Raw genomic sequence first — 230686 nt, 5'->3', positions numbered from 1 at the left:
GTGGCGTAACAGCAGCGCGCGTTGGCCCGGTTGCAACTCGTGCAACGGTAGGCCGTGGCGGCTGCTGGCTTCGTCGGCGAAGTGCTGGAACAGCATCAGCGCGTCTTCACCGCGCTCGCGCAGTGGCGGAATGCGCAATGGCGCGACGTTGAGGCGGTAATACAAGTCGGCACGGAAGCGGCCCTGGTCGGCGGCCTGGCGCAGGTCTTCCTTGGTGGCGGCGATGATGCGGATATCCAGCGGGATCAGCTGATTGCCGCCGAGGCGCTCCACCACACGCTCCTGTAACAGGCGCAGCAGCTTGACCTGTACGTCCAGGCTCATGCTTTCGATTTCATCGAGGAACAACGTGCCGCCATTGGCGAATTCGAACTTGCCGATGCGGCGTTTTTGCGCGCCGGTAAAGGCGCCGGGCTCATGGCCGAACAGTTCACTTTCCACCACCGATTCGGCCAACGCCCCGGCATTGATCGCCACAAACGGCCCGGTGCGCCGGCTCGACAGGTCGTGCAGCGCGCGGGCCACCACTTCCTTGCCAGCGCCGGTTTCACCGAGGATCAGCACATCGGCACGGGTCGCGGCCAGGGCGCCGATCTGCTCGCGCAGGCGCAGCATTTGCGGGGAGTGCCCAACAAGGCGCGTGCTCAACTGCTGGCGGTCACTGAGGGCCAGGCGCAGGCTGCGGTTGTCGAGTACCAATCGGCGCAGGGCCAGGGCGCGGCGCACGCTGTCGAGCAGGGCGTCGCTGGAGAAGGGTTTCTCGAGGAAGTCATAGGCCCCCGCGCGCATGGCCTGCACCGCCAACGGCACGTCGCCGTGGCCGGTGATCAGCAGCACCGGCAGGTCCGGATCCTGGGCGTGCAGATCGGCCAGCAGCTCCAGGCCGTCCATGCCGGGCATGCGGATATCGCTGACCACCACGCCCGGCCAATCCCGCGACAGGCGCGCGGTGAGGCCGGTGGCTTCGCCCAGGGTCAGGACTTTCAGCCCGGCCAGGTCCAGGGTCTGGCACAGGGCCTGACGCAAGTGTGGATCGTCGTCGATCAACACCACCTGAATCTGGTTATCGATACTCATACACTGCGGTCCTCGGACGGTTGCAGACTGACGCCCGGCGAGCCGGCGCGCAATTTCAAGGTTAACAGCGCGCCGCCTTCCTTGTGGTTGGCAAACAGCAGTTCGCCACCAAAGGCACGCATCAGGGTTTCACAGATCGCCAGGCCCAGGCCCAAGCCTTGGGTGCGCGTCTTGGTGGTGTAGAACGGTTCACTGGCACGGCCCAACGCTTCCATGCAAAAGCCTGGGCCATTGTCGCGAATGTACAGGTTGACGCCCTGGGCGGTGGTTTCGGCACTCAGCCACAGTTTGCGCGGCGGGCCTTTTTCGGTGAGGGCGTCGAGGGCGTTGGCCAGCAGGTTGCCCAGCACCTGGCGCAAGCGGGTTTCGCCGGCCTGCACCCACAGGGTCGCTTCCGGTAAATCGCGGATCAACTCGACTTCCATCGACCGCCGCCGCTTGGCCAGCAGCGCCAGCGCATCGTCCAGCGCCGGTTGCAGGGCCACGCTTTCCGGGGCATGGCGGTCGCGCCGGGCGAAGGCGCGCAGGTGCGCGATGATCGAGGCCATGCGCCCGGTCAGTTCGCTGATCAGCTTGAGATTGCCCCGGGCATCGCTGGTGCGCTCATGGTCGAGCAGGATCTCGGCGTTTTCCGCATAGCTGCGGATCGCCGCCAGGGGTTGATTGAGTTCGTGGCTGATACTCGCCGACATGGTGCCCAGCGCCGACAGCTTGCCGGCCTGCACCAGGTCATCCTGGGCGCGCACCAGTTCCTGCTGGGCGTGTTCGCGCTCCAGCACTTCCTGTTTGAGGCGTCGGTTCAGGCCTTCCAGGTCGCTGGTACGTTCGACCACACGCATTTCCAGCTCGCGGCGGGCCTTGGCTTCGAAGGCGATACGCTCCAGGTAGTGGCGACGGCGTTGCATCAACAGGCCCAGCAGCAGCATCAACACCAGCAATGTGGCGCCGCCCACGGCGACCACCGTGCGCACCGGGCGGCTGATCAAGGATTGTGGTGCAAGGATCTCCACATTCCAGCCGGTCTCGGCAATGGCGGTGGATTGGCGCAGCCATGCGCTGTTGCTCAGGGTCAGCGGCTGCGGGTCACGTGTGGGGTAGGGCTGGATGGCAATGATGGCCTGGCGCTCTTCGGCGGTCAGCGGCCGCGTGGCACGGAAGCGCCATTGTGGACGCGACGTGAGGATCACCACGCCGTTATGGTCGGTAACCAGCAGTTGCTCGGGCGTGTTGCCCCACAGGCTTTCGGTGTGGTCCAGGTCGACCTTGACCACCAGGACGCCGATTATTTTGTCGCCATCGCGCACGGCGGCGGCGAAGAAATAGCCGCGCTTGGCCGAAGTGGTGCCCAGACCGAAAAACCGCCCCAGGCGCCCGGCCATGGCTTCGCTGAAATAGGGCCGGAACGAGAAGTTGCGCCCGACGAAACTGTCCTGCTTGTCCCAATTGGACGCGGCGAGGGTCTTGCCGGTGGTGTCCATCAAATACATCACTTCCACCCCGGCCTGGGCGGCGACGTCCTTGAGCAGCAGGTTGGCGTTGACCAGATTGGTGCTTACCTGTGGTGCATCCAGCGCCGTGCGCAAGGCCGGCAAGTCGCCTAGAATCTGCGGCAGCACTTCATAGCGATGCAGGGTGCCCAGCAGGTTGGCGACGTACAGGTCGAGGGTCTGGCGGTTTTGCCCGGCCAGTTCGCTGCGATAGTAGCGCTCGGCCAAATGCTCCAGCGGCCACAGCAGCGGTGCCAGGCACAGGGCCAACAGGGCGAGGCTGCGCCAGCGGGGTCTTCGCGGAAGGGGTGGGGTCATGGGAGTCGTGCGCCTGTGGGTACAGGCGCATTATGCCTAGTGCTGCCCGGCAAGACACTCGCGCAGTGCGTCTTGCCACAGCGGCTGAGTGACGTGCCATTGCTGGCGCAGGTGGCTGCAATCGAGGCGTGAGTTCAGCGGGCGCCGGGCGGGCGTCGGGTAGGCGCTGGACGGGATCGCCTCCAGTTCGGCACAGGCACGGCCGCTGGCGCGCAGGTGCTCGCCGATCGCCTGGGCAAAGCCGAACCACGAGGTTTCACCCTCGGCAGTCAGGTGGTAGATGCCCCATTCCCCGGCCTTGCCCGCTTGCCAGCGTTCGATCAGGACCCGCGTACTGGCGGCAAGGGTCCCGGCCCACGTCGGCGCGCCGATCTGGTCGGCGACGATGCGCAGGTGGGGTTTCTCCTGCAGCAGGCGCTGCATGGTCAGCAGGAAGTTCTTGCCGTGGTTGGAGTAGACCCAGCTGGTGCGCAGGATCAGGTGTGCGCCGCCCACTGCGGCAATCGCCCGCTCACCGGCCAGTTTGCTCTGGCCGTAGACGCCCAAGGGGCTGGGCGTGTCAGCTTCGGTGTAGGGCGCCGGCTTGCTGCCGTCGAACACGTAGTCGGTGGAGTAGTGGATCAACGGGCTTTCCAGGGCCTTGGCTTCCTCGGCGAGAACACCGGGGGCGATGGCGTTGAGGGCGAAGGCGAGGTCCGCTTCGCTTTCAGCTTGATCCACAGCCGTGTGGGCGGCGGCGTTGATGATCAGGTCGGGGCGGTGGGCGCGCACCTGCTGGCGGATGCGCTCGGCGTCGGCCAGATCGAGTTGTTCGCGGCCAAGCACAATCAGTTTGCCCAGGCCCTGAAGCTGCGTTTGCAGCGCCTGGGAGACTTGGCCGTGTTGGCCGGTGATCAGGATTTTCATGGGAACAGGTCGGCGTCTTTCAGGCTTTTGCCGCTCTGATCCTTGGAAGACAAGGTTGGAGGCCCCGTCAATTGCCAATCGATATTGAGATCCGGATCGTCCCAGCGGATGCAGCGCTCTGCAGAGGGTGTGTAGTAATCAGTCGTCTTGTAGAGGAATTCGGCGTAGTCGCTGAGTACCACAAAACCATGGGCGAACCCCGGAGGAATCCACAGTTGGCGACTGTTGTCGGTCGATAGCCGAACGCTGGCCCATTTGCCAAATGCAGGTGAACTCTGACGTATATCCACTGCGACGTCTAACACCTCACCGGCGGTCACTCGCACCAATTTGCCCTGAGCGTGTTCCACTTGGTAATGCAGGCCGCGCAATACGCCTTTTTGTGAGCGCGAGTGGTTGTCCTGAACAAACTCTTGCTGCAGCCCGGTTGCTTGCGCAAAGTCCCGGGCATTGAAACTCTCATAGAAAAAACCGCGTTCATCGTCAAAAACCTTTGGCTCGATGATCAATACCCCGGGCAACTCAGTGGCGGATACATTCATATGGATTATCCCCTGCGAGGGTGAACAAGTATTGACCGTAGCCGGTCTTGCCAAAATATCTGGCCCGCTCCAGCAAGTATTCACGGTCAATCCAGCGGTTCTGGTAAGCAATTTCTTCCAGGCAGGCTACTTTCAGGCCCTGGCGGTGCTCGATGGTCTGCACGTAGAGCGAAGCTTCCAACAGGCTGTCGTGGGTGCCTGTATCGAGCCAAGCGAAGCCGCGCCCGAAACGTTCCACATGCAGGTCGCCGCGCTTGAGATAGGCGTTGTTGACGTCGGTAATCTCAAGCTCGCCACGATGTGAAGGTTTCACGGCTTTGGCGATCTCGATCACGTCGTTGTCGTAGAAATAAAGGCCGGTTACGGCATAGGGGGACTTTGGCTTGAGTGGTTTCTCTTCAATCGACAGGGCGCGACCATCCTTGTCGAAGTCGATCACGCCAAATCGTTCTGGGTCTTTCACCCAATAACCAAATACCGTCGCGCCGGAAGGACGCCTGGCTGCAGTCCGCAACTGTTCGCCGAAATATTGGCCGTGGAAAATGTTGTCACCCAGGATCAGGCATACCGGGTCATTACCGATAAATTCTTCGCCAATGATAAATGCCTGGGCCAAGCCATCCGGCGACGGCTGCTCGGCATAGGTGAAGCGCACGCCGAACTGGCTGCCATCGCCCAGCAAGTTACGATACTGCGGCAAGTCCACTGGCGTGGAAATCACGAGGATGTCTTTGATTCCCGCCAGCATCAGCACCGAGATCGGGTAATAGATCATCGGCTTGTCATACACTGGCAGCAGCTGCTTGGACACGCCCAGGGTAATGGGGTGCAAGCGAGTGCCTGAGCCGCCTGCCAATACGATTCCCTTCATCATGCAATCAGATCCTTCATGTCGGTGTTGCCCAATCGTTCGCCCTGATAACTGCCGTCCTGTACCCTGCGGCACCATTCCAGGTTGTCGAGGTACCACTGTACGGTCTTGCGCAGGCCGGTCTCGAACGTTTCTTCCGGGACCCAGCCCAGTTCGCGTTCGATCTTGCTGGCGTCGATTGCATAGCGCTGATCGTGGCCTGGTCGATCTTTGACGAACGTGATCAGGTCGGCAAATTTTTCCACACCGGCCGGACGTTGCGGTGCCAATTCTTCCAGCAGGCCGCAGACGCCTCGTACCACGTCGATGTTTTTTTGCTCATTGTGGCCGCCGATATTGTAGGTCTCGCCGACCACACCTTCTGTTACCACTTTCAGAAGTGCGCGGGCATGGTCCTCGACGAACAGCCAGTCGCGCACCTGCAAACCATTACCATAGACCGGTAATGGCTTGCCCGCGAGCGCGTTGAGGATGACCAGCGGGATCAACTTCTCGGGGAAGTGGAAAGGGCCGTAGTTGTTTGAACAATTGGTCAGCAATACCGGCAGGCCGTAGGTGCGCTGCCAGGCACGCACCAGGTGGTCGGACGCCGCCTTGCTCGCGGAGTAAGGTGAGCTGGGCGCGTAAGGCGTGGTTTCGGTGAAAAGATCGTCAACGCCGTGCAGGTCGCCGTACACCTCATCGGTGGAGATGTGATGGAAACGGAAAGCGCTCTTGGAGGGCTCCGCCAGCGTGTGCCAGTACGCGCGAGTGGCCTCCAGCAGGCTGTAGGTGCCCACGATATTGGTCTGGATAAAATCCGACGGCCCGTCAATCGAACGATCGACATGGGATTCTGCAGCCAAGTGCATGATTGCCTGTGGCTCGAAGCGCTTCAGCACGGCGCTGACGCTCGCCTGGTCAATGATATCGGCCTGTACGAACTCATAGCGGCTGTTGGACGCAATGCTGGTCAGTGATTCCAGATTGCCTGCATACGTAAGTTTGTCCAGATTAAGCACTTCGTGTTCGGTGTTTTGGATCAGATGGCGGATCAGGGCGGAGCCGATAAATCCAGCACCGCCGGTGATGAGAATGCGCATGTCGGAGGGCCTTTTCCTTAGACGGACATTAAGCGAATGAAGCATAGCTTGAGTTGTGCGGAAGATAGGCGCAAGCGCGGTATGCGTAGGGGGGTTGCCTAACTCACCTGAACAATGGCGATATACACCCCTGAAAAAAACGAGGCCACGCCCATGCTGCTTGCTACGTTGATCCATCGCGCCAATCTACCCTGCCCGCAAGTAGGCACCGACCAGGCAGCGCAATTGCTCGAGCAGCACTACGGCCTCACGGGCACCCTGCAGTCACTGGGCAGCCAGCAAGACCTCAATTACAAAGTCGACAGCACCCGCGGCCGGTTTGTTCTGAAAATCTGCCGGGGCGACTACGCCGCGATTGAGCTGCAAGCCCAGCACGCGGCCCTCAACACCCTGCAGGCTGTGCGGGTGCCCAAGGTCATCAAGGCCCTGAGCGGTGAAGAGCTGTTGAGCGTGACGGTCGATGGCCAGCCCCTGCACCTGCGGCTGCTGGATTATATCGACGGCCAGCCGTTGACCCATCTGCCGCATTTGGGGCGCGATGTGATCGCAGGTTTCGGCGACCTGTGCGGGCGCATGAGCCTCGCGCTGGCTGATTTCTCGCACCCTGGACTGGACCGTACCCTGCAATGGGACCCGCGCCATGCTCGGGGACTGATCACCCATCTGTTGGCCACCCTGGAAAACCTGCCCCACCGCGCCGTACTGGAACAGGTGGCCGAGCAGGTTGAACAGCGCATTCGCCCCCTGGCCGACCGCCTGCCCAGGCAAGCGGTGCACATGGACATCACCGATGACAACGTGGTCTGGCAGCGCGATGCGCAACGGCACTGGCAACTGCAAGGCGTCATCGATTTCGGCGACCTGGTGAACACCTGGCGGGTTGCCGACTTGTCGGTGACCTGCGCGGCCCTGTTGCACCATGCCGAGGGCGACCCTTTTGCCATCCTGCCGGCGGTCCAGGCCTGCCACGCCGTGACCCCGCTGCAGCGCGAGGAATTGCAGGCATTGTGGCCGCTGATCGTCGCCCGTGCGGCAGTGTTGGTATTAAGCAGCGAACAGCAGCAACGCCTGGATCCGGACAACACTTATCTATTGAAAAACGCCGAGCACGAGTGGGAAATTTTCCATGTGGCGACGTCGGTGCCGTTTGAACTGATGGAGGCTGCGATTCTCAGCAGTGTCGGTGAGACGCTGCCGTCGATTGCCAGCCAGGACTTCGCACCGTTGCTGCCGGGCCTGGTGGGGCGTGAGTTCGCGCTGATCGACCTGGGCGTGCTCAGCCCGCATTTCGAAGCCGGCAACTGGGAACTGCCCGGCATTGATCGGCATCTGCTGGATCAGGCGGCAACCGTGCATGGGCTGGCGGCAAGTCGTTATGGCCAATATCGGCTGTCGCGTACCTGCCCGGACAGTGCCGCCGAACCGCACACTTTTCCCCTCCACGTAGAGCTGCATTTGCCCCATGGCACGGTGTTGGAGGCGCCTTTCGCCGGAACGCTGCATCAGGACGCCGATGGCCTTGTGAGCGTGCAAGGGGTCGAGCTGAGCGTGCGGCTGTGGGGCGTGAACACCCGGTTGAAGCACGGTTCATTGCTGGTGAAGGGGCAGGTTCTCGGTGAGGTCCATGGGCCGCTGACCGTGCAACTGTGCCGTGCCGACCTCAAACCGCCGCTGTTTTGTACACCGTCCCGTGCCTTGGCCTGGCAAGCCTTGTGTCCATCGCCTGCGGCATTACTGGGACTGGCCTGCGATGCCGAACCGGAGCTAGACCCCCACGCTCTGCTGGCCCGGCGTGACGCCAGTTTCGCGCGGTCGCAGAAGCACTATTACGTCGACCCGCCACGCATCGAGCGCGGCTGGCGCAACCACCTGATCGATATGCAGGGCCGTTCCTACCTGGACATGCTCAATAATGTCGCCGTGCTGGGTCACGGCCACCCGCGCATGGCGGCGGTGGCGGCGCGGCAATGGTCGCTGCTCAATACCAACTCGCGGTTTCACTATGCGGCCATTGCCGAGTTTTCCGAGCGCTTGCTGGCGCTGGCGCCGGAGGGTATGGATCGGGTGTTCCTGGTCAACAGCGGCACCGAGGCCAACGACCTGGCCATCCGCCTGGCCTGGGCCTACAGCGGTGGGCGCGACATGCTCAGTGTGCTGGAGGCCTATCACGGCTGGTCGGTGGCGGCGGATGCGGTGTCCACTTCGATTGCCGACAACCCCCAGGCCCTGAGCAGCCGCCCGGAGTGGGTCCACCCGGTCACCGCGCCGAACACCTATCGCGGTGAATTCCGCGGGCAGGACAGTGCCCCGGACTACGTACGAAGCGTGGAACATAACCTGGCGAAAATCGCTGCGAGCAAGCGCCAATTGGCCGGGTTTATCTGTGAGCCGGTGTATGGCAACGCCGGCGGCATCTCCCTGCCGCCGGGTTACTTGCAGCAGGTGTACGGGTTGGTCCGTGCCCAGGGCGGCGTGTGCATCGCCGATGAAGTGCAGGTCGGCTACGGCCGCATGGGGCATTTCTTCTGGGGCTTCGAAGAGCAGGGCGTGGTGCCCGACATCATCACCATGGCCAAAGGCATGGGCAACGGCCAGCCACTCGGCGCGGTGATCACCCGTCGCGAGATCGCCGAGGCATTGGAGGCCGAGGGGTATTTCTTCTCATCGTCGGGGGGCAGCCCGGTGAGTTGCCGGATCGGCATGGCGGTGCTGGATGTGATGGAAGAAGAAAAATTGTGGGAAAACGCCCAAGTGGTTGGCGGGCATTTCAAGGCGCGGTTGGAAGCACTGATCGACCGTCATCCTCTGGTGGGCGCGGTTCACGGTTCCGGTTTCTATCTGGGCCTGGAGTTGGTGCGTGACCGGCAAACCCTGGAGCCCGCCACCGAAGAGACCACCCTGTTGTGTGATCGATTGCGGGAATTGGGGATTTTCATGCAGCCGACTGGCGATTATTTGAACATCCTCAAGATCAAGCCGCCGATGGTGACGTCCAGGCGCAGCGTGGACTTCTTTGTCGACATGCTGTCGAAGGTGCTGGATGAGCAATTGTAAATAATCGATTGTTATCGGCAATTGACTGTCACATTTATCAGTTAGCCTGTTTGTTCGCTTTTAAAGCCGATTTTTATCCGTTATAAAGTCGGCCTTTACCCCATTCGGAGTCCTGATCGCCATGACCACCCTGCACAGCACCCCCCGCGCCGATGGCTTCCACATGCCCGCCGAATGGGCGCCACAGACCCAAACCTGGATGGTGTGGCCCGAGCGCCCGGACAACTGGCGCCTGGGCGGCAAGCCTGCGCAGGCCGCTCACGTGGCCGTGGCCAAGGCCATCGCACGTTTTGAGCCGGTGACCGTGGCGGTTTCTGCCGGCCAGTACGAAAACGCCCGCGCCCGTCTGGACGTGCCGAATATTCGGGTGGTGGAAATGTCCAGCGATGACGCCTGGGTGCGTGATACCGGGCCGACGTTCGTGATCAACGACCGTGGCGAAGTGCGCGGCGTGAACTGGGATTTCAACGCGTGGGGCGGTTTTGACGGTGGCCTGTACTCGCCGTGGAACCGCGACTCGCAGGTGGGCGGCAAGATCCTCGAAATCGAGCGCGCGCCGCGTTACCGCACAGAGGGCTTCGTGCTGGAAGGCGGCTCGATCCACGTCGACGGCGAAGGCACCCTGATCACCACCGAGGAATGCCTGCTCAACCGCAACCGTAATCCGCACCTCGACCGTGCCGAGATCGAAGCGGTACTCAGCGCCAACCTGGCTGTGGATAAGATCATCTGGCTGCCAGACGGCCTGTTCAACGACGAAACCGACGGCCATGTGGATAACTTCTGCTGCTACGTGCGCCCGGGCGAAGTGTTACTGGCCTGGACCGACGACCCGCAAGACCCGAACTACGCGCGTTGCCACGCCGCCATGGCCGTCCTGCAAAGCAGCACCGACGCCCAGGGGCGCTCATTCACAGTGCATAAAATGCCGATCCCGGGGCCGTTGTATGCCACTGAGGAAGAGTGCGCCGGGGTCGACCCGGTGGACGGCACACAGGAACGTAATCCGACCGTGCGGTTGGCGGGTTCCTACGTCAACTTCCTGATCGTCAACGGCGGCATCATCGCGCCAAGTTTCGACGACCCGCTGGACATTGAAGCCAAGGCCATCTTGCAGAACCTGTTCCCGCAGCACGAAGTGGTGATGGTGCCGGGCCGTGAACTGTTACTGGGTGGCGGGAATATCCACTGCCTGACCCAACAACAGCCGGCTCCGCATAAAAACTGAGTGCAGTTGTAACAACGCCTTTTCTGCGAACGGGCGCTACTCAGTCTGAGCATTTACAGCGAGCCCACGGCCCAACACGGTCGTGGGCTTTTTTGTGTCCGACCACCTATAAATACGCGACATTGGCATAGCTCTTGTATCGGTGTTGCCCCAGTGGCCCAGGGTGATGACCGCATAGTTCTGTCATAAACCTTGAGTAAGTTAGCCGCTCACGCAGTAGGAGAGAGCGCTGAAATGAATGCCAATATCAACCCGATGTACACGCGCACCTTCCACCCTTCGCGGGTCGACAGTGACGCGATCCATTCGCTGGGGCTCTGGTTGAAGGAAAACGGCTCGCGACAGGTCAGGCAGCAGCCGGATTTGCGCAGTGTGATGAATGAGCGCTACCCGGTGGGGTTGTTCAGCGAGGATGAAATGCACGCGTTGTGCGAGTTGATGAGTAACTGAAAAAATATCGTTGACCCCGTAGCAGTTGCCTCGCTTGCGCTCGACAGCTGTTACGGGATTGGTGTTTTTGTATCGGGTTAGAAACTGTAGGTCCCCGTCACCACCAGATTACGCGGCTCGCCCGGCTGAATTTGCGCCACGCTGGTCGCCGATTCGTAGTAGTTCTTGTCGGCAATGTTGTTCAGCGCCGCGCGTACGTCCCATTCTTTCTGCCGGAACCCGACCAACGCGTCCCAACGGCCATAACCCGGCAGCACCACGGTGTTGAGGCTGTCGGCGTAACGGTCGCCGACCAACGTCAAACCGGTCTCCGCGTACCAGCCCATCTCCGGTTTCCAGGTGAGGAACAGGCTGCCGTTGCGCTTGGCCACGTCGCTGACGCGCTTGCCTTCAAAGCCATTGTTGTCCTTCTCGACCTTGGCATCCTGCAGGCCGATGCCGCCGCGTACATACCAGTTGCCGACGATCTTACCGGTGGCCGTCAGCTCCACGCCGCGTGAACGCTGCAGGCCGCTGAGCAGGGTGATGGTGCGGTCCAGCGGGTCGCTTGTGCGGCGGTTGTAGAGTTCCAGTTCGTACACCGCCAGGGTGGTGCTCAGGCGGTCGTCGAGCCAGTCGCTTTTCACGCCGATTTCTTTTTGCTTGGTCAGTTCGGGGCTTAGGTCGTTGACGCTGCCGGCGGCGTTCGGGGTAATACCGATCAGGCCGCCACCGGCCGGGGAGAAGGTCTTGCTCCACGAGGCATAGAACGAGTGGTGTTCCAGGGGCGTCCACACCAGGCCAAAGCGCGGGCTGGTGCTGTGGCTTTTGACGTCTTGCCGGGTATTGAGCAGTTTGTTTTTGGTGTCCACTTCGAAACGGTCGTAACGCAAGCCGGCCAGCACTTGCCACTGATCGTTCAGGCGCAGTTGGTCTTGCACATACAGGGCGCGGCTTTCGACTTCGGTGTGGTTGTTACTCGATACGCTCATGCGCCCGGTGTGGCTCAGATTACGGTTGGGCTGGTTGAGGTCCAGGGTTGGCACGGCCGAGACGGGGGCGGTGTACAGCTTTGGATCGCGGCGCTGGCTGCCCAGCTCAAGGCCGGTGAGCAGGCGGTGTTCGAGGCCGAAGGTGCTGAAACCTCCCTCCAACTCGACGTTGTTGAAGACGTTGAGGGTAGTCAGGTCTTGCTGCCAGCGTTGGCGCGTCACCCGATTGGTCGAGGCAACGTAGGCGGTCTGGTAGGTGTTGTCGAAATCGCTGTCGAGCTTGAACACGCCCAAGGTCTGGCGCAGTTGCCAGTTGTCGTTGAGTTCGTAGGCCAGCTTGGAGCGCAGGGACTGGGACTTGTCGTCGATGTAATCGCGGTTGTCGCCGTAGGTGGTGCTGCGACTGACGTCGGCGGGGCGACCGTTGACGCCGGGGATGCCGCGATCCGGCGTGCGGTTGTAGCGGCTGTATTCGTATTGCACCAGCCAGTTCAGATCCGGTGTGAGCTGCCAGCTCATGGACGGCGCGAACAGTTGGCGGTTGCCACTGACGCCGTCGCGGAAGCTGTTGTTGTCCTGGTTGCCCATGTTCAGGCGCAGGCTGATGTTATCGCTGGGGTCGGTGCTCAGGTCGGCATACACACTGCGCAAATCATTGCTGCCGCCCTGGGCTTCGATGCTCGACTTATGCCCGGCCGTTGGCAGTTTGCTCACGCGATTGACGATCCCTCCCTGGCCGCCTCGCCCGTAAAGCACCGCTGCCGGGCCTTTGAGCACTTCGATACGCTCGATGTTGTGCAGGTCGCGTACGTACTGGCTGTCGTCGCGAATGCCATCCAGGTAGAAGTCGTTGCTCGCGTCGAAGCCACGGATGCGCAAACTGTCGAAGCGCGTATCGGCACCGCTGCTCACATTGGGGATGCCGCTCAAGGCCTGGCCCAGGTCGTTGGTGCCGTAGGAGCGCAGGCTTTCGGTCTTCACCGAGTCGATGGCCTGGGGCACATAACGCACGGGGGTAGCGGTGCGAGTAGCGGTGCTGGTTTCCTTGACGCGCGGGTCGTCTTCGTCAGCTTCGGCGCTGATCGAGGTTTCGGGCAAGGTGGTGGCCGCACAGGCAAAACCGGCAGACAGCAGAACAGAAAGCCCAAGGGTCATGGGCGTCAGGCGAAGGGCAGGCATGGTGAAATGCATCCAAAGTGTTTGGCAGGAAAAGCGCGCTAATGGTAATGCTTTGCATTTGCGCGCGTTATCTATTACCAAACGTATCGACTTTGAAATGTGTTACTAGATGTGTTTTCGGGGTCGCTGAAGACAGAATTTGGTCGTTTTCAGAAAGGCCGTAGGCCGTTGCTTAGAATTATTTCGCCTAAATACAGACGATTCACGAAATTGACACATAGTTCAACGCGCGACTAGGATTGCGCCCAACGCCTGTGGCTAACCGCCATGACTCATCCAATAAGAAAAGGCCCGCGGCATGTTCACTCGTCCGCGGGCCTTCTTTTTTCGGAAAAAGTCGATGCCAGAAAAGCGACATGGAGCCTGGTGTCATAGCGCGTACTCAACCCGTAATAAGGAATACAAAAAAATGTTGAAGCAACGGATGAGTCTGATCGCTCTGGGGATTTTGAGCGCATCGACCGCAATGGCAAACGACCAGGAGCAATCCAAGGGTTTCGTTGAAGACAGCCACCTGAACATCGCAGCCCGTAACGCCTATATCAGCCGTGACTATAAGAACGGCAAGCAAGACAAAGCCGAGTGGGGCCAAGGCTTCATCGGCAAGTTCGAGTCCGGCTTCACCCAAGGCACCGTCGGTGTGGGTGTGGACGTGATCGGCCAATATGCTATCCGTCTGGACGGTGGTAAAGGTCGCAGCGGTGCTGGCGGCATTAACTTCTTCAAGCAAGGTGACAGCGGCGCAGCAGCTGACGACTTGGCCAAAGGCGGCGCGGCGGTGAAGTTCCGCGTATCGAACACCGTGCTCAAGTACGGCGAGCAAATGCCTGCCGTTCCTGTACTGCAGTACGACAACTCTCGTCTGTTGTCGGAAACCTACACCGGTACCTCGATCGTTTCCAAAGAGATCGAAGGTCTGCAACTGGATGCAGGTCGCTTCACCAAGGAAGCCCAAAAAGGTGCTGAAGGCACCGACAGCGGTAACCTGAAGAACATCAGCTACCTGGGCGGCAGCTACAAGTTCACCGAAAATCTGTCGGCTGCGCTGTACGCTTCCGACATGGAAGACGTGCTGAAGAAGCAATACGTCAACGTCAACTACGTACTGGCCCTGCCAGAGAAACAGTCGCTGACCTTTGACTTCAACGGCTACAAAACCAAGCTGGACAGGAGCTTCGCCGAGCAACGCGGTAATGGCGACGCGCGCGACAACAAAATCTGGAGCCTGGGCGCTACATGGGCTGTTGGCGCGCACAGCTTCACCTTGGCCCATCAGCGCAGTACCGGCGATACCGGTTACCTGTATGGCGGCTACCGTGACAATACCGCGGACACCGGCATCGGCGACGGCGGCAACACCATCCTGCTGGCCAACTCCTACTGGTCCGACTTCAACGGCAAGGACGAGCGCTCCTGGCAGGCCGGCTACGGCCTGGACTTCAGCACCTTCGGTGTACCTGGCCTGACCTACAACGTGGCCTACGTGCGCGGTACCAACATTGACGACGGTTCCAACCGTGGCAATGGCACCGAGCGTGAAATCTTCAACCAGTTCAAATACGTCGTTCAGAGCGGCCCGGCCAAAGACCTGAGCCTGCGTGCGCGTGCGTCCTGGTTGCGCGTTTCCAGCAATGCCGACAAGTACAACGTAGGCGGTAACGAAATCCGTCTGTTCGCCGACTACCCGATCAACGTTTTCTAACTGATCGCACGTCGCGCCTGATTCCAGGCGATAAAAAACCCCGACTGGTTCGGGGTTTTTTTATGGGTGTGCATCAGTCCTCGCGGCTCTGCAAAATCTTGCGCGCCAACGCTGCATTCTTGTAGTCGAGCATCAAGGACAACCCCTCATAGGGTTCGATCTTTTTATTGTCGATACACAGCTGTGCCATCAGCAGCAGCACCTGGCGTTTCTTCTTGTTGATCCGCACGCAGGGTACGCCGAACGCCGTCTTGCGCGTTGCGGGTAATGGCGCCTCGGGCGTCAGTTGGACGGTTACCCAGATGCCCTGGACAAACTGCAACGTGATCTCCTCGATATGTTCGATGGGCAGCGGTTGCGCCAGGTTATTGAACACAAAATGCTCCGGCGTCAGGCGCAACGCGGTCTGCGGCGCACGCTTGAATCGACGGATGCCCAGCCATAGCAGGCCCAGCCCAATAATGCCGAGACACGCGCCTGCACTGACTGCCGACAGCGGTGTACCTTTCAAACGCTCCGGGGCGAGCCAGACTCGACTCAGGATAAACAGCGCAGCCAGCACAAAGGGCAGGCTCGACACGGCCATCAGTACCCCGCGCCACTGGCCGCCTTCATGCAAGCTACGCTCACCCTCGGCCGAAGCGGCCAAGGTTTCCAGCAGATGGGTGTGTGCGGTGTTCTCCGACACGGCCACGTCCATCACGTCGCGAGACAGCTGCTCGCGCAGTGCCTGGGGTGCGCTGAAATAGGCGTCCATCTGCGCATTCGCTACGTCGCGATCCACCGCGCGGGTGGCACCGCGCAGGGTATCGTCCAGTGGCACGTCGAGCGCCTGCAGACGTTCGCCATTGGAGGGGTGGGAGTCGGTGGGATGCGGTTGATGAATCTCCAGGGCTTCGGGTGATGGTTGCAATTCACACTCACGCAAGCGCGCGAACACGGCGTCGGGCAGGTCTGTAGCCGAGCCTGCTTCACACACTGCTAACAAGGCATCCTCAACGTGCGTCTGCAACACCGACACCCGCAACAACGCTGACGCCGCCGCAGCAGGGCACGCCAACTGCGCGCCGGCAGCGTCCGCCAGCAATTCGCGCTCACGGCTCCAGTGGTTCACCGCGTCATCAAAGCGCTGCATGAAAAACACACCGAACATGAACGACGGCCGCATCAGCCGTCCCTGGATAAAATCGCTGGCCAGCATCGTATTCAACAGCGCTTCCAGGCTGCGATTAACCCCATCGTAGATTGGCAAAAAGCGCAGGCTGTATTCCGTGTCCTGCCCCACAAAGTGCGCCAGCTCATGGCCGATCACCGCGCTGATTTCTTCACGGCTCAGCAGGCCCAGATACAGCAGCGGCACATGCAAGGTGCGCCCCTGCAGCGAAGTATTCGCCGGTTGCACAGTGGCCGCGCTGGACGTCACGTAAAAGCCCTGGGCCAGGCTCACCACGATGTGGTCCGGTGGCAGCGCGCCGAGCCTACCCGCCAACTCGTCCACATGGCGCCACAACCCTGGAGCCTGCGCGGGCGTCACCAGCTGGCCGAACATCTCCAGCGGCTCAGGCTTGAACATCCCCAGCATAGGGCGTAGCTGTCTAAGCAACGACCAGATCGAATACAGACAAAACGCCGCGACCACCCCCAGCACCGCCATCAGCTTGACTTCGCCACTGCCCAGCCGGCCGATATGCCACATCGCCAAGCCTTCGAAACTTAACGCCAACGCGACGGCCGCCGCCACCGCCACCACATGGCCCACCAGCACGTAGGGCAACAGGCGGCTGCCCAGGGAGAACACCTGCAATAACCTCTCCCGTGACTGCCGTGCCCGCCGCCCCGCCCAGTACGTACCCGCCAACGCAGCCACACCAATCAACGCCGCCAACAGACCCAAACCCATCACCCACGGCGCGATGGCGCGCATCGCACGGTTCACGCGGTGGGCGATGGGCAGTTCGGTTTCGATTTTTTCCAGACGCGAGAGGGCCTCCGCAACGCTGATGACGCCATCAGGCAGGTCGACACTACTCGCGGGCTGTCTGGCTGCCAGCGCTTGCAACGGGGGCTTGGCTTTATCAAGGTTGAGGTGGTAATCGACCAACGCTGTGGTTGCGTCCTCACCACGCTGACGCTCCCAGCCGCCGAGGGTGGCCAGCAGCAGCGGGAAAATCACCAGCAGACAGATCAGTTTCAGAGCGTTCATGGGAGTCCGTTCACAACGCGGGGGTGTGCAGGTTTATACCGAAAAAAACGCCCCAGGCCGAGGCGCGCTTCTGTGGGAGCTGGAGCGGCCCAGGGTATCTACACCACTCTTAAATGCGAGCACACAACTCTGTGGTAAGCGGGCTTGCCCCGCGCCGGGCTGCGCAGCAGCCCCAATAAAGACACTGAGATTTTGCTGTTAAAACTAAGCGCCTGGTTTTGGGGCCGCTTCACAGCCCTACTTACAGCCCGGTATTCCCAGGCGACTCCAACACCTTCACCACATCATCAATCACCGCCTTGCTCATCTCCTGCAAATAATGCGACGCCCAGGCATGACGGTCCGTCTCCTTGGTCATCGCTGCATCTTCGGCGAGCAGCTTGGCAACGTGGAGCAAGTCGGAAACGTGAGCGGACCTACAAAGTCCAAGCATGTGACTAACGTGGAAAATTTATTTCTTGTCCCTACCGCCCCTCAATCAACGCCCGCTCCTCCAACCAAATCTCCTGAACAAACTGATCCGTAATCGCATAAATCCCATGCCCGCGCCGCATGATGATGTTCTCCGCCATCAGCGCAATCACTACGGGTTGAATCTCTTCAACCCGTACTTCGCGACCTACCGTCTTTGAATATTCCGCTGCTGCATCGGTAGAGAAAATCCCCCGAGCATCGCCTTCCGTAGCCGCGATCTTGTTGAAAATCGCCTGAGCCAGGCCGCCCAGCTGTTCGACTTTTTCAAGCTCAATACTTGCCGCCGCTGAGCGTAAGGTGCTGGCAATCACGGGGAGGAAAAGATCAGGGTCACCGTCCTGCTGCAGTAGCTGACGCAATGCCTTGAGCATTTCCTCAGGTCGATTGCCCAGGGTATTGAAGGCTTCGACGGCGGCTTCAAGTGAGGGGAGCTTTTCCTTCTTCACCGTCATTGCCAGTCGGTTGAGCAGGAATTCAACGTAATCCCCCTTTAGCAGCGGATACGCGGCCGATGTCGCGCCGGAAAACGCTTGGTTGCGTTTGGCGGTCATCTCGCTTACCTGGGCCCTGTGGGATCCCGTGCCGATAAAGAGGAAGTAGCCCGGCGTATTCGGGCGCGGGTTGATTGCATCACGAGCAGCTTTGAGTGCCAGGAGCAGTTGGTTTCCATCGTCGGAGGAAATGGCATGTTGCACCTCGTCGATGATCAGCACGAGATCGGTCTTCGCTTGGTCGACGACCTCTGCGAGTGCTTGCGCCAAGGTGGGGCCGTCGGCGTTGCCAATGCTGTCGAGTTTGAAACCGAACTTGAATCCTGCTGCGCCTAGATCGACATTGCTGACGCGCTTGAGCGTTTCCAGGATGGATGAGCCCGGCGTTTGCAGTTCTTTCAGGGTCTTGTGGATGGCGTTGTGCACGAGCGTTGCCGGGTTGGCCAGCGTGTCGCTCCAGAGGTCGACGTAAATCACCAGGGCGCCTGCTGCTTCCAGGGCGGGGATAAGGTCGTTGCGCAGGAAGGTCGTTTTACCTGTACGGCGCAGGCCAGACAGAAAAAGACCCGAGCGTAGACCTTCATCTAATACGCCTGGATTGAGAAGCTGGTTTGCCATCGATTCAGCCAGTTCAGGGCGCTGAAATATGCTGCTCATGCAATTATCCCTTTTTATGGATACGCCATAATTATTGCCAATACATAATTTAGCATAAAGGATGAAATCTGGAGTTTTGGTGCGAAAAGAGGTGATTCAACAGGAGGGGAGGTGAGGCGTGGAGGGGATGATCGAGGATGAATATATGGTAAACCTCCTGAATTCGAACGTTGTCGATCATCCCCTCCGTAGAGAATAGGCAGGAATCCGCCAAAAGCTGCCGTGGCAGCAGGCAGCAGGCAGCAGGCAGCAGGCAGCAGGCTGCCGAAAGCAGTCCGCTGTCAACGCCCTCTATCGGCCGACGCTGTTGAAATATCGAGTACGAAAGCGGTTTCGTCTGGCATTTGCGCTACGTGCCGATCCGGTCGCCAAGGTGGTGCTTACCAGTTGTAACTCACCGACCCGGTCACATTTCGGCGATACCCGTATTTGCAGCTGTCGCCGGTGTAACCACACTGAGAGACATACGTTTCGTCGGTCAGGTTGGACGCATTGAGCGCCAGCTTCGCCCCTGCATAGGATGAAGACAGCTTGCCCAGGTCGTAGCTCAGGCTGGCGTCAAACAGCGTGTAGTGGGGAATGCCTTCGCTATTTTGCGAATCGATATAGCTCTTGCCGACATAGCGTACTCCTCCCCCTATCGCCAAGCCCGATAGCGCACCGCCCTGAAGGGTGTATTGCGACCACAGCGAGGCCAGTTGTTCAGGGGTATTGCCAGGTTGATTGCCTTTCTCATCGGCCGTATTGCTGCGGGTAATTTCAAGGTGTGAATAGCTGTAGTTGGCCATCAACTCCAGAGCGTCGGACAACTGCGCCTTGCTTTCCAGTTCGATACCGCGCGACTGGATTTCTCCGGTCGCCACCGAGAAACGATTGTTGGCAGGATCGGCAGTCAATACGTTTTGCCGTGTCAGGTCGAACAGCGAGACGGTCACGTAGCTGTCACTCCCCTTGGGCTGGAGTTTGATCCCGACTTCGTACTGGCGACCGGTTTCGGGTTCGAACGCACTGCCGTCACGCGCTACCGCCGTGATGTTAGGAAAAAACGACTCGGAATAGCTCGCGTAGGGCGCCAAGCCGTTGTCTGCCAGGTACATCACCCCGGTCCGCCACGTGAAGGCGTGATCGCGCTGCTTGAGGTCTGCCGCCGTATCGGTGGCGTAATGGACCGTTTTCGAGCGTGCCCAGTCTTGGCGACCGCCCAGGTTGAAGACCCAGTGCTCGTCAAATTTGAGCTGTTCCGAGAGATACACACCCGCCTGGTCAAGCTGACGACGCTGGTTGATGTCGTAAAAGGCGTCCAGGTCGCTGTAATCCTGGTGATAGACCGGCGCATAGATATCCAGGGGATCGACCACGTTGCCACCCCCCAACTGGTTGGTACTGGCGTGTTGCAAATCGATACCGACCAACGTTGTATGTTCGGAACGGCCGGCGTTCCACTGGGCCTGGAAGTGGTTATCGAGCAGCGCATTCTTCACCTTTTCGTGGCCCAGATAACCGAAGCGGCCCACTGTGCGCTGGTCGTCACCCAGGCCGTATTGGTAAATCGTGCGCTGTTCCTGGTAGGAACCGCTGTAACGGGCGTTTTGGCGGAATGTCCAGATATCATTGAGGTGATGTTCAAACTGATACCCCAGTGACCACTGTTCTACATCGTACTTGTCGAAGTCAGGGTCGCCGACAAAACGATCCGTGGCGATCCGTCCGTAACGCGAGCTGTCAAGGGTGCCGACCCGTGGCAAGGCGTAGTAGCCCAGCACATTGCGGTCTTTTTGAAATGACGCCAGAACCGTCAGCGAGGTGTCGTCCGAGGGGCGCCAACTGATTGCCGGGGCGATGAATTGACGGTCATCACGGGCGTAGTCGATTTGCGTACCGCTCTCTCGCCACAGCCCGGTGAGGCGATAGGTCAAGACGCCATCATCCGTAAGCGGCCCGCCGAAGTCCGCAGCCAACTGCTTGCGATCAAAGCTGCCTGCCTGCATCACCAGCTCATGCAGCGGCTCATCGGTGGGACGCTTGCTGATCACGTTGACCATGCCGCCCGGTGAGCTTTGACCATAGAGCACCGACGATGGCCCGCGCAGCACTTCCACTCGCTCCAGTCCATAGACTTCACCCACGGCACGGCTCTGGTTGGCAAAGCTGTACTGGCGCAGGCCGTCGCGATAGATGCCACCGCCAGTCGTCGCGTCAAAGCCACGAATACTAATAGTGTCGCGCCGGGTATCGACGCCGTTGGCTTCACCATTGACCCCCGCCGTGTAGCGCAGCACCTGCCCGATGCTTTGTGGCTGCTGAGCATCGATCTGCTTACGGGTGACCACGCTGATCGATTGAGGCGTTTCCATGATCGACGTATCAGTCTTGTTGGCACTCATGGTTCGGCTGGCGACCAGGCCATCGTTGCGGCCCAACGAGGTGTCGTACGCGGTGCCACTGATGGCGGTCGGCGCCAACTCCAGCACGTCGCTGTTGCTCGGTACCAGCAGCAGGCTACCGTCGTCCTGGCGCTCATAGGTCAGCCCCGAGCCGAGCAACAGCTGCGTCAGGCCGGCCTCAGTACTGAAATCGCCTTGCAGCCCCTGGGTTTTCTTGCCAGCCGTCAGTGTTGAGCTGCCCGCCATGGTAATTCCCGCCTGTGCGCCGAAACGTGACAGCGCAGAATCCAGAGGGCCTGCGTCGATGCTGTAATGCTGCGAACTACCCGCGGCAAAGACTGGAAGGCCGCAAAGCGGTTGCACGCTGAGCAACAACAGCCCAAGCGTACGGGCACGCAGGACGCGGGAAGGTGAAGTCATACGGGGCTCCTAAGGGGTCAAGACCCACCTCTGGCGGGTGGGTGATCCCTATAGGCCAAGCGAGTTTGAAAAAACTATCGCACAGCGAAAAAAATAATTTCAGACGGGTACGATCGAGACCCAATAGCGGGTCATGCGCTCGATACGCACCGGCAGCGTGCGCGCTACCAGCGTCAATGCTGCATCGGTGTCATCCAGCGAAAAACTGCCTGTGAGGCGTAACCCTGACACCTGCTCATGACAACGTAAAACACCGGGACGGTAACGCGAGAGTTCCGCCACCAAGGCATCCAGGCGCAGGCGATCCGCTGGCAGAATCCCGCGCAGCCAGGCCTGGGCGACCAGCAGATCGGGGCGGCTCGGTACGCCGATACCCAGGCGATCCACGCGTGCCTGCCATCCGGCCTCAAGTGAAGAGGACGTGGGTTGGCCGCGGGAGTGCACCTGCACCTGGCCGCCTATTACGGTGACCTGCGTGCCCTGCCGGTCATGGCGCACTTGCAACTGCGCTTCGCGGCTCTGCAGTATCGCGTCCGGCGTGATCAACTGCAGCGGGCGCGATTCTGCTCGCACATTCAAGGCCAGCTCGCCCTCTATCATCTGAATGCGACGCACCTGGTCATTAAAATCCAGGTTCACCGCACTGGCCGTGTTCAGCCATAGCGAGGTGCCGTCAGCCAGCGTCCACTGGCGGCGCTCGCCCGTTCCTGTGCGGTGGTTCGCCAGTGCGGCGCGCACTGGCGTGGACCCCGCGCCTTGCCAGGCAACTGCGCCAACCGCACCAAGGACCAACAGGCGCTTGAGTACCTGCCGACGTTTCTGCATGTCCGGCCCAGCCGACGCCAGTGCCCTGCGCGCGGTGGCATCGCGCAAAAGATTCGCGCCGGGCTGCTGCAACAGCGGCAAGCTGGCGACACGTTGCCAGGCCTGCTCATGCTCATCGCTCGCCTCGCGCCAACACTGCAGCGCCTCCAGATCAGGCGCACTCATAAGCCCGGACTGCATCCTGACAAGCCAATCAATGGCGATATCGCGCACCTGCGGATTAATCTCGGCCCTCATTCGAAACGGCTCGCATAGCAAACACTGAATGCCTTGCCCATGGCCCGTTGCACCTGAGCCACAGTCAGCCCCAACTGCGCAGCGATCTGCGGATACGTCAGGCCGTCGAGCTGAGACATGAAGAAAATCTGCCGTATGCGCTCAGAGAGGCCAATCAGCAGGGAGTCGAGTTGCAACAAGGTTTCGATCACCAGATACCGGTCCTCGGGTGACGACTCCACGCCTTCGGGCCGAGCAGCCAACGCATCAAGATATGCCCGCTCAATCTCCTGGCGGCGCCAGCGATTGACCAGCAGTCCATTGGCAATCGCCGCGAGAAACGCCATGGGCTGGCGCAACTCGCGCACCTGCTGAGGGGCGCGCAGCACGCGGATGAACGTGTCGTGGGCCAGATCCTCGGCGTCGGCACTGTGCCCCAATCGCCGGTTCAGCCAGCCCTGTAGCCAGCCGTGATGATTCTCGTACAACTGTTCGACAGACGATGTTGGGCTGGCATCCTGCATGTGAGGCTCGCACTGCGTGAATGATAATGCTTCTCATCGTATTGATCGGGCGAATGGTTGTACAGTGTTTACACCTGTTTGATGGGGTGGAATTCTCCGCCACTATTCCTGAAGGCCTTTGAATTACCCTGACCGGGTTATTCGGACCCGAGAATGTTAGCGCTCCAGCGCTATCGACCGCTGCACAGAAAAAGGGACGGATTTATTTTCTAATGGATCTACACCACGAGTTCGAGAACAGTAAATTCTTCAACCGCGCCCGAATCGATCGACGCGCCGCCGATGCCTTGGTCGGGTTGGCCGCTGGGATTACGGCCGACGGTGTTGTGAACATCACAGAAGCGGTTTTTCTAAAGCAATGGTTGGAAAACAATCTCGCGCACCTGAATGATCCGGTGATCAATCTGCTGTATTCGCGTTTGGCGTGCATGCTTCAGGACGATGCTCTAGACAAGGATGAGTCTCTGGAGCTGCTTAACATCCTGCGTGGTTTTTCTGGTGTGGGCATTGAGGGAGCGAAGGTCGGCGGTGCTGTTGCGGTTGCTCCTACGGACCTTCCCTTCAATTTACCGGCCCCTGATTTGGTGTGGGATGGCCGGATGTTCGTATTTACGGGTGTCATGGCCTTTGTGCCGCGTAAGGATTGTCAGGCGCTGGTCGAAGAACGAGGTGGTTTGATTGGGGGCGGTGTGAGTAAGAAGGTGCATTACCTGGTGGTCGGTAGTGTAGGTAATGAGCAGTGGCGCCACAGTACTTATGGAACGAAGATCATGAAGGCAGTGGAGTTGCGGGAGGCGGGAGCTTCGATTGCCATTGTGGGTGAGGATCATTGGCAAAGGGTGCTGTTTGGTTGAGGTTGCTTCTTTTTTGCTGCCTTAGAAAGGCAGCCCTTTGTCTTGGTCAGTAGATCGTCGTTGGTTTTGACGGCCTCATCGCGAGCAGGCTCGCTCCCACGGGTTTCAGTGTGTGTGGACAAAAAGTGGAAGTACCAGAAACAACAAGGCCCCGCATCGCTGCGAGGCCTTGTTTTGTATGGTGCGGCACCAGACGAACGGTATGTTTCGGCGAGAGTAGGTTTTTCGGGCACCTGGAGTTCGCTGGAAAATTCGGCGTACCCCAACTAGTAACTATAAACAAATCAGCTAGTTATGGCGTTCGGTGGAATCGAACTCGGATTTTTTAGATGTCAGCACGTTGTCGGTCTGCAAGTAATTCAGAGCCGCATACGGAATGGTAAACCTCCTGAATTCGAACGTTGTTGATCATCCCCTCCGTTGAGAATAGGTAGGAATCCGCCAAAAGCTGCCGTGGTGACAGGCAGCAGACGACCGATTCTGTTGAAAAAGTCGGTTTTCTCGAATTGCCAGGAACCTGATCAATGCCGCAGCCCGTTTTGCGCGCTGCTACGTGAAATCTTTGTCCGAGTACCTGTGCGGTCATTCAAGATTTCAATCTCATGCGCATATTTTTCTGTCGTGAAAACCGCGTCAGACTTTTTCAACAGAATCGACCATAAGCAGCCATTCGTGAGTGGCGGTTTTCGACCCAAGGCAGCCGCCATTCGCGAGTACTCGTTTTTGCCGGGGACGGATGACCAAGCCATAAGGGACATCAATCTGACCGGCCAAAGACGCCTCGATCCACCGTGGGGGGCGGCGTCCCTGTTAATCGCTGCCAACTGATGGATTGCGTGCCATGACGATCCACGCCGCGCCGCTCATCATCACCGACCGCTCGCCAGCGAGGCCCGCGAAGGCGGCACGAACCGCGCCCCAGGCGCGGGCGCGGATGTCGTCGGGCTGATTAGCGAGCACCAGCGACAATGGGCCGCCCTCGAACGCGATCTTCACCGCGTCGTCGATCGCCGCGTCCCGCGTCCCGCCCTCGCCGAACGGGATGGAAGCGTCGAAGGGCGTGATAGCGATATCGGTGAATCCGGCCGCCGTCAGGATGCGTGTCACCCGCCCCCGGTCGCCGAACGAGAATGGACCGGGCGCTTCGGGATCGGGCGATGCAGTCGGCGGGACGATGCCCTTGATCGCGCCCATCGGCAGGCGTACCCAATCGTTCTCGGCCACGCCGCGCCAGCAGACGAAAGCGACCCGCCCGCCCGGCCGGAGCGCGCGTCGCATATGGGCGAACGCTCCTGTCGGATCATCGAAGAACATCACTCCGAAACGCGAGAACAGGATATCGAACGCGCCCTCGGGCAGCTCGGCGCTGCTGGCGTCGGCCACCCGGAACTGGGCCGGCGTATCCTGTGGCGCAAGCGCACGCGCTCGGCCGATCAGCGGTTCGGATATGTCCACGCCCAGCACATGACCGCCCGCGCCGACGCGGGAGGCCAGAGCCCGACTCGACGCGCCCGCACCGCAACCGACGTCCAGCACGCGTTCGCCCGTGGCGGGCGCGGCGGCTTCGATCGCGGCCTGGCCGAACACCGCAAACATGGCGTCGAGCCGGGCCTGGTTGGCGGCCCAGTACTCTCCGCTTTGGCCATTCCAGTCGGCGACTTGATAGGCATTTTGTTCTGTCATGACATCTCCTCGTTTTGATTCGTTCTTCAGGCCGTGCAAAAGCCGGAGACGGCGACCTTCTGAAACAGGTGGGGTCTGGCTACGACCGATGACGGATAGGCTGGAAGTTTCGCGAGGAACTCGGGATCAGCGAAGGCGGCGCGGACCGCCTCGGAGGATTCCCACACCACATAGTTCAGGTAAGTCGGGCTATCGCCGATCGCTCGATGCAGTTGCAGGGAAATGAAGCCCGGTTTCTTCGTTATGATCTCGCCAGCCGCCTTGAAAACCTCCAGGAAGCCCGCTTCGTCGGCGGGATCGACCATGAAGAGGTTGATGAGCACGACAGGCGCGGCCGCGATATCGAGTTGGCGCTCAAACGGAAAATTCTCGTCTAGGGGTTTGAATGGTTTTATGGCGGTCATGGTGGCGCTCCTGTCTATTGTGAAATTGAAACTGGCGTGATCGATGTTGCTTCGAAGCAACATTCAGAAACCAGCAACAACCGGATAAGGGAATCTGTGCTCTCAAACCAACATCGACTGCTGGGCGGAGATACCCGCCGTCGCGCCTTGCCACGATGCCGTGGTGACCGAGGGCATGAGGGGATTGGCCAGATCGCCGGCGGCGTAGATGCCGGGCATGCTGGTTTCGCGGCGCTCGTCGACCTTTAGGGCGATGCCCTGGGGCGTATCGACCGTGGCGAGGCCCAGCGATTCATGCAGGCGTGCGGACGGCTTGTTACGCGGATGCGCGAACAGGATGTCGACCGCGACAGAGGAGCCGGCGTCGAGCCTGACGGTGGCGTTATGGCTCTCGTCATGGTCGATTTCGGTGATCCGGCCATCGACGACAGCGATGCCGCGGCGCGCCAGATCGGCCCGGATGTCGGATGGAATGTCGTGACCATTGGCGAAGACCGTCAATGTGTCGGTCCAGTCGTGGTACAGCCTGACATAGTTGTGCGACGGTGAGCCGGACCAGACGAGGCCCCAATGCCGGCCGGCAACTTCAAAGCCGTCGCAATAGGGACAAGGCACGATGGAGGTGCCCCAGCCTTCGGCAAAGCCGGGAATTTCAGGCATCTGGTCGGCGACGCCATAGCTCAGGATCAGGCGGCGCGCCCTGAGGCTTTCGCCATCGCCAGTGAGGACAGAGAAATCGTCGATGGTGCCGGAGATGCTCTCGGCCCGGGCAGTGACCAGCCTGACCGTGGGATAGCGCGCCAACTGCTGCCGCGCCTCGGCCAGGATCTCCAGCGGTGGCTTGTGGTCGTGACCGAGCAGGCCATGCGAGTGATCCGCGAAACGATTGCGCGGCAGGCCGGTATCGAGAACGGTGACCTTACGGCGGGCACGGCCGAGCTGCAGGGCGGCGGCAAGCCCGGCAAAGCTGCCGCCGATGATAATAACGTCATTCATGGTGATAGGCTCCGCGTATGGATGAAGGAAGATTGGCTTGCATCTTTAAGATACTTTGAAGTACCGTAATTCAAGAATTAGAATACTGTCAAGTACTGGAATTTTTTTATGACCGAAAACAACCAGACCCGGCGCGGCCGTCCCGCCAACGAGGCGCTTGGCCAAACGATAGTCGACGCCGCGGGCGAACTTTTTGCGGAACTGGGTTTTCAAGCGACGACAATGGACAAGGTCGCCCAGCGGGCGAAGATCTCCAAGCTCAGCATCTATCGGCACTTCGAGAACAAGGAGGCGCTGTTCAGCGCGGCCATCGCAGCCCACTGCCATCAGTTTGCGCCACAGGCCCTTATTGAAGGTGTCGGCGGTTCGGCGGCAGATCAGCTCATGGCGGTGGGAACATCCCTGCTTCACACGTTGTTGAGCCCGGATGTGCGCAGTGTCGAAGCCATGATCGTGGCCGCCAATACCAATCAAAAGTCGCTAAGCAAGCTCCATTACGAAGCCGGCCCCGCCTATGTCATCGCCCAGATCGAGGCCCTGTTGCGTCAGTTGCACGCGAAGGCGGTTCTGAACGTGCCCGATCCCCTGGGGTCCGCCCGCTTGTTTGCCGCGCTTTTCAAAGGATCCGATCTCCTGATGATCGCGCGCTTCGATGAGGCGAGAGCAGAGGACGACAACGAAATCGAATCCTATTGCCGGTCGGCCGTCGCCATGTTCATCGCCGCGCACGGCGGCGACGAACACGCGGGCGGATAGGCATTTGATTGCTCCGGGCTGCTTGGCCGGACGCCTCGTCATATTGGACTGGCGCGCGCCAATATGGCGACATCTCCGCGGGGGGGGGGGGCAGCTCAGGGTCGTTTACCGCCTTTCGTGACAGGCAGTAATCGGCCAAGAGCGGACGTTTTTGGGCTACCCCTCGCTCCGGTAGACACCTGCATGAGACGCTATTCCTGCCGTGCGGCGTAACCCACTTGCAATAGACACGCTCAGTGCGAATCGAGTAGTGTCTCAGACGAATTAACTTAATCGTTATGCACAATTTGATTCCGGAAAATGAGTGAAGAAATTAGAAATTGGTATATCTATATTTTGAAGCTTGAACTGAACTCATGGTACGTAGGCACAGCTAAGGGGTTGAGATCAAGGCTGCGAAGCCATGGTAAGAAAAGCCCTTACTCTACATTAAAGAAAAAGGGCGCTGTCGAATATATGGAGAGCGGCCTCACGGGAAAGAGAAAAGCAACTCATTTACATGCGGCTTTTAGATCAATTGGCGATTGTTTCTGGGTTACAGATATTGAAAATACTATCACCGTAGCCTTGGGGCAAAAGTATGGTTTCGATAAAGTTAGGGGTGGCTCTATAATTCAGCCTTGGAATTACGAGCTAAGTGATATTGAAGTAAAAAATCTAATTCGACAATTTAGTTGTAGTGATATTAGGTTTAAATACAAACTAAACGAAATAAATTTAACTCAAGAAAAGCCATTTGTCTTCCCGGTTACTCGGCGAAGGAATGCATAGCAAGGCATTCAAGCACGCTCGCCGGGACGCGCTTTCAGCGCGCCCCTTAATTCCGCGTCATGCATTACAGGGGACTTTCAATGTCTGAGCGACGTATCGAATTAAAGTGTGAGTTTTGCACGTCTTCAAATATAAGGGCATTCGTTCAGCATGGCAGTTATTTTTTGCGCTGCATCTCTTGCAGCCAATCGCATGTCGCTACAAGCTGGCTTGCGCTCTCTTCAGAAATCACAGAATCATTGCGAGCCACCGTCGTAAGCAAAGAATTTCAAGAAATAGAATTTCTTGCTGAGGGCGTTGGCCCTAACTTCATTTCAAAGGTTTCAAAAGCAGCATATGCAGGCCAGCTTGTAATGCTTACGTCGAGCAGCAAAAATGCATAACATGCCAATCAAGTTCGCGCCTTCGGCGCCGGACGTTGCTACGCAACGCCGTTTATTTCAACGTTAGAGCTTTTATCATGCCAATCTCGGCAGAGGTATTTCGCCACTCAATGGCGTCTACTGCGGCAATAGCCCGCTCATGGTTCGAAGATCGATCAGAGATTAAGACACGCGAGCAATTTGAGTATCGAGGCCAACTGTAGTGGTCAACAATTCCCGGACACTGAATCGCCCCGAGTTTCATAGATGCTTTCGAGCCTCAGGGATACCAGCCCAGTCCCAGTGAGACTGTCCGCTTTTGGCCGATTCTGTTGAAAAAGTCGGTTTTCTCGAATTGCCAGGAACCTGATCAATGCCGCAGCCCGTTTTGCGCGCTGCTACGTGAAATCTTTGTCCGAGTACCTGTGCGGTCATTCAAGATTTCAATCTCATGCGCATATTTTTCTGTCGTGAAAACCGCGTCAGACTTTTTCAACAGAATCGGCCGTTTTCTGACCTTCGTTTAGCGGTTGAACTGCCAGGGTTTTCCTAGGCGATGAGTGAGTAATTGCATGGTTAGCAAATAGTAATAGCGCGTCGATTCAGTGTGCTGGTTTAGGCGCCGACTCAAAAACCACGCAAGGTGTTTTCTCTGCCAAGTCCATGGATTGTCCCGTTGCCAGCGATCAGTGATTGCTGCTTGGATGGCCTTCGCCTGACGCAGGTGGCGTTGGCGCGTGGTGTGCGATCCGGTCAGGACGCCTGACAGGAATAGTTCCATATCGAATACCTTGCTCATACTCGACCACCAATGTAAGCGGCCACCACGACGATACGGTTGTGCCCCAGCTCATAGCTGATTTTTGCTCGGGCGTCCTGATCTAGGCATCGGTCGAATTGATAGCAATGGCCACCGTTGATGGGGGCGGGATGGTGGATGATTTGCTCATAGCGTTCGCACGCATAGGCTGCCCGCAGTTCGTGGAAGCCTTTGAGGTCGTGCTTATGGAGGATGTCCCGTGCGGGGCGGACGATTCCCTGCAAGAAATCAAGGTAGCGTTCGTTCGGTGCAAGTAGGTTGGGGCTACGGTCGGGCGAGACCTGTTCGGCAAACCTTAGTGCGTCACGAATATGATCATTTACCGTAATCCAACGAGGTGCTGATGCGCCTGAACGGCCACCTTTGGTGCCGTCCTGGATGTTGATCCTCCCGAGCTGCTCGGCTTCCCGTTGCAGTCGAGGAAGGTCGGCCAAAATCGCCTCACGCAAACGCATACCGGTGGCTCGCGCTAACTGAGCGATGGCCGCGACGCGCGTCTGCTGGTTTTCGCAAAGTACCTCTACGATCCGCTTCACCTGTTCGCGGTCTTGGCCTTGCGGCACTGAACGACGAACAGTGGTGCGCCGCATTCCCAGCGCCTTACTCGGGCTCGGCACTTTCACATACTGATCACCGCGAAGCGCGGCCATGGTTCGATTCACACTGGACAACCGGTTTTGCGCAGTGGCGATAGCCAGCTCACCTTGTTCAACTTGTTGGCGCAGATGTCCGGTGTAGTCCAGCAAGGTCTGCTGATCAATCTGTCGCGCATCGTTGAAGCCTGGCCCATGCTCCGACCGACACCAGCGTACAAACGCCAGCCACCGATCACTGTGCGCTTTGACCGTCCCGTAATGCCCACCGCCAAACAGATCTTTTAGCGCTTGCGGCCCGGCGTAGCTCAGTTGCCGGCCATAGCCAAAATTGCGCCCATCTCGTCTACCGACCAATGCCATGATCAAACGCCTCTCGAAGCCAAAACTTTTAAAACTTTCCCCACGTCATCCCGCCACGAATGCTGAGTGTTATCAGGGATCAAGGCCCCTGCGACCTGTGAGGGTTGTCCACTAACGCGGGACTGACGGCTCTTTACGACCGGGAGCTCGGGCATCTCATGATCTGGCCTCCTGAACACCGATACAGGTGGGCGGGTGGAGGCTGCATTGGCTGACGAAACCAGTGCCGCGAGATCCTGAGTCGGGTGAAGGCAGCTATGCGATGACCGGGGCCTGACTGTCAGTCAGGTGCAGTCCATTCCGTGGGCTGCGGCACCATCATCTGCATCGCTGTTGCTGGTGACTTCGGTGTTTGTCACGCCGATTGTCACGAGGGGGAATGCCGAAAAGCCTTGTACGAGTTGGGCTGCAGCAACGGTAGGAGCGCCCGTCTCTTTCCGGGAGAAAGAGACGGGCGCAGGTTGGCGCAGTGAAATGGCCAAGCGGAAAGGTTGCTGCAGGGCAGCTGGATAGGGGGATGTATTTGCCGCAATGGCAACGATCTGAAGTAGGCATCCATCACTCGGTGAGTGACCGTGCGAGCCGCCGGACGCTAATCGCACTTTGGGAGAACCACCACGGTGTGGCGTAGCCTTAAAGGTTCTGGCTACCTGGGTTGCTGTCAAAGACAGCGCTTTGCCCGATCTTTTCTACGCCTGTGGATAATTTGGGTCAAGGCTCGAATTATCGGGAATTCTGCGGCTGTGGATGAAATTATCCACCGGTGGAAATCTATGGTTTTCCACAGACAATTGCGTGGGCTTTAGATTTTTTAAATGAGGTCCATCCAAGCAGGGCGGCTTTGCAGCCCCGCTTGGATGGACCCGCGTGGAAGGGCGGATAACGGTGATCTCACAGGCTTACCCACGTTTGGATGCGCCACGGCTATTTTGTAGGGCGGTGATGTTGTCGCCGACTGGGTGAGCGAACTCGTGAGGCGTTACATGCCCGCTGCGGTTGGCGTCGATGTAGTTGCTCCACCACGCCATGATCAGCCGACGCTGCTCCAGAAATTCAGCTTTGTGGATATACGCGGCGCGCACGCGGTTGCGTTCCTTGTGGCTCATTTGCCGTTCAATGGCTGCGTCGGTCCATAACCCGGACTCCAGCAGGGCGCTACAGGCCATGGTCCTGAAGCCGTGGCCGCACACGTCCTTGCTGGTGTCATAGCCGACGTTGCGGAGCATGGTGTTCACCGTGTTCTCGGACATGGGCTTCCAGTACTTGTGGTCGCCCGGTAACACTAACTCTGAAAAGCGACTGAGGCTGCGCAGGCGCTCCAGTATCTCGATGACCTGCGGCGATAGCGGAACCATTTGAATATCGCCGTTCATCTTGGTCCCTCGTGTGGAGTTGCGTACCCCTTCAATCGGTGCGCGTGTATCGGGGATTTCCCACATGGCGCGTTGGAGGTCGAACTCACTCCATCGCGCGAAGCGCAGTTCGCTGGAGCGGACGAATACATGCAACGTCAGCAGGACGGCGAGGCGCGTCAGTTCGCGGCCGTTGTAGTTGTCGATACGGTGTAGCAGTTCGGGTAGGCGGTTGAGGGAGAGGGCCGGGCGATGGATTGTGCGCGGCGCGTGAATCGAGCCTGCCAGATCTAGTGCAGGATTCATGGTGATCTGCCGGGCTCTTTTGGCCCCGCGCATGATGGTGGATAAGTAGTTCTGTACCCTTAACGCCACATCCATGGTGCCGCGTTCCTTGATGCGCTGGGTGATCTCTAGCAGGTCGTGGGTATCGAGTTCAGCGATGGGGCGTTGGCCGATCAGTGGGAAGACGTGGGTACGCAGTCGGCTCATCACGGTTTTTGCGTGTCCTTCGGTCCAGCGACGGGACATGTCGGCGTGCCACTGCAGAGCAACGGTTTCGAAAAGCAGTGCCGCCCGTTGGGCTACGATCTTGGCCTTCTTCTTTTCTTCCATTGGGTCGAGGTTGTCGAGCAGCAACGCCTTGGCTTCGTCTCGCTTACGCCGTGCGACTGAAAGGGTAACTATGGGGTAATTGCCGATGATGAGCGTACCTTCCTTGCCGCTGGGCTTGGTGTACTTCAAGCGCCAGGTCTTCACGCCATTGGGTTTGACGAAAAGGTACATGCCGCCGCCGTCGAACAGTTTGTAGGCGCGTTCGCGGGTTTTGGCCGTGCGGCATTGCAGGTCGCTGAGGGGGATCGCTAGACGTGGCATAGGGGTACGCGTTCCTGACCGGGAAATCGCAGTACCCCTAACATACCCTCGGGGAAGGGGGATTTTGTTGGATCCCGACAGAGGGTCCTGGAACGAAAAAACCCGCCAAAGGGCGGGTTTTCGGGGCTTCCAGAGCATTCTGTGGAATGCAATGGAGCCTAATGTGGTGCCGGCACCAGGAGTCGAACCCGGGACCTACTGATTACAAGTCAGTTGCTCTACCAACTGAGCTATACCGGCGTGTTAGGGCGACGATTATAGCGATTGGCAACGTTCTGTAAACCCCTGAATTCTGACTATTTTTGCAGAGACCGAGCTTTTTCCACCAACGCCCCTTTTTCCGGCAAGCGCGGGTAGGATTCTTCCCTCGTCGCCGAGCGGTCTGGCCGGCGCGATCTTGAATTCATCTCTATCTAAGGAAGCCCCACGTGAAACGGACTCTCTCCCTGTGCTTCATCCTCCTCACCGCTGCTCTCAGCGCGTGCTCCACTACCAAGCCCGGCAACGACTCCGCGCTGGTCGGCACTTGGAAAGGCCTGCGTACGGAAACCGGCAAATGTCAGTTTCTGTCGTGGACCAACAACCTCAAGCCCGATGGCCGTTTCACCATTACCTTTTTCCGCGATGCGCAGCAGACGCAGGTGATTCAGACCGAGCAGGGTTCGTGGTCGGCGGCCAACGGTAAGAACGAGTTGCGCACCGATGGGGTGCGTTCGCCGGATGTGTACACCTATCAGCTGGTGGATCCGGACACGGTGCATTACGTGAGTGTAGCGGCGGACCCTACCAGCGATTGCCAGGATGGCTACGAATTCACCGAGCGGCGGGTTCGTTAACAAGCCTGGCGGTGATCAGGAAGTCCCGTTCAGGGGGCGACCCCCGAGGAGCTACCGGGTGGTGTGGGCTCTCTCCTCTATCTATAGAAGCTGCATCCATAGGAGCTGCGCAGACATACACCGGCCGTGCCTTTACGGGCGACCGCCGGGCGGGTTTTGCCTTGAATCCCGCCGCGGTTTGCGTATTCTGTCGCGCGATATGAATAGTAGGTTTAATCGCAAAATCGTGTAGGCAAATTTTCGAGACAGGTTTGAGCCAATCGATTATCTGTTTATGGGCATGTCAGATTTGTGCCGTTTCTGACCACTAGGCCAACAAAAATCACGATAAATCAGTGCAAGTCCATGTTCTTACGAGGGATGCATTTTTCTCGGCGAAATAGTCATAAAAATGGCGCCATGCCGTTCGTCGGATAATACCCGGGTAAAATCATCAAAATACTGACACTATCATTGTGATATCACAGAATACCTCGGCCAACACATAACTATAAAAATACACGGTCAGCCCATTGCTGACCTTTTTATCGCCTTTAAAGGGCAAACCAGGTGGGGAGGGGCAGTGAGTGAGTCGAGCAGATGACATTTCAAAACTATTCAACAAGCTGGGTGCCAACCCGAATGGCTACCGCGAAATCGACTTTATCCATGAGTTCATCGAGGACGAAGTAGAGGTCCTGGAAAGCCCGGAGGTTGTTGCTCCCCTGCCTGCATTGGCAGCTCTTTTAGATGAAGCCCCATCGGCTCCGTTGTTGCGTTTGCTCGAAGAGCTGAACCATGGCGACGCCGACCACCTGCCGCTGCCCGAAGTGGTACAGGGGCCGCAAGGCGAGGTGTATTCGGAGCCGTCCACGCCGAAAGTGGTGGTGGTGGTTTCGGTCAAAGGCGGCGTCGGCCGTAGCACCTTGGCTGCTGCGGTTGCCAGTGGCTTGCAGCGCCAGGGTCACCCGGCGCTTGCCCTCGACCTGGACCCGCAAAACGCCCTGCGTCACCACCTGTGCCTGGGCCTCGACATCCCTGGCGTCGGCGCCACCAGCTTGCTTAACGAAGGCTGGGAAGCCCTGCCCGAGCGCGGCTTTGCCGGTTGCCGCCTGGTGGCCTTCGGTGGCACTGACCACGAGCAGCAGCAGAGCTTGAATCGCTGGTTGGGCCAGGATTCCGAGTGGCTTGGTAAGCGTTTGGCCAGCCTTAAACTGAACGGCCAGGACACGGTCATCATCGACGTACCGGCCGGTAACACCGTGTACCTCCGCCAAGCCATGTCGGTCGCCGACGCGGTGCTGGTGGTGGTGCAGTCGGATGTGGCGTCGTTCAGCACCCTGGACCAGATGGACAGCGTGCTGGCGCCATACCTGCAACGCGCAAAACCACCACGACGCTTTTATGTGATCAATCAGTTGGACGCCGCCCACCGGTTCAGCCTGGACATGGCCGAGGTGTTCAAGACGCGCCTCGGTACTGCCCTGCTGGGCATCGTCCACCGCGACCTGGCGTTCAGCGAAGCCCAGGCCTGCGGGCGTGACCCCCTCGACCCTACCGTCAACAGTATCGGCTGCCAGGACGTCCACGCCCTGTGCCGTACCTTGCTCGAACGCATCGACTCGGACCTCCCATGACCGACAATACGTCTTCCACGCCCTTCGTCGAAGGGCGCGCTGAACAGCGCCTGAATGGCGCCATCGCGCGCTTCAATCGCTGGCCTGCGGCGCTGCGTACGGTGCTGGTATTTGCCAGTTGCGTGCTCGGTGCCCTGCTGCTTATGGGCGTTATCAGCGCGCCGCTGGACCTCTACAGCCAATGCCTGTTTGCCGCCGTGTGCTTCATGGCGGTGCTGGTGCTGCGCAAGGTCCCGGGGCGCCTGGCAATCCTCGCGCTGGTGGTGTTGTCGCTGGTGGCCTCGTTGCGCTACATGTTTTGGCGACTCACCTCCACCCTGGGTTTTGAAACCTGGCTCGACATGTTCTTCGGCTACGGCCTGGTCGCCGCCGAGTTCTACGCCCTGATCGTGCTGATCTTCGGCTACGTGCAAACCGCCTGGCCGCTGCGCCGCACGCCCGTATGGCTCAAGGCCGAGCCGGAAGAATGGCCGACGGTGGACGTGTTCATCCCCACCTATAACGAAGCGCTGAGTATCGTAAAACTGACCATCTTCGCCGCCCAGGCGATGGACTGGCCCAAGGACAAGCTGCGCGTCCACGTGCTCGATGACGGTCGCCGTGACGAGTTCCGCGACTTTTGCCGCAAGATCGGCGTGAACTACATCCGCCGCGACAATAACTTCCACGCCAAGGCCGGTAACCTCAACGAAGCATTGAAGGTCACCGACGGCGAATACATCGCGCTGTTCGACGCCGACCACGTGCCGACGCGCTCCTTCCTGCAAGTCAGCCTGGGCTGGTTCCTCAAGGATCCGAAGCTGGCGATGCTGCAAACGCCGCACTTCTTCTTCTCGCCGGACCCGTTCGAAAAGAACCTCGATACCTTCCGCGCCGTGCCCAACGAGGGCGAGCTGTTCTACGGCCTGGTGCAGGACGGCAACGACCTGTGGAACGCCACCTTCTTCTGCGGCTCGTGTGCGGTGATTCGCCGTGATCCGCTGCTGGCAATCGGCGGGGTGGCCGTCGAGACCGTGACCGAAGACGCCCACACCGCGCTCAAGCTCAACCGCCTGGGCTACAACACGGCGTACCTGGCTATCCCGCAAGCCGCGGGTCTGGCCACGGAAAGCCTGTCGCGCCACATCAACCAGCGGATTCGCTGGGCGCGGGGCATGGCGCAGATCTTCCGCACCGACAACCCGCTGCTGGGCAAGGGCCTCAAGTGGGGCCAGCGCATCTGCTACGCCAACGCTATGTTGCACTTCTTTTATGGTTTGCCGCGTTTGGTGTTCCTCACCGCGCCGCTGGCCTATTTGGTCTTTGGCGCGGAGATTTTCCATGCCTCGGCGCTGATGATCGTCGCTTATGTACTGCCGCACCTGGTGCATTCAAGCCTGACCAACTCACGCATCCAGGGCCGCTTCCGGCACTCGTTCTGGAACGAGGTATACGAGACCGTACTGGCCTGGTACATCCTGCCGCCGGTGCTGGTGGCGCTGGTCAACCCCAAGGCCGGTGGCTTCAACGTCACCGACAAGGGCGGCATCATCGATAAGCAGTTCTTCGACTGGAAGCTGGCGCGCCCTTACCTGGTGCTGTTAGCCGTGAACCTGGTCGGCCTGGGTTTTGGTATCCATCAGTTGATCTGGGGCGATGCGTCCACGGCCGTGACGGTGGCGATCAACCTGACCTGGACCCTCTACAACCTGATCATCACCAGCGCCGCCGTAGCCGTGGCCTCGGAGGCGCGCCAGGTGCGTTCCGAGCCGCGCGTCAGCGCCAAGCTACCGGTGAGCATTATCTGTGCCGACGGCCGTGTGCTGGATGGCACTACCCAGGATTTCTCGCAGAACGGCTTCGGCCTGATGCTCACCGATGGTCACTCGATCACCCAGGGCGAGCGCGTGCAACTGGTGCTCTCGCGCAACGGCCAGGACAGCCTGTTCGATGCGCGCGTGGTGTTCAGCAAAGGGGCGCAGATCGGCGCCCAGTTCGAACCCCTCAGCCTGCGCCAGCAAAGCGAATTGGTACGCCTGACCTTCTCCCGCGCCGACACCTGGGCCGCAAGCTGGGGCGCCGGCCAACCGGATACGCCGCTGGCGGCCCTGCGCGAAGTCAGCTCCATCGGCATTGGCGGCCTGTTCACCCTCGGCCACGCCACCCTACACGAACTGCGTCTGGCCTTGAGCCGCACCCCCAAAAAACCGCTTGATACGCTGATGGACAAGCCATGACCTCGAAGATTTTCGCTCGCCCTCATCCGCGCCGTGCACTCGCGCTGATGATAGCCTCGCTGATGGGTTTCAACACCCTGGCGCAAGCTGCCGAGCAGGCGGTGACCACCGTGCCCGTGCAAAGCACCGACAACGGCTACAGCCTGACCCTCAAGCAATTGGGGCGTCGCGACACCATGAACCTGCAAGGGGTGGAGTCTTCCGACAGCGTCAACTTCGACATTCGTGCCGACGAAGTGGTCAAGGGCGCGCAACTGTTGCTCAAGTACAGCTACTCGCCGGCGTTGCTGGCGGACCTGTCGCAGATCAACGTGCTGGTCAACGGCGAAGTAGCCGCCAGCCTGGCGTTGCCCAAAGAGGGTGCCGGCACCCAGCAAGAACAACTGGTGCAGATCCCGCCGAAGTTGATCACCGAATTCAACCGCTTGAGTCTGCAGTTCATCGGTCACTACACCATGTCCTGCGAAGACCCGTTGCACAGCAGCCTGTGGGCCAAGATCAGCAACAGCAGTGAGCTGAAAGTGCAGGTCGAGCCGATCGTCCTCAAGGACGACCTGGCCGTGCTGCCGCTGCCATTCTTCGATAAGCGTGACGCGCGCCGGGTGAGCCTGCCGTTCGTGTTCGCCACCGCGCCGGACAGTGCCGCCCTGGAAGCGGCCGGTGCGTTGTCGTCTTGGATCGGCGGCCTCGCCAGCTACCGTGGCGCGACCTTCCCGACCACCCTCGGCGAGCTGCCGGCCAAGGGCAATGCCATCGTGCTGGTGCAAACCGCCGAAGCCATGGATGTGCACGGTGTCGCCATCGCCAAGCCGACAGGCCCGACGTTGACCCTGATCGCCAACCCCACCGATGCCAATGGCAAGCTGCTGATCGTCACCGGCCGTGACGCGCAAGAGCTCAAGCGCGCCGCCACCGCCGTGGTGCTGGGTAGCCCGGTATTGGCCGGCAACAGCGTGGTCATCACCAAGCTCGAAGCCCTCGCGCCGCGCCGTCCCTATGACGCCCCGAACTGGCTGCCGAGCAACCGCCCGGTGCGCCTCGGTGAGTTGGTCGAGCAGCAGAAGCTTAGTGTGTCGGGCTACAATCCCGGCGCCATCAGCGTCGACATGCGCCTGCCGCCTGACCTGTTCAACTGGCGTGAAGAAGGTGTGCCGCTGCACCTCAAATACCGTTACACCCCACAGCAGGTGTCGACCAATTCCGCGCTGCTGATCGGTCTGAATGACCAGTTCATGAAGTCCGTGGCGCTGCCGTCGGTGACCAACCTGGGCGGCGGTCAAACCCTGCTCGACCAGTTGAAGAAAGACGAAAGCCTGCCCCGTGAAGTGACGACCCTGTTGCCGATCAGCTCGGCATCGCCCAAGTCCAAGCTGCAGCTGCGCTTTATGTACGACTACATCAAAGAAGGCGAATGCCGCGACATTATCGTCGACAACATGCGCGGTTCCGTCGACCCAGACTCTACCCTCGATGTCACCGGTTACCAGCACTACATCGCCATGCCTAACCTGGGTGTGTTCAACGACTCCGGTTTCCCGTTCACGCGCCTGGCCGACCTGTCGGAATCCGCCGTGGTCATGCCAGACAACTTCGGCACCGATGAAATCACCGCTTACCTGACCGTGCTCGGCCGCTTCGGCGAAGCCACCGGTTACCCGGCGACTGCCGTGAAAGTGGTACAGGCCAAAGATGTGCAAAGCGTCGCCGACAAGGACCTGCTGGTGCTCGCCACCGCCGCCAACCAACCGCTGCTCAAGCAGTGGCAGCAGTACCTGCCGGCGACCAGCGATGGCGCGCAGCATCAGTTCCTGTTGTCGGACCTGCCGCGTTATGTACGCAGCTGGGTCAGCCCCGATCCGGCGGCCAATATCCACAAGGCCAATACCGGGATTACCTTCAACAGCTTGAGCAGCAGCACCTGGCTGGCCGGTTTCCAATCGCCGCTCAAGTCCGGGCGCAGCGTGGTACTGATCGCCAGCAACCAGCCGCAAGGCCTGCTGGAAGCTACCTCCGCCCTGATCGGCGGTGACGACTACAAAGATTCGATCCAGGGCAGCCTGGCGGTGGTGCAAGGCACGCAAATCAGCTCGCTGGTGGCGGACGAGCAGTACTACGTCGGCAAGCTCAACTACTTCAAGTTCATGCAGTGGCAACTGTCCCAGAACCTGGGGTGGATGCTGTTGATCACCTTCCTCAGTCTGGCGGTGGTCACGTCGCTGATCTACCTGTCGCTGCGTGCCCGTGCAAAACGGCGGTTGGCATGAGCCTGCTGCGTAGCATGGCCCTGATAGCGCTGGGCTCGCTGATGTGTGCAGGTGTGGCGCAGGCGCAGAGCTGTGACTGGCCGTTGTGGCAGAACTATGCCAAGCGCTTCGTGCAGGACGACGGCCGTGTGCTCAACTCCTCCATGAAACCTACCGAGAGCAGCTCGGAAGGGCAGTCCTATGCGATGTTCTTCGCCCTGGTCGGCAACGACCGTGGCAGCTTCGACAAGCTGTGGACCTGGACCAAGGCCAACATGTCGGGGGCCGATATCGGCCAGAACCTGCCAGGTTGGTTGTGGGGCAAAAAGCCTGACGACACCTGGGGCGTGATCGATCCCAACTCCGCCAGCGACGCGGATTTGTGGATGGCCTACGCCCTGCTCGAAGCGGCCCGCGTGTGGAATGCGCCGCAATACCGCGCCGATGCGCAATTGGTGCTGGCTAATGTGGAACGCAACCTGATCGTGCGTGTGCCGGGCCTGGGCAAGATGCTGTTGCCCGGGCCGGTGGGTTACGCCCATGCCGGTGGTCTGTGGCGATTCAACCCGAGCTACCAGGTGCTGGCGCAGCTACGTCGCTTCCATAAAGAGCGGCCCAATGCAGGCTGGAACGAAGTGGCCGAAAGTAACGCGCGGATGCTCGCCGACACCGCCAGCAACCCCCATGGTCTGGCGGCCAACTGGGTCGGTTACCGCGCGACCAGTACCAACACTGGGCTGTTTGTGGTCGACCCGTTCTCCGATGACCTGGGCAGCTACGACGCGATCCGCACCTACATGTGGGCCGGCATGACCGCCAAGACCGATCCACTGGCGGCGGGCATGCTCAAGTCCCTGGGGGGCATGTCACGGGCGACGGCTGCGGCGGCCACCGGCTTCCCGCCGGAGAAAATCCACGTCACCACCGGCGAAGTCGAGAAGAACAATGGCTATTCGCCGATCGGCTTCTCGGCGTCGACCATTGCCTTCTTCCAGGCCCGAGGCGAAACCGCCCTGGCACAACTGCAAAAGGCCAAGGTCGACGACGCGCTCAACAAAGCCCTGGCGCCCTCGGCGCCGGACAGCACGCAGCCGATCTACTACGACTACATGCTCAGCCTGTTCAGCCAAGGCTTTTCCGATCAGAAGTACCGTTTTGAACAAGACGGTACGGTCAAACTTTCCTGGGAGGCAGCATGCGCCGTCACACGCTAGCCATTGCGATTCTCGCCGCCCTGGCCTCGACCGCCGGCTTCGCTGAAACCAGCGACCCGCAGTCCCTGCTGATCGAGCAGGGCTACTACTGGCAGGCGAAGAAAAACCCCGAGCGGGCGCTGGAGACCTGGCAGAAACTGCTTAACCTGAGCCCCGAGCAGCCGGACGCGCTTTATGGCGTCGGCTTGATCCAGATGCAGCAGAACCACCCGGCCGAGGCGCAAAAGTATCTGGCCCGACTGCAAGCGCTGAGCCCGGTGCCGCGCCAGGCGTTGCAGTTGGAGCAAGATATCACCGTCAACATGCCGGAAAATGCCAAGCTGTTGGAGCAGGCGCGTGAATTGGGTGAGCCCGAAGACGAGCGCGAAAAGGCCGTGGCCTTGTACCGTCAGATTTTCCAGGGCCGCCAGCCCCAGGGCCTGATCGCCCGTGAGTACTACAACACCCTGGGTTTTACCGCCAAGGGCACCAATGAGGCCATTGCCGGCCTGCAGCGCCTGACCCGTGAGCGGCCCAACGATCCGATCGTTGCGCTGTTCCTGGCCAAGCACCTGGCGCGCAACCCGGCTACCCGGCCGGACGGTATCCGTGCGTTGGCCAAGCTGGCCTCGAACAACGACGTGGGCGGCAACGCCGATGAAACCTGGCGCTTTGCGCTGGTCTGGCTCGGCCCACCGAAGCCGGACCAGGTGTCGCTGTTCCAGCAATTTCTCACCGTGCACCCGGATGACACCGAGATCCGCGCGCTCATGGACAAGGGCATCGCCCAAGGCAAGGGCGGCGGTGCCTGGCAGCGTGATCCGCAGATGACCAAGGCGTTCAAGGCCTTGGACGACGGCGACTTGAAAACCGCCGAGCCACTGCTCACGGCGCGTCTTGCGCAAAAATCCAATGACGTCGATGCGCTTGGTGGCATGGGCGTGTTGCGTCAACAGCAAGAGCGTTTCAGCGATGCGGAAAACTACCTGGTGCAGGCCACGCGCTTGCCCGGTGGCGCCGCGTGGCAGTCGGCCCTGAACGACGTGCGTTACTGGAACCTGATCAGCCAGAGCCGTGACGCCCAGCGCGCCGGCCGCGGTGCCCAGGCCCGTGACCTGGTGGCCCAGGCCGAGCGCCTGAGCCCGGGCCAACCGGGTGCGGCAATCGCCTTGGCCGGTTTCCAGGCCCAGGACAACCAGTTCGACGTTGCCGAAGCCGGCTACCGCAAGGTGTTGGCCCGTCACCCTGGCGACCCGGATGCGCTCAGCGGTTTGATCAACGTGCTGTCCCAATCCGGCCAGCCGGATGAAGCCCTGAAGCTGATCGACTCGGTGTCGCCGGCCCAGCGCGCCAAGTTTGCGCCGAGCGTGAAAATCAACGCACTGCGCGCTACCCAGGTCGGCAAACTGGCCGAGCAGCGCGGTGACCTGAAGGCCGCGCAAGCCGCCTACCGCCAGGCCCTCGACGCCGACCCGGAAAACCCCTGGACCCGCTTTGCCTTGGCGCGCATGTACCTGCGCGACGGTCAGATCCGCAATGCGCGTGCCCTGATCGACGGCCTGCTCAAGACCCAGCCCAACCAACCAGATGCGCTGTACACGAGCACCCTGATGTCGGCTGAACTGAGCGAGTGGAAACAAGCCGAGGCCACCCTCGGGCGTATCCCCACCGCCCAGCGCACGGCGGACATGAACGAGCTGGCGATCGATATCGCCCTGCATCAGCAGACGGACATCGCCATCGAAACAGCGCGCCGTGGCCAGCGTCCGGAAGCCCTGGCGCTGCTTGGTCGTTCCGAGTCGCTGGCCCGGCAAAAACCTGAGCGTGTGGCTGTGCTGGCTGCTGCTTATGTTGAAGTGGGCGCCCCGCAGTTCGGCCTGGACATGATGCAGAGGGTGGTGGAGAACAACCCCAACCCGACTGTCGACCAGAAACTGCTGTACGCCAACGTGCTGCTCAAGGCCAACAAGTACAGCGAGGCGGGCGAGATCCTGCGCGAAGTGCAAGGCCAGCCGTTGACAGAGATCGGTCGCCAGCGCTATGACGATTTGATCTACCTGTACCGGGTCAAGCAGGCCGACGCCCTGCGCGAGAAGAACGACCTGGTGGCGGCCTACGACATGCTTTCCCCGGCCCTGGCCCAGCGCCCGAACGACGCATTGGGTGTCGGTGCCCTGGCGCGCATGTACGCGGCCAGCGGCAACGGCAAGAAGGCCATGGAGCTGTACACGCCGTTGATCCAGCAGAACCCGAATAATGCGCGCCTGCAATTGGGTCTGGCGGACATCGCCCTGAAAGGCAACGACCGCAGCCTGGCACAATCGGCCAGCGACAAGGCCCTGGCGCTCGAACCGGGCAACCCGGAGATCCTTACTTCGGCGGCACGCATCTATCAGGGCCTGGGCAAGAACAGCGAAGCCGCTGAACTGCTGCGCAAGGCCCTGGCGATTGAAACCGCGATGAAGGCCAGGACCCAGGTGGCCCAGGCCGAACCTCAGGGCAAATCGTATAACCCCTTCGTGGGCTTGCCGGGCCAGCGCCGCCAGGTCACCGACCTGACTGTCGCCGGCGCCGTGCCGCCGCCGATCGATGCACCGACCAAGACCGTTACGTCCAGCGCGTTTGCCAGCGCGACGTCCAACGACCTGAGCGACCCGTTTGTGCCGCCGTCGACCATCGCCTCCATCGACAGCCCCGAGCTGAGCCCGGCACGGCGTGCGCTGGATACCATCCTGCGTGACCGTACCGGGTATGTGGTGCAGGGCTTGAGCGTACGCAGCAATAACGGCGAGAAAGGCTTGAGCAAGATCACCGATGTGGAAGCGCCGTTCGAGGCGCGCATGCCGGTTGGCGATAACACCATAGCGTTGCGCGTCACGCCGGTGCACTTGAGCGCGGGCAGCGTGGGCAGCGATGCGTTGTCGCGTTTTGGCAAAGGCACCACCACCCCGGCGGGCTCCCAGAGCGACACCGGTGTTGGCTTGGCCGTCGCGTTCGAGAATCCGGATGAAGGCTTCAAGGCCGACGTCGGGGTCAGCCCGTTGGGCTTCCTCTACAACACCCTGGTGGGTGGCGTGAGTGTGTCGCGTCCGTTCGAGGCCAATTCGAACTTCCGATATGGCGCCAATATTTCCCGGCGTCCGGTCACCGACAGTGTCACTTCCTTCGCAGGTTCCGAAGACGGCGATGGCAACAAATGGGGCGGCGTCACCGCCAACGGCGGCCGTGGTGAGCTGAGCTATGACAACCAGAAACTGGGCGTCTACGGCTACGCGTCGCTGCATGAATTGCTGGGCAATAACGTCGAAGACAACACCCGTCTGGAACTGGGCAGCGGCATCTACTGGTACCTGCGCAACAACCAGCGGGACACGTTGACCCTGGGTATCAGCGGCTCGGCGATGACCTTCAAGGAAAACCAGGACTTCTACACCTACGGCAACGGCGGTTACTTCAGCCCGCAGCGCTTCTTCTCCCTGGGCGTGCCGATTCGTTGGGCGCAAAGCTTTGATCGCTTCAGTTACCAGGTAAAAAGTTCGGTAGGCCTGCAGCATATCGCGCAAGATGGGGCGGATTTTTTCCCTGGCGAAAGTAGGCTGCAAGCGTCCAGGAATAATCCCAAGTACGAGAGCACCAGCAAAACCGGCGTCGGCTACAGCTTCAACGCGGCTGCCGAATACCGTCTCAGCTCGCGGTTCTACCTGGGGGGTGAAATCGGACTCGATAACGCCCAGGATTACCGCCAGTACGCGGGTAATGCTTATCTGCGCTACTTGTTCGAAGACCTGAGCGGACCTATGCCTTTGCCGGTCAGCCCGTACCGTTCTCCTTATTCCAACTGATTAAATCGGAGTTATTCATGCCTGTTTCTGCGATTGCCGGCCTAACCATGCTGGTACTGGGCGAAAGTCATATGAGCTTTCCCGATTCGTTGCTCAACCCGCTGCAAGACAACCTGACCAAGCAAGGCGCGGTGGTTCACTCCATCGGTGCCTGTGGTGCTGGTGCGGCGGATTGGGTCGTACCGAAAAAAGTCGAGTGTGGCGGCGAGCGCCTGCCCACCGGCAAAGCCGTGATCTACGGCAAGAACGCCATGAGCACCACGCCGATCCAGGAACTGATCGCCAAGGACAAACCCGACGTTGTCGTGCTGATCATCGGTGACACCATGGGCTCGTACACCAATCCGGTATTCCCCAAGGCCTGGGCCTGGAAAAGCGTGACCTCGCTGACCAAGGCGATCACCGACACCGGCACCAAGTGCGTGTGGGTCGGTCCGCCGTGGGGCAAGGTCGGTTCCCAGTACAAGAAGGACGACACCCGCACCAAGCTGATGTCGGCTTTCCTGGCCAGTAACGTGGCGCCGTGCACCTACATCGATTCGCTGACCTTCTCCAAGCCGGGCGAGTGGATCACCACTGACGGCCAGCACTTCACCATCGACGGCTACCAGAAATGGGCCAAGGCCATTGGTACAGCCCTGGGCGACCTGCCGCCATCGGCCTACGGTAAAGGAAGCAAATAATGAAACGAATGACCCTGGGCCTGGCTACTTTGCTCGCCAGTGTCAGCGCCTACAGCGCCGACATCCCGTTGTACCCCACCGGCCCGGAGCAAGACGCAGCGTTCCTGCGTTTTGCCAATGGCGCTCCCGGCGAGTTGAAGCTGGTGGCGGACGGTTCCAAGGCCAGCCTGGTGTTGAGCGGGGATAAAGCCGTGTCGGACTTCCTGCCGGTGGTGGGGGGTGACAAGCCGATCAAGGGCGTGTTGAGCCGCGACGGTAAAAACGCCGACCTGTCGGTGACCGTGGCCCCCGGCGAATTCGCCACCGTGGTCGCGTTGGTCGACGCCCAGGGCGCCACGCGCCAGTTGGTGGTGCGTGAGCAACCGGACGACTTCAACGCGCTCAAAGCTTCCCTGGCCTTTATCAACGCCGACGCCGCGTGCGCCGACGCCAGCCTGGAAGCCGTGGCGCAAAAAGCCGAGCTGTTCAAGAAGGTGGCTGAAGGTGCGGTGCAGCGCCGCATGATCAACCCGGTGGAGCTGTCGGTGCAGCTCAAGTGCGCCGGTGCTCCGGTGGGCCAGCCGCTGACGTTCACCCTCAAGGCGGGTGAGCGCTATAGCGTGCTGGCCGTCCCTTCGGCTGTAGGTTCGAAGTTGCTGTTCGCCTCCGACGCACTCGCTAACTGATCGGGCCCGACACCACCATGGTCTTTGCCTCACTCGAATTTCTCACGCTGTTCCTGCCGGCCTTCCTGTTGATTTATGCCCTGGCTCGTCCGAGCTGGCGCAATGTCATCCTGTTGATCGGCAGCTGGTTGTTCTATGGCTGGCTGAGCCCGCTGTTCCTGTTCCTGCACATGGTGTTGACCGTGGTGGCATGGGTCGGCGGCCTGCTGGTGGACCGCTCCCGTGAGGACGGCAAAGGCCGGGTGCGCCTGTTGATTGCGTTGATCGTGTTCAACACGGCGGTGCTGTGTTGGTACAAGTACGCCAACATCGTCGCCGGCACCGTGAGCGAGGTGATCACCTGGTACGGCGCCATGCCGCTGGATTGGCAGCGCGTGGCCTTGCCGGCCGGTCTGTCGTTCATCGTGTTGCAGGCGATTTCCTACCTGGTGGACGTGCACCGTCATACGGTGCCGGTGGAGCGCAGCTTCATCAATTACGCCACGTACATTTCGATGTTCGGTCACTCGATTGCAGGCCCGATCATTCGTTACGACTGGGTCCGTCGCGAGCTGAACCAGCGTTATTTCAACTGGCCGAACTTCTCTCTGGGCGCGCGTCGTTTCATGATCGGCATGGGCATGAAAGTGCTGGTGGCTGACACCTTGTCGCCGTTGGTGGACATTGCCTTCCACCTCGAAAACCCGAGTCTGGTGGATGCATGGGTCGGTTGCCTGGCCTATTCGCTGCAACTGTTCTTCGACTTCGCCGGCTACAGCGCCATGGCTATCGGCCTGGGCCTGATGCTGGGCTTTCACTTCCCGGAAAACTTCAACCGGCCGTACCTGGCCAGCAGCATCCAGGACTTCTGGCGTCGTTGGCACTTGTCGTTGTCCAGTTGGTTGCGCGACTACCTGTATATCGCCCTGGGCGGTAACCGCGACGGCGTGTGGCGCACCTATCGCAACCTGTTCCTGACCATGGCGATCGCCGGGTTGTGGCACGGCGGCGACAGCTGGAACTACCTGTTGTGGGGGGCGGCACATGGTATCGCGCTGTGTGTGGATCGCGCCTGGTCGCGGTCGAGCCTGCCGCGCATTCCGCCGGTGCTGTCGCACATCCTGACGCTGCTGTTTGTGTGCCTGGCCTGGACCTTGTTCCGCGCGCCGGACTTCCATTCGGCACTGACCATGTACGCCGGCCAGTTCGGTATGCATGGCGTGGCCCTGGGTGACGCAATGGCCGTGGCCATGCGCCCGGCCCACGGCATGGCGGCGTTGCTGGGCCTGGTGTGCATCATTGCGCCGATCTGGCAGGTGCGTTGCGAGCAGCGTTTCGGTACCCAACCCTGGTTTGTGGTGGCTGCTTCGTTGTGGCCGGTGGCCGGGTTTTTGTTGTCGTTCGCGCTGATCGCCAGCCGCGACGCTGTACCGTTTCTGTACTTTCAGTTCTAAGGACGCCCGACCATGCCCGCTCCTACCGCGCCGACTCCTCCGAGCGATTTGGCCGTTCGCACCAGCCCCCTGGCGGCCTGGGTGCTGGTGCCCTTCCTGGCGGCGGGGCTGCTGTCCTGTGCCTGGCTGATGGTGAAGGGGCCGATCAGCTTCTTGCCCGCCAAGATCGACAGCGACATGCTGCTGCACGGTGAGTTGACCCACCGTTTCGCCAAGGAACTGGCCAAGGCGCCGATGGCGATCCAGGCTGCCAACCTGGAGCGTGGGACCAGTTGGCTGGCGTTCGGCGACACCGGGCCGCGTGTGCGCCAGGGTTGCCCAGGCTGGCTGTTTATCAGCGATGAACTGCGCATCAACCGCCATGCCGAGGCCAATGCACAGACCAAGGCCCAGGCGGTGATCGCCTTGCAGCAGCAACTGGGCAAAAAGGGCATCGACCTGCAAGTGGTGGTGGTGCCGGACAAGAGCCGTATCGCCGCCGCCCAACGTTGCGGTCTGTACCGTCCTGCGGCGCTTGATGGCCGCATCCAGGCTTGGACCGCCACGTTGCAGGCGGCTGGCGTATCAGCACTCGACCTGACCGACACCCTTAAGCCGCTGGGCCCGGAAGCGTACCTGCGTACCGACACCCACTGGAGCGAAATCGGCTCAAACGCGGGGGCCAAGGCCCTGGTACAACGCATCCGGCAACGTGGCATCCAGGCCACGCCCGAGCAAGCCTTCGAGATTACCCAGGCGCCGCTCGCCGTGCGCCCGGGAGACCTGGTGCGCCTGGCCGGTCTCGACTGGTTGCCACCCAAGTTGCAGCCGCCAGGGGAATCGGTCGCGGCCAGTTCCGCTCACGAAAGCGGCGGTGCCACCAGCAGTGCCGATGACCTGTTCGGCGACGCCGGCCTGCCCAATGTGGCGCTGATCGGTACCTCGTTCTCGCGCAATTCGAACTTTGTGGGCTTCCTGCAAAAAGCTCTGAATGCGCCGGTAGGCAATTTCAGCAAGGATGGCGGCGAATTTTCCGGCGCGGCCAAGGCGTACTTCGACAGCCCAGCGTTCCGGCAAACCCCGCCTAAGTTGTTGATCTGGGAGATTCCAGAGCGCGACCTGCAAACGCCGTATGACATCATCACGCTTGGTCAGTAATTTGACGGCTTGCCGTCTGTCTAAAAAATAAACAGCGAAAGGATCAAAATAATGACACCTTGGCGAGCTTGAAGCAGACTGCTCGCACAAGGGCGACCACAAAAAGACCTGCGGTAAGCAGTCGTATCAGCTGACCTTTTCACGTCTTTAAGCTTCGCCGTGATGAGGATTGCGCTATGAGCTTCACCGACGGTCTTCTGGTTCTGCTGGGCAAAGACGTCAGCCTCGATCCCCAAGGGCTGAATGCGCGAATGCACTTTTTCGGCAGCGTCCCCGTGGATGACGGCACCCCGTTTCCTCCACCAACTTCCGGTGTCAATGAGCAGTCCCATCCGTTGAATAAGGCTGCGCGGCATCCGTGTGTGGTTGCGTTGGTGTCGGTCAATGGTGGGGTCGGACGAAGCACCTTGGCGGCGGCCTTGAGCAGTGGCTTACAGCGCCATGGCGAGTCGGTGGTAGCGGTGGACCTGGACCCTCAGAACGCCTTGCGTTTGCACTTCGGGGTCAGCCCTTGCGTGCCGGGTATCGGCCTGACCAGTCTGCGACATGGGCAGTGGGAGAACATCCAGCAGCCCGGTTTTTTCGGCAGTCGCGTGCTCCCCTTTGGTGAAACCGACATGCAGCAACAGGAAGACCTGCAGCGCTGGCTCAAAAACGAGCCGGACTGGCTGGCCCAGCACCTCTCGACCATGGGCTTGAGTGCCCGGCATACGGTGATCATCGATACCCCCGCCGGTCATAACGTTTACTTTCATCAAGCCCTCAGCGTGGCCGATGTGGTGTTGGTGGTTGCGCAGCCTGACGCCGCTTCCCTGGGCACTCTGGACCAACTTAATGGGCTGCTGGCGCCCCACCTTGAGCGTGAGCGCCCGCCGCACGTTCACTTCTTGATCAACCAACTGGACGAGGGCAATGCCTTCAGCCTGGATATGGTCGAGGCGTTCAAGCAGCGTCTGGGCGCGAAAGAGCCGCTGGAGGTGCACCGCGACACATCGATCAGTGAAGCGCTGGCATTCGGAACCGACCCATTGGACAGCCAGGCATTGGGCTTGGCTGCGGACGATATCAACGACCTTTGCCGACTACTGATTGCTCGCAAAAAATGTCTGTAAATGGCGGTTTAAAGGCTTAGCGCCACATGCTTATGCACAATCGGTTGAATGCCTGGGTCATGAAACAACTTTTTTGTGGAGCCGTTCTCAACTCGCCGCAACTGCCTGTTTTACGTGCACTTTATTTTGTGAGTAAAAAATGAACAGCATGGCATTTGGGCTGTAGCGTAGGTGGATACAGGCTCCGTACAAAATTCATCAACAGAGTTATCCACAGGTTGGGGTGCGACAATTTTGCCCCCTAATCGCGCTCGGCGAGCACCAACAAGTTGCGCGGTGTCAGTGTCGTTTCGCAGAAGATCCCAACTTCTACCCTGTAGCCGTGCTCGGCCAAAAACAGTGCCCGATCCAGCACCAGCCATAACTCCAGCGGGCGCCGAAACAGACCACGCACCAGTTCCAGGTTTCTGACTTCGGCCAAGCGCTGCCAGCCATAGGCTTCCAACACCGGCCAATCCTGCTCATCTGTGGATAACCCTTTAACACCCGCCAGCTCCCGGCAGTAATCAGCAAAGGGTTTGTCCAGCCAGCTGGCGGGCAGGGACGGTGTGGGCAGGTAGTCGTCGCAGCCGCGTAACTGGCGTTGCAACTGATCGAAACCCAGGCGGCGGGCCATCGACATGTCCCGTTGCCGGCGCACGCGTTTACCCGCGGTGACGGTTTCGCTCAGCGGCAGGCCAAGGTCATCAACCGATAGTTGCAAACGTGAAGCACGGCCCGCATTGGAAAGCGGCTGGTAAGTCGACGCGTTGATGCGGTTATAGCAGCAGGGCGCCAGCGCCAGCTGTTTGCAGCCGACGGCACTGGCTACTTGCAGCAGACGCACGTGCAGGTCACCGCAGGCGTGCAGAGCGACAGGCGTGTGTTCGGGGCCGAGCGCCACATCGGCCATCACGTCTTGCAGGCGATGGGTGACGGGCAATCCATGCTGGTCGCTCAAGGCCTGGCCTGCCGCGATCAGCGCCGGGTCGTATTCCAGGCAGGTCAGCTGTTGGCCTGTGTGCAACAGGCGGCGGCCGAGGTGGCCCTTGCCGGCGCACCAATCCAGCCAATGCCGGGGTGTTTGCGCAAACTGCAGCGCGGCGCCGAAGGCTTCGATTTGCTGCCATTTGCGCCCCGGTACGTCGACATTCAGGCGGTGCGCAGCGGGTTGCAGGGGCTGCGTCGGTAACTTATCCACAGCACTGAGACGCAAGGCTTCGCGGGCCAGTGTGGGAAACGGTGCGGGCGCCGGCAGTGTGTGGGGGTGGTTATGGCTGGTTTCTGCGTCGGACAACGAGCGTTGACGCAGCCACCGGGCCAGTTCCGGATGCTCGGTTTCCCAAGGCAATTGCCGATGAATAAAGGGCCGTGGTCGCCACAGCCCCTGGTGCTCGATCAGAAACGCATCCAGCGCCTTGAAGCGGGCTTCAACGTCCCTGGCAGGCATCGACGCGCAGCCAGCGTTCCAGCAGTTTGAAGCCGCGCACCAGCAGGAAGGAGATCAGCAGGTAGAACACGCCGGCGGTGAAGAACATCTCCACGGTGAGGTAGTTGCGCGCGATGATCGTCCTGGCCATGCCGGTCAGCTCCAGCAGGGTCACGGTGCTCGCCAGCGAGCTGGCCTTGAGCATCAGGATGACTTCGTTGCTGTAGGCCGGCAGCCCGATGCGCGCGGCCCGGGGCAGGATGATGTAGAACAACGTCTTGGGCCTGGACATGCCCAACGCACGGGCTGCTTCGATTTCCCCCGGCGGAATGGCCTGGATGGCGCCCCGCAGGATCTCGGCGATATAGGCCGCCGTATGCAGCGTCATGGTGGCGGTGGCACACCAGAACGGGTCGCGCAGGTACGTCCACATGAAGCTTGAGCGGATGCTTTCGAATTGAGCCAGGCCGTAATAGACCAGGAACAATTGCACCAGCAGCGGCGTACCGCGAAAGAAAAAGATGTAGGCGTAGGGCAGGGCGCGCACAGACAGGTGCCTGGACGAGCGCGCGATACCCAGCGGGATGGCCAGGATCAGGCCGAGGATCACAGCGATGCTCACCAGTTCCAGGGTCAGGATGGCGCCCTGGATAAACTTCGGCAGCCACTTGATGATGACTTCCCATTCCATTACGTCGTCCTCACGAAGCCGCGGGCGGCGCGTTGTTCCAGGAAGTGCATAGCCACCATCGACAGCGACGTCAGGGCCAGGTAGATGAACGCGGCGACCATATAGAAGGTGAAAGGCTGTTTAGTGACGGTTACGGCGATCTGCGCATGGCGCATGATTTCTTCGAGGCCGATGACCGTGACCAGCGCGGTATCTTTCATCAGGATCAGGAACAGATTGCCCAGCCCCGGCAGGGCGATGCGCCACATCTGCGGCATGATCAATCGGGTAAAGATACGAAACTTCGACAGGCCCAGCGCCACACCCGCTTCGCGGTGGCCTTTGGGAATGGAGATGATCGCGCCACGCAGCACTTCCGTGGCGTAGGCGCCGAAACACAGGCCCAGCGCGATGACGCCAGCGGCAAAGGCGCTGAGGGACAGGTCGGGAATGTCGAGCAACTCACCCAGTGATCGCATGGCGTTGATCGTGCCGAAGTAAATCAGCAGCACCCACAGCAGTTCCGGCACACCGCGAACGATTGTCGAGTAAGTACCGCCCAGCCATTGCAACGGCTTGTACGGGGAAGTCTTGGCCAGGGCACCGGCGAGGCCGAGTACCAGCCCCAGGCATAATGCCGTGAGCGCCAGTTTGACGGTCATCAGCGCGCCGGCAGCGAGCGCCGGGCCGAATCCGTAGAGATCGAAATTCATGGTGTTTTCATATCGCGGCAGGCATTGCTGAAAGCCGGCGCGCTCAAAGGCGCGCGCCGGGCAGGCCGTTCAGATCATTCGATGCTGAACGGGAAGTACTTGTCGTTGATCTTCTTGTAGGTGCCGTCTGCCTTGATCTCTGCCAGGGCTTTGTTCAGGCGCTCGCGCAGGGGGTCGCCCTTGCGTACGGCGATCCCGATCTTGTCGCTCTCTACAACCGGGTCGCCCTTGAACTCGTAGGCCTGCCCGTCTTTGCTCTTGAGCCATTCGTACTGCACGTACTTGTCGGCGAGGATGCCGTCGAGGCGGCCGGACGTCAGGTCGAGGTAGGCGTTTTCCTGGGTGTCGTAGAGCTTGGCTTCGGTGTCAGGCAGCTTGTCTTCCAGGTACGTGCCGGCCAGCGTTGCGCGCTGTGCGCCGATGACCTTGCCCTTCAGGTAGCCGGCGTCAGTCTTGAAGTCTGCGGTGGCTTTAGGTGCGATGAACTGCAGCTTGTTGGAGTAGTACGGGTCGGTGAAGTCGACGGCTTGCTTGCGCTCGTCGGTGATCGACAGCGAGGACACCAGGAAGTCGAACTTCTTGGCATTCAGGGCCGGGATGATGCCGTCCCAGTCGGACACATACACGTCGCACTTCTCGACTTTCATCTTCGCGCACAGGGCGTCGCCGATGTCTTTGTCGAAGCCGACCACGTTGCCGCTGGCGTCTTTATTGTTGAACGGCGGGTAGGCCGCTTCGATCCCCATGGTCAAGGTTTCTGCCATGGCCGTGGCGCTGAACGCCATCGAGACGGCCGCGGCCAGAAGGAATTTTTTATAGTTCTGCATGCATGTTGCTCCGTTAGCGGTTGCTGGACATGAATTGTTTGCAGCGCGCCGAAAGCGGGTTTTCAAACACCTGCTGTGGCGATCCTTGCTCTTCGATCAGGCCCTGGTGGAGGAACACCACTTCACTGGAGACCTGACGGGCGAAGCCCATTTCGTGGGTGACCAGCAGCATGGTGCGGCCTTCTTCGGCCAGCGCGCGGATCACATTAAGTACTTCCTGGACCATTTCCGGGTCAAGGGCTGAAGTGGGCTCGTCGAACAGGATGACCTTGGGCTGCATCGCCAGGGTGCGCGCGATGGCGGCCCGTTGTTGCTGGCCGCCGGACAATTGCGCGGGGTAGGCGTGGCGCTTGTCGGCGATGCCGACCTTGTCCAGCAGGGCTTCGGCCACTTCTATTGCCTCGGCCTTGCTTTGGCCGAGCACGCGACGAGGGGCCTCGATGATGTTGTCGAGGATGCTCATGTGTGGCCACAGGTTAAAGTTTTGAAACACAAAACCGATTTCGCTGCGCAGGCGGTTGATCTGCTTGCCGTCGGCGGCCATCAGCTCGCCGTTTTTCGCGGCCTTGAGCTTGAGTTCTTCGCCGGCCACGAGGATCTGGCCCTGGTGCGGGTTTTCCAGCAGGTTGATGCAGCGCAGGAACGTGGACTTGCCGGAACCGGAGGAACCCAGGATCGAGATCACATCGCCGTCGCGAGCGGTCAGCGAGATACCTTTGAGTACCTCCAGCTCACCATAGCGTTTATGCAAGTTGCGGATTTCAAGCGCGGGCGTGGCCTCGGCCATGTGGGGTCCTCATTGTGTTCATTGCGATCTTCGCTGTTGGGCCGCCTTCCTGGCGAGGCGCCAAGCTAGCATAGCGTCTTGATGGCGGCCAACAGCGCGGCGGGCGGTAAACGGGCGGTGTGCGGCAGGGTGTCGCATCGGTACAGCAGGGTGTCGCGCCATCAACAACCGAACAACCGTTTGAACCCGTGAATCCCGCAGGCTTCGCGTAAAAAAGGGCGCGATGGTGCCAGCTTTGGCCGGGTGTTGGAAGGGTTAAACTGGCAAACGGTACCTATCGGCCCTTTTATGGCGCGCGGTGTACTTTTTGTGTGTGCTTTTGGTGCGTTTGTTCGTGTTGAAAGTGAGTCGCACGGTAACGCTATAGCGAAATGCCATTGTTCTCAATGACTTGCGATGACTGTTGAATCGTCCTACAGGCCGCGTCAATCGCGGTCTTGTAACATTTTGGCGCAAATCTTGCGTAAAAAATAAAGAACGCCCTGTTGGTTTCTTTTCACGAGGAAGAGCCCAGGCCGGGCGGACCGTTTTCGCAATTCCTCGCAAAGGTGTGTCAATGAGTAGTACGCAAAGCTCCAATGACCTCGAACAGGGGCTCAAACCGCGTCACGTCACCATGCTGTCGATTGCCGGCGTCATTGGTGCCGGTTTGTTTGTCGGCTCCGGCCACGCGATTGCTGCCGCCGGCCCTGCGGTCCTGCTGGCGTATGCCGCAGCGGGTACGCTGGTGGTATTGGTGATGCGCATGCTGGCCGAAATGGCCGTGGCGTCGCCGGACACCGGTTCGTTCTCCACCTATGCCGACCGTGCGATCGGTCACTGGGCCGGTTTTACTATCGGCTGGCTGTACTGGTGGTTCTGGGTGCTGGTGATTCCGTTGGAAGCCAACGCCGCCGCGACCATTCTCCACGCCTGGTTCCCGGATGTGGCCATCTGGGCCTTCACACTGATCATCACCCTGCTGCTGACGGCCACCAATCTGTTCAGCGTGAAGAACTACGGTGAGTTCGAGTTCTGGTTTGCGTTGATCAAGGTCGTGGCGATCGTGGGCTTTGTGATCCTCGGCCTGGCGGCGATTTTCGGCTTCCTGCCGACCAGCCAGGTCAGCGGCGTTTCGCACCTTTTCGACACCCAAGGCTTTATGCCCAACGGCATGGGCGCGGTATTAGCGGCGATCCTGACCACCATGTTCTCCTTTATGGGCACCGAGATCGTCACCATCGCTGCAGCCGAATCGAAGAACCCGGGCCAGCAAATCACCAAGGCCACCAACTCGGTGATCTGGCGGATTGGCTTGTTCTACCTGTTGTCGATCTTCATCGTCGTGTCCCTGGTGCCTTGGAATGATCCGACCCTCGCGGCCGTAGGTTCCTACCAGACCGTGCTGGAACGCATGGGTATTCCGAACGCCAAGCTGATCGTCGACCTGGTGGTCTTGGTTGCCGTGACCAGCTGCCTGAACTCGGCGCTGTATACCGCTTCGCGCATGCTGTTCTCCCTGGGCCGTCGCGGCGATGCACCGGCCGTGGCCAAGCGCACCAACAAGAGCGGCACGCCTTACTGGGCGGTGTTGCTGTCCACTGGCGCGGCGTTCCTGGCGGTATTTGCCAACTACGTGGCACCGGCTGCGGTGTTCGAATTTTTGCTGGCCAGCTCCGGTGCCATCGCGCTGCTGGTGTACCTGGTGATTGCAGTGTCGCAACTGCGCATGCGTCAGAAACGCATGGCTGCGGGCGAGAAAATTGTCTTCAAGATGTGGCTGTTCCCAGGCCTGACCTACGCGGTGATGGTGTTCATCGTGGGCACGTTGACCATCATGCTGTTCCAGGAAGCGCACCGGGTCGAGATCATCGCGACTGGGGTCTTGAGCTTGCTGGTGGTGGCGGCGGGGTTGTTTGTGTCGAGCCGTCGCAAGGCGCAGAGAGTGGGCGCTGCGGTGCTGAATTGATGTGATGGAATGCGGTGCTTGATTGCGCCGCAGTTCAAATGTGGGAGGGGGCTTGCCCCCGATAGCGGTGCGTCAGTCGACATCTAATTGACTGATACCACGCTATCGCGGGCAAGCCCCCTCCCACATTTTGTTTTGCGTCAGTCTTGGGAGTTGGTGAGCGCCTGGGATGCGGCGACGTAATCGGCCTGGAACTGCGGCGATTCAATCCACGCCAGTGCGGCGGTTTCATCGTCGCTGTCCGTGGCCCACTGCCGATACTCGATCAGTGCCGCCAGGATAAAGTCGGTGGCTTCTTCTTCGCCTTCCTGCTCCAGCACCAGCGCGAGCAGGGGGTGGGCCAGGAATACCGCGCAGAGGGCCTGCTGGCTGGTCTCGCCGGCGGTGCGCATCTCGACGAACAGCTCGGTCAAATCCACCGACTCAAGGTCAATCCGGTCGTCATCGCCGGCAAACGCATCCGACTTGCTCGCGACGGCGCGTTGGGTGCGGTTCTGCTTGGCCTTGGCCTTGGCCCGGTGGGCACGTTTTTGCTGTTTGTTCGGCGAGGCCATGGGCTCACGTCCTTGGGTCAGGATCTGGGTGGGGTATTGAAGCGCAGGTTGAGGGAAATCCCAAGGGTATCCGCCGTTAATTGGCCGTGTTGAAGCCATGTCAATGCAATCGGCCACAACCGATCCTGATACTCGCTGCGAAAGAACGCGAAATGTCCGATCTGTTTTTCGCCGATATCTTCCGGGGCGATGCGCAGATGGGTGCGCTCGCTGTTTGCGAAATAGCCCAGCAATCGCTCAATCGCCGCCACGGTGCCGAACGGGTCGTCGGTGATGCTGATCGCCAGCACCTGCGCCTTCACACGACTGAATGGCACGTCGGCCAGGGCACGCCCGCTGGGTCGCGTCTCATACCTGGGCGTTGGCGTGCTCCAGTCACGCACCACGCCTGCCGGCGTATCCTCCAACCAACCCAGGCGCTTGCCGGGGAAATACCCGCAGAGTGCCGTGACCAACGGCATTACCACATGCCATTTGGCAAACATCTGCCAGCGCCCGGCGGCTGCGTAATCGCGCCAGTAGGCGAACTGCGCGCCCACGGTCACGATTCGCCGGATCACCGCGCCGGATGCACCCAGCCCCGCCGCACAGCCGCCAAAACTGTGGCCGACCACATCAATCGGTTGGCCTGGAAACTCCCGCTGTGCCCGCAGCAGGATCGCTTCGAAATCCAGCGTGCCCCAATCCGACCACGACGCCTTGAAACCGCGCAACGAACCGCTGCGCGACTCGCCGATGCCGCGATAGTCGTAGGTGATCACGTCGAAGCCGTTGGCGAACAGGTAATCGGCGAACCGTGAGTAGTGGCGGCAGCGCACGGAGGTGGCGGCATTGATGATGACGACCGGGCGTCCAAGGTCGGTGCGCGGGTGGCGCCAGGTGAAGCCGCCGAGGGGGTGGCCGTCTGCGGCGGATTCTTTGAAGGATTCGCTTTGGCTATTTCTGGGTGTAGTTGCAAGTTCTACTGAAGAGGCGTCATTCAAATTCATCGTTTCGAAGCCCCTGCCTGGATTATTATTTTTTAGTAACAGTTAGCCAGTTTGCCAGCACTTGTCTGCCCTTTGATTGGCTCATTAAGCTTCGGCGCTCGCAAAGCGTGCAGAGCCTCGGCGAAAGCCATACATCCGAGAGAAACGACAGCAAACCATGGACAGATTAGACTGGCAGGCACCCATTCCGGAGGTCTCCATGAGCATCCCACGTTCTCCCATCGTTTCAGAGTTTGAAACTGAAGAGCAGGCTGCCAGCTACGACCGTTGGTTTCGTGCCAAGGTACAAGCTTCAATTGATGATCCTCGCCCAAGTATTCCACATGATGAGGCAATGGCCGAAGTCGAGAGGATGCTGGAAGAGAGGCGCAAGGCTCGCCGTGCTGCTCGTTAAATGGCGACCTGAGGCTATCGTCGCCTTGACCGAAATTATTGATTACATCGAGCAGTACAACGCCGCTTCCGCCGCTTCGTTGCACCATACGATTGTGGCGGCCACTGAGGGTTTGTCGTCAATGCCATACGGATTCAGGCAAGGGCGCTTGTCCGGCACTCGTGAAATGGTCGTTCATCCAAACTATCTGGTCGTCTATCGCGTTATGGAACAGGCCGAGATCCTGACCGTATTGCATACGCGCCAAGAATATCCTTCAGAGGCGACCGGTCCGCTTCACTCGACCTCGTGCCAGTAGACGCATAGGCTTGCACCTCTGCGATCCACCAGAGCGTTTTCATGACCCGCGACACCCTCGAACACAACCAGATCCCCCTCTACTTCGCCGCTGTCCTCCTGGCTGCCGCTTTCGGCCTGCTCGCGCCTTCGTTGGCCCATGGCCTCGGCGTGCTGGTCACGCCCGCCATTGCGGTGTTGATGTATGCGATGTTCCTGCAAATCCCCTTTCTGGATCTGCGCCAGAGCTTGAGTCACAAGCGCTTTCTGTCGGCGTTGCTGTTGGCCAATTTCATCCTCGTGCCGTTGCTGGTGTGGGTGTTGACCCGTGGCCTGGTGGAGCGCCCGGCGTTGCTGGTGGGCGCATTGCTGGTGTTGCTGACGCCGTGTATCGACTACGTGGTGGTGTTTACCCATATCGGTAAAGGCGATTCACGCTTGATGCTGGCGGCGACGCCGGTGCTGTTGTTGCTGCAGTTGCTGCTGTTGCCGGTGTACCTGGGGTTGATGCTGGGGGCGCAGTCCGGGGTGGTGGTAGCGGTGGGGCCGTTTATAGAGGCGTTTGTATTGTTGATTGTGGTGCCGATGGTGCTGGCGGTGATCACGGCATCCCTGGCGCGCAGATCGGCGCTTATCAATGCCTGGAACAATGCCTGGGCATGGTTGCCGGTGCCGGCGATGGCGGGGGTGTTGTTCGTGGTGATCGGTTCGCAGATCACTTCGGTGGTACGTGACATCAGCCTGCTGCTGCCGGTGATCCCGGTGTATATCGGCTTTCTGGTGCTGGCGCCATTAATGGGGGCGCTGGCGTCGCGGCTGTTCGCGCTGCCGGCGGTGACGGCCCGGGCAGTGACGTTCAGCGCGTCGACACGGAATTCGCTGGTGGTGCTGCCCTTGGCGCTGGCCTTGCCCGACGATGTGCGTGGGCTGGCGGCGACGGCGGTGATCCTGCAAACCCTGGTCGAATTGGTGGGCGAGTTGATCTACGTGCGCCTGATCCCGAGGCTGGTGTGGCCTGCAGGTCGTTGAAATGTGAATGTTCAGGTTTGTTCAGGCGCTATTAGGGATACGTTCGGCACCCTAGGTCGGCGCTCCCTACCTGACAGGCCAACCCATGGATCACAGCAACCGCTTCCGCCTGGAGTCTCTGGGCATTTTCCTGTTTGCGCTGTTGCTGTTCACGCTGGGTATCTGGGACCAGCAACCTCAGGGGTTTGACGGGCGCTGGGCGCTGTTCCTGCAGGAAATGTTTCGTCATGGTGCGAGTCTTTTCCCCACCACCTATGGGCAGCCTTACGCGGACTACCCCGGTACCGCGACCTTCTTCAGTTACGTATTTGCCCGGCTGTTCGGTGCGCCCAACCACTTGGCCAATGTGCTGCCCACTGCCCTTGCATCCGCCGGGGTCGTGGCCTTGATCTATCGCTTGCTGGTCCCGGCGAGTCGCCCATGGGCGCTGCTCACGGTGCTGCTGACGTTGCTCACCACCCAACTGCTGGAAAAGTCGCGCTCGGTCTGTCTGGACCAGATGGTGGCTTTGCTTTGTGTGGGCAGTTTCTACCTGCTGCACAGCGGTGAGCGCCTCGGCTCGCGATGGCGCCAGCTCGCGGTGTTCCCGCTGTTCATCCTGGGGTTTGCGATACGCGGGCCATTGGGCTTGATCGAGGTCTGTGGCGTGGTGTGCGTGTATTGGGTGCTGGGTCGTCCCGGCGAGCGGGTCAAGCAGGTTTTAGCTCACGGAATCGTGGGCCTGGTGTTGCTGGCGGCATGTTGGTGGCTGCTGGTGAAGCTGGCGCGTATCAGCGGTGGCGATGCGTTTGCAGATGAGGTGTTCAAGATGCAAGTGGGCGGGCGCCTCGATGAAGCCGGCGAGCCGTTATATTTCTATTTCCAGCTGAGTTTGTACCGCTATTTCCCTGTGGTCCCGTTGGCGTTGGCCACATTGGTTGCGCTTCGTCATCGCTGGAGTGAACGGTTCGATGACCCTGTGCAACTGGTGATGCGGCTCGGTGCCTGCGGCTTGATGATCTTGATCGGGTTGTCGGTGCCGCACTTCAAACGCGCCTATTACATTCTGCCCATGGTGCCGATGTTTGCCGCTGTCGCTGCCTATGGGCTGCTCCAGGCGCAAGGCTGGCTCGCCGGGGTGCGTCGATGCTACGAGGGGCTTGTCGCGGCGCTGCCGGCGTTGTGCGTGGTTGCGGTGTTTGTCTGTCGACATGGGTGGCAGAAGCATGGTTACTGGCCTGACGTCTCGTTGCCGTTGTTGATTAGCGCGCTGGTGGTGCTGCAAGTGGCGGCGCTGATTGCCTGGCGACGCATTGAGCGGCTGGTGTGGCTCAGCGTATTCGCGCTGGCTGCACAGTGGCTGGTGCTGGTGACGGTGGTGGAGCCCGCCAAGGATTTGCAGTTCGACACTCGGCAATTCGTCCGTCAGGTGGAAGCACTTCGCGTATCGCAGCCTGGGCCACTGGTGTTCCTGAATCTCGGCAGGGACACCTGGGCGGTGCGCTACATGATGAATCTGGATCATGACGAGCAGCCGTCGTTTATCAGCGCTGCAGACATCGAACGATTGAGCGCGTTACCGCGACCTTCGTGGGTCATTGTGGCGCGCAAGGAAACCGCGTTGCTCAAAGGCACGCCTCTGGAGCATCAGGCGCCAAGTTTTGAAGGGCGTTTGAATGACAACCCACTGATGGTGTTTCGGCTGGAATGAATCAGCCGCCTCATCTCAAAATTGCGACTTGGATAGCTCAAATTGCAGGCAACAAAAAACCCGCACTAGGCGGGTTTTTTGTGTGTTTCAGATGACATTTGCACCACCTGAAACTAATGAGTGGTGCCCAGAGACGGAATCGAACCGCCGACACTGAGCTTAAAACCGTAACCCCTTGAATTGCGGGGCTTGGAGGCCATCCGCACAAACGAAGTGTACTACCCCTGTGTACCACTGGCTAGGCTGGTGGGCAGTGTGCTATTACTCGATCGGACTTGGTTTAGTGCGAAGGGAGGATGGGTATGAGCAGGGTGTTCTTCAACTTAAAGGTATGTGGAAAGGAATCCCATCGTGAAGCTTTTCTAGACGGCTTCCTGCACATGAATCCGTTGGGGTTTTTCCGAAAGTATGAGGAAGGAGCGGTAGCCAACATCGCTGACCGGCACGAGGCAACTGTTTCGTTGTTGCAGCCGGGACAGTTCACTATGAAGATCACAAGTGAGCTCCTGCCAGGCGGCGAATATACAATCCCAGCAGAGGACTTGGCGGGGCCGTCGGTTATCCAATACGACGCGCACAACACTATGAACGTGCTCTGCCTCTATGCGGTGCATGAAAGGGGCTGCACCTTTGAGTCTGAGGACGACTTCGAGCGGTTCGTTGAGGCGCAGATGTTAAAGCCCGAGGTGGATGGCTTGGGCGACTATGCCGCTGTGGTGCTCGACACCGCCGCCTTCCAGCAAAGAGTGCTTCAAGTTATTCGAACCAATGGCTTCCGTGCCGTGGCAGGCCTGGTGGACTACTACGACCCTTCGACCTTCCACGGTTCATTTGACAATACCCAAGCTTTACTGAAAAAGCGGAGTGAGTTTTCCCATCAGCGGGAGTATAGGTTTGCTGTAGATCGGGACGTTCATGAGGAAGCGCCCTATACCCTTTCGGTGGGGTCGCTGCGTGACATTGCCATAGGGTGCCGGACATCTGAGGTCAACGAACTGATACGAAATTATCTTCATCAGATGAAGGCCCAAGGCGTTTTCGGATAGGCCTTAAAACGGGGCAAAAATCTGCGGAGCGTTAGTAAGTACTGAGATGGGATCGTTTCCCCCCTTACCAGGCTCCGCCCCTTTGATTCGTTGAGCGTCATACCGTTGCAGGGCTTTTTCGACAGCGAGTTGGTCACATCACATCGGGCAGCCGTCCCCGTTCTTCAAGCAATACGTTTATGTGGTCGTATGGGTATGCTTCAGCGGCAACGGCTGGAGGCCTGTCAAGTCGTTTTCGTTTAGATCGTGTTGACCATGTATACGGCAACAGGCATAGTGATACCACTTCAACGACAACAAGGGCTGCCCGCCATGCTTATCCACGCCTACCTCCGCGCCAGCACAGCAGACCAGGACGCCAACCGCGCCAAGCAGCAACTGAAGGACTTCGCCGCCCAACACGGCCACTCCCGCGTCCTGTACTACATGGAAAACGTCAGTGGTGCATCGCTACAGCGCCCGGAGCTGTTCCGTCTCCTGGAGGTAGCCGAGCCCGGGGACGTACTGTTAGTCGAGCAGGTTGACCGGCTTTCACGCCTGACGGAAGGGGACTGGCAGCAGCTCCGGACCATCATCAAGGCCAAGGGCGTCAAGGTCGTGTCTCTGGACCTGCCGACGTCACACATGGCCATGGCCCCAGCTAACACGAACAACGCCGCAGACGCCTTTACAGGGCGTGTTATAGAGGCCGTGAACGCCATGTTGCTGGACATGCTTGCCGCTGTAGCACGGAAGGACTACGAAGACCGCATCAGGCGTCAGCGGCAGGGCATCGAGAAGGCCAAGGAGGAGAAGCGCTATCAGGGTAAGTCCATTGACCAGGACAAGCACAGGCGCATCCTAGCGTGTCTAGGCAAGGGCATGAGCATCAGGGAAACAGCCGAGACAACCGGGACCAGCACGTCCACCGTCATCCGGGCAAAGAAGTTGGATAAGGAGTCGGTAGCGGGTTAGAGCGGGAGTGAAGCCTTGAATAGGGGGCACTGATGTTGTAGACGACAGGCTTTGCTGAATGTGACGCATACGACTGTAGAGCCTGCGTTCACGAAGGAGTTTAGGCAGCAACCAGCTACCACTTTCAATTGGCCTGGAACCACCGGCCCTGCTGGGTTTTAGCCATTAAAGCGGCAATTAGTGCCAGTCCTTGTAGAAAGCACCCGTCGCCCCCTTTAAGCGACCTCGGTGGAATTAGGGCCCTTCCTTGTCTAACCACACCGACATTCAGTCCGGCTGCACCTCAAACCCCACTCCTGCAAACCATTAACCCTGTCTGGAAAACCATGGCGGGGCGTTTGTGTTTGCTATCACGCTCCCCAAGGAACACTTATCCATGCACCACAACATTCCCTCCACCCTTGTACGCTTCAATCTGCATATACGCCGTGACCACGTCCAACGCCTGGCGCAACTTGCCCAGCTCCTGGTGAAGAAGAAGGGCCGCGACGTCCGCTTAGCCGAAGCCATCGAGCTTGCCCTGGTAGCGGGTCTTCACTGGAAGGACGCTGACCTCCTGGACTTGGCCATCCCCGACAACGCCGCCCCGTACTGGCTTCAGGTAGGCCCCGTAAGGCGTCCGGGCAGCGTCATCGTCCCCCGCGTTATCAAGCTGTAAGGGGGGGGCACATGGGAAACTTATCCACGACGACAGCCACCACCCCCACCACAGCAAAAGTCATCATTGCCCAGCTCTGCCGCTCCAAGGACTTCCAGGTACGGGCGAAGCTCTGCTCCCACACGGTTCAACGATACGCAACAGCTATCAAGGCGGGGCAGGAACTACCACCGCTCCAAGTTGCTTTGGTTGACGGCGTCCCGTGTCTTGTTGACGGCTATCACCGAGCTGAAGCCCTGGAATACCTGGGCTACGTGGAAGCGGAGGCAGTCATAACCGACACCACCAGGCACGAAGCTCAATGGATGGCAGCCACTGCCAACCTAACCCACGGACTCCCCCTCAAGACGCGTGAGCTGCGGCAGGTCTTCAGGGTCTACATTCGCACGGGCCGTCACAAGAAGGGCCGAGGGCGGTTGAAGTCCTACCGGGAAATTGCCCAGGATTTAGGGCGACCACACACCACCATCCGGCTCTGGATGGAGAAGGATTTCAAGAAGCTGTTCAACGAATACGGTGATGCAAATCGAAGGGCCAAGGGCGACGACGGCGTCCGCCCACCACCACCTCCAGGAGACGCAAGGGCCGCTATCGACCATCTTCACGCTGTCCGCGAAGCCTTCCAGGAAACAGTCTGCGCCGAGGCACGCGAGACCATACGGGTCTACCTCAAAGCCCTCAGTGATGACCTACTGGCTGACTGGAAAAACAGGATGGCCGACTTCTAACGCGGTCCCCTCCAGCCCATGCCAAACGGGCTTCTCAGCCTCAACTGTTCAACTTGAACACCTCCTATCGACAGAAAAGGGACGTAGCCCAGTAGCGGCGCGACCTCCAACGAATCAACCTCGAATACAAAAGGACATCAATCCATGACCACGTACATTGCTTACGTCGACGGCGCCTGCCCGAACAACGGTAAACCCAACGCCAAAGCTGGCTGGGGGGCCTACCTTACCAACCCACAGGGCGATACGCTGGAGTTATCCGGGCCGGTACCTGCTAACCAACCTCAGACCAACGGCCGAGCCGAACTGCTGGCACCACTGATGGCCCTCAGCCGATGCAAGCCGGGGATGGCTATCACGATCATTTCGGACAGCGAATACGTCGTTAAGGGGGCGATGGAGTGGCTCCCTGGATGGAAGGCTAGAGGCTGGCGAAAAGCCAACAAGAAGCCTCTTGAGCACCCCGACTTATGGAATCTTATTGACCAAGAAATGCAGAAGCGTGACATTCGCTTCCATTGGGTCAAAGGTCACAACGGCGATCCAGGTAACGAACGTGCCGACGTTCTGGCCTGCCGGGGAGCTAGCGGTGAGTGCGTTTCGGAACTGACGAGGGCTAACGCAACAGTGTAATCACCGGCGGGGGGAGTGGGCTTGCGGGCCCGCCCCCCTGTCGTTTTAGCTGGAGCTTCAGTGCAGAGCGGCGCCGGTGCCCTTTAAGTGGCGCTCCATGTAGGCCTGCATAACGTTGGACTTTTCAACCACGACCAGCTCTAACTGGACGGCTAATGCAAAATCCCCCGCCGCCTTCGCCATGTCATGGGTCTTCAGGGCTTCGCCGTATTCACGGCACAGCCGCTCCATTGCTTCACGGTGAGCGTCGGCCTGTTTCTCATGTTCGGTTGTGTCCATGGCAACCTCCATTGCGCTTGCGTGCGGCCCGACTCACAGAAGAAAGAGGGCCATACAGCTAAAGCTTAGCCGCTGATAACGACTCAAGAAACTGAGCAATGTTTGCCTGCACCGAACGATTGAGCGACTCCTTGAGACGTACCAGGCCGGAGAAGGCGTAACCCGGTGGGACAGTGCCTTCGGTGTAGACCTCCTTTTCAAACAGGGTCTTCCCTGTGCGGCGGCTTACAACGCTGTAACGCGCCCGTGACGGTGTGACCATCGTAATGCCGCCCGCAGGAGGATCTAGCTCCAGCACCTTGACGAAGATATTGACCTTTTCCGGGGCGTCATCGTTGAAGATACCGGCCTTGTCTATTGCCTCTACCAACGACTTTTCCCACAAGATTGGAAACCCTTCACCGTAGGTTGGTATGTCCCCTTTGATTTCACTCGGAAGGCCATAAGAGACCGATACGGCCTTGAGCTCCACTGGTTGCTGAGTCGTAGACCGCTGGACACCCGGCACCGAAAAGTTAGTGGGGGGCGCGGACACGCAGCCGGTCAGTACGGAGCCCAACAGAGCAAGCAGTGCAATGTGTTTAATCATGGTGAAGTCCTTTTCATAAGTGGCGGATAGTAGCGCCCCTTTCAGTCCTGTACTACCTGGCGGCTTCGTATATGCCCCTATCAAGAAGGGGGTTAATCAAGCTTGGGCGTTCCAGTGGGCAGGAGTCCGACTTCGCGTGCAATGCTTGGCAGGCGCAATAGCTGGTCTTGAAGTTGCGGGAGTAGTGCCCTTTCCCCGTATTTGCGGCTGACGCTGCCGTTGTCGTGGCCGGTCAATGCGTCACGTAGCTCCTCTGGGACGCTGACCTCTCGACACATGGTAATGAAGGTGTGGCGGAAGCCGTGGAGGGGGCTGACGCCCTTGGCCTCAACCATGGCGACATTCTTCAAGTACACGCCCCAGCGCTTGCCGAAGTTGTGCCCGTAGTAGCCACTCGCATTGGCCTCCAGCGATGGGAACAGAGGGCCGTTTTGTGGGAGGTCTGCGGCGTACTGCGCTAGGCCTAGTTCTATCAGGTCGGGATGTAGCGGCACCTTGCGGTGGCTCCCTGCTGTCTTGACCGTCCTGGTGTCCTTAGCGTCGTCTTCGTCGGGCGTAGTGAGGATGTCCACGAACCAGACCCCATCGTCGCTGCGGCGTATTTCGTTGGCCTTGAGCTGAGCAATTTCTTCCCGGCGGGCACCTGTGTAGCACAGTATCAAAGGCAACCAGAACCACGCCTCTCCGAACTTCGCGCGGGGTGGGTTGTAAGTGCGTTTGAAGACTTCGCTACTAAATATTTTTTTCAGCTCGGCGTTGGTGTAGTGGCGGCGGCGGGGGGTTCGATTTTCCTTGGCTGCTGCTCTTGTCAGGTCTCCAGTGACACCTGACGCCGTGACTGGGTTCTCGGCCAATAGACCCGCCTGGACAGCGTAAGAAAGAATCGACGACAAAGCCATCAAGCGGTTTTTTGCGGTCAGCTTACTCAGCGTCGGCAGTTGCTCCGCTTCGGCTTTTGCTATCAGTTGTGGCGCGGTCATGCCCCTACGGCCTTTGCCACCAGTGGGCATTCGTAGGAGGTCGTCGCTGAAGTTATGAACGGTTGCCTTGCTGATGGCGTGGACGGTAACGTCCCCGTAGAGCTCAATGAAGACTTTTACGGTGCCCGCGTACTCGTCTGTACGCTTGACGATGTCGCGGCTGTTGCTGCCCAGCTTCAACTCACGCTTCATCCACTCTTGCGTCAGGGCTGATAGGGGCTTGGAGGCTGGCTCAGGCGCTTTCTCAAAGCTCAGCGGCGCTGCCCTGGGTGTTGCCATTGGCGTGACGTGGTCGTGGTTGTAGCGGCTTAGGGCAGCGTCTGATAGGTGGAGCAATTGGGCCGCGAAGGCTATTTCAAGATTTCGGTAAGCGTCGGAGTCGTGAGGCACAGGCGTAAGCCCCTGGCGGGCGATTTCGTAATCCACGTGAACGGCTATCGCGGCAGCACAGCCGATATCCGGCCCAAGCAGATAAGTCGGGGCGCCTTTGGCATCGTAGAAAGCGCCAATGGTCTCAACGTCGCCGTCGACTTGGACTAGCCACGTCTTGAAGTTACCTGTCCGTGCCATCTCGGCCAGCTCATGTTCCGCCCAGCGCGTGGCAATTTGGACTGTGTCAGCTGCGGTGAAGTTGACCCCTTCCTTGAGCTGAAGTTTGGCTTGTTTGAAGAGGTCCATAGCCTTCACGTACTCGGCCGCGAAGAGGGGCTTGGCTTCGGCCAGGTTTTTTGTCTTCAGGCTGCTCTTCAGGTGCGTGCCTTTGCGGAGCAAGGGCTGAAGTTCCTGAGGGATACGAACCCGAAGGTAGTACGTCCCGTTGGTGTGCTTCCAGGGTTGAGCCATGATTGCCACGTGTGTACCCGCCATGTGTACCAGTATCGAGGCGGGTTACAGTTCTCCAGACGTGAAAAACCCCTGAGACCTTACGGAATCAGGGGTTTCGGTATTTGGTGCCCAGAGACGGAATCGAACCGCCGACACGGGGATTTTCAATCCCCTGCTCTACCGACTGAGCTATCTGGGCAACGGGGCGCATTAAACGGGTTTTTCAGGGGGTCGTCAAGCAAGTTTTCAAAAAATATTTAATTATTACCGTCGCTTACGTGCCGACCCCGGTTTTTGATCAATTATTGAGCAGGTGGCACGTAGCCGTCGGCCTTGGCGTAATCCTCGCCGGAAAAGAACTTGTCCATTTCGCCTGACAGGTATTTACGGTCTTCGGCGTTCATCATGTTCAGGCGTTTTTCATTGATCAGCAGCGTCTGGTGTTTCAGCCAGTCGCCCCATGCCTGAGCGGAGATATGATCGAAAATGTCCTGGCCCTTCGCACCTGGGTACGGAGGGCGTTCCAGGCCTGGCAATTCTTCGTTGTACTTGCGGCACATTACGGTGCGGGTCATGACGACTCTCCTGCGTTCAATACATCGGACGCGCGCTTCAGCAGTTTCTTTACCGGGGCGGCAAGGCCCAGGCGCGGCGGGGTGGCGAGGTTATACCAGAGCCAGTCGGCCTCGGCCACGTGATGGGCAGTTTCCTCGACCTGGACCAGCCAGGGTTCGATGGCCAGTTGGAAATGACTGAAAGTGTGGATCAGCCCTGGCAGTGCCTGGTGCTTGCCCAGTTCGAGCGCGTGCTGGTTGGCCAGGTGTTCGAGGTCTTGCAGGTCGTCCAGCTCGGGCAGGCTCCACAAACCGCCCCACAGGCCCGTGGAAGGGCGACGGTAAAGCAGAATCGCCCCTTCGGCATTGGCCAGCAGCGGCATCAGCGTGCGCTTCTGCGGGATGGTCTTGCGCGGCTTGGGGATCGGGTAGCGGGTCTCCAGGCCGAGCATATGGGCTTCGCAGTTTTTTTCCAGCGGGCACAGCAGGCAGCTGGGCTTGCTGCGCGTGCAGAGGGTGGCGCCCATATCCATCATCGCCTGGGTATAGGCATTGACGCGATCATGGGGCGTGAAGCGTTCTGCGGTGGCCCACAGTTGCTTGGCCACCTTCGGTTCGCCTGGGTAGCCTTCTTGCGCGGTAAAGCGTGCCAGCACGCGCTTGACGTTGCCGTCGAGGATCGGCGCGCGCAGGCCCATGCTCAGGCTGGCAATCGCGCCGGCGGTAGACAGGCCAATGCCGGGCAACTCAGTGAGCTTTTCGACATCCCTGGGAAACTCGCCGCCGTACTCGGCCACGATGATCTTCGCGGTCTTTTGCAGGTTGCGTGCTCGAGTGTAATAACCCAGGCCGGTCCACAGGTGCAGCACCTCGTCTTCCGGCGCGGCGGCGAGGGCTTCGACCGTTGGCAGCGAGGCCATGAAGCGGTCGAAGTAATTGAGTACGGTGCTGACCTGGGTCTGTTGCAGCATGATCTCCGAGACCCACACCCGGTAGGGCGTGATGCCCTGTTGCCAGGGCAGGTCATGGCGGCCGTGGCGGTCGTACCAGTCCAGCACCGCCGTTGAAAACTGCTCGTTTCTCATCGTTTGAACAGGCCTTTCAAAGCATCTTTGAGCTGCGGGTTGACCTTGTCGAGCTTCTCTTCCAGCTTCTCGCTGAGCTTGTTGCCGGCCGCCTTGATCGCGACCTGGCTCAGGCCGTCCTTGTCCAGGCGGCAAGCTTTGGCGCCCAGTTCCAGCGGGCCACGGCAGCGCAGTGGCACTTCGATGCCCTGGAAGTTGGCGCCGACTTCGCAGGCCGGGTCCGGTACTTCGCGCTGGTCGCCTTCGACGATGATGCCGACGCGGTAATCCATACCCAGTACGCGCAGGTCGACGTCACCGTTGCCGTTGACCGCCAGCCCTGGGATGCGCACTTTCAGGTCGGGGTTGTTGGCGACGCCATTACGGAAGGTCAGGTTGCCCTTCAACTCCTGGAACGGTGTGTCCTTGCCGCGTTGTTCGCCGCTCAAGGTCTTGCGGTTGAGCAGGGCGATACCGGTGCACAGTTGCTGCTCGAGGTTGGCATTGAGCAGCACGCCGTTGTTGATCACAAAGCTGGCGGTACCGTTGAGGCTGTCGATCAGGGCTTTCTGGCTGTTGCCGCGGCCGCTGAGGTTGCTGTCGAGGGTGACCTGGCCTTTCACCGGTGGCGTTTGTCCCTGGGCCTGCAGGATGCGTTCGACCGGTACCTGCTTGATCCGGCTTTGCAGGGCCAGCAGCGGAATGTCCTGGCGTACGTCCAGGCTGCCGTTGGCCTGGAAGGTGCCGTTGTAGAGCCCGCCGCTCAGGGTGTCGAGCTTGAGTTGGCCGTCGACGCCGGACGCCTTCAGCACGGCATTCTGGATCGGCAATTTACTCAGGGTCAGTTGGCCGAAGGCAAGGTCGGCATTGACATCCAGCTTGCGCAGGTGGGCCAGTGGCAGCAGTTTGTCCGTGCTCCAGGCGCCTTTGGTCGGTGCTTCCGGCAGTGGAGTGGTGCCCCCGGCCGCCATGGCGCCGGCTTCGCTGTTCTGCACTTCGGCCTGGCGGGCGGCGGTTGCGCCCTTGGCGGATTCGGACTTGGCCGGCAGGTAGTTGTCGGCGTTGAAGGTATCGCCCTTGAGCTGCACGCGTAGCGCTTGCTTGGCAAAGTCGTCCACGGCGACGCGGCCGGTGAAGGTGCTGCCATCGAGTTTCAGGTTCAGGTCTTCCAGCGCCAGGCTGGTCGGAGTGCCCTTGAGGCGGCTGACCAACTCGACCTTGCTCAGGCTGCCCTCGGCCATGGGCGGCAGCGGGTTGCCGACGCTGTCGAGGAACTTGGCCAGGTCAAACTGGGCGATGGACAGCGCGCCGCTGAGCTGCGGGGTCTTGTCCAGGTCGTTGACCTTCAGCTCGCCCAGGGCGCGCAGTTGGTTGGCCGAGAGTTTCAGGTTGGTCCATTCGGCGATATTGGCCGCCTGGTCCACCAGCAATTGGCCCTGGGTGGAGAAGGTCACGGTCTTGCCTTGCAGCGGCTCGCCCGTGGCTTCGCCGGTAACTTTCATGTCTTCGAACTGGTAGCGCTTGAGCGCGCGCTCGATACGCAGGTTGCCGTTGAGTTCGGTCTTGACGCGCATCACCGGCTGGTTGCTGCCGAAGAAGGCGGTGAGTTTCACCGGGATGCTCGCACCTTCGTGCACGGCGCCGGTGCTCAGCTGGATACTTTCGGCGCTGAATTGCTTGCCGGTCTGTTCATCGTTGTATTCGATGCGGGCGTTGTTGATCGTCAGGCTGTCGATATCCAGGCGGATCGGCTTTGACGGTTTTTCCGCTTCGGGCTCAGCAGGCGCTTGCGCTGGCGCGGGGGTTCCGGCAGTTGCCACCGGCGCGTTCTTGCCGATGTCTTCCCAGTTGCCATGGCCCTGCTTGTCGCGGTTCAGGCGCAGGTTCAGGCCTTCTACACGCACATCGCTCATCTGTACTTCGCGACGCAGCAGCGGCAGCACGCGCACCGACAGGCCGAGCATTTGCAGGTCGGCAAAGGGTTGGGTCGGCGTGGTCAGGGTCGCCACGCTGGCCTCGTGCAGTTCCAGGCCGAGCCAGGGGAACAGGCTCCAACCGATATCGCCATTGAGCGTCAGCTCGATGTGGGCCTTGTCGCGGGCAATCTGGCGAATCTCGTCTTTATAGTCGTTGGGATCGAAGAGGTGGGTCAGGGCAAAGCCCAGAGCCACAATGATCAGCAACAGCCCGAGAAGTACCAGACCCAGGATTTTGCCGAACGCTTTCATGGGCGAGTCCTTGTATGTCGATTTCAAAATTTAGCCGCAGAGTATAACGCCCGACGGCCTGCGTCAGGTCACCGATCGTTACATTGTATCCATGGCGGCGAAAGCGGGTTTTTGACGTCAATAAAACCGAAAAATCGCAAAAAGATGATGTCATTTTGGTTTTTCTGTCATCCGCTAATGCTAATCTTCGGCCGTTCGTTCGCCTTCTGCGACTTATCGTCGCGCCAAATGGAGCTTCACTCTACAAAAACGGCCACGCTTTGCGTGCAAGGCCGAGGGAGAGAGCGCCTGACGAACGCATACTAATAACTGGGGGATTCATCAATGAGCACTAGCACTGTGGCCGGCACTACCGCCGCACAGCCTGCGTTCCTGTCCAAGGAGCGCATTATCGCCAAGCCCGGGTTCAACCGCTGGCTGGTTCCACCGGCCGCCCTGGCCATCCACCTGTGCATCGGCATGGCCTACGGCTTCTCGGTGTTCTGGTTGCCGCTGTCCAAGGCGCTGGGTATCACCAAGCCGGTTGCCTGTGCGCCGGACATGAGCTTCATCGCCCAAGTCTTCTCGTCCCAATGCGACTGGCCCATCTCCATGCTGGGCTGGATCTACACCCTGTTCTTCATCTTCCTGGGCTGCTCGGCAGCGATCTGGGGTGGCTGGCTGGAACATGCCGGGCCACGCAAGGCCGGTGTTGTGTCGGCGCTGTGCTGGTGTGGCGGCCTGCTGATCTCGGCATTGGGTATCTATACCCACCAGATCTGGCTGATGTGGATCGGCTCCGGGGTCATTGGCGGTATCGGCCTGGGCCTGGGGTATATCTCGCCCGTATCGACCCTGATCAAGTGGTTCCCGGACAAGCGCGGCATGGCCACCGGCATGGCGATCATGGGCTTCGGCGGTGGCGCAATGGTGGGCGCCCCGCTGGCTGCTGCGTTGATGGGTCACTTCGCTTCGCCGACCAGCGTGGGCGTATGGCAGAGTTTCCTGGTGATGGCCGCGATCTACTTCGTGTTCATGATCGGCGGCGCGCTGTCCTACCGCGTCCCACCGACCGGCTGGAAGCCTGAGGGCTGGACCGCGCCGGCGAAAAAAGCCAGTAACGCGATGATCACTCACCGTCACGTGCACGTGAATGTGGCGTGGAAAACCCCGCAATTCCGCCTCGTATGGCTGGTGCTGTGCCTGAACGTATCGGCCGGTATCGGCATCCTCGGCATGGCTTCGCCGCTGCTGCAGGAAGTGTTCGGTGGCAAGCTGCTGGGTGTTGATGTGCCGTTTGGCCAGTTGGACGCCGGGCAATTGGCGTCGATTGCTGCCATCGCTGCGGGCTTTACCGGTTTGTTGAGCCTGTTCAACATCGGTGGCCGGTTCTTCTGGGCGTCGTTCTCCGACTACCTGGGGCGTAAAAACACCTACTTCGTGTTCTTCGCCCTGGGCTTTGCCCTGTATGCGCTGATCCCGAACCTGGGGCACCTGGGCAACGTGGCGCTGTTCGTCGCGGCGTTCTGCATCATCCTGTCGATGTACGGCGGTGGTTTTGCGACCGTCCCGGCCTACCTGGCCGACCTGTTCGGTACCCAGATGGTCGGCGCGATCCACGGTCGCCTGCTGACCGCATGGGCAGCCGCGGGCGTATTGGGCCCGGTGCTGGTGAACTACCTGCGTGAATATCAACTGAGCATCGGCGTCGAACGCGCTGCGGCCTATGACATCACCTTGTATATCCTCGCGGGTCTGCTGGTGCTGGGCTTTATCTGCAACATGCTGGTCCGCCCGGTGGCCGACAAGTACTTCATGACCGATGCAGAACTTGCCGCAGAGCAAGCGCTGGGCCATGACAAGGGGGCTGATGCCACCACTTCCCTGGAGTGGAAAGCCGCGTCCGGCACCGTGCCATTGGCGATCGCCGCCTGGTTGGTGGTGGGTATTCCGTTGGCGTGGGGTGTGTGGGTGACCCTGCAGAAGACGGCAGTACTGTTCCACTAAGTTGACTGCAAGCGGGCGCACCATCCTGGAGCGCCCGCTTGTATGCACATGTCTATCCCCGACACTCCCCGCTTCAACTCGTCAGTCTTATCCCCTTCGATGTTTCTGTTTAGCGCCCGCGCCCCTATAATGGCTGCCTTTTTCGCCCAATGATTTTGCGGAGCTGGTGATGGCCGAACGTAAGGCGTCCGTCGAGCGCGACACTCTGGAAACCCAGATCAAAGCCTCGATCAACCTGGATGGCACCGGAAAGGCCCGATTTGATATCGGTGTACCTTTTCTTGAGCACATGCTGGACCAGATCGCCCGTCACGGGCTGATCGACCTGGATATCGTCAGCAAGGGCGACCTGCATATCGACGACCACCACACGGTGGAAGACGTAGGCATCACCCTCGGCCAGGCGTTTGCCAAGGCCATCGGCGACAAAAAAGGCATCCGTCGCTACGGCCACGCCTATGTCCCGCTGGACGAAGCGCTGTCGCGTGTGGTCATCGACTTCTCCGGCCGCCCAGGCCTGCAGATGCACGTGCCGTACACCCGCGCCACCGTGGGCGGCTTCGATGTCGACCTGTTCCAGGAGTTCTTCCAGGGCTTCGTCAACCACGCACTCGTCAGCCTGCACATCGACAACCTGCGCGGCACCAACACCCACCACCAGATCGAAACCGTGTTCAAGGCTTTCGGCCGCGCGCTGCGCATGGCCGTGGAGCTGGATGACCGCATGGCCGGGCAAATGCCCTCGACCAAGGGCGTCCTGTAATGCAGACGGTCGCGGTTATCGATTACGGCATGGGTAACCTGCACTCGGTGGCCAAGGCCCTCGAGCACGTAGGGGCCGGCAAGGTGCTGATCACCAGCGATGCCAATGTGATTCGCGAAGCCGACCGCGTGGTGTTCCCCGGTGTAGGTGCAATTCGCGATTGCATGGCCGAAATTCGCCGCCTGGGCTTTGACAGCCTGGTGCGCGAAGTCAGCCAGGATCGCCCGTTCCTCGGCATCTGCGTGGGCATGCAAGCCTTGCTCGACAGCAGTGAAGAGAACGACGGCGTTGACTGCATCGGCCTGTTCCCGGGCAAAGTGAAATTCTTCGGCAAAGACCTGCATGAAGACGGCGAACACCTGAAAGTCCCGCACATGGGCTGGAACGAAGTCCGCCAGACCGTGGATCACCCGCTGTGGCACGAAGTGCCGGACATGGCGCGTTTCTACTTCGTGCACAGCTACTACATCGCCGCCGGTAAACCGGGCCAGGTGGTGGGGGGCGGGCACTACGGCGTCGACTTCGCCGCAGCGTTGGCCGAAGGTTCGCGGTTTGCCGTGCAGTTCCACCCGGAGAAGAGCCATACCCATGGCCTGCAATTGCTGCAGAACTTCGCCGCCTGGGATGGACGCTGGTAAATGGCCAGGAAGCCGAAGCTGCCAATCTTGAACCTCACGCCCGAACAGGAGAGTGAGGCTACCCTCAAGATCAAGCGCTTCATGGAAGACCGCTTCGAGCTCAAGCTGGGCTCGTTCGAGGTCGCCGAGATTCTTGAGCTGTTCACCACCGAAGTGGCTCCGCATTATTACAACAGGGCGATTTTCGATACGCAGACGCTCCTTAAAGAAAGGTTCGAAAGCATCGAAAGCGACCTGTGGTCGCTTGAGAAACCCTGATTTCCAAGCATTGCTGAATATCGAATAAGGTTTGCCAGATGCTGATTATCCCCGCTATCGATCTCAAGGACGGCGCCTGCGTACGTCTGCGCCAAGGCCGTATGGAAGATTCCACCGTGTTCTCCGATGACCCGGTGAGCATGGCTGCCAAATGGGTGGAAGGGGGCTGCCGTCGTCTGCATCTGGTGGACTTGAACGGCGCCTTCGAAGGCCAGCCGGTCAACGGCGAGGTGGTCACCGCGATCGCCAGGCGCTACCCGAACCTGCCGATCCAGATCGGCGGCGGTATCCGCTCCCTGGAAACCATCGAGCATTACGTCAAGGCCGGCGTGAGCTACGTGATCATCGGCACCAAGGCCGTGAAAGACCCGGCCTTCGTCGCCGAAGCCTGCCGCGCGTTCCCGGGCAAAGTGATCGTGGGCCTGGACGCTAAAGACGGTTTCGTCGCCACCGACGGCTGGGCTGAAATCAGCACCGTGCAAGTCATCGACCTGGCCAAGCAGTTCGAAGCCGACGGCGTGTCCGCCATCGTTTATACCGACATCGCCAAAGACGGCATGATGCAGGGCTGCAACGTGCCGTTCACCGCTGCGCTGGCCGCTGCGACCAGGATCCCGGTGATCGCTTCCGGCGGTATTCACAACCTGGGCGACATCAAGTCGCTGCTGGACGCCAAGGCGCCAGGGATCATCGGCGCCATCACCGGCCGTGCGATCTACGAAGGCACCCTGGACGTCGCCGAAGCCCAGGCTTACTGCGATGCCTACAACGGCTGAGGACTGACCATGGCGCTGGCCAAACGCATCATCCCTTGCCTGGACGTCGACAACGGTCGCGTGGTCAAGGGCGTCAAGTTCGAGAACATCCGTGACGCCGGCGACCCGGTGGAAATCGCCCGTCGCTACGATGAGCAAGGTGCCGACGAGATTACCTTTCTCGACATCACCGCCAGCGTCGACGGCCGCGACACCACGCTGCATACCGTCGAGCGCATGGCCAGCCAGGTGTTTATCCCGCTGACCGTGGGCGGTGGCGTGCGCACCGTGCAAGACATTCGCAACCTGCTCAATGCCGGTGCGGACAAGGTCTCGATCAATACCGCTGCGGTGTTCAACCCGGAGTTCGTCGGCGAAGCCGCGCAGCACTTCGGCTCGCAATGCATCGTGGTAGCCATCGACGCCAAGAAAGTCTCCGGCCCGGGCGAAACCCCGCGCTGGGAGATCTTCACCCACGGCGGTCGCAAGCCGACCGGCCTGGACGCGGTGGAGTGGGCGATGAAGATGGAAGGCCTGGGCGCCGGGGAAATCCTGCTGACCAGCATGGACCAGGACGGCATGAAGAACGGCTTCGACCTGGGGGTGACCCGCGCCATCAGCGATGCGCTGGGTATTCCGGTGATCGCCTCAGGCGGTGTCGGTAACCTGCAACACCTGGCCGACGGCGTGATCGAAGGCCATGCCAGCGCGGTGCTGGCGGCGAGTATTTTTCACTTTGGCGAATACACCGTTCCTGAGGCCAAGGCCTACATGGCGGCGCGCGGTATCGTCGTTCGCTAAACGTTGCTGGACACCATGGCAGGCGCGCGGCACTCTCTGCGCTTGCCATGGATTCCGGTAGCCTTCATGTTCAAACAACTGCTTCTTGCTGTCGCCAGCACGTCCATTCTCTTGGCCGGCTCGGCCCATTGCACAGAGGAACCGTCTGACGCCTCCCTGGTGTTGCTGACGGAAAATTTCCCGCCCTACAACATGGCCAGGAACGGTAAGAACTTCGCCAAGGACGAGAACATCGAAGGCATCGCCGTGGACATCGTGCGCGAGACCTTCAAGCGTGCCGGCATTTCCTACAATCTCACCCTGCGTTTTCCCTGGGAGCGAATCTACAAACTCGCCCTGGAGAAGCCCGGCTATGGCGTGTTCGTGATGGCGCGTCTGCCGGATCGTGAAGCGCTGTTCAAGTGGGTCGGCCCCATCGGCCCGGATGATTGGGTGCTGCTGGCCAAAGCCGACAGCAAGATCCAGCTCGATGACCTGGAGCACGCGCGGCGCTACAGGATCGGCGCCTATAAAGGCGACGCCATCGCCGAGACCCTGGAGAAGCAGGGCCTTAACCCGGTGGTGGTGTTGCGCGACCAGGACAACGCGCAAAAGCTTATGGATGGCCAGATCGACCTGTGGGCCACCGGCGACCCGGCCGGGCGTTATCTTGCGCGCCAGGTCGGTGTGACGGGGCTCAAGACCGTGCTGCGGTTCAACAGTGCTCAGTTGTACCTGGCGCTGAACAGGGATGTGCCGGATGAGACGGTAGCCAAGCTGCAGGCGGCGTTGGATCAGTTGCGCTCTGAAGGGCGGGTGGAACAGATCATGGCTAACTATTTGTAGCGGTAGGTGCCGTTCTTGCCGTGCCCAGCCATGGCTTGATTGCTGCGCACACTGATCATCAACTTGATATCTATCCAGTCGATGCCCTGGGCCTTGAGCTTGGGTAACTCGCGCTCCAGCACTGCCAGGGTTTGTGGGTAAGGGTGGCCGATCATCACCACCGAACCCTGTTTGTGCGCCAGTTTGATCGCGGTTTGCAGTTGCGTGGTGATCGCCGCTTCGGTGCGTTCGTCATCGAGAAACACATCCCGCGAAACATGCGCCAGGCCAATCTTCTGCGCTTCGGCAGCGGCTACGGTCTGCGCGCTGGTGCGGCTGTCGACGAAGAACTTGTTGCGCCGTTGCAGCTCGGCCATCAGCCAGGCCATGGCGGCCGGTTGCGCGGTCATGCGGCTGCCCATGTGGTTGTTGATACCGGCGGTATAGGGCACGGCGTTGAAGGCCGCGTCCAGGCGTTTGCCCAACTCTTCGATAGACAGCTCGGGGTGCCAGGCGAACGGGCCGGTGGCGGGGTCCATGGGCATGTGCAGGATCACGATCTTGCCGGCCTTGTGCGCTTCGCGGGCGAATTCGGCGGCGTGGGGCGTGTCGGGCATGATCGCCGTGGTCACCGGCCCAGGCAGGGCAAGCACGCGACGATCCCGGGTCAGGTTTTGCCCCAGGTCGTCGATGATGAGGGTCAGGTAGGCTTTGTGGGATTCGCTGGCAGGGGCCGCGTAGGCGACCCCTGCCAGGCTGCATAGCACAGCGATGATCAGGGCAACACGCATATCAACGACTGCGTGTAATGCTCAAGCCCTTGAGCAGGCTCAGCGCCTGGGCCAGCTGGTAATCATCGTCCTGCGGCATCGGCTTGGCTTTCTTGCTGCTGCCGGTTGGCTGGTCGGCACCGCCGTTGCCATTGCCCAGGTGACCTTGCAGGTCCGCTTCCTTGTAGTACTCGCTGTCGATTTCGTTGGTGATCTTGGCCTTGCGCACTTCGATGTCCGGCACGATGCCCTGGGCCTGGATCGAGCGGCCGTTCGGCGTGTAGTACAGCGCGGTGGTGATCTTCAGCGCACGCTCGTTGTTCAGCGGCAACACGGTCTGCACCGAGCCTTTGCCGAAGCTGGTGGTGCCCATCAGCACGCCGCGTTTCTGGTCTTGCAGGGCGCCGGCGACGATTTCCGACGCCGAGGCGCTGCCGCCGTTGATCAGCACAGCCAAGGGTACGTTTTCGCTGAGGTCGTTGCCGGTGGCCGAGAAGCGCAGCTCGGAGTTGGCGATACGACCCTTGGTGTAGACGATCAGGCCCTTGGTGATGAAGTGGTCGACCACTTCCACCGCCGACTGCAGCACGCCGCCTGGGTTGTTGCGCAGGTCGAGCACGATGCCGCTGAGTTTCTTGCCGTTGTCCTTGCGCAGCTTGGCCAGGGCCTTGGCCACTTCGTCGCCGGTCTTGACCTGGAATTGGGTGATGCGGATGTAACCGTAGCCCGATTCCAGCAGCTGGCTCTTCACGCTCTTGACCACGATGGTTGCGCGGGTGAGCGTCACGTCAAACGGGTTGCCGCCGTCGCGCACCAGGGTCAGGGTGATTTTCTGGCCGATCTTGCCGCGCATCTTGTCGACGGCTTCGGTCATGGTCTGGCCACGGGTCGGCTGGCCGTTGATCTTGACGATAAAGTCACCGGCCTGGATGCCGGCCTTGGACGCCGGGGTGTCATCGATTGGCGAGACCACCTTGATATTGCCGTCTTCGGCGCCGACTTCAATGCCCAGGCCCCCGAATTCGCCGCTGGTGCTTTCCTGCAGCTCGGCGAAATCTTCCGGACCGAGGTAGGCGGAGTGCGGATCGAGGTTGCTGAGCATGCCCTTGATGGCATTTTCCAGCAGGGTCTTGTCGTCTACAGGTTCGACATAGGCTGCCTTGATCCGGTCCATGACCTCGGCAAAGGTGCGCAGCTCGTCCAGCGGCAACGGCGCCTTGGTGGTCGCGGCCGTGGCGGCGGGTGCAGCCGGGGCGGCCTGGTCGGCAAAAGCCAGAGGCGCGCCGATCACCAGGGCGATCGTCAGGGCCAGCGAAGTGAGGCGGGACAAATGCAGCATGTCGAACGAACTCCTAATGTAGATGCGACCCTATCCTTGGGACCGGCACCATTGTGCGGGATCGCTCGGGCGACCCTGCTGACGAATAGCGAAGTACAGCGCTGGGGTGTCCTGGCCGCCACTGTTACCGACAGTGGAGATGGATTCACCGGCTTTTACAACATCACCTGCCGACTTGAGTAACGTCTGATTGTGGCCATAAAGGCTTAAATAGCCATTACCGTGGTCGAGAATCACCAACAAACCGGCGCCCCTCAGCCAATCGGCAAACACCACGCGCCCACCGTGTACGGCATGGACCTGGCTGCCGGCAGAGGCGCTGATCATCACCCCGTCCCACTTGGCGCGGGTGTCATCGCCACGGGTTTCCCCAAAGCGTGCCAGTAGTCGACCATCAACTGGCCATGGAAGTTTGCCGCGCGCTGAAGCAAAAGGCCCGCCGAAGGACTCGCCAGCACTGGAAACCAGCGGGCCAGGAGCGGCATGCGCCGGTTTGCGGGGCGCCGGGGCATCGGTGGTGGCTGCCAGTTCGGCCTCACGCTGGCGCTTTTTTTCGGCTTCCTGCTGGGCTATCAGCGCTTTCTGTCGCGCTTCTTCGGCCTCACGTGCCTGGCGTGCCAGGGTTTCTTCAATGGTCTTGAGCACTTTGGCCAGGTCGGCCTGGTCTTGCTCGCGGGCCTGGAGCTTGGCGTCGCGGGCCTTCACGTCGTCATTGAGCTTGGCCAGGGCCAGCTGGCGCTCCTTGCGGACCTTGTCCAGCTCGTCGCGCTGGGCGTTGAGGCTGGCTTTCTGGTCCTCCAACTGCGACTGCTGGTTGGCGATTTCCTGTTCGACGTTGACCAACTGGCGCAGGGTCTCGTTGAAGCTTTTCAACTGCTCCAGTCGGGCCTTGCTCAGGTAGTCGTAGTAGGTCAGGGTGCGCGCGAATTTTTCCGGGTTCTGCTGGTTGAGCAACAGTTTGAGGTATTCCTGGCGGCCGCTCTGGTAGGCGGCGCGGGCCTGGATTGCGATCAAACGCTGCTGTTCAACGCGTGCGCTCTGGAGTTTTTTTTTCTCAGCGTCGAGTCGCTCCAGTTCCGACTCGCTCTTCTTTAGTTCTTTTTGCAGCTCCTGGACCTGCTTCTCCAGCTTGCCCATTTCGGTTTCCGTGCCGCGCAGGTCTTTCTGCACCCCGGATTTTTCTTCCTGGAGCTTGCCGAGCAGTTTTTTCAGCTCGGTAATGTCCTGACGCGTAGCGTCCAACTGTTGTTGAGTTTGTGCACGCTCGTCGGCAAACGCCGGTTGGAGCAGGCAGACAAGAGCAAGGGTAATCAAGGCGCGAAGCATAGAGGCGGGCGACACCAGGGAAAGGGACGGCCTAGTATGCCCGCCAAGCGCCGCAAAAAAAACGCCCAATTCGGACTGGAAGGCAAGATAGGTGCCGAGTGGTGGCGGTATGGCAAAAAGACATCTACCAAACACCGCGAAGCTAATGTGGGAGGGGGCTTGCCCCGATTGCGGTGTGTCAGCTGAATAGGTGTTGGCTGACCCACTGCTATCGGGGGCAAGCCCCCTCCCACACTGTTGTTTGGATCAGACCAGGATCGAGGTCCCGGTCATCTCTTTCGGCTTCTCCAACCCCATCAGCATCAACATGGTCGGCGCCACATCCGCCAGCACGCCGCCATCACGGACTTTGAAGTCGCGCTTGCCGACGTAGATGAACGGCACCGGCTCGGTCGTGTGGGCGGTGTGGGCCTGGCCTGTGGATTCGTCGGACATCTGCTCGCAGTTGCCGTGGTCGGCGGTGATCAGCGCCTCGCCGCCGACTTTTTCCAGGGCGTCGACGATGCGGCCGACGCACAGGTCCAGGCATTCCACGGCCTTGGTCGCAGCTTCCAGGTTGCCGCTGTGGCCCACCATGTCACCGTTGGCGTAGTTGACCACGATCACGTCGTAGCGCTGGTGGTCGATGGCGTCGACGATCTTGTCGGTGACTTCCGGCGCGCTCATTTCCGGCTGCAGGTCGTAGGTGGCGACTTTTGGCGACGGGATCAGGATGCGCTCTTCGCCAGGGAACGGTTCTTCACGCCCGCCGGAGAAGAAGAAGGTCACGTGGGCGTATTTCTCGGTTTCGGCAATACGCAGCTGGGTCTTGCCGTTCTTCGCCAGGTAGTCGCCCAGCACGTTGTCCAGGCTGCCGGCAGCAAAGGCAGCGGGGGCCGGGATGCTGGCGGCGTATTGGGTCAGGCCGACGTATTGGACTTTTGGCTGGCGCGCACGCTCGAATTCCTTGAAACCGTCTTCGACAAACACACGGCTCAGCTCGCGGGCACGGTCGGCGCGGAAGTTCATGAACACCACGGCGTCTCCGTCTTCGACCTTTACCGGCTCGCCGATGGTGGTGGCCTTGACGAATTCATCGCTCTCGCCACGGGCGTAGGCAGCTTCCAGGCCTTCCTGGGCGGTGGCGGCGTGGAATTCGGCCTGGCCGTCGACGATCAGGTTGTAGGCCTGGGATACGCGGTCCCAACGGTTGTCGCGGTCCATGGCGAAGTAGCGGCCCACCAGGCTGGCGATGCGGCCCTTGCCCAGGGCGGCGAAAGTGGCGTCCAGCAGCTCGATGGAGGATTGCGCGCTTTTTGGCGGGGTGTCGCGACCATCGAGGAAGGCGTGCAGGTAGATCTTGTCGGCGCCGCGCTTGAAGGCCAGCTCGGCCATCGCCACCAGATGGTCCTGGTGACTGTGAACGCCGCCGTCGGACAGCAGGCCCATGAAGTGCACGGCCTTGCCGGCGGCCACTGCTTTATCTACCGCTGCGCAGATAGTCGGGTTCTCGAAGAACTCGCCATCGCGGATCGATTTGGTCACGCGAGTGAAGTCTTGATATACCACTCGTCCGGCGCCGAGGTTCATGTGGCCGACTTCCGAGTTGCCCATTTGGCCGTCCGGCAGGCCCACGTCCATGCCCGAGCCGGAGATCAGGCCGTTGGGCACCGTCGCGGTCAGACGGTCGAGTACCGGCTTCTTGGCCGCGTACACCGCGTTGTCGTGGTGGCTTTCACTGTGTCCGAAGCCATCGAGAATTATCAGGACCAAAGGTTTAGGCGTGGTAGTCATAGATCCTCTCGCGGCGGTAATAAAGGAAGGCAATTGAAAAGGGAGTGGCAGTTTAAAGCGAAGTTCCGACCACGTCACCGCTTTACGGGGGTTGGCCCCCCCTGACGGCTGTGTATACTTACCGCCATTTTAACGCCCTGGAACCTCCTTGATGGTTGATCACCTGATTGCATTTGCCACTGCCCACTATCTGCTCGTGGGTGCCTTCGTCATCCTGCTGGCGCTGCTGATCGCTCACGAATTGAGCCGTGGTGGCCGCAGCCTGAGCACGTCGGAGCTGACCGCGCTGGTTAACAAGGACGAGGCCATTGTGGTGGATATTCGCCCGGCCAAGGATTTTGCCACGGGCCATATCGTCGGTGCCCTGAACATCCCTCAGGACAAGCTGATCGCGCGCCTGCCCGAGCTGGAAAAGCACAAGGCCAAGACCATCATCCTGGTCGACGCTCAGGGCCAGCACGCCGGCACCCACGCCCGCGAAATGCTCAAGACCGGTTTCATCGCCGCCAAGCTGTCCGGTGGCATCAGCAGCTGGCGCGCCGACAACCTGCCGCTGGTGAAGTGATATGAGCCAGGTCGTCGTATATTCCAGCGATTGGTGCCCTTACTGCATGCGGGCCAAGGCCCTGCTGGAGAAGAAGGGCGTTGCCTTCGAAGAAATCAAGGTCGATGGCAAGCCCCAGGTGCGTGCCGAAATGGCCCAGAAGGCGGGGCGCACGTCCGTGCCGCAGATCTGGATCGGCGCCAGGCACATCGGTGGGTGCGACGACCTGTTTGCCCTGGAGCGCGCCGGTAAACTCGATGCGCTGCTGCTCGTCTGACTCCTAACCCCTAAAAGACCCCAAGATCAAGAAGGATCTGCGATGACTGACCAACAGAACACCGAAGCAGCAGAAGCCCAAGGCCCACAATTTTCGCTGCAGCGTATCTATGTGCGTGACCTGTCGTTCGAAGCGCCGAAAAGCCCGGCGATCTTCCGCCAGGAATGGACTCCAAGCGTTGCCCTGGACCTGAACACCCGTCAAAAGGCACTGGAAGGCGACTTCCACGAAGTCGTTCTGACCTTGTCGGTCACCGTCAAGAATGGCGAAGAAGTGGCCTTCATCGCTGAAGTGCAACAGGCCGGTATCTTCCTGATCCAGGGCCTGGACGAAGCGTCCATGAGCCACACCCTGGGTGCGTTCTGCCCGAACATCCTGTTCCCGTATGCCCGCGAGACCCTGGACAGCCTGGTCACCCGTGGTTCGTTCCCTGCGCTGATGCTGGCTCCGGTGAACTTCGATGCCCTGTACGCTCAAGAGCTGCAGCGCATGCAACAGGAAGGCGCGCCGACGGTTCAGTAATCTCGAACCCGACGCAGAACCCAATGTGGGAGGGGGCTTGCTCCCGATAGCGGTGGATCAGTCACCTAGATGTCGACTGACACTCTGCCATCGGGAGCAAGCCCCCTCCCACATTTGTTATGTGTGCTATTTGAAGCCGAGTTGGCGCCAGCCTTCGTAGACGGCAACGGCGACGGTGTTCGACAGGTTCAAGCTGCGGCAGCCTTCGCGCATCGGCAGGCGCAGGCGATGGCCGTCGGGCAGGGCGTCGAGTACCTCGGCTGGCAGGCCACGGCTTTCCGGGCCGAACAGGAAGGCGTCGCCCTCGGCAAAGCTGGCATCATGAAACGGCCGCGAGCCTTTGGTGGTGAACGCGAACAAGCGCGGGTGTCCGAGGCTTTCCAGGCAGCTGACCAGGTCGGCATGGCGCTGGAGGGTGGCGTACTCGTGGTAGTCCAGCCCGGCACGACGAAGACGCTTGTCGTCCATGTCGAAGCCCAGGGGCTCGATCAAATGCAGGTGGCAGCCACTGTTGGCGCATAGCCTGATAACGTTGCCGGTATTCGGCGGAATTTCTGGTTGAAAAAGGATGACGTGAAACATGCACGGCTCCGAAGGCAAAGATGCGCTGCATTCTACCCCTGAAGAAGACCCAAGGCCGAAGCTAATGCCGAGGGTCATGGGCTCATTGGCGATTGTCGGCCTGATGGTGGGCCTGATGATCGGCCGCCTGACCACTCCTGACCCGGTCGAGTTGCAGCAGGTAGAGACGGCTGCGGACGGTGTGGTGGTGTGGTTCAACAGCGAACCCAAGCTGCACGGCGAGCACATCGACGGCACCGTGGCGCTGTTGTTCGACGCGCAAGGCAAGGCCGCCAGTGGGCAGCTCAAGGTCAACGACAAGGATGTGAACTGGCGCGTGCGCAAGACCGATGCGGGCTTGCTGCTGAACCTGGTGGCGGCTCGGCCGTTGCGCGGGGAGTGGAAAGGGGAGAAGGCCGATGGCCGCTGGCGGCTGGAGATCCATCTCCAAGAGCAATAAAAGAGGGAATCCCCGGCCTGCCTGTACCAAGGTTCCCAAAACGGGCTGGAGCTATGGGCGCTGAGCCACATAAGCCCCGGGTGTAAAGAAGGGAGTTCCCGGCCTGCCTGTACCAGGGCTCCCAAAACGGGGTGAAGCCAGAGGCTTCGGTGTTAAAGAGGGAGTCCTCGGCCTGCCTGTACCGAGGTTCCCGAAAGCGGTGTAGAGCGCGACGCGGTTCGCATCAAGCACCCCGGGTGTAAAGAGGGGATTCTCGGCCTGCCTGTACCAAGGTCCCCGAAACTGGGTTGTACTGGGGTTATTGCAGGGCGCGTGCCAGAGTGGCTAAGTTGTGGCAAAAAATTTCTCCAGAAAGCGCAAAGCCCCGGAATACGGGGCTTTGGTGTTTTCGAGGTTCAGCATTTTCTTAACAAAACGTTAGTTTCGGGCGTGGAACGTGTGCGCGATGCTAGAACAGGGTGCATTGAAGCGGTGCACGATTCTGAGTCCGTGTGGAGGTCCAAATGTGGGAGGGGGCTTGCTCCCTCCCACATTAGACCTCGGTAGATTAGAGATCAGGCGTCGTCGCCCTCATCGTCATCACCACCATCGACCTTCATGCCCAACTCCTTGATCTTGCGCGTCAGGGTGTTGCGACCCCAACCCAGCAACACGGCGGCATCGCGACGGCGGCCGGCGGTGTGCTTCAGGGCCGTTTCGATCATGATCCGCTCGAACGCCGGCACGGCGCTGTCCAGCAAGTTCGACTGGCCGCGTGCCAGGGCCTGGTCGGCCCATTGGCGCAGTGCCTGCTCCCAGTTGGTCACAGGGGCCGAATCCTGCGGCAGGCTCAGCAGCTCCGGCGGCAGGTCGCCGATGTGCACTTCGCGGCCGGACGCCATCACGGTGATCCAGCGGCAGGTGTTCTCCAGCTGGCGCACGTTGCCGGGCCACGGCAGGTTTTTCAGGTATTCCTCGGTCTCGCTTTTCAGCAACTTCGGCTCGACGGCCAGCTCCTGGGCGGCGCGGCTGAGGAAGTGGCGGGCGAGGGTCGGAATATCTTCGCGGCGGTCCGACATCCGTGGGATATGGATGCGGATCACGTTGAGACGGTGGAACAAGTCCTCACGGAACTTGCCTGCGTGCACCAGGGTTTCCAGGTTCTGGTGAGTCGCGGCGATGATGCGCACATCGACCTTGACCGGTGTGTGCCCGCCCACGCGATAAAACTCGCCGTCCGCCAGTACGCGCAGCAAGCGGGTCTGGGTGTCGGCCGGCATGTCGCCGATTTCATCGAGGAACAGCGTGCCGCCGTCCGCCTGTTCGAAACGCCCGCGACGCAGGTTGGCTGCGCCGGTGAACGCGCCTTTCTCATGGCCGAACAGCTCGGACTCCATCAGATCCTTGGGAATCGCCGCCATGTTCAGCGCGATAAACGGCGAGGCCGCGCGCGGGCTGTGACGGTGCAGGGCGTGGGCCACCAACTCTTTACCGGTACCCGACTCGCCGTTGATCAGCACGGTAATGTTGGAGTGGCTCAAGCGACCGATGGCGCGAAACACTTCCTGCATCGCCGGCGCTTCACCGATGATTTCCGGGGTGCGGGTCAGGGTCGGTGGGGCTTCCTGGTTCTGTTGTTCCTGGGCGTGCTGGTTGGCGCGCTTGACCAGCGCCACGGCCTCGTCCACGTCAAACGGCTTGGGCAGGTACTCGAAGGCACCGCCCTGATAGGACGCGACAGCGCTGTCCAGATCCGAGTGCGCAGTCATGATGATCACCGGCAGGCGCGGGTGCTGCTCGCGAATCCGCGCCAGCAGGTCCAGGCCACTGGCGCCGGGCATGCGGATGTCGGAGATGATCACGTCGGGCTGCTGACGCGCCAGGCGGCTCATCACCCCGTCGGCGCTGTCGAAGCTCTGGGTGGTCATGCCTTCCTGTTGCAAGGCTTTCTCGAGGACCCAGCGGATAGAACGGTCGTCATCGACGATCCACACAGTTTCACTACGGCTCATGTCGATGAGGCTCCTTGTTCCAGAGGCAGAAAGATCGAGAATGTGGTGTGGCCGGGATGGCTCTCACATTCGATCAGACCCTGGTGCTGGCTGATGATGTTCTGGGTAATGGCCAGGCCCAGCCCGGTACCGTCCGGGCGGCCGCTGACCATGGGAAAGAAGATGGTTTCCTGAAGTTCCGCAGGGATGCCTGGGCCGTTGTCGATGATCTCAACCTTGGTCACCAGGCGATGGCGCACGTGGCCGATGGTGAACTGGCGCAGGGCGCGGGTGCGCAGGCTGATGCGGCCCAGGCGCAACTCGTTCTGGCTGCTGATGGCCTGCATGGCATTGCGTACGATATTGAGCACCGCCTGGATCATCTGCTCGCGGTCGATCAATACGTCGGGAATGCTCGGGTCGTAGTCGCGCACCAAGGTGATGCAGCCCTGGCTTTCGGCCTCGACCAACTGACAGACGCGCTCCAGTACTTCGTGCACGTTGGTCATCGCCAGCGACGGCAGCTTGTTGGAGCCGAGCATGCGGTCCACCAGGTTACGCAGGCGGTCAGCCTCTTCGATGATGACGTTGGTGTAGTCCTTGAGGTGCTCGTCCGGCAGCTCGCGGGCCAGCAACTGCGCCGCGCCGCGAATGCCACCCAGCGGGTTTTTGATCTCATGGGCCAGGCCGCGTACCAGCATCTTGCTGGTTTCCTGCTTGGACAGCTGGGCTTCTTCCTTGGTGATTCGCAGCAGGCGGTCGCGGGGGTGCACTTCAAGCAGCAGCAGGGTGGCGCCGTTGCTCAGGATCGGGGTCACGGCGTAGTCGACGGTCAGCGTCTGGCCGGTCAGTGCCGTGAGCATCGCTTCACGCTTGGTGAACGGATGTGCCTGCTCCACGGCTTGGCGCAACGAACTCAAGGCTTCGGCCGACTCGGTGAACAATTCGCTGATGAACTGCCCATGGCTGCGCTGGCCACTGATGGCCAGGAGCATTTCCGCCGCCGGGTTCATGTACTCAAGGCGCAGGTCGTCATTGAGCAGGATGGTCGCGGTGGTCAGGTTGTCGAGTAGCAAACGGTGCAGTGCATCGCTGATGGTCATCGGGACCTCTTTTGGAGCAAGGCGCGGGCTTGAGGCACACGCTGATACAAGGAAAATGCAAAAACCAAACCAAGGCTCCGAAAAGAAGCGTTAAACCCCTGAAATAGGGGTTTAAGGCGCGAAACTGTGGCGTTCTGCCAGCTTGATCGGGAAGTTTCGAACCAAAATGGTGTGTGTCGTTGGGAAGGGTGCAGGATGTCGCACCAATATAGTGCGGTTTTGTGAAGGTTGTTCAGGAAGTGCCGAAATCACACAAATCAAATCTGGGAGGGGTTGCCCCTCCCACATTTTTGGATCGGGTTTACAGTTTTAGTCTTTGTAGGTACACAGCTCGGCCGTAGCGCGGATCATCGCCAGTTGCCGCAGTGGGTCGTTCGGCGGCTCATGCACTGCTTCGGCCAGCCATTGAGGGCACTGCGGGTCGGTACGTTGTGGGGTGAAGTCCGCCAGTTGTTGCAGCAGGCGTTTTTGCAATTGATCCAGTTGCGGGCGAATCTGCTTCACCAGGTCCGGGCGCGGGTCGTCGGGTGCCTTGCCCTGGAACTGCCAATCGGACAAGTGGGTGTACTGCACCAGCTTGTTTGCCTCGATCTGTGCCGAGAAAAATTGCTCGGCGGCGGCGGGGGCCAGTTTGTAGCTCGGCGCCTGGGCGACGACACTGGCGATCACCTCTTGTTCGCGCTTCTTATCCTCTACAGGTTTTTTGCTGTCCCATTTGCTCAGGGCCACCTGGTCGGCGATCTCCAGGCGTTCGGCGATGCTGTTGAGCAGCGGCTCAAGAGTGGGTGGCGCAGCCAATGCGCTGGCGCTGAAAAACACTAAAGCGAACGCAAGTCGACGTTTCAATGCTGATCTCCTTGTGGGAGGGAGTGGGGGGATTCGGGTTAATTCCCGGGCAAAAAAAGACCTCCCGAAGGAGGCCTTTTTCTTCACGCTGCGTCAAGCAGCGCTACCGGATCAGCAGCTGTAGTACAGCTCGTATTCCAGTGGGTGTACGAAGGTGCGTACTTTGATTTCTTCTTCGCTTTTCAGCTCGATGTAGGCATCGATGAAGTCGTCGCTGAATACGCCGCCTTTGGTCAGGAACGCACGGCCCTTGTCCAGCTCTTCCAGGGCTTCTTTCAGGCTGCCGCACACTTGTGGGATCTCTTTGGCCTCTTCAGGCGGCAGGTCGTACAAGTTTTTGTCGGCTGCGTCGCCAGGGTGGATCTTGTTCTGGATACCGTCCAGGCCGGCCATGACCAGGGCAGCGAAGGCCAGGTATGGGTTGGCTGCCGGATCCGGGAAGCGGGCTTCGATACGGCGAGCGCGCGGGCTGGACACGTAAGGAATACGGATCGAGGCGGAACGGTTGCGAGCCGAGTAGGCCAGCATTACCGGTGCTTCGAAACCTGGGACCAGACGCTTGTAGGAGTTGGTCGACGGGTTGGTGAAGCCGTTCAGGGCCTTACCGTGCTTGATGATGCCGCCGATGAAGTACAGGGCGGTGTCGGACAGGCCGGCATAACCTTCGCCAGCGAAGGTGTTCTTGCCTTCTTTGGCGATGGACAGGTGAACGTGCATACCCGAACCGTTATCGCCGTACAGCGGCTTAGGCATGAAGGTAGCGGTACGGCCGTAGGCATCAGCCACGTTGTGTACGCAGTACTTCAGGGTCTGGACTTCGTCAGCCTTGGCAACCAGGGTGTTGAATTTCACACCGATTTCGTTCTGGCCGGCAGTCGCCACTTCGTGGTGGTGAACTTCGATGACCAGGCCCATTTCTTCCATGGCGTTGCACATGGAGGTACGGATTTCGTGGTCGTGGTCGAACGGCGGAACTGGGAAGTAGCCACCTTTGATGCCTGGACGGTGGCCTTTGTTGCCGCCTTCCACGTCCTGGTCGGACATCCACGAACCTTGTTCGGAGAAAATCTTGAACATGGAACCGGAGATGTCGGACTTGAACTTGACCGAATCAAAGATGAAGAATTCTGGTTCCGGGCCTACGAATACGGTGTCGCCGATACCGGTCGACTTCAGGTATTCCTCGGCACGCTTGGCGATCGCACGTGGGTCACGGTCGTAGCCTTGCATGGTCGAAGGCTCGATCACGTCGCAGACGATGATCAGGGTTGGGTCTTCGGTGAACGGGTCGAGGACGGCAGTGCTGTCGTCCGGCATCAGGATCATGTCGGAGGCTTCGATGCCTTTCCAGCCAGCGATGGAGGAACCGTCGAACATTTTGCCTTCTTCGAAGAAAGCATCATCCAGCGCGTCGCGAGCCGGCATGGTCACGTGGTGCTGAGTGCCTTTGGTGTCCGTGAAGCGCAGATCAATCCATTTAACGTCATGATCTTTGATGAGTTGAACCGACTTCGACATAGTGTCCTCCGGGTGGCTTCGGGCTGGGGTAGTGGAGTTAGCCCTTAGAATGTGGGTGATGCCGGCGCGGATAGTCCGCCATGGCAACCTGCCTCACAAGAGAGCAAATTGCATGCCAGTGCGCCAACATGGGTTTTTTGCTCCAAAAACGCCCTATAAAAGGTACATAGCGACAAAAGCCCGAAATTCGAGCACTGAAATGTGGCGTCTGGCGATGCAAATGCACCTCTTTAGTGCGTGGTGAGTGTTGTGCATATTAACTGGTTAAACCTTGAGCGATTTCCGCTATAATCCGCGCCCCCCTTTTTCGGCAGGCCCTGCGCGCGCTGTTTCCATGAAATTAATCGTTAAAGTCTTCCCCGAGATCACCATCAAGAGCCGACCGGTACGGATGCGTTTCATCCGTCAGTTGGCCAAGAACATCCGTGCCGTGCTCCGCGATCTGGACCCGGCTGTGGTGGTGAACGGTGTGTGGGACAACCTCGAGCTGGAAACCCGCCTGACCGACGCCAAAGCCTTGAAGGACATGACCGAGCGCCTGAGCTGCATGCCGGGTATCGCGCATTTCCTGCAGGTGGATGAGTACCCGCTGGGCGACTTCGACGACATCACCGAAAAATGCAAACGGCACTTCGGCGACAGCCTTGAAGGCAAGATTTTTTCGGTGCGCTGCAAGCGTGCCGGCAAGCACCCATTCAGCTCCATGGACGTCGAGAAATACGTCGGCAGCAAGCTGCGTCGCGAGTGCGGCGCCGCCGGAATTTCCCTCAAGGCGCCGCAAATTGAAGTGCGCATGGAAATTCGCGACCAACGGTTGTTTGTGATTCACAGCCAGCACGACAGCATCGGCGGCTATCCGCTGGGCGCCCTGGAACAGACCCTGGTCCTCATGTCCGGCGGTTTCGATTCCACGGTGGCGGCCTACCAGATCATGCGCCGCGGCCTGATGAGCCACTTCTGCTTCTTTAACCTGGGCGGACGTGCACACGAATTGGGCGTGATGGAAGTTGCGCACTTTATCTGGAAGAAGTACGGCAGCTCCCAACGCGTGCTATTTGTGAGCGTACCGTTCGAGGAAGTGCTGGGCGAAATTCTCGGTAAAGTCGATAACAGTCATATGGGCGTAGTTTTGAAGCGTATGATGTTGCGCGCCGCGTCCCGAATCGCCGATCAGTTGCAGATCGACGCGCTGGTGACCGGTGAAGCGATTTCCCAGGTTTCCAGCCAGACGCTGCCGAACCTGTCGCTGATCGACTGCGTGACTGAAAAGCTGGTGCTGCGCCCGCTGATCGCCAGCCACAAGCAGGACATTATCGACTTGGCAGAAGCAATCGGCACCGCCGACTTTGCCAAGCACATGCCTGAATACTGCGGGGTCATTTCGGTGAACCCCAAGACCCACGCCAAGCGCAACCGCGTGGAGTACGAAGAACAACAGTTTGATATGGCGGTTCTGGAGCGTGCGATCCAGAACGCCAAGCTGGTCCCGATCGATCGTGTTATCGACGAGCTGGGCCAGGATGTGCAGATCGAAGAAGTTGGCGAAGCCCTGGCCGGTCAGATCGTCATCGACATCCGTCACCCGGATGCCGCTGAAGATGAGCCGCTGGAAGTCGCCGGCATCGACGTACAAACGCTGCCGTTCTATGCATTGAACGCGCGTTTCAAGGAACTGGATAACAGCCGTCAGTACCTGCTGTATTGCGACAAAGGCGTGATGAGTCGCCTGCATGCCCACCATTTGCTCAGTGAGGGGCATGCCAATGTGCGCGTTTATCGACCGAGCTAAGAGCCCGGGGCTGTTTGCCTGTGGCCTGCGTCACCGGCCCCCCGACTCTGCCGTCAAGCTGTAACGGCAAGGCCTGACTCTACTGTTAATCGCTGCCACGACCTGTCAGCACACCGAATCCTCTGATCGAGATACACAAGTGATCGAAAATCTACGTAACATCGCCATCATTGCCCACGTTGACCATGGTAAAACCACCCTGGTAGACAAACTCCTGCGTCAATCCGGCACCCTGGAGCGCAACGAGCTCAACGACGAGCGCGTGATGGACTCCAACGACCAGGAAAAAGAGCGCGGTATTACCATCCTGGCTAAAAACACCGCTATCAACTGGAACGGCTACCACATCAACATCGTGGACACCCCGGGCCACGCCGACTTCGGCGGCGAAGTAGAACGCGTAATGTCGATGGTTGACTCCGTTCTGCTGCTGGTTGACGCTCAAGACGGCCCTATGCCGCAAACCCGTTTCGTGACCAAGAAGGCTTTCGAAGCCGGCCTGCGTCCGATCGTGTGCATCAACAAGGTTGACCGTCCAGGCGCGCGTCCGGACTGGGTTCTGGACCAGATCTTCGACCTGTTCGACAACCTGGGCGCCACCGAAGAGCAACTTGATTTCCAAGTGATCTACGCATCGGCCCTGAACGGTATTGCCGGTCTGGAACACACCGCCATGGCGGAAGACATGACCCCGCTGTACCAGGCGATCGTTGACCACGTTCCACCACCGAAGGTTGACCGTGACGGTCCGTTCCAGATGCAAATCTCGGCACTGGACTACAACAGCTTCCTGGGTGTTATCGGCGTTGGCCGTATCGCCCGTGGTAGCGTCAAGCCGAACACCCCGGTTGTCGCTATCGGCGCCGACGGCAAGAAGCGTAACGGTCGTATCCTGAAGCTGATGGGTCACCACGGCCTGCACCGTATCGACGTTGAAGAAGCCTTCGCCGGCGACATCGTGTGCGTCAGCGGTATGGACTCGCTGTTCATCTCCGACACCCTGTGCCAGCCGGACACTGTCGAGGCGATGAAGCCTCTGACCGTTGACGAGCCAACCGTTTCCATGACCTTCCAGGTAAACGACTCGCCTTTCTGCGGTAAAGAAGGCAAGTTCGTGACTTCCCGTAACATTAAGGAACGTCTGGACAAAGAGCTGCTGTACAACGTTGCACTGCGCGTTGAAGAAGGCGACTCGGCTGACAAGTTCAAGGTTTCCGGCCGTGGTGAGCTGCACCTCTCGGTACTGATCGAAACCATGCGTCGCGAAGGCTTCGAAATGGGCGTTGGTCGTCCAGAAGTGATCATCCGTCAGGTTGACGGCGTGAAGCAGGAACCGTTCGAAAACGTCACCATCGACACCCCTGAAGAATCCCAGGGCAAGGTCATGGAAGAGATGGGCCTGCGTAAGGGCGACCTGACCAACATGGTGCCGGATGGCAAAGGCCGTGTGCGTCTGGAATACAACATCCCTGCTCGTGGTCTGATCGGTTTCCGTAACCAGTTCCTGACCCTGACCAACGGTGCTGGCATCCTGACCTCGATCTTCGATCGCTACGACACCATGAAGTCCGGCGACATGTCCGGCCGTCAGAACGGTGTTCTGGTCTCGGTAGAAACCGGCAAGGCACTGACCTACTCCCTGGAAACCCTCCAGGCGCGTGGCAAGCTGTTCGTTGAACACGGTCAAGAGATCTACAACGGTCAGATCGTTGGTCTGAACAGCCGTGACAACGACATGGGCGTCAACCCAACCAAAGGCAAGAAGCTCGACAACATGCGTGCTTCGGGTAAAGACGAAACCATCGCCCTGGTTCCACCTGTTCGCTTCACCCTGGAACAGGCCCTGGAATTCATCCAGGACGACGAGCTGTGCGAAGTGACGCCGAAGTCGATCCGCCTGCGTAAGAAGATCCTGGACGAAGGCGAGCGTACCCGCGCTGCCAAGAAATCCAAGAACTGAGTTAACTCAGGCTGAATGAAAAACGCCCCCGGTCGAAAGGCCGGGGGCGTTTTTTTATGCCTGCAGTTTTGGTGGTGGCTTTACCGGCCTCATCGGGGGCAAGCCCCCTCCCACATTTGAAATGCATTCCAATGTGGGAGGGGGCTTGCCCCCGATGGGGCCCTTGAGAGCCCCGCAAAACCCGAATCAGAACTTATCGAGGGTCTTGAATTTGGTCTCGCGCACCACTTCCTTCGGCTTGTACGCGCAATACCCCGGCCGCGGCCCGATTTTCGGGTGGTTGCGGCAGGTATCCGGGCGCTTGTCATAAATAGTGCAGAAGCGCGTCTTACGATCCAGGTACAGGCAGTCGTTGTTGCTCATGCGCTGCAGGGTAAAAATCTCGGATTTGTTGTTGTAGCGCTCGACGATGCCTTCCTTCTGCAACCGCTTGGCGATGTTCTTCGGCGGGTCGCCGCGCTCGAACTCATCGACGATGCCAATGCGGATCAGGTCCTTGATCTTCACCTCAACCGGCAGTGTGCAGCAGCTGGACACGCAGCCGCCGCACATGTGGGCGGAATATTTCTGCCAAGTCTCGAGACGGTCGAGTTCCGCGGCGGCGATCAGTTGAGGCTTCATCGGGGTTCCAAAAGGTGGGGCTGTATCTGGGCGCGCGATAATACCGGGATTGGTGTTTTTTTGAACAATATTTTGCGTATTTCAGCTCAAAGGCTTGGACATGGGCAGATCGGGCACGACCCCTGCATCAAATGCCTGTAAAGGTGAATGAGTTAAAAAACTGCCGAACCAGAGCGTCTACCGTCTGTCAGACCGACTAGGCTCTAGCAACTCCTTCAATCTCGCCCGAGGTCGCACCGATGTCTCAGGAACCGCTTGCACGAGAAGCAGAGGTAGCCGCATTCCGCGATGCTGTCTTGACCAAACTCACCTACGCGGTGGGCAAAGACCCGGACCATGCCTTCGACCACGACTGGTTCGAAGCCATTGCCCTGGCCGCCCGCGACCAGATGGTCGACCACTGGATGGACCACACGCGGCGTATCTACCGCAAAGGCCAGAAGCGGGTTTATTACCTCTCCCTGGAATTTCTTATCGGCCGCCTGCTCTACGACAGCCTGAGCAACCTTGGCGTGCTGGAGATCGCTCGCGAAGCGCTGTCTGAACTCGGTGTGGACCTCGAGCGCATCCGCCTGCTGGAGCCCGACGCGGCGCTCGGCAACGGCGGCCTGGGCCGTCTGGCGGCGTGCTTTATGGAAAGCATGTCGACCTTGGGCATCGCCGGCCACGGCTATGGCATTCGTTATGAGCACGGTTTGTTCCGTCAGGCGATTGTCGATGGCTGGCAGCAGGAGCAGACCGAGCGCTGGCTGGATTTCGGCAACCCGTGGGAATTCGAACGGGCCGAGGTGATTTACCCGATTGGCTTTGGCGGCAGCGTCGAGACCCTGCCGGATGCCTCCGGCAAGCAGATCCAGGTGTGGACGCCCAACGAAACCGTGCGCGCCGTTGCCTACGACACCCCGGTGGTCGGCTGGCGCGGCGCCAGCGTCAATACTTTGCGCCTGTGGCGTGCCCGTGCGGTGGAAGACCTGCACCTGGAGCGCTTCAACGCCGGTGACCATTTGGGCGCCGTCGCCGAAGTGGCCCGCGCCGAGAGCATCTCCCGAGTGCTTTACCCGGCGGACAGCACCGAAGCGGGGCAGGAACTGCGCCTGCGCCAGGAATACTTTTTCGTCGCCGCCTCCTTGCAGGACCTGTTGCGTCGCCACAAGAACATGCACGGCTCGGTCCTGAGCCTGGGTGAACACGCGGCGATCCAGCTCAACGACACCCACCCCTCGATCGCCGTGGCCGAGTTGATGCGCCAGTTGGTCGACCTGCACGACATTCCGTGGGAAGCCGCGTGGGATGTCACCGTCGAAACCCTGTCGTACACCAACCACACCCTGTTGCCCGAAGCCCTGGAAACCTGGCCGGTCGGTCTGATGGAACGCATGCTGCCCCGGCACATGCAGATCATCTACCTGATCAACGCGCAGCACATCGATGCGCTGCGCGCCAAGGGTATTCATGACTTCGACGTACTGCGCGCCGTCTCCCTGATCGAAGAAGACAACGGCCGCCGTGTGCGCATGGGTAACCTGGCGTTCCTCGGCTCCCACAGCGTCAACGGCGTGTCCGGCCTGCACACCCAACTGATGCGCAGCACAGTGTTCTCCGAACTGCACAAGCTCTACCCGGAGCGCATCAATAACAAAACCAACGGCATTACCTTCCGCCGCTGGCTGTACCAGGCGAACCCCAAGCTCACCGATATGCTGGTGGACGCCTTGGGCCCGGACATTCTCGACAACATGGAAATCCGCCTGGGCGAGTTGGAAACCTTCGCCGAGAAACAGGCCTTCCGCAAAGCCTTCGCCGACCAGCGCCTGCACAGTAAGCGTGCACTGGCCGAGATCATCCATGAGCGCCTGGGCATTTCGGTGAACCCGGCGGCGATGTTCGACGTGCAGGTCAAGCGTATCCACGAATACAAGCGCCAACTCCTGAACCTGCTGCACACCGTGGCGCTGTACCAGGCGATCCGTGCCGAGCCGGGCACCGACTGGGTGCCACGGGTGAAGATCTTCGCGGGCAAGGCGGCGGCCAGTTATCACCAGGCCAAGTTGATCATCAAGCTGACCAACGACATCGCGCGCACCGTCAACAACGACCCGACCGTGCGCGGCTTGCTCAAGGTGGTGTTCCTGCCCAACTACAACGTCAGCCTGGCAGAAAGCATCATCCCGGCGGCGGACTTGTCGGAGCAGATATCCACCGCCGGCTTTGAAGCATCGGGCACCAGTAACATGAAGTTCGGCCTCAACGGCGCGCTGACCATCGGCACCATGGACGGCGCCAACGTGGAAATGCACGAGCGCGTAGGGGCCGATCACATGTTTATCTTCGGCCTCAGCGCGCAGCAGGTCGAGGCGCGTAAACATGCCGGTGAATTCAACGCCGGGCCCGACATTGCTGCGTCCCATCGTCTGAACGACGTGCTGCAAGCGATTCGGGGCGGGGTGTTTTCGCCGGATGATCCGGGCCGCTATGTGGGCTTGATCGACGGGTTGATCGACTACGACCGTTTCCTGGTCTGTGCCGATTTCGATTCCTACTGGGATGCCCAGGCGCGGGTCGAAGCGCATTGGCATGATTCCAAGGCGTGGTGGCGTTCGGCGGTGCTCAATACCGCACGGATGGGCTGGTTCTCGTCGGACCGGACGATCCGCGAGTACGCAACCGAGATCTGGAAAGCCTTGGACTAAACACTGCGATAGCAAATGTGGGAGGGGGCTTGCTCCCGATAGCAGAGTGTCAGTTTGCAGATATGTCGACTGGTACACCGCTATCGGGAGCAAGCCCCCTCCCACATTGATTGCGCGTCGATATACTGAGCGCCGGTTTGCTTAGGGAATATCGACCATGCAATGGATTTTCATGCTGATTGGCCTGGTGCTCGGCTGGACGCTCGATGAGTCGTTCTACGATGCGGGTATCGGTGCGCTGTTGGGGTTGGGCATTGGCCAGGCGATTCGCCTGTCCAAGCTGGCGACCCAGGCGCAGCAGCAGGCTGCTCAGTTGGAAACCACGCAGAAGGCGCTGATCGCCCTGGGTGAGCGCCTGCGGCAACTGGAAGTACCCACGTCGACGAGCCCTGTCATTGTCGAAACACCTGTCTCTGAGCCGGCACCTGTCGCCAAGGTGCCCGAACTGGTGTGGGAGTTGCCGGCTGAATTGGCGCCTGTCGCGATGGTCGCCGAACCGAGCCAACCACTGCCGGATGACGTCTGGGCGCCTGCCCCGACGCCACGCCCGCCTCAAGAACCTGTCGCTCCCCGTGGCCCCAACCTGATCGAACGTGCCATCAGCGGCGCACGCAATTGGCTGTTTGGTGGCAACACCGTGCTGCGTGTCGGCGTGGTGCTGCTGTTCCTCGGCCTGGCCTTCCTGCTGCGCTACGCCACCGAAGGCATGGTGGTGCCGATCGAGCTGCGTTACGCCGGGGTTGCTGCAGCGGCCCTTGGCCTGCTGGGCCTTGGCTGGTGGCTGCGGCTGCGCAACAGCAACTACGGCTTGATGCTGCAAGGCACCGGGATCGCGGTGCTGTACCTGACGGTGTTTGCCGCGATGCGCCTGCACCCGTTGATCGACCCGAGTGCGGCCCTGGGCCTGCTGGTGGCGGTCACGGTCTTCTCAGCGATCCTGGCGATTACCCAGGATGCGTTGGGACTGGCCTGTGCGGCAGCGCTCGGCGGTTTCGCGGCGCCGATCCTGACGTCGACCGGCGCCGGCAACCACGTCGCGCTGTTCAGTTATTTTGCCCTGCTCAACGCCGGTATCCTTGCCATCGCGTGGTTCAAGGCCTGGCGCTTGCTCAACCTGATCGGCTTTGTCGGCACCTTCGGTATCGTCTTTGCCTGGGGCATGCGTTCCTATACGCCGGAACTGCTGTGGAGTACCGAGCCGTTCCTGATCCTGTTTTTCCTGATGTACCTGGCTATCGGCCTGTTGTTCGCCCGGCGCAAGTTGCGGGAGATGGGCGATGCACCCGAAGGCCGTGATGCGTTGTTGCGCTGGTCGGCATCCAAAGGCGATTACGTCGACGGCAGCATGCTGTTCGGCCCGCCGCTGGTGGGTTTTGGCCTGCAGTTCGCGCTGGTGCAGCACCTTGAGTTCGCCGCTGCGTTCAGCGCACTGGGCCTGGGCATCCTCTACATGGGCCTGGCCCGCGTGCTCAGTGGCGGGCGCGCTTTGCTGCTGGCGGAAACCTGTCTGGCCCTGGGGGTGATCTTTGTCAGCCTGGCGATTCCCCTGGGCCTCGATGCACGCTGGACCGCAGCCGCCTGGGCGGTGGAGGGCGCCGGGATCTTCTGGCTCGGCTTGCGTCAGCAGCGGCCGTTGGCGCGGGCATTTGGCCTGTTGCTGCAATTGGGCTCGGCGCTGGCGTTTCTCAGTGAACTACGCATCGGCGAACACACGCTGCTGGATGGGGCGCCCTTGGGGGCGCTGTTGCTGGGCGCGGCATTGCTGTTCAGCTTTGACCAACTGCGCAAGGCCGCGATGGAACAAGCGGCAGACTGGGAGCGCAAGGGCCTGCCGGTTCTGGCCAGCCTCGGCCTGACCTGTGTGTACTTGCTCGCGCCGCTGCTGTTGCTGACTCAAGGCGTTGCCATCAGTTGGGCGCTCGCGGGTCTGGCGACACTGTTTATCGGCTTGCGGATTGGCTCGCGCACCTTCCTGTTCACGGCGTTTGCCGTACAACTGCTGGGCGGGGCGTTGTTCCTGCTGCGCCTGCAAGGCGGCGACTCGGCAGCGGTATTCAACGCCGGCTGGAACGGCCTGCTCACCGCGTCGTTGGTCGGCCTGGCGTTGATCGGCGGCATGCTGCTGGCGGCGCGTGACGACATGGTACGCAGCGATGTGCGCCTGTTGCGCGGGCTGTCCGTGGTGCTGTTGGCCGGGTTGGTGCTGATCAATCTCGCCGTGTTGTTTGTACTGCCATGGGAAAGCGCCAGTGGTGTGTGGGCGGCCAGTGGGTTGTTGATCATCTGGTTGAGCCTGTACCTGCAACAGCGCGTCAGTTTCGTGTTCGGGTTACTGCTGCAAGTGATCGGCGGCGCGTCGTTCCTGCTGGCGGTGCCGGAGCTGCTCGGGCCTCTGACCAGCGAGGGTTTGCGTCCGCTGGGGCATAGTGGTTTCTGGACGCCGATGGTGTTGGGCCTGGCCGCCTTGATCGGTGCTTGGCGCTTGCAACGTGAGCCCCATGCGCCGGTGTTTGCCGTACTCAAGCTGCAACGCCTGTCTGACCTGCTGCTGGTGTGGGGCGCGGCGTGGTGGGCGTTGGCGCTGATCGCTGAAGTGCTGCGGTTTATTCCCGACGAGCTCCAAGGCTCGTTTCTGCTGGGCATCGCGGCGGTCAGCGTGGCGCTCTGGGCGCTGTTCGCTACGCGGCTGCGCTGGGCATCGCTGGGCGTGTTGTGCATCTTGTTGATGCCGGCGGCGGGCCTGGTGCTGCTGGTGTCCGCGCATCACTATTACCACCCGGCGGCGCAGTACGGCTGGCTGGCCTGGTTGGCGGTATTTGGCGTGCATTTCATCGCGCTGCGGCGTTTGGCGACGGTGGTGCCGGCCAACGTCCTGAGCGTTGCTCACGTGTTGGGTTGCTGGATGTTGATCGGCGTATTGGCGCTGGAACTGCGCTACGGCCTGTTGTTGCTGTCGAGCGAATACAACGCCTGGCGCTGGTTGGGCTGGGCGATCCTGCCAAGTCTGTATCTGGTGCTGGCTGCTGCACCGCGCAACTGGCCGTGGCCGGTGTCGGCGTATCCACGGGAATATCGAGTGTTGGCGGCACTCCCATTGGCGGTACTGATGCTGGGCTGGTTCTGGCTGGCGAATACCTTCAGCGACGGCACGGCAAAGCCGTTGCCCTATGTGCCGTTGCTCAACCCGCTGGATCTGGGCTTGCTGTTTGCGCTGCTGGGCGTGTACCTGTGGTCGCGCAGCGTGGCGCCGCAGCGAGGGCCACGCGCTGAATTGATCGCCCAAGGCATTGCGGGTATCTCGTTGTTCGCGTTCTTTACGGCCCTGGTGATGCGCACCGCACACCACTGGGGCGGCGTGCCGTTCCATCTGGATGCGTTGCTGGAGTCGATGTTGGTGCAAGCCGGTCTGTCGATTGTCTGGACGCTGATCGCCCTCGGCCTGATGATCGGCGGCCACCTGCGCCATCGCCGCGAAGTGTGGCTGATCGGTGCGGCGTTGATCGCGGTAGTGGTGGCCAAGCTGTTCTTTGTCGAGTTGAGCAACCGTGGCGGCCTGGCGCGGATCGTGTCGTTTATCGGCGTGGGTGGGTTGTTGCTGGTGGTGGGCTACTTTGCGCCGCTGCCGCCCAAGCGTGCCGAACCTGTGTTGGAAACTGAAGGAGCATCCTCTTGATCGGTAAGTTGAGCGTGGTCGTGCTGGGCATGTGTACGACGTTGTCGGTGTGGGCGCAGGAAACGCCGGCCGACTTCAGCAGCCAGGTGCCGCTGAGCGTCAGCGGCAACGGCCCCTGGTATCGCCTTGAGTTGCCGTTGGCCGTGCAACTGAACGCGCGCCAGGCTGACCTCAGCGATGTGCGCGTGTTTAACGCTGCCGGTGAACCCCAGGCCTACGCGCTGTCGCGTCAAGCGTCGCAACGCACCGAGCATCGTGAAGTCACCGACGTGAAGTGGTTCCCGCTGTACGCCGCCGACACCCAGGCAACCTTGCCCGGTGTCGTGATGAAAACCACGGCCGAAGGCACCCTGGTGGAAATCAAGCCGTCCACCGCACCGAAGCCGGGCAAGCAGGTGCTGCGCGGCTGGGTGCTCGACGCCAGTAGGATCAAGGCGCCGTTGCAGCAGTTGAGCCTGGACTGGAGTCGCGAGCAAGAGGGCTTCCAGCGCTTCAGCATTGAAGCCAGTGATGACTTGCAGCACTGGGAATCCTGGGGGGATGGGCAAGTCGCGCGTTTGTCGTTTGCCGACGAGCGGGTCGAGCAGCATGACGTCAGCTTGCCGGGGCAATCCGCGCGTTACCTGCGCCTGGTATGGAAGGGGCAAGCGGCGCCGTTGCTGACCTCGGCCAAGTTGGCCAGTGCAACCAGCAGCAGCCTGCCGATGCCGCTGGTATGGTCGCAGCCGCTCTCGGGCACGCGGCTCAAGGCGGGCGAGTACAGCTGGAAGTTACCCGCAGGACTGAGCGTCGAGCGCTTGCGTATCGAGTTGAAGCAGCCGAATACGCTGGCGCCGGTGACCTTGGCGGGGCGACGCGATGGCAATCAGGCCTGGCAGCCGTTGAGCAATGGTTTGCTGTATCGCCTGACCCAGAATGGCCAGGACGTGGTGCAGGACGAATTGCAGCTGCCCGGCCAGACGGTCACCGAACTCAAGTTGCAGGTCGACGAGCGCGGCGGCGGCCTGGGCGTCGAAGCGCCGGCCCTGCACTTCGCGGTGCGCGCCACGCAGTTGGTGTTCCTGGCGCGGGGCGAGCCACCGTTCACGCTGGCGCTGGGGAATGCCTCGGTGAAGGCGGCGAACCTGCCTTTGCCGACGCTGATCCCTGACTACAACGCCGCACGTCTGAATACGTTGGGGCAGGCCAAGGTGGCCGGGGCCGTCGCGGTCACTTCGCCGGTGGTCACTGCGGCTGTCGACAGCGGGCCGAACTGGAAAACATTCGGACTCTGGGCCGTGTTACTGCTCGGCGTGGCTGCACTGGGAGCCATGGCCTACAGTTTGCTGCGCAAGCCGCCGGTGGCACGTTAAATAAAGTCCATGAACTCTATTGGGTTTTAATCCTCTGATAGGAGGAAATACGCCCCGACTCGCGTTAAACTGCGCGGGTTTTTAGCCCCCCCCATTCATCGGAGCCTTCCATGTCCCGCGTTACCTTGAGTCGCTATTTGATTGAGCAGACCCGCAGCAACAACACGCCTGCCGATCTGCGCTTCCTTATCGAAGTGGTGGCGCGTGCTTGCAAGGAAATCAGCCACGCCGTATCCAAAGGCGCATTGGGTGGTGTCCTGGGCAGCATGGGCACTGAAAACGTGCAGGGCGAAGTCCAGAAGAAGCTCGACGTGATCTCCAACGAGATCCTGCTCGAAGCCAACGAATGGGGCGGTCACCTGGCCGGCATGGCGTCCGAAGAAATGGACAATGCCTACCAGATCCCGGGCAAATACCCGAAGGGCGCCTACCTGCTGGTGTTCGACCCACTGGACGGTTCGTCCAACATCGACATCAACGCGCCGGTTGGCACCATCTTCTCGGTACTGCGTTGCCCGAGCGAATACCTGAGCCAGAACGAAGCCCTGAACGAAAAGGCCTTCCTGCAGCCAGGCACCGAGCAGGTCGCTGCCGGCTACGCGATCTACGGCCCACAGACCATGCTGGTGCTGACCTTGGGCGATGGCGTCAAAGGCTTCACCCTGGACCGTGAAATGGGCAGCTTCGTCCTCACCCACGAAGACATCACCATCCCGGCTTCCACCCAGGAATTCGCAATCAACATGTCCAACCAGCGTCACTGGGAAGAACCGGTCAAGCGCTACGTGAACGAGTTGATGGAAGGCGAAGAAGGCCCGTTGAAGAAGAACTTCAACATGCGTTGGGTCGCCGCGATGGTGGCCGACGTGCACCGTATCCTGACCCGTGGCGGCCTGTTCATGTACCCACGCGACAGCCGCGAGCCGTCCAAGCCGGGCAAACTGCGCCTGATGTACGAAGCCAACCCGATGTCCTTCCTGGTAGAACAGGCGGGCGGTGCGTCCACCGACGGTCACCAGCGCATTCTCGATATCCAGCCCGACGGCTTGCACCAGCGTGTGGCGGTGTTCCTGGGATCCAAGGAAGAAGTTGAGCGTGTGACCGCTTACCACAAGAAGTAACCTGCTGCGATAAGTGAACGGCATTGTTGTGAGCCGGTTCACCCTTAAAGAAGCCCCGAAACGTTTCAGCGTTTTCGGGGCTTTTTTGTTTTCGTTCGTCGGGAACCAGACACCTCTTTTCCCTTCTAAGCTTCTGGCAGATACCCAGGCTGCTTCGTCCCTCCAGGAGTTATTCCATGTCGTTACGCCGTCTCGCTTTGCTGGCTTTTTGCGTGCTGTTGGCCGCTTGCAGCAAGGTCAATCAAGAAAACTACGAAAAATTGTCGGCTGGCATGGCCAAGACAGAAGTCGAGTCGTTGTTGGGTAAGCCGACCGATTGCTCAGGCGCACTGGGCATGTCCAGCTGCACGTGGGGCGATAAAAACAGCTTTATCAGCGTTCAATATGCCGGTGACAAAGTTCTGATGTTTTCCGGGCAAGGCCTGAAGTAAACCGGGGCGAGAGCCTGCGGGAGAAGAAGAATGATGCGTTTTGTTTTGTTCCTTTGCGCCAGCCTGTTTTTGGCGGGCTGCGCCAGCCATTCTGGCGATGATCTGCAACCCAAGACAGCGAGCAACGTCAACCTCAAGCGTTACCAGGGTACCTGGTATGAGTTGGCTCGATTGCCGATGTACTTCCAGCGCAACTGCGCGCAGTCCGAAGCCCGCTACACATTGCTGCCTGATGGCGATATGTCGGTATTCAACCGCTGCCTCACCACCGAGTGGAAGTGGGAAGAAGCCAAGGGTACGGCCACGCCGCAAGTACCCGGCAAGACCGACAAGCTCTGGGTGGAATTCAATAACTGGTTTACGTCACTGCTGCCTGGCGTCGCCAAGGGCGACTACTGGGTGCTGTATGTCAGCGACGACTACAAGACCGCCATCGTCGGCAGCCCGAGCCGGCGCTATATGTGGATCCTGTCACGCACGCCGACGGTCAGTGCGGACACCCGTGAAGACCTGTTGAGCAGGGCGCGGCAGCAAGGGTATGACACCACGCGTTTGATCTGGCGTACGTCGGATAAGCAGATGGCGAAGACCTCGCAATAATTCTGGATCGCCATAAATCCAATTGTGGGAGGGGCAAGCCCCCTCCCACATTTTTTAACCGAGTAACTCTCTTAAGACCTGCGTAAACGCCCGGCTGCTTTCTTCTTCGCCGGCGTGCCGCCCATCGCGCACTACCCATTTGCCGTTGACCAGCACATCGCGCACTTGCCGGTCACCGCCGGCAAACAGCCAGCGATTGAGAATGCCGTCTTCTGTCGCTGTCGCCAGGTAAGGGTCGTTACCGTCCAGCACGATCCAATCCGCACGCTTGCCCACTTCCAGTCGACCTATCGGCTGTCCCAGCGCCTGTGCGCCACCGTCCAGCGCCGCATCGAACAACGTACGGCCGACCATCGGCTGGTCGCTGCGATACAAGCGGTTGCGCCGTTGATCGCGCAGGCGTTGGCCGTATTCCAGCCAGCGCAGTTCTTCCACCACGCTCAGTGACACATGGCTGTCGGAACCGATGCCCAGGCGTCCGCCCTGGGCGAGGAAATCCACGGCCGGGAAAATCCCGTCGCCCAGGTTCGCCTCGGTGGTCAGGCACAAGCCGGCAATCGCGCGGCTCTTGGCCATGCGCGTCACTTCTTCAGAATCCGCATGGGTGGCGTGCACCAGGCACCAGCGCTCATCGACCTCGACATTGTCATACAGCCATTGCAATGGGCGTTTTCCGCTCCAGGCCAGGCAGTCGTCGACTTCCTTTTGCTGTTCGGCAATGTGGATATGCATCGGGCAAGTCTTGTCACTGGCAGCCAGTACTTCATTGATTTGTTGTGGCGTGACAGCGCGCAGGGAGTGGAAGCACAAACCCAGTTGCTGCGCCGGTTGTGCCGCAAGGATCGGTTGCAGGCGCGACTGCAGGTCCAGGTAGTTTTCGGTGCTGTTGATAAACCGTCGCTGGCCTTCGTTCGGCGCCTGCCCACCAAAACCAGAGTGGGTGTAGAGCACGGGCACCAAGGTCAGGCCAATCCCGCTGCTGGCGGCCGCCTGGCTGATCTGCCGGGACAGTTCCGTACGGTCGGCGTAGGGCTGGCCGCTGACGTCATGATGCACATAGTGAAATTCGGCCACCGAGGTGTAGCCGGCCTTGAGCATCTCGATGTACAGCTGGTGGGCGATCACCTGCAGTTGCTCCGGGCTGATCTTGCCGACCATGCGGTACATCAGGTCGCGCCAGGTCCAGAAACTGTCATTCGGGTTGCCGGCCACTTCGGCCAACCCTGCCATCGCGCGCTGGAAAGCGTGGGAGTGCAGGTTCGGCATGCCCGCCAGCACCGGGCCCCTGAGCCGTTCGGCACCGTCTGCGCTGGCGTTGGCCTCAACCTGTGTCAGCAGGCCATCGGCGCTGACTTCAAGACGTACATCGTTGGCCCATCCATTAGGCAGCAGCGCGCGTTCGGCAAAGAAAGCGGACATGATTAGAGCACCCCGGTCGTGTGTTTATTTGTATATACATATACAGACGTTTGCCTGCTCGGTAAACTCCGGCAATCTATGCATCTTTTCCCCCTGCAAGGATTCCCTGTGCCGACTCCGCCCGCCAAGTCTTCACTGGCTGCCCACATGGACGAAAGTCCGGCGCCCTTGTACGCCCGTGTCAAACAGATGATCAGCCAGCAGATCCTCAACGGCAACTGGCCACCCCATTACCGCGTACCGTCGGAAAGCGAACTGGTCAGCCAGTTGGGCTTCAGCCGCATGACCATCAATCGCGCCCTGCGTGAGCTCACCGCCGAAGGTTTGCTGGTGCGCATGCAAGGCGTCGGCACGTTCGTCGCCGAGCCCAAGAGCCAGTCAGCGCTGTTTGAAGTGCACAACATTGCCGATGAGATCGCCTCCCGCGGTCATCGGCATACGTGCCGCGTCATCCACCTGGGCGAAGAGGCCGCCGGTTCCGAACGCGCCGTCGCCCTGGAAATGCGCGAAGGCGGGCGGGTGTTCCACTCGTTGATCGTGCATTACGAAAACGATATTCCCGTGCAAATTGAGGACCGTTTCGTCAACGCCCTGGTCGCGCCGGAATACCTGCAACAGGACTTCACCCTGCAAACCCCCTATGCCTATCTCAACCAAGTGGCGCCGTTGACCGAAGGCGAGCACGTGGTCGAAGCGATTCTCGCCGACGCTGCCGAGTGCGAGTTGCTGCAGATCGAGCCGAGCGAGCCGTGCCTGTTGATTCGTCGGCGCACCTGGTCCGGCCGTCAGCCGGTGACTGCCGCGCGTTTGATCCACCCCGGTTCACGCCACAGCCTGGAAGGACGGTTCAGTAAATGAGTGCAGTGAAAGTCTGGCGCTCCGCCGATTACGTGCGCATGCCGTGGAAAAACGGCGGCGGCAGCACCGAAGAAATCTCCCGCGATGCGGGCGAGGGCCTGGAAGGTTTCGGCTGGCGCCTGTCGATTGCCGATATCGGTGAGTCTGGCGGGTTTTCCACCTTCGCCGGCTACCAGCGCGTGATCACCGTGATCAAAGGCGCAGGCATGGTGCTGACCGTGGATGGCGAGGAACAGCGCGGACTGTTACCTCTGCAACCGTTCGCCTTCAAGGGCGACAGCCAGGTGTCATGCCGCCTGATTACCGGGCCGATCCGCGACTTCAACCTGATCTACTCGCCTCAGCGTTACCATGCGCGGTTGCAGTGGGTGGATGGTGTGCAGCGGTTTTTCAGCACGGCGCAGACGGTGCTGGTGTTCAGCGTGGCGGATGAAGTGAAGGTGCTGGACGAGGTACTGGGCCATCACGATTGCCTGCAAGTGGACGGTAACAGCGGTCTGCTGGATATTTCCGTCACGGGTCGCTGCTGCATCATCGAACTGACCCCGCAGGGTTAAAAAATGTGGGAGGGGGCTTGCTCCCGATAGCGGTGGATCAGTGGGTATATCCTGGGCTGACACACCGCAATCGGGAGCAAGCCCCCTCCCACATTTGTTTCTCACTGTTCTTGCGATCTGTTTCCAGCTCTCGCACCAATTTGTTACCGAACGCCCCAGCGTGGCGCAAAACCGCGCTGTCGTGACAAACCTCCCTCGCTATAAAACGCCTTCGTAAGAAATTTCATCATGCCTCGAAGCCTTAATTTCCGAGGCTCGCACACGCTTTCCAAAAAAATCCAATCACCTAGCCCAGAAAGTTGGCCGCTTGATTGCATATGCTTGTATGTACAAGTAAAGATGTGTGCGTAAGACTCTCCTTCGCACCATCAATGTTCGCGCATCGATCGCCGAGGAGTTCTTGTTGTGACCAAGCCTACAAAATACCGTGACGTCGAAATCCGCGCCGCCCGCGGTAACAAGCTCACCGCCAAAAGCTGGCTGACTGAAGCGCCGCTGCGCATGCTGATGAACAACCTCGACCCCCAAGTGGCCGAGAACCCCAAAGAACTGGTGGTGTACGGCGGTATCGGCCGTGCAGCGCGCAATTGGGAGTGCTACGACCAGATCGTCGAGAGCCTCACCAACCTGAATGACGATGAAACCCTGCTGGTGCAATCCGGCAAGCCGGTCGGCGTGTTCAAGACCCACAGCAATGCCCCGCGCGTGCTGATCGCCAACTCCAACCTGGTGCCGCACTGGGCCAGCTGGGAGCACTTCAATGAACTGGATGCCAAGGGCCTGGCCATGTACGGCCAGATGACCGCCGGCAGCTGGATCTACATCGGCAGCCAAGGCATCGTCCAGGGCACCTACGAAACCTTCGTTGAAGCCGGTCGCCAGCACTACGATTCAAACCTTAAGGGCCGTTGGGTCCTCACCGCCGGCCTCGGCGGCATGGGCGGTGCCCAGCCTCTGGCGGCAACCCTCGCCGGCGCATGCTCGCTGAACATTGAATGCCAGCAGGTCAGCATCGATTTCCGCCTCAACAGCCGCTACGTCGATGAGCAAGCCACCGACCTCGACGACGCCCTGGCCCGCATCGCCAAGTACACAAAGGAAGGCAAGGCCATCTCCATCGCGCTGCTGGGTAACGCCGCTGAAATCCTGCCGGAACTGGTCAAGCGTGGCGTGCGCCCGGACATGGTCACCGACCAGACCAGCGCCCACGACCCGCTCAACGGTTACCTGCCGGCCGGCTGGACCTGGGACGAATACCGCGCCCGCGCCAAGACCGAACCGGCTGCCGTGATCAAGGCCGCCAAGCAGTCCATGGCCGTGCACGTCAAAGCCATGCTGGAATTCCAGAAACAAGGCATCCCGACCTTCGACTACGGCAACAACATCCGCCAGATGGCCCAGGAAGAGGGCGTGGAAAACGCGTTCGACTTCCCAGGCTTTGTACCGGCGTACATCCGCCCGCTGTTCTGCCGTGGCATCGGCCCGTTCCGTTGGGCTGCGCTGTCGGGTGACCCGCAGGACATCTACAAGACCGACGCCAAAGTCAAAGAACTGATCCCCGACGACGCGCACCTGCACAACTGGCTGGACATGGCGCGCGAGCGCATCAGCTTCCAGGGCCTGCCGGCGCGTATCTGCTGGGTTGGCCTGGGCCAACGCGCCAAGCTCGGCCTGGCGTTCAACGAGATGGTGCGCAGCGGCGAGTTGTCGGCCCCGGTAGTGATCGGCCGCGACCACCTGGACTCCGGCTCGGTCGCCAGCCCCAACCGCGAAACCGAATCCATGCAGGACGGCTCCGACGCCGTGTCCGACTGGCCACTGCTCAACGCCTTGCTCAACACCGCCAGCGGCGCGACCTGGGTTTCGCTGCACCACGGCGGCGGCGTGGGCATGGGCTTCTCCCAGCACTCCGGCATGGTCATCGTCTGTGACGGTACCGACGAAGCGGCCGAGCGCATTGCCCGCGTGCTGCATAACGACCCGGCCACCGGTGTGATGCGCCACGCAGACGCCGGTTATCAGATCGCCATCGACTGCGCCAAAGAGCAGGGCCTCAACCTTCCAATGATCAAGTAACCCATGTGGGAGGGGGCTTGCTCCCGATGGCGGTGTATCAGCCAATAGGTCTGGTGACTGACCCACTGCTATCGGGAGCAAGCCCCCTTCCACAGTTGAGCGGCGGCGACCCCCAAAACAATCCATCAGAGGTTGAACACCCATGGCTGCAAGTGACGCGCGTGCAAGCACCACCCCGTTGATCGAGAAACGTTCGATCGACTACATCCCGGAAGCGGAAAGACACGGTCGTCTATTGAGCCAGTTCACCCTGTGGCTGGGTGCCAACCTGCAGATCACCGCGATCGTCACCGGGGCCCTGGCCGTGGTGCTGGGCGGTGATGTGTTCTGGTCGTTGATCGGTCTGTTGATCGGTCAACTGCTGGGCGGCGGCGTGATGGCGTTGCATGCGGCGCAGGGGCCCAAGCTGGGCCTGCCGCAGATGATCTCCAGCCGGGTGCAGTTCGGTGTGTACGGCGCGGCGATCCCGATCGTACTGGTCTGCTTGATGTACCTCGGTTTCACCGCAACGGGCACCGTGCTTTCCGGTCAGGCCCTGGGCCAGTTGTTTGGCGTCAGCGACAGCGTCGGGATCCTGATCTTCGCCAGTGTCATCGTGCTGGTCACGGTGCTCGGTTACCGGGTGATCCACTTCATCGGCCGTGTTGCCAGCGTCATTGGCGTGATTGCCTTTGTCTACCTGTTCAGCCGTCTGATGAGCCAGGCCGACGTGGGCGCACTCCTGCAAATCCGTCACTTCAGTTGGAGCAGCTTCCTGCTGGCGGTGTCGCTCGCGGCCTCCTGGCAAATCGCCTTCGGCCCATACGTGGCGGACTATTCACGCTATCTGCCGAGCACGACGTCCTCGGTCAAAACCTTTCTTGCCGCAGGTGCAGGTTCGGTGGTGGGTGCACAGGTGGCGATGATCCTCGGCGTGTTTGCCGCGGCCATGTCCAACGGGCAATTTGCCGGCCACGAAGTGGCCTACATCGTGGGCCTGGGTGGTACGGGGGCCACTGCGGCGCTGCTGTATTTCAGCATCGCGTTCGGCAAAGTCACTATCTCCACGCTGAACTCCTACGGCAGCTTCATGTGCATTGCCACCATCATCAGCGGCTTTCGCGGTCGCCTGGAGGTCACGCGCTTGCAGCGGCTGTTTTTCGTGCTGGTCATCGTCGGTACGGCGACTCTGATCGCCTTGCTCGGGCAGCACTCGTTCCTGGGGGCGTTCAAGTCCTTCATCCTGTTCCTGCTGGCGTTTTTTACGCCATGGAGCGCGATCAACCTGGTTGACTACTACTGCATCACCCGTGATCGCTACGACGTACCGGCGCTGGCCGATCCAAACGGGCGCTATGGCCGTTGGAACCTGCTCGGTATCAGCGTGTATGTCTTCGGTGTGCTGGTGCAATTGCCGTTCATCTCCACCAAGTTCTACACCGGTCCCCTGGTGGCGGCCCTGGGTGATGTGGATATTTCCTGGATCATCGGCCTGGTACTCCCCGCCGCGCTTTACTACTGGGCTGCGAAAAAGTGGCCCGCCGCACACCCTGAACACCTGATCCTGCCGAAAGAGCAGGGCGCTGTACCAACGACGACAAACGGGCTGGTTGCACAGGCCTGAGGGGACGTGGACAGGGCAGGATGCCTACTGACTGCCGTAATCCATTTCATGATTGGGAGCGTCACAACAATGAAAATGCATAAGACCCTGTTGGCCACCGTATTCTCTGCGGGCTTGCTGGCCACTGCTGGCGCCCAGGCGGCCGGTTGGTGTGAATCCGGCAAACCGGTGAAATTCGCCGGCCTGAACTGGGAAAGCGGCATGTTGCTCACCGACATCCTGCAAACCGTGCTGGAAAAAGGCTACGACTGCAAAACCGACAGCCTGCCAGGCAACTCCATCACCATGGAAAACGCCCTGAGCAGCAACGACATCCAAGTGTTTGCCGAAGAATGGGTCGGCCGCAGCGAAGTCTGGAACAAGGCCGAGAAGGCCGGCAAAGTCGTCGGTGTCGGTGCCCCTGTGGTGGGCGCTATCGAAGGCTGGTACGTACCGCGCTACGTGATCGAAGGCGACGCCAAGCGCAAGCTTGAACCCAAGGCGCCGGGCCTGAAAAACATCGCCGACCTGGCCAAGTACGCCTCGGTGTTCAAGGACCAGGAAGAACCGTCCAAGGGCCGTTTCTACAACTGCCCGGCCGGCTGGACCTGCGAGCTGGACAACAGCGAAATGCTCAAGAGCTATGGCCTGGAAAGCACCTACACCAACTTCCGCCCAGGCACCGGCCCGGCGCTGGATGCGGCAGTGCTGTCGAGCTACAAGCGCGGCGAGCCGATCCTGTTCTACTACTGGTCGCCAACCCCGTTGATGGGCCAGGTCGACCTGGTCAAGCTGGAAGAAAAACCCGGTGTGGATAAGACCGTGAGCATCAAGGTCGGCCTGTCCAAGACCTTCCACGAACAAGCCCCGGAACTGGTGGCCGTGCTGGAAAAGGTCAACCTGCCCATCGACCTGCTGAACCAGAACCTGGGGCGCATGGCCAAGGAACGCATTGAGTCGCCGAAACTGGCGAAAATTTTCCTCAAGGAACATCCTGAAGTCTGGCACGCCTGGGTCAGTGAAGACGCAGCCAAGAAAATCGACGCGGCCTTGTAGGTCAAGTGTGCACGGCTACCCTGAGGGGTGGCCGGGTGCCTGGCTACAACCCATTGGATCGAGAGCACGCTATGTTTCCTGAGAGTTTTACGTTTTCCATCGCCGACTGGGTCAACGGTTGGGTGGATTCACTGGTCACCAACTACGGCGATGTGTTCCGGCAAATCTCCGACACCCTGCTGTGGGCCATCGTCAACCTGGAAGGGTTGCTGCGTGCAGCCCCCTGGTGGCTGATGCTGGCCATCGTCGGCGGTGTTGCCTGGCATGCCACTCGCAAGGTGGTGACCACGGCGGTGATCGTCGGTCTGCTGTTCCTGGTGGGCGCGGTTGGCCTGTGGGACAAGCTGATGCAGACCCTGGCGCTGATGATGGTCGCCACGGTGATCTCGGTGTTGATCGGCATCCCGCTGGGCATCCTGTCGGCGCGCAGTAATCGCCTGCGCTCGGTGCTGATGCCGTTGCTCGACATCATGCAAACCATGCCCAGCTTCGTGTACCTGATCCCGGTGCTGATGCTGTTTGGCCTGGGCAAGGTGCCGGCGATCTTCGCCACGGTGATCTACGCCGCGCCGCCGCTGATTCGCCTCACCGACCTGGGGATTCGCCAGGTCGACGGCGAAGTCATGGAGGCTATCAACGCCTTCGGTGCCAACCGCTGGCAACAGCTGTTCGGCGTGCAATTGCCGCTGGCGCTGCCGAGCATCATGGCCGGTATCAACCAGACCACCATGATGGCGTTGTCGATGGTGGTGATCGCCTCGATGATCGGCGCCCGTGGCTTGGGTGAAGACGTGCTTGTCGGCATCCAGACCCTCAACGTCGGCCGTGGCCTCGAAGCCGGGCTGGCGATCGTGATTCTCGCAGTGGTCATCGACCGCATTACCCAGGCCTATGGTCGTCCACGGCATGAGGCGAGCAAATGACTACTGTCAGCAAAATCGAAGTTAAAAACGTCTTCAAGATATTTGGCGCCCGCTCCAAGGAGGCGCTGGCGATGGTTGGCCAGGGCAAGACCAAGGACCAGGTGCTAGCCGAGACCGGTTGCGTGGTCGGCGTGAACGATTTGTCCCTGAGCATCGGCACCGGTGAGATCTTCGTGATCATGGGCCTGTCAGGCTCGGGTAAATCCACGCTGGTGCGCCACTTCAACCGCCTGATCGACCCCACCAGCGGCGCGATCCTGGTGGACGGCGAAGACATCCTGCAACTGGACATGGACGCCCTGCGCCAATTCCGTCGACACAAGATCAGCATGGTGTTCCAGAGCTTCGGTCTGCTGCCCCACAAGAGCGTGCTCGACAACGTCGCCTACGGCCTCAAGGTGCGTGGCGAAACCAAGCAGGTCTGCGCTGAACGCGCGCTGCACTGGATCGAAACCGTGGGCCTCAAGGGCTACGAAAACAAGTACCCGCACCAGCTCTCCGGCGGCATGCGCCAGCGTGTAGGCCTGGCCCGCGCCCTGGCCGCTGACACCGACATCATCCTGATGGACGAAGCGTTCAGCGCCCTCGACCCGCTGATCCGCGCCGAAATGCAAGACCAGTTGCTTGAGCTGCAAAAGACCCTGCACAAGACCATCGTGTTCATCACCCACGACCTCGACGAGGCCGTGCGCATCGGCAACCGCATCGCGATCCTCAAGGACGGCAGGCTGATCCAGGTCGGCACGCCGCGGGAGATCCTGCATTCGCCGGCGGATGAGTATGTGGATCGGTTTGTTCAGCGGCGCGCGGCGGTGGTCTGACCCAGGTTCTGTGGTGAGGCTCAAGCTCCCTCCCACATTTTGAATGCATTCCCCAGTGGGAGGGAGCTTGCCCCCGATGAGGCCGGCGAAGCTGTAGAGAATATGAAGAGGTCAACAATGTCCCAGGCAGCAAAAATCATCATCGCCGACACCCCCCTGCGCTGGCAGGACGTGGTCGCCGTGGCCCGTCACGGCGCGGTGCTTGAACTCTCGGGCCAGGCCTGGGCGCGTATCGACAATGCCCAGGCCATCGTGCAGCGCATCGTCACCAGCGGCGAACGTGCCTACGGCGTGAACACCGGCCTGGGCGCCTTGTGCAACGTGTCGCTTAAAGGCGAGCAACTGAGCCAGCTGTCGCGCAATACCCTGTTGAGCCACGCCTGCGGCGTCGGCCCGGTCCTCAGCGACGAGCAGACCCGCGCGATTATCTGCGCGGCGGTCATCAACTACAGCCACGGCAAATCCGGCCTGCATCCGCAGGTGGTGCATTCGCTGCTGGCACTGCTCAACCACGGCATCACGCCGCAAGTACCGTCCCAGGGCTCGGTGGGTTACCTGACCCATATGGCCCATGTCGGCGTGGCGCTGCTGGGTGTCGGTGATGTGAGCTATCGCGGCCAGATCGTCCAGGCGCAACAGGCCCTGGACGAAGAAGGTTTGCAGCCGGTGGTGCTCGGCGCCAAGGACGGCCTGTGCCTGGTCAACGGCACGCCGTGCATGACCGGCCTGAGCTGCCTGGCCCTGGCCGACGCCCATCATTTGCTGCAATGGGCCGACGTGATCGGCGCCATGAGCTTTGAGGCCCAGCGCGGCCAGATCGACGCCTTCGACGAAGAAATCATCGCCCTCAAGCCGCACCCGGGCATGCAGCATGTCGGCAGCAACCTGCGTGCGTTGCTCGATGGCAGTGAAGTGATCGCCAGCAGCAAAGGTATCCGCACCCAGGACGCCCTGAGCCTGCGCTCGATCCCGCAGATCCACGGCGCGGTGCGCGACCAGGTGGAGCACGCGACTCGCCAGATCGAGACCGAACTCAACAGCGTCACCGACAACCCGCTGGTGCTCGGCACACCGGACCACTACCGCGTGGTGTCCCAGGCCAACCCCCACGGCCAGTCCGTCGCCCTGGCCGCCGACATGCTGGCGATTGCCATGGCCGAAATCGGGTCGGTCGCCGAACGCCGCCTCGACCGCCTGATCAACCCGCACGTCAGCGGCCTGCCGGCGTTCCTGGTGAGCAACCCTGGGGTCAATTCCGGGATGATGATCGTGCAGTACGTCGCCGCCTCACTGTGCGGACAGAACCGCCAGTTGGCGCAACCGGCGGTGCTCGACAACTTCGTCACCTCGGGGCTGCAGGAAGACCACCTGAGCATGGGCACCAACGCCGCGCTCAAGCTGCACCAGGTATTGGCCAACGTCACCCAGATCCTCGCCATCGAGTACCTGCTGGCGGCCCAGGCCTTCGAATTCCTGAAAGACCAACGCTTCGGGGCGGGCACCGACAGGGCCTGGCGCCTGCTGCGTGAAGTGGTACCCGCCTATGAGCAGGACCGTTGGCTGGCGCCGGATATTGCGGCTGCCGCCAAGGTGCTCAAGGACACCGCATTACCGAATCTGCACTGAACACGTATTTCAAAAGAATAATTCACAAGGAGTATGAATGTGACTGCGCTAAACCTGATTCCAGGCCAACTGAGCCTCGCCCAACTGCGGGCCATCTACCAGCAGCCGGTAACCCTCAGCCTGGATGACAGTGCCTCGGCCCAGATCGAAGCCAGTGTCGCCTGCGTGGAGCAGATTCTCGCCGAGAACCGCACCGCCTATGGCATCAACACCGGTTTCGGCCTGCTGGCCTCGACCCGCATCGCCAGCGAAGACCTGGAAAACCTCCAGCGTTCCCTGGTGTTGTCCCACGCCGCCGGCGTCGGTGAGCCGATCAGCGATGCGCTGGTACGGCTGGTCATGGTGCTCAAAGTCAACAGCCTCAGCCGTGGGTTCTCCGGGATTCGCCGGCAGGTGATCGACGCGCTGATCGCGCTGATCAACGCCGAGGTGTACCCGCATATTCCGTTGAAAGGCTCGGTGGGCGCTTCCGGTGACTTGGCGCCGTTGGCCCACATGTCCCTGGTGCTGCTGGGCGAAGGCAAGGCGCGCTACAAGGGCGAATGGCTGGAGGCCACCGACGCGCTGAAAGTCGCCGGCCTGACGCCGCTGACACTCGCCGCCAAGGAAGGCCTGGCGCTGCTCAACGGCACCCAGGTGTCCACCGCCTATGCCTTGCGTGGCCTGTTCGAAGGCGAAGACCTGTTCGCCGGTGCCCTGGCCTGCGGCGGCCTTACCGTGGAAGCGGTGCTGGGCTCGCGCTCGCCGTTCGACGCACGTATTCATGCGGCTCGCGGTCAACGTGGGCAAATCGATTCGGCTGCGGCCTACCGTGACCTGCTGGGTGAGAGCAGCCAGGTGTCGCAGTCGCACCAGAACTGCGACAAGGTGCAGGATCCGTACTCCCTGCGCTGCCAGCCACAAGTCATGGGCGCCTGCCTGACTCAGTTGCGCCAGGCGGCCGAGGTGCTGGTGGTCGAAGCCAACGCCGTGTCCGACAACCCGTTGGTATTTGCCGCTGAGGGGGACGTGATCTCCGGTGGCAACTTCCACGCCGAACCGGTGGCCATGGCCGCTGACAACATGGCCCTCGCCATCGCTGAAATCGGTTCCCTGAGCGAGCGTCGTATCTCGCTGATGATGGACAAGCACATGTCGCAACTGCCGCCGTTCCTGGTGGGCAATGGTGGGGTGAACTCCGGCTTCATGATCGCCCAGGTGACCGCTGCAGCACTCGCCAGCGAGAACAAGGCACTGTCCCATCCCCATAGCGTCGACAGCATCCCGACGTCCGCCAACCAGGAAGACCACGTGTCGATGGCCCCGGCAGCCGGCAAGCGCCTGTGGGAAATGGCCGAGAACACGCGCGGCATCCTTGCGGTGGAATGGCTGGCTGCGTGCCAGGGCCTGGACCTGCGTGAAGGCCTGAAAACCTCGCCGAAACTGGAAAAAGCCCGTGGCATCCTGCGCGCCAAAGTGGCGTTCTATGACAAGGACCGCTTCTTCGCCCCGGACATCATCGCCGCCAGCGAGCTGCTCGCCAGCCGCTGCTTGAATGAGCTGGTGCCGGCCAAGTTGCTGCCGAGCCTGTAACCCTAGGAGTGTCGGATGAAAACCCTTTGGCAGCACTGCCACGTCGCAACCATGGCCCAGGGCAAATACTCGATCATCGAGGATGCGGCCATGGTCACCGTAGGTTCGCTCATCGAGTGGATCGGCCCGCGCAGCGAAGTACCGACGGCGGATTACGCCCAGGTGCATGACCTGCAAGGCGCGTGGGTCACTCCCGGGCTGATCGACTGCCACACCCACACGGTGTTTGGTGGCAATCGCAGCGGCGAATTCGAGCAGCGCCTCGAAGGCGTGAGCTATGCCGACATTGCGGCCAAGGGCGGCGGTATTGCCAGCACCGTGCGCGCCACCCGTGCCGCGACGGAGGATGAACTCTTCGCCAGCGCCCACAAGCGCTTGCGCAGCCTGCTGCGCGACGGCGTGACCACGGTGGAGATCAAGTCCGGTTACGGCCTGGACCTGGCCAACGAGCGCAAGATGTTGCGGGTGGCTCGGCGCCTTGGCGACGCGCTGCCGGTCAGCGTGCGCGCCACGTGCCTGGCGGCCCATGCATTGCCGCCGGAGTACAAGGATCGCGCCGACGATTACATCGAGCACATCTGCGCCGAGATGCTGCCGGCCTTGGCGGCGGAAGGGCTGGTGGACGCGGTGGATGCGTTCTGCGAATACCTGGCGTTTTCCACCGAGCAGGTCGAGCGCGTGTTCAAGGTCGCCCAGCAACTCGGCCTGCCGGTGAAGCTGCATGCCGAGCAGTTGTCGTCGCTGCACGGCTCCAGCCTGGCGGCGCGTTACCACGCGCTGTCGGCGGACCACCTGGAATTCATGACCGAAGAAGACGCCATCGCCATGGCCGCTGCCGGCACCGTCGCCGTTTTGCTGCCGGGCGCGTTCTACTTCCTGCGCGAAACCCAGCTGCCGCCGATGGATGCCCTGCGCAAGCACGGCGTGAAGATCGCCATCGCCAGCGACCTCAACCCAGGCACCTCGCCAGCGTTGTCGGTGCGCCTGATGCTGAACATGGCCTGCACCCTGTTCCGCATGACCCCGGAAGAAGCCCTGGCCGGTGCCACGCAACATGCGGCCACCGCCCTTGGCATGGGCGACACCCATGGGTCCCTGGAAGTGGGCAAGGTCGCCGATTTTGTCGCCTGGCAGATTGATCGCCCCGCCGACCTGGCCTACTGGCTGGGTGGCGAGCTGGATAAACGCGTCGTGCGCCACGGCGTCGACGTCACTGTGTAAGGAGCATTGCTGTGGATAAGGTTCTGAACTTCAAACAAGGCCGTGTGCCGCTGCTGATCAGCATGCCCCACGCCGGGCTGCGCCTGACGCCTGCGGTGGAAGCCGGGTTGATCCCCGAAGCGCAAAGCCTGCCGGACACCGATTGGCACATCCCCACGCTGTATGACTTCGCCGATGAACTGGGCGCCAGCACCTTGTCGGCCGAGTATTCGCGGTTCGTCATCGACTTGAATCGTCCGTCCGACGACAAGCCATTGTATGCAGGCGCCACCACCGGTCTGTACCCGGCCACGTTGTTCGACGGCGTGCCGTTGTTCCGCGAGGGGCTGGAGCCGAGCGAGACCGAACGCGCCAGCTACCTGCAAAAAATATGGGGCCCTTACCACCGCACGTTGCAAGAAGAACTGGCACGGCTCAAGGCCGAGTTCGGTTATGCGCTGCTGTTCGATGCGCACTCGATCCGCTCGGTGATCCCGCACCTGTTCGACGGCAAACTGCCGGACTTCAACCTGGGCACCTTCAACGGCGCCGCCTGTGATCCGGAACTGGCCAGCCAGCTCGAGGCCATCTGCGCCACCCATCCTCAGTACACCCACGTCTTGAACGGGCGCTTCAAGGGCGGCCATATCACCCGCCATTACGGCAACCCGGCGCAGGATATCCATGCCGTGCAGTTGGAGTTATGCCAGAGCACGTATATGGAGGAGTTCGAGCCGTTCCGCTATCGCCCGGATCTGGCCGAGCCGACGCAAGTGGTGTTGAAGCAGTTGCTGGAAGGCTTGCTGGCGTGGGGGCGCAAGCGCTACGGGTGACGAACGGTCGCCTCTGTGCAACTCACAGTCGCCACAGGTCGTGTTGAGAGAGGTCTCGCTCGGTAAGGTTGTGGGTACGGCGCACCAGACGCCACTTCCCACAATAAAAGCTGCCGAGTGAGACCTCTTTCATGAAAAGACTGTTCAACCGTTACCTGTTGACCCTCACCGGCGCGGCACTGCTCAGTGCCCAAGCCCTGGCCGCCGAGCCGGCCTCCTGCAAATCCATCCGCATGGGCGTGGTCAGCTGGACCGATGTGGTCGCCACCTCGGGCATGGCCGACGTGCTGCTCAACGGCCTGGGCTATGACAGCAAACAGACCAGTGCTGTGCAGCAGATCATCTTCGCCGGCATTCGCGACAAACGCCTGGACGTGTTCCTCGGCTATTGGAAACCGGCGATGGACAACAACATCGCGCCGTTCCTGGCCGCCAGGCAGGTCAAGGTCTTTGATAGGCCCAGCCTGGCCGACGCCCAGGCCACCCTGGCCGTGCCGCAATACGTGGCCGACGCCGGGCTGAAGACCTTTGCCGATATTGCCCGCTTCAAGGACAAGCTCGGCGGCAAGATCTACGGCATCGAGCCCGGCAGCGGCGCCAATACCGATATTCAGAAAATGATCGACACCAACCACTTCGGCCTGGGCGGCTTCAAGCTGGTGGCCTCCGGTGAAGCGGGCATGCTGGCCGCCGTGCAACGCGCGGTGAACCGCAAGGAGTTCGTGGTGTTTGTCGGCTGGACCCCGCACCCGATGAACATCAACATGAAAATGGCCTATCTCACGGGCAGCGAAGATGTGTTCGGTCCTGACGAAGGGCGCGCCACGGTCTCCACCGTCACTGCACCGGATTTTGCCGAGCGTTGTCCGAATGCGAACCGGCTTCTGGAAAACCTGACCTTCACCGCCGCCCAGGAAAGCCAGCTCATGGTGCCGATCATGGAGCGCCAGTCACCACAGGACGTGGCCAGGCAATGGCTGCGCGACCACCCCGAGGATTTGCAGCGCTGGTTGGCCGGGGTTACAGCATTTGATGGCAGCGATGGCTTGGCGTCGCTCCAGGCCTACCTCAAACCCTAAGCCAAATGCAGCCCCAACGGTGGGAGGGGGCTTGCCCCCGATAGCGCCATGCCTCACACCCTATCCGGTGACTGATCCACCACAATCGCAAGCAAGCCCCCGCAGGCCTTGAACCTGCTGTGCCAGAGATCATTGCGTATGTACCCACTATCCCCGCAACTCGCCGCCTTCGTCGAAAAAACCGCGTCCTTCACCAGCGACGACTCTTCCCTGGTGGGCCTGCGCCAAAGCTACGACCGCATGTGCCAGGCATTCACCCCGCCGAAACCGCAAGGCTTGCAGCTTGCGAACTTCACCCTGGCCGGCGTGGGCGCACGCAGCTATCTGCCCTCAACACCGCCACCCGCCGATGGCTGGCCATGCCTCCTCTATATACATGGCGGTGGTTGGGTGGTCGGCGGCCTGGATTCCCACGACTTCATCTGTTTCGAGCTGGCCAATGCCCTTCAGGTGCTGGTAATCGCCATCGACTACCGCCTGGCGCCCGAGCACCCGTTCCCGGCTGCCTACGACGATTGCCGCGCGGTGTGGCAGGCGATCCAGGCAGGGGAGTGCCCGCACGCCATCAACCGGCAACGCCTGGCGGTGGTGGGTGACAGTGCGGGCGGTAACCTGGCGGCGGCGTTGTGCCTGGGCTTGCGCGATGATGGCCAGCCTATGCCGCGCGTACAGGTCCTGATTTACCCCGGACTGGGCGGCCCGGCCGATTTGCCATCGCGCTGTGACTGCAGGGACGCGCCGTTGCTCAGCAGTGCCGACACCGATGGCTACCTCGCGCTTTACCTGCGTGGTTCGGGCACGGCGTCAGCCTATGCCATGCCGCTGCTGGCCGAGGATTTCAGTGGTTTGCCCAAGGCCTTGATCGCCGTGGCCCAATTCGACCCGCTGCGCGACGACGGCGTGCTGTATGCCGAGCGCCTGCAACAGGCTGGCGTGCCTGCGCTGTTGTATCCGGGCAAAGGCCTGGTCCACGGCTGTTTACGCGCGCGCGGCCAGGCCCCGGAGGTGGATCGGCTGTACGGTTATCTGCTGAATTACCTGAGGAGTGAAGGGCTGACACAGGTCTAAGCGCTCAAGGACATGCTCATTGCACAATTCGGGTTTATAGTGCCAGACGGCAAAATAAAAGACGTCCCCCCAGGGATGAACCCGACCCCCTACGGAGCGCGCAATGCAGACTTGGTACCCGCAGATCAAACCCTACGCCCGGCACGATCTGGCCGTCGATGACACCCACACGCTCTACGTCGATGAAAGTGGCTCCCCCGAAGGCTTGCCTGTCGTATTCATCCACGGTGGCCCTGGCGCCGGTTGCGATGCCCAGAGCCGCTGCTATTTCGATCCCAACCTGTACCGCATCGTTACCTTCGACCAGCGTGGCTGCGGCCGTTCCACCCCGCGCGCCAGCCTGGAAAACAACACCACCTGGGACCTCGTCGCCGACCTTGAGCGCATCCGCGAACATCTTGGCATCGACAAATGGGTGCTGTTCGGCGGCTCCTGGGGCTCGACCCTGGCCCTGGCCTACGCGCAAACCCACCCTGAACGTGTGCATGGCCTGATCGTGCGCGGTATTTTCCTCGCCCGCCCGCAGGACATCGAATGGTTCTACCAGGCTGGTGCCAGCCGCCTGTTCCCGGATTACTGGCAGGACTACATCGCGCCGATTCCTGCCGATGAGCGTCACGACATGATCGCGGCCTACCACAAACGCCTGACCGGCAACGACCAGATCGCCCAGATGCACGCCGCCAAGGCCTGGTCCGGCTGGGAAGGGCGCATGCTGGGCCTGTGCCCGAGCCCGCAGCACGTGGAGCGTTTTTCCGAGCCTCAGCGTGCGCTGTCCATTGCGCGTATCGAGTGCCACTACTTCACCAACAACTCCTTCCTGGAGCCCAACCAGCTGATTCGCGATATGCACAAGATCGCCCATCTGCCTGGCGTAATCATCCATGGCCGCTACGATATGATCTGCCCGCTGGATAACGCCTGGGAGCTGCATCAGGCATGGCCGAACAGCGAGCTGCAGGTCATCCGTGAAGCGGGCCATGCGGCGTCCGAGCCTGGTATTACCGATGCACTGGTACGCGCGACCGGCGAAATGGCACGGCGCCTGCTTGATCTACCGCCAGAAGAAGCATGAAGGGCCTGCTGCAACGGGTGCGCGGCGCCCGGGTCGAAGTGGCGGGCGAAATTGTCGGGGCGATCGAACAGGGTTTGCTGGTGCTGGTGGCCGTCGAACCTTCAGATACGCCCGAGAGCGCCGACAAACTGCTGCACAAGCTGCTTAACTACCGGGTGTTCAGCGACGACGAGGGCAAGATGAACCTGTCGTTGAAGGATATCGATGGGGGATTGCTGCTGGTGTCGCAGTTCACCCTGGCAGCGGATACCAAGAGCGGCCTGCGGCCAAGCTTCTCCACCGCCGCGCCGCCGGCCCTGGGAGCGGCGCTTTTTGATCACTTGCTGTTACAAGCGCAACAATTGCATGGCAAGGTGGCCTCGGGGCGTTTTGGCGCAGATATGCAGGTGCATTTGGTCAATGATGGCCCTGTGACCTTTCTCTTACAGACATGAATGTATTAAAAACGACTTTAATGCCTAAAAACGTAGGGTTTCGCTACAAATACTTCGTTGTCCCTGATGCGTTGTTTCGCGGGCTACTAGATAATCGCGCGCTACGGGGATCAGCGTTGTTTGGTCCATTTTTGACTTAGGTAGAGACTTGTCCGACGGCCTCAGGGGAATCATTTTGCCCCAGGGGAGTCGGAACAATGCTCGCCAACCTGGCATATAGATAGCTGGCCGTTGGTTTTTTGATCTGTTTTCGGCGAGGGTTGCTCGTGATTGTTAGTCCCTGTAATGCACCAAAATTGTCTGCCAAACGGTTACGAAACGCACTGGTGACGGGCTCTGCCCTGTTTTGCCTGTTCGGCGCGGGTCAACTGTGGGCATTCAGTCTGGACGATGTGTCGGCCAAGGCAAAAGAGCTGGCCGGGCAGAAATACGAAGCTCCGCGCAGCAATCTGCCGAACGAATTCCGCGAAATGAAGTTCGCGGACTACCAAAAGATTCGTTTCCGCAACGAAAAAGCCGAATGGGCCGATCAAAACACCCCGTTCAAGTTGTCCTTCTATCACCAGGGTATGCATTTCGATACACCGGTGAAAATCAACGAAGTGACCGCCGACAGCGTCCAGGAAATCAAATACGACCCGGCTCGCTTCGATTTCGGCGGCGTGAAGTTTGATCCTAAAGCCACCGAACAGCTGGGTTATGCCGGTTTCCGTGTGCTGTACCCGATCAACAAGGGCGACAAGCAAGACGAAATCATGACCATGCTCGGCGCCAGCTATTTCCGCGTCGTCGGTAAGGATCAGGTCTATGGCCTGTCCGCCCGTGGCATGGCGATCGATACCGCGCTGCCGTCGGGTGAAGAATTCCCGCGCTTCACCGAGTTCTGGATCGAGCGTCCAAAACCGGGTGACAAGCACTTGGTGATCTTCGCCTTGCTGGATTCGCCACGCGCCACCGGTGCCTATCGCCTGATCCTGCGTCCGGGCACCGACACGGTTGTCGATGTGAAATCCCAGATGTTCCTGCGTGACAAGGTCAGCAAGCTGGGCGTTGCCCCGTTGACCAGCATGTTCCTGTTTGGTGCCAACCAGCCGTCCAAGGTGCTCAATTACCGTCGCGAGCTGCATGACTCCAGCGGCCTGTCGATCCATGCCGGCAATGGCGAGTGGATCTGGCGCCCTCTGAACAACCCTAAACACCTGTCGGTCAGCAACTTCACCGTGGAAAACCCGCGTGGGTTCGGTCTGCTGCAACGCGGTCGCAACTTCAGCCACTACGAAGACCTCGACGACAACTACGACAAGCGCCCAAGCGCGTGGATCGAGCCTGAAGGCGACTGGGGCAAGGGTTCCATCGACCTGGTCGAGATTCCGACTGCCGACGAAACCAACGACAACATCGTTGCATTCTGGAGCCCGGCCGAATTGCCGGAAGTCGGCAAGCCCCTCGACGTAGCCTATCGCCTGCACTGGACCCTCGACGACGCCGCGTTCCACTCGCCGGACAGCGCCTGGGTCAAGCAGACCCTGCGCTCCACCGGTGACGTGAAGCAATCCAACCTGATCCGTCAGCCGGATGGCAGCGTCGCGTACCTGGTGGACTTCGAAGGCCCGGCCCTGAAAAAACTGCTGCCGGACGCCCCGGTACGCAGCCAGGTGAGCGTGGGTGACAACGCTGAACTGGTAGAAAACAGCGTGCGTTACAACGAGCACACCAAAGGCTGGCGCCTGACCCTGCGCCTGAAGATCAAGGACGCAAGCAAGCCTACCGAGATGCGTGCGTCGCTGGTGCAGGACATCGTGCAGCCCGAGCCCGAGAAGGTTTCGACTCAAGTGCTCAAGGCCGACAAGGTCCTGGCCAAGCAACACGAGAAACAGGCCAAGAAAGACGCGAAAGACAAGGAAGCCAAGCAGCCAGAAGCTGCCCCAGCCACACCGGAGCCGATCAAGACCGAGCAAGTCCTGACCGAAACCTGGAGCTATCAGTTGCCTGCCGATGAGTAATTCTCAAATCCAGCCAGAGACTCTGTCCGAGTACCTGGCGCATCTTCCGATGACCGCTGAGCAGCGCGCCGAGTTGGCGGGCTGCACATCCTTCACCGAGTTGCATGAGCGCTTGTCGTCCAAAGTGTTTGATGCGCCTGTCGACGCCGCCCAGGCGTCGGTGGGTCGCCGGTTGACCCTCAGTACGGCTGAAGAGCTGCAAGACGCTGAAATGCTGGGGCTCGACGCCAGTGGCCGCGTGTGCCTCAAAGCCACGCCGCCGATTCGGCGTACCCGCGTGGTGCCTGAACCCTGGCGCACCAATATCCTGGTGCGCGGCTGGCGTCGGATCACCGGCCGCAGCAATCCGCCGGCGCCGCCGAAGGATGAGCGCGTATTGCCGGCAGCCCGCTGGCGTACCGTGGGTTCGATTCGGCGTTACATTCTGCTGGTGCTGATGCTCGGCCAGACCATCGTGGCCGGCTGGTACATGAAAGGCATCATGCCGTACCAAGGCTGGTCGCTGGTCGACTTCGACGAAATCCGCAGCCAGACCCTGCTGCAAACCGCCACTCAGGTGCTGCCTTACGCCCTGCAAACCAGCATCCTGATCATGTTCGGGATCTTGTTCTGCTGGGTCTCGGCCGGTTTCTGGACCGCATTGATGGGCTTCCTCGAACTGCTCACCGGCCACGATAAATACCGGATTTCCGGTAAAAGTGCCGGCGATGAGCCGATCCCGAAAGACGCGCGCACCGCGCTGGTCATGCCGATCTGCAACGAAGACGTGCCGCGCGTATTCGCCGGTTTGCGCGCGACGTTCGAATCGGTGGCCGCTACCGGTGATCTCGATCGTTTCGACTTCTTTGTGCTCAGCGACAGTAACGAAGCCGACATCTGCATCGCCGAGCAGCAAGCCTGGCTCGACGTCTGCCGTGAGGCGGGTGGCTTCGGCAAGATCTTCTATCGCCGCCGTCGCCGTCGCGTGAAGCGTAAAAGCGGCAACCTCGACGACTTCTGCCGTCGTTGGGGCGGTGACTACAAGTACATGGTCGTTCTCGACGCCGATTCCGTGATGAGCGGCGAATGCCTGACCAGCCTGGTGCGCCTGATGGAAGCCACGCCGGATGCCGGGATTATCCAGACCGCGCCACGTGCGTCGGGCATGGACACCCTGTATGCGCGCATGCAGCAGTTTGCCACCCGCGTGTACGGCCCACTGTTCACCGCCGGCCTGCACTTCTGGCAGCTGGGTGAATCCCACTACTGGGGTCACAACGCGATCATCCGCATGAAACCGTTTATCGAGCACTGCGCCTTGGCGCCATTGCCGGGTAAAGGTGCATTCGCAGGTTCCATCCTGTCCCACGACTTCGTTGAGGCGGCGCTGATGCGCCGTGCCGGCTGGGGCGTGTGGATTGCCTACGACCTGCCGGGCAGCTACGAAGAACTGCCGCCGAACCTTCTGGATGAACTCAAGCGTGACCGTCGCTGGTGCCACGGCAACCTGATGAACTTCCGCCTGTTCCTGGTCAAGGGCATGCACCCGGTGCACCGCGCGGTGTTCCTGACCGGCGTGATGTCCTACCTGTCGGCACCGTTGTGGTTCCTGTTCCTGGTGCTGTCGACGGCCTTGCTGGCGGTCAACACCCTGATGGAGCCGCAGTACTTCATGGCGCCACGCCAGTTGTACCCGCTGTGGCCGCAATGGCATCCGGACAAGGCGGTGGCGCTGTTCTCCACCACCATCGTGCTGCTGTTCCTGCCGAAATTGCTGAGCATCATCCTGATCTGGGCCAAGGGCGCTAAAGAGTTCGGCGGCAAGTTCAAGGTGACCATGTCGATGCTGCTGGAGATGCTGTTCTCCATGCTACTGGCGCCGGTGCGGATGATTTTCCACACCCGTTTCGTGCTCGCCGCGTTCCTCGGCTGGGCCGCGACCTGGAACTCGCCGCAGCGGGACGACGACTCCACGCCGTGGGGCGAAGCGATCAAGCGTCACGGCACGCAGACCTTGCTGGGCTTCTTCTGGGCGCTGCTGGTGGTGTGGCTGAACCCGAGCTTCCTGTGGTGGCTGGTACCGATCGTGGGTTCGTTGATGCTGTCGATCCCGGTGTCGGTGATTTCCAGCCGGGTCAACCTCGGCTTGAAGTCCCGCGACGAGAGCCTGTTCCTGATCCCTGAGGAGTACAATCCGCCGCAGGCGTTGCTGTCCACCGACAAGTACACCCACGAAAACCGTTGGCACGCGCTGAAAGATGGCTTTGTGCGCTCGGTGGTCGACCCGCAGCAGAACGCCCTGGCCTGTGCCCTGGCAACCTCGCGTCACGGTCAGGCCGAGCCGATCGAGTACCTGCGTGCCGAACGTGTGCGCCACGCGTTGAAAGTCGGCCCTGCCGGCCTCAACAACGGCGAACGCCTGGCGTTGCTCAGCGACCCGGTAGCCCTGGCCCGCTTGCACGAGCAGATCTGGAGCGAAGGGCATGCCGAGTGGCTCGCTGCCTGGCGTGATTCGATCAAGGCCGACCCGCACGCGCCTTTGCTGCCGCTGCAACCGCTGTCATCCCAGGCCCAACCGGCCTGATTCAGGCGCCCCCGAGGGTTCACTTCGGGGGCGTTCGAAGCGCTGGTCCTACAGCGTTTCCATCTTCTTCTTTATCGCCCTAACTCCTTGTTATTTCGAAACAAAAGACCCTTGTTCGAGGCGTATTTACGTGCCCGTGAGTGGGGTAGGATCGCCCCCCAAATTTGACTCGGTCACAGGGGGATTCATGATCAAAAGGTATTGTTCGGCATTGCTGATCGGCGTTATTGCATTGATTCACGGAGGTCTGGTGCAGGCCGGTGCCATCGACGACGCGGTTCGGCGTGGTGTGCTGAAAGTTGGCACCACGCCCACCTACATCCCCTTTGAAATGACCGATAGACAGGGGCGTATCGTTGGCTTTGAAATCGACCTGCTCAAGGTGATGAGCCAGGCCCTGGGCGTCGAGCTTGAATTGGTCAGCGTGCCCTACACCGAGCTGCTGCCTGGGCTGCAGGCGAAAAAGTTCGACCTGATCGGCAGCGGCATGACCGTCACCCAGGAGCGCAACCTGAAGCTCAATTTCAGCGACTCCTTTATCGTGGTGGGGCAAACCGTGTTGCTGCACCCCAGCCTGAGGGGCAAGGTCACCAGTGTTGAAGACCTGGACGACGCCACTTACCGGGTCACCACCGTCCAAGGCACCACTGGCGAGGCAGCGGCGCAACGATTCCTGGGGGCGGCGCGGTTGAGCGCTTTTGCAACGCCACAGGAAGCCGTGCGCCAAGTGGTGAACGGCGCCGCCGATGCCTTTATTTATGATGCGCCGTATAACCTGATTGCCCTGAGCTTGCCGGAAAACCGCGAGCTGCTGGCGCTTGAACAGCCGTTCACCTTTGAACCCTTGGCGTTTGGCGTGAAGAAAGGCGATTTTGACAGCCTTAATTGGATCAACCATTTCCTCAATCAGATCGCCCAGGACGGGACCTACGATCGCTTGCACGACAAGTGGTTCAAGGACATGGACTGGATGGTTGAGGTTGACTGGAAGTCATAACTTCTTACACATCAATCCGTTGCCGATGTGGCCGACGCAAGTGTCTATCCCTGCATTTGGCCGCACCGTTGTGGGGCTTTTCCGACATACGCAGATAACAATTACCCGTGAAACCTTTGTGACGGGCAATGAGTGGGTTAGGATCGCACCCCGAATTGGTGCAGCCCTTTTGCGCGCCGACCTTATAAGAATCGTTCAGGGGACTTGATGATGAAAAAGTATCTTTCGATGCTGCTGCTCGGCGTCACCGCGCTGGTCGCGGCCAATGCCGCCCAGGCCGGTGCCATCGACGATGCAGTCAAGCGCGGCACGCTGAAAGTCGGCATGGACCCGACCTACATGCCGTTTGAAATGACCGACAAGCGCGGGGAAATCATCGGCTTCGAAGTCGACATCCTCAAGGCCATGGCCAAGTCCATGGGCGTCAAGCTGGAGTTGGTGTCCACCGGCTATGACGGCATCATCCCGGCGTTCCTGACCGGCAAGTTCGACATGATCGGCAGCGGCATGACCCTGACCCAGGAACGCAACCTGCGCCTGAACTTCAGCGAACCCTTCATCGTAGTCGGCCAGACCCTGCTGATCCGCAAGGAGCTGGAAGGCACCATCAAGTCCTACAAAGACCTGAACGACGAGAAATACCGCCTGACCTCCAAGCTCGGCACCACCGGTGAGATGGTCGCCAAGAAGCTGATCTCCAAGGCCAAGTACCACGGCTATGACAACGAGCAGGAAGGTGTGCTGGACGTGGTCAACGGCAAGGCCGATGCCTTTGTGTATGACGCGCCGTACAACGTGGTCGCCGAGAAAAAAGTCGGTAACGGCAAGCTGGTGTTCCTCGAAGAACCCTTCACCTTTGAACCGCTGGCGTTCGGCTTGAAGAAGGGTGACTACGACAGCATCAACTTCATCAATAACTTCCTGCACCAGATCAAGAACGACGGCACCTACGATCGCATCCATGACAAGTGGTTCAAGAGCTCCGAGTGGCTCAAGGACATGGAATAAAGCGGGACTGTTTTCTGTTGTGAGGGGGCTTGATGTGGCAAGCCCGCTCGCCACCTCAGGTGTGCGTGCCACGATTCTTTTGGATGCTGAGTAAATGAAACAGAAAAAAGCCCAATGGCCCTGGCACCTGCTGACCGTGGTTGTGCTGGTTGGCCTGGCCGGCGCGTTGTATTACGCCACCTCGCTGATGTCCTACGAATGGCGCTGGAACCGTGTGCCGCAATACTTCGCCTACCAGGCCGAAGAGGCCCAGCGTGCCGCAGACATCTCGACTGTCGTCGAGCTGGTCCGCAAAGGCGATGTGGCCGAAGTCACCCTGCGCAACGATGCCGGCGTCGAACAACGCGTGAGTGTGGCCGACAACAGCCTGCAAGTGGCGCGCGGCGATGATGTGTCCGAAGGCGATGTCATCGGTGTTAACCGCCATTGGGCGTTGGGCCCGTTGATGTGGGGTTTGTGGACCACGTTGTGGCTGTCGGTGGTGTCCGGGATCCTCGGCCTGGCGATTGGGCTTGCCACCGGGTTATGCCGACTGTCCACTAACCCGACCCTGCGCGATCTGTCGACGATCTACGTCGAGCTGGTGCGTGGTACGCCGCTATTGGTGCAGATCTTCATTTTCTATTTCTTTATCGGCACGGTGCTCAACTTGTCCCGGGAGTTTGCCGGGATCGCCGCGCTGTCGCTGTTCACCGGCGCCTATGTGGCGGAAATCGTCCGCGCGGGTGTCCAGTCCATCACCCGTGGCCAGAACGAGGCGGCTCGCTCCCTGGGCCTGAGCGCCAGCCAGTCGATGCGCCATGTGGTGCTGCCGCAGGCCTTCAAGCGCGTGCTGCCGCCCCTGGCCGGGCAATTTATCAGTCTGGTGAAAGACACCTCGCTGGTCTCGGTGATCGCCATTACCGAGCTGCTCAAAAGCGGTCGCGAAGTGATCACCACCTCGTTCTCGCCGTTTGAAATCCTGTTCTGCGTTGCAGGGTTGTACCTGCTGATCAACCTGCCGCTGTCGAAAATGGCCAGCCGGCTTGAGCGGAGGCTCGCGCAAAGTGATTGAAGTCCGCGATCTGGTAAAAGTCTTCGATACCCGCGGGCACGTGGTGCGCGCGGTGGACCATGTGACCACTCAGGTGGCCAAGGGGGAGGTGCTGGTGGTGATCGGCCCGTCCGGCTCCGGCAAGTCCACGTTCCTGCGTTGCCTCAATGGCCTGGAAGAGTTCGATTCGGGTTCGGTGAGCATCGATGGCTTGCAACTGGCCGACCCGAAAACCGATGTGAACGCCTATCGGCGTGAAGTCGGCATGGTGTTCCAGCACTTCAACCTGTTCCCCCACATGACGGTGCTGGAGAACCTGTGCCTGGCGCAAAAAGTCGTGCGCAAGCGCGGCAAGAAAGAGCGCGAAGCCAAGGCCCTGGCACTCCTGGAAAAGGTCGGCATTGCGCAGAAAGCCAACGAGTTTCCATCACGGCTTTCCGGCGGACAGCAACAGCGCGTGGCGATTGCCCGGGCGTTGGCGATGGAACCCAAGGTGATGCTGTTCGACGAGCCCACCTCGGCCCTGGACCCGGAAATGGTTGGTGAAGTGCTGGATGTCATGAAGACCCTGGCCCTGGAAGGCATGACCATGGTCTGCGTCACCCACGAAATGGGCTTTGCCCGTGAAGTGGCGGACCGGGTGCTGTTCTTCGATCATGGCAAGTTGCTCGAAGATGCGGCCCCGGCCGAGTTCTTCGCGGCGCCTAAAGACCCGCGCGCCCAGGCGTTCCTGCGTCAAGTGCTATAGGGCGCGGGGCGTTCATACCTTGAACCGCCCCACGCACTGCTGCAAATCCGTTCCCAGCCGCGCCAGCTCGATACTGGCCGCTGCCGTCTGTTCACTGGCGGCGGCGGCTTGCTCCGAGGCGTCGCGCACTTTCAATACGCTGCGATTGATCTCTTCGGCCACCGCACTTTGCTCCTCGGCGGCGGCGGCGATCTGCGGGTTCATTTCCTGGATGACCGACACCGTGCGGGCGATCTCCGTGAGGGAGTCCCCGGCGTTGCGGGCCAGGCCGACGCTGTTGTCGGTCAGGGTGCGGCTGTAGTCCATGATGTCGGCCACCTGTTGTGTACCGCTGTGCAGGCCTCCAATCAGCTCTTCGATTTCCTCGGCGGACTGCTGGGTCCGTTGGGCGAGACCGCGCACCTCGTCGGCGACCACCGCGAACCCTTGACCGGCCTCGCCGGCGCGAGCGGCTTCTATCGCGGCGTTGAGCGCCAGCAGGTTGGTCTGCTGTGACACAGACTTGATCACATCCAGCACGCTGCTGATTTTCTGGCTTTCCCGTTGCAGTCCTATCATGGCCTGGCCTGCGCGCGCCATTTCATGGGCAAGGTGCTCGATTTGCGCCACGGCATCCGTCACCACCTGATCGCCCAGTTCAGTCTGTTGATTGGCCTGGCCGGCAGCGATCGACGCCTGCTCGGCGTGGCGCGCAACCTCCTGGGCGGTGGCGAGCATCTGATTCATCGCGGTTGCGACCTGCTCGGTTTCATCGCGCTGATTGTTCACCCCGGCACGCGTTTGTTCGGTCACGGTGGAAAGCTCTTCGGCAGCGCTGGCGATTTGCCTCGCGTTGTCGCTGATGTTGCCAATCAGCCCCCGCAGGCTAAGCGTCATTTGGGTCATGCTGCTTTGCAACTGGCCCAGCTCATCCCGGCGTCGGGTCTGCACATCTTGGCTCAGGTCGCCCTCGGCAATGCGATTGGCGACTGTCAGCGCCCTACGCAGCGGCTTGACGATTTGCCCGGCAATCACCCAGGCAGCCAGGGCGCCGAAGAGCAACGCAGCAGCAGTAATGCCCAGGGTTTGGGTGCGGGCCTGCTCGGCTTCACTGTCGCGTCGTTGGGTCTGGTCCTGGCTCAAGAGATCACTCTGCCCGAGCAACTGATCCAACTGCTGCTCCAACTGGTTTTGCGTGTTTTCGGTGGCGAGTTGGGTGTCCTTGAGGCGTGTCAGGTGGGTGCGAATGCTGAGCACGGCGTTTTTCAGCACGCCGCTATCGACCGGCAGTTTTGCCACGGCTGCCTGGGCGAGTTCGAGGTTGCGCTCGGCGTCGCTGACGGCCTGGGCGTAGGCATCCAGCGAACTGGCGGCCCAGGCAGGGCTCTGGGCACGATCTTCGGCCTGTTCGATGGCTTGGCGCAGGTCTTCGATGGCATCCAGGGCCTTTGTATCGTCCTGGTCCGGGAGATCGCTTGCGAGTTGGGCCAGGACATCACCGGTCCGCGTGGTGGTCTGCTTCAGTTGCTCTCGGGCGTTTTCGCGTTTCTCAACCAGTGAGGGTACGTCTTTGAGGGTGGTTTTGAACGTTGCATTGATGCGGGCCATTTCCTGCAGATACCCAATGGATTTTGGCACTTTGAGCCGGCTGGAAAGCTCCACCAGAAGCCCGTCGATCTTTACCGTGCTCACACTCAATCGATTGAAGCTGGTGGGGTCGTCCAGGGTGCGGTAAATGATTCTGTCGGCCCGCAGTTCTTCGCCAGCCACCGCCAGTTGCGCGAGTACGGTCAGCGTTTGCGAGCGGTAAAGGGACGCAGCCAGGGCTTGCCAGCCGGTCACGGCAATCACGAAGCTCAGGGCCAGTACCAAGGAGAAACCCAGGGCGAGTTTGAGGGTGACACTGGCGTCACCCAACAGATGAGTCATTCGACGAAGCATGATTAACCTCCGACAAGTGAACAATGGGCGTTCTCGACATGCGCAAGCACATTGAGCTGAATTGAACGCTAGTTCTCTTGGCGCAGAGGTGGGGCTGATAAACGCGTAGGAAATTTCAGAGGTCGCAGGCGGCGACCCAGGACAGGTCGCCGCGCGGGGAGGGGGTCAGACCCGGAAGCGGCCGACCAGTGTTTGCAGATGGGTGCCCAGGCGTGCCAGTTCGGTGCTAGACGTGGCGGTCTCTTCGCTGGCGGCAGCCGTTTGTTCCGACACATCGCGCACGTTCAGCACGCTGCGGTTGATCTCTTCCGCTACGGCGCTCTGCTGTTCGGCAGCGGTGGCGATTTGGGAGTTCATCGCCTGGATGGTCGATACCGTTCGTGTGATGTTTTCCAAGGCGCTGCCGGCGCGGCGCGTCAGCTCGACACTGCTATCGGTGAGGCCACGGCTATTGTCCATGATGTTCGCCACCTGCTGGGTGCCGCTTTGCAGGCCGGCAATCAGTTCCTCGATCTCTTCGGTGGACTTCTGGGTGCGCTGGGCCAGGCTGCGCACTTCATCGGCCACCACTGCGAAGCCACGTCCGGCTTCACCGGCCCGCGCTGCTTCAATCGCGGCGTTGAGAGCCAGCAGGTTGGTTTGCTGTGCCACCGACTTGATCACGTCGAGCACACTGCCGATCTTGTCGCTTTCGCGTTTCAGATCGGCCATGGCGACGGTGGAATTGCCGACTTCAGTGGCCAGGCGTTCGATCTGGGCGATGGCTTCACCGACCACCTTGTCGCCTTCGCGGGCCTGCTGGTCAGCCGCTGCGGCGGCTTCGGACGCTTCTTCGGCATTGCGCGCCACTTCCTGCACGGTCGCGGCCATTTCGTTCATGGCGGTGGCCACTTGGTCGGTCTCGACTTTCTGGCTGTTGACCCCGGCGCTGGTCTGCTCGGTCACGGCCGACAGTTGCTCGGCGGCGCTGGCGATCTGGGTGACACCTTCGCTGATGCCGCCGATCAACTCGCGCAGGCCCACAGTCATGCTTTGCATGGCGCGTTGCAGTTGGCCCAATTCATCCTGGCGCAGTGAAATGAGGTTGTGACTCAGGTCACCCGAGGCAACGCGCTCGGCAACTTCGAGGGTCTGGCTCAGCGGGATAATGATCTGACGGGTGATCGCCCAGGCCGCGACCAGGCCGAAGATCAGCGCCAGCCCGGCAGCCAGTAGCAGGAAGTATTTGGCTTGCGCGGCATCCGTATCGCGTACCGCCGTCTGGGATACCGTCAGTTTGTCACTGTGGCCCAGCAGGATATCGCCCTGCGCAGACATGGTCTTGAGCGCCGCTGCGCTGGCCACCTGAGAGTCGCGGTATTGGCTGACAGCGGCGCGGTAGGCTTGCAGCGAGACGCTGGCCTGTTGCAGGTTGGCCGAATATTGATCAGGCACCTGGCTGGTGAGGTTGGTAATTTTTTTCAGGGCGTTATCGATGGCATCCAGCGCCGGCTGCTCGGCTTCGACCTTGCCGCTGTAGGTGTAGCCGCGCACTTGAAAGCGTGCTTGCTGGATCAGCTTGCTCAGGTCCACCACACTGTTGAACAACGTGACGCTGTCGCCTTGCAGCAGGGATTTCTCCACTTCGCCGACCTTTAGTACTGCATTGTCGGCCGTGTCGCCGAGCTTGCTGCGGGCATTTTCGCGGCTGGCGCCGGCCTGCACCATCTCGTTGAACGCGCGTTTGTATTGGTCCACGGCGGCCAATTGTTCATCGACCAGGGCCGTGTCCGCGGGTTGTTCGATCAGGGTGCGTGCGGTCTTCAAGCCACTGTCCAGCTGGTTCAGCAATTCGTTGACCGCGGTCGGGCCTTGTTCGCCACGGCGCATCTCATAGTCCAGGCGTGCCAGGCGCAGGTCTTTGGTCAGGCCGTTGAGGCTGGAGATGTAACCCAGCTTGTCACCGCGGTTGATCACGTCACCCAGGCCGGTCCAGCCAGTGAAGGTGATCATCAGGGTCAACAGCAATACCAGGCCAAAGCCTACGGCCAGCTTGGTTTTGACGCTGACATTCCCCAGTTTTTCGGCTAACCAACGATACATGCTGCAAACTCCCTTGGAACAAGGCTTGGACTTATTCAGGAGTTATCGGCCTGCCCACGGGATTCTGTAGCGACGCGGTACCAATGTGGGAGCAAGCCCCGACCGCGGTCTTGTCAGAACAGGCGGGCGAGCAGGGCGGTGACGGCCGTTTCGACGCGCAGGATGCGGGCGCCCAATTGCACCGGCTGCAAGCCGGCCTTGGCCAGCAGGTCTACCTCGTAGGGGATCCAGCCGCCTTCCGGGCCTATGGCCAGGGTGACCGGCTCATCCAGCCCACGGGGGCAGGGTGGGTAGTCGCCGGGGTGGCCGATCAGGCCAAGGGTGCCTTCGGTCATGGTTGGCAGGCGGTCTTCGACGAAAGGTTTGAAGCGCTTTTCGATAACGATTTCCGGCAGCACCGTGTCCCGTGCCTGTTCCAGGCCGAGGATCAGTTGCTCGCGAACGGCGTCGGTTTCCAGGAAGGGGGTTTGCCAGAAGCTTTTTTCCACCCGGTAGCTGTTGACCAGCACTACTTTCGGCACGCCCATGGCTGCCACGGTTTGCAGCACCCGGCGCAGCATTTTCGGGCGTGGCAAGGCCAGCAGCAGGGTCAGGGGCAGTTTGGCCGGTGGCGGTTGGTCGAAGCTTACTTGCAGTTCGGCTTCGCGGGCTTCCAGGCGCAGCAGTTGCGCGTTGCCCATCAACCCGCCAAGGCGCCCGACCCGCAGGCTTTCGCCCACGGCGGCGCGGTGGACTTCCTGCATATGCACCAGGCGCCGATCACGCAGGATCACTCGGTCGGCCGCGATAAAGTCGGCATCGAACAGCAACAGCAGGTTCACGGTTGGGTCGCTGGCGGCTGGTCGTCGTCGGCGGGTTGGTCATCCGGGTGATCGCCACGCTTGCTGATCAAGCCGCTGAACAGGATGCCGATCTCGAACAGCATCCACATCGGCACGGCCAGCAGTGTCTGGGAGAAGATGTCCGGCGGCGTGAGGATCATGCCGACCACGAAGCAACCGATGATCACATACGGGCGGATCTTCTTCAGGTACTGCACGTTGACCACGCCGATCCACACCAGCAGCACCACGGCCACCGGGATTTCGAACGCGACGCCAAAGGCGAAGAACAGCGTCATCACGAAATCGAGGTAGCTGGTGATGTCGGTCATCATCTCCACGCCGGCCGGAGTGGCGGCCGCGAAGAACTTGAAGATCAACGGGAATACCAGGAAGTAGGCGAAGGCCATGCCGGTGTAGAACAGCAGGATGCTCGACACCAGCAACGGCACCGCGATGCGCTTCTCATGCTTGTACAGGCCTGGCGCGATAAAGCCCCAGATCTGGTGCAGGATCACCGGGATCGCCAGGAACAGCGAAACCATCATGGTCAGCTTCAACGGCGTGAGGAACGGCGATGACACATCGGTGGCAATCATCGTCGCACCGGCCGGCAGGTACTGGCGCAGTGGCGTGGAGACGAAGGTGTAGATCTGCTGGGTGAAGGCGAACAGCCCGGCAAAGATCACGAAGATCGCCGCCACGCAACGCAGCAGGCGGGTCCGCAGCTCGGTCAAGTGCGAGACCAGCGGCATATGCTGGTCGTTTTCCGGTTTATCAGCGCTCATGGGGCTCGCGGCGGCAATGTAGGATCATGGGGCGCGGGCGACGCAACAGGCGTCGGCGCAGGCTCGGTTGGAGCGGTCGGGGTCGGGGCGGCGGGCGTAGTTTCAACCGCGGGCGCGATGCTGTGCTCGGCCACAGGCTCCACCGGTTTGGTGGGTTCCTGTACCGGGGACAGAATCTTCCGGGCTTCCTGCTCCAACGACAGAATATGTTCGTTGTGCAGTTGGCGGCGAATCTCGTCGGCGCCGATTTCCCGTTCAACTTCCTGTTTGATGGCGTTGAAACTGCGTTTCAGGCGCCCGATCCACAGGCCGGCTGTGCGCGCGGCGCCGGGCAGGCGTTCCGGCCCCAGTACCAGCAAGGCAACAAGGCCGACGAGCAGCAGTTCAGAGAAGCTGATACCAAACATTAGTCAGTGCTCACGAGTCTTTGCGGGTCGGCTCTTCGACTTTTTCAGCCTGCACGTCGAAGGTACGACGCTCGGTGATCGGCTGGGTGGCCTGCGGGTGTACAGGCTGGGCCGGTGGCACCGGATTGGCGGCCGGGTCGGCAGGCTTCTCATCGTCGTTCATGGCTTTACGGAAGCCCTTGATCGACTCGCCCACATCGGTGCCGAGGTTTTTGAGTTTCTTGGTGCCGAATACCAGTACCACCACCACCAGAATGACGATCCAGTGTTTCCAGTCAAAAATGCCCATGCTGCAAATCCTCTAGTAAAAGTTATTCAAGCGGACGGGCGCGAGGCCTTTTCGGCATGCCCGGACAAGCCGAAGCGACGGTCCAGTTCATCCAGCACGGCCTGTGGATGCTGCCCCAGTTGGGCGAGCATGACCAGGCTATGGAACCACAAGTCAGCGGTTTCATAGATTACATCGCTGCAATCGCCGCTGATTTGTGCGTCCTTGGCAGCGATGATGGTCTCGATGGACTCTTCGCCGAGTTTTTCCAGAATCTTGTTCAGGCCCTTGTGGTACAGGCTGGCGACGTAGGAGCTGTCGGCGTCCGCACCTTTGCGGTCCTCCAGCACCTGGGCCACACGGTTCAGGGTATCGCTCATGGTCAGTGTCCTGCGGAGTAGATGGCGTGCGGGTCTTTGAGCACCGGCTCTACAACCTTCCATTCGCCGTTCTCGAACACGCGATAGAAGCAGCTGTGGCGGCCGGTGTGGCAGGCGATGTCGCCGATCTGCTCGACCTTGAGGATCACCACGTCGGCGTCGCAGTCGATACGCATCTCGTGCAGGGTTTGCACGTGCCCGGACTCTTCGCCCTTGCGCCACAGTTTGCCACGCGAACGTGACCAGTAAATGGCGCGCTGCTCAGTGGCAGTGAGGCTCAGGGCCTCGCGGTTCATCCAGGCCATCATCAGCACGCGCCCGGTCTTGTAGTCCTGGGCAATGGCCGGCACCAGGCCGTCACTGTCCCACTTGATCTCGTCCAGCCAGTCTTTCATCTTCGGCTCCGGCAATTTGCGACAGTGTATAACCGGATGGGCTATCGACGCACGATCAGATAAACACCCACGGCGACCATGATGCCGGCCGGCCAGTGGCCCAGTTGGTTCAGCGGCCCACCAATGGCCAGCATCACGCCACCGACCAGGTGCGCGGCACCCAGCAGGCGCAGGAACCAATCGTCCTTGCGCTTGCGCCATGGCGGTTCCGGGTCTTTGGCGTGGGGCTGGGACATGCGCTCCAGCAGGTCGCGGGTCATGTTGGCCAGGTGGGGCAGTTGTTCCATCTGGCTATGCAAGTTGCCCAGCATGGTCTTGGGGCTCATGCGCTCGCGCATCCAACGCTCCAGGAAAGGCTGCGCGGTGTTCCACAGGTCAAGATCCGGGTACAGCTGACGACCCAGGCCTTCGATGTTCAGCAAGGTCTTTTGCAGCAAGACCAACTGCGGCTGCACTTCCATATTGAAGCGCCGCGCGGTCTGGAACAGACGCATCAGCACCTGGCCGAAGGAGATATCCTTCAGTGGTTTTTCAAAGATCGGCTCGCACACCGTGCGGATCGCCGCTTCGAATTCGTTGAGCTTGGTTTCCGCCGGCACCCAGCCCGAATCGATGTGCAACTGCGCCACGCGGCGGTAGTCGCGCTTGAAGAAGGCGAACAGGTTGCGCGCGAGGTAATCCTGGTCTTCCGGGGTCAGGCTGCCGACGATGCCGCAGTCGATCGCAATGTACTGCGGGCTCCACGGGTTGACGGTGCTGACGAAGATATTGCCGGGGTGCATGTCGGCGTGGAAGAAACTGTCGCGGAACACCTGGGTGAAGAAGATCTCCACGCCGCGCTCGGCGAGCATCTTCATGTCGGTGCGCTGGTCGGCCAGGGTCGCGAGGTCGGTGACCTGCACGCCGTAGATGCGCTCCATCACCAACACTTTCGGGCGGCACCAGTCCCAATACACCTGCGGCACGTACAGCAGCGGCGAGCCTTCGAAATTGCGCTTGAGCTGGCTGGCGTTGGCCGCCTCGCGCAGCAGGTCGAGTTCGTCGTAGATGGTTTTTTCGTAGTCGGCAACCACATCCACCGGGTGCAGCAGGCGCGCATCCGCGGAGAAACGTTCAGCGGCGCGGGCGAGGATAAACAGCCACGCCAGGTCCTGGCCGATGATCGGCTTGAGGCCCGGGCGGATCACTTTCACCACCACTTCTTCGCCGGTCTTCAACTGCGCGGCGTGCACTTGCGCCACCGAGGCCGAGGCCAGCGGTTCAACGTCGAAGCGGCTGAACACCTCGCTGATCTTCTTGCCCAGTTGCTCTTCGATCAGCTTCATCGACTGCTGCGAATCGAACGGCGGCACGCGATCCTGCAGCAGCATCAGTTCGTCGGCGATGTCTTCGGGCAGCAGGTCGCGGCGCGTGGAGAGGATCTGCCCGAACTTGATAAAGATCGGCCCCAGGTCCTGCAGCGCCAGGCGCAGGCGCGCGCCCCGGCTCAGCTCCAGTTGCTTGCGCGGGAACCAGCGCCACGGCAGCACATAGCGCACGGCCAGCAGGAACCATGGCAAAGGCAGGGCGAACAGCAGGTCATCGAGGCGGTAGCGGATTACGACGTGCTGGATACGGAACAAACGGCGGACGGCGAGCAGCTTCATGCGTTATCGCTTGGATCAAGGGAACGGCTCAGGCGCTCGAAGCGGGCCTCGAGACGTTCCAGGTCGATTTTGGCCTTGTCGAGTTCACGAAAGCGCGCTTGCGCTTCGCGTTCTCCGACCAGGGTGCGCGATTCTTCGCTCAGGTATTCGGCGAGGTTCTGGTTGAGGCTGGCGAACCCCTGCTGGTACCAGCGCGTGCGGCTGCGCAGGTGCCCGCTGATCAGCTGGGTGGCGACGGGGCCGATCCAGCGTGACAGCTCGTATTCCCAGTCCAGTTCCAGGTCTTGGAGCACGGCAGCCAAGTCCATCAGTACCGCACTGTCGCCTTCCAGGTGCACTTCGGGGCCGTGGAGGATGGCGGTCTTGTTGCGGCTCAGCGCCAGGTGCAACAGGCTGGTGGCCGGTGCACGCAGGGTGCAGTCGGCTTCAGCGGCCCATTGAGTGGCAAGCAACAGGCCTTCATCGCTGGGCAGGATAAACAGCTGCAGGGCGGGGCTGGTGCAGTCCACGGCGATGACCTTGCCGTTCAAGTGCGTGAGCCGCGCCAGGGCGGTGCTGTCCAGGCGCAGTACACGGTTGAGGCCGTGTTCGACGCTGGCGAGAAGGCCTTTGAGCAGCATCAGGGCTTGATGCCACGGTGCAGGGCGACAATGCCCGAGGTCATGTTGTGGTAGGTCACACGGTCGAAACCGGCCTCTACCATCATCGACTTCAGGGTTTCCTGGTCGGGGTGCATGCGGATCGATTCGGCCAGGTAGCGGTAGCTCTCGGCATCATTGGTGATCAGCTTGCCCATCAACGGCATGAAGGCAAAGGAGTAGGTGTCGTAGACCTTGGACATCAGCGCGTTGGTCGGCTTGGAGAACTCCAGTACCAACAGGCGGCCACCCGGCTTGAGTACGCGCAGCATCGAGCGGATCGCGTCTTCCTTGTGGGTCACGTTGCGCAGGCCGAAGGCGATGGTCACGCAGTCGAAATGGTTGTCGGGGAACGGCAGCTTTTCAGCGTCGGCCTGGACGAATTCGATATTGCCGGCCACGCCCTTGTCGAGCAGGCGATCGCGGCCGACCTTGAGCATCGAGCCATTGATGTCCGCCAGCACCACCTGGCCGGTAGGGCCGACGAGCTTGGAGAACTTGGCCGCCAGGTCACCCGTACCGCCGGCGATGTCCAGCACGCGGTTGCCGGTGCGTACACCCGACAGCTCGATGGTGAAGCGCTTCCACAGGCGGTGCATGCCGCCGGAGAGCACGTCGTTCATCAGGTCGTACTTGGCCGCCACGGAGTGGAACACCTCAGCGACTTTTTCCGCTTTCTGGCTTTCCGGGACGTTCTTGAAACCGAAGTGAGTGGTGGGTTCGGCATCGCTGCCTTTGCGCTGATCAGTCATATCGCTGTCACCAAAAGAGAATGCGGGACATGATAATCCCCAAGGCCTGCTTTGTCTTGGCAAGGCTGCAGGTAAGATAGGCGGGCACCGAGACCTTTTGCCGCATTCAAGGTATTCAAATCCCTATTAAAGAGGAGTCATTGCAATGGCCCGTATAACCGTTGAGCGTGCGCATTCCCTGGGTAAAGAAGCGGCACGCGCAAAGGCCGAAAAGTTGGCGCACAAACTCCAGGAGCAATATGGCCTGGAGCCTTCGTGGTCTGGCGATACCTTGAACCTCAAGCGGTCAGGGGTTAAAGGCACGGTATTAGTGGCGGAGGATTCGCTGCGCATTGATGTGGAACTGGGCCTGTTGATGTCGGCCATGAGTGGCACCATCAAGTCCGAAATCGAGAAAGCCCTGGATAAAGCCTTGGCCTGATCCGCGAGTACTTAGGGTGCCGATTCTAATTTTCCAGCCTACTTTGTGCCCAAGCCCTCAACTCCTGCGGGCCGTTCCTCCCCCCTATTCTGCGTGAGGTGCACCATGGCCAAAGTTATCCTGAAGAAAAAAATCGATGCTCAGACCGGCGCTTTGAGTGACGTTAAAACCTACGCCCGCAAGATCTGGTTAGCGGGTCTTGGTGCCTACGCGAAGGTCGGCAGCGAGGGCGGCGACTACTTCAAAGAGCTGGTTAAAGCGGGTCAACATATTGAAAGTAAAGGCAAAAAAGTTGCAGTGGAACAACTTGATGCGGCCAACAGTCAGATTGATCAAGTAAAGAGTAATGTCTCCGCGGTCAAAGGTCTGGTAGAAGTTCAGCTGGATAAAGTTGAAAAAGCTTTTGATACTCGCGTTGCCAGTGCCTTGAATCGAATTGGCATTGCGTCTAAACATGACGTTGAGACACTCTCTGCTAAGCTCGAAGAGCTGACGGCATTGCTCGAACGTGTCGCGCGTAAACACTAAGGAGACATCGGGATGGCTGTTAAAAAGACTACTCAGAAAGAAGGCAGCTCGTGGGTCGGGAAAGTTGAAGAATATTCCCGCAAGATCTGGCTGGCTGGTTTAGGCGTTTACTCGAAGATCGACAGTGACGGCAGCAAACTCTTCGAGACCTTGGTTAAAGACGGCGAGAAGGCCGAGAAGTTGACCAAGAGCGCAGTGGGTAAACAAGTAGGCGCTGCTAAAGCGACTGCCGGTTCGCGCATCAGTGATGCGAAGAAGCAGGTATTGGGTACTTGGGGCGAACTCGAAGGGGCTCTGGACAAGCGCCTCAACAGTGCTATTTCGCGCCTGGGCGTGCCAAGTAAAGCTGAGCTGAAGACCCTGCACAGCAAGGTCGATACCCTGACCAAGCAAATCGAAAAACTCACCGGTGCCAAAGTGGCTCCAGTGAAAGCGGCTGCCGCTAAACCAGCTGCCAAGCCTGCCGCTAAAACCGCCGCTGCCAAACCTGCGGCCAAAACGGCCGCCAAACCGTTGGTGAAAGCTGCCAGCAAGCCAGCTGCAAAACCAGCGGCCAAGGCCCCGGCAAAAGCGGCTGCTAAACCCGCCGCCAAAACTGCAGCGGCCAAACCGGCTGCCAAGCCTGCCGCTAAACCCGTGGCTGCGAAAGCGGCTGCCAAACCTGCGGCTAAGCCAGCAGCCAAGGCCGCCGCAAAACCGGCCGCTAAGCCCGCGGCCAAAACCGCAGCCGCCAAGCCAGCCGCTGTTAAATCTGCAGCCAAGCCTGCTGCCGCGAAGCCGGTGGCCAAGCCGGCAACAAAACCTGCTGCTGCGAAGAAGCCAGCTGTAGCGAAAAAACCAGCAGCGCCTAAGCCAGCTGTTGCCGCCAAGCCCGCAACCACGGCGCCTTCTGCTTCGACAGCCAACTCGGTGTCGGCACCGACGCCTGCTGCTGCCCCGACTGCAACGCCGGTAACCCCGACGCCAACCAGTCAGTCCTGACTTTTCCGGGACACGTAAAAATGCCCGGCCTGCAAAGGCTGGGCATTTTTTTGCGCGCTTACCGTGTGATCGTGGGCCCAAGCTCGGTCAGTTGTAGGTGATCGAAACGGTAACTGCGCTGGCCAGGGTGCCTTGGGTGATCGCTGCGCCGGTTTTGTGATACGCCGCTGTCAGGGGGATCACGGCCTTGTTGCTGCTCGTTGCAATGGTCCGGCTGCGCTGGGCGGGGGTACCGTTGGCAGGAATGGCATAAGCGGGAGAGGCGCGGTGCAGTAGTTGAAGGGCAGTACCCTTTGACGTCCCCGTATTGGAAAACAGCGCGGCGTTCCCCGTTGAGGCGGTGCCTGCGAACAGGAAAATCACGTTGCGTAAATCCGATTCGCAATCGGCAGAGATCTCGAAATCGAACGCGCCCGCGCTGGAAGTCGCGCCAAAGTCGGAAATCTTGATAGTCGGCAGTGTGATGGTACGGTTTTCGTCGCCGGCAGCCAGGTTGCACGTACCGGCATTGACTTGGCCGGTAAAGCGCAAGGTGCCCGTAGTCGCGGCATGGACCACAGTGGTGGCCAGGCTCGCGGTGATTACCAGCAGCAGGGGCAGGACTCGAATCCTCATTCCATAATCCTCAGGTTTTTAGTTGTAGGTGATGCTGACGGTGGTGGTGGCGATGAGCGTGCCTTGTCTGACCGTGCCGTTCTGGTGATAGGCCGCGCCGAGCGGCAACACGGCGCGGCCGCCCGAGACCGGCACCGTGCGCGTGTTTTCGGTGCCGTCGGCGAGAATGTTCTGGATACCCCCGCCAATTCGCGAGTACAGCCACAGGGCAACGCCACCGGCACTGCCCGTATTGGCGAAGAGCCGGTCATTGCCCGGTGCGGGGGTTCCGGAAAAACGAAAAGTGACGTTGGATGCGTGTGCGCAGTTTGCAGTAAGTTCGAAGTTACGTTGGTTTGCGTAAGTGGCGTCTTGAAGCGTGCTGACTTTAACGGGGTCGAGGGTGATCGTGCGGTTGACGTCGCCAGTCGCCAGGTCGCAGGTGGCGGCGGGGCTGACAAAGCGCACGGGGTTGCCGAGTCTCAGGGTGAAACTCTCTGGGTGGTTATCCCATCGCCTCACCCAAATGTTTCCGGCGGGCACTGTCTGGCCTGTTACCGGCCCGACTTTATGGAACCTCAGCTCCGCGGCCGTGAAGCTGGTGTAGGGGCCGCTGTATGGGACTTGTTGGTTAATCATGGCAAAGAAAGGATAGAGTCCGCTTGCATCTCGGATGCGCAAGCGTACGCCCACACCTGAAGCCTCGGTCTGATAGATGTTTGGGTAACCTGCAACCCTTGCTTGGTATCGCCCGATGATCGTCAGTAAAGTGGAGCTGCAATACGCGGTAAAAGCGGGCGCCGTACCACTGAATTCCCGAATGATAATTTCAGCGCCCACCGGGAGACTGTCCGGCACGGTGATTGTGGAAGGAAGGGTGAGGGTGAGTGTGGCGTTCTGATACCTGTCACACGCCGCTTGAGCAGCGATGGGCAGGTTGAACACCAGTAGGGTCGAAATGAATTGAATAGAGTGCTTCATTTTTCAGTTCCACGATGAGCGCAAGTTGGCCAGATCATTGGCAAATGGCTGCACGATGAGATCGCCAACGACCTCGCAAGCGCCCCCGTCCAGTTGCAATAATCGAGCTGAGTCCTTGGCTGGCGTCTTTGCTTCCACTTCGTAGCGCATCCGGCACATCGCCGAATTACTGCTCCCCCACTTGACCGTCAACTTCCCCCGCGGGCGAGACACCCGGACGAAGGCCTTGGCGCCCTGCCCGACAACCCCGACGCTGGCGCCGTCCTCATCGAACACATCCGCACCAAACGGCAGCGGGCTGCCATCCTCGCGCCGTGCCGTGATCAACAAGGCCTGGCCGCTGAGCGTCTCGAACTGCAGTTGCACCACTGCACCGGCGCGCGGGGCGACATTCCGGGCGGCGGTCTTGAGTTCCACGTCGGTGGACAATTCCTTGGGGTCCAGTTCCACGATGTTCTGGCGGTAGGGTGTGAGGTGGGGCACCACCGCGAAGCCGCTTTTCCCGATTTTCGCGCTGTGGTTGCCATTGATTTGTGCGCCTTGGGCGTCAGGCGCCTGGACGATGCCGAGGGTATCGCCGAGTTCTGGGGCGAAGGTCACACCGCCTGCGTGGGCGACAATACCGCCGGTCATGCCAAGCGATGTGGAGCGGTACGCGCTGCTCTGACCATGACTGGCGGACAGTACGCCCTGACTGGTCTGGTATTTCATGTCGGCATTGGTAGCGTTGTTGCTGTCCTGGGTCCGGTTGGCACTGACGCTATAGCTGAACTCACCGCGCTCGCCCACGCTCCCACCCAGGCTGGCGCGCTCACCGCTGCCTTGACCGCCTCGATAGGCCGTGGTGGTCAAGGTCGGCGAGTGGGCGTGGCTGCCCAATGGCAGGCTCAAGGTGAGTTCCAGTTGCTTGTCCACGCGTTCACTGCGCAGATCACGGCTGCGCTGTGCACTCAGCAGATAGTGAAGGCCCCGCCACGTGCCGCTGTACCCGGTGGTGAAGGTCAGGTTGCCATGGTCGCGATTCCAATAGTGTTGCGAAGAACCGGTCAGGTACACGGAGCCGTTGCTCAGGTTCTGGTTGAGGCTGATGTCCATCCTGTTGCGTAGCCGCGACAGGTTATCCGGGGTCAGCCCGTCGATGGCCAAGTCACGAACGTGTGCCGCATCGCCCACATTCAGGAACCCCTCAGTGGAGTAGCGGTAAGCCCCGAGGGCGAAATGGGTGCCGGTGTCCGTGAAATTCTTGCTGTAGCGCAGTTGTACGCTTCGCCCCTGGCGTGACCCGTGACCTGGTACATGGGCGTTCGAATGGGTCAGGTCGCACGACAGCGCACCCATTGAGGTATTGAACGCGGTACCCAGCAACTGCGATTGGTAGTCCTCGCCAATCGTCGCGCCGGTGTACCCGGTCAGCAGGTTGCTCAGGCCCTGCTGATAAGTGGCCTGCATCAACGTGGGGGGGTGATGCAGACCTATTTCATCCAGTTGGCCAACGCTCAATGCGTAGCGGCTGTGGTCGGGGCGCAGCAGGTTGGCGTTGGCGGCGAACGGCACGATGAACTCGCGCTGGCGGCCATCGGCCTCGGTAATGGTGACGCTCAGGTCGCCTCCATACCCGGTGGGGAACAGATCGTTGAGGACAAACGGGCCGGGCGCTACAGATACTTCGTCCAATAGCACGCCGCGTTGGCGCACGCTGACCCGCGCGTTGGTCTCGGCAACGCCACGTACCACCGGCGCAAACCCGGTCAGGGAGTCGGGCAGCATCCGATCATCGCTGAACAGGCTGGCACCGCGCAGACGTACGCTATCGAACAGTTCCCCCGGTGTGTAGATCTCACCCGCCATCAGCTGTGACTGCAACCGGCTCACTTCGTGTTGCACGTAGGTGGCGCTGCTTTGATAACCCGAGGCGACCTCTGAATGGCTGTAGCTGCCAGTATGGCGCCAGTGCCAATCGCCAAGGTTGAGTCCGGTGTTCAGGCCCAGGTAGCTGGAGCCGAGTGTGCGCGTACCGGCCTGGGTGGCGAACGTATTGGCGTTGTAACGTACAAAGGCGGCGTCGATCCCGCTGTCCCAGTGCCGCGGGTCGACATAGCCCCGCGCCTTGCGCGCCAGGTAAACCTGCGGCACTTGCAGGTCGAGGCGGTTTTCGCCTGAATCGAATTGGCTGCTGGCACCCGGCAGATAGGTCCCGATCTGCGCACAGCGCGCAAACGGCATGTGGGAGGCCTGCTTGAGCTCATTGGAATCCAGGTCAATGCCAAACCTGAGCAGCGCATCGCGCTCCAGGCACAGCTGCGCCGTTTGCTGTCCTTCGACCGCGCTGAAGGTTAGGTTTTCACGCCCGATCCACTGGCCGTTGAGATAAATGTCGGTGCGATAGTTGCCAGGTAGCACGACGTTACCTTGGCCGAACTTTGCAATATCGATCTGCAGGCTGGCCCGGCCACCCGCGAAGAAAGCCGGGTTGAACTCGACCTGTTCTGCGCTATTGGCGGCCACGGCATGGGCGCCGCTCACCAGCAGCAAGCTACGCATCGTCTGCTTTAAACGGGGCCGGCTTGCGAGCCTGGCGGGCGTGTACAAACTCATTTTTCACGTTTCCATAAACCGGGCTCCCCGAATCTCGGCACAGGGCGTCCCTGCCCACTGAATGGGCATCAACCTAAGGTGTGTTCGATAAGGCGCAGTGGGATTGCTACATAAGAACGGTTGTCATGGAGAGACCTCTGCGCTGTGGCGGGTCTTGACCCCAAAGTCGTCGAGCGTCTGGAACTCCACGCTTGCAGCGCTGCCCATCGGGGGAGGCAGGCGAGGCAACTCAAAGCGGGCGCGCCCACCTGGCGTCACCATGTTCTCGGCACTCGACGCTGCGGGTTCTCGGACATGACGCCGCCCTGCCACCCGCACTTCGATGCGTTCGAATGTCACGTGGTAAGGCGTGGGATTAAGCACTTCCAGCGCCAGGCCCTGCTCGGTCGAGACAGACCGCCACAGCAGCTTTCCAGGCGCTGCCTCGACCCCGTAAGGCAAGTTCGACGGGCGCCAAAACAACTTGATTCGTGAGTGGAAGGCGAATTGCAACTGATCGCCCGGTTGGCCGCCATGCGATCGTGAGGGCACTTCCAGCACGTTGAACCAGAACAGGCTTTCCTGTGCCGACGGCAAGGCCTCGCCGGTGTAGGCCAGGCGTACAACCTGTTGCTTGCCTGGCTCCATGCGAAAGATCGGCGGTGTGAGAATGAAGGGCGCTGTCGCCAGATCCGGCGTTGAATACTCATCGCCGTTGTCCAGCCAGGCCTGGATCAGCACCGGTGCCTGGTTCTTGCTGTGCAGCCTGATGCTCACCTCGTTGTCGTCCTGCGGGTAAACAATTCGGGTGCTGTTGATGATCACGCTCGCCTGCGCGGTGAGCGTGGTCAACAGCGCAAGCATCAACGCCATGCACTGCAGCGGTAAGTGTGAGCGGGTGGTGGCCGGCATGTTATCGATCATCCTGCGGATGAAGGGTAAGGCGGGCCGAGTGAGGTACTCGGGCGCCAAAATCGCTGACGGTGCTGAACTCGACCGTAGGCGTATCGACCGGCTGATGGCGTAGCAGGGGCAGCGCAAACAGTTTCACGTCGCCGGCAGGCATCAGCAGGCTGTCATCGACGGCTTTGTTTGCAGCTTTACTGAACCGCTTGCCGCCGCTCAGCAACTCAATCGAGGCGAGGGAAATATGGTACGGCGTAGGATTGGTGGCTTGCAGGGCGAACCCCTGTTCATGGGCTACCAGCTTCCATTGCAGCTTTTCGGCGGCGCTGTCGACTGGGTAGGGCAATGCCTGCGGACGCACAAACACACGCAGACGGGTGCGGAACGACAATTCAATCTGGTTTTTCTGTGCGGCGTCGGCGGCGAGCGGAGGTACTTCCAGCACGTTCAGCCAGAACAGGCTTTCGCGGTCGGTCGGCAAGGCGCCTCTAACATAGCGGAGGCGCAAGGCTTGTTGCTGGCGCGGTTCAATGCGGAAGATCGGTGGCGAAAGAATGAAGGGTGTGTGTGCTGTTGCCGGTGTCGAATGCCGGTCGCCCGTGTCCAGCCAGGTTTGCACCAGCGCCGGAAGTGGCCCCTTGTTCTCCAGGCGCACCACGACTTCCTGCTGCTGCATGGGGTAGATCACGCGTGTGCCATGGATGATCACTCCTGCCCGAGCAGGAAGCGGCAGCAGCGAGAGCCACGCGCAAGCAGCGGTAGCAGCCAGCATCAGGCAGGCGATTCTTTTCATCGTTTCAGGCCTCTGGAATGCTTTACTCGGCGTACTCGATCAAAAAGCCCACACGGGTGTTGACCTTACCTTCGGTTGCGGGGCCGCTTGCGTACATCTGCGCAGCCAGTGGGATGACTGCCTGGTTGTCGACGATCACCGCGCCTGCCGATTTCTCGGTGTAGACGTTGATCGGCGTGCCATCGCGCTGAGTCACTTCCACCTGTACGTTCTTGGCGCTGCTGGTGTCGGTCGGGTCGTCGTAGCCGTCGATGTTCAAGCGCCCGGTCGCCACATCAATGGCCGGGCTGGTCGGATCGAAGGCAACCATGGCGGTGCGCCCGTTGGTGCAACTGCCTTCGCCTGGCGCTCCGATACGGATGGTGAAGCCTGTCGGGTTGGCGCGACTGCCAGCGCTTGCCAGGCGTGCCGCCGAGACGCCGCCCAGGTTGACGTCCTTGACGATTGCGCCAGAGCCGGGTGCCGCACCTTCTACCGTGCAAGTCAGGTCGGTCACAAGACCACTGAACTTGATAATGCCATCTGCTGCGTATGCCGATTGTGAGGCGACGGCGGACAAGACCAGGATGGCCGCAACCGTGGAGAGGAGGTTAACTTTCATGTTGTTCCCAGTCGTGATTCATAGGTATGGCCCATCGCAGTTGAAAGCACTGATCTCTCGACTGGCGGGGTGCCCTAATTTGTCGCGTTTGCCGAGCGGTATCTATAGAGAACTAACGAGACTCATCTAGTGATCGTTCGATAAGTTGCTTTCAACTTATGTAGGTGTTTTCTGTAGTACTGGGAATTGTCTGTAAGTTATGACTGAAGGACGTTAACTTACTGAGTTGTCGTATTGATCCTGGGCTGTAACTGGGTATACCGTGTATTTAACCAGAGCGATTATGGGGGCGGTGCTGTATTCACTTATATGGGTGTAATTATGGCTACTTCAATATCCACTGCGCATACCGTCATGCTGTTGGATGACCACGAGATGGTTCGGCAGGGCATCGAGTTGGGGTTGAGCAAAGAAGCCGACCTCGCTGTGATCGGTTCCTTCGGAACAGGCAGGGAACTGCTGGAAGCCCTTAAGCAGCGGCCAGCCGATGTCGTGGTGATGGACTTTATCCTCGCACCATCGGACAGCGATGGCCTCAGCCTGATCCAGGTACTGCACCGGCGCTTCAGCACCTGCAGGCTCTTGATTGTGTGTTCGTACTACACGCCGGCCATTGTTTCTTTGTCGTTGAAGGCGGGATGCAGGGGGATTATGGGGAAAAGCCAGAACCTGACGGAGTTGATCACGGCTATCCGAACGGTCGCCCAGGGACGGATCTACCTGCAGCTTTGTATGGTGCCCGCGTTGCAGGGTGTACAGTCCGTGTTGGAGGGGGGAAAGATTAAATCGGAAACAGATTTTTCAATACCACTGCGGGTCAACGAGTGTCTGACGCCTAAAGAGCAGGAAGTATTGCGTTGTTTTCTGGACGGTATGTCCGTGAATTCAATTGCGCAAAAGTTTTCGCGTAGTGCAAGTACGATCAGTACGCAAAAACAATCAGCCTATCGAAAACTGGGGATCAGGACCGACAGTGAACTGTTCAAGTTTACTCACCAGTTCGGGCAGCTTGGGTAGTTAATCCTGATCCTCCAGATAACGCAGCGCCAACCGTTCAGTCGCCAGCCGTGCCGATGTCAGCAGGTGCGGTGCTACCAGCATCATGATCTGGTACACCACCACCCGAACCTCGCCCTCACGGTCAAGAATGCGTTGGTAATCCAGGGAAAACAGCAGGGTCATAGTGATCTGTTCCACCAGTTGCCCCAGCGCTTGAGTATCGCTGACCACTTGCCCGGCCGCCTGCAACCTCGCCAGCAAGGATGCCAGGGTGCGTTTGAGCGCCGTGAGCAGGTTGCGAATGCCTTTGGCCAGCTTTGGCAGACGTCCCGCCAGGTTCGACAGGTCCTGGAACAAAAACCGGTACTGGGCCATGCGCTCGACGATCAGGTGCAGGAACAGCCAGTAATCCTGGGCCTGCAGTTGCGCGTCCGCCGGTGGGTCGAGCAGCGGCGCCAACTCAGATTGGAAACGCTCGAACAGGCCAATGACCAGCGGTTCCTTGCCATGGAAATGGTAGTAGAGGTTGCCGGGGCTGATCCCCATTTCATTGGCCACCTCCATGGTCGACACGTTCGGTTCGCCCTTCTGGTTGAACAACTGCAGAGCACATTCAAGGATACGGTCGCGGGTCTTCATCCAGTCTTCTTAATCTGATCGTTGAGCTCAGCGCACGCGCACGTAGGTGCCCGGCGCCGCTTCCATCGGTGGGTAATTCTGGTTGCCCAGGGCAGTGAGGGTCTCGCGCTGTACGCCCGAGCGCTGCTGGATCCACGCCAGCCACTGTGGCCACCAGCTGCCTTCGACGTGGCTGGCGTCGTAGTACCAGGCGCGTGGGTCGCTGCTCATCTTGGGGTTTTCGACGTAGTTGGCCTTGGGGTTGCCCGGGGGGTTGAGGATGCTCTGGATATGCCCGCTGTTGGACAGCACAAAGCGCCGTTCACCACCCAGCAATTGCGTGGAGCGATACACCGCGTCCCACGGCGTGATGTGGTCGTTGATCCCGGCCACGCTGAAGCTGTCCACCGTGACCTTCTGCAAGTCGATGGGCGTGCCACACACCTCCAGGCCACCGGGATGGCTCAGGGGGTTGTGCTTGAAGAAATCGAGCAGGTCGCCATGCAGCGCAGCGGGCAGGCGCGTGTTGTCGTTGTTCCAGTACAGGATGTCGAACGCGGGCGGCTCCTTGCCCAGCAGGTAGTTGTTGATCCAATAGTTCCAGATCAGGTCATTGGGGCGCATCCACGCGAACACCCTGGCCATGTCGCGGCCGTCGAGCACGCCTTGCTGGTAGGAACGGCGCTTGGCTGCTTCCAGGGTTTGCTCGTCGACGAACAACGTGGCAGGGCTGTCGATCTGGCTGTCCAGCAGGCTCACCAGGTAGCTGGCGCTGGAGATGCGGCGCAGCTGGCGCTTGGCTTGCAAGTGGCCTTGCAGGGCGGCGATGGTCAGGCCCCCGGCGCAGGCACCCATCAGGTTGACCTCGCGGGCGCCGGTGATGGCCCGGCAGACGTTGAGCGCTTCTTCCAGCGCCGCCACATAGGTGGACAAACCCCACTCGCGATGGCGCACGTCTGGGTTGCGCCAACTCACCATGAAGGTTTGCATGCCGTTCTTGAGGGCGTACTGCACGAAGCTGTTGGCCGGGCTCAGGTCGAATATGTAGTACTTGTTGATTTGCGGCGGCACGATCAGCAGTGGCCTGGCGTACTGTTTTTCGCTCATGGGCTTGTATTGGATCAACTCCAGCAGCTCATTGCGAAACACCACCGAGCCTGGGGTGGTGGCCACGGTCTTGCCGACTTCGAAGGCCTGTTTGCTCACCTGGCGCGGCAGGCCGTGGTTGTGCAGCAGGTCATCGAACAGGTTGCTCACGCCGCGCACCACACTGTTGCCGCCGGAGTTGAGCAGCTCCTTGACGGCCAGGGGGTTGAGCAGGGTGTTGGAGGGCGACACGGCGTCGTTGATCAAGGCGAAGGCAAAGTGCGCGCGCGCGCGGTCGTCGTCACTCAGTGAACTGTCATCGATCCACTGGCGGGTCTGCTTCTGCCAGCTCAAATAGGCTTGCAGGCTACGTCGGTAGAACGGGTTGAGCGCCCAGGTCGGGTCGCTGAAGCGGCTGTCGCGTGGGTTGGGCTCGTGCACGGTTTCACCCAGCAGCACGCGCCCCAGCTGACCGCCCAGGGCCAGGGCGTGACGGGCGGTATGCACCGGGTTGCGCCAGCCGTGGGCGGCAACGCTGCGCAGGGTCGACAGCAAATCCCGACCGCGCAGGCCGGTGATCGCGCTTTGTGCGTTGATGAACGCGGCAGGGGTGGGCGCCGGGTTCGTCACGGGTCTTTCTCGCATGAGCCAACACTCCTTCGTCAAGCCATCAACAGGCACGCCAATTCAGAACCATAGTCGGTTCTGGGCAAGTTGCGCGGCGGTGTGGTCCTTACACCGCTGGTCGCGGGTGAATCACGGCCCGCATGCGCTCCTCCTCGAGAAACTTCATGATGATCGGTGCCACGGCTTCAGCCCGGGTGATCAGGAACAGGTGGCCGTCATCGATGATGTGCAACTGTGCGTTGGGAATGCGCCAGGCCAGCATGCGCATGTTGACCAGCGGGATCAGCGGGTCGTCGTCCCCGGCCAGCACCAGGGTGGGCTGGCGGATCTTGTGCAGCCAATGGATGCTGGTCCAGCCCAGCCCAGCGAACAGCTGCCAGTAATAGCCCAGCTTGCCGGCCGAGCGCACTTTGCTCGCGTGCTCGGCCGCCAGTTTCGAATCGCGGCGGAACGAACCGCCATAAATCATCGGTGCGATGCGCACCACATGGGACGGTTGGATATAACGCCGGGGGCTGGCCATCAGCCACAACACCTTCGGCTTGCCCGGCACCATAAAGGCACCGGCCGCGGTCGCCGCCAGGATCAGCTTCTTGCAGCGCTCCGGGTAGTCGTAGGCAAACTGCTGTGCCAAGGCGCCACCCCAGGACACGCCCACCGCATTTACCTGGCCGTAATCCAGGTAATCGAGCATGCGTGCAGTGAGCTTGGCCAGGCCGGGAAAACGATAAGGCCGGTTGGGCGTCGAGGAACCGCCCACGCCCGGCACATCGAAGGCGATCACTTCCAGGTCCGGGTCCAGGGCCTGGACAAACGGAAACACCAGCTCAAGGTTGGCGCCGATGCCATTGAAGATAAGCAACGGCGTCAAGTGGGGCTTGCCTGGGCGTACCGCCGTGCGGATGGTCTGGCCATCCAGGTCGATGGTACGGAAGATGAACGGTTGCGGCATGCTCAGACCCTGTGAAGTGTTACAGCTGGAATGCAGTCAGTGTGGGAAGGGGCTTGCTCCCGATAGCCGTGTGCCAGTTTCAGATGTTGTGCCTGACACGCCACAATCGGGAGCAAGCCCCTCCCACATTTGAACGCATTTCAATTTAGCGTTCGTGTACGTAAGTCCCTGGGGCGGCTTCCGCTGCGGCATAGGTCTTGTTACCCAAAGTCGTCGGCGCCTTCTTCAGCTTGCCCGCTCGCTCCGCCTGCCATGCCTGCCAGTGCAGCCACCAGGAATCGGTGTGCTTGGTCGCATTCTCCTGCCACTCCAACGGCTTGCCTGCCAAGCCATCGCTGGTCTGGTAGCGCGCCTTGGGGTTGCCCGGCGGGTTGAGGATGCTCTGGATATGCCCGCTGCTGGACAGTACGAATTCCACCTTGCCACCAAACAGCTGAGCCGACTTGTAGCACGACTGCCATGGCGTGATGTGGTCGTTGGTGCCGGCCAGTGAGTAAATATCGGCCGTGACCTGCTTGAGGTCGATCGGCGTGCCGCACACTTCCAGGGCATTGGCGCGCACGAGTGGGTTGTTTTTGAACAGCTCGATCAGGTCGCCGTGGAACGCCGCCGGCAAGCGCGTGGTGTCGTTGTTCCAGAACAGGATGTCGAACACCGGCGGCTCATTGCCCAGCAGGTAGTTGTTGACCCAGTAGTTCCAGATCAGGTCGTTGGGGCGCATCCAGGCGAACACTTTGGCCATGTCGCGGCCCTCCAGCACGCCGGCCTGGTAGGAGTGGCGCTTGGCTGCTTCCAGGGTCTGTTCATCCACAAACAGCGCCACCTGGGTGTCCAGGGTGGTGTCCAGCACGCTCACCAGCAGGGTCAGGGCGTTGACTTTCTTCTCACCCAGCGCCGCGTAGTGGCCGAGCAGGGCGGTGCAGGTGATGCCGCCGGAGCAGGCGCCGAGCATGTTGATGTCCTTGCTTCCGGTGATTGCCGTGACTACATCGACCGCTTCCTTGAGCGCCTCGATATAGGTCGACAGGCCCCACTCGCGCTGGGCCTTGGTCGGGTTGCGCCAACTGACGATAAAGGTCTGCTGCCCATTGCGCAGGCAGAAGCGCGCCAGGCTCTTCTCCGGGCTCAGGTCGAATACGTAGAATTTGTTGATCTGCGGCGGTACCACCAGCAACGGGCGTTCGTGCACCTGTTCGGTGATCGGCTTGTACTGGATCAGCTCCAGCACGTCGTTGCGAAATACCACCGCCCCCTCGGTGATGCCCAGGGTCTTGCCAACTTCGAACGCGCCCATGTTGACCTGGCTCGGCATGCCGCCGTTGTGCACCATGTCCTTGGCCAGGTGCGACAGGCCGTCGAGCAGGCTCTTGCCGCCAGTTTCAAAGAAGCGTTTGACCGCCGCCGGGTTGGCCGCGCTGTTGGTGGGCGCCATGGCTTCGGTCATCAGGTTGATCACGAAGTGGCCGCGGCTGATGTCCTGTTCCGACAGGTTACTGTCGCCGATCCAGTCATGCAGTTCCTTGCGCCACGCCAGGTAGGTTTGCAGGTAGCGTTTGTAGAGCGGGTTCTGGCTCCAGGCGGGGTCGTGAAAGCGACGGTCATCGCTTTCGGGCTGCAGCTGCGATTTGCCGAACATCACGTTCTTCAATTCAACGCCAAAGTGGGCGACGTGCTTGACGCTGTGCAACGGCTGCTTGATGGCTTGGGTCAGCACCATCTTGGCCGAGGTCAGTAAATCCTTTTTACGTAACGCGATGATCGGGTTGAGCCCCAGGGTGTTTTCCGAGGCCTGGCGTTTCAAGTCATCGTTGTTCTTGTTACTCATCTACGACGCTCCATTGTCCGAAAGACGAGTACCGGGTACCGCTGCGCACCAGGTTTCGATACACAACACAAGCCAGGTACTGCGACTCGGGTGACCGTTGATACCGCATCGTCAAATGCAGGGAACTTGCCAGTTCCATTGGTTACCCGAGTTTAATTTTTTTCGCAAGCGGGCCAATCGTTGGCCACGCGACAGGGCATTCAAGCAGATGAAATTAGAAAATGCCCTCTAAAGAGCAAGAGGCTTGAACTAGAGCATTAGCCGCACGACCGATTCACTCGGGTCGCGGGTTTTTCCGGCCGCCTTGAGCTCGGCAAGATAATCGGCCCACAACGCATCCTGACGCACGGCCAATTGGTAGAGGTAGTCCCAGGTGAACAGTCCGCTGTCATGCCCGTCGTCGAAGATCAATTTCAGGGCGTACTGGCCGGCCGGTTCGATCTTGGTCAGGCGCACGTTGAGCTTGCCGAACTGCAGGATAGGTTTGCCGTGGCCCTGGACCTCGGCGGAAGGCGAGTGCACCCGCAGCAGTTCGGCGGGCAACCGGTAAACCTCGTCGGGGCCGTAGGTGAGGCCTAGGGTGTTGGAGGTTTTGTGCAGGTTTACAGCGGTAGGAAACTTGGCCATATGAGGTGCTCTTGAATAAACCGGCTTAAAAACGTGGGAGGGGGCTTGCCCCCGATGGCAGTGGGTCAGCTATAGATAAGCTGACTGATCCACCGCTATCGGGGGCAAGCCCCCTCCCACATTTGAAGCAAAGCAGTTCTGTGTGAGGCTTACAGAATATACCGCGACAAGTCCTCGTTCTGCGCCAATTCGCCCAAGTGGCTGTTGACGTAGTCGGCATCGATCTTGATCGCTACGCCATTCTGCAAGCCTGCCATGTCGCCGGCGCTGAAGGACACTTCCTCGAGCAGGCGCTCAAGCAGCGTGTGCAGGCGACGCGCACCGATGTTCTCGGTCTTCTCGTTGACCTGCCAGGCAATCTCCGCCAGGCGCTTGATACCGTCCGGCAGGAACTCGATGCCCAGCCCTTCGGTTTTCAGCAGCTCGCGGTATTGCTCGGTGAGCGACGCATGCGGTTCGCTGAGGATGCGCTCGAAGTCGCCCGGGGTCAGCGCCTTGAGCTCTACGCGAATCGGCAGGCGGCCTTGCAGCTCGGGCACCAGGTCGCTTGGCTTGCTCAGGTGGAACGCACCCGACGCGATAAACAGGATGTGGTCGGTCTTGACCATGCCCAGCTTGGTATTGACGGTGCAGCCTTCGATCAGCGGCAGCAGGTCGCGCTGCACACCTTCGCGGGATACATCGACGCCGCCGGAGTTGCCGCGCTTGGCCACTTTGTCGATCTCGTCGATAAACACGATGCCGTGCTGTTCAACCGCTTCCAGGGCCTTGGCCTTGAGTTCTTCCTCATTCACCAGGCGCCCGGCTTCTTCGTCGCGCACCAGCTTCAGCGCTTCCTTCACCTTGAGCTTGCGGCTTTTCTTCTTGCCCTTGCCCATGTTGGCGAACAGGTTCTGCAGCTGGCTGGTCATCTCTTCCATGCCAGGCGGTGCGGAGATGTCGACGCCCGAGACTTCAGCGACTTCGATCTCGATTTCCTTGTCGTCCAACTGGCCTTCACGCAGGCGCTTGCGGAACAGCTGGCGGGTGTTGGAATCCGAGGCCGGTGCTGCGTCTTCGTTGAAGCCCATGCGCGCCGGTGGCAGCAGGGCGTCGAGGATGCGTTCTTCGGCGGCGTCTTCGGCGCGGTGGCTGACTTTGGTCATTTCCTGTTCGCGCAGCAGCTTGAGGGCAGCGTCGGCCAGGTCACGAATGATCGACTCGACATCGCGGCCCACATAGCCGACTTCGGTGAACTTGGTGGCTTCGACCTTGATGAACGGCGCGTTGGCCAGCTTGGCCAGGCGTCGCGCGATCTCGGTTTTACCGACGCCGGTCGGGCCGATCATCAGGATGTTCTTCGGCGTTACTTCAACGCGCAATTCTTCGGGCAGTTGCATCCGGCGCCAGCGGTTACGCAGCGCGATGGCAACGGCGCGCTTGGCATCGTCCTGGCCGATGATATGGCGATTGAGTTCATGGACGATTTCGCGGGGAGTCATGGACATAGTGTTTGGCGGCCTCAAGCGGGAATAAGCCTACGGCTTACTCGGCGAGGTCCTGCTCCTCAATGGTGAAGTTGTGGTTGGTGAACACGCAGATGTCGCCGGCGATGCCCAGGGCAGTCTCGACGATTTCGCGGGCCGACAGGTCGGTCTTCTTCAACAGTGCGCTGGCTGCGGCTTGTGCATAACCACCGCCGGAGCCCATGGCGATCAGGCCATGTTCAGGCTCAACCACATCGCCGTTACCGGTGATGATCAGGGACGCATCTTTGTTGGCGACGGCCAGCATGGCTTCCAGGCGGCTGAGGGAGCGGTCGGTGCGCCATTCTTTGGCGAGTTCGACAGCGGCGCGTACGAGGTGGCCCTGGTGTTTTTCCAGCTGGCCTTCGAAACGCTCGAAGAGGGTGAATGCGTCGGCGGTGGCACCGGCAAACCCGGCGAGGACCTGGCCGTGGTACAGGCGACGCACTTTTTTCGCGTTGCCTTTCATCACGGTATTGCCCAGGGAAACCTGGCCGTCGCCGCCCATGACGACTTTGCCGTGGCGACGTACTGAAACGATGGTGGTCAAGGGGAGAGTCTCCACGCAGCGGGGCGAAAATGCCCTGATGGAAACTCATATGGGGGTGGCGGGGGGGATTTCAACCATAGGGGTTTATGGCGGACGAGTGGTGTTTATCGGTCTGACGCACATTTCAGAGCGCTGCAGAACCAAATGTGGGAGGGGCTTGCCCCCGATAGCGGAGTGGCAGTCAATGAACCTGGTGACTGATACACCGCCATCGGGGGCAAGCCCCCTCCCGCATTTTGATCGAAGTTGAGCCCGAATCAGCGGCTCTGGCGCTGTTGTAACAACAGGTTGCTAAACCCGGCCCCGGCCAATTGTTTCTGCGCCACGGTCAGCTGTTCGCGGTTGCTGAACGGCCCCACCAGTACGCGATACCAGGTCGCGTCCTTCACCGTGCCGGACTCCACCGTCACCGTCTGGCCCAGCAGAATGATTTGCGCACGCACGCGATCCGCGTCCGCCTGTTTCGGGAAGGAGCCCGCTTGCAGGAAGAACTTGGTCACAGGGGCGGCTTTGGTCTCCGCAACCGGTGGTGCTGGCGGCGGAGTAATCCCGGCCAGTGCTGCCTGGGCCCGCGCGGTGTCGATTTTCGCTGCTTCTGCCGGGGTTACCGGGGTGGTCGGCACTTGCGGCGTCGGCAGGGTTTTCTCCGGCACGGCGTCAGGTGGCACGATCACTTCCGATTCCGGCAGCAGCGTATAGAAGTCGTACTTCGGCTTTACGGGTGCCGTTGGGCTCGGCGCAGTCTTGTTGGCTTCAGCCATTTTCGTGGCCTTCTGCTGTTCCTGCTTGACGCGTTTGACGTCATCGCCCTGGCCTGGGTCCAGCTTCATCAGGAACACGATAAACGCGCCAACCGTGAGGCCGATGGCCATCCACAACCAGCCTGGAATAGGTTTCTTCGCCGGGGCCTGGTAGCGGCTGGCGCCGCGCTTGGGTGCAGGTTTTTTCTTGGCAGCCAACTTACATACGCTCCAGAGTTTCCAGGCCCAACAGTTCCAGGCCTTGCTTGAGGGTCCGTCCAGCCAGTGCGGCGAGGCGCAGGCGACTTTGCTTCTGGGCTTCGTCGTCGGCGGTGAGGATTGGGCAGTTCTCGTAGAAGCTGGAGAACAACCCGGCGACTTCGTACAGGTAGGTGCAGAGGATATGCGGCGTGCCTTTTTCGCCGACGCTGTTCAGCACTTCGCCGAATTGCGCCAGCTTGGCGGCCAGTTCCTGTTCATGGGGCGCGTCCAGCACGATCCGGCCTTCGACTTCGCTGAAGTCCTTGCCCAGCTTGCGGAACACACCGGCCACGCGGGTGTAGGCGTACAGCAGGTACGGCGCGGTGTTGCCCTCGAAGTTGAGCATCAGTTCGAAGTTGAAGCTGTAGTCGCTGGTGCGGTGCTTGGACAGGTCGGCGTATTTCACCGCGCCAATCCCCACCACGCGGGCGATATTGCGCAAGTCGGCCTCGGCCAGCTCCGGGTTCTTTTCCTTCACCAGGTTGTAGGCACGGTCCTGGGCTTCGTTGAGCAGGTCGATCAGCTTCACGGTGCCGCCGTCGCGGGTCTTGAACGGGCGGCCGTCGGCGCCGTTCATGGTGCCGAAGCCCATGTGCTCCATGTGCATCGGGTGCGTGACGAAACCGGCGCGACGTGCCACTTCGAACACCTGCTGGAAGTGCAGGGCCTGGCGTTGGTCGACGAAATACAGCGCGCGGTCGGCCTTGAGCACGCCGCTGCGGTAGCGCACGGCCGCCAGGTCGGTGGTGGCATAGAGGTAGCCGCCATCGGCCTTGACGATGATCACCGGCAGCGGCTCGCCGTCGGCGGTCTTGAATTCTTCGAGGAACACGCACTGCGCGCCGTTGCTCTCGACCAGCAGGCCCTTGGCCTTGAGGTCGTTGACCACGTTGATCAGGTCGTCGTTGTAGGCGCTTTCGCCCATTACGTCGGCCATGGTCAGCTTGACGTTGAGCAACTCGTAGATTTCCTGGCAGTGGGACAGCGAGATCTCGCGGAAGCGGCCCCACAGTTCCAGGCATTCCTTGTCGCCGGCCTGCAGCTTGACCACCAGGCCGCGCGCGCGATCGGCGAACTCTTCGGATTCGTCGAAACGCTTCTTGGCGGCGCGGTAGAAGTTCTCCAGGTCCGACAGCTCGTTGCTGGTGATCGGGTTTTCCTGCAGATAGGCCATCAGCATGCCGAACTGGGTGCCCCAGTCGCCCACATGGTTCTGGCGGATCACGGTGTCGCCGAGGAATTCCAGCACCCGTGCCACACCGTCGCCGATGATGGTCGAGCGCAGGTGGCCGACGTGCATCTCTTTGGCCAGGTTGGGCGCCGACAGGTCAATGGCCACGCGCTGAGCCGGGCCGGCCTTGCGCACGCCGATCCTGGCGTCGGCCAGGGCTGCATCCAGGCGTGACGCCAGGGCCTGGGTGTTCTGGAAGAAGTTGATAAAGCCAGGGCCGGCGATTTCGGCCTTGGTAACACTCTCGTCGGCGGGCAGCGCGGCGATGATTTTCTCCGCCAGGTCGCGCGGCTTCATGCCGGCCGGCTTGGACAGCATCATCGCAATGTTGCTGGCGAAGTCGCCGTGGGTCTTGTCGCGGGTGTTTTCCACCTGGATCGCCGGCGTCAGGCCTTCAGGCAACACACCTTCGTTGACGAGTTGGGTGAGGGCTTGTTGGATCAGCTGGCGAATGGTGTCTTTCATGGTGTTCTCTTTCGACCGCAAGCGGCGGCGCGCGATGCGCAGGTGGAAAAGCTGGGCATTATCCGTGGCGAGGGCGGGCTTGCCAACCTTCGCAGGACCTGTGGCCAGGCTTAATACAAATCTACCGGGTCTACATCCAACGACCATCGCACCTGGCGGCCACTCGGCATTTGCTCCAGCGCAAGCAACCAGCTACTTAATAGCCGATGCAGCGGTGCACGGGATGTCGCTTGCAACAGTAGCTGAGCACGATAACGCCCGGCGCGACGTTCCATGGGCGCTGGCACCGGGCCAAGCAGCTCGATGCCGCTCAGCCCCAGCTCGCCGAGCAAGCGTTCGGCGGCGCTGCAGGCTTCATCCAGAAAGCCCTCGGCCTGCCCCGGTTTATGGGCTTCGGCGCGCAGCAGCGCCAAGTGTGCAAAGGGCGGCAGGCCGGCGGAGCGGCGCTCGCTCAGCGCCTGTTCGGCGAAGGCAAAGTAGCCTTGTTCTGTCAGTTGAATCAGCAGCGGATGGTCGGCCAGGTGGGTCTGGATAATCACCTTGCCCGGCTCTTCGGCACGCCCGGCGCGGCCTGCGACCTGCACGATCAACTGCGCCATGCGTTCGCTTGCGCGGAAGTCGCCGGAGAACAAGCCGCCGTCGGCATCCAGGATCGACACCAGGGTCACCCGTGGGAAGTGGTGCCCTTTGGCGAGCATCTGCGTACCCACCAGGATGCACGGCTGGCCCTTCTGGATGGTGGCAAACAGCTGGTTCATCGCGTCCTTGCGCGACGTGCTGTCGCGGTCGACCCGCAGCACCGGGTAGTCCGGGAACAGAATGCCCAGGCGCTCCTCGGCGCGCTCGGTGCCTGCGCCCACCGGGCGCAGGTCGACCTTGCCGCACTGCGGGCAGTGGCGCGGTACACGCTCCACATGGCCGCAATGGTGGCAACGCAGCTCGCCATGGCGCTGGTGCACGGTCATGCGCGCATCGCAGCGTTCGCACTCGGACATCCAGCCGCAGTCATGGCACAGCAGCGTCGGTGCAAAGCCTCGGCGGTTGAGAAATACCAAGACCTGCTGGCCGGCCGCCAGGGTCTGGCCGATAGCTTGTTGCATCGGCCCGGAAATGCCGCTGTCCAGAGGCCGGCTTTTTACGTCCAGGCGCAGGAAGCGGGGTTGCTTGGCGCCGCCTGCCCGCTCGTTCAAGCGTAGGAGCCCGTAACGACCGGTGTAGGCGTTGTGCAGGCTTTCCAGGGAGGGTGTGGCCGAGCCCAGCACAATCGGGATGTCTTCCTGACGCGCGCGCACCAGTGCCAGGTCGCGGGCGTGGTAGCGCAGGCCTTCCTGTTGTTTATAGGAGCCGTCGTGCTCCTCGTCGATGATGATCAGCCCGGGATTTTTCATCGGCGTGAACAACGCCGAGCGGGTGCCGATAATAATGTCGGCTTCGCCATCCCGCGCCGCCAGCCACGACTCCAGGCGCTCACGGTCATTGATCGCCGAGTGCACCAGGGCGATGCGCGCATTGAAACGCTGTTCGAAGCGCGCCAGGGTCTGCGGGCCCAGGTTGATCTCGGGGATCAGCACCAGTGCCTGTTTGCCGGCCTGCAGGGTTTCGCGGATCAGCTGCAAATAGACTTCGGTCTTGCCGCTGCCGGTGACGCCGGCCAGCAGGAACGCATGGAAGCTGCCTGCACCTGCGTGAATCGCTTCATAGGCGGCGCGTTGTTCAGGGTTCAGCGGCAGTTCGGGCTGGGCCAGCCAGTGTTCGTGACGCGGGTCGGGGGCGTGCTTGCGGATTTCCACCTGCACCAAACCCTTGGCCAGCAACAGGTCGAGGCTGTCCTTGCTCAGCATCAGCTTGCTCAATAGCTGATGGGCGACGCCATGGGGATGCTGGGCCAGGGTCGCCAGGGCTTCCCGCTGGCGCGGGGCGCGGGCGATGCGCGGGTCGTCAAGGCGTGCGCCGGGCACCGTCGACCAGAAGCGTTCCTGACGCGCTTCGGCCAGTTCGCCCTGGCGCAACAGCACCGGCAATGCCCAGCTCAACGTGTCACCGAGGCTGTGCTGGTAATACTGGGCGGTCCACAGGCACAGCTTGAACAGTGCGGACGGCAGCGGTGGCGTGGCGTCGAGCATGGCGATGGCCGGCTTGAGCTTCTCGGCCGGCACTTCGCTGTGGTCGGCGACTTCCACCAGAATGCCGATCATCTCCCGGCGGCCAAACGGCACGCGCACGCGCATGCCTGGCTGCAACTGCGCCCGCAGCACACCGGCCGGAGCCCGGTAGTCGAACAGGCGGCGCAGGGGCGAGGGGAGGGCTAGGCGCAAAATGGCGTCGGGCACGCGGGGAGTCTCATATAAAGGCAGGCGGTGGCGCAGGGGCGGGAGCCTAGCAGACAGCGGGAGGCTTGGGGTAGCCGCCAGTTTTCTGATGAAAGGTGCTTTTATGTTGACACGCGACGGGTGTCGCCGCTTGCGCGTTTAAAAAGGTCTGGTAGAATCCGCGGCCTAATTACGTGCGGTATTCGACAATAGTGTCGAGTGGCGGCACGCTAGCCCGAGGAAGTCACCATGAAAGCCGATATCCATCCAGCGTACGAAACCATCGAAGTGACCTGCAGCTGCGGCAACAAGTTCGAAACTCGCTCGAACCTGTGCAAGCCACTGGGTACTGACGTATGCAACGAGTGCCACCCGTTCTACACCGGTAAGCAGAAAACTCTGGACACCGGCGGCCGTGTACAGCGCTTCGCAGATCGCTTTGGTGCTTTCGGCAAGAAGCCTGCTGCTACTCCAGCAGAGTAAGGCTCAAAAGCCTTATGGGCTTTTGCCAGCTGTTGAAAAAGGCGTCCCTTGTGGGCGCCTTTTTTGTGCCTGCGATTTGGTTGTCGGCGGCCCAGGCTCAGGTGTTTTGCCCGGCGCCAGCGGCCCTGGCCCGCGTGGAAGTGCAGCGGGTGGTGGATGGCGACACGGTGCGCCTCAAGGATGGCCGCAGTGTGCGGATGATCGGTATCAATGCCCCGGAAACCGGCAGGAAGGGGCGCGCCGACGAGCCTTTTGCGGTCGCGGCTCGTCAGCGTCTGCAGGCGTTGGTGCAGGCCAGCGGTGGTCGTGTCGGCGTGGTGCTGGGGCGTGAGGGCAAGGATCATTACGGCCGCACCCTGGCCCATCTCTATGGTGCCGACGGCAAGAACCTGGAGGCGCAACTGTTGGCCGAGGGCCTGGGATTCCAGGTGGGCGTGGCCCCCAATGTCGATCTCGTCGCCTGTCAGCAGGCGGCTGAGAACAGCGCCCGCAACGCGCGGCTGGGGCTGTGGCGCCAATCGCCGGTGCAATCCGCGGCGCACCTCAAGCGCTCCGGGTTTGCCGTGGTCAGCGGCCGGGTCAGTCAGGTAAAGCGCAATCGTGGTGGTATCTGGATTGAATTGCAGGGCTCACTGGTATTACGCATCGCCCCTGCTCTGGTCAGCCAATTCGATGCTGCCACGCTCAATGGTCTGCAAGGGCGCACTATCGAGGCGCGTGGGTGGGTGCAGGATCGCTCGCGACGTGGGGGCCTCAAAAATGGCCAGGCCCGCTGGCTCCTGCCGTTGACCGATCCGGGCATGTTCAAAACCTCGCCTTGAGAAAAATTGTAGACATTTTTTAATGCGATTGTGAACAGTTAAGCCCTTGTATACCGTGGCTCTTGGCCGAAAGTCTTACTGCAGGGCCCTTGACACCTGTGACTGCCCAGTCTTGTAGGGGCTTTACGACACGAGTATCCTCGGCGGTCCGTCGACCAACAGTAAAAGCGGAATGCCGATATGTCTGATTTGAAAACTGCCGCTCTCGAATATCATGCCCATCCTCGTCCAGGAAAGCTGAGTGTAGAGCTCACCAAAGCCACTGCCACCGCCCGCGACCTGTCGCTGGCCTACAGCCCTGGCGTGGCCGAGCCCGTACGTGAAATCGCCCGCGACCCTGAACTGGCGTACAAGTACACCGGCAAGGGCAACCTGGTTGCAGTGATTTCCGATGGCACCGCGATTCTGGGCCTGGGTAACCTCGGCCCACTGGCCTCCAAGCCAGTCATGGAAGGTAAAGGCGTGCTGTTCAAGCGCTTCGCCGGCATCGACGTTTTCGACATCGAAGTCGATTCCGAGAGCCCGCAGGCTTTCATCGACACCGTCAAGCGCATCTCCATCACCTTCGGTGGCATCAACCTGGAAGACATCAAGGCACCTGAGTGCTTCGAGATCGAAAAGGCCTTGATCGAGCAGTGCGACATTCCGGTATTCCACGATGACCAGCACGGCACCGCGATCGTCACCGCTGCCGGCATGATCAACGCCCTGGAAATCGCTGGCAAAACCCTGGCTGACGCCAAGATCGTCTGCCTGGGCGCCGGCGCTGCAGCCATCTCCTGCATGAAGCTGATCGTCAGCATGGGCGCCAAGCTGGAAAACATCTACATGGTCGACAGCAAGGGCGTGATCCAGTCCGAGCGTACCGACCTGAACCAATACAAGGCGATGTTTGCCCACCCGTCCTCCAAGCGTACCCTGGCTGACGCCCTGAACGGTGCCGACGTGTTCGTTGGCCTGTCCGGCCCGAACCTGCTGAGCGCTGAAGGCCTGAAGTCCATGGCGGCCAACCCGATCGTGTTCGCCTGCTCCAACCCTGATCCGGAAATCGCCCCGGAACTGGCCCACGCCACCCGTGACGACGTGATCATGGCCACCGGTCGTTCGGACTACCCGAACCAGGTCAACAACGTACTGGGCTTCCCGTTCATCTTCCGTGGCGCCCTGGACGTTCGCGCCAAGCGCATCAACGAAGAGATGAAAGTGGCTGCCGCCAACGCCCTGCGTGAACTGGCCAAGCTGCCGGTGCCTCAGGACGTGTGCGACGCCTACGGTGGCGCCAAGCTGGAATTCGGTCGTGAGTACATCATTCCGAAACCAATGGATAAGCGCCTGATCACCTTGATCTCCGATGCCGTGGCCAAAGCCGCGATCGAGACCGGTGTGGCCACACTGCCGTATCCGAAAAACTACCCGCTGCAAAGCGTGGATGATGTGTTCAACGGCTAAGCCGTTGTAGCGCACCAACAAAAAGCCCCGGCTCTCGCGAGTCGGGGCTTTTTGTTGGGGGGCGATTAACTTGTGTCTTGTGGAGATCAAATGTGGGAGGGGGCTTGCCCCCGATGGCGGTGTGTCAGTCACTCGATGAGTTGGCTGGTCCAGTGCTATCGGGGCAAGCGCCCTCCCATATTGGGTTCTGCGTAGGCTTAAGGTCCAGGTTAGAACAGATCGATCGGCGCCGCCTCATCCGCCGGCAACGGGCTACCCGGTACGACGCCGTTGCCCAGTTCATTGACCGAGGGCGGCGTGTCTTCGCTCTTGAACAGTTCAAAGTACGCATTCGGCGTGCTCGGCGAAGCCGCACGGCCACTGACCGGGTCGATCCGCAGGCTGAGGATGCCTTCCGGCTCCGGTTGGGTGTGCAGCGGCTTGTCCTTCAGGGCGGCGCCCATGTAGCTCATCCAGATCGGCAGCGCGACGGTGCCACCGAACTCGCGGCGGCCAAGGCTTTCCGGCTGGTCGTAGCCGGTCCACACGGTGGTCACGTAGTCGGCGTTATAGCCGGAGAACCAGGCGTCCTTGGATTCGTTGGTGGTACCGGTCTTGCCCGCGATGTCCGCGCGGCCCAAGGCCAGGGCACGCCGGCCGGTCCCCTTCTTGATGACGTCTTCGAGGATGCTGTTGAGGATATAGGTGGTACGCCCATCCACAATGCGCTCGGCCACGGCAGGTGCTTGCGGTTCAGGTGCAGCAGCATTGGCGGCTGGCGCGGTACCTGGGGTCGGCTCGATGGTGATACCGCCATTGCTTGGCGCGGCCAGGCCGTCCGTTGCGGCTACGCCGTTGACCACGTCACCCGGCACTCGCGGTGGGTTGGCGGTGAACAGGGTGTCGCCGTTGCGGCTTTCAATCTTGTCGATCAGGTACGGTGCGATCTTGTAGCCGCCGTTGGCGAAAGTACTCCAGCCGGTGGCGATTTCCATCGGTGTGAGGGTCGCGGTGCCCAGGGCCAGGGACAGGTTCGGCGGCAGGTCCGACTTGTTGAAGCCAAAGCGCGTGATGTAGTCGATGGTCTTGCCTACACCCATCGCCTGAAGCAAGCGGATCGACACGAGGTTACGCGACTTGTACAGCGCCTCACGGATACGGATAGGGCCGAGGAAGGTGTTGGTGTCGTTCTTCGGACGCCATACTTTGTCCAGGTACTCGTCGACAAACACGATGGGCGCATCGTTGACCAGGCTGGCGGCGGTGTAGCCGTTATCCAGGGCGGCGCTGTAGATGAACGGCTTGAAGCTCGAGCCCGGCTGGCGCTTGGCCTGGGTGGCCCGGTTGTAGTTGCTCTGTTCGAAGGCGAAGCCACCCACCAGAGCGCGGATTGCACCGTTCTGCGGGTCCAGCGATACCAGTGCGCCCTGGGCCAGCGGCACCTGGCTGAACTTAAGGCTGTCGTCCTTCTGGCGTTGCACGCGGATCAGGTCACCCACTTGCGCGACATCCGACGGCTGCTTGGGCATCGGGCCCATGCTGTTGGTGTTCAGGAACGGGCGCGCCCATTTCATGCTGTCCCAGGCCACATGGGCTTCGCCGGTGCGAGTCAGCACCTGCACGCCATCTTTCGTCACCTGAGTGACGATGGCCGGTTCCAGGCCGCTGATCGCACGTTGTTTGCCCAGCTCGGCCGTCCAGGCGCTCAGGGTCTTGCCCGGCAGGCGCGACTCAGGGCCTCGGTAGCCGTGGCGTTGGTCGTAGGTGATCAGGCCGGAATGCACTGAGTCATTGGCGATGTCCTGCAAATCGCTCGGAACCGTCGTGGTCACGCGGAAGCCTTCGGTGTAGGCCTCGCTGCCATAACGGCCGACCATCTCGGCACGCGCCATTTCAGCGATATACGGGGCATTCACTTCCGGTGTCTGCACGTGGTAGCTGGCGTTCAACGGCTCGGCCACCGCACTTTCATAGGCGGCCTGGTCGATCTTGCCCAGCTTGTACATGCGCCCCAGGATCCAGTCGCGGCGTTCTTTGCTGCGCGCCGGGTTGGCCAGGGGGTTGAAACGCGAAGGGGCCTTGGGCAGGCCGGCAATCATGGCCATCTGCGCCAGGCTGGCGTCACGAATCGACTTGCCGTAGTACACCTGGGAAGCGGCTTCGATGCCGTAGGCGCGGTTGCCCAGGTAGATCTTGTTGACGTACAGCTCAAGGATCTCGTCCTTGGTCAACTGACGCTCGATCTGCAATGCCAGCAGGATCTCAGTGGCCTTGCGCGAAAAACTGCGTTCGCTGGTAAGGAAGAAATTCTTCGCCACCTGCATGGTGATGGTGCTGCCACCGGATTGAATGTGGCCGCTTTTTACCAATTGCGTGGCGGCGCGCACCAGGCTGCTGGGGTCGACGCCATAGTGGTTGGCAAAATTATCGTCTTCGGCCGACAGCAACGCGCTGATGAAATTAGGTGGAATGTCGGCAAAACGGATCGGTGTGCGGCGCATTTCGCCGAACTCCGCGATCAGTTTTTCATCGCTGCTGTAGACCCGCAAAGGAATCTGCAACTGGATACTTCTGAGAGCCTCTACGGACGGTAAACCCGGACTAAGGTAGAGGTAGGCCCCGCTGAGTACGAGCAGCAGCCCGCAGACGATCGCGACAATGGAGTACCCGAAAAACTTCAGCAGACGGATCAAGGCTTTTGGATTTCCAGAGAAAAGAATGGGTTACGCGTCGGGGCATGCATGGCAAACGATGGATCGACCCGAGCTGCAGATAAAAAGCGGGGAAAAACGCTGGGCATTAAAGCATTTTTCGCCTTGGGGCGTCATTCGCGCCGACTCAACAAGTCGACCGAATGCAGGGCGTTCAGCTGCAATCAGGCGTTAAGACAGGGAAAGCTTTGGGGAGTTTTATGGGAAAGGGATTTTTCAGGCGAAAAGTCGACACCGTCCTTGGCGTCGACATCAATGAGGCAGGGATCAGGCTGGTAGAGCTGAGCTGTTCAGCCAACCGTTACACCGTGCAGGGCTACGCCACACAGGCGCTGCCGGCCCAGGCGGTAGCCGACGGCGTCTGGCTGGACCTGGAAGGCATAGGCCATGCGCTGTACATGGCACTGTCCCGGCTGCGGACGTCAACCAGGCAGGCGGCAGTCGCCGTTTCCGGTCCATCGGTCATTACACAGGTAATTGAAATGCAGGCGGGGCTTGGCGACGACGAAATGGCCTGGAGGGTGCAGATGGAGGCAGATCAATATATTCCCTACCCGCTGGACGAGGTGGCGCTGGACTTTCAGGTTCAGGGGCCGTCGACACAGGATCCCGCGCGGGTCGAGGTGTTGCTGGCGGCGTGTCCCAAGGAACACGTCGAGGTCCGTGAAGCCGTTTTGGCCTTGGCGGGGCTGGTGCCCAGGGTGGTGGATGTCGAAGGGTTTGCATTGGCGCGCGCTTGCCGTCAGGATTTCTCCAGCTTTACGCCGGGCCATCGAGTCGATGGTGCACAGTGGATCGTGGACGCCCCTGGGATGGGAGTCGCTTGCGGGTTGGCCCTGAGGAGTTTCGCTGGATGACACGAATCAATCTTTTGCCTTGGCGCCAGGCGCTGGCTGAACGGCGGCGTAAATATTTCCTGATGCTGCTGGTGGCGTTTGCCTGCGTGGCGCTCGGGACGGTGTGGCTGGCAGATCAGGTGATCGACCAGGCGATCGACCGGCAGGTGACGCGAAACGATCATGTGCGTAAGGACGTCGGCGTCCTGGACTCGCGTATCAAGACCATTGACGACCTCCAGGTGCAAAGCCAGCAATTGGAGGAGCGTATGAAAGTCGTGCAAGACCTGCACGATAATCGCTCGGCCGGTGCACAACTGCTGGATCAGTTGGCCCGTGCGGTGCCTGACGGTGTGCATTTGCATGAGGTCGTGGCGAAAGGCGATACGGTGAGTATCAGCGGCAGTGCTGAATCCAGCCAGGATATTGCCCAGTTGATGCGTCGCCTGGAGGCATCCGAGGGTGCCCACGCCACTCGCCTGCAACACGTACGAACCGACGGCACTCGCGGCAATAATGAATTCCAGTTGATGGTGCGCCAGGGCGAATCGTCCGAGGCCCAGCCATGAGCCGGCCCTGGCTCGAATTTTCCGCGCTGACTCACACTGCTGCCAAATGGCCCTTACCCGGCAAGATCTTACTGGGCTGCGCGTTGGCCGGCGTGGTGCTGCTGGTGGGCGACCTCGTGTACCTCAGCCCGTCGCGGGAGCGCTTGCGTGAGGTCCAGGTGCAGGAAGTGAGCTTGCAGCAGCAACTCGCGGAAAAAGCCGTCTTGGCTGTCAATCTTGAAGGGCGGGCTCGCCAGGTCCAGCTTATGCAGGAGAAGGTCAGCGGGCTTTTGCAGCAAATGCCGGAAGAGTCCGAAATGCCCGGCTTTCTTGAAGACATCGCCAGGATGGCGCTGGCCAACGGTTTGTTGATTGAGAGCGTCACTCCGTTGGATAAGCTGTCTCGGCCGTTCTATCACGAACAGCCCGTTCGCATCGGCGCCACCGGTACCTATCACGACCTGGCGACGTTTGTGAGTGCCCTGGGTAGCCTTTCGCGAATCGCCACGGCGCACGATATTGCCATGCGACGTGACGGCAAACTGCTGCACCTTGATCTGCTGGCCAAGACTTATTGGCATGAGCGACAAGGCATCAAGCGGGACACGGCTGTCATGCAAGGGCAATCCTTTGTATACGGCGCCTCCGGTATTCGTGATCCGTTCCAACCCATTGCCCTGCAAGTCGACCGCGCGCCAGGGCGGACGGCCGCTGCGCCGGACCTCGCTCGACCGCGCGAAGCCTTGGAAGGCCTCCCAGTGGATCAGTTCGAGATGGTCGGCACGTTGTCCCGTGGGGCGCAGACCTTCGCCTTGCTGCGCCAAGCCTCAACCGTGCATCGCCTGGCAGTCGGCGACTATGTGGGGCCGGATCATGGTCGAGTCACAGCGATTCATGAGGGCCATATCGAACTGGTCGAGTTATTTCCCGATGAACAGGGCGCATGGCTGGAGCGCCCTCGAACCCTCGTGCTAAACGTCAACTCATAACGGAACCAAACAATGAAAAGGACTTTCTCGTCCTTCGGTGTGGCGCTATGGATAGCGTTCACGGCACCGATGGCTGCAGCTGTGCCCAACCGCGTGGACCTGATCCAGTTACCGCCTCCCGGCAGCGCGGTGTCCGGTGCCTATAGCGGTGACAAATTGAACCTCAACTTCCAGGACATCGGGCTGCGCGCTGCCTTGCAGCAAATCGCCGACGTGGCAGGCCTCAATCTGGTGGTCGGCGATGACGTGCAGGGCTCTATCACCCTACGGCTCAAAGGCGTGCCCTGGGATCAGGCGCTGGACCTGGTGCTGCAAACCAAGGGCTTGGATAAGCGGATAAAGGCCGGCGTCCTGCTGGTGGCGCCTGCCGAGGAGCTGGCCGCTCGCGAGCTGCTGACGCTGGAATCGCGCAAGCAGATGGCCGACCTGGCGCCGCTGCGCCGTGAGCTACTGCAAGTCAACTACGCCAAGGCGGCAGACCTGGCCAAGCTGTTTCAGTCGGTGAGCGGCTTTGAAGGCACGACCGATGAGCGTGGTTCAGTGGCAGTGGATGACCGCACCAATAACATCATTGCCTACCAGACCGGCGAGCGCCTGGAAGAGTTGCGGCGGATCGTGGCGCAACTGGATGTGCCGGTGCGCCAGGTGATGATCGAAGCACGGATTGTCGAGGCCAACGTCGACTACGACAAAAACCTGGGCGCGCGTTGGGGTGGGCGGCTCAATCGAGGGGATTGGGCGGCTGGAGGTATCCAGAAACCTTTGCCGGACGGCGCCCAGGCGCCGGAAAACGTGCCCAGCTCGCCATTTGTCGACCTGGGTTCGCTCACGGGAACGTCGGGCCTGGGCATCGCCTTCATCACCGATAACCTCCTGCTGGACCTGGAACTGACCGCCATGGAGAAAACCGGCAATGGCGAAATCGTTTCGCAGCCCAAGGTGGTCACTTCCGACAAGGAAACCGCGCGCATTCTAAAGGGCACCGAAATTCCCTATCAGGAATCCACCTCCCAAGGGGCTACGTCGGTGTCGTTCAAGGAGGCTTCCCTGTCATTGGAGGTCACGCCGCAAATCACCCCCGATGACCATGTGATCATGGTGGTCAAGGTCACCAAGGATGAGCCCGACTATCTCAATAAACTCAACGACGTACCGCCGATCAAGAAAAACGAGGTGAATGCCAAGGTGCTGGTCAAGGATGGCGAGACCATCGTCATCGGCGGGGTTTTCTCCAATACTCAAAGCAAAGTGGTAGATAAAGTGCCATTTTTGGGCGATGTACCGTATCTTGGCCGCCTTTTCCGGCGCGATGTGCTGGCGGAGAAAAAATCCGAGCTGCTGGTATTCCTGACTCCGCGTATTATGAATAACCAGGCGATTGCTGTGAGTCGTTGATTCTGTGCGAAATTTGATTCTTGTAGGACCGATGGGGGCTGGAAAAAGCACCATCGGCCGATTGCTGGCCAAAGAGCTGCGCCTGCCATTCAAAGATTCCGACAAGGAAATTGAATTGCGCACGGGTGCCAATATCCCATGGATCTTCGATAAGGAAGGCGAGCTGGGCTTTCGCGACCGCGAGCAGGCGATGATTGCCGAGCTGTGTGGCTGTGACGGCGTGGTATTGGCCACCGGCGGCGGTGCGGTAATGCGCGATGAAAATCGGCGGGCGCTGCATGCCGGTGGTCGGGTGGTCTATCTGCATGCGTCGGTCGAGCAGCAGGTGGGTCGTACCGCCCGCGATCGCAATCGTCCTTTGCTGCGCACGGCGAACCCGGAAAAAACCTTGCGGGACCTGCTCGCGCTGCGCGATCCCCTGTATCGGGAAATCGCCGATCTGGTGGTGGAAACCGATGAACGGCCGCCTCGGATGGTGGTTCTCGACATTCTTGAGCGCCTGCAACGGCTGCCACCCCGTTAAAGCCAGGCCCGAAATGCGCTATTCTCGGCGGCGCGCTATCACCCTGCGGGGTGTGGCGTAGAGCCATCAGGCGGCGTCAGATATCGACGTTACCGGTCGTCAATACATCTTCAACGCGGGGACACATGCAGACACTTAAGGTCGATCTAGGCGAGCGCAGCTACCCGATCCATATTGGCGAAGGTCTGCTGGACCAGCCTGAATTGCTGGCACCGCATATTGCCGGGCGGCAAGTGGCAATCATCTCCAATGAAACGGTCGCGCCACTGTATCTTGAGCGTCTGAGCCGCAGCCTGGCGGCGTACTCAGTGATCTCCGTGATATTGCCCGATGGCGAAGCCCACAAGAACTGGGAAACCCTGCAACTGATCTTTGATGGCCTGCTGACCGCGCGCCATGACCGCCGAACCACCGTGATTGCTCTGGGCGGCGGTGTGATCGGCGACATGGCCGGCTTTGCAGCGGCCTGTTACCAGCGCGGCGTGGACTTTATCCAGGTGCCGACCACCCTGTTGTCCCAGGTCGATTCGTCGGTGGGCGGCAAGACCGGCATCAACCACCCGCTGGGCAAGAACATGGTCGGCGCGTTCTACCAGCCTCAGGCCGTGCTGATCGACACCGCAACCCTCAACACCTTGCCACCGCGCGAACTCTCGGCGGGGCTGGCGGAAGTCATCAAGTACGGGTTGATCTGCGACGAACCCTTCCTGACCTGGCTGGAAGAGCATGTGGACGCCCTGCGCGCACTCGACCAGGTGGCGCTCACCGAGGCGATTTCCCGCTCCTGCGCCGCCAAGGCGTTGGTGGTGAATGCCGACGAACGAGAGTCCGGTGTACGGGCCACCTTGAACCTGGGCCACACCTTCGGCCATGCGATCGAAACGCACATGGGCTATGGTGTGTGGTTGCATGGGGAGGCCGTAGCGGCTGGCACAGTGATGGCATTGGAAATGTCGCAACGTCTGGGTTGGATCAGCGCCCAGGAGCGGGATCGCGGTATCCGCCTGTTCCAGCGTGCCGGTTTGCCGGTTATCCCGCCGGAAGAGATGACCGAGGCGGACTTCCTCGAACATATGGCAATAGACAAGAAAGTGATCGACGGTCGACTGCGACTGGTGCTGTTGCGCCATATGGGCGAAGCGGTAGTGACCGACGATTATCCGAAAGAGATTTTACAGGCCACGCTGGGAGCGGATTACCGCGCCCTGGCTCAGCTGAAAGGTTAATAAGATCCCGATGACTAGTTTGCATGCCGACGAGGCGTTCCTCGGCCATTACCAGTTAAGCCACGACCCTTTTGCTCCACGGGTGCCTGGTTTCAAATTTTTCCCGGCCCAGCGCAAGCCGGTGCTGGGGCAACTGCACCATCTCGCGCGCTACAGCCAACTGCTGCTGGTCGTCACGGGCCCGCTGGGCAGCGGCAAGACCTTGCTGCGCCAGGCCCTGGTGGCCAGCACCAACAAACAGTCCGTACAGAGCGTGGTGGTGTCTGCCCGTGGTGCCGGTGATGCGGCGGGCGTGCTGCGCCAGGTAGCCCAGGCGCTGGATGTCGCCACTGCCGAGCCGAATGCGATCCTCAAGCAGGTGGTGCAACTGGGTCTGACCGGCCAGGAAGTCTACCTGCTGGTGGATGACGCCGAGCAGCTCGACGAATCCGCCCTGGAAGCGCTGCTGGCGCTGGCGGCGGGCACGCCGGAAGGTCGCCCCCATGTGTTCCTGTTCGGTGAATCGTCGTTGATCGCCGATCTGGAGCAGATCAGCGGTGATCAGGAGCTGTTCCACGTCATCGAACTGCAGCCGTACGAAGAGGAAGAAACTCGCGAATACCTGGCCCAGCGCCTGGAAGGCGCAGGGCAGGGCATCGAACTTTTCTCCGCTGCGCAGATCTCTGATATTCACGAAAGCTCCGACGGCTGGCCTGGCACCATCAACCAGGTCGCCCGCGATGCCATGATCGAAGCCATGATTGCCAGCCGCTCTGCGGTCAAGCGTCCAAAGATGGGGTTCACTATGCCTAAGAAGCACGTATTGGCAATTTCCGCCGTTGTCGTGGTCGCTGTAGCCGCTGCCTGGTTGATTCCGGGTCGCAGCAAGGCACCGACCACTGCGGGCGCGCCAACCGAACAGGCGCAGTTGCCACTGGGCAAGCCCACGCCAAACGTTGAATTCGCGAACTCCGGTCAACCGACCAATCTGCCGATGGTCGGCCAGCCAGTGATGCGCGGCCCGCTCGCCGAAGAAGCCGGTGGTATCTCCGAAGGCGACGACGGCGTGCCGGTGGAAGGCTCCAGTGCCACACCGCCGACCGTGACGACTACTGCGCCACCTGCCGGCGTCCCCGCAGGTACGCCAGCAACTCCTGTTGCGCCAGCCGCCAAGCCGACCCCGGCACCGACCGTTGCCACCGCCAAGCCTGCGGCGCCAGTGGCCAAGCCCGCTCCAGCGCCAGCCGCCAAGCCGGCTGAAAAACCAGTCGCCACCGTTGCCAAGGCTGGCGCTGCCGGCAGCAGCTGGTACAGCAGCCAGCCCACCGGCAACTTCGTCGTGCAGATCCTCGGCACCAGCTCCGAAGCCAACGCTCAGGCGTTCGTGAAAGAGCAGGGCGGCGAATACCGTTATTTCAAGAAAGTGCTCAACGGCAAGCCTCTCTACGTGATCACCTACGGCAGCTTCCCAAGCCGTGCCGCAGCTGATTCCGCCATCAAAGCCTTGCCAGCGAAGGTTCAGGCTGGTAAACCTTGGCCTCGCACTGTCGCCAGCGTTCAACAAGAACTGGCAGCAACTCGCTGAAGATCCGGCGGCCTTACCCAGGTCGCCCTCCCGGCACCTCAAAAAAGATCGCAAGGCGTGCAGCCCCTCCAGGCCGCGCGCTTTGTGGTGTCTGCGTTACAGTAGCTTTTGAGTCGTAGCGGTCAGAATTAAAAAAGTTTTGACTAGCACAGCATATCGCTTTAAACCTTTCATAAATGCGACATAGATTTGCGACATTTCGTCGCTAAATTTGTGAGCGTCTGTGTCGGTGTGTACAATGACCTCCCTTTTGCCCCCGCTAAGTCGGCGTACGTTCGGCGTGGAAGGTAACCGGTTGAATTGAAAAGAAATTTGCCTCGATATAAGAGGCAGCCTGGTGAGAAAGTGTCTATGAAAGCAGGTCTGTACCAACCCGATGAATTCAAGGATAACTGCGGTTTCGGCCTGATAGCCCATATGCAGGGCGAGCCCAGTCATACCCTTTTGCAAACGGCCATCGAGGCCCTGACCTGCATGACCCACCGCGGTGGGATCAACGCCGACGGCAAGACCGGTGACGGTTGCGGCTTGCTGATTCAAAAGCCCGACCAGTTCCTGCGCGCAGTCGCCAAAGAGCATTTCGCTGTCGACCTGCCCAAGCAGTACGCCGTGGGCATGGTGTTTTTCAACCAGGACCCGGTCAAAGCCGAAGCCGCTCGCGAGAACATGAACCGCGAGATCGTCGCTGCCGGCCTGCAACTGGTCGGCTGGCGCAAAGTGCCGATCGACACCAGCGTGCTCGGCCGCCTGGCCCTGGAGCGCCTGCCGCAGATCGAACAAGTGTTCATCGCAGGCGACGGCCTGAGCGACCAGGACATGGCGATCAAGCTGTTCACGTCCCGTCGTCGCTCGTCCGTGTCCAACGCGGCGGATGCAGACCACTACATCTGCAGCTTTTCCCACAAGACCATCATTTATAAAGGCCTGATGATGCCGGCGGACTTGACCGCCTTCTATCCAGACCTGAGCGATGAGCGCCTGCAAACCGCCATTTGCGTGTTCCACCAGCGCTTCTCCACCAACACCTTGCCGAAATGGCCGCTGGCCCAGCCATTCCGCTTCCTCGCCCACAACGGCGAGATCAACACCATCACCGGCAACCGCAACTGGGCCGTGGCCCGTCGCACCAAGTTCGCCAACGATTTGATGGACCTGGAAGAGCTCGGCCCGTTGGTCAACCGCGTGGGTTCCGACTCCTCCAGCATGGACAACATGCTCGAACTGATGGTCACCGGCGGCATCGACCTGTTCCGTGGCGTGCGCATGATCATTCCGCCTGCGTGGCAGAACGTCGAGACCATGGACCCCGATCTGCGGGCGTTCTATGAGTACAACTCGATGCATATGGAACCGTGGGACGGCCCGGCCGGCGTGGTCATGACCGACGGTCGCTACGCGGTGTGCCTGCTCGACCGTAACGGTCTGCGCCCGGCACGTTGGGTCACCACCACCAACGGTTTCATCACCCTGGCGTCGGAAATCGGCGTGTGGGACTACAAGCCTGAAGACGTGATCGCCAAGGGCCGCGTAGGCCCTGGCCAGATCCTCGCCGTCGACACCGAAACCGGGCAGATCCTCGACACCGATGCGATCGACAACCGCTTGAAGTCCCGTCACCCGTACAAGCAATGGCTGCGCAAGAACGCCCTGCGCATCCAGGCGACCATGGAAGACAACGACCACGGTTCGGCTTTCTACGACATCGACCAACTCAAGCAGTACATGAAGATGTACCAGGTCACGTTCGAAGAGCGCGACCAGGTGCTGCGTCCACTCGGCGAGCAAGGCTACGAGGCCGTCGGTTCCATGGGCGACGACACGCCGATGGCCGTGCTGTCCCAGCGCGTGCGTACGCCGTACGACTATTTCCGCCAGCAGTTCGCCCAGGTGACCAACCCACCGATCGACCCGCTGCGCGAAGCCATCGTGATGTCCCTGGAAGTCTGCCTCGGTGCCGAGCGCAACATCTTCCAGGAGTCGCCTGAGCATGCCTCCCGCGTGATCCTCAGCTCGCCGGTCGTGTCTCCGGCCAAGTGGCGTTCGCTGATGACCCTGGAGCGCCCGGGTTTCGACCGCCAGATCATCGACCTGAACTACGACGAGAGCCTCGGCCTTGAAGCCGCTGTGCGCAACGTCGCCGACCAGGCCGAAGAAGCCGTGCGCGCCGGTCGTACCCAGATCGTGCTGACCGACCGTCATATCGCTCCAGGCAAGTTGCCGATCCACGCTTCGCTGGCCACCGGCGCGGTGCATCACCGCCTGACCGAAAAAGGCCTGCGCTGCGATTCCAACATCCTCGTGGAAACGGCCACCGCCCGCGACCCGCACCACTTTGCGGTGTTGATCGGCTTCGGCGCCTCGGCGGTGTACCCGTTCCTCGCCTATGAAGTGCTGGGTGACCTGATCCGTACCGGTGAAGTACTGGGCGACCTCTACGAGGTGTTCAAGAACTACCGCAAGGGCATCACCAAAGGCCTGCTGAAGATCCTGTCGAAGATGGGCATCTCCACCGTCACCTCGTACCGTGGCGCGCAGCTGTTCGAAGCCATCGGCCTGTCGGAAGAAGTTTGCGAGCTGAGCTTCCGTGGCGTGCCGAGCCGCATCAAGGGTGCGCGTTTCGTCGACATCGAAGCCGAACAGAAAGCCCTGGCCGCCGAAGCCTGGAGCGCGCGCAAGCCGATCCAGCAAGGTGGCCTGCTCAAGTTCGTGCACGGTGGCGAATATCACGCCTACAACCCGGACGTGGTGAGCACCCTGCAAGCCGCCGTGCAGCAGGGCGACTACGCCAAGTTCAAGGAATACACCGCGCTGGTGGATAACCGCCCGGTGTCGATGATCCGTGACCTGCTCAAGGTGAAGACCCTGGACACGCCGTTGGCCATCAGCGAAATCGAACCGCTGGAATCGATCCTCAAGCGCTTCGACTCTGCCGGTATTTCCCTGGGCGCCTTGTCGCCTGAGGCCCACGAAGCCCTGGCCGAAGCCATGAACCGCCTGGGTGCGCGTTCCAACTCCGGCGAAGGCGGTGAAGACCCGGCGCGCTACGGCACCATCAAGAGCTCGAAAATCAAGCAGGTTGCCACTGGCCGTTTCGGCGTGACCCCGGAATACCTGGTCAACGCCGAAGTGCTGCAGATCAAGGTTGCCCAGGGCGCCAAGCCCGGTGAGGGCGGCCAGCTGCCGGGCGGCAAGGTCAACGGTCTGATCGCCAAGCTGCGTTATGCGGTACCCGGCGTGACCCTGATTTCGCCACCGCCGCACCACGACATCTACTCGATTGAAGATTTGTCGCAGCTGATTTTCGACCTGAAACAAGTCAACCCGCAGGCCCTGGTCTCGGTGAAACTGGTAGCAGAAGCGGGCGTGGGCACCATCGCCGCCGGCGTGGCCAAGGCCTATGCCGACCTGATCACCATCTCCGGCTACGACGGCGGCACTGGCGCATCGCCGCTGACCTCGATCAAGTACGCCGGCGCGCCGTGGGAACTGGGCCTGGCGGAAACCCACCAGACTTTGCGCGGCAACGACCTGCGCGGCAAAGTGCGGGTGCAGACCGACGGCGGCCTGAAGACCGGCCTCGACGTGATCAAGGCCGCCATCCTCGGCGCCGAGAGCTTCGGTTTCGGCACCGCGCCGATGATCGCCCTGGGCTGCAAATACCTGCGCATCTGCCACCTGAACAACTGCGCTACCGGCGTCGCGACTCAGAACGAGAAGCTGCGCAAGGATCACTACATCGGCACCGTCGACATGGTGGTGAATTTCTTCACCTACGTCGCCGAAGAAACCCGTGAGTGGCTGGCCAAGCTGGGCGTGCGTTCGTTGGAGGAGCTGATCGGTCGCACCGATCTGCTGGACATCCTCGAAGGCCAGACCGCCAAGCAACAGCACCTGGACCTGACGCCATTGTTGGGCAGCGATCACATCCCGGCAGACAAGCCACAATTCTGCCAGGTGGATCGCAACCCGCCGTTCGACAAAGGCCTGCTGGCCGAGAGAATGGTCGAAATGGCCGGTTCCTCGATCAACGACGCCAGCGGTGGCGAATTCGCCCTGGATATCTGCAACTGCGACCGTTCCATCGGCGCACGCATCTCCGGCGAAATCGCACGCAAGCACGGCAACCAGGGCATGGCGAAGGCGCCAATCACCTTCCGCTTCAAAGGCACTGCGGGCCAGAGCTTCGGCGTCTGGAACGCCGGCGGCCTGCACATGTACCTGGAAGGCGACGCCAACGACTACGTAGGCAAGGGCATGACCGGCGGCAAGCTGGTCATCGTTCCGCCCAAGGGCAGCGTCTACAAGACCCAGGACAGTGCCATCATCGGCAACACCTGCTTGTACGGCGCCACCGGTGGCAAGCTGTTCGCCGCGGGTACGGCCGGTGAGCGTTTCGCCGTGCGTAACTCCGGTGCCCACACCGTGGTGGAAGGCACTGGCGATCACTGCTGCGAGTACATGACCGGGGGCTTTGTCGCGGTATTGGGCAAGACCGGTTACAACTTCGGTTCGGGCATGACCGGCGGTTTCGCCTACGTGCTCGACCAGGACAACACCTTCGTCGACCGGGTCAACCACGAGTTGGTCGAGATCCAGCGGATCAGCGGCGAAGCCATGGAGTCCTACCGGAACCACTTGCAGCACGTGCTGGACGAGTACGTCGAGGAGACCGGCAGCGAATGGGGTCGTAACCTCGCCGAAAACCTCGATGATTACCTGCGTCGTTTCTGGCTGGTCAAGCCCAAGGCTGCCAACCTGAAATCGTTGCTTTCCAGCATCCGTGCCAACCCGCAGTGATATGCGCCTGAAGAGTTTGATGAGGTTTTAACATGGCTGAACGTCTGAATAACGACTTCCAGTTCATCGATGTCGGGCGCAAAGATCCGAAGAAGAAACTGTTGCGTCAACGCAAGAAAGAGTTCGTGGAAATCTACGAGCCCTTCAAACCCCAGCATTCGGCCGATCAGGCCCACCGCTGCCTGGGTTGCGGTAACCCGTATTGCGAATGGAAGTGCCCGGTGCACAACTTCATTCCCAACTGGCTCAAGCTGGTGGCCGAGGGCAACATCCTCGCCGCCGCTGAGCTGTCGCACCAGACCAACACCCTGCCGGAAGTCTGCGGCCGGGTGTGCCCGCAGGACCGTCTGTGCGAGGGCGCGTGCACCCTTAACGACGGCTTCGGCGCGGTGACCATCGGTTCGGTGGAGAAGTACATCACCGACACCGCGTTCGCCATGGGCTGGCGTCCGGACATGTCCAAGGTCAAGCCGACCGGCAAGCGTGTGGCGATCATCGGTGCGGGCCCGGCGGGCCTGGGCTGTGCCGACGTGCTGGTGCGTGGTGGCGTGACCCCGGTGGTGTTCGACAAGAACCCGGAAATCGGCGGCCTGCTGACCTTCGGCATCCCCGAGTTCAAGCTGGAAAAAACCGTACTGAGCAACCGTCGTGAAGTGTTCACCGGCATGGGCATCGAGTTCCGCCTGAACACCGAAATCGGCAAAGACGTGACCATGGAGCAACTGCTCGCCGAATACGATGCCGTGTTCATGGGCATGGGCACCTACACCTACATGAAGGGTGGCTTTGCCGGTGAAGACCTGCCGGGCGTATATGACGCGCTGGATTTCCTGATTGCCAACGTCAACCGCAACCTGGGCTTTGAAAAGTCGCCGGAAGACTTCGTCGACATGAAAGGCAAGAAGGTCGTGGTACTCGGCGGTGGCGACACCGCGATGGACTGCAACCGTACCTCGATCCGCCAGGGCGCCAAGTCGGTGACCTGTGCGTATCGTCGTGACGAAGCCAACATGCCCGGTTCGCGCAAAGAGGTGAAGAACGCCAAGGAAGAAGGCGTGAAGTTCCTCTACAACCGCCAGCCGATCGCCATCGTTGGCGAAGACCGCGTCGAAGGCGTGAAGGTGGTCGAGACCCGTCTCGGCGAACCGGACGCCCGTGGCCGTCGCAGCCCCGAGCCGATCCCGGGCTCCGAAGAGATCATCCCGGCCGACGCCGTGGTCATCGCCTTCGGTTTCCGTCCAAGCCCGGCGCCGTGGTTCGAGCAGTTCGAGATCCAGACCGACAGCCAGGGCCGTGTCGTGGCCCCGGAACAAGGCCAGTACAAGCACCAGACCAGCAACCCGAAAATCTTCGCCGGTGGCGACATGGTGCGCGGGTCTGACCTGGTGGTGACGGCGATCTTCGAAGGCCGCAATGCCGCCGAAGGGATCCTGGACTACCTGAACGTCTAACCCTGATCCCAGGTTGAAATGGGCTCAAAATGTGGGAGGGGGCTTGCCCCCGATAGCGGTGGTTCAGTGACAGATTCTGAGACTGACACACTGCAATCGGGGGCAAGCCCCCTCCCACATTTGATTTGCGCAGGTTCAAGATATTGTCGTAAATCAACCCGATAGACAAAAGGCACCGCTCTTGCCGTGCCTTTTGCGTCGCGCTCTGAGAAAATGCCCGCACTTTTTTTGCGGATGCCGACATGACTGCCCTCAAGAACGACCGTTTCCTTCGTGCCCTGCTCAAGCAACCCGTGGACGTCACCCCCGTGTGGATGATGCGTCAAGCCGGTCGCTACCTGCCGGAATACCGCGCCAGTCGCGCCCACGCCGGTGACTTCATGAGCCTGTGCATGAACCCGGAGTTCGCCTGCGAAGTCACGATGCAGCCACTGGACCGCTACCCTCAACTGGACGCGGCCATCCTCTTCTCCGACATCCTCACCATCCCTGACGCCATGGGCCAAGGCCTGTACTTCGAGACCGGCGAAGGCCCGCGTTTCAAGAAAGTCGTCAGCACCCTGGCCGATATCGAAGCCCTGCCGATCCCCGATCCACACAAAGACCTCGGCTACGTGATGGACGCCGTGAGCACCATCCGCCGCGAGCTGAACGGCCGCGTGCCGCTGATCGGCTTCTCCGGCAGCCCATGGACCCTGGCCACCTACATGGTCGAAGGCGGCTCGTCGAAAGACTTCCGCAAGACCAAGGCCATGCTCTACGACAACCCGCAGGCCATGCACCTGTTGCTGGACAAGCTGGCCCAGTCGGTCACGTCCTACCTCAACGGGCAGATCATGGCCGGTGCGCAAGCCGTACAGATCTTCGATACCTGGGGCGGCAACCTGTCGGCGGCGGCGTACCAGGAGTTCTCCCTGGCCTACATGCGCAAGATCGTCAGCGGCCTGATCCGTGAACACGAAGGCCGTAAAGTGCCGGTCATCATGTTCACCAAGGGCGGTGGCCTGTGGCTGGAAAGCATCGCCGATGCTGGCGCAGATGCATTGGGCCTGGACTGGACCTGTGACATTGGCGACGCCCGTCGTCGTGTCGGTGACAAGGTCGCGCTGCAAGGCAACATGGACCCGACCGTGCTGTACGCAAAGCCGGAAGCGATCCGCACCGAAGTCGGTCGCATCCTGGCCAGCTACGGCAAAGGCAGCGGCCACGTGTTCAACCTCGGCCATGGCATCACTCCGGAAGTGAACCCGGAGCATGCCGGCGCGTTCCTGCGTGCGGTGCATGAGTTGTCGGCGCAGTATCACGAGTAATTGCAGCCCAATAAAAAACGCCCGGCTTATGCCGGGCGTTTTTGTTTGAGGTCAACGGATGAAGCGCAAGCCTGTTGCGAAAAAAACGCTGTGAAGCGGTTTTTTCAGCAGTACTTCAAGCTGCTGTTCGCCCCAACGGTGGCAACTTCGCCAGCTTCAACGCCACCAGCAACGCACCTATCAACAGCGCCACGATAAAAGCGCCGATGCCGTTCCATCCACCGAAGTGCCAGAAGAACCCGCCCGCGGTGCCGGCGATGCTCGATCCCACATAATAGCAAAACAGATACAGCGACGACGCCTGCCCCTTGGCTTTCACTGCGCGGCGCCCGATCCAGCTGCTGGCCACCGAGTGGGCGCCAAAGAAGCCGAAGGTGAAGATCAGCATGCCCGGCACCACCAGCCACAGCGGGGTGAACAGAGTCAGGGCCATGCCGGCGAGCATCAGCACAATGGTGGCCCACAGCACGCGGCGGCGGCCGAGGCGGTCGGCCAGGGAGCCGACTTTCGCCGAGCTGTAGATGCCCGAGAGGTACACCAGTGACAGCAGGCCCACCACGGCCTGGCTCAGATCGTACGGGTCCGCCAGCAGGCGATAGCCGATGTAGTTGAACATCGTCACGAACGCGCCCATCAGCAGGAAGGCTTCAAGGAACAGCCACGGCAGGCCGGCGTCCTTGAAGTGCATGACGAAGCCATCTACCAGGCTGCGCGGCTTGAGGCTGCTGGCGCGGAAGTTGCGCGATTCGGGAAGGATCTTCCAGAACACCGTGGCGGCAATCAGCGCCAGGGCGCCGATGATCAGCATTGCGGTGTGCCAGCTGACGAAGTCGATCAGTACGCCGATGATCAGGCGCCCGCTCATGCCCCCGATGGCGTTGCCGCCGATGTACAGGCCCATGGCCAGGCCGATGTGCTGGGGGTGGATCTCTTCGCTCAGGTAAGTCATCGCCACGGCAGCCAGGCCGCTTAAGGACAGGCCCACCAGCGCACGCATCAGCAGGATCCCTTCCCAGGACGGCATCAAGCCACTGGCAATGGTCGCCAGCGCGGCGCAGAACAACGCGGCGACCATCACCGGCTTGCGCCCCAGGGTGTCGGAAATCGGCCCGGTAATCAGTAGACCCAGCGCCAGCATCGCCGTGGACACCGACAGGATCAGACTGCTCTGCGCCGCATTGATCGAGAACTCGTGGGACAGTGCCGGCATCATCGGTTGCACGCAATACAGCAGGGCGAACGTGGCGAAACCGCCGGAGAACAATGCCAGCACCGTGCGCATGAACATCGGCGTGCCTTTTTCGATATACGCGTCGTTAAGCTGGGCCACTACCTCATCCAGTGCGGTGGGTGGGACTTCTTGAGCGTATGGAGCGACAGCAGATTTCACGGGGACCTCGGGGAGGAAGGGCGTGCCAGGACCGGCAATGTGAAAAAGAATATAGCTGGCTAATGATTCTTTCCAATATATTGTTCGACCTGTTTGATAGCTTTTACGACCTAATGAGGCTGGTATGGAATTACGTCACCTGCGGTACTTCATCGCCGTTGCCGAAGAGCTGCACTTCGGCCGCGCCGCGCAGGTGCTGGGCATCTCGCAACCGCCGCTGAGCCAGCAGATCCAGGCGCTGGAGCAGGAGGTGGGCGCTCGGTTATTCGAGCGTACCAATCGTCGGGTCGAGCTGAGCGAGGCCGGGCGCCTGTTCCTGCACGAGGCGCGGCTGGTACTGGCCCAGGTCGACAAGGCGGCGGATGTGGCCCGCCGTGCACAGTTGGGTGAACTGGGCGAGTTGAAGATCGGCTTCACCTCGTCGGCGCCGTTCAACTCCAGCATCCCGCAGGCGATCTTTGCGTTTCGCCAGGCCTTCCCGGCCGTGCACCTGAACCTGCAGGAAATGAGCAGCACCGAAGTGGCCGAATCGCTGGTGGATGAGTCGATTCAGGTTGGGCTGATGCGCCCGTTGCCGTTGCCGGATTCATTGACCGTCATCGAGCTGATGCGTGAACCGCTGGTCGCTGTGTTGAATGCCGGTCATCCGTTGGTGGAGGGCAGCGAGAGCGGCCTGCACTTGGCGCAACTGGCGCAGGAGCCGTTTGTGTTTTTCCCGCGCACTTACGGCAGTGGCCTGTATGCCCAACTGCTGAACCTGGCCCGCGATGCCGGCTTCAGCCCGCACTTCGCCCAGGAAGCGGGGGAGGCGATGACCATTATCGGTTTGGTGGCGGCGGGCTTGGGCGTGTCGGTGTTGCCGGCGTCCTATCAACGGATACGGATCGATGGTGTGGTCTATCGCACCTTGCTGGATCAGGAGGCGGTGACGGCGGTATGGCTGGTGCAGCGCAAAGGCGCACAAACGCCGATGGCGAAGGCGTTTGTGGAGTTATTGGTGGCGAGCGGGCTTGCCCCGCGTTGGGCTGCGCAGCAGCCCCAAATCTGACGCTGTGATCTGCCTGAAAAACGCGGTGATCTTAATGGGGCTGCTACGCAGCCCAACGCGGGCGGTGCGACGATTCGACAAGCCCGCTCGCCACAGAGGTTATGCCTGGCTTTGGTTTTACTTTGAGGTGCCCGTCTGCTCGAACAACTGCGCCGCCGACCCTGCCTCACCACTCACGCCATTGCTGCGCAATCCCGCCATGATGTCGCTGTCCAGATTGTTCACCCAACGGTTGTAGTTGCGATGGATCTTGCCGTCCTTGTAGCCCAGCTGGCGGCTGTCGCGGTAGGTGATGGCGTAGCTGTTGCGGGTGTAGCGGATGTCGATGGCCGCGTAGTACTGGTTGCGCACGGTGATCTCGGCCTGCACCAGCTGCGGGCTCAGGCGTTGCACCGTCCACTCGCGTTTTTGCAGGGCGTTGACGATCACCGTTTTCATTTTCTCTTCACTGACCTGGGCATCGGCCGGCAGGTCGTGCTGGGTGTTGAGGACCGGTTTGCTGGTACAGCCGGCGGTGGTCAGCAGGGCCAGGGTGATCAGCGTAGCGCGTAGCAAGGAAGACATTCCGTATTCTCCAATCGATTAAAAAGTCAGGACCAGCGGCGGAAAATCAGCGACGTATTGACGCCGCCAAAGGCAAAGTTGTTGTTCATCACGTAGTCGTGGTGCATCTCGCGAAATTCACCCTGCAGGTAATCCAGCGCGCCGCATTGCGGGTCGACGGAATCCAGGTTGAAGGTGTGCACGTACTGGTCGCGGTTCATCATCTCGATGCTGAACCATGACTCCAGCGCCCCGCAGGCGCCCAAGGTGTGACCGAGGAAGCTTTTCTGCGAGCTGATGGGCATGCGGCTGCCGAACAGGCTGCTGGTGGCCTGGGTTTCGGCGATGTCGCCCTGGTCGGTGGCGGTGCCGTGGCCGTTGACGTAGCCGATGGCGACAGGCTCCAGGCCCGCATCTTCCAGGGCCAGTTCCATGGCGCGGCGCATGGTTTTCTGTTCCGGGCGGGTGGTGTGCTGGCCGTCGGCATTGCTGCCAAAGCCGACGATCTCGGCATGGATATGCGCACCCCGCGCCAGTGCGTGGTCCAGCTCTTCGAGCACCAGCATGCCGCCGCCTTCGCCGATCACCAGGCCATCGCGGCCGCTGTCGTAGGGGCGCGGGCTGGTCTGCGGCGCATCGTTCTTCAGGCTGGTGGCGTAGAGCGCATCAAACACCATGGCTTCGGTGGGGCACAGCTCCTCGGCGCCGCCGGCGAGCATCAACGGCAGGCGACCGAACTTGATCGCCTCATAGGCGTAGCCGATGCCCTGGCTGCCACTGGTGCACGCGCTGGACGTGGGGATCAGCCGCCCGGTGAGGCCAAAGAAAATGCTGATATTCGCCGCCGTGGTGTGCGGCATCATGCGCACGTAGGAATTGGCATTGAGCCCCTCGGCCACCGAGTTCAGCAGCATATTGCCGAACGCCTTGATCTCGTCGGTGCTGCCGGTGGATGAACCGCAAGCGACGCCCATGCGCCCGTCCTTGATCGACTCGTCACCGAGTAAACCTGCGTCCTGCAACGCCTGCTCCGCGGCCCATACCGCCAGGCGCGAGACGCGGCCCATGCTGCGCAGCTGCTTGCGCGTCCAGTGGGCGGGCACGACGAAATCATCGATCGGCCCGGCCAGGCGCGTGTTCAATTCGGTAAAGCGATCCCACTCGTCCATGCGCCGGATGCCGCTGCGGTTGGCGCGAAAGTTGGCGGCGATGGTGTCCCAGTCGCTGCCCAGGGAGGTCACGCCGGCCATGCCGGTGACGACGACGCGCTTCATCAGCACAGGCCTCCATTCACGGCCAGGACCTGGCGCGTGATATAGCCGGCTTCGGCCGACATCAGGAAATTCACCGCACTGGCGACTTCTTCCGGGGTGCCCATGCGTTGCGCCGGGATCATCTTCATCAGTTCTTCCACTGGTACGTTTTCATCCAGCATGGCGGTGTCGATCAAGCCGGGCGCAACGCAGTTGACGGTGATCTTGCGCTTGCCCAGCTCGACGGCCAACGCCTTGGCCGCACCGATCAGGCCGGCCTTGGAGGCGCTGTAGTTGACCTGGCCACGGTTGCCGATCAGTCCCGAGACCGAGGTGATGCAGACGATACGCCCGGCCGCGCGACGCCGAATCATCGGCATCATCACCGGGTGCAGCACGTTGTAGAAACCATCGAGGTTGGTGCGCATCACCACGTCCCAATCGTCTTCCGACAAGGCCGGGAAGGCGCCGTCGCGGGTCAGGCCGGCGTTGAGCACCACGCCGTAATAAGCGCCGTGTTGCTCCACGTCGGCTTCAAGGATTTCCTTGCACGCGGCGCGGTCGGCCACATCGAATTGCAGCACCCGCGCCTGGCGGCCCAAGGCTTGAATCTCGAGCTGTACCGCGCAGGCTTCGGCCCGCCCGCTGCGGCAATGCAGCACGATGTCATGCCCGGCCTGGGCCAGGCGCAGGGCAATGGCGCGGCCGATGCCACGGCTGGAGCCGGTGACCAGTACGGATTCAGTCATGGCGTTTCGTCCTTCGAGTCATCTAAATAGTTGGCCGCCTGGGGCGGTCGAAATACGTTCAGGCGCGCGCTGGCCTGGATACCGTCACCGCTCAAGTGGCATTCGAACACACCCATGCCGTTGTCGTCTTCCAGGGAGCGCAGGCCGTGGATGTTCAACTCGGCGCCGGCCGGGAAGTGTTCCACGTTGCACTCGAACTTGCGTGTGCCGAGCAGGAAGCCCAGTTCCACCTCTTCACCCTTTTGACGGGCGCGACAGCCGGCGTAGGCGGCGACGCTTTGTGCCATCAGCTCGATACCGACCCAGGCCGGCAGGCTGCCGTCAGGGCGATTGAACAGGCCGACCGGCTTGACGGTGAGGCGGGTGTGGATCTGCTCTTCATCGAACGACAGCACCTGGTCGATCAGGATCATGTCGCCCGCGTGGGGCAACAGTTCGGCGAGTGGCCAATCGGTCATGGGGCGGCTCCGATTATCAGGCTGACGTTGTTACCGCCGAAGGCAAACGAGTTGCTCATCAGGCAGGGTTTATCCAGGGTTTCGTCGCTGAGAGCCCATTGCAAGGCGGGCAGCGTGGGGTCGGCCTGGCCGTCCCACACATGGGGCGGCACCCGGCCGTGGGCCAGGCTCAGCCAACAGAACGCGGCTTCCAGCGCACCGGCCGCGCCCAGGGTGTGGCCGCTCATGGGTTTGGTCGACGAGCAGGCCACGCCTTTGGGGAACAGGCTGGCGACGGCCAGGCTTTCCATGGCGTCGTTGTGTTGGGTGGCGGTGCCGTGCAGGTTCAGGTAGCCGATCTGCTCGGGTGCAAGCTTCGCGCTGGCCAGCGCCTTGCGCATCGCTTGCAACGCGCCTTTGCCGGTGGGTTCCGGCGCGGAAATATGGTGCGCATCGCTACTTGCACCGCAGCCCAGCAGGGCAATGGGCCCAGGGGCTTTGCTCATCACAAACAGCACCGCCGCTTCACCGATATTGATGCCGTTGCGGTTCACCGAAAATGGATTGCAGCGCTCGTTGGACACTGCTTCCAACGCGCTGAAGCCGTTGAGGGTCAGCTTGCACAGGCTGTCCACGCCGCCGCAGATCACCGCATCGCATACCCCCAGGTCGAGCAGGCGCTGGGCGCTCATCAGCGCGCGGGCGCTGGACGTACAGGCGGTGGAGATCACATAGGCCGGGCCGCTCAGTTGCAGCCAGTCGGCGAGGAAATTCGCCGGCGCGCTGAGTTCCTGTTGCTGGTAGTCATAGTCTCCGGGGAAGTGCTTGTCGCGTAAATACTGGGCGATGCCGCGGCTGGCTTCATCGATGCCCGAGGTGCTGGTGCCCAGCACAATGCCGACCCGTGAGGCGCCGTAGGTGTGGATGGCTTGGCGAATCTCGCTTTCGATCTGCAACGCCGCTTCCAGCAGCAACTGATTGTTGCGGCTGCTCTGCTGGCCGAGCTCCACCGGGATAATCGCCAACTCGCCGTGCACACCCGCCACCGGCAATACGCGCTCCGGCACCCAGCCACTTTCAGCGCGCATGCCTGAGCAATCACCGGCAAACAGGCTGCGGCTGACTTCAGCCGGGTTCCGACCGAGGGCGCAGATCACGCCGAGGGCGTTGAGGTAGGCGGTCATCGGGCGGCACCGAGTGGCGTAATACGGTAGCTCAGGGGCTGGCCTGCCATGTTCACGCTGAACACCTCTGAGGATTGATAGACGATTTGCCAATGGCCCGGCAGGGTGCGCGTGAGGTCCATCGCCTGGGCGCCGGGATAGAGTGCGCGCACCTCATCCGCCGAGCTCAAGGCAAACAACAGGGCGGCAAACAGCTCACGCGCCTGAGGATTGGGCGGCAGCAGACCATCGGCCTGCCACTGGCCATCGATCAGTTTTTGCCGAGCCTGGGGGATGCCCAGCGGGTCCATCATCGACCAGCGAATGCCAGCGCCTTCGCGTTGGATCACCAGCAGCCAGTCCTGGCTCTGGCCGCCTTCCAGGCGCTGCACATGCAATTGCAGCGGCAGGGTCAGGGCCGGGGTTTTTTCAGGCAGCGGCGGCTGGCTGGCGCAGGCACTCAGCAGCAACAGGCAACCCATCAACAGCAGGCGGATCATGGTGCGGTGCTCTCCAGGGGTTTGCGCGCCACGCAGTTGACCAGGGTTTCTTCGCGTTGGCCCACCGGCGGCGCCTTGCGCAACCCCCAGCGTTCCAACAGGCCGAAGTCGCTGGAGCGGCTCCACCACAGGTACGGGTACGAGATGTTCTGCGGGCCGAAGGTGAAGCCTTGCTCGCGGAGCATCTCCAGGTATTCTTCGGCGCTTTTTTGCACATGCATCGGGTGGCGGAACAGCCAGCGGATCACCCAGGTGTCGATATAGGCTTCGGTGGATTCGGCAAACAACAGGTAACCGCCAGGCTTGAGCACCCGATAGAACTCGCTCAACGCACGTTGCTGTTCGACCAGATGATGGAAGGTCTGGTGACAGAACAGGATGTCGACACTGGCATCCGGCACGTCGAGGGTGGCGCAGTCACTGCCGATCAGCTCGACGTCCAGGCCTTGGCGAGCGGCTTCCTGGCGGCTCAGTTCCAGGCTGTGCGGGTCGGCATCCAGGCCGATCAGGCGGGAAGGCGCAAACACCTGCTGCAGCAACTTGAAGGATTTGCCCTGGCCGCAACCGGCGTCCAGCAACACCGGGGCCTCGGGCAGGGGTTCGCTGAAGCGGCTGCGCAAGTCATTGATCGCCACGCGCAACACATGGTGCTGCCACGTGTGGCTGCGTAGGAACCAGAAGCCGAACTTGGTTTCCTCAACATAGTTCTTGCTTAAGTACCGACTGCTCACGCGGGATCCCCTGCACAAATTTCCGACAACATCCGCAACCGCCGCTTGGGCTCACTGACGAACGGGTTGCGCTCGTCCCACGCATAGCCAGCGAGGATCGAGCTGATCATCCGGCGAATTTCCGGTGAGCTGCCGGCGTGGAAAATCACATCCTGGAACGTACCGGCGTACCAGCCTTCAACGTAGCAGCGGAAGGTGTCGACACCGCGCTTGAGCGGCTCGGCAAACTCGGTTTGCCAGTCTACGGTCTCGCCTTTGAGCTGACGATGCAGTACGCCAGCGGCCATGCTCGCCGAACGCATGGCGATGGTCACGCCGGAGGAGAACACCGGGTCGAGGAATTCCGCCGCATTGCCCAGCAGCGCAAAGCCCGGGCCGTGCAGGGTTTTGACGTTGGCCGAGTAGCCGCCGATGGTGCGCGCTGGCGTGTCCCATACGGCGTTATGCAGCACGCCGGACAAGCTCGGGGTTTCGTCGATAAAGCCGCGCAGGCAGGCGTCGAGGTCAGCGTCGCGACCGTCGAAATGCTCCTTGGCCGCAACCACGCCCACCGAGCAGCGACCGTTGCTGAACGGGATGGTCCAGAACCAGATGTCGCGCTTCGTAGGGTGTGTGGTTATCAGGATCTTGGTGCGGTCGAAGCCTGGGTGTTCGATGCGGTCTTCAACGTGGGTGAACACCGCCTGGCGCAGCGGGAAATTCGACGGTGCCTCCAGGTCGAGCAGGCGCGGCAGCACACGGCCGTAGCCGCTGGCATCGAGCACGAACTTGGCCTTGATGTGGTACTCGCTGCCGTTCTCGCGGCGCACATGCAGGTAGCGGCACTCACCGGAGAAATCCACGCCGACGATGGTTTCGCCGTAGCGGATGTCGACGCCTTGCTGGGCTGCCTGATCGGCCAGCAACTTGTCGAACTCGCCGCGCTGCACCTGGAAGGTGGTCGGCTTGCCGTTGCTGAAGGTGTCACCGAAATCAAATGCGCTGTAACGCTCGCCCCAGGCAAACGCGGCACCGGTTTTTACCTGGAAACCCGCGGCCTGCACGGCGTCGAGCATGCCGGCCTCCTCGATAAAATCGATGCAGTGCGACAGCAGGCTTTCACCGATCGAGAAGCGCGGAAAATGCTGGCGCTCGATGATCAATACATCATGCCCTTTGCGCTTCAACAGCGCGGCGGCAATCGCGCCGGATGGCCCGGCACCAATCACCACCACCTGGCGACGTTCCATTTCAACTATGGGCACGAGGGCTCCTTGCCGCTTTGGCGATAACTACATTCATGAGGCATGTTTCCGTTGGCCGGCCCAGGGCGCCAGCATAAAGCTGAATGCCAGGCCCAGGCTGACCGACAGGCCGAAATTACTCACTGCGGGGGTGCTGGACACCGCCAGCAGGCCGAATGACAACCAGGTTGTCAGTGCCGCCAGCAGTGTGCCTAAAAGGCTGACAGCAGGGCCGCCGATCTGTTCGCGCATCAAAATCGCATAGTCGACACTGATGGCCGTGACCAGCAGCAACCCGAACAGGCTGAACAGGGTCAACGGCTGGCCCAGCCAACCCAGGCTGGCCAGGCTGCACAGCGCCGCCAGCAACGGCAGGGCGACGATGCGCAAGGCACCGCCAACGCCGAACGGCAGGATCAGTAACAGCACGATCAGCACGCACGACATCAACTTCAATTCGGCGGCGCTGATCTGCGTGTCGGCGAATACACGGTTCAAATCACCGAGGCGATCCACCAACTGCACGCCGGGCAGATCCACGGCCTGCACCCGCAGCAGCGCCGGGTTGTTCAAGCCCTGCAGGCTGACCATGGCCGCCACACCGCCGTCCACCGGGCCGAGCCACAGCGTGCGCCAGGGTTCGGCCAACGGCCCCACCAGCGCAGCGTCGATGTCTTCGGTAGGTAGCGCTTGCAGTTGCGCGACTTCGGCTTGCAGGGCGCTGGCGGGCACGCCGAGGTCCAACAGTGGCTGCCAATGGTGTGGAAGTGCGCTCAGGGCATCGCGCAGCTGCTGTTGTTCGGCGGGCAGGCTGACCAGTTGGTTGAGCGCCAGGTAACCCTGGAGCTTGTCCATATTCACCAGTTGGTCCAGGCGTTGGCCCAGGGCGGCTTGCCGCTCCAGCAACTGCGGCTGGTTATCCGCACGTATCAGGAAAAACTGGCTGGTGGGCTGGAAACCGGTAATGCGTGCCACCGCCTGCGCCTCTTGCAACAACTGCGGCGGCGCGCCGATCCACTGGCGAATATCGTTTTTGCTGTTCAACTGCCACAGGCCACCGGCGCAGAACAACAGTACCCACGCCAGCAAAAATGGGCTCGGCACGCGCTTGAGCAAGGAAGCCCGCACCAGCCACAGGCACTCGGCGATGCGCAGCGGCCACTGCGCCGGGCGCAGTTCGACACCCTTGAGCAGTGCCGGCAGCAGGCACACCGCTGACAGGTAAGCGCCGATCAGGCCCGCGGCGGAGAACACCGCGATTTGCGTCAAGGCCGGAAACGGCGTCCAGGCCAACGCCAGGTAGCCAATGCAACTGGTGGCCAGGCTCAGGCTCAGCCCTGGCAGCGTCAGGCGCAATGCCGGCCAACTGCGCCAGGGGTTCATGCTCCAGCTTTTCGACAGGTAGTGCAGCGGGTAATCCACCGCGACGCCGATCAGGCTGGAGCCGAGCACCAGGGTCATCACATGCATATGGCCGAACAGCGCCACGCAAGCGACGGCACCAAACAGCATGCCCACCAGCACCGGCACAAACGCCAGCAGCACTCGCCAGCGGCGGAACGCCAGCAACAGCAACAGCAGGATGCCGACGGTGGCGCCACCGCCAACCCAGGTGATTTCCCGCGTGGCCTGTTGCTGCCCATTGGCGGCGTAGAGCAAACCGCTGGCGGCGAGCAATTGCGCGCCGTGTTCGCTGGCCTGCGTGCGGCTGGCCTGGAGCAAATCCGCTACTTGCAGCGGCAGTTTCATGTCGAAGGCATTGCCGGTGGTGCGTGCGCGCAGCAGCACCCAGCTCTTGCCGTCGGCATCGGCGATCAAGGCGCCGCTGCCGATGTCCAGTTGCACCGAGCCGTGTTGCGGCTGGCTGTTCTGGATGCGCCCGGTCAGGCCGAGCCAGTCGTCCTGGCTCGGCACCAGGCTGAAGCCGGTAAAGGGGTCGAACAGCGACTGCACCCGTTGCTGGATGAACGCGTCGGGGTGGTCGATCAGTTGTTCGCGGTCCTTGGCCGAGAGCATCGCCAGCCGCCCGCGCAGCAACTGCTCACGCAGCGCCGGCAGGTCGGCTTGCAGGTTCCATTGGACCTTCTCGAACAAGCCGCTCGCCTGCCAGCGTTCGCCCAATTGCTGCGCCACGGCCACCGCTTGCTGGCGATCGGCGTGCCCCACCAATACCAGTATTTCGCGGTTGAGCGGCTCCTGCATGCGCTGTTCGGCTTGCAACTCCAAGGCGTCCGGCGTGCTGCCCGGCACCAGCTCCATCAGGTTGGCCGACAGCGGTGCACCGTGGCGCCACTGCCAACCGGCCAGGGCCAGCACGGCCACCAGCAGGATCAGGAACAGGCGCGGCAATAGACGCTCACTGGGCAAAGTCGTGTTGCTCCGCGTCGCTCAATGGCTGGCCGGCGGTGCTGTCCTGCATGCGCAGTACGGTGCTGTCGCCTTGGGTTTCCAGCAGTTCGATGGTGTGTACCAGCTCACCGCCGTCGATATTGATCTGGGTGAATACCTGCTTGAGCAGCAGTGAGCGCGGGATCAGCGTGAGCTTCCATTGCCGGGCTTCGCCTTGCAGTTGCAGCTCGAAATCACGCTGCAAGCCGCTGCTGTCGCCCTGGAGCACGGCGAGGAACAGACGGTTCTGTTCGGCGCCGGCGCTCTTGTTCGGCAGCAGTTGCCAGCCGTTGGCGTCACGACGGGCGATGCCCTGGGCGCTGATGCGGTAGTCCTGTTGCAGCGGGGTTTTCAGCAGCCACAGCAGGCCGTGGTCCTTGGCCAGGACGAAGGTGCCCTTGCTGACCAACGGTTGCGGCAGCGCACGCAGGTGTTTTTCCTGGGTGAAGCTGCCGTGGATCACTGAGGGTTTGGCCAACTGGTCGCTGAGTTGTTGCAGGTCGAAGGCCTGGGCTTGAAGCGACAGCAGCAACGCGCCGAGGAAGGTGATCAGTTTCATGACAAGGCCCTGTCGACGGCGTCGGTGAATACTTTGGGGGACGCCAATTGCATCTCGCGACTGGCGATTTCCACCGCTACCTGCACAGTGCTGGCGCGGGTCAGACGCTCGCCGCTGGCCAGGTCGGTGATCAGGTAGTTGACCTTCAAGCGGTTCTCCCACTCCACCAGGCTGGCGCGCACGTTGATCGTCTGGCCGAACACCGCACCGCGCACATAGCGCAGTTGCATGTCGATCACCGGCCAGGCGTAGCCGGCTTCGAGCATCGCCGTGTAGTTGTGGCCGATCTTGTCCAGCAGCGCGCAGCGTGCGACTTCCAGGTACTTCACGTAATGCCCGTGCCAGACGACGTTCATGGTGTCGACGTCAAAAAACGGCACGAGGATTTCAGTGTCGCTGTGCAATACGCCAGGGCTACGCATGCAGCCTCCAGTGTTGCTCGGCGATGCGTTGCAGGCACAGGCGCAATTCGCCTTCGAGGGCACGGTCTTCGATGACCGGCGGGAAGTCCTGGGCCAGTTCCGCATGCATGGCCGCCAGCGCCGGCGGCAACGGGCGGGCGTCGTCGGCCTGGGCGCGCAGCCACACGCCCTGGTTGGCGGCGAGCAGAGTGGCGGCGGCGACCTGTTCGGTCAGTTCCAGCACGCGGATCGCATCGCGGGCGGCGATGGTGCCCATGCTCACCTTGTCCTGGTTGTGGCACTCGGTGGAGCGCGAGAACACGCTGGCCGGCATGGTGTTTTTCAGCGCTTCGGCGGTCCAGGCGCTGGTGCCGATCTGCACGGCCTTGAAGCCATGGTTGATCATCGCGCGGTCAGCCGGTGCGCCGGACAGGTTGCTCGGCAGACCGTGGTTGTAGCGCACATCCACCAGCAGCGCGAGCTGGCGGTCGAGCAGGTCGGCGACGTTGGCCACCAGGGTCTTGAGGCTGTCCATGGCAAAGGCGATATGCCCACCGTAGAAATGCCCGCCATGCAGCACGCGCTCTTCCTCAGCGTCGATGATCGGGTTGTCGTTGGCGCTGTTCAGCTCGATCTCGATAAACGAGCGCAGCCAGTTCAGGCTGTCTGCCAGCACGCCGAGGACGTGGGGCGCGCAGCGCAGCGAGTAGCGATCCTGCAGGCGATGCAGCGGCGCGGTCGGCGCGTCGATCGCCAGGTCCTTGCGCAGCCAGGCGGCGACTTGCATCTGCCCCGGATGTGGCTTGGCGGCGAACAGACGCTCGTCGAAGTGTTCCGGATTGCCTTGCAGCGCCACCACGTTCAGCGCGGTGATGCGTGTGGCCAGTTGCAGCAGGTAGTCGGCACGGGCAAAGGCCAGGCAAGCGATGCCGGTCATCACCGCGGTGCCGTTCATCAGCGCCAGGGCTTCCTTGGGACGCAGTACCAGCGGCTCCCAGCCGAGTTCGCGGTGCACGTCGGCGGCCAGGCGACGCTCGCCCCGGAACAGCACTTCGCGCTCGCCGGACAGGGTCGCGGCCACGTAGGACAACGGCGTCAGGTCACCGCTGGCGCCCACCGAGCCTTCTTCCGGGATCAGCGGCAGCACGTCGTGTTCGAGGAACCCATGCAGGCGCTCCAGCAGTTCCACGCGCACCCCGGAGACACCGTGGCACAACGACTGCAAGCGCGCCGCCAGCACCGCACGGGTGGCTTGGGCGTCGAGCAACTTGCCCAGGCCGCAACCGTGGAAGGTGTACAGGTGACGGGGCAGGGCCTCGACATGTTGCAACGGCACCGCGACCACGCAGGAGTCACCGTAGCCGGTGGTTACGCCGTAGATCACGCCTTCCTTGTCCAGCAGCGAGTCGAGGAACTGCGCGCCCTTGGCAATGCGTTGGCGATACGCGGCATCGCTTTGCAGCTGGGTAGGCACCTGACGGTTGGCCAGGGCCAGCACGTCTTCGATGCGCAGGGGGCGTTCGCCAAAGGTTACCGGCTCAAGATGCGTCGTCATCGGTCTTCCAGAAAGAGTAAAAGTTGAACCATTGTTGGGGCGCTTCCAGGCAGAACTGGCCCAGGCGTGCGGCGTAGCGCGCGGTCCACAGGGCGATGACCTGCTCGCGGGTGCTGCGTTTCCATTCGATCAATTGCGCGAAGGGCTCGATGGTCAGGCGATAGCGGCCTTGGTGTTTCAGGCACATCAGCAGGTTGACCGGGCATTTCAGCAGGCCCGCCAGCAGCCACGGGCCTTGGGGGAAGGCCGCGTCATGGCCGAGGAAATCCACGCGCACCGTGCGCCCGCCATGCAAGGGCACGCGGTCGCCGGCAATCGCCAGCCACTCGCCGTCGTCCAGGCGCTGGCTGAGCAGCAGCATGGTGGCAGGGTCCAGCTCACTGACCTGGATCAGGCGCAAGTGGGTGGCACCGGCTTCGCCCAGCAGGCGGTTGAAGCGTTCGGCGTGCTTGGTGTGCACCAGCACGTTCATGGTGACCTTTTCGCCGATTTCCGCCAGCGCGCGGCACACTTCGAGGTTGCCCAAATGTGCGCCGACCAGCATCTGGCCGCGCTCGCCGCGCAGTTGCCCGCGCAGTTTCGCCGGGTCGTTGATCTCGATCTGTTCCAGGCGCAGCTTGCCGTTCCACACGTCGAGTTTGTCGAGCAGGGCGTCGGCGAAGGCCATGAACTGGGCGAAGACTTTGCGCTGGCTGGGGCGCAGTTCGTCGCGCCCGCTCCAGTCGGCCAGGCGCTGCTGGTATTGCCAGGCGCTCTGGCGCGCGGTGCGGCCGAACAGGAAGAAGTACAACACGATGCCGTACAGCACCGGGCTCAGCAGGCGGCGGCCGAGGACCTTGGCGGCGAGGGCGGTGAATTTCATCAGCCAGTAGCTGCCGCGCTCTTCGCGGTCGGCCCAATGCTTGGTGCTGTCGCTCATGCCTGCCACCGTCGCCACAGGATCAGCGGTGCACGCACCAGCATGCCGAAGAACAGCCGGGTGTGCATGGCGCTGATGCGTACGTTGTCGCGGAACAGGCGGAAGTGCGACAGGCCGTCGGCAGGGTAATGCACCTGGGTCGGCAGCCAGCGCATCGGCTGGTTACGCCAGGCCAGGCGCACCAGTATGTCGGAGTCGAAGTCCATGTGCGTGCCGATGTAGGCGGAGTCCATCAGGGCCAGCACCGGGGCCAGCGGGTACACACGAAAGCCGCACATCGAGTCGCGGATCTGCAGCGACAGGGTGTTGATCCACACCCACACGTGGGTCAGGTAACGCGCGTACAAACGGCCCTTGGGCACGCTTTCGTCGTATTCGGGGTAGCCGCAGATGATTGCGTTGGGCTGCCTGCGGGACGCGTCGATAAACGTCTCGACTTCGCGCAGGTCGTGCTGGCCGTCGGCGTCGACCTGCAAGGCGTGGCTGAAGCCCAGGCGTGCCGCTTCGCGAAACCCGGCCATCACCGCGCCGCCTTTGCCTTTATTGTTCGGCAGGGTCAGCAGGGTGACGTTATCCAGGTCCGCCAATTGCGCCAGTACCGCTGCGCAGGCTGGGCTGCTGCCGTCGTCGACCAACAGGCACGGCAGGCCGCTGCTCAACAGGCTGCGGACCACGGCGGGCACGGCGGCCTCGTGGTTGTAGACCGGGATCAGGGCGCAGGGGTTATGCATGGGCGGGTTCCAATTGGATCCGGCCACTGGAGCAGGCCGCGACGCCGTTGCGATAGGCGAAATACAACTTGCTGCGTTCCTGGTCGAAGCGCAGGTGCAGTTCGATGCGGTCGCCGGGGCGTACCAGTTGCTGGAACTTGAGCACTTCCATGCCGGCAAAGGTCGCGGGCAGGTCGAGCAGTTGCTGGCCCAGGTTGAATGCCCATTCCACTTGCACCACGCCGGGCAGCACAGGTGTGACCGGAAAGTGCCCGCTGAAGTAGGCCAGGTCCGGCGGGACTATGATCTGCACGGTCCATTCGCCATCGACTTCGACTTGCTCCAGCACTTCCGGTGCTTTTGGCCGGGGCGCCAGCAGCAACGCGGCCACATCGGCCTGGGGCAGTTTGCCCTGGGCATTCAGTGGCAGCTGGCGCAGCAGCCGCCAGCGGCGCGGCAGCGCCAGGGCTTCGCAATGCTGGCTTAAATGTTGGCGCAGGGTCTGGGTGACGGTGCGTCGGCCCTGGTTGCGCAGGGCGTGCAGGCCGTCGGCACTGAGCACCACCAGCGCGCCGAGTGAGGCGCGGTTTTCCTGCACCACGCCCAGGCGCGTTTCGGCGACCCACGGGTGGGCCATCAGCGCCTGTTCGAGCATGGGCAGGGAGATGCGTTTTTCTTCCAGCTTGACGATACGGTCCAGGCGCCCGAGCAGCTCGAAGCGACCATCGGCATGGATGCGCGCCGCGTCAGCGGTTTGCTCTATATGCCCGACGGGCAAGTAAGGCGAAGCGATGCGCAGTGCACCGTCGGCATCCTGGCTCAGGTGTATATCGGCGAACGGCTGCCAGGGTTGCGCGCCCTGGCGCCAGGCAATGCCGCCGGTTTCCGAGCTGCCGAGAATCTCTGTCGGCCATTGCTGCAAGCGCTCGTAAAGACTGCTGGCCGCCTCGATGGGCAAGGCACCGCCCGACGAGAACACCCGCGATACCTGGCTCAGTGCCGGCCAATCGAGGTTGTCGCCCATGCGCTTGAGCAGCGCCGGGCTGGCGACCCAGGCGAATTGCGAGTGTTCGCGGCTGGCGCGTTGCATGTCTTCCGGAAAAGCCAACTGGCGGCGCACAAAGCTGCGCCCGGCGCACAGCGGCCACAGCACGCGGAACAGCAAACCGTAGATGTGCTGGGTGGCGACGCTGCCGATGATGCAGGCGTCTTTAAGGTCTGCACCCCACAACGCTTCCAGGGCCTGGACCTCATTGGCCAGTTGGCGCAGGGTCTTGTCGATACGCTTGGGTTCGCCGCTGGAGCCGGAGGTGCACAGGCTCAGTTGGCAGGTGTCCAGGTCGAGGGCGGCCGGGCTCAACGGCGCTTGATACAACGCGTCCAGGTCTGGCGCTTCAGTCAGCCAGGCGTCGACAACCGCGTCCCAGCGTTGGCGGGTCTGGGGTTGCAGATCGGCGGGCAGCAGCACGCTGGCCCCGGCGCGCCAGGCGCCCAGCAGTGCAATTGCCAGCAGGCCTGCGTCTTCCAGGTGCAGGGCCAGGCGCTGGATGCCACGCGCTTGCAACCCGGCCGCCAGGCTCAGGGAGTGTTCCCACAGCTGGGCGTGATTCATCGCAGGTTCGGTGGTCACCAAACGCTGTTCCAGCGGCTCGAGCAACAGGTGCTCAAGATTCAACCCATTCATACGCGGCCTCGAACCCTTTGTCGTACCAGCCATTCCACGGCAAACAACAGCCCCATCAGCCCGTAGGCGATCAAGCCGTTGTACAACGTCCACCAGCTCAACGGCGCCCATAGGGTGAGGGCAGCGGCGAGCAGGCCATTACACAGAAAAAACACGCACCACACCACGGTGACCTGGCGCGTATACACAATCGCGTTTGGCGGCAGTACCGGGTCGGTCATGCGCGCCAGGCGCTCTACCATCGGCGGGCCGTATTTCAGGCTGAGGCCGAACAGCGCCAACATGAACGCACTGACCAGGCTCGGGTACCAGCGCAACAGGTGCGGGTTATCGAACCAGGCCAGGGCCAGGCAAAACACGATCACTGCCACCGCCATCCAGCGGCTGCCGGGGCGGTGGGCACCGGTAAACGCGCGGAGCAGCCACAGGCTGCCCAGCAGCAACCCGAACTGCCACGGCGCAAAGTGCTCGGTGCCGTAATACACCGCAAAGGGGTACAGCAGCCCCGCCAACAACAGGCCAAGGCCGATCAGCCGGCTCATGCGGCGGGTTGGACCAGACGGTACACCGCCTCAACCACGTCGTTCACGGTGCGCACGGCCTTGAACTCTTCGGCAGCGATCTTCTTGCCGGTCTGGCGCTTGATATGGTCGATCAGGTCCACGGCATCGATGCTGTCGATTTCCAGGTCCTGGTACAGGTTGGCGTCGAGGGTGACGCGTTCCGGCGGCAGTTCAAACAGTTCCACCAAGGCATCGCGCAGGGTGTTGAAAATATCGTCACGAGTTTGCATGGTCCGGTCTCAAGCTGCCTGTCTGGCCGTGACGAACGCCGCAAGGCTGGCCACGTTGGTGAAGTGATCGCGTGTGTCCTTGGCGTCGGCATCGATCTTGATGCCGTACGTTTTCTGGATCGCCAGGCCCAATTCCAGGGCGTCTACCGAATCCAGGCCCAGGCCTTCGCCGAACAGGGTCTGGTCGCTGCCGATGTCGTCGGCGCTGATGTCTTCCAGGCCCAGGGCCTCGATGATCAGCATCTTTATGTCGTGCTCAAGGCGTTGTTGGTCGCTCATCTTCGGCGAGCTCCTTAATGAAATAGTGGTGCAGGTAATCGTTGAGCTTGCGTGAGGCCTGGGGCGCGGGCCCCAGTGTTGCGAACGCCTGTGGTTCTATATCGGCACCCACCCGCAAACTGAAGTGAAAACGGCGTTTCGGGATGCGATACCAGGGTTCGGCCTTGGTCAGGGTGGTGGGGCTGACCTTGATCACCACCGGGGTGATGATTGTCGCACCACGCAGCGCAATGGCAGCGGCCCCGCGATGAAAGGCGGGCGCCACGCCGGGTGTGGTGCGGGTGCCCTCGGGAAAGATGATCAGCGTCTGGCCTTCGCGCAGGGCGTCGGCGGCGGCGTCGAGCATGTCCGCGCTGCCGTCGTTGCTTATATAGCCCGCGTCGCGCACCGGGCCACGGGTGAACGGGTTTTGAAACAGGCTCTGCTTGATCACGCAATTGGTCTGGCGCATCAGGCCGATCAGGAACACCACGTCAATCAGCGACGGGTGGTTGGCGATGATCATCTGGCCCGGCTGGCCGAGCCTTTCGGCGCCTTCGACGCTGTAGGTCAGCACCCCGGCGCGCTGCATCATGCGGATAAAGAACCAGAACAGCTTGCTGATGGTATGACGGGCGCGGCGCTGGTGTCTTTCGACGTTGCCCGGCAGGCAACTGAGCAAGGGAAACACCAGCAAACGCAGGCACAACCCGCCGACGCCAAACACGAAGAAGCTGGCGGCAGTGGCGAACAGGCGCCAGTAGTAGGCATCCCGTGGCTTTTCGTTCACGGCTTGCGTTGCCAGTTCCATACACGGTTCTTCCAGGCATGTTGGCAGGCGCCCTGTTCGGTGAGCAGGGTGCGTAGCAGGTTCAGGGCGTGGGGCCACTGGGTTTGAGTGAGTTGGACAGTGCTCGCGGTGAGTTCCAGTTGCCACTCGTCGCCTGGTGTCAGCAGCAGGCCGAGGGCGTAGGGGAAGGGCACGTCAACGATCCAACTGGCGTAGGCCTCGGGCGGTTGTTCTTCGGTGATCACGAGCAATACTGCCGGGGCGCCTTCATTGAGCAGCGCGGCGGCTTCGAGCATGCCGTGCTCCAGGCCATCGCCGGCAGCGGCGAGGGCCGTCATCTCGCTGGTTTCATTGCGCAGGATCGACCATAGGCCAATCACCGCGTTATGCACCGACAGGCTGAATTGGGTCGGCGACAGCGGCTGGTCGTTGGCCAGGTCACTGAGGATGTCCAGGGTGCGCGGGGTTTCGCCATGCCGGGAAATAAACACCAGCGGCAGGTCTTGCAGGCCTTCGGCCAACGGCCAGCCCACGCTGAATGCCATGCGTGCCAGGCGGCTCAGGCGGCGGCGCTGCATGGCCGGCAGGAATGACACGTCGGGGGACGCATCGCTGGCAGGCAGCAACACCGGGGCCTGGCACCAGGCGTGCCAGTCGTCCGTGCTTTCCAGGCCAGGAGCCCAGGCACGCCATTGGGCGATGTTGAAGTTGATCACTGAGAAGTTATCCCGCCCCTGCGGGCTTCCATGTGCGGCTTTTGGCCCCGAATACCGGGACAGGGAGCAATCGCCGAATGGCGCGCATTATCCCGGTGCCGTGGGGTTCTAGCAAACTTTGGTAAAGAAATGTGCACGGCCGATTACAAATAGTGGGGAAGATTTACAGATTGTCCTTCAATGGGGGGCAAGTTGGATCGTCGGACACTTCCTTTTCACTTGTCCGCGACGTATGACAGGGCAGATGCGATGCAGCAATGCATCGATGAACGAGGTAGCTAACAGGCGCTTTTGCCCTCTACACTCGGACATTCATTGATACACGGAGGTTTTTCCATGCGGCGCGTGGTGTTCAATCAAAAAGGCGGTGTTGGTAAGTCCAGCATTGCCTGCAACCTGGCGGCGGTCAGCGCCAGCGAAGGCTATCGAACCCTGTTGGTGGACCTCGATGCACAAGCCAACTCGACCCAATACCTCACCGGGCTGACCGGCGATGACATCCCTATGGGGATCGCGGACTTTTTCAAGCAAACCCTGTCTTCCGGGCCGTTTTCGAAGAAGAACAAGGTGGATATCTACGAAACACCCTTCGACAACCTGCACGTCATCACCGCGACCGCCGAACTCGCGGACTTGCAGCCCAAGCTTGAAGCCAAGCACAAGATCAACAAGCTGCGAAAGCTGCTGGATGAGCTGAGCGAGGATTACGACCGGATCTACCTGGATACCCCGCCAGCCCTGAACTTTTATGCGGTTTCGGCGCTGATTGCCGCTGATCGTGTGCTGATCCCCTTCGATTGCGACAGCTTCTCGCGCCAGGCACTGTATGGCCTGCTGGCCGAAATCGAAGAATTGAAGGAAGACCACAACGAAGGCCTGGAAGTCGAAGGTATCGTGGTCAACCAGTTCCAGGCGCGGGCGAGCCTGCCGCAGCAAATGCTCGATGAGTTGATTGCCGAAGGCTTGCCGGTGCTGCCGGTGTACCTGGCCAGCTCGGTGCGCATGCGCGAGTCGCACCAGGAGAACAAGCCGCTGATCCACCTGGACCCACGGCACAAGCTCACTCTGCAATTTGTGGAGTTGCATAACCTGCTGGAAAACGCCTGATTTTGCTGGCGACACAAAACCTCTGTGGGAGGGGGCTTGCTCCCGATGGCGGTGTATCAGTCACGAGTACTTTGACTGACTCACCGCCATCGGGAGCAAGCCCCCTCCCACATTTGAATTGCATTTCAGTCGGGGATTGGATTTTTCCCACAGAGGCTGTAGGAAGGGTCTGGCTAGAGGGGGTGTGGCTTGTATCGTTGCCTACAGGTACGCCAGAATCCGCCGGCTTGTGCGTCTGGATGGGCATCTCTAAGGTTCTGCGGTCACTGAATGTTCAGTGATCGGGTTTAGTAGCCCGAGGTGAGACGTACGGCAATTCGTCGATCAGGAGCTTCCTGAATTTGATGGTGGCTGTACGGAGGGCGCTTTCGAGCGCGCCGGTTGCGTCTCCCCGGTCTACTAACCTGCGTACAGCTGCCACCCTCCGTTTAGTAGCGGCCGGTTGCGGCTCCACTACTCGGAGACGATCCATGGTTAACCTCTATACCGTTACAGCCAACCTCCCCACCGAAACCCTCATCCTCAACAGCTACGAAACCTTCTCCTCCGTCCGCACCCTGTTACTCAACCTGTCCAACGACCTCACCGGCGAACACCGCGACGTGGCCCTGGCTATCCACCAATTGAGCGAACTTGGCGTAATGCTGGTCGGCCAGATAATGGACCGCGAAGCCCCCGTGGCCTGAAGATAACACTCGGTCAAATGTGGGAGGGGCGGTGCGACGATTCGACTTGCCCCCTCCCACACTGTCCAGCCTTGTTCTCAAGGCCCGGTTACACCCCCTGGCTACGCAACCAGCTCATCAACTGCGGCAACGGAAACGCCCCGCTCTGGCGCGCCACTTCGCGGCCGTTCTTGAACAGAATCAGACTGGGGATCGACCGGATCCCCAGTTGCGCCGACAGCTGCTGGTTGGCCTCGCTGTCCAGCTTGGCCAACCGGCACTTGCCTTCCAACTGCCCGGCCGCCTGCTCGAACACCGGCGCAAACGACTTGCACGGCCCACACCAATCGGCCCACACGTCCACCAGCAACGGCAAATCGCCCTTGATCTGACTGGCGTAGTCGCCTTGCTTCAGCTCGAAAGGCTTGCTCAGTAGAACCGGTTGCTTGCAACGCCCGCACTTGGGCGTATCACCCAGGCGTTCGCCGGGGATGCGGTTGAGGCCGTTGCAATGGGGGCAGGGGATAACGAGAGGGTCGGACATGGTGGGCTCCTGAGTATGGCCATTAGTCTCTATTTGGAGTCAGCGCCGATAGTTATCAAGATAGATACATGACTGTGGCGAGCGGGCTTGCCCCGCGTTGGGCTGCGCAGCAGCCCTGCGGGAGTAAGCTCTCTCGCCACAGCCTCTCTGTCTTACGACGAACAACTGATCTCCAAATGCTTGCCCCAATCCGGCGGTCGTTGCGCGTACTGTTCCATCCCCGCCTGCTCCTCGAACGGTTTGGAAAGCACCTCATGCAACCGTCGCACTTCGCTGTAATCGCCTGATTCGGCGGCAGCGATAGCGTTCTGTGCGAGGTAGTTACGCAGGATGTATAGCGGGTTCACTGCGTGCATCCGCTCACGGCGCTGTTCCTCGCTGTAATCCCCATCCCGCTCAACACGAGCCTTGTACAGTCCTGCCCAGGCATCAAAGCCGGCGAGGTCGACAAAATCATCGCGCAGCTTCGCCACCGCCAGCGCTGCCGGTTCATCCCCCAGCCGCCGGAAGAACAGCGTGTAATCCACACCGCTGTTCTGCATCAGCTTCAGCAACTGCTCGACCAGCTTCTGGTCCTCGTCTTCGGCAGTGGTCAGCCCCAATCGGCGGCGCATCAGGTCCAGGTAGTGGGCCTGGTACAGCGGCAGATACAGGCCAAGGGCTTCTTTCAAGGCGTCGACGCTGATAAAAGGCGTGAGCGCCTGGGCCAGCGCGCTGAGATTCCACTGGCCGATGGGCACTTGGTTACTGAAGGAATAGCGCCCTTCATGGTCCGAGTGGTTGCAGATGAAGTGCGCGTCAAAGTCGTCGAGAAACGCAAACGGCCCGAAGTCGAAGGTGATGCCGAGGATCGACATGTTGTCGGTGTTCATCACCCCGTGGCAGAAACCATAGGCCTGCCATTTGGCGATCATCTCGGCGTTGCGTTCGACGATTTCGCGGAACATCGCCAGGTAGGGCTCGGGCTGTTCCCGGCACTCGGGGTAGTGCAGGTTCAGCACGTGTTCGGCCAGCTCGGCCTGCTGTTCGGGCTTCTTGGTGTAGTAGAAATATTCGAAATGACCAAAGCGGACATGGCTGGGCGCCAAGCGTAGCACCATCGCCCCACGTTCCTGCTTCTCCCGCCAGACCGGGGTGCTGGAGCCGATCACGCACAACGCGCGGCTGCTGGGGATGCCCAATGCATGCAGCGCTTCGGAGGCCAAAAACTCCCGGATTGACGAGCGCAGCACCGCGCGGCCATCGCCCATGCGCGAGTAGGGCGTCATCCCCGCGCCTTTCAGGTGCAGATCCCAATGTTCGCCGGCCTCGTTGTACACCTCGCCCAGCAGCAACCCTCGGCCATCGCCCAGTTGTGGGGTGTAGCCGCCAAACTGATGCCCGGAATAGACCATCGCCCGCGGCTCGGCTTCGGCCCACAGCTTGTGGCCGCTGAACAGCTCGGCAAACACCGGCGTTTCGGCCACTGCAGGGTCGAGGTCGAGCAGGGCCATGGCGGCATTGCTTGCCACCACTAGGCGCGGTTCGTCGAGGGGCTCGGGCAATACGTGGGTTGAGAACGCGTCGCCCAGGCGTGCGAAGCGGTTGTCGAAGGTCAGTTCGTCGAGGGCTTTCACCGGCCATCTCCAGCAGAATGTCCGAGCATTCTGCTGGGGATAGGGCATTTAGTCGAGTTTGCTCGGCGGTGGCTCGGGTGCATCCGCCACTTTGCCCGCCGGCGGCTCTGGCACATCTTGCGCCTCGGCCGGCCCGACGATGGTTCTCTTCTCGTCTTCCACCGGCACCAGCTTGTATTCCTGGCCGTGGAGGTTTTTGAGGTACACCTCCATCTGCCGGAAGGAGATGTTGATGTGGTGGTTCTTGAACTCGCGGTTGATAAAGCGGTTCACTTCGTCGATCACCGGGTTGCGGTCGCCGAGGTCGCGCACGTGCATGCGCAGTTCGTGGTCCAGTGTACTTTCGCCGAAGTTGAGGAAGTACACGTGGGGTTCCGGTTCCTTCAACACCCTCGGGTTTTCTCGCGCGGCCTTGAGCAACAATTCCTTCACCAGGTCCAGGTCGGAGCCGTAGTCCACGCCCAGCTTGAGGGTGACGCGGGTGATGGTGTCGGTCAGCGACCAGTTGATCAGTTGCCCGGTAATGAACGTCTTGTTGGGGACAATGATGTCCTTGCGGTCGAAGTCGGTGATGGTGGTGGCGCGGATGCGGATCTTGCTCACCGTACCCGACAGGTTGCCGATGGTGATGGTGTCGCCGATCCGCACCGGACGTTCGAACAGGATCATGATGCCGGAGATGAAGTTGGCGAAGATCTCCTGCATCCCGAAGCCCAGGCCCACCGACAGCGCGGCGACTAGCCACTGCAACTTGTCCCAGCTCACGCCGAGGGTGGACAGTGTGGACACGAAGCCCACGCCGGCGATCACGTAAGACAGCAATGTGGTGGTGGCGTAGGCGCTGCCCTGGGCCAGGTCGAGCTTGGACAGTACGAGTACTTCCAGCAAACCCGGCAGGTTACGCGCCAGTGCGAAGGTGATGCCGATGATGATCAGCGCGCCAAGCAAGTCGCCGATGCTGATCGGCACCATGCTGATATTGGCACCGGTGCCGCTGGTGTATTCGTACAGGGTGACGTTATCCAGGTACGAAAACACCGAGATCAGGTCCGACCACACCCAGTACAGCGCGGCGATAAAACCGCCGAGCAGGGCCAGGCGAATCAGGCGCATGGACTGTTCGTTGACCTGCTCGATGTCCAGTGTCGGTTCTTCGATCACCGCTTCGCCGTCACCCGCTTCCTTGGCCGCCTGGCGTTTGGCCAGGGCGCGGGAATAGGCCAGGCGCCGGGCGGCAACGCCGAGGCCGCGGACGAAGGTGGCTTCGATCACCAGCCAGAACATCAGCAGGTACAGGGTGTTGATCAACCGGTCGCTGAGCTTGAGCGCGGTGTAGTAGTAGCCAAAGCACACGGCGATAAACAGCGCGATAGGCAGCGCGGTGAACACCAGGCCCATGGCTTTGCGGAACAGCGAGGCTTTTTCGTGGGTCGGGCTGTGGAGCAGCAGGCGCCCCAGCAACCAGGCCATCAGGGCGTAGCAGGTCAGGACCACGGCGATGCCCAGCACGTCGTCGGCCAGTGCTGCCGGTTGGTGCTCGGCGATGGCCACCACAGCCACCAGGGCCAGCACCACCAGCCCGAGTTTGCGCACCCAGCCTTGGAGGAATTCGACTTGGGGCTTTTCCCAGCGGAAGTGCAACTCGGCCACGCCGCCCGGCGCCAGGATGCGGTAGGCGGTGTAGAACACCAGCCACGCCTGGGCCAGTTGCAGCAGGGCTGAACCCAGGTTGGCGTTTTGCCCACGGGCGTCGATCTGCAGCGCGTAGCCGCACAGCGCCAGCCCCAACGATACGGGCATGGCCAGCAGGATATTGATCAAGATCGCTTGCGGTGTGTGCCACTGGCTGTCGCGCTTGAAGTGACCGATGTCCAGGTGGACCTTGTTCAGGCGTTGGTACAGGGCCTTGCGTCGCCACAGCAGCGCGCCGATCAACAGCAGCAACGGCAGGAACAGCAGCGGGCGCTGGGTCAGGCCGTCGTACAACTCGCTGACGCTGGAAGCCCAGGGCAGGGTGGCAACCTGCTTGCTCAGGTGCGCCGGCACGGTTTCCAGCCACTCGGTGTCCAGCGGCTTGTTGCTGGGGATCCAGAACATCTGTTCATCGAGCGTCGCGCGCAGGGTGGTGGCGGTGCTGAGCAGTTGTTTCTGGTTCAGTTGAAGGGTGATGGATTCGTTAAGCAGCGCGCTCAACTCTCGGCTCAGGCGCTCCAGCAGGTCACTGCGGGTAATCGCCAGTTCCAGCAGGGTACGCCGCAGTTGTGGGGTGACGTCGGCCGGCGGCTGGTTGGCCAGCAGGTTGTCCACATAAGTGCTGGGAGAGCTGATCAGCTCGCGCTGTTGGTTGACCTCAAACTGGTACAGGCGAATGTTGGCGATGTCGTCCGCCAGGTCGCGGTCCACGGTCAGGCGGGGCAGTGCTTGTTTCTGCTTATACAAAATTTTCGACAGCAGCAGGCTGCCCTTGAGCACGTTGATTTGCTCGTCCAGGGCCGAATCGCTCTGGGTCACTGTGTCCAGTTGCTGTTTGGTCTGCAGGTTCTTCTGGGTCAGGTCGTTGAGGCGGTCGGTGCTCTTGAGCAGGTAGTCGGACAGCTTCAGGTTGGCCGCGCTTTCCGTGGCCAACAGGCTGCTGCCGCCGGCCTTTTGCGCTTCGATGGACTGCTGGGTAACGGTCTGTTGGGACTGGGCCAGGCGTTTCTGGTTGATCAGGGTTTGCAGGTCCTGGATCTCTTGTTCCAGGCGCGCGGTCTTTTCCACCACCAGGTCGTGCTGGCTGTTGCCCAGGTCTTGCAGTTGGCTGTTGCCGGCCAGTTCCTGGCGGCGCAGGGGAATCAGGGCATTCAGTGCGGCAAGTTCGGCATTCAGCTGGTTGCGCTGGTCGCTGCTGAGGGCTTTGCCATTGTCCTTGCCGGCCTTGAGGGTCGAATTGATCTGCTGGATGCGCGTCTGGCTGCTGCTGATTTCGGTCTGGGCACGCTCGGGGCGGGTCTGGGCCGCGATGGTCAGGCTGTTGGCTTCGGCCAGGTCTTTTTGCAGGTCGCCTTGCTGGGTGGTGCGCTGCACCAGCAGTTGCTCGAGCTGCGGTACCGGCAGGGTGGCGTAGCGCTGGGCGACCGGAATGATCTTGGTGGCCTTGAGCCGGGTCAGTTCGCGCTGGTTCTCGCTGGTCTGGCGCGGGGCGTCTTCCAACTGGCGCTTGAGGTCGACCAGACGCTGTTCGTAATCCTGCTTGTTGCCCAGGTAGGTCAGGGTCTGTTGCAGGATCGACTGCAGCGCCTTCATGTCGGCGTCGGGCAGCTTGCGATCAGGCAGCTTGTCCAGGGTTTGCTGGATGGCGTCGGCGCTGGGCGGGTCGGCGGCGTAGACGCTGCCGACACAAAGGGTCAGGCCCAGCAGGGCAGTGGCGAGAAAAGTGCGCAGGGTAGGCATAGAGACCGATCGAGCAAGGTGAAGAATCGGGGGCGTGCTGTCGCCCCGCAGTTTAGAGGAAGAGTCCGGGGGCCGGGCGACTTCCTTCGGGGAATCTGACGCCGACTTTGCCAATCTTGTTCCCGTCCATGACCGCGACGGTCCAGATGGTGTTGTTCCACTCCACCTGGTCGCCCACCACCGGCGCGCCGCCGACTTTCTGGGTGATGAAGCGGCTCAGCGGCATGTCCGGGTCGATCCCTTCGAGCTTGAGGCCATACAGCGCCGAAACCGCACCCAGTTGGGCGTCGCCTTCGAGTACGAAGTCGCCGAAGAAGCGCAAATCGAGGCCGCGCTGCGGTGCCTGGCTGAACAGTTTGCCCAGGGCCGGCAGGTTGTGTTCGTGGCCGATCACGCAGAGCAAATCGCCAACTTCCAGCACCGTACTACCCGACGGATGGAGCAGTTGCTGGCCACGGAACAGGGCAGCGATACGCGTGCCTTCGGGCATTTTCAGCTCACGCAGGGCCGCGCCAATGCACCATTTTTCTGCGCCCAGGCGGTAGACGAACAGCTCCCATTCGCTGGTGACGTGCACTTCCAGGGCGGCGCGGGAGATCGGCGCCGGGTCCGGCGGAACGGTCACTTTCAGCAGCTTGGCCACCCACGGCAGGCTGGTGCCCTGTACCAGCAGCGACACCAGCACGATAAAGAACGCCAGGTTGAAGTACAGCTGCGCGTGGGGCAGACCCGCCATCAACGGGAACACCGCCAGGATGATGGGGACCGCGCCACGCAGGCCGACCCAGGCGATAAAGGCCTTTTCGCGGCCATGGAACGCCTTGAACGGCAGCAGGCCGACCATCACCGACAGCGGCCGCGCGAACAGGATCATCCACAGCGCCAGGCCCAGGGCCGGCAGGGCAATCGGCAGCAAGTCATGGGGCGTGACCAGCAGGCCCAGCACCAGGAACATACCGATCTGTGCCAGCCAGGCCATGCCGTCGAGCATATGCAAAATGCCATGACGGCTACGCACCGGGCGATTGCCGATCACCAGGCCGCACAGGTACACGGCGAGGAAGCCGCTGCCATGCAGGGCGTTGGTCAGGGCGAACACGAACAGGCCACCGGCGATCACCAGGATCGGGTACAGGCCGGTGGCCAGGTTGATGCGGTTGACCATCTGCAGCATCAACCAGCCGCCGCCGAGGCCGACGATGCCGCCGATGCCGAACTCGCGCACCAGATGGGTCAGCAGGCTCCAGTGCAGGCCGGTCTGGCCGCTGGCGAGCATGTCGATCAAGGTGACGGTGAGGAACACCGCCATCGGGTCGTTGCTGCCGGATTCGATCTCAAGGCTGGCGGTCACCCGTTCGTTCAAGCCCTTGCCGCCCAGCAGCGAGAATACGGCTGCGGCGTCGGTTGAGCCGACAATCGCGCCGATCAGCAAGCCTTGAATAATATTCAGGTTGAACAGCCAGGCCGCCGCCATGCCCGTGAGGCCGGTGGTAATCAACACCCCCACCGTGGCCAGGGACAACGCCGGCCAGAGTGCCACGCGGAAACTCGCCACCCGCGTGCGCAAACCGCCGTCGAGCAGGATCACCGCCAGCGCGAGGTTGCCCACCAGGTAGGCAGTCGGGTAATTGTCGAAGATGATGCCGCCGCCATCGACGCCGGCGACCATGCCCACGGCCAGGATGATCACCAGGATCGGGATGCCCAGGCGCGAGGAAAGAGAACTCACCAGAATGCTCGCACTCACCAGCAACGCGCCGATCAAGAACAGGCTGTTGATGGTTGTCGCATTCAAAGGCAGTACTCCATGAGCAAATAAGGCGAGGCGCAAACTGACCATGCAGTCTGCGTGCCAGGGATTCTAACCTGTTGAATTGCTGTGCTGTCAAAAAGCTTTTAACGCCGGGCGCAGATCTGAATGTGGGAGGGGGCTTGCCCCCGATGGCGGTATTTCAGTCAGCTTATCTGTAACTGACCCACCGCTATCGGGGGCAAGCCCCCTCCCACATTTCAAGCCAGTGCAGGCAGTTAGAGGCGGAAGCGGCCAACCATCCCATTCAAATCCACCGCCAGGCGCGACAGCTCATTGCTCGCCGCACTGGTCTGGCTGGCGCCCGTGGCCGACTGCACCGACAGGTCACGGATATTTACCAGGTTGCGGTCCACTTCCCGCGCCACCTGCGCCTGTTCTTCCGCCGCGCTGGCGATGACCAGGTTGCGCTCGTTGATCTCGACAATCGCCGTATTGATGGTATCCAGCGACATCCCTGCGCCTTTGGCGATGTTCAACGTCGACTCCGCGCGTTCGGTGCTGTTGCGCATCGAGTCCACCGCGTGCTCGGTGCCGGCCTGGATACTGCCGATCATCCGCTCGATCTCGCTGGTGGACTGCTGGGTGCGATGGGCCAGCGCCCGCACTTCATCGGCAACCACCGCGAACCCACGACCGGCTTCCCCGGCACGCGCCGCTTCAATTGCCGCGTTCAGGGCCAGCAGGTTGGTCTGGTCGGCCAGGCCGCGAATCACGTCCAGCACTTTGCCGATATCGCGCGACTCATTGGCCAGTTCGCCAATCAGCGTGGCGGTCGCTTGCACATCGCCGCTCATGCGCTCGATGGCGCTGACGGTTTCCTGCACCAGGTCGCGGCCGTCACCAGCGGAGGTGGTGGCGTTGCGCGAGGCTTCAGAGGTGCTCACCGCATTGCGCGCGACTTCTTCGACGGCGCTGGTCATCTCGTTGACGGCGGTGGCGGCTTGTTCGATTTCGTTGTTCTGCCGGGTCAGGCCGCGCGCGCTTTCGTCGGTGACGGCGTTCAGCTCCTCGGCGGCGGAGGCCAGCTGGGTGGCGGAGCCGGCGATGCGTTGCAACGTGTCGCGCAGCTTTTCCTGCATCTTGGCCATGGCGGCCAGCAGGCGTCCGGCTTCGTCGTTGCCGTCGACCTTGATCGGCCGCGTCAGGTTGCCTTCGGCGACTTCTTCCGCCGCTTCGAGCGCTTGGGAAATCGGCAGGGTGATGCTGCGGGTCAGCAGCCAGGCGAACAACATCGTCAGCGCCGTGGCGATCACCAGCAGGCCAATCACCCAGTCAAAGGCCATGTTGTACTGGTCTTCGGCCTGTTGATTGGTGGCCAGGGCGGCCTTGTTGTTGTAGTCCAGCAGGCGGTTGAGCACCATGTTGACCTGCTCGGAGTTGTTCAACAGTTCTGTGTTGAGAAGGTTGCGCAGCTCATCGATCTGGTTGGCGCTCGACAGGCTCTTCATACGCGCTTCAATCTGCTGGTACTGGGTAAGCAGGCGCATATATTCGTCGTAGATCGAGCGTTCTTCGCCGCTGTCGATCAGTTTCTCGTAGACGCCCTGGGCGGTGCGGATCTGCTGGTTGCGCAGTTCGAAGGCTTCCAGGGTCTTTTGCTGCACGTCCGGCTCGCGGTTGGTCAGCAAGCGGTACGACAGCACGCGCAGGCGCAGGGTCAGTTGGGTGAACTCATCCAAGGCGCGAATGCTTGGCACGCTGGACTGGGTGATGTCTTGGGTGGCGCCACGGATCTTGCTCATCTGGTTCAGGGCGAACACGCCTAGAAACAACATCAACGCGCCAATAAGCGAGAAGCCGAGGAAGGCCCTCGGAGCGATATTCATATTACGAAGCGACATGCGGAAATCCTGGGAGAGGCGCGATCCGTGCGGTCATGAGACGGGGTGTGCCTCTCTATCGGGCATACGACTAAAGTCTATAGGGGGCTGTGCGTTTTTGTCGCACCTGACGAGGGGTTGCGCGGATTCAGGAACCAGAAGGGGGAAATGCAGTCACTAAGGCTCGAAAGCGTGGCCCGGCCCTTAAAAAACGGGCTGCGCGCCAGGGATAACCCTGGCATCCGAGGTGAATTTTCTTTATCGTCACCGCCCTTTGAAAAAGCCCGAGAAATCAAAATGTTAGAAGCATCCCTCAGCCAACTGGAACAACTGGTCAGCGACCTGGTACAGCAGAATCAGGAGCTACTGGGCAGCAACGAATCCCTCAAGGCCGAACTGGCTCGCGCCAAGGATGAGAACGACAGCCTGCAACTGAACCTGATGGAACAGGAAGAAAAGCACGGCGCGACGGCAGCGCGTATCCAGGCGCTGGTTGAGCGCGTGAGCGCAGGCCCTGTCAGCGCATGAATGAAGGGATAAAGGTCGTTTCGATTCTCGGAGAGGATTACTCGATCAAGGCCCCGGCCGGGGAAGATAAAACCCTGATGCACGCCGTGACCATGCTCAAGGCCTCCCTGGCCACCACCAAGAAAAAGTACCCGACCCTGATCGGTGACAAGCTACTGGTGCTGGCGGCGCTGAACCTGTGCGCCGAGCAGATCGAAATGCAGCAGGCTCACCAACAGGAACTCGACCGTTACCAAGAGCAAGTCAGCGCCACGGTCGAGGTGATTTCCAAGGCGATCCAGCCCTAGAACCACTCATCCTGCATCCCCAGGCACGTATCATCCCGTGCCTCCAGAATCGCCAGTTCATGATGGCAGCCCGGTACTTCCCAGGTCAGGAAATACCGGGCGGCCTGGAGCTTGCCTTTATAGAAGGCGACATCGGCCACATTGCCCTTGGCCAGCCCTTCTTCGGCGCGAATCGCCTGTTCCAGCCAGCGCCAGCCAATTACCGTGTGCCCGAATACCTTCAGGTACAGCGCCGAGTTCGCCAGGCTGCTGTTGACCTTGCCCTGGGCGAGATCCGTCAGCAGGCCGATCGTCACGCTTTGCAGACGGGCCACGAGGTGTTCCAGCGGTTCTCCTAACGCCGTCAGGCCTGGATATTCCTGTGCCCGCGAGCCCGTGTCGGCGATCAGCCGGATCAGTTGCTTGAGCCCCGCGCCGCCGTTCTGCGCCAATTTGCGCCCCAGCAAGTCCAGGGACTGGATGCCATGGGTGCCCTCGTGGATCGGGTTCAGGCGGTTGTCGCGGTAGTACTGCTCCACCGGGTATTCGCGGGTGTAGCCGTGGCCGCCGAGGATCTGGATTGCCAGCTCGTTGGCCTTGAGGCAGAACTCCGAGGGCCAGGATTTGACGATGGGCGTGAGCAGGTCCAGCAGTTCGTGGGCCTGTTTACGCTCTGCCTCGGTTTCCAGCGTCGTGGTGTCATCGAACAGGCGCGCGGCGTACAGGCCCAGGTCGAAGGCGCCTTCGACGTAGGCTTTTTGCGTTAGCAGCATGCGCTTGATATCGGCGTGCTGGATGATCGAGACCGGCGCGGTGGACGGGTCTTTGCTGTCGGGCAGGCGACCTTGCGGACGTTCGCGGGCGTATTCCAGCGAATAGAGATAGCCGGCGTAGCCGAGCATCACCGCGCCCATGCCCACACCGATGCGCGCCTCGTTCATCATCTGGAACATGCAGCTCAGGCCCTGGTGCGGCTTACCCACCAGATAGCCGACGCAGTTACCGTTATCGCCGAAATTCAGCGCCGTCGACGTGGTGCCCCGCCAGCCCATCTTGTGAAACAGCCCGGCCAGCAGGACATCGTTACGTTCGCCCAGGCTGCCATCATCGTTGACCAGGAACTTGGGCACGATAAACAGCGAAATGCCCTTCACCCCGGCCGGCGCGTCCGGCAGTTTGGCCAGCACCATGTGCACGATGTTTTCCGACAGCGGGTGGTCGCCTCCGGAGATAAAGATCTTGTTGCCCTTGAGTCGATAGCTGCCGTCAGCCGCTGGTTCGGCGCGGGTACGAATATCTGACAGCGATGAGCCGGCGTGGGGTTCGGTCAGGGCCATGGTGCCGAAGAAGCGGCCTTCGATCATCGGTTGCAGGAAGCGCTGTTTCTGCTCCTCGGTGCCGAAGCTTTCGATCAGGTTGGCGGCGCCCATGGTCAGGAACGGGTAGGACGTCGAGGCCGCGTTGGCGGATTGGAAGTGAGCGAAGCAGGCTTGAGACAGCAGGGTCGGCAACTGCATGCCACCGGCTTCGAAGCTGCGGGCCGCATTGAGGAAGCCGGCTTCAAGGAACGCATCCACCGCCGGTTTCACTTCCGGAATCAGAATCGCCTTACCGTCCTCAAAACGTGGTTCGTTCTCGTCGTTTTTGCGGTTGTGTGGCGCGAAGTACTTCTCTGCAATGTTGCGGGCCGTGCTGATGGCCGCATCGAAGGTTTCGCGATTGTGCTCGGCAAACCGCTCGCGCTGGGTCAGGCCCTCGGCATCGAGGACTTCGTACAGCTCGAAAGCCAGATTGCGGGAACTGAGCAGCGTCTCGGACATGGCGGCTTACCTTTGGAGGAATTGGCCTGAGTCTAAGTGCGCGAATAAAGACTGGATAGCAAGATTGATCTGGGTGATGAAGAGGCAGAACGAGGGGAGGGGAATTGAAATGCGATCAAATGTGGGAGGGGGCTTGCCCCCTCCCACAGGGTTTACCGCATTTTCAGGGTTAGCCGATGGTCATCAGGCTGGCATTACCGCCGGCAGCTGCGGTGTTAACGCTCAACGCACGCTCGATCACCAGGCGCTCCAAGGCAATCGTGGTCTCGCCTTGCGACAAACCATGTACCCCGACAATCGCGCCACCACGTTGGGCCACTTGCTGGCACACCGCACGCAGTTGGTCGGAATCCCCGTGATGGAGAACGGCGTCAAACACCACTTCGTCCTTGGTCCAGTCGGCCACGCGCTTGATTTTCGCCTGAATCTCCTTGGGCAAGCGTGGGAACACGGCTTTGGTCAGGTCGGTTTCCGGCCATACCGCCGAACCGCCGACGGCCAATACCGCCGCCAGTTGAGTCAACAGATCGCCTTCCACGTCCGCCAGGCACAGTACGTGCTCGCGAGGCAGGATGGCGTAGCTGTTGCGCTCGCCGGTCGGGCCAGCCAACTGACGGGTGATACCGCTTTGGGATTGCGCGGCGAACTGGCTGCACAGGGCACTCAGCTCGCTGAACTTATTGCTGTCGGCCCAGGTTTTCAGGGCGGTCAGCGGCTGGCTCATGGCGTCGCGCAGACGTACATCCGGTGCCGCCAGTTTGTCGCCACGTACGAAGGATTGCTCGATCGCATCGGTAGGACGGGTCGACAGCAAGCGGTACAGGTACAGCGGACCACCGGCTTTCGGACCAGTGCCCGACAGGCCTTCACCGCCGAATGGCTGCACGCCGACCACGGCACCGACGATGTTGCGGTTCACATAGACGTTACCGGCATTGACGTTGTCGATCACCTTGGCGATGGTCTCGTCGATACGGGTATGCACGCCCAGGGTCAGGCCATAGCCGGAGGCGTTGATCTGGCCGATGAGCTGGTCGATCTCCTTGCGCTTGTAGCGCACCACGTGCAGCACCGGGCCGAAGATCTCCCGTTGCAGTTCGTCGAAGCTTTCCAGCTCGATCAGGGTGGGCATCACGAAGGTGCCGCGCTTGATTTCTTCACTGTCGGCAATCGCCACCTGGTACACATTGCGGCCTTTGTCGCGCATGGCCTGGATGTGTTTCTCGATGCCGGCCTTGGCTTCGGCGTCGATCACCGGACCGATGTCCACCGACAGGCGCTCCGGGTTGCCCAGGCGGCATTCAGCCATGGCGCCTTTGAGCATTTCGATCACGCGATCTGCCGAATCTTCCTGCAGGCACAACACGCGCAGGGCCGAGCAACGTTGACCGGCGCTGTCGAAGGCCGAGGACACCACGTCGATGACCACTTGTTCGGTGAGTGCCGAGGAATCGACGATCATTGCGTTCTGGCCGCCGGTTTCGGCGATCAGCGGGATCGGACGGCCCTGGGCATCCAGGCGCCCGGCGACATTGCGTTGCAGCAGGCGCGCGACTTCGGTGGAGCCGGTGAACATCACGCCTTTGACGCGATCATCACCCACCAGGCGGGCACCGACGCTTTCACCCTGGCCCGGCAGCAATTGCAACACGCCTTCCGGAATACCCGCTTCCAGCAGAATGCGCACGGCTTGGGCGGCGACCAACGGGGTTTGCTCGGCAGGCTTGGCCAATACCGGGTTACCGGCGGCCAGTGCGGCAGCCACTTGCCCACTGAAAATGGCCAGCGGGAAGTTCCACGGGCTGATGCACACCACAGGGCCCAATGGGCGGTGCGCGTCATTGGTGAAGTCGTTGCGGGCCTGCACCGCGTAGTAGCGCAGGAAGTCCACGGCTTCACGCACTTCGGCGATGGCGTTGGCGAAGGTCTTGCCGGCTTCGCGAGCCAGCAGGCCCATCAGTGGCTGGATCTCACCTTCCATCAGGTCGGCGGCACGTTCCAGGATCGCGGCGCGTTCGGCGGGCGGAGTGGCCTGCCAGATCGGGCCTGCGCTGATGGCGCACTGGATCGCGTTGTCGACGTCTTCGACGGTGGCTTCTTGCACGTGGCCGACCACATCACGCAGGTCGGACGGGTTCAATACCGGTGCCGCCGCTTGATCGCTGGCGGCGCAACCGAGCATCGGCGCGGCCTTCCAGTCGTTGTGCGCGGTGGCCAACAGGGCGCAGGACAGCGATGCCAGGCGGTGTTCGTTGGCCAGGTCGATACCGGCCGAGTTGGCGCGGTCGCTGCCGTACAGGTCACGCGGCAGCGGGATACGCGGGTGCGGCAGGCCGAAGCCGCCTTCCAGCGTCGCCATCTGCTCGATGCTGGCCACTGGATCGGCCACCAGCTCCTGGATCGAGATGGACTGGTCGGCGATGCGGTTGACGAACGAGGTGTTGGCGCCGTTTTCCAGCAGGCGACGCACCAGGTAAGCCAGCAGTGTTTCGTGAGTGCCGACCGGTGCGTATACGCGGCATGGACGGTTGAGCTTGCCTTCCGAAACCTTGCCTACTACCTGCTCGTACAGCGGTTCACCCATGCCGTGCAGGCATTGGAACTCGTACTGGCCGGGGTAATAGTTCTGACCGGCGATATGGTAAATCGCCGACAAGGTATGGGCGTTGTGCGTAGCGAACTGCGGGTAGATGACTTCCGGTACCGACAGCAGTTTGCGTGCACAGGCAATGTAGGAAACGTCGGTGTACACCTTGCGGGTGTATACCGGGTAGCCTTCCAGGCCTTCGACCTGGGCGCGCTTGATCTCGCTGTCCCAGTAAGCGCCTTTTACCAGGCGGATCATCAGGCGATGGCGGCTGCGGCGCGCCAGGTCGATTACGTAGTCGATCACATACGGGCAACGCTTCTGGTAGGCCTGGATCACGAAGCCAATACCGTTCCAGCCGGTCAGTTGTGGCTCGAAGCACAGGCGCTCGAGCAGATCCAGCGACAGCTCCAGGCGGTCGGCTTCCTCGGCGTCGATGTTCAGGCCGATGTCGTATTGCTTGGCCAGTAGGGTCAGGGACAGCAGGCGCGGGTACAGCTCATCCATCACCCGTTCGTACTGCGCACGGCTGTAACGCGGGTGCAGTGCCGACAGTTTGATGGAGATGCCCGGGCCTTCATAAATCCCACGGCCGTGGGAGGCTTTGCCGATGGAGTGAATGGCTTGTTCGTACGAGGCCAGGTATTTCTGCGCGTCGTGTTCGGTGAGTGCGGCTTCACCGAGCATGTCGTAGGAATAGCGGAAACCCTTTGCTTCGAATTTGCTGGCGTTGGCCAGGGCTTCAGCGATGGTTTCGCCGGTCACGAACTGCTCGCCCATCAGGCGCATGGCCATGTCGACGCCCTTGCGGATCATCGGCTCGCCGCTTTTGCCGATGATGCGGCTCAGGGACGAGGTGAGGCCGGCTTCGTTATGGGTGGCGACCAGTTTACCGGTCAGCAGCAGGCCCCAGGTGGCGGCGTTGACGAACAGCGACGGGCTGTTGCCCAGGTGCGGATGCCAGTTGCCGGTGCTGATCTTGTCGCGGATCAGGGCGTCGCGGGTGCCTTTGTCCGGGATCCGCAGCAGCGCTTCGGCCAGGCACATCAGGGCCACGCCTTCCTGGGACGACAGCGAGAATTCTTGCAGCAGGCCCTGAACAATACCGGCACGGCCGCCGGCACTCTTCTGATTGCGCAGTTTTTCGGCAATCGAAGCGGCGAGCTTGTTGGTGGCTTCGGCCATTTGCACCGGCAGGCGAGCCTGCTCGATCAGCATTGGCACCACTTCCGGCTCAGGGCGACGGTAAGCGGCGGTGATCGAAGCGCGCAGGACGGATTGCGGCAGGATGCTCTCGGCGAACTCAAGGAAGCACTGGTGGGCGTGGTCGGCCTGGACTTCGCCAGCGTCCTCAGCATCCTTGTTGCTCAAGCCATTGAGCTCGGTCAGGGTTGCGCCACCCTCCAGTTTCTCCAGGTAATTGAAAATCGCCTGCTTGATCAGCCAGTGCGGCGTGCGATCAATGGAGGTCGCGGCCGCCTTCAGGCGTTCGCGGGTCGGGTCGTCGAGTTTGACCCCAAGGGTGGTCGTAGCCATTTTCTTATCCTCATGGGTGCCACTACCGAGTGGCATCAGCTGGCGGCAAGATTAGCTTTGCGCAGGAAGAGGTGCAACCGGGTGCAACCCATTTTGTTCATGATTTTTTCGACAGTTGATCGGAAAAAAATCGACCTTCGACGGAATCCGCTTTGCCTTGGTGCGTTTGCTTCTGAGATCGGCTGTTCTTGCTCCGAAAAGGAGCAAAAAAGCGGCGTTTTACGTGTTTTACACTTGGGTGCAACTTATTCCCAAGAAACTGGTTGCACCTTATTTGCTTTGTTGAATAGCATTCGCGCCCAAGGTGCAACCGACTGTGTGGTCTGGTTCATCGGCTGGCGGCTTTCCTGGGGAAACGTCAGTCATAAATGCGCGGCACTCAGTTACGTTTACCTACTTCCAGTAGGTGGCCTTCTGACAGACCGCCGCTACATAAAAACAAAGCCAGGGCGTCACTCATATGAGCGTTAGTAATCCAACCCTGATCACGTTCGTGATCTACATCGCAGCAATGGTGCTGATCGGCTTCATGGCCTATCGCTCCACCAACAACCTTTCCGATTACATCCTGGGCGGTCGCAGCCTTGGTAGCGTGGTGACTGCCTTGTCAGCCGGTGCTTCCGACATGAGCGGCTGGTTGTTGATGGGCCTGCCGGGCGCGATCTACATGTCCGGCCTGTCGGAAAGCTGGATCGCCATCGGCCTGATCGTCGGTGCCTACCTCAACTGGCTGTTCGTGGCCGGTCGCCTGCGGGTACAGACCGAGCACAACGGCGACGCCCTGACGCTGCCGGATTACTTTTCCAGCCGTTTCGAAGATAAAAGCGGCCTGCTGCGGATCATCTCTGCCGTAGTGATCCTGGTGTTCTTCACCATCTACTGCGCTTCCGGCATCGTGGCCGGTGCCCGCCTGTTCGAAAGCACCTTCGGCATGTCCTACGAGACCGCGCTGTGGGCCGGCGCTGCGGCGACGATTGCCTACACCTTTGTGGGTGGTTTCCTGGCAGTCAGCTGGACCGACACCGTACAAGCCACGCTGATGATCTTCGCGTTGATCCTCACGCCGATCATTGTGCTGCTGGCCACCGGTGGCGTCGACACCACCTTCCTGGCCATCGAAGCCAAGAACCCCGACAACTTCAACATGCTGAAAAACACCACCTTCATCGGCATCATCTCGCTGATGGGCTGGGGCCTGGGTTACTTCGGCCAACCGCACATCCTCGCGCGCTTCATGGCGGCGGATTCGGTGAAGTCGATCGCCAACGCGCGTCGCATCTCCATGACCTGGATGATCCTGTGCCTGGGCGGCACCGTGGCGGTGGGCTTCTTCGGTATTGCTTACTTCTCGGCGCACCCGGAAGTGGCAGGCCCGGTGACTGAAAACCCTGAGCGTGTGTTCATCGAGCTGGCCAAGATCCTGTTCAACCCATGGGTTGCTGGTGTCCTGCTGTCGGCCATCCTCGCGGCCGTCATGAGCACCCTGAGCTGCCAGTTGCTGGTATGTTCCAGCGCCCTGACCGAAGACTTCTACAAGACCTTCCTGCGCAAAAGCGCTTCCCAGGTTGAACTGGTGTGGGTCGGCCGCTTGATGGTACTGCTGGTGGCCTTGATCGCCATCGCCATGGCTGCCAACCCGAACAACCGTGTGCTGGGCCTGGTGAGCTACGCCTGGGCCGGTTTCGGCGCTGCGTTCGGCCCTGTGGTGCTGATCTCGGTGATCTGGAAAAACATGACCCGCAACGGCGCACTGGCCGGCATCCTGGTCGGCGCGATCACCGTGATCGTGTGGAAGCACTTCGAACTGCTGGGCCTGTACGAAATCATCCCAGGCTTCATCTTCGCCAGCCTGGCGATCTACGTCGTGAGCAAGCTGGGCGCGCCGACAGCCGGTATGGTCGAGCGCTTTGATGCGGCGGAAAAAGACTACAACCTCAATAAGTGATTCGCCGGGCGCTGAGCGCTCAATGAATTAAAAGAAGGCCCGCGTCCTACGGATGGCGGGCCTTTTTTTTGCGTGCGATTTGAGCTTGATTGAGTAGGACTCCTACGCTCGCGCGTAGGGTTTTACTGATTTGTTTGGGGCGCGCTCATCAGCGTGGAACGGTGGTGCAGAATCTCCCGCCCACCCCCTCGCAGAGAAACACCGGATGTTCGCTCCTGCCAATCAAAGTGCCTTTACCCTGACCCTTGACGGTGTGCCAAGTGAACTCAAGGTGTTTGAGTTCCAGGGCCGCGAAGCCATCAGCCAACCGTATCGTTTCGATCTTGAACTGGTCAGCGAACAGCCCGACCTGGACTTGGAAAACCTGCTGCATCGCCCGGTGTATCTGGGCTTTGATGCTCACGGCCATGGCGTCCACGGCTTGGTTTATCGGGTGGCGCAGGGCGACTCCGGGCGACGGCTGACGCGTTACCAGATCAGCCTTGTGCCGCAGTTGGCCTATCTCGCGCACAGCAGTCACCAGCGGATCTTCCAGCACAAGACGGTGCCGCAGATCATTGCGCAGGTGCTGGCGGAGCAGCGGCTCCATGCCGACCAATTCGAATTTCACCTCAGTGGTGCCTATCCTGAGCGCGAGTATTGCGTGCAGTTTGGCGAGAGCGACCTGGCCTTTATTCAGCGGCTGTGTGCCGAACAGGGGATTCACTATCACTTCCAGCATTTGCCCGGAGGGCACCTACTGGTGTTTGGCGATGACCAGACAGTTTTCGCCCGGCCCGATCAACCTACGCCCTATAAGCCGGGCTCCGGGATGGTGGCGGATACGCCGGCCATCAAGCGCTTTGCGCTGCGGTTGGAAACCCGCACCACAGCGGTCACTTTGCGTGACTACGACTTTCTCAAGCCGAGCCTGGTGCTGGAGAGTGGCGTGGTCGGTGAACAGCTTCCACGGTTTGAGGAGCAGGCCTACCCCGGTCATTTTTCCGATCGCCCCTACGGCAAATACCTCGCGCAACGTGGCTTGGAACGGCACCGTAGCGACTATCGAATAGCCCGTGGTAACGGTGATGACCCCGCAGTGACCAGCGGTCGGTTCCTCAAATTGACCGGGCATCCGCGGGACGAATGGAATGACTTGTGGCTGGTGACGCAAGTTACCCACGAAGGCAGGCAGCCTCAGGTTTTGGAGGAGGCTGTCACCGAGGTTGGCGGTGGAGATTTTCTTCAGGGGTATCGCAATGAATGTGTGGTGACTCCGTGGGACGTGATCTTCCGCCCGCCCTTGCCTGAGCAGTCGCGGCCGGCGTTGTCGGGTTATCAAAACGCGGTGGTTACCGGCCCCGTCGACAGTGAAATCCACTGCGACGAATACGGTCGGGTCAAGGTGCAGTTGGCCTGGGATAGCGCTGGGGAGCATGACGATCATTCCAGCTGCTGGCTGCGGGTGGCCAGCGGTTGGGCCCATGACCGCTATGGCTCGGTGCTTATCCCGCGAGTGGGTATGGAAGTACTGGTGGGGTTCGTCAACGGGGATATGGACATGCCGCTGGTGATGGGCTGCCTGCCGAACGCGGCGACGCGGGTTCCCCTCGATCTGCCGGCAGACAAGACCCGCAGCATCTTCCGTAGCCAGAGCAGCCCCGGTGGTGGTGGCTACAACGAACTGCGCATCGAAGACCGCAAGGGCGCCGAGGAGATCTACCTGCGCGCCCAGCGGGATTGGACCCAGCATGTGCTGCATGACCAGCAGGTGCAGATCGACAATCAGCGCCGCATCAGGGTGGGCGGTGAGTCGCACCATGAATTGCAAGGCGAAGAGCAGCGCATCACCCATGGCAACCGTTTGACGGAACTCAAGCAGGACGACCATCTGGTGGTTGGCGGATCGCAGCAGATGCGCGCGGGGCGGACCATCCAGATTGGCGCCGGGCAGAGCGTCGTTATAGACGCGGGTGCGACCGTGACAATCCAGGCCGGTGGGCAGTCGATCACGCTGTCGGCAGAGGGGATTTTCAGCAGCACGCCCATTCAACTGGGAGGCGCGCCTGCTCCGGCGGCGTCACCCTTGATGCCTGGGGTGAAAGCGGCGTTGCTGGCGGTTATGCCCGCACCGCTGAGCCGGATACAGGTCGTCAGCCTGAAACGGAACGCGCCATTTTGTGAAGAGTGCCAACGCTGCAGTGATGGGCAGTGCGGTCTCCCGTTCCATTCAACCTTAAAAGGAATTTACCCTGATGTCCCAGCCCTTGACCCCCAATGACTGGCTAGCACAATGCCCTCTACTCCCCAATGAGCGGCTTTACGTGGTCCTTGGCCGTGCCAGTGACGCGAAGCCGCTGGCTGCGTGGCAAGTCTCGGCCATCGGGATGTCGCCTCAAGCGCTCTGGGCAGGCACGGCCTATGCCGGGTGGGATGAGGTGATGCCCTACGCAGGGGTTGTCGAACCCGACAGTGCCTTCCTCGATTGGATCGCAACCACTGACGCCTCGGATTGGGGTTGGCTGGCGGTATCGTCCAGCCCGTTGGAAGTCGTAGTTGCTCACCTGCAAAGCCTGACCAAAATACTGCTTCCCGATGAGCGGAGCGTGTTCCTGCGCTTCTGGGATGGCGCTCAGTTTCTGCCGATTGTGCAGAAGCTGGGTGATGAAATCGGCGCGGTGTTGCCGGTGTTCCAACGGTATCTGATCAACGGCCAGCCGCTGAGCGTTGCGACGCCGCCAGTCTCGGCGGCCAAAGCCAGTCCTTGGTGGCGAGTGCCCGAATCGCTATTGGAGCACTTGGCCGCGCAATCACCACAGACCCTGATCGACAACCTGCTGCAGTGGCTTGAAGAGCAGCGCCCCGACCTGTATGCCGCCTTTACGCCGGCGACCTTGCAGCACAAGGTCGCCTACTTCGTACGCAGCGCGGATATCAGCCCTGAAGCGCTGGCTGGCTACCTGGACTCAGAGTTGAGTTGAGGCCAGTGCCTGTTGCAGGTCGTCGATCAGGTCTTCAATCGCTTCGATACCCACCGACAGGCGAATCATCTCCGGCTTTACACCGGCCTTGGCCTGTTCCTGCTCGTTCATCTGCCGGTGAGTGGTGGAGGCCGGGTGGCAGGCCAGGGACTTGGCGTCGCCGATGTTGACCAGGCGCTTGAAGATTTGCAGCGCGTCGTAGAAGCGCACACCGGCATCAAAGCCGCCCTTCAAGCCGAAGGACAGGATCGCCGACGGTTTGCCCTGCATGTATTTCTGCGCCAATGCGTGGTGCGGGTGGTCCGGCAGGCCGGCGTAGCTGACCCACTCCACCTCGGCATGGCCTTGCAGGAACTGTGCGATTTTCAGGGCGTTTTCGGTGTGGCGCTCCATGCGCAAGGCCAGGGTTTCCAGGCCTTGCAGCAACAGGAAGGCATTCATCGGTGCCAACGCCGCGCCGGTGTTGCGCAGTGGCACGGTACGGGCACGGGCGATGAAGGCGGCGGGGCCGAATTTTTCGGTATAGACCACGCCGTGATAGGCCGGCTCGGGCTGGTTGAGGCCGGGGAATTTATGCGCGTATTTCGTCCACGGGAACGTCCCGCTGTCGACAATTACACCGCCCAGGGAGTTGCCATGGCCGCCGACGTATTTGGTCACCGAGTGCACCACGATGTCGGCGCCGAAGTGGATCGGTTTGCACAGGATCGGCGTGGCCACGGTGTTGTCCACCACCAGCGGCACGCCACGGGCATGGGCAACGTCGGCCAGGGCCTCGATGTCGATGATATTGCCCGCCGGGTTGCCGATGCTTTCGCAGTACACCAGCTTGGTGTTGTCGTCGATCAGTTCGGCGATGGCTGCGGCGGAGTCATCGCGGGCGAAACGCACATCCACGCCAAAGCTCGGCAGCAGGTGGGCGAACAGCGTGTAGGTGCCGCCGTAGAGTTGCGGTGTGGTGACGATATTGTCGCCCGCCCGGGTCAACGTCTGGATGGCATAGTGGATCGCCGCGCTGCCGGCCGAGACGGCCAGGGCCGCGATACCGCCTTCAAGGGCGGCGATGCGCTGCTCCAGCACATCGTTGGTGGGGTTCATGATGCGCGTGTAGATATTGCCGGGCACGTCCAGGTTGAACAGGTCGGCGCCGTGTTGAGCGTTATCGAATTCGAAGGCGACGTTCTGGTAGATCGGTACGGCGACGGCCTTGGTAGTCGGGTCCGACTTGAAGCCGTGGTGCAGCGCGATGGTGGCGTCTTTCATGATTGTTATTGACCTCCCTGGAGTGGTGGAAGGCCACAATAAATCCACCTTGGCGGCGGCATTTAGATTTTTTTCAACTGGCCGCCTGCGTTTGCGACATAAGCACCGCCCGGCATGCGGCCCTGCACCTTTTCGCCCGTAGAAGGTAAACTTCGCCCCCTGCGCAGGAGCAACCATGAATTATCGTCACGCCTTTCACGCCGGCAACCACGCCGATGTCTTCAAACACCTGACCTTGACCCGCCTCATCGCCCTGATGTCGCGCAAGGAGCAGCCGTTCGCCTACCTCGACACCCACGCCGGGATTGGTCTGTACGACCTGCAAGGTGACCAGGCCAACCGCACGGGTGAGTACCTGGAAGGTATCGCGCGCTTGTGGGGCACCGACGATCTGCCGCCGCTGACTGACGACTACATGCGCGTGCTGCATGAGATGAACCCCGATGGCCAGTTGCGCTACTACCCAGGCTCGCCGGAGCTTGCGCGCCGCCTCACGCGTCCCCAGGACCGCGTATTGCTCAATGAAAAACACCCGGAAGACGGCGTGCTGCTCAAGGACAACATGAAGGGTGATCGTCGGGTCAAGGTGCACTTGGGCGAAGGCTGGCATGTGCCGCGCGCGCTGTTACCGGTGCCGGAAAAACGTGCGTTGATGCTGATCGACCCACCGTTTGAAAAGCTCGACGAAATGCAGCGCTGCGCCGCGTCCCTCAAGGAAGCCGTCAGCCGTATGCGCCAGACCGTCGCGGCGATCTGGTACCCGGTGAAGGACCAGCGCATGCTGCGTCGCTTCTACCAGGACCTGGCCGGCACTGGCGCGCCGAAGTTGCTGCGGGTTGAGTTGCTGGTGCATCCGCTGGACACGCCCAACACCCTGACCGGCTCGGGCCTGGCGATTGCCAACCCGCCGTGGGGCCTGGAAGAGGAGTTGCGTGAGCTGTTGCCGTGGCTGTCCAGGAAGCTTGGCCAGACCCAGGGTGGGTGGCAGATGGATTGGCTTATTGCCGAGTAACCAAGTCTGGCGCCAACCCAATGTGGGAGGGGCGGTGCGCCCCTCCCACATTTTGATTCGCGTCGGTTTTAGATCGGGCAGGTCACACCGGTACCGCCGATCCCACAGTAGCCCTGCGGGTTCTTCGCCAGGTACTGCTGGTGATAAGCCTCGGCGAAGTACACCGTTGGCGCTTCTTCGATTTCGGTGGTGATGGTGCCCAGGCCGGCTTTGGACAATTCGGCTTGATAGGCATTGGCACTGGCCTGCGCCGCCGACAATTGCTCAGGCGTGGTCGCATAGATCACCGAGCGGTACTGGGTGCCGATGTCGTTACCCTGACGCATGCCTTGGGTCGGGTTGTGCAGCTCCCAGAACATCTTCAGCAGGTCTTCGTATTTCACCTTGGCCTGGTCATAGACCACCAGCACCACTTCGCTGTGGCCGGTCAGGCCCGAGCAGACTTCTTCATAAGTCGGGTTCGGCGTGAAACCGCCGGCGTAGCCGACCACGGTGCTGACCACGCCATCGCGCTGCCAGAACTTGCGTTCGGCGCCCCAGAAACAACCCAGGCCGAAGATCGCGAAGCCAACGTCGTCGACGAACGGGCCCAGCAGCGGGTTGCCGTTGACGAAGTGCGTCTCCGGCAGGTTCATTGGGGTTTCACGACCAGGCAACGCTTGTTCTTGAGTAGGCAGCACGTTTTTGTTCACCAGAATTTCCGAGCGCAAGACCATGAGCAGTCCTCTCGTCAGGTTGAGTTAGCGGTAAATTTCAGACAGCCAGTGTGCCCGAGTGTTACAGCGCTGTCAGGCGATTGGCCCGCGCGGGTAGCGTCTAAGCTTCTCGAGCAGCTCTGCACCGGGGATCGGCCGGTCGAACAGGTAGCCCTGGCCAACGTCGCAACGGTGCCGACGCAGGAACGCCAGTTGCTCGGCGGTCTCGATGCCTTCGGCCACCACCTTGAGCTTGAGGTTGTGGGCCATGGCGATCACGGCTGAGGTGATTTCCATGTCGTCCTGGTTGTCCGGGATTTCGTGGATAAAGCTGCGGTCGATCTTGATGATGTCGATGGGGAATTTTTTCAGATAACTCAGCGACGAGTAACCGGTGCCGAAGTCGTCCATGGCCAGGGTCAGGCCGAAGCTCTTCAGCTGGTCCAGTTGCAGGCGCGTGTCTTCGGTCGCTTCCAGCAGCAGGCCTTCGGTCAGCTCCAGCTCCAGCAGGTTGGCCGGCAGCTGTTCTTCCTTGAGGATCGTGGCAATCGAGGCGACCAGGTCCGGGTCGGAAAACTGTTTGGGCGACAGGTTGATTGCTACCTGCAAATTGCCCATGCCAGCGGCGCTCAGTTGCCTGCTCATGCGGCAGGCCTGGCGCGCGATCCATTTGCCGATCGGGATGATCAAGCCGGTTTCTTCGGCGACGCTGATGAACTGATCGGGGCGGATCATGCCTTTTTCCGGATGGTTCCAGCGCAGCAGCGCTTCCATGCCCAGTAAACGGCCGCTGCGCAGGCACAGCTTGGGCTGGTAGAACACGTCCAGTTCGTTCTGGGTCAGGGCACGACGCAGGTTGTTCTCTACGAACAGCTTGTAGCTGGCCTCGGCGTTCAAGGCTTCGGTGAACACCTGTACCTGGTGTTTGCCGTTGGCCTTGGCTTTGTGCAGGGCCAGGCCGGCGTTGCGCATCAGGGTCTGCGGGTCGCGGCCGTGCAGCGGTGCACAGGCCAGGCCTACGGAGCCGGTGACGCTGATCAATTGGTTGTCGACGAACATCGGTTTGTCGAGCGTCGCCAGCAGCTGGCTGGCGACCTGCTGGCCGCTTTCCAGGTCAGTGTCGTCCAGCAGCACCGCAAATTCGTTACTGGCAAAGCGCGCCAGGCTGCCGCCGGTACTCAGGCTGTTGCGCAGGCGACGGGCCAGGCTGATCAGCAGCTTGTCGCCGGTCTGGTGGCCAAGGCTGTCGTTGATGCGCTTGAAGTTGTCGATGTCCACCAGCAACAGGCTGATCGGGCTGTCGCTGTCGCGGGCAAAGCGCTCGTCGAGGTTACGGATAAACGCCGGACGGTTGCCCAGGTTGGTCAGGTTGTCGGTATAGGCCAGGCGCTCAATGCGCTGCTGGGCCAGTTTGGTCTGGGTGATGTCTTCGTAGATGCCGA

At 61.0% G+C, this 230686-nt stretch carries 195 protein-coding genes, 2 tRNA genes and 4 pseudogenes (2 of these 201 cut by a window edge); 95 read left to right on the top strand and 106 right to left on the bottom strand.

Going from position 1 to position 230686, the window contains the following annotated elements:
- The 6 genes in view from HDC32_RS23035 to rfbB are tightly spaced (at most 36 nt apart) and all read right to left on the bottom strand, a layout consistent with a single transcriptional unit that may run on beyond the window.
- Positions 1–1077: the 5' portion of a sigma-54 dependent transcriptional regulator gene (locus HDC32_RS23035; protein ID WP_184745584.1), read on the bottom strand. Its footprint begins 300 nt before the window's first position; only the first 1077 of its 1377 coding nucleotides appear in the window; the start codon lies at positions 1075–1077; its stop codon lies beyond the left edge, outside the window.
- Positions 1074–2882 (bottom strand): ATP-binding protein, encoded by a 1809-nt coding sequence (locus HDC32_RS23030; RefSeq protein WP_131696956.1) that lies wholly within the window; start codon positions 2880–2882, stop codon positions 1074–1076. The genes HDC32_RS23035 and HDC32_RS23030 overlap by 4 nt, the downstream gene beginning before the upstream one ends.
- Positions 2883–2918: 36 nt before the next feature.
- Positions 2919–3788: a dTDP-4-dehydrorhamnose reductase gene (rfbD, locus tag HDC32_RS23025; protein WP_184745582.1), complete on the bottom strand. Its 870-nt coding sequence runs from the start codon at positions 3786–3788 to the stop codon at positions 2919–2921.
- Positions 3785–4330, bottom strand: a complete 546-nt coding sequence (rfbC, locus tag HDC32_RS23020) for a dTDP-4-dehydrorhamnose 3,5-epimerase (RefSeq protein ID WP_145335831.1) — start codon at positions 4328–4330, stop codon at positions 3785–3787. Before rfbC ends, rfbD begins: the two co-directional genes overlap by 4 nt.
- Positions 4311–5204 carry a glucose-1-phosphate thymidylyltransferase RfbA gene (rfbA, locus tag HDC32_RS23015; RefSeq protein WP_145335833.1) on the bottom strand — a complete coding sequence of 298 codons (894 nt, stop codon included), beginning with the start codon at positions 5202–5204 and terminating at the stop codon, positions 4311–4313. The genes rfbC and rfbA overlap by 20 nt, the downstream gene beginning before the upstream one ends.
- Positions 5201–6283: a dTDP-glucose 4,6-dehydratase gene (gene rfbB / locus HDC32_RS23010; RefSeq protein ID WP_184745580.1), complete on the bottom strand. Its 1083-nt coding sequence runs from the start codon at positions 6281–6283 to the stop codon at positions 5201–5203. The genes rfbA and rfbB overlap by 4 nt, the downstream gene beginning before the upstream one ends.
- Positions 6284–6436: 153 nt before the next feature.
- On the opposite strand from rfbB, the gene HDC32_RS23005 reads away from it, so the two are divergent.
- From HDC32_RS23005 to HDC32_RS22995, 3 genes are all read left to right on the top strand, one after another.
- Positions 6437–9337, top strand: coding sequence for an aminotransferase (locus tag HDC32_RS23005; protein WP_184745578.1), 2901 nt, complete (start codon positions 6437–6439; stop codon positions 9335–9337).
- A 121-nt stretch (positions 9338–9458) separates the two neighbouring features.
- Positions 9459–10565 (top strand): agmatine deiminase, encoded by a 1107-nt coding sequence (gene aguA / locus HDC32_RS23000; protein WP_184745576.1) that lies wholly within the window; start codon positions 9459–9461, stop codon positions 10563–10565.
- Positions 10566–10799: 234 nt separating this feature from the next.
- Positions 10800–11015 (top strand): hypothetical protein, encoded by a 216-nt coding sequence (locus HDC32_RS22995; RefSeq protein ID WP_131696949.1) that lies wholly within the window; start codon positions 10800–10802, stop codon positions 11013–11015.
- A 77-nt stretch (positions 11016–11092) separates the two neighbouring features.
- Here HDC32_RS22995 and HDC32_RS22990 read toward each other — a convergent pair whose 3' ends face one another.
- Positions 11093–13165 (bottom strand): TonB-dependent siderophore receptor, encoded by a 2073-nt coding sequence (locus HDC32_RS22990; RefSeq protein WP_145335841.1) that lies wholly within the window; start codon positions 13163–13165, stop codon positions 11093–11095.
- Positions 13166–13574: 409 nt separating this feature from the next.
- Between HDC32_RS22990 and HDC32_RS22985 the strand changes: the two genes are divergently transcribed.
- Positions 13575–14867, top strand: a complete 1293-nt coding sequence (locus HDC32_RS22985; protein ID WP_131696947.1) for an OprD family porin — start codon at positions 13575–13577, stop codon at positions 14865–14867.
- A gap of 73 nt (positions 14868–14940) precedes the next feature.
- Here the strand turns inward: HDC32_RS22985 and HDC32_RS22980 are convergent, their stop codons facing one another.
- The 6 genes and pseudogenes from HDC32_RS22980 to HDC32_RS22955 all read right to left on the bottom strand — a co-directional run bounded on the left by HDC32_RS22980 (position 14941) and on the right by HDC32_RS22955 (position 23061).
- Positions 14941–17070 carry a M48 family metallopeptidase gene (locus HDC32_RS22980; RefSeq protein WP_184745574.1) on the bottom strand — a complete coding sequence of 710 codons (2130 nt, stop codon included), beginning with the start codon at positions 17068–17070 and terminating at the stop codon, positions 14941–14943.
- A 241-nt stretch (positions 17071–17311) separates the two neighbouring features.
- A pseudogene (locus tag HDC32_RS22975) lies at positions 17312–17479 on the bottom strand (DUF3077 domain-containing protein); the annotation flags it as partial.
- A 55-nt stretch (positions 17480–17534) separates the two neighbouring features.
- A complete protein-coding gene (locus HDC32_RS22970) occupies positions 17535–18692 on the bottom strand; it encodes an AAA family ATPase (protein ID WP_184745572.1) in 1158 nt (385 codons plus the stop codon).
- 380 nt (positions 18693–19072) lie between these two features.
- Positions 19073–21496, bottom strand: a complete 2424-nt coding sequence (locus HDC32_RS22965; RefSeq protein ID WP_184745570.1) for a TonB-dependent siderophore receptor — start codon at positions 21494–21496, stop codon at positions 19073–19075.
- A 99-nt stretch (positions 21497–21595) separates the two neighbouring features.
- Entirely contained in the window at positions 21596–22558 is a 963-nt protein-coding gene (locus tag HDC32_RS22960; protein ID WP_184745568.1) for a FecR domain-containing protein, read from the bottom strand.
- Positions 22555–23061: a sigma-70 family RNA polymerase sigma factor gene (locus tag HDC32_RS22955; protein ID WP_184745566.1), complete on the bottom strand. Its 507-nt coding sequence runs from the start codon at positions 23059–23061 to the stop codon at positions 22555–22557. Before HDC32_RS22955 ends, HDC32_RS22960 begins: the two co-directional genes overlap by 4 nt.
- A 212-nt stretch (positions 23062–23273) precedes the next feature.
- Between HDC32_RS22955 and HDC32_RS22950 the strand changes: the two genes are divergently transcribed.
- On the top strand, positions 23274–23915 hold the full coding sequence (locus HDC32_RS22950) for a BRCT domain-containing protein (RefSeq protein ID WP_184745565.1): 642 nt from the start codon (positions 23274–23276) through the stop codon (positions 23913–23915).
- Between the two features lie 810 nt (positions 23916–24725).
- Here HDC32_RS22950 and HDC32_RS22945 read toward each other — a convergent pair.
- The 3 genes from HDC32_RS22945 to HDC32_RS22935 all read right to left on the bottom strand — a co-directional run bounded on the left by HDC32_RS22945 (position 24726) and on the right by HDC32_RS22935 (position 26998).
- A complete protein-coding gene (locus HDC32_RS22945) occupies positions 24726–25598 on the bottom strand; it encodes a class I SAM-dependent methyltransferase (protein ID WP_184745563.1) in 873 nt (290 codons plus the stop codon).
- Positions 25599–25624: 26 nt separating this feature from the next.
- The gene (locus HDC32_RS22940; RefSeq protein WP_184745561.1) at positions 25625–26002 is read right to left on the bottom strand and encodes an antibiotic biosynthesis monooxygenase; all 378 of its coding nucleotides are present in this window, start codon (positions 26000–26002) and stop codon (positions 25625–25627) included.
- A gap of 102 nt (positions 26003–26104) precedes the next feature.
- Complete coding sequence (locus HDC32_RS22935) at positions 26105–26998, bottom strand: NAD(P)/FAD-dependent oxidoreductase (RefSeq protein ID WP_184745559.1); 894 nt, start codon at positions 26996–26998, stop codon at positions 26105–26107.
- Positions 26999–27106: 108 nt separating this feature from the next.
- Between HDC32_RS22935 and HDC32_RS22930 the strand changes: the two genes are divergently transcribed.
- The 3 genes from HDC32_RS22930 (at position 27107) to HDC32_RS22920 (ending at position 28908) form a co-directional block, all read left to right on the top strand.
- Positions 27107–27754: a TetR/AcrR family transcriptional regulator gene (locus HDC32_RS22930; RefSeq protein ID WP_184745557.1), complete on the top strand. Its 648-nt coding sequence runs from the start codon at positions 27107–27109 to the stop codon at positions 27752–27754.
- Positions 27755–28054: 300 nt separating this feature from the next.
- Positions 28055–28525, top strand: coding sequence for a GIY-YIG nuclease family protein (locus tag HDC32_RS22925; RefSeq protein WP_184745555.1), 471 nt, complete (start codon positions 28055–28057; stop codon positions 28523–28525).
- Between the two features lie 80 nt (positions 28526–28605).
- Positions 28606–28908, top strand: a complete 303-nt coding sequence (locus HDC32_RS22920; protein ID WP_184745553.1) for a hypothetical protein — start codon at positions 28606–28608, stop codon at positions 28906–28908.
- Positions 28909–29410: 502 nt separating this feature from the next.
- Here HDC32_RS22920 and HDC32_RS22915 read toward each other — a convergent pair.
- From HDC32_RS22915 to HDC32_RS22900, 4 genes are all read right to left on the bottom strand, one after another.
- On the bottom strand, positions 29411–29686 hold the full coding sequence (locus HDC32_RS22915) for a hypothetical protein (protein WP_184745551.1): 276 nt from the start codon (positions 29684–29686) through the stop codon (positions 29411–29413).
- A complete protein-coding gene (locus HDC32_RS22910) occupies positions 29683–30663 on the bottom strand; it encodes an integrase domain-containing protein (RefSeq protein WP_184745549.1) in 981 nt (326 codons plus the stop codon). The genes HDC32_RS22915 and HDC32_RS22910 overlap by 4 nt, the downstream gene beginning before the upstream one ends.
- An 899-nt stretch (positions 30664–31562) precedes the next feature.
- On the bottom strand, positions 31563–32891 hold the full coding sequence (locus tag HDC32_RS22905) for a phage integrase central domain-containing protein (RefSeq protein WP_184745546.1): 1329 nt from the start codon (positions 32889–32891) through the stop codon (positions 31563–31565).
- Between the two features lie 164 nt (positions 32892–33055).
- A tRNA-Thr gene (locus tag HDC32_RS22900) sits at positions 33056–33131 on the bottom strand.
- A 188-nt stretch (positions 33132–33319) separates the two neighbouring features.
- Here HDC32_RS22900 and HDC32_RS22895 point away from each other — a divergent pair.
- The 11 genes from HDC32_RS22895 (at position 33320) to bcsQ (HDC32_RS22845) (ending at position 49867) form a co-directional block, all read left to right on the top strand.
- The gene (locus HDC32_RS22895; protein ID WP_184745544.1) at positions 33320–33727 is read left to right on the top strand and encodes a hypothetical protein; all 408 of its coding nucleotides are present in this window, start codon (positions 33320–33322) and stop codon (positions 33725–33727) included.
- A gap of 566 nt (positions 33728–34293) precedes the next feature.
- Entirely contained in the window at positions 34294–35343 is a 1050-nt protein-coding gene (gene bcsQ, locus HDC32_RS22890; RefSeq protein ID WP_405046497.1) for a cellulose biosynthesis protein BcsQ, read from the top strand.
- Positions 35340–37559, top strand: coding sequence for a UDP-forming cellulose synthase catalytic subunit (gene bcsA, locus HDC32_RS22885; protein WP_184745542.1), 2220 nt, complete (start codon positions 35340–35342; stop codon positions 37557–37559). The genes bcsQ (HDC32_RS22890) and bcsA overlap by 4 nt, the downstream gene beginning before the upstream one ends.
- Positions 37556–39823: a cellulose biosynthesis cyclic di-GMP-binding regulatory protein BcsB gene (bcsB, locus tag HDC32_RS22880; RefSeq protein WP_131696937.1), complete on the top strand. Its 2268-nt coding sequence runs from the start codon at positions 37556–37558 to the stop codon at positions 39821–39823. Before bcsA ends, bcsB begins: the two co-directional genes overlap by 4 nt.
- Positions 39820–41016, top strand: coding sequence for a cellulose synthase complex periplasmic endoglucanase BcsZ (gene bcsZ / locus HDC32_RS22875; RefSeq protein WP_184745540.1), 1197 nt, complete (start codon positions 39820–39822; stop codon positions 41014–41016). The genes bcsB and bcsZ overlap by 4 nt, the downstream gene beginning before the upstream one ends.
- The gene (locus HDC32_RS22870; RefSeq protein WP_184745538.1) at positions 40998–44837 is read left to right on the top strand and encodes a cellulose biosynthesis protein BcsC; all 3840 of its coding nucleotides are present in this window, start codon (positions 40998–41000) and stop codon (positions 44835–44837) included. Before bcsZ ends, HDC32_RS22870 begins: the two co-directional genes overlap by 19 nt.
- 17 nt (positions 44838–44854) lie before the next feature.
- The gene (locus HDC32_RS22865; protein WP_027605099.1) at positions 44855–45520 is read left to right on the top strand and encodes an SGNH/GDSL hydrolase family protein; all 666 of its coding nucleotides are present in this window, start codon (positions 44855–44857) and stop codon (positions 45518–45520) included.
- A complete protein-coding gene (locus HDC32_RS22860) occupies positions 45520–46185 on the top strand; it encodes a DUF4397 domain-containing protein (protein WP_184745536.1) in 666 nt (221 codons plus the stop codon). Before HDC32_RS22865 ends, HDC32_RS22860 begins: the two co-directional genes overlap by 1 nt.
- Positions 46186–46202: 17 nt before the next feature.
- Positions 46203–47618 carry an MBOAT family protein gene (locus HDC32_RS22855; RefSeq protein WP_131696933.1) on the top strand — a complete coding sequence of 472 codons (1416 nt, stop codon included), beginning with the start codon at positions 46203–46205 and terminating at the stop codon, positions 47616–47618.
- Between the two features lie 12 nt (positions 47619–47630).
- Positions 47631–48755: an alginate O-acetyltransferase AlgX-related protein gene (locus tag HDC32_RS22850; RefSeq protein ID WP_131696932.1), complete on the top strand. Its 1125-nt coding sequence runs from the start codon at positions 47631–47633 to the stop codon at positions 48753–48755.
- A 176-nt stretch (positions 48756–48931) separates the two neighbouring features.
- Positions 48932–49867, top strand: a complete 936-nt coding sequence (bcsQ, locus tag HDC32_RS22845; protein WP_167655949.1) for a cellulose biosynthesis protein BcsQ — start codon at positions 48932–48934, stop codon at positions 49865–49867.
- Positions 49868–50108: 241 nt separating this feature from the next.
- Here bcsQ (HDC32_RS22845) and HDC32_RS22840 read toward each other — a convergent pair whose 3' ends face one another.
- The 5 genes from HDC32_RS22840 to HDC32_RS22820 all read right to left on the bottom strand — a co-directional run bounded on the left by HDC32_RS22840 (position 50109) and on the right by HDC32_RS22820 (position 54272).
- Positions 50109–51296, bottom strand: a complete 1188-nt coding sequence (locus HDC32_RS22840; protein ID WP_184745535.1) for a methyltransferase — start codon at positions 51294–51296, stop codon at positions 50109–50111.
- Positions 51277–51966, bottom strand: coding sequence for an ABC transporter permease (locus HDC32_RS22835; RefSeq protein ID WP_131696929.1), 690 nt, complete (start codon positions 51964–51966; stop codon positions 51277–51279). The genes HDC32_RS22840 and HDC32_RS22835 overlap by 20 nt, the downstream gene beginning before the upstream one ends.
- Entirely contained in the window at positions 51966–52658 is a 693-nt protein-coding gene (locus tag HDC32_RS22830; protein ID WP_145335859.1) for an ABC transporter permease, read from the bottom strand. The genes HDC32_RS22835 and HDC32_RS22830 overlap by 1 nt, the downstream gene beginning before the upstream one ends.
- A gap of 74 nt (positions 52659–52732) precedes the next feature.
- Complete coding sequence (locus tag HDC32_RS22825; RefSeq protein WP_131696927.1) at positions 52733–53485, bottom strand: ABC transporter substrate-binding protein; 753 nt, start codon at positions 53483–53485, stop codon at positions 52733–52735.
- Between the two features lie 13 nt (positions 53486–53498).
- Entirely contained in the window at positions 53499–54272 is a 774-nt protein-coding gene (locus HDC32_RS22820; protein ID WP_065925764.1) for an ABC transporter ATP-binding protein, read from the bottom strand.
- A gap of 556 nt (positions 54273–54828) precedes the next feature.
- Between HDC32_RS22820 and gabP the strand changes: the two genes are divergently transcribed.
- Positions 54829–56220 (top strand): GABA permease, encoded by a 1392-nt coding sequence (gene gabP, locus HDC32_RS22815; RefSeq protein WP_090401045.1) that lies wholly within the window; start codon positions 54829–54831, stop codon positions 56218–56220.
- A 140-nt stretch (positions 56221–56360) separates the two neighbouring features.
- On the opposite strand, the gene HDC32_RS22810 is transcribed toward gabP, so the two are convergent.
- Both HDC32_RS22810 and HDC32_RS22805 read right to left on the bottom strand, forming a co-directional pair.
- Complete coding sequence (locus tag HDC32_RS22810; protein ID WP_184745533.1) at positions 56361–56774, bottom strand: hypothetical protein; 414 nt, start codon at positions 56772–56774, stop codon at positions 56361–56363.
- Positions 56775–56791: 17 nt separating this feature from the next.
- Positions 56792–57763, bottom strand: a complete 972-nt coding sequence (locus HDC32_RS22805; RefSeq protein ID WP_145335865.1) for an alpha/beta fold hydrolase — start codon at positions 57761–57763, stop codon at positions 56792–56794.
- Positions 57764–57962: 199 nt separating this feature from the next.
- Between HDC32_RS22805 and HDC32_RS22800 the strand changes: the two genes are divergently transcribed.
- From HDC32_RS22800 to HDC32_RS22760, 9 genes are all read left to right on the top strand, one after another.
- A complete protein-coding gene (locus HDC32_RS22800) occupies positions 57963–58157 on the top strand; it encodes a stability determinant (RefSeq protein WP_081744416.1) in 195 nt (64 codons plus the stop codon).
- Complete coding sequence (locus HDC32_RS22795; protein WP_184745722.1) at positions 58147–58455, top strand: type II toxin-antitoxin system RelE/ParE family toxin; 309 nt, start codon at positions 58147–58149, stop codon at positions 58453–58455. The genes HDC32_RS22800 and HDC32_RS22795 overlap by 11 nt, the downstream gene beginning before the upstream one ends.
- Positions 58456–58496: 41 nt before the next feature.
- Positions 58497–59462, top strand: a complete 966-nt coding sequence (locus HDC32_RS22790; protein ID WP_184745531.1) for an arsenic resistance protein — start codon at positions 58497–58499, stop codon at positions 59460–59462.
- An 85-nt stretch (positions 59463–59547) separates the two neighbouring features.
- Positions 59548–61152, top strand: coding sequence for an ArnT family glycosyltransferase (locus HDC32_RS22785; protein WP_131696922.1), 1605 nt, complete (start codon positions 59548–59550; stop codon positions 61150–61152).
- A 302-nt stretch (positions 61153–61454) separates the two neighbouring features.
- Positions 61455–62198, top strand: a complete 744-nt coding sequence (locus tag HDC32_RS22780) for a hypothetical protein (RefSeq protein ID WP_184745529.1) — start codon at positions 61455–61457, stop codon at positions 62196–62198.
- A 312-nt stretch (positions 62199–62510) separates the two neighbouring features.
- Positions 62511–63152, top strand: coding sequence for a recombinase family protein (locus tag HDC32_RS22775; RefSeq protein WP_184745527.1), 642 nt, complete (start codon positions 62511–62513; stop codon positions 63150–63152).
- A 376-nt stretch (positions 63153–63528) separates the two neighbouring features.
- Entirely contained in the window at positions 63529–63810 is a 282-nt protein-coding gene (locus tag HDC32_RS22770) for a hypothetical protein (protein WP_184745525.1), read from the top strand.
- A gap of 11 nt (positions 63811–63821) precedes the next feature.
- Positions 63822–64538, top strand: coding sequence for a ParB N-terminal domain-containing protein (locus tag HDC32_RS22765; RefSeq protein ID WP_184745523.1), 717 nt, complete (start codon positions 63822–63824; stop codon positions 64536–64538).
- A 144-nt stretch (positions 64539–64682) separates the two neighbouring features.
- A complete protein-coding gene (locus tag HDC32_RS22760; protein WP_184745521.1) occupies positions 64683–65171 on the top strand; it encodes a ribonuclease H in 489 nt (162 codons plus the stop codon).
- Positions 65172–65228: 57 nt separating this feature from the next.
- On the opposite strand, the gene HDC32_RS22755 is transcribed toward HDC32_RS22760, so the two are convergent.
- From HDC32_RS22755 to HDC32_RS22725, 7 genes are all read right to left on the bottom strand, one after another.
- Positions 65229–65450 carry a hypothetical protein gene (locus HDC32_RS22755; protein WP_184745519.1) on the bottom strand — a complete coding sequence of 74 codons (222 nt, stop codon included), beginning with the start codon at positions 65448–65450 and terminating at the stop codon, positions 65229–65231.
- Between the two features lie 58 nt (positions 65451–65508).
- Complete coding sequence (locus HDC32_RS22750) at positions 65509–66039, bottom strand: UDP-N-acetylglucosamine acyltransferase (protein ID WP_184745517.1); 531 nt, start codon at positions 66037–66039, stop codon at positions 65509–65511.
- 92 nt (positions 66040–66131) lie between these two features.
- Complete coding sequence (locus HDC32_RS22745; RefSeq protein ID WP_260403678.1) at positions 66132–67862, bottom strand: site-specific integrase; 1731 nt, start codon at positions 67860–67862, stop codon at positions 66132–66134.
- 105 nt (positions 67863–67967) lie between these two features.
- A tRNA-Phe gene (locus HDC32_RS22740) sits at positions 67968–68043 on the bottom strand.
- A 103-nt stretch (positions 68044–68146) separates the two neighbouring features.
- Positions 68147–68419 carry an oxidative damage protection protein gene (locus HDC32_RS22735; RefSeq protein WP_027605083.1) on the bottom strand — a complete coding sequence of 91 codons (273 nt, stop codon included), beginning with the start codon at positions 68417–68419 and terminating at the stop codon, positions 68147–68149.
- Positions 68416–69483, bottom strand: a complete 1068-nt coding sequence (gene mutY, locus HDC32_RS22730) for an A/G-specific adenine glycosylase (protein ID WP_131696921.1) — start codon at positions 69481–69483, stop codon at positions 68416–68418. The genes HDC32_RS22735 and mutY overlap by 4 nt, the downstream gene beginning before the upstream one ends.
- Positions 69480–71690: an AsmA family protein gene (locus HDC32_RS22725; protein ID WP_184745513.1), complete on the bottom strand. Its 2211-nt coding sequence runs from the start codon at positions 71688–71690 to the stop codon at positions 69480–69482. Before HDC32_RS22725 ends, mutY begins: the two co-directional genes overlap by 4 nt.
- 324 nt (positions 71691–72014) lie before the next feature.
- Between HDC32_RS22725 and HDC32_RS22720 the strand changes: the two genes are divergently transcribed.
- The 7 genes from HDC32_RS22720 (at position 72015) to HDC32_RS22690 (ending at position 77716) form a co-directional block, all read left to right on the top strand.
- Positions 72015–73676, top strand: a complete 1662-nt coding sequence (locus tag HDC32_RS22720) for an OFA family MFS transporter (protein WP_131696919.1) — start codon at positions 72015–72017, stop codon at positions 73674–73676.
- Positions 73677–73845: 169 nt separating this feature from the next.
- Complete coding sequence (gene hisB / locus HDC32_RS22715) at positions 73846–74439, top strand: imidazoleglycerol-phosphate dehydratase HisB (protein WP_003218037.1); 594 nt, start codon at positions 73846–73848, stop codon at positions 74437–74439.
- The gene (gene hisH, locus HDC32_RS22710) at positions 74439–75077 is read left to right on the top strand and encodes an imidazole glycerol phosphate synthase subunit HisH (RefSeq protein WP_131696918.1); all 639 of its coding nucleotides are present in this window, start codon (positions 74439–74441) and stop codon (positions 75075–75077) included. Before hisB ends, hisH begins: the two co-directional genes overlap by 1 nt.
- On the top strand, positions 75078–75335 hold the full coding sequence (locus tag HDC32_RS22705) for a DUF2164 domain-containing protein (RefSeq protein WP_065925755.1): 258 nt from the start codon (positions 75078–75080) through the stop codon (positions 75333–75335). It begins immediately after the preceding gene.
- Positions 75336–75373: 38 nt separating this feature from the next.
- Positions 75374–76111: a 1-(5-phosphoribosyl)-5-[(5-phosphoribosylamino)methylideneamino]imidazole-4-carboxamide isomerase gene (hisA, locus tag HDC32_RS22700; protein ID WP_057010603.1), complete on the top strand. Its 738-nt coding sequence runs from the start codon at positions 75374–75376 to the stop codon at positions 76109–76111.
- A gap of 9 nt (positions 76112–76120) precedes the next feature.
- The gene (hisF, locus tag HDC32_RS22695; RefSeq protein ID WP_003171107.1) at positions 76121–76891 is read left to right on the top strand and encodes an imidazole glycerol phosphate synthase subunit HisF; all 771 of its coding nucleotides are present in this window, start codon (positions 76121–76123) and stop codon (positions 76889–76891) included.
- A 66-nt stretch (positions 76892–76957) separates the two neighbouring features.
- Positions 76958–77716, top strand: a complete 759-nt coding sequence (locus HDC32_RS22690) for an ABC transporter substrate-binding protein (RefSeq protein WP_184745511.1) — start codon at positions 76958–76960, stop codon at positions 77714–77716.
- On the opposite strand, the gene HDC32_RS22685 is transcribed toward HDC32_RS22690, so the two are convergent.
- The 4 genes from HDC32_RS22685 to gpmI all read right to left on the bottom strand — a co-directional run bounded on the left by HDC32_RS22685 (position 77707) and on the right by gpmI (position 82903).
- Positions 77707–78486 carry a divergent polysaccharide deacetylase family protein gene (locus tag HDC32_RS22685; RefSeq protein ID WP_184745509.1) on the bottom strand — a complete coding sequence of 260 codons (780 nt, stop codon included), beginning with the start codon at positions 78484–78486 and terminating at the stop codon, positions 77707–77709. The genes HDC32_RS22690 and HDC32_RS22685 overlap by 10 nt on opposite strands.
- Position 78487: 1 nt before the next feature.
- On the bottom strand, positions 78488–79804 hold the full coding sequence (locus tag HDC32_RS22680) for a S41 family peptidase (protein WP_131696914.1): 1317 nt from the start codon (positions 79802–79804) through the stop codon (positions 78488–78490).
- A gap of 30 nt (positions 79805–79834) precedes the next feature.
- Positions 79835–81130, bottom strand: coding sequence for a murein hydrolase activator EnvC (locus HDC32_RS22675; protein ID WP_145335875.1), 1296 nt, complete (start codon positions 81128–81130; stop codon positions 79835–79837).
- A gap of 246 nt (positions 81131–81376) precedes the next feature.
- Positions 81377–82903 (bottom strand): 2,3-bisphosphoglycerate-independent phosphoglycerate mutase, encoded by a 1527-nt coding sequence (gene gpmI, locus HDC32_RS22670; RefSeq protein WP_131696912.1) that lies wholly within the window; start codon positions 82901–82903, stop codon positions 81377–81379.
- A gap of 151 nt (positions 82904–83054) precedes the next feature.
- Here gpmI and HDC32_RS22665 point away from each other — a divergent pair, with 151 nt between their 5' ends.
- The 3 genes from HDC32_RS22665 to secB are packed head-to-tail and all read left to right on the top strand — an operon-like array spanning position 83055 to position 84246.
- Entirely contained in the window at positions 83055–83468 is a 414-nt protein-coding gene (locus HDC32_RS22665; RefSeq protein ID WP_131696911.1) for a rhodanese-like domain-containing protein, read from the top strand.
- Position 83469: 1 nt separating this feature from the next.
- A complete protein-coding gene (grxC, locus tag HDC32_RS22660; protein WP_033896917.1) occupies positions 83470–83724 on the top strand; it encodes a glutaredoxin 3 in 255 nt (84 codons plus the stop codon).
- 42 nt (positions 83725–83766) lie between these two features.
- Positions 83767–84246 carry a protein-export chaperone SecB gene (secB, locus tag HDC32_RS22655; protein WP_014716520.1) on the top strand — a complete coding sequence of 160 codons (480 nt, stop codon included), beginning with the start codon at positions 83767–83769 and terminating at the stop codon, positions 84244–84246.
- A gap of 126 nt (positions 84247–84372) precedes the next feature.
- Here secB and HDC32_RS22650 read toward each other — a convergent pair whose 3' ends face one another.
- The gene (locus HDC32_RS22650; protein WP_184745507.1) at positions 84373–84828 is read right to left on the bottom strand and encodes a tRNA (cytidine(34)-2'-O)-methyltransferase; all 456 of its coding nucleotides are present in this window, start codon (positions 84826–84828) and stop codon (positions 84373–84375) included.
- Between HDC32_RS22650 and HDC32_RS22645 the strand changes: the two genes are divergently transcribed.
- On the top strand, positions 84827–85267 hold the full coding sequence (locus HDC32_RS22645) for a hypothetical protein (protein ID WP_131696909.1): 441 nt from the start codon (positions 84827–84829) through the stop codon (positions 85265–85267). The genes HDC32_RS22650 and HDC32_RS22645 overlap by 2 nt on opposite strands.
- 554 nt (positions 85268–85821) lie before the next feature.
- Here HDC32_RS22645 and ntrC read toward each other — a convergent pair.
- The 4 genes from ntrC to glnA all read right to left on the bottom strand — a co-directional run bounded on the left by ntrC (position 85822) and on the right by glnA (position 90704).
- Complete coding sequence (ntrC, locus tag HDC32_RS22640) at positions 85822–87258, bottom strand: nitrogen regulation protein NR(I) (protein ID WP_027605069.1); 1437 nt, start codon at positions 87256–87258, stop codon at positions 85822–85824.
- On the bottom strand, positions 87255–88340 hold the full coding sequence (glnL, locus tag HDC32_RS22635) for a nitrogen regulation protein NR(II) (protein ID WP_131696908.1): 1086 nt from the start codon (positions 88338–88340) through the stop codon (positions 87255–87257). The genes ntrC and glnL overlap by 4 nt, the downstream gene beginning before the upstream one ends.
- 309 nt (positions 88341–88649) lie before the next feature.
- Positions 88650–89186: a chorismate mutase gene (locus HDC32_RS22630; RefSeq protein WP_131696907.1), complete on the bottom strand. Its 537-nt coding sequence runs from the start codon at positions 89184–89186 to the stop codon at positions 88650–88652.
- Between the two features lie 111 nt (positions 89187–89297).
- Positions 89298–90704 (bottom strand): glutamate--ammonia ligase, encoded by a 1407-nt coding sequence (gene glnA / locus HDC32_RS22625; RefSeq protein ID WP_024072899.1) that lies wholly within the window; start codon positions 90702–90704, stop codon positions 89298–89300.
- Between the two features lie 334 nt (positions 90705–91038).
- Here glnA and thiI point away from each other — a divergent pair, with 334 nt between their 5' ends.
- The gene (thiI, locus tag HDC32_RS22620) at positions 91039–92493 is read left to right on the top strand and encodes a tRNA uracil 4-sulfurtransferase ThiI (RefSeq protein ID WP_167655621.1); all 1455 of its coding nucleotides are present in this window, start codon (positions 91039–91041) and stop codon (positions 92491–92493) included.
- Positions 92494–92632: 139 nt separating this feature from the next.
- Positions 92633–94453: a translational GTPase TypA gene (gene typA, locus HDC32_RS22615; protein ID WP_131696905.1), complete on the top strand. Its 1821-nt coding sequence runs from the start codon at positions 92633–92635 to the stop codon at positions 94451–94453.
- A 186-nt stretch (positions 94454–94639) separates the two neighbouring features.
- On the opposite strand, the gene HDC32_RS22610 is transcribed toward typA, so the two are convergent.
- Positions 94640–95074 (bottom strand): YkgJ family cysteine cluster protein, encoded by a 435-nt coding sequence (locus HDC32_RS22610; protein ID WP_024072902.1) that lies wholly within the window; start codon positions 95072–95074, stop codon positions 94640–94642.
- Between the two features lie 239 nt (positions 95075–95313).
- On the opposite strand from HDC32_RS22610, the gene HDC32_RS22605 reads away from it, so the two are divergent.
- The 6 genes from HDC32_RS22605 to HDC32_RS22580 all read left to right on the top strand — a co-directional run bounded on the left by HDC32_RS22605 (position 95314) and on the right by HDC32_RS22580 (position 104941).
- A complete protein-coding gene (locus HDC32_RS22605; RefSeq protein ID WP_184745505.1) occupies positions 95314–97764 on the top strand; it encodes a glycogen/starch/alpha-glucan phosphorylase in 2451 nt (816 codons plus the stop codon).
- Positions 97765–97921: 157 nt separating this feature from the next.
- The gene (locus HDC32_RS22600; RefSeq protein WP_184745503.1) at positions 97922–101437 is read left to right on the top strand and encodes a DUF2339 domain-containing protein; all 3516 of its coding nucleotides are present in this window, start codon (positions 97922–97924) and stop codon (positions 101435–101437) included.
- Positions 101437–102789, top strand: coding sequence for a DUF3999 domain-containing protein (locus HDC32_RS22595; RefSeq protein WP_184745720.1), 1353 nt, complete (start codon positions 101437–101439; stop codon positions 102787–102789). Before HDC32_RS22600 ends, HDC32_RS22595 begins: the two co-directional genes overlap by 1 nt.
- Positions 102790–102899: 110 nt before the next feature.
- Entirely contained in the window at positions 102900–103910 is a 1011-nt protein-coding gene (locus HDC32_RS22590; protein WP_131696902.1) for a class 1 fructose-bisphosphatase, read from the top strand.
- 176 nt (positions 103911–104086) lie between these two features.
- Positions 104087–104341 carry a hypothetical protein gene (locus HDC32_RS22585; protein WP_131696901.1) on the top strand — a complete coding sequence of 85 codons (255 nt, stop codon included), beginning with the start codon at positions 104087–104089 and terminating at the stop codon, positions 104339–104341.
- Between the two features lie 30 nt (positions 104342–104371).
- On the top strand, positions 104372–104941 hold the full coding sequence (locus HDC32_RS22580) for a lipocalin family protein (RefSeq protein WP_027605060.1): 570 nt from the start codon (positions 104372–104374) through the stop codon (positions 104939–104941).
- Positions 104942–104995: 54 nt separating this feature from the next.
- Here HDC32_RS22580 and HDC32_RS22575 read toward each other — a convergent pair whose 3' ends face one another.
- Positions 104996–106360, bottom strand: a complete 1365-nt coding sequence (locus HDC32_RS22575) for a formimidoylglutamate deiminase (RefSeq protein ID WP_184745501.1) — start codon at positions 106358–106360, stop codon at positions 104996–104998.
- Positions 106361–106507: 147 nt separating this feature from the next.
- On the opposite strand from HDC32_RS22575, the gene hutC reads away from it, so the two are divergent.
- The 21 genes from hutC (at position 106508) to HDC32_RS22470 (ending at position 131472) form a co-directional block, all read left to right on the top strand.
- A complete protein-coding gene (gene hutC / locus HDC32_RS22570) occupies positions 106508–107218 on the top strand; it encodes a histidine utilization repressor (RefSeq protein ID WP_237683111.1) in 711 nt (236 codons plus the stop codon).
- A complete protein-coding gene (locus HDC32_RS22565) occupies positions 107215–107775 on the top strand; it encodes a HutD family protein (protein WP_184745499.1) in 561 nt (186 codons plus the stop codon). Before hutC ends, HDC32_RS22565 begins: the two co-directional genes overlap by 4 nt.
- A gap of 405 nt (positions 107776–108180) precedes the next feature.
- Positions 108181–109851: a urocanate hydratase gene (gene hutU / locus HDC32_RS22560; RefSeq protein ID WP_053140434.1), complete on the top strand. Its 1671-nt coding sequence runs from the start codon at positions 108181–108183 to the stop codon at positions 109849–109851.
- A 142-nt stretch (positions 109852–109993) separates the two neighbouring features.
- Entirely contained in the window at positions 109994–111454 is a 1461-nt protein-coding gene (locus HDC32_RS22555) for a purine-cytosine permease family protein (protein WP_131696896.1), read from the top strand.
- 69 nt (positions 111455–111523) lie between these two features.
- Positions 111524–112489: an ABC transporter substrate-binding protein gene (locus tag HDC32_RS22550; protein ID WP_131696895.1), complete on the top strand. Its 966-nt coding sequence runs from the start codon at positions 111524–111526 to the stop codon at positions 112487–112489.
- Between the two features lie 71 nt (positions 112490–112560).
- Positions 112561–113412, top strand: coding sequence for a proline/glycine betaine ABC transporter permease (locus HDC32_RS22545; protein ID WP_032890174.1), 852 nt, complete (start codon positions 112561–112563; stop codon positions 113410–113412).
- A complete protein-coding gene (locus HDC32_RS22540) occupies positions 113409–114233 on the top strand; it encodes a glycine betaine/L-proline ABC transporter ATP-binding protein (RefSeq protein ID WP_051429333.1) in 825 nt (274 codons plus the stop codon). The genes HDC32_RS22545 and HDC32_RS22540 overlap by 4 nt, the downstream gene beginning before the upstream one ends.
- Before the next feature lie 117 nt (positions 114234–114350).
- Positions 114351–115859 carry a histidine ammonia-lyase gene (hutH, locus tag HDC32_RS22535; RefSeq protein WP_184745497.1) on the top strand — a complete coding sequence of 503 codons (1509 nt, stop codon included), beginning with the start codon at positions 114351–114353 and terminating at the stop codon, positions 115857–115859.
- 33 nt (positions 115860–115892) lie between these two features.
- Positions 115893–117431 carry a histidine ammonia-lyase gene (gene hutH / locus HDC32_RS22530; protein ID WP_131696893.1) on the top strand — a complete coding sequence of 513 codons (1539 nt, stop codon included), beginning with the start codon at positions 115893–115895 and terminating at the stop codon, positions 117429–117431.
- A 15-nt stretch (positions 117432–117446) separates the two neighbouring features.
- On the top strand, positions 117447–118652 hold the full coding sequence (hutI, locus tag HDC32_RS22525; protein ID WP_184745495.1) for an imidazolonepropionase: 1206 nt from the start codon (positions 117447–117449) through the stop codon (positions 118650–118652).
- Between the two features lie 11 nt (positions 118653–118663).
- A complete protein-coding gene (hutG, locus tag HDC32_RS22520; protein WP_131696891.1) occupies positions 118664–119464 on the top strand; it encodes an N-formylglutamate deformylase in 801 nt (266 codons plus the stop codon).
- A gap of 131 nt (positions 119465–119595) precedes the next feature.
- Positions 119596–120543 carry a choline ABC transporter substrate-binding protein gene (locus HDC32_RS22515; protein ID WP_184745493.1) on the top strand — a complete coding sequence of 316 codons (948 nt, stop codon included), beginning with the start codon at positions 119596–119598 and terminating at the stop codon, positions 120541–120543.
- 138 nt (positions 120544–120681) lie between these two features.
- A complete protein-coding gene (locus HDC32_RS22510; RefSeq protein ID WP_184745491.1) occupies positions 120682–121611 on the top strand; it encodes an alpha/beta hydrolase in 930 nt (309 codons plus the stop codon).
- Positions 121612–121714: 103 nt separating this feature from the next.
- A complete protein-coding gene (gene pip, locus HDC32_RS22505; RefSeq protein ID WP_027605045.1) occupies positions 121715–122686 on the top strand; it encodes a prolyl aminopeptidase in 972 nt (323 codons plus the stop codon).
- The gene (gene dtd / locus HDC32_RS22500) at positions 122683–123120 is read left to right on the top strand and encodes a D-aminoacyl-tRNA deacylase (RefSeq protein ID WP_131696888.1); all 438 of its coding nucleotides are present in this window, start codon (positions 122683–122685) and stop codon (positions 123118–123120) included. Before pip ends, dtd begins: the two co-directional genes overlap by 4 nt.
- Positions 123121–123386: 266 nt before the next feature.
- Entirely contained in the window at positions 123387–125123 is a 1737-nt protein-coding gene (locus tag HDC32_RS22495; RefSeq protein ID WP_311771979.1) for a glucan biosynthesis protein G, read from the top strand.
- The gene (mdoH, locus tag HDC32_RS22490) at positions 125116–127686 is read left to right on the top strand and encodes a glucans biosynthesis glucosyltransferase MdoH (protein ID WP_167655607.1); all 2571 of its coding nucleotides are present in this window, start codon (positions 125116–125118) and stop codon (positions 127684–127686) included. Before HDC32_RS22495 ends, mdoH begins: the two co-directional genes overlap by 8 nt.
- Positions 127687–127873: 187 nt before the next feature.
- Positions 127874–128683, top strand: a complete 810-nt coding sequence (locus HDC32_RS22485) for a transporter substrate-binding domain-containing protein (protein ID WP_184745487.1) — start codon at positions 127874–127876, stop codon at positions 128681–128683.
- A 210-nt stretch (positions 128684–128893) separates the two neighbouring features.
- On the top strand, positions 128894–129691 hold the full coding sequence (locus tag HDC32_RS22480; RefSeq protein WP_041160821.1) for a transporter substrate-binding domain-containing protein: 798 nt from the start codon (positions 128894–128896) through the stop codon (positions 129689–129691).
- 94 nt (positions 129692–129785) lie between these two features.
- A complete protein-coding gene (locus tag HDC32_RS22475) occupies positions 129786–130745 on the top strand; it encodes an amino acid ABC transporter permease (protein WP_184745486.1) in 960 nt (319 codons plus the stop codon).
- Positions 130738–131472, top strand: a complete 735-nt coding sequence (locus HDC32_RS22470) for an amino acid ABC transporter ATP-binding protein (protein ID WP_027605038.1) — start codon at positions 130738–130740, stop codon at positions 131470–131472. Before HDC32_RS22475 ends, HDC32_RS22470 begins: the two co-directional genes overlap by 8 nt.
- Before the next feature lie 12 nt (positions 131473–131484).
- Here the strand turns inward: HDC32_RS22470 and HDC32_RS22465 are convergent, their stop codons facing one another.
- The 12 genes and pseudogenes from HDC32_RS22465 to ubiE all read right to left on the bottom strand — a co-directional run bounded on the left by HDC32_RS22465 (position 131485) and on the right by ubiE (position 141569).
- The gene (locus tag HDC32_RS22465; RefSeq protein ID WP_184745484.1) at positions 131485–133392 is read right to left on the bottom strand and encodes a methyl-accepting chemotaxis protein; all 1908 of its coding nucleotides are present in this window, start codon (positions 133390–133392) and stop codon (positions 131485–131487) included.
- 165 nt (positions 133393–133557) lie between these two features.
- On the bottom strand, positions 133558–134271 hold the full coding sequence (locus HDC32_RS32520) for a methyl-accepting chemotaxis protein (RefSeq protein ID WP_409438555.1): 714 nt from the start codon (positions 134269–134271) through the stop codon (positions 133558–133560).
- 144 nt (positions 134272–134415) lie between these two features.
- A pseudogene (locus HDC32_RS32515) lies at positions 134416–135384 on the bottom strand (methyl-accepting chemotaxis protein); the annotation flags it as partial.
- Between the two features lie 203 nt (positions 135385–135587).
- Complete coding sequence (locus HDC32_RS22455) at positions 135588–136295, bottom strand: 16S rRNA (uracil(1498)-N(3))-methyltransferase (protein WP_184745482.1); 708 nt, start codon at positions 136293–136295, stop codon at positions 135588–135590.
- Positions 136292–137083 (bottom strand): twin-arginine translocase subunit TatC, encoded by a 792-nt coding sequence (tatC, locus tag HDC32_RS22450; RefSeq protein WP_027605034.1) that lies wholly within the window; start codon positions 137081–137083, stop codon positions 136292–136294. Before tatC ends, HDC32_RS22455 begins: the two co-directional genes overlap by 4 nt.
- Positions 137080–137490: a Sec-independent protein translocase protein TatB gene (tatB, locus tag HDC32_RS22445; protein WP_131696881.1), complete on the bottom strand. Its 411-nt coding sequence runs from the start codon at positions 137488–137490 to the stop codon at positions 137080–137082. Before tatB ends, tatC begins: the two co-directional genes overlap by 4 nt.
- A 10-nt stretch (positions 137491–137500) precedes the next feature.
- Complete coding sequence (locus tag HDC32_RS22440) at positions 137501–137779, bottom strand: twin-arginine translocase TatA/TatE family subunit (protein ID WP_003171180.1); 279 nt, start codon at positions 137777–137779, stop codon at positions 137501–137503.
- A gap of 26 nt (positions 137780–137805) precedes the next feature.
- Positions 137806–138138: a phosphoribosyl-ATP diphosphatase gene (locus HDC32_RS22435; RefSeq protein ID WP_027605032.1), complete on the bottom strand. Its 333-nt coding sequence runs from the start codon at positions 138136–138138 to the stop codon at positions 137806–137808.
- A gap of 2 nt (positions 138139–138140) precedes the next feature.
- Entirely contained in the window at positions 138141–138533 is a 393-nt protein-coding gene (gene hisI / locus HDC32_RS22430; protein ID WP_012721796.1) for a phosphoribosyl-AMP cyclohydrolase, read from the bottom strand.
- 41 nt (positions 138534–138574) lie between these two features.
- Positions 138575–140179 (bottom strand): ubiquinone biosynthesis regulatory protein kinase UbiB, encoded by a 1605-nt coding sequence (ubiB, locus tag HDC32_RS22425; protein ID WP_131696880.1) that lies wholly within the window; start codon positions 140177–140179, stop codon positions 138575–138577.
- On the bottom strand, positions 140176–140799 hold the full coding sequence (locus tag HDC32_RS22420) for an SCP2 domain-containing protein (protein WP_184745480.1): 624 nt from the start codon (positions 140797–140799) through the stop codon (positions 140176–140178). The genes ubiB and HDC32_RS22420 overlap by 4 nt, the downstream gene beginning before the upstream one ends.
- Complete coding sequence (ubiE, locus tag HDC32_RS22415; protein WP_003171186.1) at positions 140799–141569, bottom strand: bifunctional demethylmenaquinone methyltransferase/2-methoxy-6-polyprenyl-1,4-benzoquinol methylase UbiE; 771 nt, start codon at positions 141567–141569, stop codon at positions 140799–140801. Before ubiE ends, HDC32_RS22420 begins: the two co-directional genes overlap by 1 nt.
- Positions 141570–141714: 145 nt before the next feature.
- Between ubiE and HDC32_RS22410 the strand changes: the two genes are divergently transcribed.
- From HDC32_RS22410 to HDC32_RS22400, 3 genes are all read left to right on the top strand, one after another.
- On the top strand, positions 141715–141990 hold the full coding sequence (locus tag HDC32_RS22410) for a polyhydroxyalkanoic acid system family protein (protein WP_131696878.1): 276 nt from the start codon (positions 141715–141717) through the stop codon (positions 141988–141990).
- A gap of 105 nt (positions 141991–142095) precedes the next feature.
- Positions 142096–142518 (top strand): phasin family protein, encoded by a 423-nt coding sequence (locus tag HDC32_RS22405; protein ID WP_145335905.1) that lies wholly within the window; start codon positions 142096–142098, stop codon positions 142516–142518.
- A 12-nt stretch (positions 142519–142530) separates the two neighbouring features.
- Positions 142531–143499, top strand: a complete 969-nt coding sequence (locus HDC32_RS22400; protein WP_131696876.1) for a phasin family protein — start codon at positions 142531–142533, stop codon at positions 143497–143499.
- Positions 143500–143586: 87 nt separating this feature from the next.
- Here the strand turns inward: HDC32_RS22400 and HDC32_RS22395 are convergent, their stop codons facing one another.
- The 6 genes from HDC32_RS22395 to HDC32_RS22370 all read right to left on the bottom strand — a co-directional run bounded on the left by HDC32_RS22395 (position 143587) and on the right by HDC32_RS22370 (position 149948).
- A complete protein-coding gene (locus HDC32_RS22395; RefSeq protein WP_131696875.1) occupies positions 143587–144114 on the bottom strand; it encodes a fimbrial protein in 528 nt (175 codons plus the stop codon).
- A gap of 18 nt (positions 144115–144132) precedes the next feature.
- Positions 144133–145074, bottom strand: coding sequence for a fimbrial protein (locus tag HDC32_RS22390; protein ID WP_184745478.1), 942 nt, complete (start codon positions 145072–145074; stop codon positions 144133–144135).
- Between the two features lie 3 nt (positions 145075–145077).
- On the bottom strand, positions 145078–147669 hold the full coding sequence (locus HDC32_RS22385; RefSeq protein ID WP_184745476.1) for a fimbria/pilus outer membrane usher protein: 2592 nt from the start codon (positions 147667–147669) through the stop codon (positions 145078–145080).
- Positions 147670–147792: 123 nt separating this feature from the next.
- Entirely contained in the window at positions 147793–148521 is a 729-nt protein-coding gene (locus HDC32_RS22380; RefSeq protein WP_184745718.1) for a molecular chaperone, read from the bottom strand.
- A 40-nt stretch (positions 148522–148561) separates the two neighbouring features.
- The gene (locus HDC32_RS22375) at positions 148562–149347 is read right to left on the bottom strand and encodes a molecular chaperone (protein ID WP_131696872.1); all 786 of its coding nucleotides are present in this window, start codon (positions 149345–149347) and stop codon (positions 148562–148564) included.
- A gap of 22 nt (positions 149348–149369) precedes the next feature.
- Positions 149370–149948: a fimbrial protein gene (locus HDC32_RS22370; protein ID WP_184745474.1), complete on the bottom strand. Its 579-nt coding sequence runs from the start codon at positions 149946–149948 to the stop codon at positions 149370–149372.
- Positions 149949–150269: 321 nt separating this feature from the next.
- Here HDC32_RS22370 and HDC32_RS22365 point away from each other — a divergent pair, with 321 nt between their 5' ends.
- Positions 150270–150965, top strand: a complete 696-nt coding sequence (locus tag HDC32_RS22365; RefSeq protein WP_260403673.1) for a response regulator transcription factor — start codon at positions 150270–150272, stop codon at positions 150963–150965.
- Here the strand turns inward: HDC32_RS22365 and HDC32_RS22360 are convergent, their stop codons facing one another.
- The 10 genes from HDC32_RS22360 to HDC32_RS22315 form a co-directional block, all read right to left on the bottom strand.
- Positions 150966–151586: a TetR/AcrR family transcriptional regulator gene (locus HDC32_RS22360; RefSeq protein WP_131696870.1), complete on the bottom strand. Its 621-nt coding sequence runs from the start codon at positions 151584–151586 to the stop codon at positions 150966–150968.
- A gap of 27 nt (positions 151587–151613) precedes the next feature.
- Positions 151614–153296, bottom strand: coding sequence for a class II poly(R)-hydroxyalkanoic acid synthase (gene phaC / locus HDC32_RS22355; protein WP_184745472.1), 1683 nt, complete (start codon positions 153294–153296; stop codon positions 151614–151616).
- Between the two features lie 88 nt (positions 153297–153384).
- Positions 153385–154230: a poly(3-hydroxyalkanoate) depolymerase gene (gene phaZ, locus HDC32_RS22350; RefSeq protein ID WP_027605018.1), complete on the bottom strand. Its 846-nt coding sequence runs from the start codon at positions 154228–154230 to the stop codon at positions 153385–153387.
- A gap of 145 nt (positions 154231–154375) precedes the next feature.
- On the bottom strand, positions 154376–156055 hold the full coding sequence (phaC, locus tag HDC32_RS22345) for a class II poly(R)-hydroxyalkanoic acid synthase (RefSeq protein WP_145335915.1): 1680 nt from the start codon (positions 156053–156055) through the stop codon (positions 154376–154378).
- Between the two features lie 249 nt (positions 156056–156304).
- Positions 156305–156682 carry a gamma-butyrobetaine hydroxylase-like domain-containing protein gene (locus HDC32_RS22340; RefSeq protein WP_184745470.1) on the bottom strand — a complete coding sequence of 126 codons (378 nt, stop codon included), beginning with the start codon at positions 156680–156682 and terminating at the stop codon, positions 156305–156307.
- 149 nt (positions 156683–156831) lie between these two features.
- Positions 156832–158169 (bottom strand): ATP-dependent protease ATPase subunit HslU, encoded by a 1338-nt coding sequence (gene hslU, locus HDC32_RS22335; protein ID WP_131696866.1) that lies wholly within the window; start codon positions 158167–158169, stop codon positions 156832–156834.
- A 37-nt stretch (positions 158170–158206) separates the two neighbouring features.
- Positions 158207–158737 (bottom strand): ATP-dependent protease subunit HslV, encoded by a 531-nt coding sequence (hslV, locus tag HDC32_RS22330; RefSeq protein ID WP_010563201.1) that lies wholly within the window; start codon positions 158735–158737, stop codon positions 158207–158209.
- A gap of 257 nt (positions 158738–158994) precedes the next feature.
- Positions 158995–159696, bottom strand: coding sequence for an SPOR domain-containing protein (locus tag HDC32_RS22325; RefSeq protein WP_027605014.1), 702 nt, complete (start codon positions 159694–159696; stop codon positions 158995–158997).
- A gap of 1 nt (position 159697) precedes the next feature.
- Positions 159698–161434, bottom strand: a complete 1737-nt coding sequence (gene argS, locus HDC32_RS22320) for an arginine--tRNA ligase (RefSeq protein ID WP_027605013.1) — start codon at positions 161432–161434, stop codon at positions 159698–159700.
- A 110-nt stretch (positions 161435–161544) separates the two neighbouring features.
- Entirely contained in the window at positions 161545–163764 is a 2220-nt protein-coding gene (locus HDC32_RS22315; RefSeq protein WP_184745468.1) for a primosomal protein N', read from the bottom strand.
- 228 nt (positions 163765–163992) lie between these two features.
- Between HDC32_RS22315 and rpmE the strand changes: the two genes are divergently transcribed.
- From rpmE to HDC32_RS22300, 3 genes are all read left to right on the top strand, one after another.
- Positions 163993–164226, top strand: a complete 234-nt coding sequence (rpmE, locus tag HDC32_RS22310) for a 50S ribosomal protein L31 (protein WP_005784030.1) — start codon at positions 163993–163995, stop codon at positions 164224–164226.
- A 14-nt stretch (positions 164227–164240) separates the two neighbouring features.
- The gene (locus HDC32_RS22305; protein ID WP_145335917.1) at positions 164241–165047 is read left to right on the top strand and encodes a thermonuclease family protein; all 807 of its coding nucleotides are present in this window, start codon (positions 164241–164243) and stop codon (positions 165045–165047) included.
- Between the two features lie 180 nt (positions 165048–165227).
- Complete coding sequence (locus HDC32_RS22300; RefSeq protein WP_027605010.1) at positions 165228–166496, top strand: malic enzyme-like NAD(P)-binding protein; 1269 nt, start codon at positions 165228–165230, stop codon at positions 166494–166496.
- A gap of 209 nt (positions 166497–166705) precedes the next feature.
- On the opposite strand, the gene HDC32_RS22295 is transcribed toward HDC32_RS22300, so the two are convergent.
- Positions 166706–169165: a penicillin-binding protein 1A gene (locus tag HDC32_RS22295; RefSeq protein WP_405046502.1), complete on the bottom strand. Its 2460-nt coding sequence runs from the start codon at positions 169163–169165 to the stop codon at positions 166706–166708.
- 221 nt (positions 169166–169386) lie between these two features.
- On the opposite strand from HDC32_RS22295, the gene pilM reads away from it, so the two are divergent.
- The 10 genes and pseudogenes from pilM to hemE all read left to right on the top strand — a co-directional run bounded on the left by pilM (position 169387) and on the right by hemE (position 183825).
- Entirely contained in the window at positions 169387–170043 is a 657-nt protein-coding gene (pilM, locus tag HDC32_RS22290; protein ID WP_131697042.1) for a type IV pilus biogenesis protein PilM, read from the top strand.
- On the top strand, positions 170040–170591 hold the full coding sequence (locus tag HDC32_RS22285) for a PilN domain-containing protein (protein ID WP_131696862.1): 552 nt from the start codon (positions 170040–170042) through the stop codon (positions 170589–170591). Before pilM ends, HDC32_RS22285 begins: the two co-directional genes overlap by 4 nt.
- Positions 170588–171559, top strand: a complete 972-nt coding sequence (locus tag HDC32_RS22280) for a pilus assembly protein PilP (protein WP_184745466.1) — start codon at positions 170588–170590, stop codon at positions 171557–171559. The genes HDC32_RS22285 and HDC32_RS22280 overlap by 4 nt, the downstream gene beginning before the upstream one ends.
- Before the next feature lie 138 nt (positions 171560–171697).
- A pseudogene (locus tag HDC32_RS22275) lies at positions 171698–172954 on the top strand (type IV pilus secretin PilQ); the annotation flags it as partial.
- 4 nt (positions 172955–172958) lie between these two features.
- Positions 172959–173477, top strand: a complete 519-nt coding sequence (gene aroK, locus HDC32_RS22270; protein ID WP_003171222.1) for a shikimate kinase AroK — start codon at positions 172959–172961, stop codon at positions 173475–173477.
- Between the two features lie 125 nt (positions 173478–173602).
- The gene (aroB, locus tag HDC32_RS22265; protein ID WP_122673881.1) at positions 173603–174703 is read left to right on the top strand and encodes a 3-dehydroquinate synthase; all 1101 of its coding nucleotides are present in this window, start codon (positions 173603–173605) and stop codon (positions 174701–174703) included.
- 10 nt (positions 174704–174713) lie between these two features.
- Entirely contained in the window at positions 174714–176267 is a 1554-nt protein-coding gene (locus HDC32_RS22260) for an SPOR domain-containing protein (RefSeq protein WP_131696860.1), read from the top strand.
- Between the two features lie 351 nt (positions 176268–176618).
- Positions 176619–181064 (top strand): glutamate synthase large subunit, encoded by a 4446-nt coding sequence (gltB, locus tag HDC32_RS22255; protein ID WP_131696859.1) that lies wholly within the window; start codon positions 176619–176621, stop codon positions 181062–181064.
- Positions 181065–181096: 32 nt separating this feature from the next.
- The gene (locus tag HDC32_RS22250) at positions 181097–182515 is read left to right on the top strand and encodes an FAD-dependent oxidoreductase (RefSeq protein WP_092489391.1); all 1419 of its coding nucleotides are present in this window, start codon (positions 181097–181099) and stop codon (positions 182513–182515) included.
- A gap of 242 nt (positions 182516–182757) precedes the next feature.
- Positions 182758–183825 carry a uroporphyrinogen decarboxylase gene (gene hemE, locus HDC32_RS22245; RefSeq protein WP_131696858.1) on the top strand — a complete coding sequence of 356 codons (1068 nt, stop codon included), beginning with the start codon at positions 182758–182760 and terminating at the stop codon, positions 183823–183825.
- A 115-nt stretch (positions 183826–183940) separates the two neighbouring features.
- Here hemE and HDC32_RS22240 read toward each other — a convergent pair whose 3' ends face one another.
- The gene (locus HDC32_RS22240; RefSeq protein WP_205885663.1) at positions 183941–185167 is read right to left on the bottom strand and encodes an MFS transporter; all 1227 of its coding nucleotides are present in this window, start codon (positions 185165–185167) and stop codon (positions 183941–183943) included.
- Positions 185168–185339: 172 nt separating this feature from the next.
- On the opposite strand from HDC32_RS22240, the gene HDC32_RS22235 reads away from it, so the two are divergent.
- Positions 185340–186263, top strand: a complete 924-nt coding sequence (locus HDC32_RS22235; RefSeq protein WP_167655591.1) for a LysR family transcriptional regulator — start codon at positions 185340–185342, stop codon at positions 186261–186263.
- A gap of 117 nt (positions 186264–186380) precedes the next feature.
- Here the strand turns inward: HDC32_RS22235 and HDC32_RS22230 are convergent, their stop codons facing one another.
- From HDC32_RS22230 to HDC32_RS22135, 20 genes are read right to left on the bottom strand one after another with little or no spacing between them, the layout of a single operon-like run.
- Complete coding sequence (locus tag HDC32_RS22230; protein ID WP_145335927.1) at positions 186381–186827, bottom strand: hypothetical protein; 447 nt, start codon at positions 186825–186827, stop codon at positions 186381–186383.
- A 26-nt stretch (positions 186828–186853) separates the two neighbouring features.
- Entirely contained in the window at positions 186854–188080 is a 1227-nt protein-coding gene (locus HDC32_RS22225) for a beta-ketoacyl-ACP synthase (RefSeq protein WP_167655590.1), read from the bottom strand.
- Positions 188080–188808 carry a 3-oxoacyl-ACP reductase FabG gene (gene fabG / locus HDC32_RS22220; protein WP_184745464.1) on the bottom strand — a complete coding sequence of 243 codons (729 nt, stop codon included), beginning with the start codon at positions 188806–188808 and terminating at the stop codon, positions 188080–188082. Before fabG ends, HDC32_RS22225 begins: the two co-directional genes overlap by 1 nt.
- Positions 188805–189266: a hotdog family protein gene (locus tag HDC32_RS22215; protein ID WP_131696852.1), complete on the bottom strand. Its 462-nt coding sequence runs from the start codon at positions 189264–189266 to the stop codon at positions 188805–188807. Before HDC32_RS22215 ends, fabG begins: the two co-directional genes overlap by 4 nt.
- Positions 189263–190429, bottom strand: coding sequence for a beta-ketoacyl-[acyl-carrier-protein] synthase family protein (locus HDC32_RS22210; RefSeq protein WP_145335931.1), 1167 nt, complete (start codon positions 190427–190429; stop codon positions 189263–189265). Before HDC32_RS22210 ends, HDC32_RS22215 begins: the two co-directional genes overlap by 4 nt.
- Positions 190426–190908 carry a hypothetical protein gene (locus HDC32_RS22205; protein WP_184745462.1) on the bottom strand — a complete coding sequence of 161 codons (483 nt, stop codon included), beginning with the start codon at positions 190906–190908 and terminating at the stop codon, positions 190426–190428. The genes HDC32_RS22210 and HDC32_RS22205 overlap by 4 nt, the downstream gene beginning before the upstream one ends.
- Positions 190905–191639, bottom strand: a complete 735-nt coding sequence (locus HDC32_RS22200) for a class I SAM-dependent methyltransferase (RefSeq protein ID WP_184745460.1) — start codon at positions 191637–191639, stop codon at positions 190905–190907. The genes HDC32_RS22205 and HDC32_RS22200 overlap by 4 nt, the downstream gene beginning before the upstream one ends.
- On the bottom strand, positions 191636–192883 hold the full coding sequence (locus HDC32_RS22195; RefSeq protein WP_256663414.1) for an NAD(P)/FAD-dependent oxidoreductase: 1248 nt from the start codon (positions 192881–192883) through the stop codon (positions 191636–191638). The genes HDC32_RS22200 and HDC32_RS22195 overlap by 4 nt, the downstream gene beginning before the upstream one ends.
- Before the next feature lie 33 nt (positions 192884–192916).
- A complete protein-coding gene (locus HDC32_RS22190; protein ID WP_184745458.1) occupies positions 192917–195229 on the bottom strand; it encodes an MMPL family transporter in 2313 nt (770 codons plus the stop codon).
- The gene (locus tag HDC32_RS22185; RefSeq protein ID WP_145335936.1) at positions 195219–195809 is read right to left on the bottom strand and encodes an outer membrane lipoprotein carrier protein LolA; all 591 of its coding nucleotides are present in this window, start codon (positions 195807–195809) and stop codon (positions 195219–195221) included. Before HDC32_RS22185 ends, HDC32_RS22190 begins: the two co-directional genes overlap by 11 nt.
- A complete protein-coding gene (locus tag HDC32_RS22180; protein ID WP_131696846.1) occupies positions 195806–196231 on the bottom strand; it encodes a thioesterase family protein in 426 nt (141 codons plus the stop codon). Before HDC32_RS22180 ends, HDC32_RS22185 begins: the two co-directional genes overlap by 4 nt.
- Entirely contained in the window at positions 196224–197765 is a 1542-nt protein-coding gene (gene hutH / locus HDC32_RS22175) for a histidine ammonia-lyase (RefSeq protein WP_131696845.1), read from the bottom strand. The genes HDC32_RS22180 and hutH (HDC32_RS22175) overlap by 8 nt, the downstream gene beginning before the upstream one ends.
- The gene (locus HDC32_RS22170) at positions 197749–198684 is read right to left on the bottom strand and encodes a glycosyl transferase (RefSeq protein WP_184745456.1); all 936 of its coding nucleotides are present in this window, start codon (positions 198682–198684) and stop codon (positions 197749–197751) included. The genes hutH (HDC32_RS22175) and HDC32_RS22170 overlap by 17 nt, the downstream gene beginning before the upstream one ends.
- Positions 198681–199415, bottom strand: coding sequence for a glycosyltransferase family 2 protein (locus tag HDC32_RS22165; RefSeq protein ID WP_184745454.1), 735 nt, complete (start codon positions 199413–199415; stop codon positions 198681–198683). The genes HDC32_RS22170 and HDC32_RS22165 overlap by 4 nt, the downstream gene beginning before the upstream one ends.
- On the bottom strand, positions 199408–201078 hold the full coding sequence (locus tag HDC32_RS22160) for an acyl-CoA synthetase family protein (RefSeq protein WP_184745452.1): 1671 nt from the start codon (positions 201076–201078) through the stop codon (positions 199408–199410). Before HDC32_RS22160 ends, HDC32_RS22165 begins: the two co-directional genes overlap by 8 nt.
- Positions 201075–201620 carry a hypothetical protein gene (locus HDC32_RS22155; protein WP_131696841.1) on the bottom strand — a complete coding sequence of 182 codons (546 nt, stop codon included), beginning with the start codon at positions 201618–201620 and terminating at the stop codon, positions 201075–201077. The genes HDC32_RS22160 and HDC32_RS22155 overlap by 4 nt, the downstream gene beginning before the upstream one ends.
- Positions 201617–201871: an acyl carrier protein gene (locus HDC32_RS22150; RefSeq protein WP_003187949.1), complete on the bottom strand. Its 255-nt coding sequence runs from the start codon at positions 201869–201871 to the stop codon at positions 201617–201619. The genes HDC32_RS22155 and HDC32_RS22150 overlap by 4 nt, the downstream gene beginning before the upstream one ends.
- A gap of 9 nt (positions 201872–201880) precedes the next feature.
- On the bottom strand, positions 201881–202150 hold the full coding sequence (locus HDC32_RS22145) for a phosphopantetheine-binding protein (RefSeq protein WP_131696840.1): 270 nt from the start codon (positions 202148–202150) through the stop codon (positions 201881–201883).
- Positions 202128–202940: a 1-acyl-sn-glycerol-3-phosphate acyltransferase gene (locus HDC32_RS22140; RefSeq protein WP_167655581.1), complete on the bottom strand. Its 813-nt coding sequence runs from the start codon at positions 202938–202940 to the stop codon at positions 202128–202130. Before HDC32_RS22140 ends, HDC32_RS22145 begins: the two co-directional genes overlap by 23 nt.
- Positions 202916–203635 carry a beta-ketoacyl synthase chain length factor gene (locus HDC32_RS22135; RefSeq protein WP_131696838.1) on the bottom strand — a complete coding sequence of 240 codons (720 nt, stop codon included), beginning with the start codon at positions 203633–203635 and terminating at the stop codon, positions 202916–202918. The genes HDC32_RS22140 and HDC32_RS22135 overlap by 25 nt, the downstream gene beginning before the upstream one ends.
- A gap of 336 nt (positions 203636–203971) precedes the next feature.
- Between HDC32_RS22135 and HDC32_RS22130 the strand changes: the two genes are divergently transcribed.
- Positions 203972–204742 carry a ParA family protein gene (locus HDC32_RS22130; RefSeq protein ID WP_053139210.1) on the top strand — a complete coding sequence of 257 codons (771 nt, stop codon included), beginning with the start codon at positions 203972–203974 and terminating at the stop codon, positions 204740–204742.
- A 470-nt stretch (positions 204743–205212) separates the two neighbouring features.
- The gene (locus HDC32_RS22125; protein ID WP_145335944.1) at positions 205213–205428 is read left to right on the top strand and encodes a DUF6124 family protein; all 216 of its coding nucleotides are present in this window, start codon (positions 205213–205215) and stop codon (positions 205426–205428) included.
- Positions 205429–205516: 88 nt separating this feature from the next.
- On the opposite strand, the gene trxC is transcribed toward HDC32_RS22125, so the two are convergent.
- From trxC to HDC32_RS32505, 6 genes and pseudogenes are all read right to left on the bottom strand, one after another.
- Entirely contained in the window at positions 205517–205951 is a 435-nt protein-coding gene (gene trxC / locus HDC32_RS22120; protein WP_065925687.1) for a thioredoxin TrxC, read from the bottom strand.
- A gap of 152 nt (positions 205952–206103) precedes the next feature.
- Positions 206104–207567 (bottom strand): protein adenylyltransferase SelO, encoded by a 1464-nt coding sequence (gene selO, locus HDC32_RS22115; protein ID WP_184745450.1) that lies wholly within the window; start codon positions 207565–207567, stop codon positions 206104–206106.
- 48 nt (positions 207568–207615) lie between these two features.
- On the bottom strand, positions 207616–210999 hold the full coding sequence (gene mscK / locus HDC32_RS22110; protein WP_167655578.1) for a mechanosensitive channel MscK: 3384 nt from the start codon (positions 210997–210999) through the stop codon (positions 207616–207618).
- A 52-nt stretch (positions 211000–211051) separates the two neighbouring features.
- Positions 211052–212794 carry a potassium/proton antiporter gene (locus tag HDC32_RS22105; RefSeq protein WP_167655577.1) on the bottom strand — a complete coding sequence of 581 codons (1743 nt, stop codon included), beginning with the start codon at positions 212792–212794 and terminating at the stop codon, positions 211052–211054.
- Between the two features lie 233 nt (positions 212795–213027).
- Positions 213028–213891: a methyl-accepting chemotaxis protein gene (locus HDC32_RS32510; protein WP_371920968.1), complete on the bottom strand. Its 864-nt coding sequence runs from the start codon at positions 213889–213891 to the stop codon at positions 213028–213030.
- A pseudogene (locus HDC32_RS32505) lies at positions 213883–214638 on the bottom strand (MCP four helix bundle domain-containing protein); the annotation flags it as partial. The gene HDC32_RS32510 and the pseudogene HDC32_RS32505, both read right to left, overlap by 9 nt.
- A 291-nt stretch (positions 214639–214929) precedes the next feature.
- Here HDC32_RS32505 and HDC32_RS22095 point away from each other — a divergent pair.
- Together HDC32_RS22095 and HDC32_RS22090 are read left to right on the top strand one after the other, a co-directional pair.
- The gene (locus tag HDC32_RS22095) at positions 214930–215160 is read left to right on the top strand and encodes a hypothetical protein (protein WP_003187970.1); all 231 of its coding nucleotides are present in this window, start codon (positions 214930–214932) and stop codon (positions 215158–215160) included.
- Entirely contained in the window at positions 215157–215447 is a 291-nt protein-coding gene (locus HDC32_RS22090) for a cell division protein ZapA (RefSeq protein WP_017526490.1), read from the top strand. Before HDC32_RS22095 ends, HDC32_RS22090 begins: the two co-directional genes overlap by 4 nt.
- Here the strand turns inward: HDC32_RS22090 and HDC32_RS22085 are convergent.
- On the bottom strand, positions 215444–217246 hold the full coding sequence (locus HDC32_RS22085) for an acyl-CoA dehydrogenase (protein ID WP_131696832.1): 1803 nt from the start codon (positions 217244–217246) through the stop codon (positions 215444–215446). The two genes, HDC32_RS22090 and HDC32_RS22085, sit on opposite strands and share 4 nt — an antisense overlap.
- 169 nt (positions 217247–217415) lie before the next feature.
- On the bottom strand, positions 217416–221369 hold the full coding sequence (putA, locus tag HDC32_RS22080; RefSeq protein WP_184745448.1) for a trifunctional transcriptional regulator/proline dehydrogenase/L-glutamate gamma-semialdehyde dehydrogenase: 3954 nt from the start codon (positions 221367–221369) through the stop codon (positions 217416–217418).
- Between the two features lie 460 nt (positions 221370–221829).
- Here putA and putP point away from each other — a divergent pair, with 460 nt between their 5' ends.
- The 3 genes from putP (at position 221830) to HDC32_RS22065 (ending at position 226274) form a co-directional block, all read left to right on the top strand.
- Positions 221830–223314 carry a sodium/proline symporter PutP gene (gene putP, locus HDC32_RS22075; RefSeq protein ID WP_131696830.1) on the top strand — a complete coding sequence of 495 codons (1485 nt, stop codon included), beginning with the start codon at positions 221830–221832 and terminating at the stop codon, positions 223312–223314.
- A 205-nt stretch (positions 223315–223519) separates the two neighbouring features.
- On the top strand, positions 223520–225574 hold the full coding sequence (locus tag HDC32_RS22070) for a type VI secretion system tip protein VgrG (RefSeq protein WP_184745446.1): 2055 nt from the start codon (positions 223520–223522) through the stop codon (positions 225572–225574).
- Entirely contained in the window at positions 225549–226274 is a 726-nt protein-coding gene (locus tag HDC32_RS22065) for a DUF4123 domain-containing protein (protein ID WP_145335951.1), read from the top strand. Before HDC32_RS22070 ends, HDC32_RS22065 begins: the two co-directional genes overlap by 26 nt.
- Here the strand turns inward: HDC32_RS22065 and HDC32_RS22060 are convergent.
- Entirely contained in the window at positions 226260–227537 is a 1278-nt protein-coding gene (locus HDC32_RS22060) for an O-acetylhomoserine aminocarboxypropyltransferase/cysteine synthase family protein (RefSeq protein ID WP_184745444.1), read from the bottom strand. The genes HDC32_RS22065 and HDC32_RS22060 overlap by 15 nt on opposite strands.
- Positions 227538–227712: 175 nt before the next feature.
- Between HDC32_RS22060 and HDC32_RS22055 the strand changes: the two genes are divergently transcribed.
- The gene (locus tag HDC32_RS22055) at positions 227713–228549 is read left to right on the top strand and encodes a 23S rRNA (adenine(2030)-N(6))-methyltransferase RlmJ (RefSeq protein WP_184745442.1); all 837 of its coding nucleotides are present in this window, start codon (positions 227713–227715) and stop codon (positions 228547–228549) included.
- Positions 228550–228617: 68 nt separating this feature from the next.
- Here the strand turns inward: HDC32_RS22055 and msrA are convergent, their stop codons facing one another.
- Both msrA and HDC32_RS22045 read right to left on the bottom strand, forming a co-directional pair.
- A complete protein-coding gene (gene msrA, locus HDC32_RS22050) occupies positions 228618–229265 on the bottom strand; it encodes a peptide-methionine (S)-S-oxide reductase MsrA (RefSeq protein ID WP_184745440.1) in 648 nt (215 codons plus the stop codon).
- Between the two features lie 72 nt (positions 229266–229337).
- Positions 229338–230686, bottom strand: partial view of a bifunctional diguanylate cyclase/phosphodiesterase gene (locus HDC32_RS22045; RefSeq protein ID WP_131696824.1) — the 3' portion only. It continues 1345 nt past the right edge of the window; only the last 1349 of its 2694 coding nucleotides appear in the window; its start codon lies beyond the right edge, outside the window; its stop codon occupies positions 229338–229340.

The organism is Pseudomonas sp. JAI120 (assembly GCF_014207255.1).
Classification (GTDB): Bacteria; Pseudomonadota; Gammaproteobacteria; order Pseudomonadales; family Pseudomonadaceae; genus Aquipseudomonas.
This window is presented reverse-complemented; position numbering and strand designations above follow the sequence as displayed.

What these genes read in the sequence shown, in the direction of transcription:
- HDC32_RS22465 (WP_184745484.1), bottom strand. Translation starts at nt 133,392, where the DNA reads ATGCTTCGTCGAATGACTCATCTGTTGGGTGACGCCAGTGTCACCCTC.
- HDC32_RS22420 (WP_184745480.1), bottom strand. Translation starts at nt 140,799, where the DNA reads ATGCTGCTCAAAGGCCTTCTCGCCAGCGTCGAACACGGCCTCAACCGT.
- bcsZ (WP_184745540.1), top strand. Translation starts at nt 39,820, where the DNA reads ATGAGCCTGCTGCGTAGCATGGCCCTGATAGCGCTGGGCTCGCTGATG.
- HDC32_RS22365 (WP_260403673.1), top strand. Translation starts at nt 150,270, where the DNA reads ATGGCTACTTCAATATCCACTGCGCATACCGTCATGCTGTTGGATGAC.
- HDC32_RS22990 (WP_145335841.1), bottom strand. Translation starts at nt 13,165, where the DNA reads ATGCCTGCCCTTCGCCTGACGCCCATGACCCTTGGGCTTTCTGTTCTG.
- aguA (WP_184745576.1), top strand. Translation starts at nt 9,459, where the DNA reads ATGACCACCCTGCACAGCACCCCCCGCGCCGATGGCTTCCACATGCCC.
- HDC32_RS22205 (WP_184745462.1), bottom strand. Translation starts at nt 190,908, where the DNA reads ATGATCCGCCTGCTGTTGATGGGTTGCCTGTTGCTGCTGAGTGCCTGC.
- HDC32_RS22825 (WP_131696927.1), bottom strand. Translation starts at nt 53,485, where the DNA reads ATGCAGAACTATAAAAAATTCCTTCTGGCCGCGGCCGTCTCGATGGCG.
- HDC32_RS22830 (WP_145335859.1), bottom strand. Translation starts at nt 52,658, where the DNA reads ATGAATTTCGATCTCTACGGATTCGGCCCGGCGCTCGCTGCCGGCGCG.
- HDC32_RS22230 (WP_145335927.1), bottom strand. Translation starts at nt 186,827, where the DNA reads ATGTCTTCCTTGCTACGCGCTACGCTGATCACCCTGGCCCTGCTGACC.
- HDC32_RS22925 (WP_184745555.1), top strand. Translation starts at nt 28,055, where the DNA reads ATGAGTGAAGAAATTAGAAATTGGTATATCTATATTTTGAAGCTTGAA.
- hisI (WP_012721796.1), bottom strand. Translation starts at nt 138,533, where the DNA reads ATGAAAGACTGGCTGGACGAGATCAAGTGGGACAGTGACGGCCTGGTG.
- HDC32_RS22965 (WP_184745570.1), bottom strand. Translation starts at nt 21,496, where the DNA reads ATGACTTCACCTTCCCGCGTCCTGCGTGCCCGTACGCTTGGGCTGTTG.
- secB (WP_014716520.1), top strand. Translation starts at nt 83,767, where the DNA reads ATGACTGACCAACAGAACACCGAAGCAGCAGAAGCCCAAGGCCCACAA.
- HDC32_RS22375 (WP_131696872.1), bottom strand. Translation starts at nt 149,347, where the DNA reads ATGAAAAGAATCGCCTGCCTGATGCTGGCTGCTACCGCTGCTTGCGCG.
- HDC32_RS22915 (WP_184745551.1), bottom strand. Translation starts at nt 29,686, where the DNA reads ATGAGCAAGGTATTCGATATGGAACTATTCCTGTCAGGCGTCCTGACC.
- HDC32_RS22390 (WP_184745478.1), bottom strand. Translation starts at nt 145,074, where the DNA reads ATGAAGCACTCTATTCAATTCATTTCGACCCTACTGGTGTTCAACCTG.
- aroB (WP_122673881.1), top strand. Translation starts at nt 173,603, where the DNA reads ATGCAGACACTTAAGGTCGATCTAGGCGAGCGCAGCTACCCGATCCAT.
- HDC32_RS22485 (WP_184745487.1), top strand. Translation starts at nt 127,874, where the DNA reads ATGATCAAAAGGTATTGTTCGGCATTGCTGATCGGCGTTATTGCATTG.
- HDC32_RS22755 (WP_184745519.1), bottom strand. Translation starts at nt 65,450, where the DNA reads ATGGACACAACCGAACATGAGAAACAGGCCGACGCTCACCGTGAAGCA.
- HDC32_RS23030 (WP_131696956.1), bottom strand. Translation starts at nt 2,882, where the DNA reads ATGACCCCACCCCTTCCGCGAAGACCCCGCTGGCGCAGCCTCGCCCTG.
- HDC32_RS22480 (WP_041160821.1), top strand. Translation starts at nt 128,894, where the DNA reads ATGAAAAAGTATCTTTCGATGCTGCTGCTCGGCGTCACCGCGCTGGTC.
- HDC32_RS22165 (WP_184745454.1), bottom strand. Translation starts at nt 199,415, where the DNA reads ATGCATAACCCCTGCGCCCTGATCCCGGTCTACAACCACGAGGCCGCC.
- HDC32_RS22590 (WP_131696902.1), top strand. Translation starts at nt 102,900, where the DNA reads ATGTCCCGCGTTACCTTGAGTCGCTATTTGATTGAGCAGACCCGCAGC.
- HDC32_RS22950 (WP_184745565.1), top strand. Translation starts at nt 23,274, where the DNA reads ATGGATCTACACCACGAGTTCGAGAACAGTAAATTCTTCAACCGCGCC.
- HDC32_RS22065 (WP_145335951.1), top strand. Translation starts at nt 225,549, where the DNA reads ATGTCCCAGCCCTTGACCCCCAATGACTGGCTAGCACAATGCCCTCTA.
- HDC32_RS22650 (WP_184745507.1), bottom strand. Translation starts at nt 84,828, where the DNA reads ATGTTTCACGTCATCCTTTTTCAACCAGAAATTCCGCCGAATACCGGC.
- HDC32_RS22940 (WP_184745561.1), bottom strand. Translation starts at nt 26,002, where the DNA reads ATGACCGCCATAAAACCATTCAAACCCCTAGACGAGAATTTTCCGTTT.
- HDC32_RS22675 (WP_145335875.1), bottom strand. Translation starts at nt 81,130, where the DNA reads ATGCTTCGCGCCTTGATTACCCTTGCTCTTGTCTGCCTGCTCCAACCG.
- glnA (WP_024072899.1), bottom strand. Translation starts at nt 90,704, where the DNA reads ATGTCGAAGTCGGTTCAACTCATCAAAGATCATGACGTTAAATGGATT.
- HDC32_RS23005 (WP_184745578.1), top strand. Translation starts at nt 6,437, where the DNA reads ATGCTGCTTGCTACGTTGATCCATCGCGCCAATCTACCCTGCCCGCAA.
- HDC32_RS22180 (WP_131696846.1), bottom strand. Translation starts at nt 196,231, where the DNA reads ATGCGTAGCCCTGGCGTATTGCACAGCGACACTGAAATCCTCGTGCCG.
- bcsQ (WP_167655949.1), top strand. Translation starts at nt 48,932, where the DNA reads ATGAGCTTCACCGACGGTCTTCTGGTTCTGCTGGGCAAAGACGTCAGC.
- HDC32_RS22160 (WP_184745452.1), bottom strand. Translation starts at nt 201,078, where the DNA reads ATGAATGGGTTGAATCTTGAGCACCTGTTGCTCGAGCCGCTGGAACAG.
- HDC32_RS22805 (WP_145335865.1), bottom strand. Translation starts at nt 57,763, where the DNA reads ATGAATTTGAATGACGCCTCTTCAGTAGAACTTGCAACTACACCCAGA.
- HDC32_RS22395 (WP_131696875.1), bottom strand. Translation starts at nt 144,114, where the DNA reads ATGAGGATTCGAGTCCTGCCCCTGCTGCTGGTAATCACCGCGAGCCTG.
- HDC32_RS22600 (WP_184745503.1), top strand. Translation starts at nt 97,922, where the DNA reads ATGCAATGGATTTTCATGCTGATTGGCCTGGTGCTCGGCTGGACGCTC.
- fabG (WP_184745464.1), bottom strand. Translation starts at nt 188,808, where the DNA reads ATGACTGAATCCGTACTGGTCACCGGCTCCAGCCGTGGCATCGGCCGC.
- HDC32_RS22360 (WP_131696870.1), bottom strand. Translation starts at nt 151,586, where the DNA reads ATGAAGACCCGCGACCGTATCCTTGAATGTGCTCTGCAGTTGTTCAAC.
- HDC32_RS22960 (WP_184745568.1), bottom strand. Translation starts at nt 22,558, where the DNA reads ATGAGGGCCGAGATTAATCCGCAGGTGCGCGATATCGCCATTGATTGG.
- mutY (WP_131696921.1), bottom strand. Translation starts at nt 69,483, where the DNA reads ATGAGAAACGAGCAGTTTTCAACGGCGGTGCTGGACTGGTACGACCGC.
- HDC32_RS22540 (WP_051429333.1), top strand. Translation starts at nt 113,409, where the DNA reads ATGACTACTGTCAGCAAAATCGAAGTTAAAAACGTCTTCAAGATATTT.
- HDC32_RS22645 (WP_131696909.1), top strand. Translation starts at nt 84,827, where the DNA reads ATGCACGGCTCCGAAGGCAAAGATGCGCTGCATTCTACCCCTGAAGAA.
- HDC32_RS22130 (WP_053139210.1), top strand. Translation starts at nt 203,972, where the DNA reads ATGCGGCGCGTGGTGTTCAATCAAAAAGGCGGTGTTGGTAAGTCCAGC.
- HDC32_RS22145 (WP_131696840.1), bottom strand. Translation starts at nt 202,150, where the DNA reads ATGAGCGACCAACAACGCCTTGAGCACGACATAAAGATGCTGATCATC.
- HDC32_RS22720 (WP_131696919.1), top strand. Translation starts at nt 72,015, where the DNA reads ATGAGCACTAGCACTGTGGCCGGCACTACCGCCGCACAGCCTGCGTTC.
- gpmI (WP_131696912.1), bottom strand. Translation starts at nt 82,903, where the DNA reads ATGACTACCACGCCTAAACCTTTGGTCCTGATAATTCTCGATGGCTTC.
- HDC32_RS22735 (WP_027605083.1), bottom strand. Translation starts at nt 68,419, where the DNA reads ATGACCCGCACCGTAATGTGCCGCAAGTACAACGAAGAATTGCCAGGC.
- HDC32_RS22870 (WP_184745538.1), top strand. Translation starts at nt 40,998, where the DNA reads ATGCGCCGTCACACGCTAGCCATTGCGATTCTCGCCGCCCTGGCCTCG.
- putA (WP_184745448.1), bottom strand. Translation starts at nt 221,369, where the DNA reads ATGGCTACGACCACCCTTGGGGTCAAACTCGACGACCCGACCCGCGAA.
- HDC32_RS22810 (WP_184745533.1), bottom strand. Translation starts at nt 56,774, where the DNA reads ATGGCCTCGCCGAACAAACAGCAAAAACGTGCCCACCGGGCCAAGGCC.
- HDC32_RS22215 (WP_131696852.1), bottom strand. Translation starts at nt 189,266, where the DNA reads ATGACCGATTGGCCACTCGCCGAACTGTTGCCCCACGCGGGCGACATG.
- HDC32_RS22370 (WP_184745474.1), bottom strand. Translation starts at nt 149,948, where the DNA reads ATGAAAGTTAACCTCCTCTCCACGGTTGCGGCCATCCTGGTCTTGTCC.
- pip (WP_027605045.1), top strand. Translation starts at nt 121,715, where the DNA reads ATGCAGACTTGGTACCCGCAGATCAAACCCTACGCCCGGCACGATCTG.
- HDC32_RS32510 (WP_371920968.1), bottom strand. Translation starts at nt 213,891, where the DNA reads ATGCAGGAAAAGCTGCGCGACACGTTGCAACGCATCGCCGGCTCCGCC.
- HDC32_RS22745 (WP_260403678.1), bottom strand. Translation starts at nt 67,862, where the DNA reads ATGGCTCAACCCTGGAAGCACACCAACGGGACGTACTACCTTCGGGTT.
- HDC32_RS22780 (WP_184745529.1), top strand. Translation starts at nt 61,455, where the DNA reads ATGAGCAGGGTGTTCTTCAACTTAAAGGTATGTGGAAAGGAATCCCAT.
- HDC32_RS22760 (WP_184745521.1), top strand. Translation starts at nt 64,683, where the DNA reads ATGACCACGTACATTGCTTACGTCGACGGCGCCTGCCCGAACAACGGT.
- ubiE (WP_003171186.1), bottom strand. Translation starts at nt 141,569, where the DNA reads ATGACTGATCAGCGCAAAGGCAGCGATGCCGAACCCACCACTCACTTC.
- rfbA (WP_145335833.1), bottom strand. Translation starts at nt 5,204, where the DNA reads ATGATGAAGGGAATCGTATTGGCAGGCGGCTCAGGCACTCGCTTGCAC.
- HDC32_RS22765 (WP_184745523.1), top strand. Translation starts at nt 63,822, where the DNA reads ATGGGAAACTTATCCACGACGACAGCCACCACCCCCACCACAGCAAAA.
- HDC32_RS22225 (WP_167655590.1), bottom strand. Translation starts at nt 188,080, where the DNA reads ATGAAGCGCGTCGTCGTCACCGGCATGGCCGGCGTGACCTCCCTGGGC.
- HDC32_RS22060 (WP_184745444.1), bottom strand. Translation starts at nt 227,537, where the DNA reads ATGAAAGACGCCACCATCGCGCTGCACCACGGCTTCAAGTCGGACCCG.
- HDC32_RS22665 (WP_131696911.1), top strand. Translation starts at nt 83,055, where the DNA reads ATGGTTGATCACCTGATTGCATTTGCCACTGCCCACTATCTGCTCGTG.
- argS (WP_027605013.1), bottom strand. Translation starts at nt 161,434, where the DNA reads ATGAAAGACACCATTCGCCAGCTGATCCAACAAGCCCTCACCCAACTC.
- hisH (WP_131696918.1), top strand. Translation starts at nt 74,439, where the DNA reads ATGCAGACGGTCGCGGTTATCGATTACGGCATGGGTAACCTGCACTCG.
- HDC32_RS22935 (WP_184745559.1), bottom strand. Translation starts at nt 26,998, where the DNA reads ATGAATGACGTTATTATCATCGGCGGCAGCTTTGCCGGGCTTGCCGCC.
- mscK (WP_167655578.1), bottom strand. Translation starts at nt 210,999, where the DNA reads ATGCCTACCCTGCGCACTTTTCTCGCCACTGCCCTGCTGGGCCTGACC.
- HDC32_RS22095 (WP_003187970.1), top strand. Translation starts at nt 214,930, where the DNA reads ATGTTAGAAGCATCCCTCAGCCAACTGGAACAACTGGTCAGCGACCTG.
- hutH (WP_184745497.1), top strand. Translation starts at nt 114,351, where the DNA reads ATGTCCCAGGCAGCAAAAATCATCATCGCCGACACCCCCCTGCGCTGG.
- HDC32_RS22125 (WP_145335944.1), top strand. Translation starts at nt 205,213, where the DNA reads ATGGTTAACCTCTATACCGTTACAGCCAACCTCCCCACCGAAACCCTC.
- HDC32_RS22575 (WP_184745501.1), bottom strand. Translation starts at nt 106,360, where the DNA reads ATGTCCGCTTTCTTTGCCGAACGCGCGCTGCTGCCTAATGGATGGGCC.
- putP (WP_131696830.1), top strand. Translation starts at nt 221,830, where the DNA reads ATGAGCGTTAGTAATCCAACCCTGATCACGTTCGTGATCTACATCGCA.
- HDC32_RS22605 (WP_184745505.1), top strand. Translation starts at nt 95,314, where the DNA reads ATGTCTCAGGAACCGCTTGCACGAGAAGCAGAGGTAGCCGCATTCCGC.
- HDC32_RS22820 (WP_065925764.1), bottom strand. Translation starts at nt 54,272, where the DNA reads ATGGCCGAGGCCACGCCCGCGCTTGAAATCCGCAACTTGCATAAACGC.
- HDC32_RS32520 (WP_409438555.1), bottom strand. Translation starts at nt 134,271, where the DNA reads ATGAACGAAATGGCCGCGACCGTGCAGGAAGTGGCGCGCAATGCCGAA.
- HDC32_RS22855 (WP_131696933.1), top strand. Translation starts at nt 46,203, where the DNA reads ATGGTCTTTGCCTCACTCGAATTTCTCACGCTGTTCCTGCCGGCCTTC.
- HDC32_RS22235 (WP_167655591.1), top strand. Translation starts at nt 185,340, where the DNA reads ATGGAATTACGTCACCTGCGGTACTTCATCGCCGTTGCCGAAGAGCTG.
- HDC32_RS22280 (WP_184745466.1), top strand. Translation starts at nt 170,588, where the DNA reads ATGAGCCGGCCCTGGCTCGAATTTTCCGCGCTGACTCACACTGCTGCC.
- HDC32_RS22835 (WP_131696929.1), bottom strand. Translation starts at nt 51,966, where the DNA reads ATGGAATGGGAAGTCATCATCAAGTGGCTGCCGAAGTTTATCCAGGGC.
- HDC32_RS22260 (WP_131696860.1), top strand. Translation starts at nt 174,714, where the DNA reads ATGACTAGTTTGCATGCCGACGAGGCGTTCCTCGGCCATTACCAGTTA.
- msrA (WP_184745440.1), bottom strand. Translation starts at nt 229,265, where the DNA reads ATGGTCTTGCGCTCGGAAATTCTGGTGAACAAAAACGTGCTGCCTACT.
- HDC32_RS22680 (WP_131696914.1), bottom strand. Translation starts at nt 79,804, where the DNA reads ATGCTGCATTTGTCCCGCCTCACTTCGCTGGCCCTGACGATCGCCCTG.
- trxC (WP_065925687.1), bottom strand. Translation starts at nt 205,951, where the DNA reads ATGTCCGACCCTCTCGTTATCCCCTGCCCCCATTGCAACGGCCTCAAC.
- HDC32_RS22865 (WP_027605099.1), top strand. Translation starts at nt 44,855, where the DNA reads ATGCCTGTTTCTGCGATTGCCGGCCTAACCATGCTGGTACTGGGCGAA.
- HDC32_RS22920 (WP_184745553.1), top strand. Translation starts at nt 28,606, where the DNA reads ATGTCTGAGCGACGTATCGAATTAAAGTGTGAGTTTTGCACGTCTTCA.
- HDC32_RS22905 (WP_184745546.1), bottom strand. Translation starts at nt 32,891, where the DNA reads ATGCCACGTCTAGCGATCCCCCTCAGCGACCTGCAATGCCGCACGGCC.
- HDC32_RS22955 (WP_184745566.1), bottom strand. Translation starts at nt 23,061, where the DNA reads ATGCAGGATGCCAGCCCAACATCGTCTGTCGAACAGTTGTACGAGAAT.
- phaC (WP_145335915.1), bottom strand. Translation starts at nt 156,055, where the DNA reads ATGAGTAACAAGAACAACGATGACTTGAAACGCCAGGCCTCGGAAAAC.
- rpmE (WP_005784030.1), top strand. Translation starts at nt 163,993, where the DNA reads ATGAAAGCCGATATCCATCCAGCGTACGAAACCATCGAAGTGACCTGC.
- HDC32_RS22775 (WP_184745527.1), top strand. Translation starts at nt 62,511, where the DNA reads ATGCTTATCCACGCCTACCTCCGCGCCAGCACAGCAGACCAGGACGCC.
- HDC32_RS22400 (WP_131696876.1), top strand. Translation starts at nt 142,531, where the DNA reads ATGGCTGTTAAAAAGACTACTCAGAAAGAAGGCAGCTCGTGGGTCGGG.
- HDC32_RS22910 (WP_184745549.1), bottom strand. Translation starts at nt 30,663, where the DNA reads ATGGCATTGGTCGGTAGACGAGATGGGCGCAATTTTGGCTATGGCCGG.
- phaZ (WP_027605018.1), bottom strand. Translation starts at nt 154,230, where the DNA reads ATGCCGCAACCGTTCATCTTCCGTACCATCGACCTGGATGGCCAGACC.
- HDC32_RS22475 (WP_184745486.1), top strand. Translation starts at nt 129,786, where the DNA reads ATGAAACAGAAAAAAGCCCAATGGCCCTGGCACCTGCTGACCGTGGTT.
- pilM (WP_131697042.1), top strand. Translation starts at nt 169,387, where the DNA reads ATGGGAAAGGGATTTTTCAGGCGAAAAGTCGACACCGTCCTTGGCGTC.
- HDC32_RS22555 (WP_131696896.1), top strand. Translation starts at nt 109,994, where the DNA reads ATGGCTGCAAGTGACGCGCGTGCAAGCACCACCCCGTTGATCGAGAAA.
- hutH (WP_131696845.1), bottom strand. Translation starts at nt 197,765, where the DNA reads ATGACGACGCATCTTGAGCCGGTAACCTTTGGCGAACGCCCCCTGCGC.
- bcsA (WP_184745542.1), top strand. Translation starts at nt 35,340, where the DNA reads ATGACCGACAATACGTCTTCCACGCCCTTCGTCGAAGGGCGCGCTGAA.
- HDC32_RS22300 (WP_027605010.1), top strand. Translation starts at nt 165,228, where the DNA reads ATGTCTGATTTGAAAACTGCCGCTCTCGAATATCATGCCCATCCTCGT.
- HDC32_RS22690 (WP_184745511.1), top strand. Translation starts at nt 76,958, where the DNA reads ATGTTCAAACAACTGCTTCTTGCTGTCGCCAGCACGTCCATTCTCTTG.
- HDC32_RS22995 (WP_131696949.1), top strand. Translation starts at nt 10,800, where the DNA reads ATGAATGCCAATATCAACCCGATGTACACGCGCACCTTCCACCCTTCG.
- rfbD (WP_184745582.1), bottom strand. Translation starts at nt 3,788, where the DNA reads ATGAAAATCCTGATCACCGGCCAACACGGCCAAGTCTCCCAGGCGCTG.
- hutI (WP_184745495.1), top strand. Translation starts at nt 117,447, where the DNA reads ATGAAAACCCTTTGGCAGCACTGCCACGTCGCAACCATGGCCCAGGGC.
- tatC (WP_027605034.1), bottom strand. Translation starts at nt 137,083, where the DNA reads ATGAGCGCTGATAAACCGGAAAACGACCAGCATATGCCGCTGGTCTCG.
- HDC32_RS22800 (WP_081744416.1), top strand. Translation starts at nt 57,963, where the DNA reads ATGAGCATCCCACGTTCTCCCATCGTTTCAGAGTTTGAAACTGAAGAG.
- dtd (WP_131696888.1), top strand. Translation starts at nt 122,683, where the DNA reads ATGAAGGGCCTGCTGCAACGGGTGCGCGGCGCCCGGGTCGAAGTGGCG.
- HDC32_RS22970 (WP_184745572.1), bottom strand. Translation starts at nt 18,692, where the DNA reads ATGAGCAGCATATTTCAGCGCCCTGAACTGGCTGAATCGATGGCAAAC.
- HDC32_RS22380 (WP_184745718.1), bottom strand. Translation starts at nt 148,521, where the DNA reads ATGGCGTTGATGCTTGCGCTGTTGACCACGCTCACCGCGCAGGCGAGC.
- hutC (WP_237683111.1), top strand. Translation starts at nt 106,508, where the DNA reads ATGGACGAAAGTCCGGCGCCCTTGTACGCCCGTGTCAAACAGATGATC.
- HDC32_RS22565 (WP_184745499.1), top strand. Translation starts at nt 107,215, where the DNA reads ATGAGTGCAGTGAAAGTCTGGCGCTCCGCCGATTACGTGCGCATGCCG.
- hslU (WP_131696866.1), bottom strand. Translation starts at nt 158,169, where the DNA reads ATGTCCATGACTCCCCGCGAAATCGTCCATGAACTCAATCGCCATATC.
- HDC32_RS22155 (WP_131696841.1), bottom strand. Translation starts at nt 201,620, where the DNA reads ATGAGCCGGCTGATCGGCCTTGGCCTGTTGTTGGCGGGGCTGCTGTAC.
- HDC32_RS22405 (WP_145335905.1), top strand. Translation starts at nt 142,096, where the DNA reads ATGGCCAAAGTTATCCTGAAGAAAAAAATCGATGCTCAGACCGGCGCT.
- hemE (WP_131696858.1), top strand. Translation starts at nt 182,758, where the DNA reads ATGACTGCCCTCAAGAACGACCGTTTCCTTCGTGCCCTGCTCAAGCAA.
- HDC32_RS22305 (WP_145335917.1), top strand. Translation starts at nt 164,241, where the DNA reads ATGGGCTTTTGCCAGCTGTTGAAAAAGGCGTCCCTTGTGGGCGCCTTT.
- rfbB (WP_184745580.1), bottom strand. Translation starts at nt 6,283, where the DNA reads ATGCGCATTCTCATCACCGGCGGTGCTGGATTTATCGGCTCCGCCCTG.
- HDC32_RS22840 (WP_184745535.1), bottom strand. Translation starts at nt 51,296, where the DNA reads ATGCCTGCCAGGGACGTTGAAGCCCGCTTCAAGGCGCTGGATGCGTTT.
- HDC32_RS22945 (WP_184745563.1), bottom strand. Translation starts at nt 25,598, where the DNA reads ATGACAGAACAAAATGCCTATCAAGTCGCCGACTGGAATGGCCAAAGC.
- HDC32_RS22985 (WP_131696947.1), top strand. Translation starts at nt 13,575, where the DNA reads ATGTTGAAGCAACGGATGAGTCTGATCGCTCTGGGGATTTTGAGCGCA.
- HDC32_RS22170 (WP_184745456.1), bottom strand. Translation starts at nt 198,684, where the DNA reads ATGAGCGACAGCACCAAGCATTGGGCCGACCGCGAAGAGCGCGGCAGC.
- HDC32_RS22150 (WP_003187949.1), bottom strand. Translation starts at nt 201,871, where the DNA reads ATGCAAACTCGTGACGATATTTTCAACACCCTGCGCGATGCCTTGGTG.
- HDC32_RS22585 (WP_131696901.1), top strand. Translation starts at nt 104,087, where the DNA reads ATGTCGTTACGCCGTCTCGCTTTGCTGGCTTTTTGCGTGCTGTTGGCC.
- mdoH (WP_167655607.1), top strand. Translation starts at nt 125,116, where the DNA reads ATGAGTAATTCTCAAATCCAGCCAGAGACTCTGTCCGAGTACCTGGCG.
- HDC32_RS22550 (WP_131696895.1), top strand. Translation starts at nt 111,524, where the DNA reads ATGAAAATGCATAAGACCCTGTTGGCCACCGTATTCTCTGCGGGCTTG.
- HDC32_RS22580 (WP_027605060.1), top strand. Translation starts at nt 104,372, where the DNA reads ATGATGCGTTTTGTTTTGTTCCTTTGCGCCAGCCTGTTTTTGGCGGGC.
- gabP (WP_090401045.1), top strand. Translation starts at nt 54,829, where the DNA reads ATGAGTAGTACGCAAAGCTCCAATGACCTCGAACAGGGGCTCAAACCG.
- HDC32_RS22340 (WP_184745470.1), bottom strand. Translation starts at nt 156,682, where the DNA reads ATGGCCAAGTTTCCTACCGCTGTAAACCTGCACAAAACCTCCAACACC.
- HDC32_RS22185 (WP_145335936.1), bottom strand. Translation starts at nt 195,809, where the DNA reads ATGAAACTGATCACCTTCCTCGGCGCGTTGCTGCTGTCGCTTCAAGCC.
- hisF (WP_003171107.1), top strand. Translation starts at nt 76,121, where the DNA reads ATGGCGCTGGCCAAACGCATCATCCCTTGCCTGGACGTCGACAACGGT.
- HDC32_RS22930 (WP_184745557.1), top strand. Translation starts at nt 27,107, where the DNA reads ATGACCGAAAACAACCAGACCCGGCGCGGCCGTCCCGCCAACGAGGCG.
- gltB (WP_131696859.1), top strand. Translation starts at nt 176,619, where the DNA reads ATGAAAGCAGGTCTGTACCAACCCGATGAATTCAAGGATAACTGCGGT.
- HDC32_RS22980 (WP_184745574.1), bottom strand. Translation starts at nt 17,070, where the DNA reads ATGAACGCTCTGAAACTGATCTGTCTGCTGGTGATTTTCCCGCTGCTG.
- HDC32_RS22850 (WP_131696932.1), top strand. Translation starts at nt 47,631, where the DNA reads ATGCCCGCTCCTACCGCGCCGACTCCTCCGAGCGATTTGGCCGTTCGC.
- HDC32_RS22070 (WP_184745446.1), top strand. Translation starts at nt 223,520, where the DNA reads ATGTTCGCTCCTGCCAATCAAAGTGCCTTTACCCTGACCCTTGACGGT.
- HDC32_RS22440 (WP_003171180.1), bottom strand. Translation starts at nt 137,779, where the DNA reads ATGGGCATTTTTGACTGGAAACACTGGATCGTCATTCTGGTGGTGGTG.
- hisA (WP_057010603.1), top strand. Translation starts at nt 75,374, where the DNA reads ATGCTGATTATCCCCGCTATCGATCTCAAGGACGGCGCCTGCGTACGT.
- hutH (WP_131696893.1), top strand. Translation starts at nt 115,893, where the DNA reads ATGAATGTGACTGCGCTAAACCTGATTCCAGGCCAACTGAGCCTCGCC.
- ntrC (WP_027605069.1), bottom strand. Translation starts at nt 87,258, where the DNA reads ATGAGCCGTAGTGAAACTGTGTGGATCGTCGATGACGACCGTTCTATC.
- HDC32_RS22750 (WP_184745517.1), bottom strand. Translation starts at nt 66,039, where the DNA reads ATGATTAAACACATTGCACTGCTTGCTCTGTTGGGCTCCGTACTGACC.
- HDC32_RS22210 (WP_145335931.1), bottom strand. Translation starts at nt 190,429, where the DNA reads ATGACCGCCTACCTCAACGCCCTCGGCGTGATCTGCGCCCTCGGTCGG.
- HDC32_RS22435 (WP_027605032.1), bottom strand. Translation starts at nt 138,138, where the DNA reads ATGAGCGATACCCTGAACCGTGTGGCCCAGGTGCTGGAGGACCGCAAA.
- HDC32_RS22285 (WP_131696862.1), top strand. Translation starts at nt 170,040, where the DNA reads ATGACACGAATCAATCTTTTGCCTTGGCGCCAGGCGCTGGCTGAACGG.
- hisB (WP_003218037.1), top strand. Translation starts at nt 73,846, where the DNA reads ATGGCCGAACGTAAGGCGTCCGTCGAGCGCGACACTCTGGAAACCCAG.
- glnL (WP_131696908.1), bottom strand. Translation starts at nt 88,340, where the DNA reads ATGACCATCAGCGATGCACTGCACCGTTTGCTACTCGACAACCTGACC.
- HDC32_RS22725 (WP_184745513.1), bottom strand. Translation starts at nt 71,690, where the DNA reads ATGAAAGCGTTCGGCAAAATCCTGGGTCTGGTACTTCTCGGGCTGTTG.
- thiI (WP_167655621.1), top strand. Translation starts at nt 91,039, where the DNA reads ATGAAATTAATCGTTAAAGTCTTCCCCGAGATCACCATCAAGAGCCGA.
- phaC (WP_184745472.1), bottom strand. Translation starts at nt 153,296, where the DNA reads ATGCGAGAAAGACCCGTGACGAACCCGGCGCCCACCCCTGCCGCGTTC.
- ubiB (WP_131696880.1), bottom strand. Translation starts at nt 140,179, where the DNA reads ATGAAGCTGCTCGCCGTCCGCCGTTTGTTCCGTATCCAGCACGTCGTA.
- HDC32_RS22410 (WP_131696878.1), top strand. Translation starts at nt 141,715, where the DNA reads ATGGCCCGTATAACCGTTGAGCGTGCGCATTCCCTGGGTAAAGAAGCG.
- HDC32_RS22860 (WP_184745536.1), top strand. Translation starts at nt 45,520, where the DNA reads ATGAAACGAATGACCCTGGGCCTGGCTACTTTGCTCGCCAGTGTCAGC.
- HDC32_RS22085 (WP_131696832.1), bottom strand. Translation starts at nt 217,246, where the DNA reads ATGTCCGAGACGCTGCTCAGTTCCCGCAATCTGGCTTTCGAGCTGTAC.
- HDC32_RS22510 (WP_184745491.1), top strand. Translation starts at nt 120,682, where the DNA reads ATGTACCCACTATCCCCGCAACTCGCCGCCTTCGTCGAAAAAACCGCG.
- tatB (WP_131696881.1), bottom strand. Translation starts at nt 137,490, where the DNA reads ATGTTTGGTATCAGCTTCTCTGAACTGCTGCTCGTCGGCCTTGTTGCC.
- bcsB (WP_131696937.1), top strand. Translation starts at nt 37,556, where the DNA reads ATGACCTCGAAGATTTTCGCTCGCCCTCATCCGCGCCGTGCACTCGCG.
- HDC32_RS22785 (WP_131696922.1), top strand. Translation starts at nt 59,548, where the DNA reads ATGGATCACAGCAACCGCTTCCGCCTGGAGTCTCTGGGCATTTTCCTG.
- HDC32_RS22250 (WP_092489391.1), top strand. Translation starts at nt 181,097, where the DNA reads ATGGCTGAACGTCTGAATAACGACTTCCAGTTCATCGATGTCGGGCGC.
- HDC32_RS22545 (WP_032890174.1), top strand. Translation starts at nt 112,561, where the DNA reads ATGTTTCCTGAGAGTTTTACGTTTTCCATCGCCGACTGGGTCAACGGT.
- HDC32_RS22610 (WP_024072902.1), bottom strand. Translation starts at nt 95,074, where the DNA reads ATGAAGCCTCAACTGATCGCCGCCGCGGAACTCGACCGTCTCGAGACT.
- HDC32_RS22515 (WP_184745493.1), top strand. Translation starts at nt 119,596, where the DNA reads ATGAAAAGACTGTTCAACCGTTACCTGTTGACCCTCACCGGCGCGGCA.
- HDC32_RS22385 (WP_184745476.1), bottom strand. Translation starts at nt 147,669, where the DNA reads ATGAGTTTGTACACGCCCGCCAGGCTCGCAAGCCGGCCCCGTTTAAAG.
- HDC32_RS22685 (WP_184745509.1), bottom strand. Translation starts at nt 78,486, where the DNA reads ATGCGTGTTGCCCTGATCATCGCTGTGCTATGCAGCCTGGCAGGGGTC.
- HDC32_RS22790 (WP_184745531.1), top strand. Translation starts at nt 58,497, where the DNA reads ATGACCCGCGACACCCTCGAACACAACCAGATCCCCCTCTACTTCGCC.
- HDC32_RS22140 (WP_167655581.1), bottom strand. Translation starts at nt 202,940, where the DNA reads ATGGAACTGGCAACGCAAGCCGTGAACGAAAAGCCACGGGATGCCTAC.
- grxC (WP_033896917.1), top strand. Translation starts at nt 83,470, where the DNA reads ATGAGCCAGGTCGTCGTATATTCCAGCGATTGGTGCCCTTACTGCATG.
- HDC32_RS22705 (WP_065925755.1), top strand. Translation starts at nt 75,078, where the DNA reads ATGGCCAGGAAGCCGAAGCTGCCAATCTTGAACCTCACGCCCGAACAG.
- rfbC (WP_145335831.1), bottom strand. Translation starts at nt 4,330, where the DNA reads ATGAATGTATCCGCCACTGAGTTGCCCGGGGTATTGATCATCGAGCCA.
- HDC32_RS22055 (WP_184745442.1), top strand. Translation starts at nt 227,713, where the DNA reads ATGAATTATCGTCACGCCTTTCACGCCGGCAACCACGCCGATGTCTTC.
- HDC32_RS22090 (WP_017526490.1), top strand. Translation starts at nt 215,157, where the DNA reads ATGAATGAAGGGATAAAGGTCGTTTCGATTCTCGGAGAGGATTACTCG.
- HDC32_RS22770 (WP_184745525.1), top strand. Translation starts at nt 63,529, where the DNA reads ATGCACCACAACATTCCCTCCACCCTTGTACGCTTCAATCTGCATATA.